The sequence below is a fragment of the Marinifilum caeruleilacunae genome (assembly GCF_013141825.1).
Lineage (GTDB): Bacteria > Bacteroidota > Bacteroidia > Bacteroidales > Marinifilaceae > Marinifilum > Marinifilum caeruleilacunae.
This window is the reverse complement of record NZ_RZNH01000001.1, coordinates 115343-311268: the sequence shown is the minus strand read 5'-3', so window position 1 is coordinate 311268 and position 195926 is coordinate 115343. Positions and strand designations below refer to the sequence as shown.

General features: G+C 37.2%; 172 protein-coding genes and 1 riboswitch. Of the genes, 84 read left to right on the top strand and 88 right to left on the bottom strand.

Annotated elements, in window-relative coordinates:
• Positions 1-166: 166 nt before the first annotated feature.
• The 7 genes from ELS83_RS01415 to ELS83_RS01385 form a co-directional block, all read right to left on the bottom strand.
• Positions 167-997 (bottom strand): nitroreductase family protein, encoded by an 831-nt coding sequence (locus tag ELS83_RS01415; RefSeq protein ID WP_171593709.1) that lies wholly within the window; start codon positions 995-997, stop codon positions 167-169.
• Positions 998-1152: 155 nt separating this feature from the next.
• Complete coding sequence (locus ELS83_RS01410; RefSeq protein WP_171593708.1) at positions 1153-1731, bottom strand: porin family protein; 579 nt, start codon at positions 1729-1731, stop codon at positions 1153-1155.
• A gap of 197 nt (positions 1732-1928) precedes the next feature.
• Positions 1929-2192, bottom strand: coding sequence for a hypothetical protein (locus ELS83_RS01405; protein WP_171593707.1), 264 nt, complete (start codon positions 2190-2192; stop codon positions 1929-1931).
• A complete protein-coding gene (locus tag ELS83_RS01400; protein ID WP_171593706.1) occupies positions 2185-2577 on the bottom strand; it encodes a hypothetical protein in 393 nt (130 codons plus the stop codon). The genes ELS83_RS01405 and ELS83_RS01400 overlap by 8 nt, the downstream gene beginning before the upstream one ends.
• A 66-nt stretch (positions 2578-2643) precedes the next feature.
• Positions 2644-3378 carry a hypothetical protein gene (locus ELS83_RS01395; RefSeq protein ID WP_216616297.1) on the bottom strand — a complete coding sequence of 245 codons (735 nt, stop codon included), beginning with the start codon at positions 3376-3378 and terminating at the stop codon, positions 2644-2646.
• A gap of 15 nt (positions 3379-3393) precedes the next feature.
• On the bottom strand, positions 3394-5001 hold the full coding sequence (locus ELS83_RS01390) for a DUF4369 domain-containing protein (protein WP_171593705.1): 1608 nt from the start codon (positions 4999-5001) through the stop codon (positions 3394-3396).
• Positions 5002-5052: 51 nt separating this feature from the next.
• Entirely contained in the window at positions 5053-5754 is a 702-nt protein-coding gene (locus tag ELS83_RS01385; protein ID WP_171593704.1) for a DUF2225 domain-containing protein, read from the bottom strand.
• 720 nt (positions 5755-6474) lie between these two features.
• Here ELS83_RS01385 and ELS83_RS01380 point away from each other — a divergent pair.
• Entirely contained in the window at positions 6475-7128 is a 654-nt protein-coding gene (locus tag ELS83_RS01380) for a DUF5675 family protein (RefSeq protein ID WP_171593703.1), read from the top strand.
• A gap of 684 nt (positions 7129-7812) precedes the next feature.
• Entirely contained in the window at positions 7813-9114 is a 1302-nt protein-coding gene (gene ltrA, locus ELS83_RS01375) for a group II intron reverse transcriptase/maturase (RefSeq protein ID WP_171593702.1), read from the top strand.
• 107 nt (positions 9115-9221) lie between these two features.
• On the opposite strand, the gene ELS83_RS01370 is transcribed toward ltrA, so the two are convergent.
• The 3 genes from ELS83_RS01370 to ELS83_RS01360 are packed head-to-tail and all read right to left on the bottom strand — an operon-like array spanning position 9222 to position 14463.
• Positions 9222-12848, bottom strand: a complete 3627-nt coding sequence (locus ELS83_RS01370; protein WP_171593701.1) for an ABC transporter permease/M1 family aminopeptidase — start codon at positions 12846-12848, stop codon at positions 9222-9224.
• 39 nt (positions 12849-12887) lie between these two features.
• A complete protein-coding gene (locus ELS83_RS01365; RefSeq protein WP_171593700.1) occupies positions 12888-13751 on the bottom strand; it encodes an ABC transporter ATP-binding protein in 864 nt (287 codons plus the stop codon).
• 25 nt (positions 13752-13776) lie between these two features.
• On the bottom strand, positions 13777-14463 hold the full coding sequence (locus ELS83_RS01360) for a hypothetical protein (RefSeq protein WP_171593699.1): 687 nt from the start codon (positions 14461-14463) through the stop codon (positions 13777-13779).
• Positions 14464-14653: 190 nt separating this feature from the next.
• Between ELS83_RS01360 and ELS83_RS01355 the strand changes: the two genes are divergently transcribed.
• Both ELS83_RS01355 and ELS83_RS01350 read left to right on the top strand, forming a co-directional pair.
• Positions 14654-16111, top strand: a complete 1458-nt coding sequence (locus ELS83_RS01355) for a sensor histidine kinase (protein ID WP_171593698.1) — start codon at positions 14654-14656, stop codon at positions 16109-16111.
• Positions 16112-16113: 2 nt separating this feature from the next.
• Positions 16114-16800, top strand: a complete 687-nt coding sequence (locus ELS83_RS01350; protein WP_171593697.1) for a response regulator transcription factor — start codon at positions 16114-16116, stop codon at positions 16798-16800.
• Positions 16801-17023: 223 nt separating this feature from the next.
• Here the strand turns inward: ELS83_RS01350 and ELS83_RS01345 are convergent, their stop codons facing one another.
• From ELS83_RS01345 to ELS83_RS01325, 5 genes are all read right to left on the bottom strand, one after another.
• On the bottom strand, positions 17024-17869 hold the full coding sequence (locus ELS83_RS01345) for an SDR family oxidoreductase (protein ID WP_171593696.1): 846 nt from the start codon (positions 17867-17869) through the stop codon (positions 17024-17026).
• Between the two features lie 375 nt (positions 17870-18244).
• Entirely contained in the window at positions 18245-19108 is an 864-nt protein-coding gene (locus tag ELS83_RS01340; protein ID WP_171593695.1) for a helix-turn-helix domain-containing protein, read from the bottom strand.
• Between the two features lie 76 nt (positions 19109-19184).
• Positions 19185-19448, bottom strand: a complete 264-nt coding sequence (locus ELS83_RS01335) for a cysteine-rich small domain-containing protein (protein WP_171593694.1) — start codon at positions 19446-19448, stop codon at positions 19185-19187.
• Positions 19449-19596: 148 nt separating this feature from the next.
• A complete protein-coding gene (locus ELS83_RS01330) occupies positions 19597-19974 on the bottom strand; it encodes a pyridoxamine 5'-phosphate oxidase family protein (RefSeq protein WP_171593693.1) in 378 nt (125 codons plus the stop codon).
• Positions 19975-19984: 10 nt separating this feature from the next.
• Positions 19985-20845, bottom strand: coding sequence for a nuclear transport factor 2 family protein (locus ELS83_RS01325; RefSeq protein ID WP_216616295.1), 861 nt, complete (start codon positions 20843-20845; stop codon positions 19985-19987).
• Positions 20846-21121: 276 nt separating this feature from the next.
• Here ELS83_RS01325 and pepF point away from each other — a divergent pair, with 276 nt between their 5' ends.
• Positions 21122-23029, top strand: coding sequence for an oligoendopeptidase F (gene pepF / locus ELS83_RS01320; protein WP_216616293.1), 1908 nt, complete (start codon positions 21122-21124; stop codon positions 23027-23029).
• A gap of 47 nt (positions 23030-23076) precedes the next feature.
• Here the strand turns inward: pepF and ELS83_RS01315 are convergent, their stop codons facing one another.
• The 7 genes from ELS83_RS01315 to ELS83_RS01285 all read right to left on the bottom strand — a co-directional run bounded on the left by ELS83_RS01315 (position 23077) and on the right by ELS83_RS01285 (position 32020).
• The gene (locus ELS83_RS01315) at positions 23077-23466 is read right to left on the bottom strand and encodes a VOC family protein (protein ID WP_171593692.1); all 390 of its coding nucleotides are present in this window, start codon (positions 23464-23466) and stop codon (positions 23077-23079) included.
• A gap of 217 nt (positions 23467-23683) precedes the next feature.
• A complete protein-coding gene (locus ELS83_RS01310; protein ID WP_171593691.1) occupies positions 23684-25105 on the bottom strand; it encodes an efflux transporter outer membrane subunit in 1422 nt (473 codons plus the stop codon).
• Between the two features lie 11 nt (positions 25106-25116).
• Positions 25117-28269, bottom strand: coding sequence for an efflux RND transporter permease subunit (locus ELS83_RS01305; RefSeq protein ID WP_171593690.1), 3153 nt, complete (start codon positions 28267-28269; stop codon positions 25117-25119).
• Between the two features lie 37 nt (positions 28270-28306).
• Positions 28307-29461, bottom strand: coding sequence for an efflux RND transporter periplasmic adaptor subunit (locus tag ELS83_RS01300; protein WP_171593689.1), 1155 nt, complete (start codon positions 29459-29461; stop codon positions 28307-28309).
• A gap of 141 nt (positions 29462-29602) precedes the next feature.
• On the bottom strand, positions 29603-30112 hold the full coding sequence (locus ELS83_RS01295) for a GbsR/MarR family transcriptional regulator (RefSeq protein WP_171593688.1): 510 nt from the start codon (positions 30110-30112) through the stop codon (positions 29603-29605).
• A gap of 122 nt (positions 30113-30234) precedes the next feature.
• Positions 30235-30963 (bottom strand): LytR/AlgR family response regulator transcription factor, encoded by a 729-nt coding sequence (locus ELS83_RS01290; protein WP_171593687.1) that lies wholly within the window; start codon positions 30961-30963, stop codon positions 30235-30237.
• Positions 30953-32020 carry a sensor histidine kinase gene (locus ELS83_RS01285; protein ID WP_171593686.1) on the bottom strand — a complete coding sequence of 356 codons (1068 nt, stop codon included), beginning with the start codon at positions 32018-32020 and terminating at the stop codon, positions 30953-30955. The genes ELS83_RS01290 and ELS83_RS01285 overlap by 11 nt, the downstream gene beginning before the upstream one ends.
• 222 nt (positions 32021-32242) lie before the next feature.
• Between ELS83_RS01285 and ELS83_RS01280 the strand changes: the two genes are divergently transcribed.
• The 27 genes from ELS83_RS01280 to ELS83_RS01150 all read left to right on the top strand — a co-directional run bounded on the left by ELS83_RS01280 (position 32243) and on the right by ELS83_RS01150 (position 67728).
• Positions 32243-33358 carry an efflux RND transporter periplasmic adaptor subunit gene (locus tag ELS83_RS01280; protein ID WP_171593685.1) on the top strand — a complete coding sequence of 372 codons (1116 nt, stop codon included), beginning with the start codon at positions 32243-32245 and terminating at the stop codon, positions 33356-33358.
• A 29-nt stretch (positions 33359-33387) separates the two neighbouring features.
• Positions 33388-36516: an efflux RND transporter permease subunit gene (locus tag ELS83_RS01275; protein ID WP_171593684.1), complete on the top strand. Its 3129-nt coding sequence runs from the start codon at positions 33388-33390 to the stop codon at positions 36514-36516.
• A gap of 24 nt (positions 36517-36540) precedes the next feature.
• A complete protein-coding gene (locus ELS83_RS01270; protein WP_171593683.1) occupies positions 36541-37800 on the top strand; it encodes a TolC family protein in 1260 nt (419 codons plus the stop codon).
• Positions 37801-38735: 935 nt separating this feature from the next.
• Positions 38736-39899 (top strand): right-handed parallel beta-helix repeat-containing protein, encoded by a 1164-nt coding sequence (locus ELS83_RS01265; RefSeq protein ID WP_171593682.1) that lies wholly within the window; start codon positions 38736-38738, stop codon positions 39897-39899.
• Positions 39900-40494: 595 nt separating this feature from the next.
• Positions 40495-41637 carry a DegT/DnrJ/EryC1/StrS family aminotransferase gene (locus tag ELS83_RS01260; protein WP_171593681.1) on the top strand — a complete coding sequence of 381 codons (1143 nt, stop codon included), beginning with the start codon at positions 40495-40497 and terminating at the stop codon, positions 41635-41637.
• A gap of 33 nt (positions 41638-41670) precedes the next feature.
• The gene (locus ELS83_RS01255; RefSeq protein WP_171593680.1) at positions 41671-42249 is read left to right on the top strand and encodes an acyltransferase; all 579 of its coding nucleotides are present in this window, start codon (positions 41671-41673) and stop codon (positions 42247-42249) included.
• A gap of 29 nt (positions 42250-42278) precedes the next feature.
• On the top strand, positions 42279-43379 hold the full coding sequence (locus ELS83_RS01250; protein WP_171593679.1) for a Gfo/Idh/MocA family protein: 1101 nt from the start codon (positions 42279-42281) through the stop codon (positions 43377-43379).
• Between the two features lie 39 nt (positions 43380-43418).
• Positions 43419-44705, top strand: coding sequence for a Vi polysaccharide biosynthesis UDP-N-acetylglucosamine C-6 dehydrogenase TviB (gene tviB, locus ELS83_RS01245; RefSeq protein WP_249414386.1), 1287 nt, complete (start codon positions 43419-43421; stop codon positions 44703-44705).
• Between the two features lie 36 nt (positions 44706-44741).
• Positions 44742-45758, top strand: coding sequence for an NAD-dependent epimerase/dehydratase family protein (locus tag ELS83_RS01240; protein ID WP_171593678.1), 1017 nt, complete (start codon positions 44742-44744; stop codon positions 45756-45758).
• A 3-nt stretch (positions 45759-45761) separates the two neighbouring features.
• Positions 45762-47180, top strand: a complete 1419-nt coding sequence (locus ELS83_RS01235) for a lipopolysaccharide biosynthesis protein (protein WP_171593677.1) — start codon at positions 45762-45764, stop codon at positions 47178-47180.
• Between the two features lie 40 nt (positions 47181-47220).
• Positions 47221-48351: a glycosyltransferase gene (locus ELS83_RS01230; RefSeq protein WP_171593676.1), complete on the top strand. Its 1131-nt coding sequence runs from the start codon at positions 47221-47223 to the stop codon at positions 48349-48351.
• A gap of 12 nt (positions 48352-48363) precedes the next feature.
• The gene (locus ELS83_RS01225; protein ID WP_171593675.1) at positions 48364-49446 is read left to right on the top strand and encodes a glycosyltransferase; all 1083 of its coding nucleotides are present in this window, start codon (positions 48364-48366) and stop codon (positions 49444-49446) included.
• A 1-nt stretch (position 49447) separates the two neighbouring features.
• Positions 49448-50728 (top strand): hypothetical protein, encoded by a 1281-nt coding sequence (locus ELS83_RS01220; RefSeq protein WP_171593674.1) that lies wholly within the window; start codon positions 49448-49450, stop codon positions 50726-50728.
• Positions 50729-50754: 26 nt separating this feature from the next.
• The gene (locus ELS83_RS01215) at positions 50755-51669 is read left to right on the top strand and encodes a glycosyltransferase family 4 protein (RefSeq protein WP_171593673.1); all 915 of its coding nucleotides are present in this window, start codon (positions 50755-50757) and stop codon (positions 51667-51669) included.
• A 14-nt stretch (positions 51670-51683) separates the two neighbouring features.
• Positions 51684-52778 carry a DUF354 domain-containing protein gene (locus tag ELS83_RS01210; RefSeq protein ID WP_171593672.1) on the top strand — a complete coding sequence of 365 codons (1095 nt, stop codon included), beginning with the start codon at positions 51684-51686 and terminating at the stop codon, positions 52776-52778.
• Entirely contained in the window at positions 52775-53950 is a 1176-nt protein-coding gene (wecB, locus tag ELS83_RS01205) for a non-hydrolyzing UDP-N-acetylglucosamine 2-epimerase (protein ID WP_171593671.1), read from the top strand. The genes ELS83_RS01210 and wecB overlap by 4 nt, the downstream gene beginning before the upstream one ends.
• 33 nt (positions 53951-53983) lie before the next feature.
• Positions 53984-54997, top strand: a complete 1014-nt coding sequence (locus ELS83_RS01200; protein ID WP_171593670.1) for a lipid II:glycine glycyltransferase FemX — start codon at positions 53984-53986, stop codon at positions 54995-54997.
• A 63-nt stretch (positions 54998-55060) separates the two neighbouring features.
• On the top strand, positions 55061-56068 hold the full coding sequence (locus tag ELS83_RS01195; RefSeq protein WP_171593669.1) for a lipid II:glycine glycyltransferase FemX: 1008 nt from the start codon (positions 55061-55063) through the stop codon (positions 56066-56068).
• 15 nt (positions 56069-56083) lie between these two features.
• On the top strand, positions 56084-56833 hold the full coding sequence (locus tag ELS83_RS01190) for a polysaccharide deacetylase family protein (protein ID WP_171593668.1): 750 nt from the start codon (positions 56084-56086) through the stop codon (positions 56831-56833).
• A gap of 9 nt (positions 56834-56842) precedes the next feature.
• Positions 56843-57784 carry a polysaccharide deacetylase family protein gene (locus ELS83_RS01185; RefSeq protein ID WP_216616291.1) on the top strand — a complete coding sequence of 314 codons (942 nt, stop codon included), beginning with the start codon at positions 56843-56845 and terminating at the stop codon, positions 57782-57784.
• Positions 57756-58442 carry an HAD family hydrolase gene (locus tag ELS83_RS01180; RefSeq protein WP_171593666.1) on the top strand — a complete coding sequence of 229 codons (687 nt, stop codon included), beginning with the start codon at positions 57756-57758 and terminating at the stop codon, positions 58440-58442. Before ELS83_RS01185 ends, ELS83_RS01180 begins: the two co-directional genes overlap by 29 nt.
• Complete coding sequence (locus tag ELS83_RS01175) at positions 58439-59605, top strand: carboxylate--amine ligase (RefSeq protein ID WP_171593665.1); 1167 nt, start codon at positions 58439-58441, stop codon at positions 59603-59605. Before ELS83_RS01180 ends, ELS83_RS01175 begins: the two co-directional genes overlap by 4 nt.
• Positions 59606-59723: 118 nt before the next feature.
• Entirely contained in the window at positions 59724-60854 is a 1131-nt protein-coding gene (locus ELS83_RS01170; RefSeq protein ID WP_171593664.1) for a sugar transferase, read from the top strand.
• A gap of 110 nt (positions 60855-60964) precedes the next feature.
• Positions 60965-63379 (top strand): GumC family protein, encoded by a 2415-nt coding sequence (locus ELS83_RS01165; protein WP_171593663.1) that lies wholly within the window; start codon positions 60965-60967, stop codon positions 63377-63379.
• 90 nt (positions 63380-63469) lie between these two features.
• Positions 63470-65302: a hypothetical protein gene (locus ELS83_RS01160; RefSeq protein ID WP_171593662.1), complete on the top strand. Its 1833-nt coding sequence runs from the start codon at positions 63470-63472 to the stop codon at positions 65300-65302.
• Between the two features lie 205 nt (positions 65303-65507).
• A complete protein-coding gene (locus ELS83_RS01155) occupies positions 65508-67217 on the top strand; it encodes a histidinol-phosphatase HisJ family protein (RefSeq protein ID WP_171593661.1) in 1710 nt (569 codons plus the stop codon).
• A complete protein-coding gene (locus ELS83_RS01150) occupies positions 67177-67728 on the top strand; it encodes a hypothetical protein (RefSeq protein ID WP_171593660.1) in 552 nt (183 codons plus the stop codon). Before ELS83_RS01155 ends, ELS83_RS01150 begins: the two co-directional genes overlap by 41 nt.
• Here the strand turns inward: ELS83_RS01150 and ELS83_RS01145 are convergent, their stop codons facing one another.
• Together ELS83_RS01145 and ELS83_RS01140 are read right to left on the bottom strand one after the other, a co-directional pair.
• Positions 67729-68016, bottom strand: a complete 288-nt coding sequence (locus ELS83_RS01145; RefSeq protein ID WP_171593659.1) for a hypothetical protein — start codon at positions 68014-68016, stop codon at positions 67729-67731.
• Between the two features lie 119 nt (positions 68017-68135).
• A complete protein-coding gene (locus ELS83_RS01140) occupies positions 68136-68972 on the bottom strand; it encodes an SDR family oxidoreductase (protein WP_171593658.1) in 837 nt (278 codons plus the stop codon).
• Positions 68973-69257: 285 nt separating this feature from the next.
• On the opposite strand from ELS83_RS01140, the gene hemA reads away from it, so the two are divergent.
• The 4 genes from hemA (at position 69258) to hemE (ending at position 73636) form a co-directional block, all read left to right on the top strand.
• Entirely contained in the window at positions 69258-70511 is a 1254-nt protein-coding gene (hemA, locus tag ELS83_RS01135; RefSeq protein ID WP_171593657.1) for a glutamyl-tRNA reductase, read from the top strand.
• 89 nt (positions 70512-70600) lie between these two features.
• Entirely contained in the window at positions 70601-71527 is a 927-nt protein-coding gene (hemC, locus tag ELS83_RS01130) for a hydroxymethylbilane synthase (RefSeq protein WP_171593656.1), read from the top strand.
• Positions 71528-71585: 58 nt separating this feature from the next.
• Complete coding sequence (gene hemB, locus ELS83_RS01125; RefSeq protein WP_171593655.1) at positions 71586-72578, top strand: porphobilinogen synthase; 993 nt, start codon at positions 71586-71588, stop codon at positions 72576-72578.
• Positions 72579-72604: 26 nt separating this feature from the next.
• The gene (hemE, locus tag ELS83_RS01120; protein ID WP_171593654.1) at positions 72605-73636 is read left to right on the top strand and encodes a uroporphyrinogen decarboxylase; all 1032 of its coding nucleotides are present in this window, start codon (positions 72605-72607) and stop codon (positions 73634-73636) included.
• A 75-nt stretch (positions 73637-73711) separates the two neighbouring features.
• Here hemE and ELS83_RS01115 read toward each other — a convergent pair whose 3' ends face one another.
• The 6 genes from ELS83_RS01115 to ELS83_RS01090 form a co-directional block, all read right to left on the bottom strand.
• Positions 73712-74956 (bottom strand): GAF domain-containing sensor histidine kinase, encoded by a 1245-nt coding sequence (locus ELS83_RS01115; RefSeq protein ID WP_171593653.1) that lies wholly within the window; start codon positions 74954-74956, stop codon positions 73712-73714.
• A 126-nt stretch (positions 74957-75082) separates the two neighbouring features.
• A complete protein-coding gene (locus ELS83_RS01110) occupies positions 75083-75751 on the bottom strand; it encodes a hypothetical protein (RefSeq protein ID WP_171593652.1) in 669 nt (222 codons plus the stop codon).
• A gap of 202 nt (positions 75752-75953) precedes the next feature.
• The gene (locus ELS83_RS01105) at positions 75954-76469 is read right to left on the bottom strand and encodes a hypothetical protein (protein WP_171593651.1); all 516 of its coding nucleotides are present in this window, start codon (positions 76467-76469) and stop codon (positions 75954-75956) included.
• A 22-nt stretch (positions 76470-76491) separates the two neighbouring features.
• Positions 76492-77433 carry a pyridoxal-phosphate dependent enzyme gene (locus tag ELS83_RS01100; RefSeq protein ID WP_171593650.1) on the bottom strand — a complete coding sequence of 314 codons (942 nt, stop codon included), beginning with the start codon at positions 77431-77433 and terminating at the stop codon, positions 76492-76494.
• Between the two features lie 75 nt (positions 77434-77508).
• Positions 77509-78801: a glutamate-1-semialdehyde 2,1-aminomutase gene (gene hemL / locus ELS83_RS01095; protein WP_171593649.1), complete on the bottom strand. Its 1293-nt coding sequence runs from the start codon at positions 78799-78801 to the stop codon at positions 77509-77511.
• A gap of 11 nt (positions 78802-78812) precedes the next feature.
• Positions 78813-79520 (bottom strand): uroporphyrinogen-III synthase, encoded by a 708-nt coding sequence (locus ELS83_RS01090; protein WP_171593648.1) that lies wholly within the window; start codon positions 79518-79520, stop codon positions 78813-78815.
• Positions 79521-79835: 315 nt separating this feature from the next.
• Between ELS83_RS01090 and ELS83_RS01085 the strand changes: the two genes are divergently transcribed.
• The 5 genes from ELS83_RS01085 (at position 79836) to ELS83_RS01065 (ending at position 88046) form a co-directional block, all read left to right on the top strand.
• On the top strand, positions 79836-82031 hold the full coding sequence (locus tag ELS83_RS01085; protein ID WP_171593647.1) for a RelA/SpoT family protein: 2196 nt from the start codon (positions 79836-79838) through the stop codon (positions 82029-82031).
• Positions 82032-82253: 222 nt separating this feature from the next.
• Positions 82254-84035, top strand: a complete 1782-nt coding sequence (locus ELS83_RS01080) for a DNA polymerase III subunit gamma/tau (protein ID WP_171593646.1) — start codon at positions 82254-82256, stop codon at positions 84033-84035.
• A gap of 237 nt (positions 84036-84272) precedes the next feature.
• Complete coding sequence (locus tag ELS83_RS01075) at positions 84273-86498, top strand: NADP-dependent isocitrate dehydrogenase (RefSeq protein WP_171593645.1); 2226 nt, start codon at positions 84273-84275, stop codon at positions 86496-86498.
• A 212-nt stretch (positions 86499-86710) separates the two neighbouring features.
• A complete protein-coding gene (locus ELS83_RS01070; protein WP_171593644.1) occupies positions 86711-87451 on the top strand; it encodes a hemerythrin domain-containing protein in 741 nt (246 codons plus the stop codon).
• A complete protein-coding gene (locus tag ELS83_RS01065) occupies positions 87441-88046 on the top strand; it encodes a response regulator transcription factor (protein WP_171593643.1) in 606 nt (201 codons plus the stop codon). The genes ELS83_RS01070 and ELS83_RS01065 overlap by 11 nt, the downstream gene beginning before the upstream one ends.
• A gap of 61 nt (positions 88047-88107) precedes the next feature.
• Here ELS83_RS01065 and ELS83_RS01060 read toward each other — a convergent pair whose 3' ends face one another.
• Complete coding sequence (locus tag ELS83_RS01060) at positions 88108-90459, bottom strand: TonB-dependent receptor (RefSeq protein ID WP_171593642.1); 2352 nt, start codon at positions 90457-90459, stop codon at positions 88108-88110.
• Positions 90460-90640: 181 nt separating this feature from the next.
• Positions 90641-90979 (bottom strand): hypothetical protein, encoded by a 339-nt coding sequence (locus tag ELS83_RS01055; protein WP_171593641.1) that lies wholly within the window; start codon positions 90977-90979, stop codon positions 90641-90643.
• Positions 90980-91255: 276 nt separating this feature from the next.
• On the opposite strand from ELS83_RS01055, the gene ELS83_RS01050 reads away from it, so the two are divergent.
• The 10 genes from ELS83_RS01050 to ELS83_RS01005 all read left to right on the top strand — a co-directional run bounded on the left by ELS83_RS01050 (position 91256) and on the right by ELS83_RS01005 (position 101907).
• Positions 91256-91396, top strand: a complete 141-nt coding sequence (locus tag ELS83_RS01050) for a hypothetical protein (protein WP_171593640.1) — start codon at positions 91256-91258, stop codon at positions 91394-91396.
• A 356-nt stretch (positions 91397-91752) separates the two neighbouring features.
• Complete coding sequence (locus tag ELS83_RS01045; RefSeq protein WP_171593639.1) at positions 91753-94506, top strand: TonB-dependent receptor; 2754 nt, start codon at positions 91753-91755, stop codon at positions 94504-94506.
• Positions 94507-94517: 11 nt separating this feature from the next.
• Positions 94518-95756: a DUF4876 domain-containing protein gene (locus ELS83_RS01040; protein ID WP_171593638.1), complete on the top strand. Its 1239-nt coding sequence runs from the start codon at positions 94518-94520 to the stop codon at positions 95754-95756.
• Between the two features lie 81 nt (positions 95757-95837).
• Positions 95838-97355, top strand: coding sequence for a DUF6850 family outer membrane beta-barrel protein (locus tag ELS83_RS01035; protein WP_171593637.1), 1518 nt, complete (start codon positions 95838-95840; stop codon positions 97353-97355).
• A gap of 10 nt (positions 97356-97365) precedes the next feature.
• Complete coding sequence (locus ELS83_RS01030) at positions 97366-98253, top strand: ABC transporter ATP-binding protein (RefSeq protein ID WP_171593636.1); 888 nt, start codon at positions 97366-97368, stop codon at positions 98251-98253.
• A gap of 4 nt (positions 98254-98257) precedes the next feature.
• Positions 98258-98929 carry a hypothetical protein gene (locus ELS83_RS01025; RefSeq protein WP_171593635.1) on the top strand — a complete coding sequence of 224 codons (672 nt, stop codon included), beginning with the start codon at positions 98258-98260 and terminating at the stop codon, positions 98927-98929.
• Positions 98930-98948: 19 nt separating this feature from the next.
• Positions 98949-100163, top strand: coding sequence for a DUF4857 domain-containing protein (locus ELS83_RS01020; protein ID WP_171593634.1), 1215 nt, complete (start codon positions 98949-98951; stop codon positions 100161-100163).
• 12 nt (positions 100164-100175) lie between these two features.
• Entirely contained in the window at positions 100176-100688 is a 513-nt protein-coding gene (locus ELS83_RS01015; RefSeq protein WP_171593633.1) for a hypothetical protein, read from the top strand.
• Positions 100672-101226, top strand: coding sequence for a PepSY-associated TM helix domain-containing protein (locus ELS83_RS01010; RefSeq protein ID WP_171593632.1), 555 nt, complete (start codon positions 100672-100674; stop codon positions 101224-101226). Before ELS83_RS01015 ends, ELS83_RS01010 begins: the two co-directional genes overlap by 17 nt.
• A 183-nt stretch (positions 101227-101409) precedes the next feature.
• Positions 101410-101907, top strand: a complete 498-nt coding sequence (locus tag ELS83_RS01005; protein ID WP_171593631.1) for a flavodoxin — start codon at positions 101410-101412, stop codon at positions 101905-101907.
• A 418-nt stretch (positions 101908-102325) separates the two neighbouring features.
• Here the strand turns inward: ELS83_RS01005 and ELS83_RS01000 are convergent, their stop codons facing one another.
• The 3 genes from ELS83_RS01000 to ELS83_RS00990 all read right to left on the bottom strand — a co-directional run bounded on the left by ELS83_RS01000 (position 102326) and on the right by ELS83_RS00990 (position 106830).
• Positions 102326-103264: a sirohydrochlorin cobaltochelatase gene (locus ELS83_RS01000; RefSeq protein ID WP_171593630.1), complete on the bottom strand. Its 939-nt coding sequence runs from the start codon at positions 103262-103264 to the stop codon at positions 102326-102328.
• Positions 103265-103326: 62 nt separating this feature from the next.
• Positions 103327-105585 carry a TonB-dependent receptor gene (locus ELS83_RS00995; protein WP_171593629.1) on the bottom strand — a complete coding sequence of 753 codons (2259 nt, stop codon included), beginning with the start codon at positions 105583-105585 and terminating at the stop codon, positions 103327-103329.
• A gap of 94 nt (positions 105586-105679) precedes the next feature.
• Positions 105680-105895: riboswitch (cobalamin riboswitch) on the bottom strand.
• 74 nt (positions 105896-105969) lie between these two features.
• Positions 105970-106830: an AraC family transcriptional regulator gene (locus ELS83_RS00990; RefSeq protein WP_171593628.1), complete on the bottom strand. Its 861-nt coding sequence runs from the start codon at positions 106828-106830 to the stop codon at positions 105970-105972.
• Between the two features lie 158 nt (positions 106831-106988).
• Between ELS83_RS00990 and ELS83_RS00985 the strand changes: the two genes are divergently transcribed.
• A complete protein-coding gene (locus tag ELS83_RS00985) occupies positions 106989-108968 on the top strand; it encodes a beta-L-arabinofuranosidase domain-containing protein (RefSeq protein WP_171593627.1) in 1980 nt (659 codons plus the stop codon).
• Between the two features lie 73 nt (positions 108969-109041).
• On the opposite strand, the gene ELS83_RS00980 is transcribed toward ELS83_RS00985, so the two are convergent.
• The 6 genes from ELS83_RS00980 to ELS83_RS00955 all read right to left on the bottom strand — a co-directional run bounded on the left by ELS83_RS00980 (position 109042) and on the right by ELS83_RS00955 (position 114141).
• On the bottom strand, positions 109042-109947 hold the full coding sequence (locus tag ELS83_RS00980) for a helix-turn-helix domain-containing protein (protein WP_171593626.1): 906 nt from the start codon (positions 109945-109947) through the stop codon (positions 109042-109044).
• 88 nt (positions 109948-110035) lie between these two features.
• The gene (locus ELS83_RS00975) at positions 110036-110848 is read right to left on the bottom strand and encodes an SDR family oxidoreductase (protein ID WP_171593625.1); all 813 of its coding nucleotides are present in this window, start codon (positions 110846-110848) and stop codon (positions 110036-110038) included.
• 128 nt (positions 110849-110976) lie between these two features.
• Complete coding sequence (locus tag ELS83_RS00970) at positions 110977-111900, bottom strand: helix-turn-helix domain-containing protein (RefSeq protein WP_171593624.1); 924 nt, start codon at positions 111898-111900, stop codon at positions 110977-110979.
• 12 nt (positions 111901-111912) lie between these two features.
• Positions 111913-112596 carry a nitroreductase family protein gene (locus ELS83_RS00965; protein WP_171593623.1) on the bottom strand — a complete coding sequence of 228 codons (684 nt, stop codon included), beginning with the start codon at positions 112594-112596 and terminating at the stop codon, positions 111913-111915.
• 36 nt (positions 112597-112632) lie between these two features.
• A complete protein-coding gene (locus tag ELS83_RS00960) occupies positions 112633-113004 on the bottom strand; it encodes a DUF2255 family protein (RefSeq protein WP_171593622.1) in 372 nt (123 codons plus the stop codon).
• Positions 113005-113100: 96 nt separating this feature from the next.
• On the bottom strand, positions 113101-114141 hold the full coding sequence (locus ELS83_RS00955) for an alpha/beta hydrolase (protein WP_171593621.1): 1041 nt from the start codon (positions 114139-114141) through the stop codon (positions 113101-113103).
• Positions 114142-114346: 205 nt separating this feature from the next.
• Here ELS83_RS00955 and ELS83_RS00950 point away from each other — a divergent pair, with 205 nt between their 5' ends.
• The 4 genes from ELS83_RS00950 (at position 114347) to ELS83_RS00935 (ending at position 118211) form a co-directional block, all read left to right on the top strand.
• Positions 114347-115177, top strand: coding sequence for a helix-turn-helix domain-containing protein (locus tag ELS83_RS00950; RefSeq protein WP_171593620.1), 831 nt, complete (start codon positions 114347-114349; stop codon positions 115175-115177).
• A 245-nt stretch (positions 115178-115422) separates the two neighbouring features.
• Positions 115423-116388: a haloalkane dehalogenase gene (locus ELS83_RS00945; RefSeq protein WP_216616289.1), complete on the top strand. Its 966-nt coding sequence runs from the start codon at positions 115423-115425 to the stop codon at positions 116386-116388.
• A gap of 69 nt (positions 116389-116457) precedes the next feature.
• Positions 116458-117576, top strand: coding sequence for an NADH-dependent flavin oxidoreductase (locus tag ELS83_RS00940; protein ID WP_171593619.1), 1119 nt, complete (start codon positions 116458-116460; stop codon positions 117574-117576).
• Positions 117577-117740: 164 nt separating this feature from the next.
• The gene (locus tag ELS83_RS00935; RefSeq protein WP_171593618.1) at positions 117741-118211 is read left to right on the top strand and encodes an RNA methyltransferase; all 471 of its coding nucleotides are present in this window, start codon (positions 117741-117743) and stop codon (positions 118209-118211) included.
• A gap of 18 nt (positions 118212-118229) precedes the next feature.
• On the opposite strand, the gene ELS83_RS00930 is transcribed toward ELS83_RS00935, so the two are convergent.
• Both ELS83_RS00930 and ELS83_RS00925 read right to left on the bottom strand, forming a co-directional pair.
• Positions 118230-119153, bottom strand: a complete 924-nt coding sequence (locus tag ELS83_RS00930) for a helix-turn-helix domain-containing protein (protein WP_171593617.1) — start codon at positions 119151-119153, stop codon at positions 118230-118232.
• 113 nt (positions 119154-119266) lie between these two features.
• On the bottom strand, positions 119267-120298 hold the full coding sequence (locus ELS83_RS00925; RefSeq protein ID WP_171593616.1) for an aldo/keto reductase: 1032 nt from the start codon (positions 120296-120298) through the stop codon (positions 119267-119269).
• A gap of 256 nt (positions 120299-120554) precedes the next feature.
• Between ELS83_RS00925 and ELS83_RS00920 the strand changes: the two genes are divergently transcribed.
• The 6 genes from ELS83_RS00920 (at position 120555) to ELS83_RS00895 (ending at position 125945) form a co-directional block, all read left to right on the top strand.
• Positions 120555-122189: a patatin-like phospholipase family protein gene (locus tag ELS83_RS00920; RefSeq protein WP_171593615.1), complete on the top strand. Its 1635-nt coding sequence runs from the start codon at positions 120555-120557 to the stop codon at positions 122187-122189.
• Between the two features lie 210 nt (positions 122190-122399).
• On the top strand, positions 122400-122687 hold the full coding sequence (locus ELS83_RS00915; protein WP_346728145.1) for an HU family DNA-binding protein: 288 nt from the start codon (positions 122400-122402) through the stop codon (positions 122685-122687).
• Between the two features lie 200 nt (positions 122688-122887).
• Positions 122888-123640, top strand: a complete 753-nt coding sequence (locus ELS83_RS00910; protein WP_171593613.1) for an SDR family oxidoreductase — start codon at positions 122888-122890, stop codon at positions 123638-123640.
• A gap of 74 nt (positions 123641-123714) precedes the next feature.
• A complete protein-coding gene (locus ELS83_RS00905; protein ID WP_216616287.1) occupies positions 123715-124575 on the top strand; it encodes a helix-turn-helix domain-containing protein in 861 nt (286 codons plus the stop codon).
• Between the two features lie 223 nt (positions 124576-124798).
• The gene (locus ELS83_RS00900) at positions 124799-125614 is read left to right on the top strand and encodes an SDR family oxidoreductase (protein WP_171593612.1); all 816 of its coding nucleotides are present in this window, start codon (positions 124799-124801) and stop codon (positions 125612-125614) included.
• 19 nt (positions 125615-125633) lie between these two features.
• Positions 125634-125945, top strand: a complete 312-nt coding sequence (locus tag ELS83_RS00895) for a putative quinol monooxygenase (protein WP_171593611.1) — start codon at positions 125634-125636, stop codon at positions 125943-125945.
• Between the two features lie 82 nt (positions 125946-126027).
• On the opposite strand, the gene ELS83_RS00890 is transcribed toward ELS83_RS00895, so the two are convergent.
• Both ELS83_RS00890 and ELS83_RS00885 read right to left on the bottom strand, forming a co-directional pair.
• Positions 126028-127944: a monovalent cation:proton antiporter-2 (CPA2) family protein gene (locus tag ELS83_RS00890; RefSeq protein WP_171593610.1), complete on the bottom strand. Its 1917-nt coding sequence runs from the start codon at positions 127942-127944 to the stop codon at positions 126028-126030.
• 2 nt (positions 127945-127946) lie between these two features.
• Complete coding sequence (locus tag ELS83_RS00885) at positions 127947-128537, bottom strand: NAD(P)H-dependent oxidoreductase (RefSeq protein ID WP_171593609.1); 591 nt, start codon at positions 128535-128537, stop codon at positions 127947-127949.
• Positions 128538-128807: 270 nt separating this feature from the next.
• Here ELS83_RS00885 and ELS83_RS00880 point away from each other — a divergent pair, with 270 nt between their 5' ends.
• From ELS83_RS00880 to ELS83_RS00870, 3 genes are read left to right on the top strand one after another with little or no spacing between them, the layout of a single operon-like run.
• Positions 128808-129926: an aminotransferase class I/II-fold pyridoxal phosphate-dependent enzyme gene (locus tag ELS83_RS00880; protein WP_171593608.1), complete on the top strand. Its 1119-nt coding sequence runs from the start codon at positions 128808-128810 to the stop codon at positions 129924-129926.
• Positions 129927-129941: 15 nt separating this feature from the next.
• Positions 129942-131300 carry an amidohydrolase family protein gene (locus ELS83_RS00875; protein ID WP_171593607.1) on the top strand — a complete coding sequence of 453 codons (1359 nt, stop codon included), beginning with the start codon at positions 129942-129944 and terminating at the stop codon, positions 131298-131300.
• A gap of 13 nt (positions 131301-131313) precedes the next feature.
• Entirely contained in the window at positions 131314-132810 is a 1497-nt protein-coding gene (locus ELS83_RS00870; protein ID WP_171593606.1) for a Na+/H+ antiporter NhaC family protein, read from the top strand.
• Positions 132811-132918: 108 nt separating this feature from the next.
• Here the strand turns inward: ELS83_RS00870 and ELS83_RS00865 are convergent, their stop codons facing one another.
• The 5 genes from ELS83_RS00865 to ELS83_RS00845 all read right to left on the bottom strand — a co-directional run bounded on the left by ELS83_RS00865 (position 132919) and on the right by ELS83_RS00845 (position 138371).
• Positions 132919-133842 (bottom strand): SRPBCC family protein, encoded by a 924-nt coding sequence (locus ELS83_RS00865; RefSeq protein ID WP_171593605.1) that lies wholly within the window; start codon positions 133840-133842, stop codon positions 132919-132921.
• Positions 133843-133978: 136 nt separating this feature from the next.
• On the bottom strand, positions 133979-135085 hold the full coding sequence (locus ELS83_RS00860; protein ID WP_171593604.1) for a DNA alkylation repair protein: 1107 nt from the start codon (positions 135083-135085) through the stop codon (positions 133979-133981).
• A gap of 9 nt (positions 135086-135094) precedes the next feature.
• The gene (locus tag ELS83_RS00855) at positions 135095-136048 is read right to left on the bottom strand and encodes a helix-turn-helix transcriptional regulator (RefSeq protein ID WP_171593603.1); all 954 of its coding nucleotides are present in this window, start codon (positions 136046-136048) and stop codon (positions 135095-135097) included.
• An 82-nt stretch (positions 136049-136130) separates the two neighbouring features.
• Complete coding sequence (locus ELS83_RS00850; RefSeq protein ID WP_171593602.1) at positions 136131-136589, bottom strand: GyrI-like domain-containing protein; 459 nt, start codon at positions 136587-136589, stop codon at positions 136131-136133.
• A gap of 171 nt (positions 136590-136760) precedes the next feature.
• Positions 136761-138371: a cation:proton antiporter domain-containing protein gene (locus ELS83_RS00845; protein ID WP_171593601.1), complete on the bottom strand. Its 1611-nt coding sequence runs from the start codon at positions 138369-138371 to the stop codon at positions 136761-136763.
• Between the two features lie 302 nt (positions 138372-138673).
• Between ELS83_RS00845 and ELS83_RS00840 the strand changes: the two genes are divergently transcribed.
• The 16 genes from ELS83_RS00840 to lgt all read left to right on the top strand — a co-directional run bounded on the left by ELS83_RS00840 (position 138674) and on the right by lgt (position 160148).
• Positions 138674-139180: a flavodoxin gene (locus ELS83_RS00840; protein ID WP_171593600.1), complete on the top strand. Its 507-nt coding sequence runs from the start codon at positions 138674-138676 to the stop codon at positions 139178-139180.
• 6 nt (positions 139181-139186) lie between these two features.
• Positions 139187-139573, top strand: coding sequence for a DUF2023 family protein (locus ELS83_RS00835; protein WP_216616285.1), 387 nt, complete (start codon positions 139187-139189; stop codon positions 139571-139573).
• Between the two features lie 752 nt (positions 139574-140325).
• Positions 140326-142599, top strand: a complete 2274-nt coding sequence (locus ELS83_RS00830; protein ID WP_171593599.1) for a TonB-dependent receptor — start codon at positions 140326-140328, stop codon at positions 142597-142599.
• A gap of 36 nt (positions 142600-142635) precedes the next feature.
• Positions 142636-143313: an HmuY family protein gene (locus tag ELS83_RS00825; protein ID WP_171593598.1), complete on the top strand. Its 678-nt coding sequence runs from the start codon at positions 142636-142638 to the stop codon at positions 143311-143313.
• 114 nt (positions 143314-143427) lie between these two features.
• Positions 143428-144972, top strand: coding sequence for a PepSY domain-containing protein (locus ELS83_RS00820; protein ID WP_171593597.1), 1545 nt, complete (start codon positions 143428-143430; stop codon positions 144970-144972).
• Positions 144973-144981: 9 nt separating this feature from the next.
• Positions 144982-149667: a cobaltochelatase subunit CobN gene (locus ELS83_RS00815; protein WP_171593596.1), complete on the top strand. Its 4686-nt coding sequence runs from the start codon at positions 144982-144984 to the stop codon at positions 149665-149667.
• Between the two features lie 17 nt (positions 149668-149684).
• Positions 149685-151445 carry a PAS domain-containing protein gene (locus tag ELS83_RS00810; protein ID WP_171593595.1) on the top strand — a complete coding sequence of 587 codons (1761 nt, stop codon included), beginning with the start codon at positions 149685-149687 and terminating at the stop codon, positions 151443-151445.
• Between the two features lie 9 nt (positions 151446-151454).
• Positions 151455-152153 carry a hypothetical protein gene (locus ELS83_RS00805; RefSeq protein ID WP_171593594.1) on the top strand — a complete coding sequence of 233 codons (699 nt, stop codon included), beginning with the start codon at positions 151455-151457 and terminating at the stop codon, positions 152151-152153.
• A gap of 6 nt (positions 152154-152159) precedes the next feature.
• On the top strand, positions 152160-152783 hold the full coding sequence (locus tag ELS83_RS00800; protein WP_171593593.1) for a MotA/TolQ/ExbB proton channel family protein: 624 nt from the start codon (positions 152160-152162) through the stop codon (positions 152781-152783).
• Positions 152758-153084, top strand: coding sequence for a DUF2149 domain-containing protein (locus tag ELS83_RS00795; protein ID WP_171593592.1), 327 nt, complete (start codon positions 152758-152760; stop codon positions 153082-153084). The genes ELS83_RS00800 and ELS83_RS00795 overlap by 26 nt, the downstream gene beginning before the upstream one ends.
• A gap of 298 nt (positions 153085-153382) precedes the next feature.
• Complete coding sequence (locus tag ELS83_RS00790) at positions 153383-153892, top strand: ferritin (RefSeq protein ID WP_171593591.1); 510 nt, start codon at positions 153383-153385, stop codon at positions 153890-153892.
• Between the two features lie 139 nt (positions 153893-154031).
• The gene (locus tag ELS83_RS00785; RefSeq protein WP_216616283.1) at positions 154032-154529 is read left to right on the top strand and encodes a ferritin; all 498 of its coding nucleotides are present in this window, start codon (positions 154032-154034) and stop codon (positions 154527-154529) included.
• A 125-nt stretch (positions 154530-154654) separates the two neighbouring features.
• Positions 154655-155164: a nuclear transport factor 2 family protein gene (locus ELS83_RS00780; protein ID WP_171593590.1), complete on the top strand. Its 510-nt coding sequence runs from the start codon at positions 154655-154657 to the stop codon at positions 155162-155164.
• 76 nt (positions 155165-155240) lie between these two features.
• Positions 155241-155633 carry a hypothetical protein gene (locus ELS83_RS00775; protein WP_171593589.1) on the top strand — a complete coding sequence of 131 codons (393 nt, stop codon included), beginning with the start codon at positions 155241-155243 and terminating at the stop codon, positions 155631-155633.
• A 134-nt stretch (positions 155634-155767) separates the two neighbouring features.
• Positions 155768-159061: a preprotein translocase subunit SecA gene (gene secA / locus ELS83_RS00770; protein WP_171593588.1), complete on the top strand. Its 3294-nt coding sequence runs from the start codon at positions 155768-155770 to the stop codon at positions 159059-159061.
• 286 nt (positions 159062-159347) lie between these two features.
• Positions 159348-160148 carry a prolipoprotein diacylglyceryl transferase gene (gene lgt / locus ELS83_RS00765; protein ID WP_171593587.1) on the top strand — a complete coding sequence of 267 codons (801 nt, stop codon included), beginning with the start codon at positions 159348-159350 and terminating at the stop codon, positions 160146-160148.
• Between the two features lie 237 nt (positions 160149-160385).
• On the opposite strand, the gene ELS83_RS00760 is transcribed toward lgt, so the two are convergent.
• The 8 genes from ELS83_RS00760 to proB form a co-directional block, all read right to left on the bottom strand.
• Entirely contained in the window at positions 160386-162185 is a 1800-nt protein-coding gene (locus ELS83_RS00760; protein WP_171593586.1) for a MutS-related protein, read from the bottom strand.
• 203 nt (positions 162186-162388) lie between these two features.
• Complete coding sequence (locus ELS83_RS00755; RefSeq protein WP_171593585.1) at positions 162389-163087, bottom strand: DUF4097 family beta strand repeat-containing protein; 699 nt, start codon at positions 163085-163087, stop codon at positions 162389-162391.
• 132 nt (positions 163088-163219) lie between these two features.
• Entirely contained in the window at positions 163220-164011 is a 792-nt protein-coding gene (locus ELS83_RS00750) for a DUF4097 family beta strand repeat-containing protein (RefSeq protein WP_171593584.1), read from the bottom strand.
• Between the two features lie 65 nt (positions 164012-164076).
• Positions 164077-164877, bottom strand: coding sequence for a HEAT repeat domain-containing protein (locus tag ELS83_RS00745; RefSeq protein ID WP_171593583.1), 801 nt, complete (start codon positions 164875-164877; stop codon positions 164077-164079).
• 11 nt (positions 164878-164888) lie between these two features.
• Positions 164889-165431, bottom strand: coding sequence for a sigma-70 family RNA polymerase sigma factor (locus ELS83_RS00740; RefSeq protein WP_171593582.1), 543 nt, complete (start codon positions 165429-165431; stop codon positions 164889-164891).
• A gap of 180 nt (positions 165432-165611) precedes the next feature.
• Positions 165612-166919: a cryptochrome/photolyase family protein gene (locus ELS83_RS00735; RefSeq protein ID WP_171593581.1), complete on the bottom strand. Its 1308-nt coding sequence runs from the start codon at positions 166917-166919 to the stop codon at positions 165612-165614.
• Between the two features lie 101 nt (positions 166920-167020).
• Complete coding sequence (locus ELS83_RS00730; RefSeq protein WP_171593580.1) at positions 167021-168268, bottom strand: glutamate-5-semialdehyde dehydrogenase; 1248 nt, start codon at positions 168266-168268, stop codon at positions 167021-167023.
• Between the two features lie 94 nt (positions 168269-168362).
• Positions 168363-169433 carry a glutamate 5-kinase gene (gene proB / locus ELS83_RS00725; protein WP_171593579.1) on the bottom strand — a complete coding sequence of 357 codons (1071 nt, stop codon included), beginning with the start codon at positions 169431-169433 and terminating at the stop codon, positions 168363-168365.
• 601 nt (positions 169434-170034) lie between these two features.
• Between proB and ELS83_RS00720 the strand changes: the two genes are divergently transcribed.
• The 3 genes from ELS83_RS00720 to ELS83_RS00710 all read left to right on the top strand — a co-directional run bounded on the left by ELS83_RS00720 (position 170035) and on the right by ELS83_RS00710 (position 173050).
• Positions 170035-172065: a M3 family metallopeptidase gene (locus tag ELS83_RS00720; protein ID WP_171593578.1), complete on the top strand. Its 2031-nt coding sequence runs from the start codon at positions 170035-170037 to the stop codon at positions 172063-172065.
• A 6-nt stretch (positions 172066-172071) separates the two neighbouring features.
• The gene (locus ELS83_RS00715; RefSeq protein ID WP_171593577.1) at positions 172072-172533 is read left to right on the top strand and encodes a thioredoxin family protein; all 462 of its coding nucleotides are present in this window, start codon (positions 172072-172074) and stop codon (positions 172531-172533) included.
• Positions 172534-172675: 142 nt separating this feature from the next.
• Positions 172676-173050: a winged helix-turn-helix transcriptional regulator gene (locus tag ELS83_RS00710; RefSeq protein WP_171593576.1), complete on the top strand. Its 375-nt coding sequence runs from the start codon at positions 172676-172678 to the stop codon at positions 173048-173050.
• Here the strand turns inward: ELS83_RS00710 and ELS83_RS00705 are convergent.
• The 30 genes from ELS83_RS00705 to ELS83_RS00560 all read right to left on the bottom strand — a co-directional run bounded on the left by ELS83_RS00705 (position 173026) and on the right by ELS83_RS00560 (position 195840).
• Positions 173026-173610, bottom strand: coding sequence for a lactoylglutathione lyase family protein (locus ELS83_RS00705; RefSeq protein ID WP_216616281.1), 585 nt, complete (start codon positions 173608-173610; stop codon positions 173026-173028). The two genes, ELS83_RS00710 and ELS83_RS00705, sit on opposite strands and share 25 nt — an antisense overlap.
• Positions 173611-173828: 218 nt before the next feature.
• Positions 173829-174524 carry an SDR family oxidoreductase gene (locus tag ELS83_RS00700; RefSeq protein ID WP_171593575.1) on the bottom strand — a complete coding sequence of 232 codons (696 nt, stop codon included), beginning with the start codon at positions 174522-174524 and terminating at the stop codon, positions 173829-173831.
• A 99-nt stretch (positions 174525-174623) separates the two neighbouring features.
• Positions 174624-175532, bottom strand: a complete 909-nt coding sequence (locus ELS83_RS00695) for an alpha/beta fold hydrolase (RefSeq protein WP_216616276.1) — start codon at positions 175530-175532, stop codon at positions 174624-174626.
• Positions 175533-175829: 297 nt separating this feature from the next.
• Positions 175830-176783: an alpha/beta hydrolase gene (locus ELS83_RS00690; protein WP_171593573.1), complete on the bottom strand. Its 954-nt coding sequence runs from the start codon at positions 176781-176783 to the stop codon at positions 175830-175832.
• A gap of 53 nt (positions 176784-176836) precedes the next feature.
• Positions 176837-177142, bottom strand: coding sequence for an antibiotic biosynthesis monooxygenase (locus ELS83_RS00685; protein WP_171593572.1), 306 nt, complete (start codon positions 177140-177142; stop codon positions 176837-176839).
• 16 nt (positions 177143-177158) lie between these two features.
• Positions 177159-177692, bottom strand: a complete 534-nt coding sequence (locus ELS83_RS00680) for a nuclear transport factor 2 family protein (protein WP_216616274.1) — start codon at positions 177690-177692, stop codon at positions 177159-177161.
• Between the two features lie 12 nt (positions 177693-177704).
• On the bottom strand, positions 177705-178067 hold the full coding sequence (locus ELS83_RS00675) for a nuclear transport factor 2 family protein (RefSeq protein ID WP_171593571.1): 363 nt from the start codon (positions 178065-178067) through the stop codon (positions 177705-177707).
• 2 nt (positions 178068-178069) lie between these two features.
• Positions 178070-178579, bottom strand: a complete 510-nt coding sequence (locus tag ELS83_RS00670; RefSeq protein ID WP_171593570.1) for a nuclear transport factor 2 family protein — start codon at positions 178577-178579, stop codon at positions 178070-178072.
• A 123-nt stretch (positions 178580-178702) separates the two neighbouring features.
• A complete protein-coding gene (locus tag ELS83_RS00665; RefSeq protein WP_171593569.1) occupies positions 178703-179128 on the bottom strand; it encodes a hypothetical protein in 426 nt (141 codons plus the stop codon).
• 11 nt (positions 179129-179139) lie between these two features.
• Positions 179140-179973: an SDR family NAD(P)-dependent oxidoreductase gene (locus tag ELS83_RS00660; protein ID WP_171593568.1), complete on the bottom strand. Its 834-nt coding sequence runs from the start codon at positions 179971-179973 to the stop codon at positions 179140-179142.
• 150 nt (positions 179974-180123) lie between these two features.
• Entirely contained in the window at positions 180124-181038 is a 915-nt protein-coding gene (locus tag ELS83_RS00655; protein ID WP_171593567.1) for an AraC family transcriptional regulator, read from the bottom strand.
• Between the two features lie 73 nt (positions 181039-181111).
• On the bottom strand, positions 181112-181591 hold the full coding sequence (locus ELS83_RS00650) for a GbsR/MarR family transcriptional regulator (RefSeq protein WP_171593566.1): 480 nt from the start codon (positions 181589-181591) through the stop codon (positions 181112-181114).
• Positions 181592-181654: 63 nt separating this feature from the next.
• On the bottom strand, positions 181655-182089 hold the full coding sequence (locus tag ELS83_RS00645) for a MarR family transcriptional regulator (RefSeq protein ID WP_171593565.1): 435 nt from the start codon (positions 182087-182089) through the stop codon (positions 181655-181657).
• A 37-nt stretch (positions 182090-182126) separates the two neighbouring features.
• A complete protein-coding gene (locus ELS83_RS00640; protein WP_171593564.1) occupies positions 182127-182954 on the bottom strand; it encodes an SIR2 family NAD-dependent protein deacylase in 828 nt (275 codons plus the stop codon).
• Position 182955: 1 nt separating this feature from the next.
• Positions 182956-183837: a protein-ADP-ribose hydrolase gene (locus ELS83_RS00635; RefSeq protein WP_171593563.1), complete on the bottom strand. Its 882-nt coding sequence runs from the start codon at positions 183835-183837 to the stop codon at positions 182956-182958.
• Positions 183838-184002: 165 nt separating this feature from the next.
• Positions 184003-184596, bottom strand: coding sequence for a short chain dehydrogenase (locus ELS83_RS00630; protein ID WP_171593562.1), 594 nt, complete (start codon positions 184594-184596; stop codon positions 184003-184005).
• Between the two features lie 4 nt (positions 184597-184600).
• Complete coding sequence (gene dmpI, locus ELS83_RS00625; protein WP_171593561.1) at positions 184601-184801, bottom strand: 4-oxalocrotonate tautomerase DmpI; 201 nt, start codon at positions 184799-184801, stop codon at positions 184601-184603.
• 227 nt (positions 184802-185028) lie between these two features.
• Positions 185029-185943 carry a helix-turn-helix domain-containing protein gene (locus ELS83_RS00620; protein ID WP_171593560.1) on the bottom strand — a complete coding sequence of 305 codons (915 nt, stop codon included), beginning with the start codon at positions 185941-185943 and terminating at the stop codon, positions 185029-185031.
• Between the two features lie 205 nt (positions 185944-186148).
• Positions 186149-186937, bottom strand: coding sequence for an SDR family NAD(P)-dependent oxidoreductase (locus tag ELS83_RS00615; RefSeq protein WP_171593559.1), 789 nt, complete (start codon positions 186935-186937; stop codon positions 186149-186151).
• Between the two features lie 19 nt (positions 186938-186956).
• On the bottom strand, positions 186957-187340 hold the full coding sequence (locus tag ELS83_RS00610) for a hypothetical protein (protein ID WP_171593558.1): 384 nt from the start codon (positions 187338-187340) through the stop codon (positions 186957-186959).
• Positions 187333-187764, bottom strand: coding sequence for a nuclear transport factor 2 family protein (locus ELS83_RS00605; protein WP_171593557.1), 432 nt, complete (start codon positions 187762-187764; stop codon positions 187333-187335). Before ELS83_RS00605 ends, ELS83_RS00610 begins: the two co-directional genes overlap by 8 nt.
• A 4-nt stretch (positions 187765-187768) precedes the next feature.
• Positions 187769-188758: a quinone oxidoreductase family protein gene (locus tag ELS83_RS00600; protein WP_171593556.1), complete on the bottom strand. Its 990-nt coding sequence runs from the start codon at positions 188756-188758 to the stop codon at positions 187769-187771.
• A gap of 26 nt (positions 188759-188784) precedes the next feature.
• Positions 188785-189615, bottom strand: a complete 831-nt coding sequence (locus ELS83_RS00595; RefSeq protein WP_171593555.1) for an SDR family NAD(P)-dependent oxidoreductase — start codon at positions 189613-189615, stop codon at positions 188785-188787.
• 86 nt (positions 189616-189701) lie between these two features.
• Positions 189702-190565, bottom strand: coding sequence for a helix-turn-helix domain-containing protein (locus ELS83_RS00590; RefSeq protein WP_171593554.1), 864 nt, complete (start codon positions 190563-190565; stop codon positions 189702-189704).
• Between the two features lie 81 nt (positions 190566-190646).
• Positions 190647-191600 (bottom strand): aldo/keto reductase, encoded by a 954-nt coding sequence (locus tag ELS83_RS00585; protein WP_171593553.1) that lies wholly within the window; start codon positions 191598-191600, stop codon positions 190647-190649.
• 2 nt (positions 191601-191602) lie between these two features.
• Positions 191603-192634, bottom strand: coding sequence for an L-dopachrome tautomerase-related protein (locus ELS83_RS00580; RefSeq protein ID WP_171593552.1), 1032 nt, complete (start codon positions 192632-192634; stop codon positions 191603-191605).
• Between the two features lie 52 nt (positions 192635-192686).
• Complete coding sequence (locus tag ELS83_RS00575; RefSeq protein ID WP_171593551.1) at positions 192687-193319, bottom strand: nitroreductase family protein; 633 nt, start codon at positions 193317-193319, stop codon at positions 192687-192689.
• A 15-nt stretch (positions 193320-193334) separates the two neighbouring features.
• A complete protein-coding gene (locus ELS83_RS00570) occupies positions 193335-193970 on the bottom strand; it encodes a flavodoxin family protein (RefSeq protein ID WP_171593550.1) in 636 nt (211 codons plus the stop codon).
• A 16-nt stretch (positions 193971-193986) separates the two neighbouring features.
• Entirely contained in the window at positions 193987-194676 is a 690-nt protein-coding gene (locus ELS83_RS00565; RefSeq protein ID WP_171593549.1) for a flavin reductase family protein, read from the bottom strand.
• 3 nt (positions 194677-194679) lie between these two features.
• Positions 194680-195840 (bottom strand): FMN-binding protein, encoded by a 1161-nt coding sequence (locus ELS83_RS00560; protein ID WP_171593548.1) that lies wholly within the window; start codon positions 195838-195840, stop codon positions 194680-194682.
• Positions 195841-195926 lie beyond the last annotated feature (86 nt).

Below are 195926 nucleotides of genomic sequence, written 5' to 3'. Positions count from 1 at the left end.
TCTCGTGCAACAGATAGGCAAGATCTTCCTTCGTTCTGTATTTTTAGAACTGCTTGTTCTCTATCCTCAATACTAAATTTGTTTCTCTTTTTTTTAGTCATAAAAACACCCCAAATGTTGTGTCCAACTTTTGGGGTGCAGTTCATTTATGAACAGGGCTTTTTGCTTATTTTTTCAGGCTAATTTTATTCAAATGTAATCCTTCCGATTGAATTCCCCTGGCATATTTTACGGCCGACTTTCCAAAAAGTAGCGTGTAACCAATGCAGTGATCCTTTGGAATACCAATTAAATCTCTGACCGAAGGATCAATTTCTTCGATTACCCAGGTTACCATACCATTCCACAGTGTGCCTAGTCCATTCGCATTGGCAGCAAATTCGAAATAAGTAAGGGTAATCATCGAGTCAACCTTAGGCGAAGCATCTTTTTCTGGTGCAGTTGCAATCAACAGGTGAGGTGAATTTCGGAAAATGATATCCATGCCTGTCTTTTCCCATACTTTTTGAAAGGAAGCCAATGAGAAGTATTTTCTTGGAAGCCTTTTTTCTTCCACTGCTTTTTTAATGGCAGCATAAATGGCATCACGAAACAAGTTCATGTCTTCCATATTATCGATTAGCGAAAATAATACTGCATTGTCGTTATGCCCTGTTGGAGCATGCGATGCTGTTTCCATTACCTTCTGAATAAGCTCTGGATCGATATTTTCGGCCTTGAACTTGCGAATTGATCTCCTGGTTTTAATATGGTTGCTCATCGCTGTAGCCGATGGTACTTCGGCTTTGCATGAGATGGAATCTTCCGGTTTTTTGCCAAGAATTGAGATGGCGGCAGTCGGGCAAATTGCCAGACAATGCTGACACTTCAGGCAGTTTTTTTCCTTTTCCAGAGCAATGCTGGCTTTGGGTGTAAGTTTAATGATCCCAACAGGGCAATCTTCTTTACACAATCCACATTCGATACACTTGTCTTCTTCAACTTTAAAGTCGATCATTTGTTTTGTTTTTCGATTTGCTATTGAAATTTGCGACAAAAATAGAATACTTCTTGCATATTAAGAACAGGAATCGACTTAATTTTGGTTGGACTTAAGCTCATAAAAAAAACCTGCCACTTAGGACAGGTTTTAACTTGTAATTTTGGTAGATATTAAAATGCAAGAGATACGCCCAATTGGAATACTGAGTTTTGAACCTTGGCATCATCTTCATCAATAATATTAGATAAACCTAAGTTATAACGTAAACCTAAAGCTACTTTATCAGTAATGTCGTACTCTAAACCCAATGCAAAACTTAAATCAACACCTTTCATCTGATCATCTGCATCTTCGCTTAAAGAGGAACCACCAGAACTAATTTCAGCCTCAGAGCTTAAGTGGAAACCAATTTGTGGACCTACAAGAGCATGGAATTTATCGGCTAAACCGGCACGAAGCAGCAATGGAATATTCATGTAATTTGATTTCCAGGTTGCATCGCCACCATCTCCGTCAATTTTAAATCCCTGGCGAGAGTATACCAATTCTGGTTGGAATGCAAGCTTTTCATCAATTGCAAATCTTGCAAAAGCACCAATAAAGATATCTGTTTTCATATCCGTATCTTCTACATCGTCTCCCTTAAAATTCGCAAAGTTTAAACCACCCTTGATACCAAATTGAGAATCCTGGGCAAATACACTTGTACCAATAAATAGTACAACAACTAGTAGTAAAAATTTTTTCATGTGATTTGATATTTTAAATTAGCTTAGTAAACATACAAAATTAACTTGTTATCAAATCTGTTGTACAATATCAAATCATTTTATGTTGATGAAGCCATTATATATTCATGTCAAATGTAGTTTTGTTTAGGTAAAATTAATCACTGAATATTGAATGCTGTTTATTGCTGATAGAATTCTATTTTGAGACTTTATCTCTATTCAAGTATTTTTTCTTTGGCAGATTTTTCTTTCTTGCAAGCAAACTCATATCTAAAAGCAAAAAAAGCCATTGTAGCGTAGGCAGCAATTCCGAAAAATTTATTTTCTACAGGCTCATTACTCATGATGTAATAGAAATTAATCAGGAAGCATACACCGGCAAACATGTAAAGTATTTTTAGGCTCCAGTGTTCCGATTGGTAGAATTGCTTGAATGTTGGTCTTGAATTTTGCTTTTTTTTCGGGCCAGGCTCAATCATTTTTTTTCATTTTGATCGTTAAAACTCCATAGCTGCCTCTTGCACCATATATTGCAGAAGCAGATTCTCCACCTTTAAAACTATATAGAGCTATTTTCGATATTTTGATTTCTTTCAGATGGTTTTCGAACACCGGATGATCATCGATAAGAACTATCGGGAGTGTTAAGAATTCACTTTTTGAACCAGTGGATTGATGATGCAAATAGGAGAAGTTTAAAGCAAGATCATAAGCTGTTTTTACTTCCTTTATTGTAAACTTTTTAGCTGCAATTTCGGTCGGTTTTATCAGTAAAGATTTGTCTTCTATTTTAAAATCTCTTTTTTGAGCAAAACTTGTCATGCAAAACAGTGCAAGTATTGCCATCATGCTTAATTTTCTCATATCGTATTTTTTATTGTTGTTTCACTTTGGATACGCCATATCAATGCCGACAAGCTATTTTGATTGTTATTTTCGATATCGACCCTTTCTTGCATTTTCTGTTCTTCGATTAGTTGAATGGTTTTGAGGCTGTTCTTCTGTCGTATCAGGATCATCGCTAAGATAAATGGCTTCTTCTCCTGTAGCTGTAATTTCCAATACTTTGCCATATTTCGCCGGTAAGGCCAATTCAGCGGCATCTTTCCATTCACCATGACCATACACAGCAATTTCTTCATTCTCTTCCAGTATTCCTTCTTTACAGCGAAAGGTTTTGTTAAAACCAAAAAATCCTGTAGGGTCGATTCCTTTGCTGCTTAAAAAATGTTCCACATTTTCGGTAGGATCGGTCCAAAAGCCAGATGAATATTTGGCATCCTGAACAATGTAAGATTTCAGGAAAGAATCGTTGATGTAGGCATATTTAATCCCATCTTTAATCAAATATCTAACTTGTTTTTCTTCCTTCACCAAAGTAACCCACCGGCTGTTATTTCCCGAAGTTTTTTTCTCTTCAATTTTTACATGATAATGGGAGCACTTTCGATGGGTAAGAGGTGCTTTTAAAGGTGGGTCCACAAATTCTACTTTTCCAACAATTTTGGCAGTTTCCCCGCTTCTAAAGCGCGAAAGTCTTTTCAATTCCGATTTCTTAAGCTTCCGTTTGATAATTGCCTTCTTGCTAAAGAAAATAAACAAGGCAATTACCACAATAGCAAGAATGGCTATTGCAGTAAAAATGAGGATTTCAATGGGTTCCATATTTTAATTTTTGAGTTATCGTACTATGCTACACTTCACAATTCCTTTCTCTTCTGATGCCAGGTAAAGATTGTCATTGCCATCAACAATCATTGGAATAAAGGTGCAACCTTTTACCAGCTCCTCAATTCCTTCTATTTGTTTGGCTCCTTGTTTGCTGTATATTTTTATTCGGGTAGGATCTTTCTCAACAGTTACTATGGCACCGTTTGAAAGGCTAGCAACACTTACCGGATTGCAACAACCATGAAAATCCACTACCTCTTTGCCACGTTTGCCAAATGCCATCAGGCTGTTTCCATTGTAATCGAAACCCTGCACTCTAAAAGCACCAAGGTTGGCAACAATAATTTCTTTTTTCTGATTTACCGAAAAGTCCAAAATATTACAGCATGCTCTCATATCGTCTATTTCTTTGACCAATTCGCCATTTGTGCGCTTGTGAATTTGAATCTTCTTTAATTTGCAATCGGATACTATTAAATGATCATCGACCACCCGGCTGCCCGAGGCGATATGAACTCCTGCCAGTTTGAATTGGTTTACTTGCTGCCCATCTTTTGAATAAATCTGGCAGTTAACACCTACCGGTAGTTCTTTTGATACCATTCGTCCGCGAACTTTTTTCTTTAGTATTTTCATTTCGCTCGATAGTACATAAATTTGGTCCATTGCATCCACCGAAATGGCAGTTGGTTTACCCAAAATAGCAGGTTTAAAGCGTTTTATTATCTTGCCTTCCTCATCCATAATCAAAATGTTGCCATCTTTCTTGAGTGCACAAAGTTGATTGTTGCTAAAACTGGCCAGGTAAATTACATCTAATACTCGTTTGCCTTTGTATTTGCTATCTACCTGGTAGTTTACTGGATTTACGCCATCCATAATTTTATCCAGGCCAATTTCCAGGCTGCGCATTTTTTCTACTTTTCGTAAAACACTGGCAATGTATGGTTGTTTTTTTAAGTCGGGGTGCAGGTCTTTTACGTATTCGTACATTTGTTCATACGATTTAGATGATGTTTCCTGCTGGAACAAATAAGCTGAAAAGCGCGCTTTGGGATTTTGTTGCATAAACTGCTTTTCGTATTGGCTGATGCCAGCAATGCGATCCTTTCTTACTTTGGTATATTTATCTTGTAAAGCTTTTTTATCCTCATCGCTGGCTTTGGCATTGTATTTTGGGAGGGCTTGTTTTATTCTGTCATATTTCAACATGACTTGCTTTTTCCCAATTTTAAATCTTTCATAATCATCATGAACAACAGAGCCACTAATTTTTGCATTCTCAAAATCGTTAAGTGATCCTTCAAAAGTCATTTTTACATTTTCGAGCATGATGCCTTTCTTTAGTATGACCTCCTTACCAGCTCTTTTTACTTTTAGTCTTAAGGTGCCATTCAATAAGTTCGGAAAGTTGCCTGTAAAACAAAAGTTTCCATTTTCAATTTTGGAGGTATCACGTTGGAATCCTTTTTTATCGATAAATGTTAGCAGTATGATTTCTCCTTTATCAATTCCTTTAATCTTGCCATGGAGTACAAATTGATTTTGATGTTGACCAGGTTTACTGGCCATAAAGAGTGCCATTGAGGCAATTAGCATTAGTAAAGCGCGTTTCATTTTTCGGTTTGCTTTGGTTTGTGATTTGGTGATGAGTTTCTAATAAAGGGTTTAAATTTCATTGTTATCATCTTCTTTTATTGCGAGAATTCTTTGTTTTGTAGCAATTTCTTTAATCCAATCTGCTTGTTCTTTATTGTTAATTGCTTTGTCATAATAGACAATTGCTTTCTCAAACTTTCCTGTGCGTCTATACATTTCAGCAATAAGGTATTCTATAGTTGCGATCTGATTAGGAGCGAACTCTTCCATAGATAGAGCTTTTATAAAAAAAACTGCAGCACTATCCTGCATTTGAATTCGTTGATTTGTTTTTGTTGAATCTGAACGCAATAAGTAAGAGGCATTAAGGTACAATTGCCCAATGTTGGCTTTACTTCTGCCTAAACATTTGTACAAGTCAGCAGCTAGTTCACATTCAGTTATATCCGTCATCTCGATTGTATCATATTTTACAAGTGCATGTTTTATTAGATTAATGGTATCTGAGTGATTTGAAAAATTCAGAAAATCAGAAGTGTAACCAGAGAACCTGCAACATGGACAGGATTTAACCATTAGCTTGTAATAGTCACCAACTGCTCCTTGTTTTTGAAAATCGTATGTGCTTCCAAAGCTTGACATACTTCCCATTTCTGTGATTTCAAATATTTTGTCGCACAATGGACATTTTAAAGAATCCTGGTAGTAAGTGTCGGCAAAAGCGCCACTAGTTGTAATCATTAAAAAAAGAATTAGAAGCAGCTTTTTCATTTGGGTGAATTTTTTTGGTGTGTTTTTGTTCTCACTAAAAATAAACAACATCCATGCCTAAAACAAGAGATCATAAAAAATATTTAAAAGTTAAATGGATTAATTTGGTTTTTTTAAGTATTTTTAACAAAATAATATAATAAATACTTTGTTCTTTCTAACAATAATTTTAATTTCACCTCGACTAAAAAAATGTTGAGCTAAGGAAATGATAGATGTTCTGTAATTCAACTTTTAAACTACTACGTATTGATTCATAATGTAACGAATGATCTAGTGTTAATGCCATTTGTTTGTTGTTAAGAGAAACAGTGTGGATACTTATATCTCTTAATGTAAAGTATTGGCATTGATTATTTTGTTGATCAGATCCTGCGCAGATTTTCGTCATTTACAGATATATAGCTCATATCTTGTATGGTTAGCGTTTGAAAGTCTGCGCAGGTCTTATATTGAAACCTAAATCTCTTCCCATTTTTACGCAAGGAATAATGAAGTTTATTTATTTACATAGTATTGATAAAACATAGATGAGCATAATGTTATAAGTTGATTTGTGTGTAAATAAGGTAAAAAATGTTTATTTGGATTTTATATCAATCATAAAAAACAGGGGAAGGCAAATTTACAGACCTTCCGAATCATTAAAAGTGAAGTAATTGATCTTGACATTTGGTAATCTACTTAATAACTTGAGTTCTTATCCTTTAACTTGAACAGATGAATCTACAATTAATTCGATACAGTATGTCGCCAAGTACAACACTGGGTATGTTGTATATCGATGGGCATTTTGCTTGTTACACGCTTGAGGATGCAGTAAGAGAAGAAAAAATACCTGGTGAAACTTGTATCCCAGAGGGAATATATGGCATTACCCTTAGAACGGAAGGTGGACAAAATCATCGATACAGTCAGAAATTTCCAAAAATTCACCGTGGTATGCTTCATTTGTTGGATGTGCCAGGCTTTGAATTTGTACACATACATGTTGGAAACACAAAAAAAGATACCGATGGTTGCATTTTGTTGGGCGATGGAAGCAATAACAACCAAGTGGCCGAAGGATTTGTGAGTAGCAGTGCCAAGGCCTATGAACGCATTTATTCGGTTGTTGCTTATGCCATTGAAAATGGCGAAGGAGTTTGGATCGAAATTATTGAAGGTATACCAGCTAAGGAAAATCAGGTTTTACCTACCAATGCTGTTGTGAGTGCCACTAAGTTAAATCTTAGAAAATCACCGAAAGGTGAAGTAGAAGGTGTTTTGAACAAGGAAACTCCTACCAAAGTACTAGGTTCGCATAATGGTTGGAGCAAAATACAGATTGAAGGTTGGGTGGCTGAAGAGTTTTTGGAAGAATCGGGGGAGTAAGTAAAATATAAAGTTAGGATACAAATAATAAATAGCTACATGAAAATAGCGCCTATTGTGAGGGAAAAAAGATAAAATTCAGCTCAATTTATGGAATAAATAAAGCCAGATATCCAACAAATACCTGGCTTTCTTAATGTGTGTGCCCTGCATGAGCAAGAGCACACTTATCTGTAAGCTCTTGAAAAAGATTAAATATGCAAATATTCGGTCAAAATAGCTAACAATAAGTATGTTAATTTTTCCAGAGGGTGAAAGTCCCTTACTGGCAAGTTGGTGAAGTCAGTTAGCAAGCTGCAAGCTCGTTATGGGTGACCGTTAGAGTGAAGGAAGCAGGACTGCAAATATCTGTACCGACGAACAGAAAGAGCATATGAGGCTATAAACAGAGGGTAAGCAAGCACATCTTTACAAAGCCCGTAACCAACAATCTGTTTTTAGTAGATGCTTCGGGCATAGATAGAAGGAAAATGTTCTTACCAGGGGAGATCTTGTCAACTACGAGTTGGTTATGGCAAGAGGTCAGCAGATACCATAGTAGTTACGGGAAACGAGCCACAAATAGAGATTGTGGAGGTCTCACAAGGTAGCGAAGGGTTGAACGTTAAGTTGTTTCAAATGTAGTAAGGAAGCTGTTTACGGACTCTAGCCTTGCAATAGGAGAGACAGGGAAAGAAAAGAAAAATGATTGAGCAAATACTAACAGGAAAGAACCTACTACGAGCGATGTATCAAGTCCAAAAGAACCACGGTTCAGCAGGAGTTGACCACATGCCCGTAACTAAACTTTCAGAGCTCATGTCGATCAATCGGGATGAGTTGCTAGAAAGGGTTCGCTCAGATGAGTATTTGCCACAAGCCATTTTGGGAGTGGAAATTCCCAAAGGAAACGGAAAGATGCGTTTATTAGGCATCCCAACCGTAACCGACCGTTTGCTCCAACAAGCGGCGCTGCAAATTATCACGGCAAAATTCGAGTTTGATTTTTCGGACAGTAGTTATGGCTTTCGTCCCAATCGGAGTTTACATCAGGCAGCTTTAAAAGCTCAGGAATATATCAACCAAGGCTTTCAGCATATTGTAGATATTGACCTGCAAAGCTTCTTCGATGAAGTAGATCATTGTTATTTACTGCAATTGCTTTATCGAAAGATAAAATGCAAAACTACAATGCGCCTGATACGCAAATGGCTTCGAGCTCCCATTTTAATTGAGGGTAAATTGGTCAAACGCAGAAAAGGCGTTCCACAGGGCAGCCCATTAAGTCCTCTTTTGTCGAACATCATGTTGCATGAGTTGGATAGAGAACTTGAACGGCAGAAGCTACGCTTTGTACGTTATGCCGACGATTTCAGCATTTACTTGAAAACAAAATCGAAAGCTCGAAGAGTAGGGAATTCGATTTACAAGTTTTTAAGGGACAAACTAAAATTGAAGATAAACAGAGAAAAAAGTGGTATTCGCCGACCAGTTCATTTTACGCTATTAGGCTTTGGTTTTGTACCAACTTATAAGAAAGGTGAACGAGGCAAATACCAATTTGTAGTATCCAAGAAGAGTTGGAAGGCATTAAAGCAAAAGCTGAAAGCCATTACCAGAAAAACGATACCCATGAGTTTTGAGGAGCGTATTCAAAAACTAAATGAAGTTCAACGAGGTTGGGTAAATGCTTTCCGTATGGCAAGTATTTTAAACAAACTCGAAGATCTTGATGGATGGATTCGCAACAGGCTCAGATATTGCATCTGGCATCACTGGAAGAAACCAGAACGAAAACGGAAAAACCTGATTCGTTTAGGCGTAGAACTAGGGCAAGCCTTTGCATGGTCTCGCACTCGTACGGGAGGCTGGGCAACCAGCCAAAGCCCAATTCTTAGAACTACAATTACTATTGATCGTTTGAAGCAACGTGGATATGAATCAATGCTCGATATTTACAAACAAATCACGCCTGTAAGACGTGATTTACTACTCCCCATAACTTAACGAACCGCCGTATACGAGACCCGTACGTACGGTGGTGTGAGAGGCACAGTGGCGGTCAGTTGACCGTCACCTGTCTACTCGATCCTGTTTTATTAATTAAAACTAGCTCATCCCTTCTTTTTCTTGCTAATTTCAATCGGGCTGCGTGTCCATTCTTTTGTCACGATCATGTAGTTCGGGTCAAGAACAAAGGTATTGGGTTTGCGTGCTACCGTAAATTGAATTTTGTTCTTACCAGATTTCAACTGTAGCTTCTCATTGTACAACTCTTTTTTCTTTGAATTGAAAGCCGCAAGTTCAATGTAATCATTGCAAGGAGCTTCGGTTTCTTTGCCTTTTCCGTCGATATAATGCTTTTTAATATCGATTACGGCATCTACTGTATAGGTAAAATCCTTATTACGTGTATAACTTACCGAATCAACACTGGTCGAATACATGGTATTTTTTTCCAATACATCCTCGACAAAATATTGCAGACTGTCAGGAGTTTCCAGTTTAATCCTGTCAATCAGGTCGGTGGTTGTTGGGTAGGGTGCTCCTTTGAAAGCATGTTCTTTTAAAAATCCACTTAACACATTCATGAATTTTTCTTTGCCAAGATAGTTGCCCAAGGCATTCATTGCCAATGCTCCTTTTTGGTAGTAGGTACTTTGTTGATATGGAGCTACCCTGGCCAATGGTCGCTCAGCACGCGATTCATCCTTGCGGGAACTGAGATATTTGAACATCTCATTCTTAAAGAATTTGTTCATTCTCTCCTTATCGAAATAAGTTTCCATGCATTGCAGGGCACTGTATTGCGTAATGGCTTCCATCAACATTTGCGATCCTTCCACATCGGCAGCAATTAATTGGTGTGCCCACCACTGATGAGCCATTTCGTGAGCAGTAACAAAAAATGGATAATCTATAATTTTCTCATCGCTCTGGATATTTTCCTGATCCAGTTCACGCAAATCGGCAATAAAACCAATCCCTTCCGAGAAAGGAATCATGTTCGGGAACGACTGTGCATAGCTCGAATATCTTGGAAATTCAACAATACGCAATTGGTCGAATTGGTAAGGCGAATAATTCCTGCTGTAGGTATCCAAAGAAACTTTTACACCTTTCATCATATTTTCGAGGTTGTACTCATGACCCTTGTGATAGTAAATGCTCAATTCCACTTTTTTGCCATTCTCATCCACCCACTCATCTCTCATTACTTCATATTTCCCCGAAAGGATAGCATAATAATGAACCATAGGGTGTTCCGACTTATAATGGAAATAATTTCGATTGCCCTCTTTCCACGATTTTATCAGCTTACCCGGAGTTAAGGCCCTTTGATCGGCCGACGTACTCACCACAGCTTCATAATTGATAAAATGAGCATCATCGGTAATAAAGTTTCGCTGTATTCCTTTCGGATCGTCAATACTTCTAACAATATCGCGTTCCGGTAATTTGTGTTTCTCGCGTAAGCGTTTGTCAGTAAGTTCTCCATTTGATTTGTAACCAATCGAAGGAAATAATGAATTGTAAAGGAATGAACCATTTTTACGGCAGATGTTATTGGCTCCGCCCATATGGAAACCATCATTGTACCCTTCAAACTCAAATTTCAGATTGAGTTTTTCGTTCGCCTGCAAGGCCTCATCCAGTTTGTAGATATAGATGTGAAAATCATCATCGCTGGCAATCAATCTTGCACTCCTGTCAAGTTCCAACTTTTGAATGTACTTGTTGGAATTAATGAAGATGGTATCCATTGACGAAGCGCTCAAATTTTGAAGACTATAGCTTCCCTGGGCCAAAAAGTCTCCCTTTTCCGGATACAAATCAGCTTTAAGCTTTACATCGGTGATTTTTGGTTGAGCAATGTTCTCATACTTTTTAAAATCATTTTCGTATCGAACCGACTCCAGTTCACGCTCAAGCGAAGTTTTAAACTCACTTTTGATATTGGTATTGTAAAAAATATAGCTTGCCAAAAGCAAAGCTATTGATGCCATTACAATCATTCCTTTGGCAGGATTTCCCTTCACTCTTTGCTTGAACAGCTCAAGTCTTGTTCGCCAATGGCTTTCGGTCTGACTAACAAATAGCTGATTGCCGATAATCAGTAATACTCCTGCAATGGCTAACCAATAGAACTTAAATATCCAATACGGTATGAGATCAAATCCATAGCCATTCATATCAGAATAACTTACTCCGGGAGCAGCACCATAAATTAAGAGGGAATGCTTTAAAATCAGGCTGGCAAAATATTTATCGATCACCCAATACAGGACGATGAAAACATAGGCCATATAACGGCTGTTTACGACAATGTGAATAAGGAATGCAAGCACAATTAAGAGCAATGAACTTACGAAGTTAATGCCAAACTCTGACATGAAATAAAGGCCGAGTTCAAACTTGTAATATCCAGCCAAACTTTGAGCAATTACTCCACATACAATCAAAATTAGTTTGATAAATGCAATCCCCAGACTTAAGGCCACTATCTTACTAATTAGGCTCAACCAACGAGGTAGAGGATAGGTGTGGAAAATTTCGTGGAGCTTATGATCACGATCGCGCCACATCATTTCACCCGAAAAAAGCAATACAATGATAAAAATAAAGAATTGGATACTACCACCAAAAATGCCTAGAACCTGGTAAGTAACAGGGTAGGTGTTGGTGTCGTACATTTTACCAATGCCTTTTGAAGCTACAAACAGAAAAACAACCATGATGAGTGAAATCAACCAAAAATAGCTGTTTCTGAATAATTTGGAGCTTTCGAAACGCAGCAGTTGCAGGAAAGTTTTCCAGGTATTTTTACTCAATCTAACAGTTGGGCGCTCAATTCCTTCTTCTTCAATAAATGAATCAGTACAGCTATTTTCACTCTCAGACCTTTTAATCAATTGAATCTTACGCAGGTTAAAACTAAAACGGAAACGGAAATAGGTAAAGCAGAGCAACAGACTACCAAAACCCAGCCAAAGTAACCTGTTGTAAAGGAAAACATCTTTTAATTGCGCACCACTCTCGTTCATGTCTGATGCAGAAACATTGGTGGTAACCTTAAAAGATGCTGCTATGCCAAATGGATCCAATAGGGATGCTAAAGTCTGACTTTCCAGGTCTCTAAAAAGGCTCATCGAAACGCCATACAGAATGTATAAGGCAAGAATGGAAATCCAGTTAATAACAAGGCTTCGTAACAAGATACTAAGTGAAAAGAATATAGTGCTTACTAAAAATACATTTGGCAATATTCTTGACAGATAGGGATACAGGTAAGCCGACCACTCGTTAGGACCGAAATAGTCGTGGTTTAAATAAGGCATTTGTGTACCGACAAACAAACCCAAAGCAACTCCAGTAAAAGCTAAAATACTTAGTGAATAGGCAGCACAAAATCTGCCAAACAGGTAATTAAATTTTTTAAGTGGTGTGCTAAACATCAACTCTAAAGTGTTGTGCTGATAATCTTTCATCACCACATTGGCACAAATAGCTGCAACAACAAAAATTCCCAGGTAGGAAAAGCTTCGCAGAATGATATCGAGAACGAAAGGTGAATTGATATATACACTATCACCGGCCATTCGGATGTTTATGCTCTTTAGAGCACCTCCTGCCGCATTCATTATGGCAAAGGCGATGAGGAACAATATGCACCAGTATATGTATATGGCCGGTCGGTGCAAGGCTCGTTTAATTTCGAATCGGAATATTTCGTAGAACATGCTTTGATTTTTAAATTAGAACTAAGCTATCGGTCGTTATTATTTAATGGCAGAAAAGTAAACGTCTTCCAAATCGGGATTTACCTTTTCGAAGCCGTTGTGCGGATTCTCTTCCTGTAGCACATGAATTAAAGGTTTTCCTTCGTTTAGATGAGAAGTTATGAGCTGATAACTTGCTTTGTATTCTTCCATTTCTTGCTTTGAAATGCGTTTTTCCCAGATTTTCCCATTTAGCTCAGTTATCAGATCTGATGGACGTCCATTCACCAAAACTTCTCCATTGTTGATGATGGCCATATCATTGCATAAATCTTTTACATCATCCACAATGTGGGTGGAAAGAATCACCACCTTATCCTCGCTAATTTCGCTCAGCAAATTGTTGAATCGGTTGCGCTCGGCAGGATCCAACCCAGCTGTAGGTTCGTCTACAATAATCAATTCGGGTTTACCCAAAAGAGCCAAGGCAATTCCAAAGCGTTGTTTCATTCCTCCACTAAAGGTGTGAACACTCTTCTTACGATCTTTGAATAGATTTACCTGGTTTAAAAGAAACTGGACCATTTCCTTACGTTCCGATGCAGCGTGAATCCCTTTCAAAACCGCAAAATGGTTTAGTAATTCCTGAGCGCTTATACGCGGATATACGCCAAATTCTTGTGGAAGGTAGCCCAATATATTTTTGACAGCATCCTTTTCTTTGAGTACATCAATGCCGTTAAAGCTGATGATTCCTTCATCGGGATCCTGAAGTGTAGCAATGGTTCTCATTAAGGATGATTTGCCGGCACCATTGGGGCCAAGTAATCCAAACATGCCACTTCCTATGCTTAGGTTTAAATTGTTTAATGCTTTTACCCCGTTTGGGTAAGTCTTTGATATATTCTTGATGGTTAATTGCATTTTTTACAATTTTAATTGTTCATTACTAATTCTTAATTACTTTGCCTCTCATGGCTTTCATTTCGCTCAACTTTTCTTCCTGAAGATCCTGGAATTGCTCTGCGGTAATTTCCTCAGACTGAACTGCTTTCAACTCTTTTTCATCAAAATCCTCTGAGATTGAAACTGCTTTATAGCTTAGCATGTCATTCTCGATGGCAAGAATAGCACCCTCTAAAAACATTGGAGCCAGTGGGCTAATGTAAGATGGCAGTTCTTTTGTCACCCAAAAGCTGTATGCTCCATCTTCGCTTTTGTATTCCTCACATTTGTAATTCAGTATGCTCTTAGTTTTTCCGGTTGGCTTGGCATCTGTTATCTTTTCAATCTTTGTTTCTGAATGAAAAAGTTCATTGTCCAATTCAATGTATTTTCGGAACACATTCTTTTCGAAATTGAACCAGGTTTTACTATCGCCACCGCCCATTTGAATCATGATGCCTTTGGGCTTTTGGGAAGGTGCACTTTTGAAACATCCGAATTTCTCGTTGAAAATAAACTGAAAGTTTTGTGTTGTGGTTTCAGGAATCATTGCCTTTAATGCCTGTTGTTCAGGCGAAAGATTCTTGTGAATGTTAATGGTGTTTTCATAAAGAATTGTTCCTTGCTTTTGTGCAAATGTGTAGGCTACCGAAAGCAGAATGGCTAGTGCTGTAACAATTATTCTTTTCATACTTTTAAATTTTTATTTGTGTTAATAAAGGGATTGTTAAAATCACATCAGCAAATGTATTGGCAGAGAAAAAGAAAATTGGTTAATGCACTGTTATCTAGTGTTAACGTGTGTTAACGGTGTGAGATACACTTGCAATTTGAAGCAGATAAGTTGTACTTTAGCAGTGACAAAAGAAAATCATAATCAAATGAAGAAACGGATTCGAATTATATTTCTACTCATCATTGCGTCCCTTATCGGCTTAATTATTATTCAGGGATTTTGGATTACAAAATTCTACAGAATCAATAAAGAACAGGTAGCCAAAGAGATTAAATTGAGCCTTGAAAACGGCGTAAAAAAGGAAATGACTTTGCGCTATGCACAGCATACAAGTGTATTGTTTCCCAATATCGATACAAAATCGGTTGTATTTGTTGCCGATTCGCTTTCCAATCCTGAGTTGGATTCCATAGTTCAGCTTGTGAGAAAAGGGAAAAAACTCAATCCAGCCAACATTACGTATCATGTAAGCTCGGTCCAAGGCTCAATTCCAGAACTCGATTCTGTTCCTGAGACAGTTGAGCTTAGATTAAGAGAAATGCTTGGTTCACTTCTTTCCGATCAGCAAGTTTCTATTCAATTACATCTTATCGATTCTATGCTTCGCGCTGATATGGATCGCAGTGGGTTTGATATGGAGTATCAGCTCAAAATACATGATAGAATGCTTTCATCATCGCAGATAGATGATAATGCTTTATTAAATGGAGAGGAAGATAGCAAGGCCTTTTTAACTCACAAGGTTCCTGCTACCATTCTTGGAGATAAGGAAATTCATTTACGAATAGATGGTAGCGTATTACAACTTTTCAGTTCGCCGATTGTAAAAGGAAGTTTCCTGGCCACCCTTGCTCTTCTGATATTGGTTGTAAGCAGTTATTTCTACATGCTAAAAACCATTTTCGATCAGAAAAAGCTCTCGAGCACCAAAAGCGATTTTATTAATAACATGACCCATGAATTGAAAACGCCTATTGCAACAGTTTCGGCCATTGTAGAATCCATGCAGAATTTTGGTGTTTTGGACGACAGGCAGAAGACAGAGAAGTATTTGGATGTATCGAAAAAGGAATTGGGTAGATTGTCAGGTTTGGTAGAGAAGGTGCTAAACATGGCACGAGAGGAGAGAGAGCCATTAAAAATGAATCCCGAACAGTTGAATATACGTGAGGTTTTTGATAATATTATTAATAGTCAGACCATCAAACAGGTGGAAAAACAGCTTTCTTTCGATCTTAAGATTGATGAGGATGCCGAGAAAGTTACTGCAGATTGTTTTCATCTGGTAAATGTAATGCATAACCTGATTGAGAATAGTATTAAATATTCTAATGATCCGCTTATGATCCGTATCGCCAGCGAGCGAAATGGAGAGTACATTAAAATCAGCTTAAGCGATAATGGTATTGGAATTCCCAAAAGGCACCAGTCAAAAGTGTTCGATCAGTTTTATCGTGTGCCTACAGGCGATGTACACGATGTAAAAGGTTTTGGTTTGGGATTGTACTATGTAAGGAATATCGTTGAAAAACATGGTGGAAAAATTGGCTTGCACAGTGAAATTGGTGCAGGAAGTACATTTATCATTAATTTACCCCTTTAGTCATGAATGAATCAATGAAAATTCTATTTGTAGAAGACGAGGAAGCCTTGGGAATGGTGGTTAGCGATAGCCTGAGAAGCCGAGGTTTCGAGGTAGATTATCATACCGATGGAGAAAGTGCTTTGCAAGCAGCCTTAAAGAACCGCTACGATGTGTTGGTATTGGATGTAATGCTGCCCAAAATGGATGGATTTAGCCTGGCCAGGGAGTTTCGCAAAAACAACAGCTCAACACCTATTATATTTCTTACAGCACGTTCGCAAACCGAAGATGTAGTGGAAGGATTCGAACTTGGCGGAAATGATTACCTAAAGAAACCATTCAGCATGGAAGAGCTGATTGTAAGGGTGAAATCATTGACGGGTCGAGCTTTAAACAAGGAAACCAGTGAATTAGAAGAGTGCTTTGTAGGAAAGTACAAATTCAATATTCAGAAGCAAACACTAGAGCTGGATGGCAAAACTAAAAGCCTTACACACAGGGAATCGCAGGTACTGTTCATGCTGTTCGAGAAAAGAAACCAGGTACTCGAACGCAAACAGGTTTTAGACCAGCTTTGGGGAGATGATTCCTTCTTTAACGGGCGAAGTATGGATGTGTTTATTACCCGCCTGAGAAAATACCTGAGGGACGATCCAAACATTCAGATTGTAAATATCCGGGGAATCGGTTACAAATTAATGTTGTAAATGAAAGTGAAACTTTCCCGAAGTTGTGGATCGACATAACAACGGGTGCTGATGTATTGTAGTAGTGTTTGCATATTGTGTTTTCTAAACTTTAAAAGTACACATCATCATGCAAAAATACTTAGGCTTGATTGAATAATTACTGGAATATTTTCATAGATACGCAAATCGGGAATCTCTTTTCAGAAATTCCCGATGATTGCACTTGTTGATCTGTTTTTATTTATTGCAAAGCAATTTTTACTGATTTGGTAATTGGAGTAGTGGGTCTTCCTAAAATGCCTGAAAGCTGCTTAGAATTGTTGAACAAAGCACCATTTGAAGCGCTAATGTCGCAATTGGCCAATGCCTTTGCAAATCCTCCAGGAAGCCCAATGTTTTCCAGGATATTCGCAAACTCATCCTCTGGTAAATTGTTGTAAGGAATGTTTTTCCCAGTCTGGCGAGAAACTTCTTCGGCCAACATGCCCAGGGTATAATATTCGTCACCAGCCAATTCGTAGGTTTGTCCTTTGTGTTTCTCATCAGCAAGAACAATTGCGGCAGCTTCTGCATAATCAGCGCGAGCTGCTGACGAAATTTTTCCTTCTCCGGCACTTCCAAGAAATGCTCCACCGCCAACAGCTCCCGGTACAGAGGCAGTATAGTTTTCGTGGTACCATCCGTTTCTTAAAAGTGTGTACTCAATACCCGATTCGCTAAGTATTTTTTCAGTTTCAACATGTTCTGGTGCTAACACGATATCGGTCGTATCAGCGTGAAGAATACTGGTATAAACAATCCAGTTTACACCCGCTTCTTTTGCTGCGTCGATTACATGTTTGTGTTGCTGGGTGCGTTGTCCTATTTCACTTCCCGAAATCAATAAAAGTCTGTCAATACCTTTTAAAGCAGCACCTAAAAATTCAGGCTTGCTGTAATCAAATTCGCGTGCTTCAACTCCCAGGGCGGCGGCTTTCTCTGTATTTCGTGCCAATGCCACGATGTTTTCTGCTGAAACTCTTTTTTTTAATTCTTCAACAACAATACTACCCAATTGTCCTGTTGCTCCTGTAACTGCAATTTTCATATCTTTTGTTTTTAATAACCTGAGTTCGATAAAAAATATTGTCACAGTTTGTTCTGGTTTTGAGTAGAAATTTTTTCAAATACTCGAAGTAATATTGGGATATTTCGAGAGAAATTGAGGAAATTTATGCCAAAAGCAGGTAAATTCTTTAAAAATCATCTTCATCCAGTCTTTACATTAAAAACTCTTCAAAATACCCCGGTATTCTTTCTGATTTTTTAATGCAAATCCCGAATAAATATAATTTTCTGTTACCGATATTTTTAATCGAACTCAGGTTAATAGTTTGTATTCTTACATCTTACAATACAAAAGTATGGGAGAGCGCATTTGTTGAAAAGGTAAAAATGTACCCTTACATGGTAAAATCAGAATTTATTGTTTTAGTGTTGTTTTCTGATATTCGGTGGGAAGCATATTTACTCTTGATTTAAAGTACTTGGTAAAGTTGGTCGGATCTTCGAAACCAATTTCGTATGCAATTTCTTTTATGGAAAGGGTAGTATAGCCCAATAATCGTTTCACTTCTAATATCAACCTATCTTCCATAAATTGCTTGGCATTGGTGTTTACATACAGCTTAATGGCGGCATTGAGTTGTTTAGGAGTTACTTTTAGTGTTTCGCAAATATCACTTACTCGTAATTTATAGGATATTTTTTCTTCAACAATTTTCTTGAATTGGATATAGGTGTCAAAAGAATCATTGCATATGATATCTACTCTTTCGCGCTTGTTTCTCTCAATTTGAATCAGGAAATTTTTCAAAAGATTGCGTTGGAATTCTGCAGTGTCAAACTGTAATTCTTTGCTTTGCTCTGCAATCATTTCTTCGAGGAGGGTATAGACTTCTTTATTGGCAAAATTGCTGATGGGTTTTAAGGAATGGGTAAAAATGGTATAGTCATAAAGATATTGATAATCGCCTCCTCCTTTGATAATAAAATCGGGGGTAAACACCACAGCATATCCTTCTGCTTGTACATTGGCAGAGAAACGTTGCACCTGGCCCATTGCAATGGGAATTACTGTATTTTCAGAATAAGCAATTTTCTCGAAATCAACTTCGTGAACTCCTCTTCCTTTTGTAAAGATGAGGATCTGATAAAAATTTAAGCGGTGGGCTTTATGATTCGATTCATGTGAGTGTTTCAGAATTCTTTCCAATGGAATGATTTCCAATCCTAATTTGGTGCTTTTGTTGTTGAAGTTATACTTCGGTATGCTGTTTTCACTCATCAGGTATTCCTGTTTTGTTTCGAATCTTAAAAATAATAAAAGAGTCAGTGAATGTGGCTCTTTTGCGATATGATTTTTAATCTTCTCTTTTTCCTTTTTCCATGACCAATCCCATTTTGCTCATTACATGCTCGTAAGATCCTTTGGTGTGCGGCAATGTGCAATCGGCACAATTTTTAATTCCATTCTCGGTGTAAGAGTAATTTCCACCACATTTGTCGCCCAACATATACAAAGGGCAAAAACAAAATAAGCAGTTAAACTCACTCTCGTTTTTTACCTTATGGCATGGGAAATATTCACATTTTGTATTTTGGACGAATTTGTAATTTTCTGACATGATTGCTTCTTTTCTTTTCCATTAAAACTGTTTACAATATTAAGTTTTTTGATTGTGATTATTTCAAATTGAAACAAGTTTAATAGCATAAGAAAAAGCTCAAGAAAGAACACTCTTCCATGAGCTCAGGTTTTATGGAAACAATAATTTAAGAAATTCGGGATATTGTGGCCCTTATTTGATCCAGGTAGAAAACTTCGAAATCCGGATTTGTAGCTTCGTGATAAATCCCCTTAACCAGTGGACTGTGTTTCAACACCTGTTCTTTTACCTCCATATTGTCTTCAAATACAACATCTGCACAAAGTCTCATCCACGATAGGTCATTGTGCGAAGCACACAGTTCTATTGACTTGTTTTGTTGCAATTCTCTATACACTTCTTTCTGATTGGAGGTGCAAAACCATAACTTGCCATCCTGTTCAAACATGAACTGAAAAGGACGTACTTTTGGTTTGTGATCAAGGCCTACTGTTGCCAAATACTGTAAGTTCGATTTTAGCAAATAATCAACGTATTCCTTCATGTTTTTGGACTTAGAAATTGAACTTTCCATTGCTGTTTTGTGCCTCAGAATCAGGTAAAATTTTCTCGATGGTATCCCAGTGTTCCACAATTTTTCCATTTTCGATTCTAAACAAATCGTAGAATGCCACTTTCTCTTTCATGAAAATCCCTTCCGATACGGCTAAAACAAAATTGCCTTCACCTAAGATGATATGATTCTTTTCGTAGACCATTGGCATTCCTGCATCGGTCAAAGTTTTTAATGCTTCCGATAATCCAGCCAAACCATCTTTCACTGCCGGATTGTGCTGATCGTACTGTTCGGCAGATATGTAATCGGTAATTTTATTTGGATTTGCACCCAGAAAAACATCCTGAATTAAGTTCTTCACAAGAAGTTTGTTATCGTCCGTTGCATCAAGATTTTTCACTTCTGTAGGACCATCAATTTGTGTTCTTCCCGAAGCAGTTTCGTTTACTTTTTCCTGCAAATTGTCCCAGTGTTCAACAATTAAACCATTTTCGAAACGGAAGATGTCGAAACCAATTTTTGGGCCGAAAAAGTTGTAGTCGGTATGTGCAAATACGAAGTTTCCATCTCCAAATACTCGAACAGTGTTAACTTTTGGAGCCAGGGAAGGATCTGCAGCTGCCGCTTCAGCCAATTGTGCCAATGCCGCACCAAAACCTGCCAATCCATCGCCTACCGCCTGATTGTGCTGAATGTATTTGTTCGGATTGATGTAGGCCACAGGTTCTGTTGCCCCGGTTTCAATCGATTTTAAAAGCTCAACCACTTTTTGTTTGTTACTCAAGTCTGCGCTTGCATTGCTCTTGTCACACGAAAATAAAAGTGTGCATAATGTCATTACTAATACTAAATTCTTCATCGCTTTTTTTGTATTAAAATTTGTTGCTACAAAGATGAGGCAGCGGAGAGCCTTGCGAAAGGTAAGTTTAGGTCTATGAATGGTAAAATTCAATTTTTCGATCGAAACCGGATCAATTGCTCATGAATTATATCCTGAAAAAAGCCATGAATATCGGAGTATAGATTCAATGATCTAAAAAATATAAGATTCCATTCTGATGATTTGTGGAATGAGACATTATCGCCATATATTTGCTTGTAATAGGGAAAAATTAACTATTAATACTTATACAAAATGAACACAAATTTAAGGAGTGTGAGAAGAATCTTTAGCTTGGTTCTTCTTATTGCATGTACCATGTGGCAAGCTACTGCCCAGGTAAATTATGAAACTCGCGAAGAGATTCCGGCAAAATACAAGTGGAATTTCTCTGATATCTATGAAAATTGGGAAGCCTGGGAAGCTGATTTCAAGGCCATTTCGGAAGACATGAAACAGATTCAATCCTTTAAAGGAAAATTGGGTGAAAGTTCTGAAAATTTGGCAAAAATGCTAAAGATCCAGGAAGACCTAATGAAAAAAGCTTACAAAGTTTACCAGTTTGTTTCTTTTCAAAGTACAGTAGATCAAAGAAATATGGAGTTAATGGCTAAGCTTCAGCAGGTTCAGTTGTTGTTTGCACAGTTTGGTGTAGCTACAGCATGGATTTCTCCTGAAATGATCCAAATTCCTGAAGCAACCATGAAAGAGTGGGTGACTACAAATCCTGGTTTGAAAGATCATAAATTCGACTTAATGGACATGTACCGCTTGCAAAAGCATGTTTTGAGTGAAGAAATGGAGCAATTGTTATCATACTATTCGCAAGTAACAGGTACGGCAGGTAGCGTATTTACTGCACTTTCGACTGCTGATATTGAGTTCCAGGAAGTAGAATTATCTGATGGCAAAAAAGTGAAAGTTACCCCTGGTGTTTACTCACAAATTGTGACCAACAACCTTAACCAGGAAGATCGTAAAAAGGCTTACGAAGCGTTGTACGATGTATATTATAAGAACAAGAATACTTATGCTGCCATTTACAATGGTATTGTTCAGGCAAACTGGGCAGGTGCTCGTGCTAAAAATTACGAATCGTGCTTAGATGCAAAACTGGAAGGAAATAACATTCCAAAAGATGTTTACCTGAACCTGATTAAAACGGTTAAAGAAAACACAGCTCCAATGCGCAAGTATGTAGAGCTTAGAAAGAAAGTTTTAGGTCTTGAAAAATACTATGGTTTTGATGGTTCTATCAGCTTGACTGATTTTAATAAAAACTACCCATACGAAGAGGCAGTTGATGTAGTGGTTGAGTCGGTTCTTCCTTTAGGAAAAGAGTACCAGGCTAAGCTGAAAAATGCAACTGAAAGTGGTTGGTTAGATGTTTATGAGAACCCAGGAAAGCGTTCGGGTGCTTTTTCAGCAGGTGTTTATGGTGTTCACCCATACATGCTGTTAAACTACGATGAAACTTTGGATTACGTGTTTACATTGGCTCATGAGTTGGGACATACCATGCACACAACTCTTTCAAACGAAACGCAGCCATTTGCAACCCACGGTTATACCATTTTCGTAGCCGAGGTAGCTTCAACTTTTAACGAGCGTTTGTTGTTGGATCATATGATGGCGAATACCAAGGATCCGAATGAAAGAATTGCATTGTTAACACAGGCAATTGAAGGGATTATTGGTACTTTCTATGCACAAACCATGTTTGCCGATTACGAGTACCAGGTACACGCAATGGTAGAGCAGGGAAAACCTGTAAATGCTGATGTGTTGACAAATGTTTGGGGAGGTATTGCCAACGAGTATTATGGCGATGTAACTGAAAAAACAAAGTATTCAAACTATCCATGGACAAGAATTCCTCACTTCTACAACTCACCATTCTATGTATACCAGTACGCAACCTGTTTTGCTTCATCGGCTAAGCTGTACAAGGATGTAATGGAAGGCGATAAGAAGGATAGAAAAGCTGCTTTGGAAAGATACATTACATTATTGCAATCAGGTGGTAATGATTTCCCAATGGAACAGTTGAAAAAAGCAGGTGTTGATTTGTCGAAACCAGAAACCATTATGGCAGTGATTAACCAGCTGGATGAGTTGGTAGATCAATTGGCTGCTGAACTTGAAAAAGTAAAGAAAAGCTAAATTTTGGCCTCTTAATATAAAAAAGCAGCTCAGAGGAGCTGCTTTTTTTATGCGGTTATTTCCACATGATTGCCTTCGCAATCTTCTATTACACTTTCGTAGTATCCATCGCCTGTGGTTCGTGGCTCTCCAATAATTTGATATCCATCTTTACGAATGTGATCGGTAAGTTGATCAACCAATTCTTTAGATCCCAGGGAAATGGCAAAATGTGTTAATCCCAACGTTTTGGGATAATTTTGTAAGGATTCGGCAATTTCTGGATTGTGCATCAATTCAATTCTGCAGGAAGCCTGTTTAAAGGAGAGGAAATAGGAGCTGAATTGTTTTTTAGGATTCACATACTTGTTGTTGCAATCCATATCGAAATACTTCATGTAAAATTCTTTCGTTTTTTCCAGATCCTTTGTCCAGATAGCAATGTGGTCTATTCTCATTTTCTTTAATTGTGTGTTTTTGGAAGGCTAAAGATATGCTGAATCATTGAGTAAAACCATATGTTTACAAAGTAAAACAGCATCGCCTCACAAGGAAACGATGCTGCCTAAGATATGCTAATGAAAGGTAAAATAAGAAAAGTGTGACCAGATCATTCAGTTGAAGAACCACCAACAACTATTATACCCACTATCGATCTGGTCACTTCATCCCACTTTATTTTTGTTGCCATCCGCCACCTAAAGCAAGGTAGAGTTCTACGATGGCATTTAATTGTTTAAATTTCGAATCGATTGTATTGATTTCTGAATTTAAGGCATTGCCTCGTGCGGTTAACACTTCCAGGTAGGTTGTGTTTTGATAGGCACTATTTAGCAATTGCTCAGAATAAACTACAGCCTGTTGTAAGGCTTCCAATTCTTTCAGCCTGATTTCATATTGTTTCTGCTCAGCCTCATATGAATACAGAGCATCAGAAACCTCTTTGCTAGCTGTAAGAAGCGATTTTTTGAAATTGTATTTTGCTTCCTGTTGAGCCGCTTTTGCTGCCTCATACTGCGATCTTACCCTGCGTGAGTTTAAAACAGGTTGAGCCAAATTGCCAATTAAATTGCTGAAAATTGATCCTGAATCGAACCAGTCGTCAAAATTTGTACTTTCTAATCCTGCAGTAGCACTTAAGCTAATGCTTGGATAGAAATTACTTTTGGCAACATTGGTCAATTCAAAAGCATTCATTAATCCATACTCGGCTGCCATTACATCTGGGCGGTTGCGTAACAATTGACTAGGATATCCTGTTTTTAACGCTATTTCGATTGTTTGTTCTGCCAGCGTACTTCTCTCAATATTTCCTGCAGATTTACCCAATAGCAGAGAAATGGTATTTTCAAGCAGTACAACATTTTGTTCCAAATCTGACAGTAAGATTTGTGTGCTGTACAATTGTGCCTCGGTTTGCTTAACCGCTGCTTCGGTTACCCGACCAGCTTCTTTCAGGCTTTTCATGGTTTCGAGACTTTCCTTACGTGTGGTCACCGTTTTTTCTGCGACTTCTACCTGGGCATCAAGAGCTAGCAATTGATAGTATGCCGATGTTAGATTGGCAACCAAAGCACTTTCTACGGCTCTTCTCGATGCTTCCGACTGCAGGTAACCTGCCTGGAAAGCTCTCTTATTACTCCTGATTTTTCCCCAAATATCAGCTTCCCACGAAATGCTTCCATTCAATTGGTAATTCTCATAATTTGGACCATTTCCGCCAGCCGACATGCCGGATAGGGAGTTATTGGACAATTCGTAGTTGCCACCATTGGCACTTAAGTTAATGGTAGGCAAATAACCCATTCGGCCTTGCTTGAAGTATGCCTCGGCAGCATTTACTCTCTCAACAGCCATTAATAAATCCAGGTTCGATTGTAAAGCCTCCTGAATCAGGTTGTTCAGTTTTGCATCTGTAAAGAGTTGCTCCCATGGCATTTGGGCCAAAGTTGTCGAATCAGTAGTTGAAATATTTCGATACTGATCTTCTATTTCAATTTCGGGCGTTTGGTATTTTTTGGCAACAAAGCAGGATTGTAAGCCTGTCGCTGCAATTAAGACCAATACTACGCCTATTATTCTATTTCTTGTTTTCATCTTACAATTCATTATTCTGCATTTTCCAATTCAATCGCCTCTGGTTTTGGTGCTCCACTTATTTTTTCCTGAATAATCTGGAAAATCACAAAGAATGCCGGGATTACAAATACACCAAACACAGTACCGATTAACATACCACCTACGGCACCAGTTCCAATTGAACGGTTTCCAACCGCGCCTGCACCACTCGATAACATCAATGGGAGTAGTCCAAGAATAAAGGCAAAAGAGGTCATTAGAATTGGACGCAAACGTGCTTTTGCACCTTCGGCAGCAGCTTGCAATAATTCCATTCCTGCTCTTCTTCTTTGCAAGGCAAACTCAACAATCAGAATGGCATTCTTTGCCAAAAGTCCGATAAGCATGATCAATGCAACCTGGAAATAGATGTTATTATCCAAACCAAAGAGCTTCACAAAGAAGATTCCTCCAAATATCCCGATAGGTAAGGATAAAATGATAGAGAATGGAAGAATATAACTTTCGTACTGCGCTGCAAGTAGGAAGTAGACAAATATCAAACTCAAAATAAAGATTACAATGGCTTGATTTCCGGCCTTTTCCTCTTCACGGGTCATCCCAGAGAATTCGTATCCATAATTCGAAGGAAGCGTTTGCTCTGCCACTTCGCGGATAGCGGTAATGGCATCACCTGTACTGTATCCAGGATTCACATTTCCATTAATGGTAGCCGAATTGAACAGGTTGAATCGATTCACCACATCAGGACCATTTACCTTTTTAAGGTTCACAAACTGACTTACTGAAACCAACTCGCCGCGAGCATTTTGTACGTAGATGTTGTTCAAGGCATCAACGGTTTCCCTGTCTTCAGGCGAAGCTTGAATCATTACACGGTATTGCTTTCCAAAACGGTTAAAGTCGGCAGCATACCAGCTTCCCAGGTATCCTTGAAGGGTTGAGAATAAACCGCTAACAGAAATACCAGCTTCTTTTACTTTTTCAACATTTACATCCATTTTATACTGCGGAAACCCGGTGTTGAATGAGGTAATCGCATATTGAATTTCAGGACGTTGATTTAAGGCTCCAAGGAATTGGTTACTTTTTTCCATCAAATCGCTAAATTCACCATTCGATTTATCTTGTAGGCGCATTTCAAATCCATCCGAATTCCCGAATCCCATCACAGTAGGAGGAGTGAAGAACAGAATTTGCGCTTCGGTAATTCCAGCGGTCATACCGAAAAGTTGTCCTACGATGGCCTGAACCTGTTCATGATCTTCTTTTCTTTCGGCCCAAGGTTTTAATTTGGCTACAGCAAATGCTTTCGAACCACCATTGGTATTACTCATCAAACTAAAACCATTCACAAACATGGTTTCTTCAACCACATCAATCTGGTTAATGATGGCTTCCACTTTTTTAGAAACCTGGGCAGTACGATCCAAGGTAGTTCCAGGAGGCAATGTAATGTCCACAAAAATCATCCCCTGATCCTCGTTAGGAATAAATCCTGTTGGTGTGGTTTTGAAAAACCATCCTGCCAAAGCAATAAATACAACAAGGATTCCACCTGCCAGCCATTTTCTGCGAATCAAAGTTTTTACTGAATTGGTGTAACGCTCTGTCATGGCATCGAAACCTACATTAAAAGCACCATAAAAACGGTTCAGGAAACCTTGTTTTTGATGTTCATCTTTGTTGTGAGGTTTTAACAATATGGCACAAAGCGCAGGACTTAATGTTAAAGCATTAATTGCCGATATGATAATTGCCACTGCCAATGTTAAGGCAAACTGCTGGTAGAATGCACCTGTAGAACCTTTTAAAAAGGATACCGGTACGAATACTGCCGACATGACCAGTGTAATCGAGATAATTGCCCCGGTAATTTCATTCATGGCAGAAATGGTTGCCTTCTTGGCACTTTTGGCGCCGCCATCTAATTTGGCATGTACCGCTTCCACCACCACAATGGCATCATCTACCACAATACCAATGGCCAGTACGAGGGCAAACAAGGTTAACATGTTGATTGAGAAACCAAACAGGTTGAGGAAGAAAAATGTACCTACAATTGCAACTGGTACGGCTATGGCTGGAATCAGGGTAGACCTGAAATCCTGCAAGAAAATAAACACCACCAGGAATACCAGTAAAAATGCTTCGATAAGTGTTGTAATAACGTGATCGATAGAGGCATCCAAAAACTCTCTGGTATTGTACGGAATCACATACTTTACACCAGGAGGGAAGTTTTTAGAATTTTCTTTCAGCGATTTTTCAATTTCTGTAATAATTTCTTTTGCATTCGATCCGGAGGTTTGATTTACACCAATACCTACCGATGGAAACGAGTTGGTCACATTTTCGGTGACATAACTGAAGGCTCCCAATTCAACCCTGGCAACATCTTTTAAACGAAGAAAATCACTATTCCCTTCGCTGCGAAGAATGATATTTTCGTACTCTTCCTGTGTAGAAAGCTTCCCTTTGTAACGGATTACGTATTCGAATGCTTGTTTCGAAGTTTCTCCAAACTTACCAGGAGCAGCTTCCAGGTTTTGATCGTTTAAAGCGTTCACAACATCTTGCGGAGTTAATCCGTAAGAGGCCATTTTTTCAGGCTTAAGCCAGATTCTCATCGAGTAATCGCGTGAGCCAAAAACATTGGCACCACCTACACCTTTAATCCTTTTGATAATTGGCAATAGGTTAATACGCGCATAGTTTTCAATAAAAGTTTCATCGAAATCTTCATTCTCGGAATATAGCGAGAAGAACATTAAGAAGGCACTTTGTACCTTTTGGGTTGTTACACCCGATTGAATTACCTGCTGTGGCAATCTGCTGGTTACCGTGGCAACCCTGTTTTGTACGTTTACCGCTGCAATATCGGCATTGGTTCCCAGTTCGAAATATACATTAATAGTAGCGGTTCCATCGTTACTCGACGATGATGCCATATAGGTCATGTTTTCAACACCGTTTACTGCTTCTTCGATGGGTGTAACCACACTTTTCAAAATGGTTTCCGCATTGGCTCCAGGATAGGTAGCCCTAATCTCTACTGTAGGAGGAGCAATTTCAGGAAACTGCTCAACAGGCAATGATGTTAAGCCCAGAACCCCTAAAATTAGGATGAGTATAGATATTACGGTCGATAATACCGGCCGTTCAATAAATCTCTGTAACATGTTTGTTTACTTGAAAATTCTAATAAATCTTTTTTACTTATTCTTTTGAGAATGCTGCATTTGATGCTTCATTGTTTCCCATTTGAGGAATAATTTCCATTCCCTCGCGAAGCTTAATTAATCCGTCAACAACAAACTTCTGACCAGATTCGATTCCTTTGGACACGATAAAATGTGTATCGGTTGTATTTGAAATACGTACTTCTTTCGATTGTACTTTATTCTCGTCGTTTACCAGGTAAACGAATTTTTTACCCTGCAATTCGAAGGTTGCTTTTTGTGGCAAAAGAACAACATCGTCAATGGTTGATGGCATTTTAACCTTTCCACTGATTCCACTTCTTAACAAGTGATCAGGATTTGGGAAAATTGCTCTGTAACTAACACTTCCCGTTCTTGGATTTACCATACCATTAATGGTTTCAATTCTTCCTTTTTGTGTATAGATTGAACCATCAGCCAATACCAATTCTACTTCTGGCAATTGCTTGATTTTATCTTCGATGCTGCTTCCATTCAACTGTCGGTTAAATTGTAGCAACTGCTTTTCGTTCAAAGTAAAATAAGCATACACATTCTTAATGTTAGATACTGTTGTTAATGGCTGAGTTTCGGTTCTCCCAACAAGACTTCCTACTTTATAAGGCAGGCTTCCAATCATCCCATCAACCGGACTTTTAATAATGGTATAGTCCAGGTTTTCTTTCGCATTCTGATATTGAGCTTTGGCTGCGATTAGCTGTGCCTTAGCCGCATTCAAATTACTCTCTGCCGTTGTTAACTGAATGGCGCTAATGATATTTTGCTCAACCAATGGCTTGATTTTATCTACCTCGACCTGGGCTGATACAACTTGAGCTTCGGCAACATTAATGTTGGCTTTGGCTGCTTTGGCTTGCTGATTTAAAGTCTCTGCACTTAATTTAAACAGCAGCTGACCTTTGCGAACCTGCTCACCTTCATCAACAAAAATTTGGTCTACAAAACCATCTACTTTCGGTCTGATTTCGATATTCTGAACACCTTCGATATTGGCTGCATATTCGGTGAAAGTTGTAACATTCGCTTTTTCAATTTTTTGCACAGGAAATGGCATTGGGCCATGTCCCATTTGTGGTTGATTTCCACTCTGACAAGATGCTAATCCCAGCAGGAGGATAGCTGCACTAATGAACAAATTGATTCGATTCATTTTTTAATTTGCTTAAGTTCTTATGGTTCGGACAAAAACGAACCAGTAGGATGTTGATATATTAATTTGAAATTATTTACTGTTAATCAGATCGTTAAAATGATTTCTGTTTTAGATATTGATGTGTATAATTGAGGTAAGTTATTTCTGTTTCATACACTTGTTAATGATCTGCTCCTTTAGAGTTTCCATTCCTTCTACCGAACTATTCAGGTAATCGAGGTATGGATGATCTTCATGAAATTCAAACTTCTTATTTGGATCTGTTATCAATTCATTTGCTCTTTGCTTGAGTTGAATCACTTCTTCAATAAGGTTTCTTTCTGTTTTTACTTTTTTTAAATCTCTGTCGATAAAGGCAAGAAATCCAACCGGAGATAATCTGAAATATTTTTTCCTGTCACCAGGTTTTGTGTAATACTCCACAATCTCCATATTACCAAGTTTTTGAAGATTGGTAGAAATGGTACTTTTACTTGCACCCAGGAAATTCACCAACTCTTCGAAGGTATTTCCATTGTTCTCTGTAAACAGCAGAGTAGAGAAAATTCTGGCTGCTATTGGAGGAAAATTCTCATTTTTCTCCATAAACATTCCATACCTTTCTACAATCTCTTTCTTTTTCTCTTCTATGTCGTTCAGATTCTTCATTTGTTTCAAACTTTCGATGCAAATATACGATTAGTTCGGATCGAGCCGAACTAAAAAATATTAAAATTCATAAAAGAATATTTAACAACGCTTTTAAAAGTACTAAAACAGCGGGTTTTGGCTTATTTTTTTAGGTGAGCATTGATTAGCTCCATAAAGTTTTGCCTGTAGATTTGACCAATTGGAATTTTTTGATCGCTGATTTCAATTTGATTTCCTTCTATTGCATTAATTTCACTTAGCGCAATAATAAAAGATTTGTGCACACGAGGGAAACGGCTTTTAGGGAGTAAATCTTCCATTCTTTTAATGGTGAGTTTACTTACAATGCTTCTCTCTTTAAGGTGTATTTTAATGTAATCACCCAAACCTTCTACATACACAATCTCATTAAAATTTAATTTGATCGTTTTTTTATCGGCCTTTATAAATATAAACTCTTCCGGCTTGCTGGTATCCACCTGCGCGTTAAGAATTGTATTTTCGCTTTTCGCCTTTAGTTTTTCTTCAATTTTTGATACCGATTTCAAGAATCTAGGAAATGGAATTGGTTTGTGTAAATAATCAATTACATCCAATTCGAAAGCCTCAACTGCATATTCTCTGTAGGCTGTGGTGATTACAACTGCAGGAGGATGCCTTAAATTTTCAAGAAAACTCAATCCGGTTACTTTCGGCATATTTATATCCAGAAACATGGCATCGATATTTTGATCGTTTAATACCTGCATGGCTTCCAGTGCATTTTTACACGACCTTACAAGTTCCAGGTGGGGAATATCAGAAATAAACTTTTCCAACACCTTTCTTGCGTGAACTTCATCATCTACGATTATGCATTTAATGTTCATATTCCTTGTTTAAAGTGATACAGACCAAAGTTTGATATTGAGTCTCATTTTCCGTTATAATAAAGCTGTGACTTTTCGGGTATAATAAATGTAACCTCTTTTTCACATTTTCGATTCCCAATCCTCCAGGTTTTTCATTTTTAGGTTGATCAGGATCTATAGGATTTGATATTTTCAATTCTATTTTATCCACGCTAAAACGCAAATCGATATTGATTTCAGATTTCTCTGATTCGCTCTGGACTCCATGTTTGAATGCATTCTCGATTAGAGGAATAAATAGCAGTGGCGGCACTTTATAGTTTTGATCTTCGCCTGTTATTTTTAAGTTGATATTGGCCGTATCTTCTACACGAAGCGATTCCAATTCGATATAATTGTTAATAAACTGCACCTCTTTTTCGAGTTTCACCTTCTCATCTTTACACTCATAAAGCATGTAGCTGATTAACTGGCTCAGTTTAAGGATCATTTCAGGAGTTTTTACAGAATCGTACAAACTCATCGAATAAATATTGTTTAAGGTATTGAAAAGGAAGTGTGGATTCACCTGCTCTTTCAGTAAATTCAATTCTGCTTCGAGCTGTTCCTGTGCTTTGGCTGTAAACTTTAAGTTTTCATCTTTTAAGGCAATCCATTCTTTCACAAAGTGGAAGAGAGTGGTTGACAAAAGGAAGATGTTTAGTTTGAAAAAGTTCAGCAAAATCAACCTTTCCGGATGCTCGTAAAGCATTTTCTTCATATGAACATCGGGAAACATGTAGAAGGTGATGCTCAGGAAAGTAACCATCACAATTACCGATAGAATAATCAGTAAAATATATTTCAAATACCTTCCTGTATTCCAGAATTTGGGTATCAGGAATCGAAGATTGAAATATACAGTGATTACAATGGCAAGCAATTGTATACTTTCAAATATGATTTCATTGTTCACACGCTCTGGTTCCATATCCACAAAACGCCCCAGTTCCAGGAGTATAAAAACGGTCCAGAAGGACAAGTGTTGAACCAAACGAATGGAGAAAAATTGATATAATCTATCCTTGATATTCATTTAAACTTAAATTTTCATCTAATGAATGCATAATTATTCTCGTCTGCATAAAATATCGACCAACTCGATCGGAACGTCGGTAAACACATGCAAATTCGAATTTAACCAATAATATCTACAAAAATGAATCTATTGCCATTTAATGGCTGCTGTTGGTCGATTAGATTTAAAAACGAGATAATTAATGGATATGATTGTAGCAAAATTTAAAAGCAATCAATCATGTTGAAAAGAAAGAGTATTCTTCTGGGCCTTTTAGTGATCGTAGCCTGTATTGCCTTAAGCATTTTATTTGCTGGCATGAAAAAAGCTCCTAAAGAAAAGGAAGCTGTAGCAAAAGAAATTGTTCTTCCTGTTCAGGAAGTTAATAATACCGAATTAGATCTTCACCTTTCTGTTGTGGGTAAGCTCGAAGCTTATTCCAAAATGGAAGTGTATGCCGAGGTGAGTGGAATTTTGGAAAACTCCGGCAAGGCATTTCTGGAGGGAATTCAGTTCAGTACCGGCGAAACACTTTTATCGATTAACAAAAGTAAGTTTGAGTCGGAAGTGTTTTCGAATCGAAGCAGTTTTATGAATAAAATTGCAAACATTCTTCCCGATTTAAAATATGATTATCCGGATAGCTATTCTGTGTGGGAACAGTATTTGAAAGATTTTGAAGTGGAACAATTCATCAGTCCAATTCCTGAACCACTAAACGAAAAAGAGAAATACTACCTGGCAGGCAAAAGTGTTTACACCGATTACTACAATTTGAAAAGCCAGGAAGAACAGTTGAGAAAATATAGCATTCGTGCGCCTTTTAATGGAGAAGTTATCGAATCGAATATTAAGCCGGGAACTTTGGTAATGTCGGGTCAAAAACTGGGCGAATTTGTAAATACCAGCGTGTTCGATTTGGTGGTAGGAGTTGATTTGAACAACCTGCATGGAATCGAAGCAGGAAATGAGGTGAAGTTGTACTCGAATGCCACAGGGCAAAAATGGAATGGCAAAGTAAGACGAATCAGCAATAAAATAGATGACAAAACCCAAATGGTGAATGTTTACATTTCTGTTTCGGGGAAAGGCTTAAAAGAATCGATGTTTTTAAATGCTGATATTTCCTTGTCGCAACAGGTAATGGGAATCGAAATACCAAGAAAATTACTTGCCGATTCGGAACATGTTTTCGTTGTCAATAACAAAACGGTTCATCTTCAGGAGATTCACGTAATTCAGCGAAAAGAAAACACAGTTATTATTGAAGGCCTGGCAAACGGAAGCTTGCTGGCTCTAAAAACATCTGCAATACACGAGGGATTAACAGTTGTTCCTGTTCAAAATATGCAATAATAATCACTAACGATTAAGCGAAAATAAGTATGAAATCATTGGTACAATACTTTATCAAATATCCCTTTGCCGGCAACTTATTGGCAGGTGTATTTATCTTGCTGGGAATTTTTGGAATCTTGTCCTTAAATTCTTCCGTAATGCCTCAAATCGATCCGGGAATGTTGACAGTAACAGCATCTTACCCAGGAGCATCGCCAGAGGAAGTAGAAAAGGGTGTTACCCTAAAAATAGAGGATAACATTAAAGGTATTAGCGGAATTGAGAAAATCACCTCATCATCGAAAGAAAATTTTTGTACGGTAACTATCGACCTTGAAACCGGATACGATGCAAATATCGCTTTACAGGATGTAAAAAATGCGGTGGATGGTATCAGCTCTTTTCCGGTAGGTGTTGAAAATATTAGTACAGAAAAACGTGAGTTTACGGTTTTGGCGGTTTCTATGGCTTTAAATGGCGATTTAAGCTTGCGAGACCTAAAAAAATACGCCAGGGAAATAGAGAATGACCTTCGCGGAATGAATGGCATTTCAAAAGTTGCCTTAACGGGTTTTCCCGATGAAGAAATCGAAATCAGTGTAAACGAAGATGCACTGAAAGCATACAATATCAGTATTAACGAAATTTATTCGGCGGTTGGGAATGCAAATATTGAGCTTACGGGAGGAACCATTCGCGGGGAAGATGAAGAGTTGAGAATTCGTGTAAGAGAGAAAGAATACTATGCAGAAGGCTTTAATGATATTGTTTTAAGATCGCAGGCAGAAGGAGGTACGGTTTACTTAAGCGATGTAGCCAAAGTGATTGATCGTTGGGCAGAAGATCCGAATCGTACCTATGTAAATGGTCATTCGGCCATTAAGATTTCCATTACCCAAACGTCGCGTGAAGATATCCTGTACATCTCTGAAATTATAGACAAGTACATTCGCGATTTTAACGGAACGCATGATACTGTAAAGCTGGAATTGTTGTACGATAATTCAGTATCCATAAAAGTTATGCAGGATATTTTGGCTAATAATGGAATCATTGGATTCTTACTGGTAATCCTGTTTCTGTCCTTGTTTTTAAACCATCGCTTGTCGTTCTGGGTAGCATTGGGAATTCCAATATCCTTTATGGGAATGTTTATGATTGCAGGCATGTATGGCCTCACACTAAACAGATTGTCACTCTTTGGGATGATTATCGTGATCGGTATCCTGGTGGATGATGGAATTGTGATTTGTGAAAACATTTATCAACATTTTGAGAGAGGAAAATCGGCATTGCAGGCGGGTATTGATGGTACCATGGAAGTTTTGCCCGCAGTATTTTCGGCCGTATTAACCACGATTGTAGCTTTTACCTCTTTCTTTTTTATCGATAGTGTGATTGGAGAATTTTTTAGAGACCTGGCTTTTGTAGTGATATTTGCCCTGTTGTTTTCCCTGGTCGAAGCATTTTTTATACTCCCTGCTCATGCGGTGCATTCAAAAGCGCTAAAGAAGGATAAAAAGGAGTCGAGACTAGAGAAATTATCGAGTTCGGCCATTCTGAAGATTCGTAAATATACATTCGAGCCTCTTTTGGACTTTTGCCTAAACAACAAGCTGGTTACCATCGGATTAACCATTGGGCTTTTCTTTATTACAGTTGGTGGTTTAATGGGTGGAATTATCCGTTCAGGTGATAGCTCGGTTGATAATAGCAATTATGCGACAGTTCAGTTGGATATGCCGGCAGGAACACCAGAGTCTGAAACGCTTTTCTATATCAACAAAATTGAAGATGCAGCAATCGAATTGGGCGAAAAATGGAAAGCCAAGAGCAAAACAGGAGAACCAATTATTACTTATACTGCAATAGATATTTCGGCATCAAACGATGCAGACTTAACGGTTTATTTGTTGAGTACCGAACATAGAGATTTTTTATCGTCGGAGTTTAATGAAGCCTTAAAAAGTATGGTGGGAGAGATTCCGCAAGCCGAAAGACTAAACTACGTGCAGGAAAATCGATTTGGGAAAGCAGTAAAGGTTTCATTACAAAGCAGCAACCTGGATGATTTGTACGCTGCAAAGAATGAGTTTAAGGCAAGACTGAATAAGTTGGAAGGACTTACAAATGTGATGGATAATGACCAGCTTGGGATGCGAGAGGTGAAACTTACCTTAAAAGAGAGTGCATACAAATTGGGTTTAAATCTTAGTGAAATAACCTCACAGGTTCGCTCTGGTTTTTACGGAAAAGAGGTACAAAGACTGCAACGAGGAATTGATGAAGTTCGTGTTTGGGTTCGATACGAAAAAGCAGAACGCTCGTCTATCGGGAATCTGGAGAACATGAGAATCAGAACCAGCGATGGAGGAGAATACTACCTGAAGGATATTGCAAACATTGAGTTCGAACGAAACCTGGTTCAGGTGAATCATCTTGGCGGACAGAGAGAAATTACCATAGAAGCCGATGCCGCCAATGCAAAGGTGAATATGACCGAGATTAATAGTGAGATTGATGATGTAATTCTGCCGGAATTGATGAATAAGTACACAGGACTACGCATTCGTTATGGTGGTCATGCCGAAGAAATGGGAAAAGCTAAAGATTCCGGACTTATGATTGCGCCGGTAATCCTGATCCTCTTGTTTTCGATCGTGATTTTCACTTTTAGATCCTACACACAAACCATGTTGGTGTTCATTTTAATCCCATTCGGATTTATTGGTGTGGGATGGGGACACTGGATACACGGAGTGGCTTTAGATATGCCTTCTTACCTGGGTATGGTTGCACTTATGGGAGTGATGGTGAATGATTCCATTGTTCTGATCAGCACATTTAATGAGAAGTTAAAATCGGGAAGCGAATTTATGCTTGCATTAAAGGAGACTGCCTTGTCACGATTCAGACCAATTATTCTGACATCATTGACCACAATTGTGGGTATTGCTCCACTGATTGCATCCAACCAACCCGAAGCGAAGATGGTGATTCCAATGGCCATATCGATGGCTTATGGCTTAATTATCGCCACTTTCCTGAACTTGATTGTATTGCCTGTGCTTTTAATTGTGGTGAATTCAAGTAAACGATACTCTAAGTTGTTAACGCAAGAAGAATTGCCAACGCGTGAAAGTGTGGAACCAGCAAATAAAGCACTGGTAGTGTAGTGGAAGATTAAAAAAATGAGAAAAATGTATAAACAATTTATATTTACAGCATTAATCGTATTTAGTAGCATACCGTTCTTAAGTGCCCAGGAAGCATTAACATTGGAATCGGCCATACAAATAGCCTTAAACAATAATTACGATATAAAGGTGGCTAAGAACGATGCAGAGATCAGCAAGAATAATGCAACTAAGGGAAATGCAGGATTGCTGCCCAACTTAAGTGCCAGCGGAGGTGTAAATTACTCGGAACATGCCAGCGATGAACTAAGTTCTTCGGCCGGATTGAACTTATCCTATACCTTGTTTGATGGTTTTGGAGGGAAGTACAATTACCAAATATTAAACCTACAGAAAGAGCAAGGAGACTTGTTGGCAAGGTTCAATATCGAAAATACAATATCCAATGTTATTTCAGGTTTTTATGAGCTGAACAAGGCATACGACAACTTTCAAACATCCATCAAAAATCTTGAAATTTCTAAGGAAAGATTGTCTAGAAATCAGTCTAAATATGAGTTTGGAAATATCAGTAAGCTCGAAGTTTTGAATTCGAAGGTGGATTTTAACAGCGATAGCACTGCCTTTTTGCAAGCACAGCAGAATTATGATGCGGCTACACGAAAGGTAAATGTTTTACTGGGGCGAAAGGCCGAAACTACTTTTCAATTGATTCCTGATAATGCCGATTTTCAGGTGTTTAGCCTGATTGATCTGAAGAATGAAACGTTGGAAAAGAACGCTGAATACCTGATTGCTGCCAACCAACTTCAACAGTCGGAGACAAAAGTGAAGGAAACAAAATCGGGTCAATTGCCAACGCTTAGCTTGAATTCGTCTTACTCATACTACGAAAACAAGATTGCAGGAAGCAATTCCAATACACAATTAACTGGAGGATTGACTCTGAGCTTCAATATATTCGATGGTAAGCGAAAGAAAACCCAGATTGCCAATGCTAAAATTGATCAGTTAAACTCTGATTTGGAATATCAAAACACCATGCTGGTACTTGAAAAAGATTTGGTGGATGCATATGCCGATTACCAATACAATTTAAAGATTTTGGCACTTCAGGAAGATGCGCTGGAAGCAGCCCAGTTGAATTTCGATCAAACCAGGGAATATTACCAATTGGGACAGGTGACTTCGACAACGTTTAGAGAGGCACAACAGAATTTAATAGAGGCAATTAATAACAAATCTGCCGCAAGATACGATGCAAAACTATCTGAAGTTAGCATCAAAAAAATTAGTGGAACCTTATTGATTACTGGTTTATAAAATCATGTTTGGTTGACCGGAGTTATTGTAGTGGGTACTTCGGTTTGCACCCGTCTTTCTGAGAAGAGAGACGGGTTTTTTATCAAGATATGGCAATAACATTTATTACGCTTTGTGGAAAAATGGATATGACTAAAATCATATGCAAATATTCTCAATTTTTGAACTGAAGGTATATATTTGCGACCTGAAATACAGATGTTTATGAGGAGAGGAATTCATCCACGAAGTGTGGAGCTTTTCTACAGGTCTGAAAATCAGCTTATTTTTAAAGAGACTGATTAAGAACTCTTAAACTTTTGTAACATTCAGATTTAACGAACGTTAAAAACTGAAAAGGAAACGACACCTGTGGTGAAATATTTTTTGGCACAGAATTCTCTATATGATTTGTGAAGTTGAAAATGAGTGAAAAATAGAGATGATAAAAATTTTTGTGGAAAAAACATTGGATGATACAATTTGCAGAATTAATCCTGGCAAATTCCCTAAAGCATCCTTGTCGCATGATTTAAAAAACACTGAAAATTTTGTTTGCAGTACTCTCCAAATGGAGACTACTTCTTCGAACAGTAAGTTTAAGAGGACCCGAACCAATCTACTTATCGAAAGTAAATTCCTCAAAACCCAAATTCACATCAAAGGCTTTGATCAGGGAATGATCAAATACTTACTGGAGCCTGACGACAGCTATTTAAATAAAATGGTTCACAAGCCATATGAATAGAATTCGCAAATTCATTAAAACAATGAATCTGTTGAAATGATTGTAGGAACGATTTTCCCCACATAGAAAACAGAAAGTTGAGAGAATCGGAAATTAATCATGTTGGAATTGCTTTACAGCAATATTAGGGGCGGACTGTGCCTTAGAATTTAAAAAATATTAATAAAAACGTATATTTAAAGTTAGTAAGATGAAGACTATCAAAACAATGAGTACATTACTGTTATTATTATCATTACTTTTAGGATACACCAGTTGTGACGATGAGTTAATCGACGAAACAACTGAAGAGGAAGTTGTGGATCCGGGCGAAGGAGATAATGAGGGCGAAGGCGATGGTAATGGTGATGAAGGTAACGGCGATGATGAAGGGGAGAATGGTGATGATGGAGACCGACCAATTATTGAAGGTCAGACTTTTACCGAGCAGATGATCATCGATGGAGAAGAAAATAATGGCCTGATTATTCGCAATTGTACTTTCGAAAACACTGGCGATCATGGTATTATTATAAAGAATGTGAATGATGTTCTGATTCAGAACTGTACATTTAGAAATTTGAAATATACCGCTATTCGTTTCCTGGCCGATTGTGAATCAAACAATGTAATTATCGAGGACAATGATATTTACAATATCGAAGCCAATGGAATTCATGGTGCCGAAACACACTACAATACCATTATCAGAAATAACAGAATTCACGATGTGGCATTGGTACCTGAAAATGGTTCGCACGGAATGTATTTCTATGGAAAAGATTTCCTGATTGAAGGAAACACAGTGTATAACGTTGGTGTTGAAGAAGGTAAAGGATCGGGAATTAACGTGAGAACTTGTGGTACCATTGCAAGAAACAAAGTATACAATACTCACAAAGATGGAATTAGTTATAGTATCGATCACCCTGGTTACAATGGAACATTGCTAATCGAGAACAATGTGGTTTATTCCAACCCAAGAAACAATATCCGTATCATGGGTGGTGCCAACGAGTCGAAAATTGGTAAAGCGATTGTTAGATTTAATACCGTAATTAGCGATAATACAAATACACCAATTTCATTGGCTACCGGTGATTTGCCTGATACTGAGTTTGAAGTGTATGGTAACATCCTGATTAATGCAGGAGGATCGAACAAATACATTGGTTATTCAAGTTCGCACGAATTGGAATTCGAAAGCAAAAATTTAACTGCCACCGGAGATATCGGATTCGTTGACTACGAAGGAAGAGACTTAAGAATTACTGCAAGCTCTTCAGCAAATAACTATGCTGTAGGTTTGACGACTTATCCTAAAGATGATTTCGACAATGTAGATGTACGTGAAGAAAGCAATTTGGACGCTGGTGCATACATGGTGAAATAGTAAAAAATAATTGATATTGATATCTGAAAGGTCGCTCGTATGGGCGACCTTTTTGTTTGAATAAAGTGGTAAAAAAACGAATCCTTTATTAACATTTACACCTAAATTGGAGGCTAAAAAGCATAAAAAAACAGCTCATAATAAAATATTAGTTTAAATTTGGTTAAACTGCAGATTATGAGAAGTTTAAGTTTTCTTATGGAACTACATTGTATCTTAATCCAGTAAATATCTCCTTTAATAAAAGTCTTCTTATTTGGAATCAATTTATCTTGTTCAAATCTTGCTTTTTTTTGAATATGTTATGAACTTATATAGTCATTGTTTATAATTCCTTATAGGCTTTATTACATATTCATTGATTTTGCTAAGTAAAAACAAATTGTTTTATGATAAAAAACACCTAAAAATGCTTTGCTCAACTGGAGACATTTTTATTTTCAGTATCATCCTAAAAAAATCAATGCAATATATGCAAAACAAGATGAAAACGATAGATTAACTGCTGGCTGTAAAGAACCAAATCTTGTGGCTCAGGAGACGAAGTCGTGTCTAAAGTAGCGACTCGGGGTAGATAAGATGATAGTTTTTTTCAATGGATAAGATACAGATGGTTGATCTTTACACACAATATGTAAAGATTAAGGATGAGGTAGATCAGGCGGTTTTTTCTGTTTTGGAGTCATCGGCCTTTATTAATGGTCCGGAAGTTAAGCTATTCTCCGAAGAGCTATCGAAATACCTTGGTGGAAGTTACGTAATTCCGTGTGCAAATGGAACCGATGCCATACAAATTGCCTTAATGGCTCTCGAATTACAAAGGGGAGATGAGATTTTGGTTCCCAATTTTACCTATGCTGCTACAGCAGAAGTGATTGCACTCCTGGGATTAAGCCCGGTTTTTGTTGATGTTGAACCAGGTAGTTTTAATATCAACATCGAAGATCTTAAAAGAAAAATTACAAATAACACAAAAGCAATTATTCCGGTACACCTTTATGGACAATGTGCCGAAATGGAAAGCGTATTGCAAATTGCCAATGAGCATCAGCTGTTTGTTGTAGAAGATACGGCCCAATCCTTAGGAGCGAAGTACCGATTTTTAAACGGCACAAGCAGTTATGCAGGAACCCTTGGCGATTTTGGAATAACCTCTTTTTTTCCCTCAAAGAATCTCGGTTGTTACGGAGATGGTGGGGCATTAATTACAAACAAGGAAGAGCTGGCGATAAAAGCTCGTATGATTGCCAATCATGGTCAAAAAAAGAAGTATTACCATGATATTATTGGCTGCAATTCGAGACTCGATAGCATACAGGCTGCCATCTTAAGAGTAAAACTGAAATATCTCGATCAGTATACAAAAGCCAGGCAAAAAGCGGCTGAAATATACGATTATGCCCTGAAAGATATTCCCGCTCTGCGCATTCCTTCCAGAGTCACTTTTAGTGATCATGTTTTTAATCAGTACACCATTCAAATTCAAAACGGATCGGAAAATTCTCTAAACCGCGATCAAATTAAATCTAAACTGGCCGAATATGGTATTCCCAGTATGATTTATTACCCACTTCCCCTACATCTACAAAAAGCTTTTAGAAAACCAGATCAGGAAGAAAATGCATTTCCTGTATCGCAAGCTTTAACCCACTCTGTTCTTTCCCTGCCTATTCATCCAGAAATTACTTTGTCTCAACAAGAATTTATCATCGACAAATTGTGTTTAACTGTGAAATAATTCATTGAATTGTATTTAATGATGTAAGATCAAATGTCGAATCGTTTTTTTGCGCACGAAACAGCCGTTATCGACACTGGCTGTAGCATTGGTGATGATACCAAAATTTGGCACTTCTCCCACATTATGTCTGGATGCAGCATTGGATTCAAATGTAATATTGGGCAGAATGTGGTGATTTCGGATGGAGTAAAACTTGGAAACAATGTAAAAATCCAAAATAACGTTTCAGTATACACTGGCGTGATTTGTGAAGATGATGTCTTTTTGGGCCCATCGATGGTATTCACCAATATCTTGAATCCACGATCGGCGGTTGTAAGAAAATCTGAATACATCAAAACCCTTGTGAAAAAAGGGGCAAGTATAGGAGCAAATGCAACTATTTTATGCGGTAATGAAATTGGTAGCTATGCCATGATAGGTGCCGGTTCGGTAGTTACAAAACCAGTAAAAAATTATGCCTTAGTGGTTGGAAATCCCTCGCGTCAGATCGGATGGGTTAGTGAATATGGCCATCGTCTGAAATTTAATGGTGAAGGGAATGCGGAATGTCCTGAAAGTAAGCAACGATATGAGCTGAAGGATAATTGTGTAATTCGCATTTCGTAGTGTTAGAAGATATTAGGAAAGTTGGAAGAATGAAAGTGAAGAAAAAGATTCTATTTGCTGTTGTTGGTTTAGGGCACATTGGAAAACGGCACATGGAAATGATTAAAAACAACAATGATGCAAAACTGGTGGCTTGTTGCGATATATTAAGTCAGCAGGAGTTGGGCATCTCAGAATTACCAGCACCACATTATTTTGAATTTTCTGAAATGCTGGAACATCACCCCGAGGTTGATGTTGTTAATATTTGTGTGCCCAATGGTCTGCATGCACCCATGACCTTAATGGCTTTAGAGAAAGGCTTTCATGTGGTTTGTGAAAAACCTTTGGCCTTATCTCGTGCCGATGCAGAGAAAATGGTATTCAAATCTCTCGAAGTTTCAAGAGATGTATTTGTGGTAAAGCAAAATCGATATTCGCCTCCAGCCATTTGGTTAAAGGATATTTTACGCCAAAATTTACTGGGTAAGATTTTCATTGTGCAAATGAATTGCTATTGGAATCGCGATAACCGATACTACACACCTGGCAGTTGGAGAGGAACACACGACAAGGATGGGGGAACTCTCTTTACTCAATTCTCTCATTTTATTGATTTGATGTACTGGTTCTTTGGTGATATTTCAAATATACAGGGGAATTTTAAAGATTTTAATCATGCCAAACTTACCGATTTCGAAGATTCGGGAATTGTGACTTTCGATTTTGTGAATGGAGGAGTAGGTAGCTTAAATTACTCTACAGCAGTCTTTAATAAAAACCTAGAGAGCTCAATTACAATTATTGGAGAGAAAGGAACAGTAAAGGTATCAGGTCAATACATGAACGAGGTAGTATATTGCGACATCCAGAATTATGAGATGCCAGAATTGCTTCCTTCGAATCCACCATTTGATTATGGTCCCTATAAAGGATCAGCTCAAAACCACCACCATGTAATTGCTAATGTTGTTGATAAGCTGCAAAACAAGGCCACCATTGCAACTAACGTATTGGAAGGACTTAAAGTGGTGGATATTATAGAGAGGATTTACCAGGTTCGAAATGGTAAATTAATTAAAAAACGCCTCATAGAAAAAGAGTTTCATATCAATGCCAATGGGAATTCTAACTTGAGAAAGATTAATTAGAAATCGCAAGCTAATTTCTTAATGTGAAAATGATTTTAGATGAAAAAGCTGAAGAAAATGAGAATAGAAAATCCACAAATTGCGATTATAGGACTTGGTTACGTGGGACTTCCACTAGCGGTAGAATTTGGTAAAAAATACTCCACAATTGGTTTCGATATCGACCAGAAAAGAGTGAGCCAATTAAAATCTGGCCACGACCGCACCTTAGAGGTGGAAACCGACGAGCTCGCCCTGTCGGAAAAGCTGACTGTTACAGATCAGGAAAAGTTTATTGAAGATTGCAATATCTACATTGTAACTGTTCCAACACCTTTAAATAATAACAACCATCCCGATTTAACTCCACTGCGAAAAGCCTCCGAAACAGTAGGGAAATTGCTTTCGAAAGGGAATATTGTGATTTATGAATCTACGGTTTATCCTGGAGCTACAGAAGAAGATTGTGTGCCTATTCTGGAGGAATTCAGTTCCATGCGTTATAACGAGGATTTCTTTTGTGGATATTCTCCCGAAAGAATCAATCCGGGCGATAAGGTGCACACCTTAACCAATATTAAAAAAGTAACTTCCGGATCTACTCCTGAAATTGCCGAATACATCGATCAGTTGTATGCTACCATTATTAAGGCAGGCACTCACAAAGCATCATCCATAAAAGTGGCCGAAGCGGCAAAGGTAATCGAGAACTCGCAGCGCGATATTAACATTGCCTTTGTAAATGAATTGGCGGTCATATTTAATCGACTGGGAATTGATACAAACGAAGTTCTCGATGCTGCCTCAACCAAATGGAATTTTCTGCCATTTAAACCTGGCCTGGTAGGAGGTCATTGTATTGGTGTAGATCCGTATTACCTCACTCACAAAGCACAGGAGGTTGGCTACAACCCGCAAATTATACTGGCAGGACGTAGGTTAAACGACAATATGGGCTCGTACATCGCTTTTAATGTCATTAAAGAGATGATTAAGAAAGGCTTTAGGATTCCGGGCTCTCATGTGCTGGTAATGGGCATTACTTTTAAGGAGAATTGTCCCGATATCAGGAATTCAAAAGTGATTGATGTGATCCATGATTTAAAGGATTTTGGTTGCCATGTAGATGTATACGACCCCTGGGCCGATCCAATGGAAGTAATGGAAAAATACAACCTTCCGGTGATATCCCATTTAAATGGAGATAAATATGATGCAATAGTTGCTGCAGTTGCCCATCAGGAGTTGAAGGAAATTGATATAAAGAAATTAAAAAACGGCCACAAAACGGTGATTTTCGATGTAAAGAATATTTTGCCTAATGATGTGGTAGATAAGAGATTATAGTGGCCTTACTAATTGTGATAGTTTTAATGTTTAAGAATGAATAGAAAGCAAAAAATAACAAAGTCTGTTGTACTGGTAAGTGGTGGTGCCGGATTTATTGGTTCCAACCTTTGCGAAGTTCTTTTGAATCAGGATAATAAAGTCATTTGTCTTGATGATTTCAGTACTGGCTACAGGGAGAATATCAATGAATTTTTAAGACATTCAAATTTTACACTCATCGAAGGTGATATCAGGGATTATGAAACCTGTGCGAAGGCTGTAAAAAATGTTGATTTTGTGCTTCACCAGGCTGCTTTGGGCTCAGTTCCCCGTTCCATTAAAGACCCAATGACAACCACAGAGGTAAATGTAAGTGGCTTCGTAAATATGTTGCATGCATCGCAAGAGGCGAAAGTAAAACGATTTGTTTATGCCTCGAGTTCATCGGTATATGGCGATAGCAGCGACCTTCCAAAATTAGAGGCTAAAATAGGTAAACCTTTGTCGCCTTATGCTGTAAGCAAGTTAAGCAATGAAATTTATGCCAAAAACTTTTCGGAATTGTACGGAATCGAAACCATTGGACTTCGGTATTTTAATGTATATGGTCAAAGGCAAAACCCCAACGGACCCTATGCCGCTCTGATTCCCAATTTTATTCTAAAACTATACAAGCACGAACAACCCGTAATTAATGGAGATGGAAGCTATAGCAGGGATTTTACTTACGTAGATAATGTGATGCAGGCAAATCAGTTGGCGGCCTTAACGCCAAGAGATCAAATTGTAGGAGAGAAGCAATACCTGGCAGAAGTATTTAATATTGCTTGCGGTGGATCTACAACAGTGAATGAGATTTTACAAAGACTGTACAAAGAATGCATAAAGTACGATTCGGATATTGAATCGATTAAACCAATTTATGGGAAGGTGAGGAAAGGGGATGTTCCTCACTCTCAGGCCGATGTAATGAAGGCAGAAAAACTATTGGGCTTCGATCCGAAGTATGATATAGATATTGGAATAGAGAAGGCTTGTAAGTGGTATTGGGGAAGGTTAATGAATAAATAACCAATGAAAAACAGTCTATTAAAAGACTTTTTGTCGTATGGAGTGGTTGGAGTTATGGCCAAATTTGTGGGCTTTATTACCATTCCAATTTATGCTCGCTTTCTGTCCCAGGCCGATTTTGGAATTCTGGAAATCATTTCCATTCTGATGGCATTCTTGCCATTTTTTACCACCCTGCAATTGGAAAGTAGTTTTTTGCGCTTGTATTTTGAGAAAGATTCGCCGAAAGAGCAAGGAAAACTTTTTTCTTCCGGATTTTGGTTGCTTGTACCTTGCAGCATTCTACTAACACTTGTAATGCTTGTGTTTAATCAGCCGCTCTCAGCAGTCTTTTTTAAATCATCGAGCTATTACTTGATATTTATTATCGCCACGAGCGAGCTGTTGTTTAAAAATGTACTGGGCTATTGTACCATTATTTACAGGGTTGAATTTAACCGGAAGGCCTACACAAGTTTTTACATCTCATACGTTATTCTTAATGCAATAGCCGGCATTTTCTTTATTGTAGTGCTCGATAAAGGATTACAAGGGCTTTTATTGAGCAGGCTAATTGTAACTATTATATTTTCGCTTATTGCCTTGTATAACGCAAGAGCATATATCAGGTGGTTTTACTCCTGGAAAATTGCCAAAGAAATGCTGCAATATGGAATTCCATTAATTCCTTCGGTAATTGCCAAGTGGGCACAGAAATACTTGCCGGGTATTGTTATTTTCTTCATTTTCTCGATTCAGCAAATGGGAATATTTGCTATGGCCACAAAGGTGGTGCTGCCTCTGTTTTTATTAACCCAGAGTTTAAAGCTGGCCTGGCATCCTTATTCATTCGAGAATTACCAGAAATCCGATAGCAAAACCATTTTTAATGATTTCTACAATGTTTATTCCCTTATAGGATCTCTCATTGTTATTGTGCTCTTGTTTTTTGGCAAAGAGGTTTTGGTTCTTTTTGCATCGGAGAAATTCATAGAAAGTCAGGAGTTGGTGGGCGTAATCGCCATGACCTACATTTTAGGAGGAATGTCCGATTTGCTTTCGGCAGGGATTCTCATTAAAAAGAAAAATATAATACTGAGTTATTCAGCAATCATTTCCACCTCGCTAAGCTGCCTGTTTATGTATTTTTTATCCTTGGAATTCGGGCTCATTGGCATCGTTATTGGAGGCTTAATCGGTGAAATTGTGAAGTATTTCATCATTGCTTATTTCGTGAACGAGCACTTTAAAGATTACTTTAAATACTGGCGAACATCCATAGGTCTCATCTTGTTACTTGTAATGGTTATTGCCAGTAATTTTGTGGGCAACTTGTCTCTGTTCGGTTTTCGACTGATTTTATGCTGCCTGTCTTTAGCATTTATCTCATTTGTCTATTTCTATAAAAACAATATCATATCCAGACTTAAATTGTTTTGGTAGATTTCTTTTTCATACTCCAAACTACTCCAACTATCAATAAATGAAAAAAGCCACAATCGCTACAGTTTACAGTGCTTCCAATGCCGATACAGTAGGAAATGCCAACAGGATAAAACGTTACCAGATATTGGCCGAACATTATAACCTTATCATTTTTACAAATCATCCTAAGTTTATTAAAAGTAAGGTAAATGCCAGGGTTGTAGGTGTAAAAAAATGGAAGGTGCCATTCTTTTCGGTTTACTTGTTCTGGCTCAAAATTGGGATTGCCTTACTATTTACCAAATACGATTTGCTCTTCCTGGTTATTTCCGATGCACCCATCTCGTTCTTTAATTTCAAAAGTCCGTTTTTGTGCCATATTCAATCGGCTCATGCCATATTAGGATTAAACGAGAAAAGAAGCAAAAGCTTTATCTCCAAAAAGATATCCTTACTGTATTTAAACGGGGTAAAACAGGCCGATCATAGCCTGGCCATTTCCAAACAATTGGTCGATTATTTTATATCGCGAAAAGTGGATGAAAATAAAATATCCTACTTGCCGCACGGTGTTGATTTTGAAAAATTTAAGCTGAATGGTGAGCATGAAAAAGAGGATGGTAAATTTCGATTGATATACACAGGTTGGGTATGCGAAATTCGCGGTTTAAACCTGATGTTGGAAGGTTTGAAAGAAATTGTATCAGAAAAGAAAGACATTCAGCTTGTAATTATTGGAGCCGAGGAGACTTATCAAAGAAAAATTGAAAATTGGAGTCGAAAAAATAAGTTGCAAGGGAGCATAAAAGTGATAGGGCGAGTAGACCATGATGAAATTCCTAAATACATACATGAATCGAATGTTTGCCTGAGTTTTCTCGAAGATATTCCTTCTTACCATTTATCGCCGCCACAAAAGTTGTTTGAATATTTTGCCATGGGAAAACCCGTTGTAGCCAACGATTTGCCAACACATTCGCAATACATTAAAAATGGGTTTAATGGCTATATCATTAAAGATTTGGATGTGAATCTGTTTAAGGATGCCATTTTTAAGCTCTACAACCAGAAGGAGAGTCTTGGAAAAATGGGCGCAAAAATACGTGAGGATGCTTCGCAGTACGATGTGCAAAAAGTAGAGCTAGAACTCTTATCGAAGGTAGAGGAACTTTTGTATCGCCAAAACTAAAAAATTGCCACTTTGGATCCATCAAAAGAGAAAAAACAGATTCTAATTGTAAATCCGGGACAGTTTGGGTATCAATCGGGTTACTTCTATTATTGTAAATACTTAAAAGAGGAGTACCATATTACTTTCATTTGTTACGATCAAGGCTTCCCAAAAGTGGAGTTAGAGGGTGTTGAAATTCATTATTTGCCCATTATCCAAGGCAAATGGAAGCGCTTTATGAGCTGGAGAAGAGAAATTCTAAAGCTTTGGCAAACAGGAAAATACGAAAAGGTCTTCATGGTCTATTTCAAATTGTGTTTTCTGCTAGGTTTATCAATTAAAAAAGGGAGTAAAATTCTGGATATCAGGTCAGGATCATTGAAAAAATCACCAGTTGCAAACTTTCTGCAAAATCAGCAAATTTTGTTTGAATCCTTTTTTTTCGATCGCATTACGATATTATCCGAAAAATTAAGAGAAAAGATAGGATTCAGGAAAGAAAAGTGTAACCTGCTGCCACTTGGAGCAGATATCATCCCTTCTAATGGGAATGATTTTAGTACATTGAAACTATTGTATGTCGGAACACTTAATAAGAGGAACATTCATGAGACCATCGAAGGCTTTGCGAAGTTTTACCATGAATTTCACTCGAAAGTTAAAGTGACCTACGATATTTTCGGATATGGCAGCAGCGAAGATGAGAAATGTGTTATAGAGACCATAGAGAAGAACCAACTCCAGAATATCGTTTGCTTTCATGGTCGGGTCAATCATGATCAGTTGAAACCTTATTTTAAAAAATGCAATGTTGGCGTTTCTTATGTGCCTTTAGAGAAGTACTACGATTATCAGCCACCAACCAAAACCTTTGAATACGTACTTTCAGGAATGATTTGCATTGCAACATCAACTTACGAGAACAGGAGGTTAATCAATTCAAAAAATGGATTTCTGTGCGAGGATAATTCAACATCTTTTTATGATGCATTAAAAATGGCATACCATTCGAAACACAGCTTTGACACAGAAGAAATTGTGAAATCGCTCGAATCTTACGAGTGGTCGAATATCGTGAAAAGCAATTTAAAACCAGTTTTGGAACTTTCATAAAATGTTCAAGACCTATTTACACTATGCCTATTGGTCGCTGATTTTTTTTACTGGACTGATGCAACTAATGGGCTTCTCTTCTGCAATCTACAAAATTGGAGTCCCTTTTCTTTTGTTTGTTTTGCTTGGCCTACAAATTATTGAGTCGTGGGGCAAGTTCAAGACTCCTTTTATTGGATGGATTGCAGTATTTTCAGGAGTATCTGTACTGAGCACTTTTATCAATGGCTTGGATACATTTTCATTAATTTATTTTTTAATCTATACCCTTATATCATACTTCTATTTCCTGGTATTAATTAACGAGGATAGCGTATTACTGATTAAAAAAGTAGTAGGTTTTATTAAAATATTGGTTCTGTTACAAGTTCCTGCAGCGATACTTAAGTTTATCAGCAAAGGACAAAGCGAGGATGGCATTATAGGAACCTTAACCATACAGGGTGGAAGTGTTTCTACAATTTTTCCACTGTTTGTAATCCTTATTCTATTCTCGATTTTTTTGTTTCAAGCCAAATTGAAATACCTGTATGCAATTGGGGCATTTATTCTTTTTGCCATTATTGGCGATAAACGGGCCATACTGCTGTTTATTCCTTTGTTTTTTATCATTGGTTCCTATGTGTATGTTAGGCTGAGCAAGTTGGAATTGTTTACCAAATTATATCATAAATTATTCATTGTTGGGCTGTTCGGTATCGTGGCATTTGTCTTTGTTGCAAAAACCAATCGTACTCTAAATCCCGAACACAGCCGATGGGGAAGTGTCGACCTCTATTATATTGGCAATTACATACAGGAATACACACAGGGAAACTCTGAAGATAAAGCACAATTGCGCAGAAAAGATGGTTTGCTTTATTTCATCAATCACATGAAGAATGAGAAAACGCAAACCGCCATCTTGGGCGATGGAGCAGGAAAGCTGATTCAATCGCAGTACAATACCCGTTCGGGTTTAATGTTGGATGAATATGGAGTGAGATATGGTGGTCGTATGGGCTTTGTTTGGTTGCTTACACAGGTAGGCTTTTTGGGTGTTACAATTTACCTTCTGTTTTATTGCAAATTATTCGCCTATGTTTGGAAATACTACATACATCATCCCATTTATCTTGCTTTTTTATTACTTACTCTCTTGTTTTTTGTAGATACTTTTATTTATTCATATGTCTTTCTTCGGTTTGAATTTGTAAAAGGCCTCTACTTTGTCATTCTTGCCCTGATATTCCTCGATCAAAAATACAAATCCAATTACTTTACGGATTTAGTACTGAAATAAATTTGTTTGATCAGAAATGAAGTGAAATGCTCCGAGTTCTAATTGTTTGTAGTGGGAATAAAAAATCCATATCGCCCTTTGTAAAAGAGCAGGTCGACGAATTGATTCGTGCAGGCCTAAGGGTTGATGTTTTTCCGATTAAAGGAAAGGGCTTAGTGGGATATCTGAAAAACCTTTTTCGCTTTTGGAAAAAAATTGGAAACACTACTTATGATTTGGTGAATGCTCATTACGGATTAAGCGGTTTGTTGGCTGGTTTGCAATGGAAACTACCGGTAGTTGTTACCTATCATGGAACGGATCTTTACTCGACGAAAGTGCGTTTTTATTCGAAACTTGCACAAGTCTTGAGCAAAAAAAGCATTGTGGTTTCGCCCTATATGCTGCCACTATTGCGAAAAAATAATGCAGCAGTTATTCCATGCGGAGTCGATTTTACTACTTTTTTTCCAATGGATAAAAGCACTGCCAAAAAGAAGCTGAATCTATCATTAGAGAAGAAATACATCCTTTTTTCGTCGGCATTCGATATCGATGTTAAAAATTATCCACTGGCCCAAAAAGCAGTTGATCAGTTGAATGATGATTCTTACGAACTAATTGAGTTAAAGGGATATAATAGGGATGAGGTTGCTTTGTTGATGAATGCCGCTGAGCTGGCTTTGTTAACCTCATTTTCAGAAGGATCGCCTCAGTTTATAAAAGAAGCGATGGCTTGTAATTGTCCGATTGTATCAACCAATGTTGGCGATGTAAAAGATGTAATTGCCAATACAAAGGGATGCTACCTGACCTCCTTTGAGCTTGATGATGTTAGCAAGCATATCGCGAAAGCAATTGATTTTAATGGCAAAACAGATGGCCGAAATCGAATCTCACATTTACAGTCGGATGTAATTGCCACAAAAATTATAGAAGTTTACGAAACTGTAGTTCGCTAAACCATAGCAAATCCATGAGAATTTTAATTGATATTGCGCATCCAGGGCATGTACATTTATTGAAAAACTTATACTTCGATCTCAAATCGATTCATAAAATTTGGGTAACAGTAAAAGACATTCCCATTGCCATAAAATTATTGGAGCAGTATAAAATTCCTTATCAGGTATTGGGCTCTAAAAAGGATCATATCGTGGCCAAAGCATTTAGTCAGATTCATTACAATTGGCTGATATATAGGTTTATTAAAGAAAATAAAATTGATATAGGTATTGGCTCATCACTGGCACTGGCCCATGTATCAGCAATTAGTTCGATGAATTCGATCATTCTGGACGACGACGACGATGCAGTTCAACCTCTTTTTGTAAAATTTGGTCATCCTTTTGCAAGTCATCTTGTTTCACCAGCCAGTTTAAAAGAGAATCGCAAAAAAAAGAATACCATTTTCTACAACGGATTTCACGAGTTGGCCTATTTGTCGCCTAAACGTTTTACGCCGGATACAAATGTTTTAAGTCACTTAGGCATTGATTTAAACGAAGCCTTTTTTGTACTTCGATTTAATCGATTTAAGGCACATCATGATATTGGACACCAGGGAATTAATTTGGAACAGAAACTTAGAATTATCAATTTATTGAAGGACTATGGTCGTATTTACATCACAAGCGAAGGAGAAATTGAACCTGAACTGCAGTCTTATCAATTGAAAATTGAAGCAGATAAAATTCATTCTGTTTTGGCTCTTGCCCAAATGTTTATTGGCGATAGTCAAACCATGACCTCAGAAGCTGCGGTATTGGGAACTCCGGCTGTAAAATGCAATAGTTTCGCTGGCAAATTATCTGTTCCCAACGAGTTGGAAGATCGATATGGTCTGTGTTATTCATACTTGCCGGAAAGCTTCGATAAGTTCTTAGAGAAAATGAAAGAATTGCTCGAAATGAAGAACAGGCAGGAAGAATGGGAGAAACGCAGGTATAAAATGCTCAAAGAAAAAATCGATTTGAGTGATTTTCTCACATGGTTGATTTCAAATTATCCTAATAGTGTTACATCTACTACAATTAATTCAGATTTATTGGCTCAATTCAAACTCATATGAAAATAATCAGTATTGTTGGAGCTAGACCTCAAATTATTAAAGCGGCGGCTTTAAGCAGGATAATCAGGCAGAAGTATTCCGATCTGATTACGGAGATTATTGTGCATACCGGGCAGCATTACGATGAGAATATGTCGAAGGTGTTTTTCCAGGAACTCGAAATCGCTTTGCCTGCTTATAATCTAAACATTGGTTCCGATAGTCATGGAAGACAATCGGCAGGTATGATTTCCGGACTGGAGGAGATTCTCATGAAGGAAACACCCGATTATGTTGTGCTCTTTGGCGATACCAATTCAACCTTAGCAGGTGCAATTGCTGCAAGTAAATTGCAAATTCCGATCGCACATATCGAAGCGGGTTTACGATCCTACAATAAGCAAATGCCTGAAGAAATAAATCGAATCATGTGCGATCATGTTTCCACATTCTTGTTCACACCCAATAATAAGGCCATAAAAAACCTGGAACTTGAGGGATTCGACACAAACCAACATTCAAGCTATTGTATCGATAAACCTGGCATTTTTAATGTTGGCGACATCATGTACGATAATTTTCTGTACTATTCTCAAGCATTAACAAAGGGGAGTTCTAATGGAAAATTGCCAAATGAATACATCCTGGCAACCATTCATCGGGATCACAACACAGATCGACCTGAAAATCTTCAAAGTATATTTAAGGCACTTTTGGATATCAGCAATCAATTTTCGATAGATGTAAAAATTCCCTTGCACCCAAGAACATTAAAATGCATGTCTCAACATTTAAGTGGAGGCTTGCTTAAAAAAGTCAATAACTCTATTTATATAGAGATATTACCACCAGTTTCATATAAGGAAATGATCGATTTGGAAAGAAATGCAAAAATGATAATGACAGATTCTGGTGGTGTGCAAAAAGAAGCTTATTTCTATAATAAGCCATGCATTATTTTGCGTGAGGAAACAGAATGGGTGGAAATTCTGGAAACGGGAATGGCTTTATTATGTGGTGCCAACTATAAAAAAATAATGGATGCTTTTCGTGCCTACGATGAGGTAAAACCTCTGAATTTTCCGAAAATATTTGGCAATGGAAATGCTGCAAATTTAATTTGTCAGCTGTTAATTCAGCATTACAATGATACAAAGCCATCAAAGCATATAAGAACCGTGAATTCTTCATGAGTTGTAAGTAATAATTGATTATAGAAACAGGCGATGAAGATACTGGAAGGGCTGAATGAAATTGATGAGCAATTATGGGAAGAATTTATTTTTGAGCATCCCAATGGAAATGTTTTTCATACTCCACAAATGTTCCATGTATATGAAGATACCAAACGATATCAGCCCATTATTTTGGCCTTGGAAAAAGAGGGTAAAATTAAGGGAATTTTAATTGCTGTTATCGAAAAAGTACTGAATGGAATGTTGGGTGGATACTCTGCAAGATCGATTATACGCGGTGGTCCATTGGTAGAGAAAAATGATAAAGTTCTTTGCAACTTATTGCTTGATAGTTATAATGAAATCGCAAAAAAACATGCCATTCTCTCCCAGGTGAGAAACTTCCACGATACCTTAAATTACGAATTCATATTCAAGGAAAATGGCTTTTATTTCCTCGATCACCTCAATATTTTCATCAATCTGGATGTATCGAAAGAAAAACTTTGGGGTTCCTTACAATCGAAGAGTAGAAATAAAATCAGAAAGGCCAGAAAACTGGATGTAGAGGTTGAAGTTGATACAAGCCCTGAAGGTTTACAAGAGGCTTACAATATTTTAAAAGAAGTATATCACAAGGCACGCTTACCCTTACCGGATATCTCTTTTTTTCAGAATCTGATTTCACACTTTTCGAAAGATCCAGGCATAAAAATATTTGTTGCCAAATTTAATAATGAAATTATAGCCTGTCGAATTGCTTTGCTTTATAAATCAACAGTATATGACTTTTTTGCAGGAGCAAAATCAAAGCATAACCACAAGTGCCCAAACGATATTTTACCTTGGGAAATTTTTATGTGGGCAAAAGATAATGGATATACATTGTTCGATTTTGGAGGAGCAGGCTCGCCCAATGTACCATATGGAGTACGCGACTATAAAATGAAATTTGGAGGAGAGCTGGTTCGTTTTGGACGATATGAAAAAATTCACAAACCCGTAATTTTTTCAATTGCCAAAAGGGCTTTTCTACTATGGCAAAAGCTACGGTTCACTTTCTAAACTGTAAGAACTACGACTTAATACTTTACTTATGAAAGCATTTATTTTTAAGATGATTTAAAAATGGAACTGATCCACCATCCAGAAAAAATTGAGCGCGAAAAGTGGGAAGAATTTATTCATTATCATCCCAATGGAAATGTTTTTCAAACGCCTCAAATGTACGATGTGTATAAAGAAACACCCAAGTACAAGCCCATTTTTTTGGCTGTGAAAAACGAGAGCGAAATTTTGGGAACACTACTGGCTGTTATCTTAACAGTTCACGATGGAATTCTTGGGAAATTTTCATCCAGGGCCATTATTATGGGTGGTCCAATTGTGAAAGACGATGATGAACAAGTAACCGAAATGCTTTTGGTTCACTATAGTAATCGGGTGAAAAACCAGGCCATTTATACGCAAATTCGAAATTTATGGGATACATCAAATCGAAAGGCAAGTTTTCATGCAAGTCGGTTTAAGTATGTAGAGCACCTTAATATTCTTGTCGATTTGGAAAAGAAGGAAGAGGATTTATGGCAGGAAGTTGAAAAGAGAAAGAGAAACCGAATTCGAAAAGCTCAGAAAGAGGGGATTCAAATTTCGGTAGACAACTCGGATGAGGCAATAGAAAATGTGTATGGAGTACTGAATGATGTATTTAGACGGGTAAAATTGCCATTGCCCGATCTCATCTACTTTAAAAATCTTCGAAAGAAATTAGTTGGAAATCCATCTTTACTCATTTTTGTGGCGAAACACAATGGTAAAATCATAGGATGCAGTATCTCCTTAAAATACAAAAAGGTAATCTATGATTATTATGCAGGCTCCTATTGTAGTGAGTATGCAAAATGCCCGAACGATTTAATTCCCTGGGAAATTTTTCTGTGGGGAAAAACCAATAATTGTAAGGTTTTTGATTTTGGAGGAGCAGGAAAACCCAATGTTTCTTATGGTGTGAGAGATTATAAAAAGAAGTATGGAGGTAAAATTGTGAACCTGGGGAGGTACGAACAAATCCACCAGCCGTTTATGTATGCCTTTGCCAAAAAAGCTTTTGTAATCTGGCAAAAACTGCAAAATTAAGAAATTCAAGTTTGTATGAATAGAGATTTTACCTTGCAATCTTACGAGTCTATCTGTAAAACCATTGTGGATTTAAAGCTGAATACTGTTTGTTTTAACACATATTTTAGAAGTAAGCCAGCCCAACCTTTCGTGATTTTAAGACACGATGTGGATAAATTTCCCCAAATGGCCCTGCAAATGGCCCTCCTGGAAAAACGCTATGGTTTGCATTCTACCTATTATTTTAGAAATACCAAATCGATTTTTAAGCCTGATATCATCAAACAAATTTACGACTTAGGTCATGAAATAGGATACCATTATGAAACCATGGCTCAAAGTAATGGAGATGTAAATAAAGCCCTGGAAATTTTTCAGGAGAGTTTGTATGAAATGCGTAAAATTTGCCCGGTTAATACAATTTGTATGCATGGTAGTTCATTTTCGAAGTGGGACAATCGCGACTTGTGGGTGGAAAATAATTTTGAGGATTTTGGGATCATTGGCGAACCCTATTTATCGATCGACTATAATAAGCTTGCCTATATTTCCGACTCGGGAGGAAGCTGGAGAGATAAAGGACAACGAGTAAGAGATAAGCTGCCACAAATGCTACAGGTAGATTCTACCCAGGATTTAATTTATAAAATGAGGAATGAAGAAATTAAAGGTTTAATCATTCTCACTCATCCCGATAGGTGGCATTCAAATCTAATATTTTGGGGAATGGAGCGATTGATGTGCAGGGTGAGAAATACAATCAAAAGAATTGTATTGCAATAATGTATGAGTGTGAAGAAAATTTGTTTACTAACGAACGATGTTGAAACCACATCGATTTGGTTCAATTGCCTGAGAGATGAAACCGGTTTAAAAGTGTTACAGGAAGGAATGCCTTTATTGCTTGATATTTATAGCAAATACAATATCAAATCAACTTTTTACTTTACCGGATATATTGCCAAACTGTATCCACAAATTGTGAAAATAATTCTCAAACGTGGTCACGAAGTTGCCAGTCATGGATTATCGCACAAAAAGGAGCATGGCTTTGATCAAATGTCGTATAAACAGCAAGTACATCATCTTAGGGAATCTAAAATGATTCTGGAAGACATATCCGGAAAGGAAGTGATTGGTTTTAGAGCGCCGGCACTTAGGGTAAATGAAGATACCGGAAAGGCTTTGATTGAGTCAGGATATTTAATCGATAGTTCAATTGCTTCTCAACGTTTCGATTGGTTCATGTCCTTTGGTGGACGTAAGAAATTAAAATGGTTATCATCGCCCAGGTTGCCTTACCGAACATCGTCGGAAAGCCTTTTTAAAAAAGGCAATTCGCCCATTATCGAAGTGCCTTTAAGTGCAACTCTATTACCATACCTGGGCACAACAATGAGAATTTTTCCTTTGCTTACCCGTTTGCAGCATCGTTTATTAAACCTCGAAAATTCCATCAATCACAAACCAATTGTTTTTGATATTCATCCCAACGAGCTGATTGATGAATCGAATGAAACCAGGAGTATCTCAAGACGGTCGGATCAATTGTTCGCATACCTTTTTCAGGACCTGATACGGGCGCAGTTAAAAGTGAAAAACCTGGGGCATAAAGCGCTTGATTTATACGATAGGGAAATTAAATATTTTATGCAGAAGAATTATCAATTCATTACTGTAAGAGAATATGTAGAAAATACATTTAATGGATCGCAAGGAAATCGTAGTGTTTGATTTTGACAGAACACTAACAACATATGATACTACGCTTGATTTTTTTCAGTTCTGTGGTCGCAGGAAAGCCTTATTTGTGTTCAGATATTACTGGTATTTGTTTTTATGGTGTTTGCAGAAACTCGATCTGATTTCAAACTTACAACTCAAAAATTTGGGGATTAAATTGTTTATAAAATCACATAAGGCAGAGGATGTAAAGCAGCTGGCAAAAGAGTTTTCATCAAAGATAAAGCTGAACCAAATCTACCATTACAATTTTAAGACTGAATGTGCCAATGCGAGAGTTATTGTTGTATCGGCAGCATTCGAAATTTACCTGGAACATCTGTTTCCAAACATCGAAATTATTGGTACTAGCTTGAGAAAAGAAGAGGAGGAATTTGTACAAATCGAAGAACATGTTTATGGTGAAAGAAAAGGTTTGAAATTGCAGCAAATGGGAATTCAGGAAATTGACAGATTGTATACCGATAGTAGAAATGACTCATCCTTACTCGCCATGTCAGCCCAATGTAACCTGGTAGTAAATAATGAAATCAATACAATTGTTTCGAACTTATCTTTCGAAGATGTGAGTCATGAAATATTTAAAGCTCAAAAGAAAGATTTTCGATCGATTCTTTTTTGCAGGTACCAAAACTTAGAACTAAAATGAAGCGAATTTTTGTGATGGATGGCAGGTCGCGGGCGGCTTTATCGATTATCAGATCTTTGGGCCGAAAAGGATATCATGTGATCGTGGGAGAATCTTATCCGTGTGCGTCCTTCTACTCAAAATATGTAAGTAAAAAGTTAATTTATCCCGATCCGCGTAAGCAGCCAGAATTGTTTGAAGAATTTATCCTGAATTGGGCAAAAAATCATGCAAATGCTTTCCTGATACCCGTTCGGGATGATTGCACGGAAATTTGCGGGAAAATAAAGGATGAATTGGAGCAGTTTGTGACTTTGCTGGTTCCGAATCGAGAGCAATTCGAACTGGCAAGGGATAAATACAAAACCATCGAAATTGCAAGGCAACTGAATATTCCACATCCCAAAACATATCTTCCAAAAATCGATGAGGATATTGACGAATTGAAGGAAAAAATCAATCTGCCTTTCCTCATAAAACCTAAGGTAAGTTCGGGTTCACGTGGAATCGTCTATATCAAAAACTGGAACGAATTTGAATCGCATTACAAGAAAATTACTTCTCATTTTGGAGTTCCAATGCTACAAGAGTTCATTCCGCAAGGAGGAGGATTTGGGGTTTCTTTGCTCTTAAAAAATGGAGAAGTATACGGCAAGTTTACACACAAAAGGATTCGGGAATATCCAATAAGCGGAGGTCCAAGTACTTTGCGCGAAGGCGTTGCTCATCCCGAAATGGAAGAATATGCCATAAGGCTCATGCAACATTTAAAGTGGGATGGTGTGGCCATGATCGAATTCAGAATTGACAGCAGAGATGGTGTTCCAAAACTTATGGAAATCAATCCTCGATTTTGGGGATCGCTCCAAACGGCGGTCTATTCGGGAGTTGATTTTCCACACTTGCTTTACCTGCTCGGGCAGGGAGAAAATTGCCTGAAACAATTGGAATACCCATTGGGAAGACGTGTAAGGTGGTTGCTGATGGGAGACATACTTTGGTTTTTATCTGCCCCAAAAACCAGATCGAATATTATGGATTTTTTGCGTTTTCGATCGAAGAATACATCCTATGAAATCTGCAAATGGGATGACCTGGGACCTGTATATGGCACCTTTTTAGATGCTTTTAATGCAACTTTTAGCAGGGAACGCAGGAAACATGCATTGGATCGAGGCTGGTAATCCCATTAAGTCAGCCATTAGATTTGAAACTTATCATACTCTACATGAAATAAGCTTGCTCAATCGCAAGCATAAGGTTAACTACAACATTTCTATTTGATGTCGAAAATTCATTGTCATGAAAGATGAAAAAGAATTAGTGAGGGACTTTGAAAAAATTGATCACTTTGAGAATTCAAAGAATGGAATATCAAATTTTTTGATTTATCGGAATGACTTTCGTGATCACTCTCAGATATTAGGGGAAAAAGGATTTGAATTTGTAAGCACTTATTACAATCGTAGCAATACAAAACATATCCTGGTAAGCACCAGGGAGGTTAAAGATATTGACCGCTTAAGAGGTGCAAATTACCAGTTATTGGTAAGTGTTGAACCCGTAAATAATTTGATTAGCATTAACGAGTTTTTTGAAGCGGTTCATCACAAACTTCAACAGAATGCGCTGTTTATATTTCGTTTTAAACCACAGGAACATATCGAGAGAAAAATCTTAACAAGTCATTCATTTCCTCTTAATAAAATTAAATACCTGCATCATTTTATTTACCGACGGGTATTTCCAAAGCTTAGCCTTACGCGCAGCTTGTATTTTTTCCTTACCAAAGGAATGAACCGTTCCATTCGCCAGTTGGAAATGATTGGCAGACTGTATGCAGGAGGTTACGAACTGGTGAACGAATATTTTGCCAATGGATACCTGTATTTGGTTGCCAAAAAGAAAAGCTCGCCACGCTATCACAAATTTGCTTCCTATGGATTGCTTTTTAAAATGAGGAGAATTGGAAAAGGAGGGAAAGAGATTTTAGTATATAAAATAAGAACAATGGTACCTTTTTCGGAATACCTGCAAGAAGAATTTCTGAAGAAGAACAGATTGGCTAAGGGAGGCAAAATTTGCAACGATATTAGAATTACACCAATTGGTAAAATACTAAGGAAGTTTTGGATTGATGAACTGCCAAATTTTGTAAACCTGATTAAAGGAGAAATGAAACTGGTTGGTGTTAGACCAATAAGCAAGCAGTATTTGTTGCTCTACGATGAGGAGTTGCAAGACTTGCGCAAACGGGTTACACCTGGTATTGTACCTCCATTTTATGCCGATTTACCAGAGACACTGGAGGAAATTCAAGCCTCCGAAAAACGTTACATCAAAAGCTATTTAAAATCTCCTTTAAAAACGGATGTAAGGTATTTGTTTTTGTCGATAAAAAACATTGTTACAAAAAGATTAACAAGTCACTAGGTTCAAAGAATTTTAAAACTCTCTCAAGCTAAGATGACCTCCAATGCCCATTGAAGTGATTTTATACTGTATTTACTGATTCATATGTTATAACCGCTAACATTCATATTATGTCCAGTCAGAACAATTACATAGAGAATATGTTGAACAATGAAAAGAAGCGTGTCAAAGCCTTCCAATTTAAACTCTTGTCGAACTGGTATTGGTTTGCCTTGTTTGGAATTCTTGGCTTGATATTGGCCTTTGTTTACAGCTACTATTCCCCAAGTACCTACCAGGCAAAAAGTACCATATTGGTTCAGAATGAATCCAACGCCTTAAGAGGGAAAGATTTTTTTGATGATGAGGGTGGTATGTCTGGAATCAATATCCAGGATCACATTGGAGTGTTAAAATCTGCAAGTCTATCAAAGCAGGTGATCAGGAACCTGGGATGGGAATCATCCTGGTATCTGAAAAAACCACTATACAATGAAGATTTGTATGGAAGAGAACCATTTGTCATTGTGGAGACCGGAATTATTGCAAACCCTAAAAATATACCTGTTTATGTACGAATGATTTCGGACGAGGAGTATTTGCTTCGGGTTGAAGACCTTGCTGTGGGCGGAGGGAATACTGTAAATATCGAGAACAAAGGAAGATTTGGAGAAGTATTTGAGAATGAATATTTCAGCTTTATTATTGAAAAAAATGAAGATTTGCTGGTTCCAATGAATGTTGAATACTCTTTTGTTTTGCACGATTTAGAGAGCCTTAGCCTTGCTTATGTGGGTAGTTTAGAGGTAAACCTGGCAGAACAAAAAGGAAACCTGATAAACCTGAAAATTAGAGGTACGCAAGCCAATAGGTTGGTTGATTATTTAAATGAATTAAGCAATAGATATATAGATTACTGCCTGGCAGAAAAGAACAAAATTTCAGAAAATACGGTCAGGTTTATCGATATGCAATTGGATGGTGTTATCGATTCCTTGCGGGAAACAGGACACCTGTTCAGCGATTTTCAATCTAAAAATCAAAGTGTGAACCTGGAGCAGGAGAGTAATCTTGTATTATCGGATTTAAAGAGGCTGGAAGAAGAATATACACTGGCTGAAAGGAAGCTTAACTACTGTAGAAATTTGAATCGATACCTAAGCAACAACAAAGAATTTAATAAGGTAGAGAATAGCCTTCAAAGAAATTTTGGAGAAGAACGAGTTTCCAAATCCATCTTATCTCCTTCGGTTGTTGATATTACTGATCCTGTACTGAATCAGTTGGTGCTAAAATTGGGCGATTTGTACAGCAAAAAAGAAGTTTACTCCTTAAGTGCCACAGCAAACGAACCCAATATGAAGGTTCTCGATAAAGAAATAAAACACACCAAAGAGAGTTTGGAAGAGAACCTTAAAAACCTACTGGTGCATGCAGAAAATGAAATGATTGAGATTTCGAGACAGATCAGCAGGGTAAGGGGAAAATTGGCTAAAATGCCTAAAATTGAGCAAAAATTTTCCAATATCAAACGAAGGTACGATTTGAATAACGACCTCTACACCTTCCTTTTAAAAAAGAGGGCAGAGGCCGAAATTACCATTGCATCCAATGCACCCAATTCGCAAATTCTTGATCAGGCAAGTTTAACTTCAACTGTGAAGGTTGGACCGAAACTATTAATTAATTTGGCCTTGGGCTTCTGTTTAGCAGCTTTCATTCCTTTTGTTTTTATTAAAACTGCCGACTATTTCAACAATACCATTGATAATGTTTCTGAGATTGAACAGGAAACAGTTTTGAATGTTTTGGGTGTAATCAGTCATAACAAATACAAAAAGGAGGTATTGGTATCAAAACGTCCACAGGCTGCAGTTACCGAATCGTTTAGAAATCTTAGAACCGATCTGGAATATATTTTATCAGACCAAAGTCAGAAAGTAATATCGGTACAATCTATCATATCCGGCGAAGGAAAATCATTCGTGAGTGCAAATTTGGCAGCGATTTTGGCCATGAGCCACCGTAAGGTGCTGCTAATTGAAACAGATATGAGAAAACCCAAACTGTACAAATTGTTTGGATTAAATGGTCAGATAGGAATGAGCAGTTTCCTGGAGGATAAGGAAAGTTTTAAGGAGATTGTACATCCAACACAAATCGAAAACCTGAGCTTTATTCCAGCCGGACCAGTTGCCTCCAATCCTGCCGAGCTTCTTTCCAATGGTAGGTTTAGTCGATTTATGGAATTGGTGAAAAGTAAGTTTAGTTACATTGTAATGGATAATGCCCCCGTTTCGGTCGTAACAGATGGTGTGCTGGTTGGAAAATATGCCGACGTAAACCTGTTTGTGCTCAGACACAAGTACAGTCGTAACGATCAGGTAAACTATATCAATAAACTCGTAGATAAAGGTTCGTTTAGGAACGTTTCGCTCTTGCTGAACGATTTTAAATACGAAGGATTCAACTTTGGTAAATTCGGATATAAAAATGGATACTATAAAGATGATGTAATCTTTCATCAGAATTCATTGAAATCGTAAATGCCCATATTGAAAACCCATGAATTGTTGTAAGTCATTAAAAACACTAATCCCTATTCAAAATGCAATATGTGAATTAAATAAAGAGCTATGAAAAGCATTAAACTTGTCATCTGGGATCTTGATGAAACTTTTTGGAAAGGAACCCTTTCCGAAGAAGGTGTGAGTTGTGTCCAGGAGAATGTAGATTTGGTCAAGTGGCTGACAGGTAGAGGGATTATTAATAGTATTGTTTCCAAAAATAATTTTTCACAGGCCAGGGATAAACTTCAGGAAATTGGGGTTTGGGACTACTTTATTTTTCCCGAGATTGAATGGGAAGGAAAAGGGAAGTTGGTGCAACGAGTGATCGAAAAATGTCAGCTAAGGGCTGAAAATACACTCTTTCTCGACGATAATCATATGAATCTTGAAGAGGCAAAATTTTACAACAAAGGCATCTTTGCCGAAGATCCATCTTTTATCTCCAATATTAAAAATCACCCAGCTTTTGCAGGCAAAGATGATTCTACACACAGCAGGCTGGGACATTATAAAATTTTAGAGAAGAAATTTGTTGATCAATCGGAACACACCAGTAATGAGGAGTTCTTGTTAACCTCCGACATTAAAATTCAATACATGGAGCTTGACAATCAACACAAAGACCGATTGCTGGAGCTTTTAAATCGAACCAACCAGTTGAATTATACCAAACAACGACTCAATGAAACAGAACTTGAGACTCTCATAGGAGATATAAATCTTGAGAAAAAACTGATTCGGGTAGTCGATAAATATGGAGATTATGGCATTACCGGTTTTTACGCTTTCGATCGAAATTTGAATCGATTGGAACATTTCGTTTTCTCTTGCCGCATTATCAATTTGGGGGTTGAACAATACCTGTACGAAAAACTAAATTTCCCGAAACTGGAAGTAGTTCCCGATGTCGCAGTTCAATTGGATGAATCAAAACCCAATTGGATTTCTGTAATGGATGAGGATGATTTCTCAGAAAAAGAAAAGGATTCCACTCCTGGTAAGGAAGAAATGACCATTCTGTTTAAAGGAGAATGTGACCTGTTTCAGATGCTATTTTATTTGAGAGATTATAAATGTAAGCTGTTAAAAGAGTCCAATTATAATGGCAAAAACAACATTGTAATCAATAAGGAGCATACCCAAATGTTGTTGGATAGCCTTGAATTGTCATTGGATCAAAAGCAATATTTAGAAAAGAACCTGCCTTTTATTGATGAGGACGCCTATCGAACAAAGATTTTCTCCACTCATTTCGACGTGTTCATTTACAGTTTGAATATGGATTACATTCAGGAGATGTACGAACATCAGTCGAATGGATTAAAAGTAACTTTTGGAACCAATAATATCAACCTGACAGACAAACAGGAATGGTGCAATATTATCAAAGTGTACCGCAAAAAAAGATGGAAGGGGATCAATGCAAAATTTTTAAAATTCTTTGCCAAAGAATTCATACATAGGGGGAAAATATCTGTTGATGATTTCACTGCCAATCTAAAAAAAATAAGGTCGGCAATTCCGGCTCATATTCCAATTGTATTTTTAAACGGACCAGAGGTTAAGTTTACGGCCGATTGGGAAGATTATTCATCAGAGAGAATTGCTGAAATGAATAATGCATTGGACGGCTTTATTACCAATGCCTCAAACTGTTACCTGGTAGACCTTAGAAAAATAGTCTTATCATCCAAAGATTTAACTTATAGCTATAAGCGCTACAAAAGGCATTGTTACAAGAATATAGCGCTCGAATTAATCAGAATTTTGAAGGAATTGAATCATCAATCGATTCAAAAAAACAGAATTGCTTTAACTCCAGTAATGGATGTTTTTAAACCCATTTATCGTTATTTAAGAAGATACTATTATGGAATCTTACGTTCGGTAAAAAGTTAAAACTGATATAAATATCAATACAAACAAAAAAGTGCAGACTCTCGAAATGGAGTCTGCACTTTCTGTATTTGTTAGTATTAAATCATGGACAAACCGATAATTTTTACTGCCTTTACAGGATTTGGATGATTTCCAGGCTTGGGAGCGATGATATTCTAGACAAATGGTTAATTTTACTCATTCAATAAGCACAAAGCAATTTTTGATGTCAGGAAATAAAATACAGCCGCCCGAATATTTTATTTGGGAAACACACGGAATTCATGCAGGAACGGGAAACGACCATGTGAAGCATGGTGTTGACGAATTGGAAAAGATTACGGAGCAGGCAATTGCCAAAGGTCATCCGAATATTAGCTTTATCATTCACACACCGCGCTTAACGCGATTTCGCTATGCTGCAGAAAAACGTTTGGATGTAAAATTCATACGAGGCGACAATGCTTATTTCAATTATCCCAAGAAGATTGAAAAACTGAAAGAGAAGTATGGGAACGAAATTTCAATAAAATATGGTATCGAATTGGAATGGTTGGGAGCCGATTTGGGCTTGCAATGGAATCGCTCAAAAATTTTCCAGGCTCAGAATGCCGATTTTGTAATTGGATCCTTACACTTTTCCAAAGAAGGAATTCCTTACGATGGTTCCCAGGAAGAGGCAGATCAGCTTATTAAACTTCGTGGTGGAGTAGAGAATTATTGGTTGGGCTATATCGAGGAATTGATTGAAATGGTTGATTGCTCATGGGAAATGATACAGATTGTAGGGCATTTGGATTTGCCAAAACTATTTGCACCTATTCCTCAAGCTTTGTTGGAATTGGATACGAGCGATCATATTTTGGCTCGAAGAATGCGTTTTTTGCTCGAAATGATCAGCGAGTACAATCTTGCCCTTGATGTTAACCTGGCAGGAATCAATAAAGGTTGTGGGATTTACCCTCACCAATCAATCTTGCAAAGAGCCAAACAGCTTGATATTCCAATTTCGCTTGGAACGGATACACATAGCATTCAAAACCTGGGAAATCATTTCGAAAGGGGAATTAAATTTGCCTACGAGGTAGGTTACAAACATTACCTCAGTTTTTCGAAAACCATACCCGAAAAAAGACCTTTGCGAAATTCGGGATTTAAGGAGGAAAAATACAAGGTGATGAATCTTGGAATTGAGATGTTAAACCTTAGGTTTGAAGATCGAAAACAGAGAAGAATTCCGAAGTTTTCTTTTGGTGGAGAATTTCGAACTTTTCTCGAACATCATAAGAATGCCACTTCCTTGGGTGATTTTGAGGCCATTCGCATACGAAAAGGCAATAAATCGGTCACAATTAGCAATTCTGTACCCGAAAATTCTTCGAGTAAAACAAGCGGACTGCTTTCCCATCATAGGGATGATCCTGGTGTTTTATCGATGATTTTTAATGCACTTGCATCGGAAGAAATTAATGTGGAAACCGCATATTTAAACACCAATAACGATGGAACAGCAACTGCTTTTTTAACCCTAAGCGGAGATGAAAATGCCATAAAAGAAGCTGTTGAATTTGTGAGGGGAACTGGAGGAGATAGCTTTATTGAAATACGTGTTGGCGATAATTTCGATATTCCGGAATTGCAAAAGGGAAAGAATTATCTGCTCGAAGTGGATGGTGTTAATTTGCCTATTGCCATTAGCAAACAGATGATTTTATCGATTCATAATAACTCTTCTGGCGTTTTATTGATTCTGCTTTCGGCTTTGGCTTCTCAAAATATCAATATTAAAGATTTAAAATTAGGGCAAAGAGGGAATAAAGGTTATGCCATACTTGGAATAGAAGAGAGTTCGAATTCAGTTTCGGAAGTGCTGAAAAAATTAGGGCCACAATTTTTTGAAACAACACATTTACAATTGGGAAGTGAAGGAGTTTAATGAAAATACAGTAAGATCGACAACAGAATCCAGGTCTGAAATTATCCAGGGAATTCTGGAATTTTATAGAATTCAACCTGGTGTTAGTACAACACAAATAGAGAAACTTGATGAGTATCTTCTCTTGATGAATTCATTGTTTGTAGATGCTTATGAGGATTTGTTGGGTTTGTCATATGGATTTGATAGCTTGGAAGATATGGTAGATGTGTTAAACTCTTACATTAACTCAATTGTGGAAGAGTCATATAAAGTTTTTCCCAAGCAAGATTTGGAAATAGTACCCTTAAATTTGCCTGAACATCTGAATCTGAATGAGATTCAAATTCTGGAATACCTGACGAACATGAATCAAATTAAAGGCTATCGATTTGGCCTGGACGATTGCCTGACTGAACTGGAAGAAAATCTTTATGAAGATGAATTTCCACACCTCCTGCTTCATGTGCTTGCAAAAACAATAGAGGCGATCAATATGGAAATGATGCTAAAAATGGAAGAATTACTCTAATTATTTGATATACTTGTTGATATTTCGCTTGTTCAGCAATTTAATGGTAAGGGGCTCTTTGTCTTCTAGTTCCTTAATCATTTCAAATGATTGAGATTCCAGGAATTCTGTTACTTCATCCATGCTTCGCCATTCCGAGAGAACAATTAGCTCATTCTTTTTGCGAGGTGTCTGGTAAATTTTACAAGACAATTCACCGCCAATTTTTCGATATTCCAAAAAACGGTCGAAAGATTCTCGCCAGGAATTCATATCCTTTGTGGGTTGTTTAAGTAGCAGATATACCATTATTCAATGAATATTTGTTCTAAATTTAATTAAAATAAGAACGGACTTTATAATAAATTGATTATAGTCGTAAATAATAGGATAATCTTATCTTTTTTTAGTTTAAAAGAAAAATTTACTTAAACAATTAAACAGTCTACAGGATTTTGATACAGAAAAGAATAGCCCGATTTAATGAGTTTATCGCAATTAACAATTTTAAATTCATCTTTGTTAGATAGGAATTCGGGAATTTCAAAATGATGAGCTTCTGCTGCGGCTTTATAAAAATCTTTTCTGCGCGGATGTTCAGGACAACATGCATTAAAAGTTTCACCCCAAATATTGTTGGTAATCACGTGATTGATGATTCCAATACAATCATCCCTATGGATTAAATTGACGGGAACATCGCCATTTTTCAGGTTCTTTTTACCTGCAAAAAACCTACCTGGTTTTCGATCATAGCCAATAAGTCCGCCAAAACGAATAATGGTGGTTCGAAAACTCGGTTCTTCCAAGAGTAATTCTTCTGCTATGCGCAGGGCTTTGCCACTATTTTTCGCAGGAGTTTCCTCATTCAATTCACTTACTTCTCCATTTACTTCGGCATAAACAGAGGTGGAGCTGATAAAAATGATTTTATCAATTTTAGATTTTCGGATGGCCGAAACTAATGATTCAATTTGCTGGGTGTGCCAATCAAGAATATCATCTCTACGTTTTGGTGGAAAGTTTATAATTAACACATCGGTATCGAAAAAATCAGAATTGTAATCAGAATTTAAAGAGGGATCCAAATTAATATGAAACGATTTGATTCCTTTTTCTTGCAGAGCTTGCAACTTGTCAGGCGATGGGGTGGAACCTTTCACTTCCAATCCTTGCGCAATAAAAAATTCGGACAGTGGCAATCCTAACCACCCGCAACCTAAAATGCCTATTCTATATCTTGTTTCAAGAGTCGTTTTATTCATACTTTATCGTCTAAAAATATCGTTCTTTTTATTTAAATTTATTCTGAATGATTAAATATATTAGGAATAGTAAGATTATGAAAGAAAGTTCGATTATTTTGGTATTAAAGATATTAAAATCCTTTTAGGGTTTTTGAATTTTCCATAATAATTAAAGTGGTCAATATTTATTCATGCACTTACTGAAATTAGGAGGATTTTTGAATAATTACCGTTATATTTGAATCGGTTTGTTACATCCAGATTTAAGGATATGTAACAAATGAGTAAACAAATTCCGTTTTTATGTCATTACAAATTCGAGAAAATCTACAAAAATTATTTGTTCTAGGAATTAGCTATAGAAAAACGGCTCTGGATGTGAGGGGGATGTTTTCTTTATCGTCAGAAGATCAGGAAAATATATTGAAGGAGGCAAAGGAGCATCAGATCGAAGGGATGGTAATTCTATCAACCTGTAATCGAACCGAGATTTATGCGCATTCTTCAGAAGTAGAAGTCATTACAGACCTGTTTTTGAAATACTGCAAAGGAAATAGAAATGATTTAAACTATAACGGATACACACTTCATGGAAATGAGTGTATTCGACACTTATATAAGGTTACTGCTGGATTGGATTCCCAAATTATTGGTGACTTTCAGATTGTTGGTCAGGTGAAAAATGCCTATCAACAATCGGAGCAAATTGGAATGGTGAATTCTTTTATGAATCGTCTGTTCTCATTTGTTTTCCAGGCAAGCAAAAAAATCAAGAACGATACAGAAATTAGCAAAGGTGCGGCTTCCGTATCTCATGCAGCAGTTCAATACATTAAGGATAAGGTATCAACTTTAGAAAATTGTAGCTTTCTTTTGTATGGTACTGGCGATATTGGAAAAGATACTTGTGGAAACCTTTTAAAGCACATGAGTAATCGTTCACTTACCTTGGTGAATAGAACCATTGAGAAAGCCGAGGCACTGGCAAATAAGTACAATATTCAATATCAGCCAATCGAAAAATTAAACGAAGAGGTTGATAAAGCAGAAGTTATTATTGTTGCTACAGGAGCATCAAAACCAACTTTAACACTCGATCATTTTAAAGGTGTAGAATCGTGTAAACTGGTGCTCGATCTTTCGGTGCCTCGCAATGTTGATACAGCCATTGATGAAATGGAAAATGTTTTGGTGATTACAGTTGATGAACTTTCCAAGCACATTTCTGCGGCAATAGATCAGCGTAAAGCTTGTATTCCTGATGCCGAAAAAATTATTCAGGCTTCGATTGGTGAGTTTTACGGATGGTTAGAAGTGAAATACCTTTCTCCCGTTATTGTTGCACTAAAAGAAAATCTTCAGAATGTGCAGCGCAAGGAGCTGGATTATCACAAAAACAAACTTTCTGATGATGAACTGAAAAAGGTAGAGCACATCACCAACAACATTGTGAATAAGATTGCCAGAGCATGTATCAATCATTTGAAGGATCATCACAAAAAGCAATCGAGCCCAATGGAAACGCTAAATATGATTTTTAAAGATATGGATTCGTAAAGCTTTGTAAGCTTTCGATAAAAAGCTATATAAACCTGTTTTATATGGCTTTTTTATTTCCCATAATAACCGACGAAATACAATCCTAAATGTCAGCTAAAAAGAAAATAAGAGTTGCAACACGACCAAGTTTATTGGCCTATACGCAAACCATGCAAACTGTAGAGCTTCTGCAGAATGCCAATCCGGATGTTGAATTTGAAGTCATCAAATTTAGTACGCAGGGCGATCGTGTTTTGAATCGCTCATTAACAGAATTTGGAACGACAGGTTTGTTTGTTAAGGAATTGGAACATGCACTTTTGGAGGGCGAAGCCGACATTGCAATTCACAGTTTAAAAGATGTTCCAAGTTTTCATCCAGCGGGTTTAAAACTGGTTGCTTTTCCCGAACGCGAAGATGTACGTGATGTTTTTCTGAGTAGAGATGGAAGCACAATTGAGCAAATGCCCGAGGGCTTTATTTTGGGAACGGGAAGTCCGCGAAGAAGAGTACAGTTGGCCGATTTAAGACCAGATACAAACTTTAAAGAAATTAGAGGCAATATTGATACCAGAATGCAAAAGCTAATGGATGGTGAATATGATGCCATCATTCTTGCAGCTGCCGGAATGAACAGACTTGGAAAAGAATTCCAGGAAAATTTGTTGCTGGATGTCGATCAGTGCATTCCTGCCATTGGACAGGGAGCCATTGCCATTGAGTGTAGAGATAATGACACAGAATCTATAGCCATTGTCGAAAAAGTAAATCATGAAGCAACAATGCAGGCTATTTTAGCCGAAAGAGCATTTATGGCCGAGATTGAAGGAGGATGTAAATTCCCATTGGCAGCTCATGCAGTTGTTAGCGATGATAGCATGACGATGATTGCCATTGTTGGTGATTTAAAGACCAATCAGTTCATTGTGGAACAGGTGGAAGTTGCCGTTTCAGAATCAATTGAAAAGTCGAAAGAATTGGCTCAGCAAATGAAAGAAACTTGCAAGGCAAAAGGAATAAATTTTTATCTTTAAAAGTCTTTCGAAAAATTGAATAAATATCAATAAATAAAAATTACAAAATACATACACTATGAGTTTACGTCCACTTTTTCCTGATACACGAATGAGAAGATTGCGTTACAGCAAAGTTGTTCGTGATATGGTAGCAGAAACATCACTTTCTGTTGATGATTTAATCATGCCACTTTTTGTTTGTCCGGGCGAAAAGGTTAAAAACCCGATTAAAAGTATGCCGGGTAACGATCAGTTATCAATCGATATGCTTGTCGAAAAATGTGGAGAGTTACTGGAATCAGGTGTTAGATCTGTATTGTTGTTTGGTATACCTGAATCAAAAGATGCGGATGGAAGCGTAGCAACTCACGATCATGGAATTGTACAGCAGGCAACCAGAGCCATTAAGGCAAAATATCCTGAAATGTATATCATTGCAGATATCTGTAACTGTGAGTACACTACACACGGACACTGTGGAACCATTGTAGATGGTGATGTTGATAACGATCAGACTCTTGTTACACTTGCGGCTCAGGCTGTTTCATTGGCCGAAGCTGGTGTTGATATGGTTGCACCAAGCGATATGATGGATGGTCGTGTTGCATACATGAGAAAAGCCTTGGATGAGAACTGTTTCGAGAAAATTCCAATTATGGCTTACTCTGCAAAATACGCTTCCGGATTTTACGGTCCTTTTAGAGATGCAGCAGAAAGTGCGCCACAATTTGGCGATCGTTCTACCTACCAAATGGATCCAAGAAACAGCGATGAAGCAATGCGCGAAGTAGAAATGGATATCGCCGAAGGAGCTGATATTGTAATGGTGAAACCTGCCTTGAGTTATCTGGATGTAATTTATCGTACAAAACATGAATTTAATGTTCCTGTAGCTGCCTACAATGTAAGTGGAGAGTTTTCGATGGTGAAAGCTGCCGAAGCGAATGATTGGATTGATGGCAAGCGTGTGATGATGGAAATCATGATGTCTATCAAAAGAGCAGGTGCTGATATTATCATTACCTACCATGCAAAAGATGTAGCTGATATCCTAAACGGAAAAGCTTAATACTAACCTTTAACGATTAATAATCGATGAGCCAATCAATATTTTTAGATACGATAAACGGAGTAAAGAGAGAAAGACCACCAATGTGGTTTATGCGTCAGGCGGGAAGAGTGTTGCCATCATACATGAAATTGAGAGAAACATATGGTTTCAAAGAGATGATGGAAACTCCGAATTTGGCTGCTGATGTAACTTTGTTGCCTATCCACGATTTGGGAGTTGATGCTGCAATTTTATTCTCAGACATTCTGGTAATTCCTGAAGCATTGGGAATGGAGTTAAGTTTTGAAGGAAAAGGGCCAAGTTTTGCTACTGCCTTGAAAGATGTGGCAGATCCTTTGAGCTTTTTAACTGAAAAACCTGAGAAACTGGATCATATCTATGCAGCAATTGATAGAATTCTTGAAATCAAACCCAAAGAAATTCCTTTGATTGGCTTTTGTGGCGGGCCGTTAACTACACTTTGTTACATGTATCAGGGTTTTAGCAGAAATCAGAATTTTCCTGATTTCGTTCCTGCCATTTACCGTGATAAGGAGCTGATGAAGAAAGTGGTGGCAAAAATCACCGAGATGAGTATTCATTATGCTTTGAAACAAGTGAAGCATGGTGTACAAGCTTTCCAGTTGTTCGAAACTCATGCCGGCTTAATTCCTGTTGAATTGTACAAAGAGGTTTTCCTACCATCGGTAAAGGCCATATTGGGAGCGGTTCGCGAGGCTGGTGTAAAAACAATTTACTTGCCTAAAGGCCTGGGAACTGGAATTAACATGGTGAATTACGATTTGTGCGACTGTGTAAGTGTTGATTGGCAAATGCCTTTACACGAGGTGAGAAACATTGTAGGAGAGGAGATGATTCTTCAAGGAAATTTCGATCCAAGAATTTTGGAATCGACACCTGAGGCTATCGACCGTGAATTTGAGTATTACCTGGATTACGGAAGAAAGGATCACAAATGGATCTTCAATTTGGGACATGGCTTGTTGCCAACAATCCCGGTTGAAAATGTAGAATACCTGGTGAAAAAGGTAAAAGAATCCGATTGGGGAAGATAAAATGTAAGGTATAGATCAGTTTTGATCTGATAAGATAAAAAAGGAGAAAGTGTTGGCTTTCTCCTTTTTTATGAATTATTGATTGGGCAATGTGAAATAGAAATTGGAACCGATACCTACTTCAGATTTGAGCCAGATTTTGCCTCCTAATAATTCAACAAATGCTTTTGAAATGGACAAGCCTAAACCAATGCCTCCATACAATTCGCTTGTAGTTTCGTTGGTTTGAGTAAATCGATTAAAAATTTCGTCCTGCATCTCCTCAGGTATTCCAATGCCACTATCTTTTACAAAGAATTCATAAGCGTTATTATTTAAGGCAACTCCAAATTCAATCGCGCCATTTTCTGTAAATTTGAATGCATTGTTTAGCAGGTTTGTAATGATTTGCTTCACCTTTGTTTTGTCTGTATTAATCTTATGCCCTCGTAGTTCTTCTGGAATTTTTTTAATCAATTCTACAGCATTGTCATCATTCTTAAGTCTGTATACATCTTCGATGTCCTGCAGTAAAGAATCCAAACAAATGCTATCAATATTAACCTTTTGCTGGTCTGTTTCTATGGCAGAAACAGTGAGGATATCAGATACAATCGAAAGCAGTTGATCAGAGTTTTTAATGATAATGGATGCAAAATATTCTCTTTTTTCCTGGCTTAAATTGGGCAGAGAAAGGAGTTCGGAAAATCCTACAACGGCATTTAATGGAGTTCTGATTTCGTGCGATATATTTTGTAAGAAAGCTGATTTTAAGCGGTTGCTTTCTTCGGCTTTTTCCTTGGTTTTTTGTAGTGCGATATTTTGCTCTTTTAGTTGATCCTGCTGTTTCTTAATGGTCTTAACCATTTCCGAAGATTGTATCTCAAAAGAACTAATCAAGGCCAAATCCAGTTCAATTACATCTTTAAACTGTAGCAGAATTTTTTCATGCAATGCTGAGAATTTATTTTCCTTGTTATCCAATATGCATATCGTACCAAAGGGAGATTTATCAGGATATAAAATGGGATAGCCCAGATAGGCAATCATGCCAAGCTTTATGTCTGGATTCCGATCCCATTCTTTATCAGTAAGGGCATTGGATACCAGTAATTTTTCTTTCGATTTAATTACAGCTTCACAATATAAACCATGCCAATCTTCTTTATCGCCAACATGATATGGATTGTTATTGGATTGACTGCTTATAAAGACTTCCATTTGCTCATTTGCTGCTTTCATGATTAATGCAGCGGGTATGTTTAAAATTTCAGCCAGTAAATCGGCAATACCTTGCCATTTGTCCAACATCCATTTTGGCATTTGTTCTGGTGCTTTCATCTTACTCTCGTTTCTGGTACAATAAAATTAAGCAATAAAACTGTGAGATGAAGTAGGGAAATTGAATTTTTTTAATGATAGGTGCAATTAACTTATAAATATGCAATGATTAGTAAATAATAACAGTTAAAATGGCAAAATATAGGTTTCTTTAAGATTTATCTTATTGGCAAAAGCTCTACTTTTTGAATAACCATAGAATGGAGCAATTCGATATTTAAAATATTGATCATCTTCCTGATCGACAATCCAAATTAAATTGCTGCGGTATTTTTCTAAAATGTCAGTTTGGTAAGCACCTAACTGAACCGCATACCTGAATGGATAAATTTCTGTTTGTAAATTTTTTCGGTTACGATAGATGCTATCCTTTACAATGTGGGTTTTGGGTAGTTGCATTTTTTTCAATACCCGACTAAATTCTTCCGATTGTTTTTTATTTGGAAACTGAGCTAGCGGATGAGAGGATTCATTTTCGAAATAAACTGTATAGTAATGATTTGTGGGCACTTTCTTCTTTGGGGATATTGTAGGAAATTCTGATTTGTTTTGAAGTTTAGCAGCTGTAAGGTGTTTTACTTGCGTGTTTTTTTTATCAGCTTGTTTTACTGGATTAAAGTAAATAAAAGCGCAGAATGAAATTAAAATTACACTCACAGTGATTCTATAAAATACGATAATTTGCCTCTTTTTGCGTAAGGATTTTGAGAGCCTCGAAAATTCCTTTACAATTGCACTTTCCCGCAATTTACTCTTCTCTTCTTCGCTAATTGTATTTTGTTTGTCCCTGCTCATTGCAATCCCTATTGAACTTCTCCTAAAAAATATTGATAAGCAATTTATATTCTTTTATCCTCTTAATAAAAGATCGGGAAGTATTTTTTATGAATGCCAATTAATAGCTAGCGAATGAACAGATATTTTGGTTTAGTTATCAGTATGAAAGGGAATAGTTAAATATTTTTAAACTAAAAAATGCTTTTTCTAGATCAAAATTTTAAGGTTTAGAAGCAATTTTTTTTAATATTTTTCTTCCTCTGCTGCAAAAGCCTGCAGTTCCATTTTCCATCTGTTCTTCAATAATCAGGGCAAGTTCATGTTGAATGTCAGGCTCTATTAATGAGAAATGATATAGTATTTGCATGGCGTGCACCTTAACTGCCACAGGCGTTGTAGTGCTTATCAGAAAGTCGAAACAAGAGTTGATAAACTCACCTGAAATGTCGGAAGGAAGAGTTTCTGCGCTAATCAATTTTAGATATTGTCTTTGCTTGCTTTCATCATTCAGATTAGGGATGATTGCAATCATTTTGGGGATGTACGGACGAACCAGATCCGGATCAATATCATATACCTTATCCATTAACCAGGTGGCGCGCCAGGAGTGTTTTTCATTGCTGATACACCATTCCCATAGTTGCTGAACATGTTTTGGGTCTTCGGCAATGCGTTGCGCAACCAGTTGTGCTTCCTGCTTCATTGGAAAGGGATCCAATAATTTTTTAAGGTCCATCGAATTTTAAATCAAACTTAGATTAAAAAGGCAATTTACTTAGCTGTACATTTCCACCAGAAAGAATCACACCAATTTTCTGATTTTGGTACTTCTCCTTCTCTTTGATGAGCGCTGCAAGAGCGACTGCACTCGATGGCTCCACAACAAGCTTCATTCGCTCGTAAATCAGACGCATTGCACTTATGATTTCCTCTTCTTCAACTCTTAGGATATCTTCAACATAATCTCTGATAATGGGAAATGTTTTATCGCCAAGAGAGGTTAGCAGACCATCGGCAATGGTATTGGGATTGGTTTGAGGTACAATTTCACCCTTCTGAAAGGATTGCCATGCATCGTCGGCACCCATGGGTTCACCAGCAATTACTTTTGTGTTTGGAGAAAAATGTTTCGCTGCCAAAGCTGTACCCGATAGTAAACCTCCACCACCAACAGGAGCAAAAATGCAATCTAAATCTGCATAATCTTCTATCAGTTCCATAGCAGCTGTTCCTTGCCCTTGAATCACATAATAATCGTTGTAAGGGTGAAGAAAAACGGCCCCGGTTTTATTGACTACTTCGTTTAGGGTAGTTTCCCTGGCTTGCAAGTTGGGTTCACACTCTATCACTTCACCGCCATAGCCTTTAACGGCAGCCTTTTTAATTTCTGGTGCATTGGAAGGCATTACCACATAGGCTTTAATGCCCTGAAGTTTTGCTGCCAGAGCCAGGGCTTGTGCAAAATTACCTGAAGAATGTGTGGCCACACCAAACTCTTTTTCTGTATTCGAAAGTTGTAGAATTGCGTTGGTGGCACCTCGCATTTTAAAAGCACCCATTTTCTGAAAATTTTCACACTTAAAGTAGATTTCAGTGCCAACAATTTCATTGATTAAGCTGGATGTAAAAACAGGTGTTCTGTGGATGTAATCGCTTATTCTTTCATGTGTATCCAGTAAATGTTGCTTTGTAATGATCATTGTGCCGGGGAGTTTGGTTAGTTTATACTAAAGCTGTTTCTAGAGAGTCTCGCAAATACGAGACTCTCAAATTGTTTATTTCATAGCTTCTAAAGATTCTTTAGCTGCTTGAATTGTTTTGTCTAACATTTCGTAAGTCAGAGAATTTGATAGGAAATAACTTTCGAATGATGATGGAGGAAGATAAATACCTCTTTTCAACATTTCGTGGAAGAATTGAGGAAATTTTTCATTATTTGCTGTTGCTGCCGTATCAAAATCAAGCACATCAACATCGGTAAAGAAAACACTAATCATCGAACCACAACGGTTAATTTTATAGTCGAATCCCGATTCTGCCAATACTTTATCAAGTCCTTTGTGAAGGTATTCCGTCTTTTCCTCCAGTTCGGTAAAATATTGTGGGTTTTCATTCAAATCTTTTAGTAAAGTGTATCCTGCAATCATTGCAATAGGATTACCTGAAAGAGTACCTGCCTGGTAAACCGGACCAAGTGGTGAAACTACTTTCATGATTTCATCCGGACCAGCGTATGCTCCTACAGGCATACCACCGCCAATTACTTTACCAAAAGTAACCAGGTCGGCTTTAATGCCAAGATACTCCTGTGCGCCACCTCTTGCCAAACGGAATCCATTCATTACCTCGTCGAAAATTAACAGAATGCCTTCCTGGTCGCAAAGTGTTCTAAGCTCCTCCATAAAACCTTTTTTAGGAAGAACGCACCCCATGTTTCCTGCAATTGGTTCAATAATAATGGCCGCAATTTCATCTTTATTTTCAGCAACCAACTGTTTTACATTGTCGATATCGTTGTATCTCGCCGTAAGCGTATCGTTTGCAGTTCCTGGAGTTACACCAGGAGAATTTGGTACTCCAAAGGTACTTGCTCCACTACCTGCTTTAATCAGGAAAGAATCGGCATGACCATGATAACAGCCTTCAAACTTGATGAATTTGTTGCGCCCGGTATAACCTCTGGCAACACGAATGGCACTCATACAAGCCTCTGTACCTGAATTCACCATTCTCACCTTATCGATGTTAGGAACCATTTCAACAATCAATTTGGCAATATCAATTTCCAGTTCAGTTGGAGCACCAAATGAGGTTGAATCTTCCACTTTTTCTTTTATGGCCTCAATTACTTTTGGATAAGCATGACCAAGAATCATTGGTCCCCAGGAAGAAATGTAATCGATATACTCATTTCCGTCGGCATCGGTTAAAATGCTTCCTTTTGCTTTCTCTATAAATACAGGTGTTCCACCTACCGATTTAAAAGCTCTAACAGGCGAATTTACCCCACCTGGTATGTATTTATTGGCTTCATCGAATAGTTCCGAACTTCTTTTGTATTGATACATAGTGTATGGTTTTAAATATTTAAATATTCGTTACAAATTTCAAGCATAGAATAAATATTGGTCTTTTCAGACATAGCCACATTTTCGCTATAATCCAGAAGCTTAACGGCCGTTGTGTTACCAATGGCAATGCATGGAATTTCTTCTTTTAACTGATATTTTGAGAAGAAACTAAGCACTGCACTTGGACTGCAAAAACAGACAGCATCAAAATCAAGATGATCCAGATCGGGTTGAATGAGATTGGTTTTGTAGCATTCCACTTCGCGATAATGGATGTCATTTTCCAGGAAAAAATTGCTAATGGTTTTTCGGCGCATATTTCCCGAAAAGTAAAAGTAAGATGTGTTTGCTGATTCATTTGCCAATCGATCTACTAACGAGAGGGCATTATGGCTATCAGGAACAATTACTTCGAAATTGTAGTTTCGTAATGTTTCTGCCGTTTTTTCTCCTACAGCGAAGCATTTCCTATCGGTAAAATCCGACAGGTTGGCGAGAGAATCAACGAGACTTTGTACAGCATTTTTGCTGGTGAAAATCCAGGATGCATTTCGATCTTGTTCAATTGCTCTAATTTCTTCATCATGCAAATGCTTTATCTCTATCTCTATAAAAGGATAATCTTCTATAGATAATCCCAGTTTTTTACCGAAATCGTAGTGCTTATCGGAAAGCTGTCGGGTGAAGAGTATTTTCTGCAATTTGCCAGAGTTCATTTGCTGTTTATTCTTATGCTGAGCTAACAAATTTAAGAAATCCGTGCAGTTTTTTATACTCAATTTGCAAGAATTTAGCAATGAATTGATAATGAGATGAGCACACTAGTTTAATTATTTTTTCGTAAATTCTATATTGCTTTAAATACGTTAAAAAGTATTAATCTTCTTGTCTGTTTTTAATAGCTTTTATACTTTTATTGAGCTTTAAAAAGCTGAAGGAATAATAAATTCTTAATAAACAGAAGCAGGACTTAAATCGAATTTTTAGTTGCATGCCGTTATGTGTAAATCTCTTGATGAAGTGAGAAAGTTATGACAGAATTAAATAGGGAAGAAGAAGAAAGAAGGCAAATATTACAAAGGTATAAACACCTACTTAAGACCTGTAAAAATATTGTGACCAGGGCAGATATCAAACTGGTACGAAAAGCATTTGACTTAAGCCTCCAAGACCACGAAGGAGAAAGAAGAAGTAATGGCGACCCTGCCATTTACCGATCCTTATCGGTGGCTCAAATCGTAGTGGAAGAACTTGGTTTGGGACGTACATCGGTAATTTGTGCTCTTCTTTATGATATCGTTCAAAAAGAACATGTTAATATCGATGAAATTACAGAACTATTTGGTCCTAAAGTATCGCAAATCATTTCAGGACTGGTAAAAGTAACCAGTGTATACAATCAAAACCTTACCCAGCATACCGAGAATTTTAGAAAGCTCTTGCTCAGTTTCGCCGATGATGTACGAGTTGTGTTAATCATCCTGGCCGATCGACTGTTCCACTTGAGAAATATGGAGCACAAGTCGAAGAAAGAACAAACAGCATTGGCCAAAGAAATAGAATTCTTGTATATCCCATTGGCACACCGTTTAGGAATGTACAATGTAAAATCGGATATGGAAGATTTGGCCCTGCGTTACCTTCAACCCGATATTTACTTTGAAATTGTTCAGAAACTGAAAGATTCGGAAGAAGAACGTGAGAAGTTCATTCATGATTTTGTAGATCCAATTAAAAATGAGTTGGACCAACTCGGTTTAAAATACAAGATTAAGGCAAGAACAAAAACCATTGCTTCTATTTTGAATAAAATGAAAAAGAAGCAGGTTGAGTTCGAAGAGGTTTATGACATCTTTGCGATCCGAATTATCCTGAAAGCTTCGGCTAAGAAGGAGAAGTCGGAATGCTGGAAAGTGTATTCTGCTGTGAGTGATTTATACAGGCCAAATCCGGAGCGCTTGCGCGATTGGATTACCATTCCAAAATCCAATGGATATGAATCTTTGCACACAACTGTCTTAGGTCAGGATAACAGGTGGGTAGAGGTGCAGATTCGTTCCAAGCGAATGAACAGAATTGCAGAGCAGGGTTTTGCTGCTCACTGGAAATACAAGGGAGGAAAAGGTGAAGGAGGTCTTGATAATTGGCTGCAGGATATTCGAGAAGTGCTTGAAAGCCAAGAGAGTGATTCTATTGACTTAATTGATAAGTTTAAGGCGGATTTATACAATAAGGAAATTTATGTATTTACACCTAAAGGCGATTTAAAACAGTTGCCATTGGGAGCTACCTTACTTGATTTTGCCTATTCGATACATTCCGATTTGGGAGGGAAATGTATTGGCGGTACGGTGAACCAAAGAAATGTTTCCATTCGACAGGAGTTGAAAAATGGTGACCAGGTTGCCATAACCACTTCCAATACTCAGAAACCAAAATCGGACTGGTTAAACTTTGTGGTAACGACAAAGGCTAAGAACAAAATTCGCCAGTCGATGAAAGAGGAGATGCTTAAGGAAGCCGATTTGGGTAAAGAGACCTTAAAGCGTCGAATGAAGAACTGGAAGATTGAATTTTGCGATGAAAATATCCGTAAGTTAATGAGCGAATACAAATACAAACTTGCTGTGGATTTGTATTATGGTATTGCCACCGAATTGCACGATTTATCGGAAATAAAAGAGATTTTAACCAGAGAAGAAGTAGTTGAGGAAAAGGCTCCGGAAGACATGCCGGATTATACATCCAGAACCAAACAGACTGCTGGTGAGGATGTGTTGATTGTGGATCAGAACATTGCCAATGTGGATTATACACTTTCGAAATGTTGTAACCCGATTTTTGGAGATGATATTTTCGGTTTTATTACCATTGGAAAAGGGATCCGTATTCACCGTGTGGGCTGTTCGAATGCAAAAGAGATGATGAGCAGGTATCCATATCGTGTGGTAAAGGCCAACTGGACAGAAAAAGGAGCTGCTTCCTACCAGGCAGTGCTTCATATTACCGGCGATGACGAATTGGGCATGGTGACCAATATCTCTGAGGTAATCAGTAAAGATTTAAGAGTACAGATGAGATCCATATCGGTAGAAACCAATGCAGGAAGTTTTGAAGGAAACCTAACTGTAGTAGTTTCAAATATTGAACACTTAAATACTTTGATGGTAAAACTACGACGCATAAAAGGTGTTCATCGTGTATCTCGTTACGATACAGTAGCATAAAATCAAACAGTAATATACAATACAAACAGAAAGACTTTCAATTGATTCGGAAGTCTTTTTTTGATGTCTTGATTGGCTAAAATATTGGCCTGTCGGACATAAGAAAATACCTGCAAAATTGCTTGTAAATTCTTCGCACTTTCGTGATGTTATATTGGTATTGATTCTGTATATTTGAAATTCGAAAAAAGAAAATCGACCTGCTAAGGTTTTATTATATATATGGAGAATTTTATTGTTTCAGCTCGTAAATATCGTCCCTCAACTTTTTCAACAGTTGTAGGTCAGGAGTCTATTACCGTAACCTTAAAGAATGCTATTAAAAACAATCATTTGGCGCACGCCTATTTGTTTTGTGGTCCGCGTGGTGTTGGTAAAACTTCCTGTGCACGAATCTTTGCAAAAACAATAAACTGTTCCAATATTAGTTCCGATTTTGAAGCATGCAACGAATGTGAATCCTGTAAGGCGTTTAACGAAAACCGTTCCTACAATATTCACGAACTGGATGCTGCTTCGAACAACTCTGTTGATGATATCCGTACACTAATTGACCAGGTAAGAATACCACCTCAAATTGGAAGTTACAGCATTTATATCATCGACGAGGTTCACATGTTATCGGCATCGGCTTTTAATGCTTTCCTGAAAACATTGGAAGAACCACCAGCACACGCAATATTTGTGTTGGCAACTACGGAGAAACATAAAATTTTACCTACAATTTTATCTCGTTGCCAGATTTTCGATTTCAGCAGAATTAAAGTTGAAGATGCAGTGAAGCATCTTAAAAACATTGCTGAGAAAGAATCGGTAAACATCGACGAAGAAGCTTTAAACGTAATTGGAATGAAAGCCGATGGTGCCATGCGCGATGCCTTATCGATTTTCGACCAGATTGTAAGCTTTTCGGGAAAAGAAATCTCTTTCGAAAATGTAATTCAGAATTTGAATGTATTGGATTACGATTACTATTTTAGAATTGTTGATGCAGCATTAGAAGGAAAAGTTACCGATGTATTGATAATGCTGAACGAGATATTCGAAAAAGGATTCGATGGTCATCACTTTATTGGAGGTTTGAGTGCCCACATACGTGATGTTTTGGTTGGAAAAGACCAGGCCACGATTCAATTGCTTGAAGTGAGCGATAGTGTCAAACAAAAATATGTCGATCAGGCCAAGAAATGTCCTGTCGATTTTCTCTACGAATCGCTCGGCATATTAAACCAATGCGATGTTGCTTATAAATCCAGTCAGAATCCACGCTTATTAATAGAGCTTAGTTTAATTCAATTGTCCCAGATAATTGAATCAAAAAAAAAAGGAACTAACCTAAAAAAAAACAGCAAGAAGCTATTAAAGATATTAGTTGAGGGCAGAAGCCTTGCTCCAACACAAAATACGCAGGCTAAAAATGGTCAGCCTGCTGCCACTGTATCAGCCACTATAAAAGAGAATGCAAATAATCAAGCTGAGAAATCAGCAAAGAAGAAGGTGGTAAATGCAGGAGTGAGTAGAAATTCATACTCACCTACCGTATCAATCAAGCAAGCATTACAAACAGGAATTCAGCGACCAAAAGTTGATTCGAAGCCAGCAGATAAAATGGATACTTCCTCGGGTGTTGCTACGAGCGAAAAGGTATTTGAATTTACCAATGTCGGGGTTTTAGGACAACTGAAAGAGTTTGCAAGAATAAAGAAAAAGGACGAGAGAATAAGAATCTCACTTTCTACCGTCGAAATCGTAATTAAGGAATCGAAGGTTCTGATTAAAACTTTTAATAATCTACAGTTGGAGGATATCAACAATCTGAAATTGGAACTTGAGAATTATTTGCGTCGAATTTTCACAAATCCAAAGGTGGAATTATTTACAAGATTGGAGCAAACGCAAAGCACAAAAAAGGTGTACAACGAGACTGATATTTTAAGAATATTATCCGAAAAAAATCCGTCTTTAGCATTGCTCAAGAAAAAATTGGCCCTCGATTTCGAGTAGAAATGCAAAATAGGTTATAAAGCATATGGAATATAGACTAAATAAGGCTCATGAATTTGTTCATGAGCCTTATTTACAGATGATTATAATTAAAGAAAAAAATCGTTAAAAAATAAGCTCTTTTAAATTGGGGAATTAAAAAAATATATATGTTTATCCCAAGTTTGAATTGTGCTTAATTCTAACGGAAGAATTAAACAGACTATTTTTAATTAAACACACAAAACAACAACCAACATGGCACAGACAGCAAAGATAATCTATACCAAGATTGATGAAGCTCCAGCCTTGGCAACCTATTCATTGTTGCCTATTATCAAAGCCTTTACTAAGACTTCAGGCATTGAAATTGAAACTAAAGACATCTCTTTAGCAGGTAGAATTATTGCTAATTTTCCTGAGAACTTAACTGATGATCAGAGAATTCCTGATTATTTGACTGAGCTGGGAAAACTATCATTAACTCCAGAGGCTAACATTATTAAGTTGCCTAACATTAGTGCTTCAATTCCTCAGTTGCAAGCTGCAATTGCTGAATTACAGGAAAAAGGATATGATATTCCTAACTATCCGGAAGAAGCTAATACTCCTGAAGAGAAAGAACTTCAAGCACGATTCGCAAAAGTATTGGGTAGTGCAGTAAATCCTGTATTACGTGAAGGAAACTCAGATCGTCGTTCTGCTGCTTCTGTAAAGAAGTTTGCTCAGAAAAACCCACACAGAATGGGTGCGTGGTCGGCAGATTCAAAAGCTCACGTGGCTCACATGTCTGAGAAAGACTTCTATGGTTCTGAAAAATCAGTAACTATTGAGAAAGATACCAATGTTCGTATCGAGTTTGTTGACAATGCAGGTAATGTAACTGTATTGAAAGAAAAAGTTGAATTGTTAGCTGGTGAAGTAGTTGACACTGCTGCAATGAATGTAAAAGCTTTACGCGCATTCTTCAAGAAAGAAATCGAAGCTGCTAAAGAAGAAGGCTTACTATGGTCTCTTCACCTAAAAGCAACTATGATGAAGATCTCTGATCCTGAAATGTTTAAGCATGCAGTAGAAGTATTCTACGAAGAAGCAATTGCTAAGCACGCTGATACAATCAAGGAATTGGGAGTAAACTTCAACAACGGTTTAGGTGATCTCTACGCAAAGATTGAGAAGTTACCAGCAGATAAAAAAGAGGCAATCGAAGCTGATATCATGGAAGTTTACAAAACTCGTCCAGATATGGCTATGGTTGATTCAGATAAAGGAATTACCAACCTACACGTACCAAACAACGTAATTATCGATGCATCGATGCCAGTTGTTGTTCGTGATGGTGGTAAAATGTGGAATCCAGCAGGACAGCTTCAGGATTGTGTGGCATTGATTCCAGACAGATCTTACGCTAGAATGTTCCAGGTTTGTTTCGATGATTGTAAGAAAAACGGTGCTTACGATGTATCTACTATGGGATCTGTATCAAACGTTGGTTTGATGGCTAAAAAAGCTGAAGAATACGGATCGCACGATAAAACTTTCTACGCACAAGGCGAAGGTACAATTCGCGTTGTAGATTTCGACGGAACTGTTGTAATGGAACAAGCAGTTGAAACTGGCGATATCTTCAGAATGTGCCAGGTGAAAGATGCTCCTATCCAGGATTGGGTAAAATTGGCAGTAAACAGAGCAAAAGCTACTGGTGCTCCTGCAATTTTCTGGTTGGATGAAAATCGTGCTCACGATGCTCAGTTAATCACTAAGGTGAACGAGTACTTGAAAGATCACGATACTGCTGGATTGGATATCCGTATCCTTGCTCCGGTTGATGCAATTACTGTTTCATTGGAAAGAATCCGTAAAGGTGAAGATACAATTTCGGTAACTGGTAACGTATTGCGTGACTACTTAACTGACTTGTTCCCAATTCTTGAGCTAGGTACTTCTTCTAAGATGTTATCTATCGTTCCATTGATGAATGGTGGTGGATTATTCGAAACTGGTGCAGGTGGATCGGCTCCTAAGCACGTTCAGCAGTTCGAAAAAGAAGGTCACTTGCGTTGGGATTCATTAGGTGAATTCCTTGCATTAGGTGTTTCTTTCGAGCACATTGCAAACAACTTTAACAACGAGCAAGCTCAGCTATTCGCTGATACTTTGGATGCTGGTGTAACCAAGTTCTTAGATGAAAGAAAGTCTCCATCACGTAAAGTGAACGAATTGGATACTCGTGGTTCTCACTTCTACCTAGGTATGTATTGGGCTGAAGCTTTGGCTGCTCAGGATAAAGATGCTGACTTGAAAGAGAAATTTGCTAAGGTTGCTGCTGACATGCAAGCGAAGGAAGAAACAATCGTTACTGAATTGAACGACGCTCAAGGTTCTGCAATGAACGTTGGAGGTTACTTCATGCCAAACGATGAAAAGGCTTCTGAAGCAATGCGTCCATCAGCTACATTAAATGCAATTGTAGACGCAATCTAATCTATTATTAGGTGATTATATATAAAAGGCCTTCCGTTTGGAAGGCCTTTTTGTTTATAAAAATCATAACATATTGGGATTTCATTCTGCATATTGATAAGTTAATTTTGTAGGAGCTGCCAGGAATCATCTATTTTTAATTGATCAGAAGATATCTTGTTGAATAACTGATTTCCTGCAACTCAAATATCAAATTAACAAAACAAATGTGAATGATAGCTTTTACAAGACATAGTAAAATGGCAGAGATCATTTTAAAAGATTATCAACTGCTTCCTGTGATTAACAGGTTTGGAATAAAGTTAGGCTTTGGCAATAAAACTGTGAATGAAATCTGCGAAGAAAAAAAAGTGAATGTGCCCTTTTTTCTTGAAATATTGAATTCTTATCACAATTCGGATTATTTTCCGGATAAACATTTTAGTGATTTTAATGCCGAGGTTATGGTTGAATACCTGACCAATACCCATACATACTATTTGAAGTCTAAAGTGCCACATATTGAGCTTTTTATTAAAAAAATGGAAGAGGAAGCTCAAGAGGAGAATTGCAGAAATATCAGTTTACTCAAAACATTTTTTGAAGAATATAAAGTTGATGTAGAGCATCATTTTAAAGAGGAGGAAAGAAGTGTTTTTCCGTATGTTCTTGATTTAGAGAGAGCATTGAGTACAAACAATTGCAGCCAGGAACTCATAAATAAAATTAAGAATGACCCGATTGAGGTATACGAACGCAATCACGAGAGTCTAGAAGTGAAACTGGCCGATTTGAAAAATCTAATTATCAGGTTTTTACCACCATTGCATTGTGAAGATGATTGTGAACACCTTTTAACAGAATTGTTTGAACTTGAGTGTGATATTGAAGATCATACTAGGATGGAAGAAAAGGTGCTTATACCAAAGGTTAAAATGTTGGAAAAAAAGGTTTTGGAGTATTATGGAAATTGAAAACAGAAAAGTTCATACTATAATTGCTTCGGAACAATATTTGGTAAGACTTGGAGTTAAAACCCTCCTAAATGTAATTGGATTGGAATCTGAAGTGCATGAGGCGGATAGCTACGACGAGTTGGAATGTATTTTGAAAGATGTACCACAGACAAATTTTCTCATTCTTTGCGAAGATATCATGCAAAAGCAAAAAATGGAATGTTTTGAAGGAGTTAAAAAATCGACATGTATGTGCCGAACCATTTTGATCGGGAAACAACAAAGTGAGAGATGTATGTTCGATTATTTTATTTCTCAAACCAGCAGCAGAAAAAGTGTTGTTGAGAAACTTCAACAATTTTTCTACGATCCTATGACCGATGATTCTCAGGACGAAGATTCGAGAGGCTTAAGTGATCGGGAAATTGATGTTCTTAAAGCAGTTGCTTTAGGATGTTCCAATAAAGAAATTGCAGATCAGTTATTTATTTCGATTAATACGGTAATTACGCATCGTAAAAATATTACCAGTAAGCTTGGGATTAAAACAATTTCAGGCTTAACGGTTTATGCTTTAATGAATAATATTATCAAACCAGAAGAAGCAATGTAAAGCTTGTGTTGTAGTAAAAAAAACCTCCTGATAAGGAGGTTTTTTTTTGTTCTACTTCATTTTATAGTAGGTTACCTATTTTAACCCCGAAGCTAATAACTCTTGGGCTTCCAGGTCCATAAATATAACCAGGGTCTCTATCGATATTTCTATCGAAGTCGTCCTGGTAAGAATTAAAAATATTTTTAATACCACCCCAGAATTTTACGCTTGCACCATTTAGTTGTGTGGTATATTCAATTTTAGTACCTACATCGAAGAAGGAAGAACTTTCTCTTAATTCTCCTGCTATAGGATCACTAATGGTATTTCCATAGTACGGAACATACATTTTTCCTGTATAGTTACCAGTTGCATTTAGACACCAGTTGCCTGCAAAATCCCAATCTACAGTAATAAATCCATAGTTATTGGGTGTTCTTAGAAAACTTTTGGTATCGAATTCCTGTGGTTTTTGATATTCGCTTCGTTGTGATGTAAAACCTGCAACGATAGAAAGATCTCTTGAAGGGAAAATGCTTAATTCAGTATTGATACCATATACTTTAGCGCCATCTTCGGCATTTGTACGTAGACGAGTTACCACATTGTTTTCATCCGGATCAGATGATTCTTTAACAAATGCATCGTTTAATTTTGTGTAAAAACCTTCCACTAGGAATCCAATTTTGGTATTTCCAATTGTGGTGTTGTAGTCCAATGAAGTCATGTAACTATGACTGGTTTCTTTCTTAAGGTCTTCACTATTTTTGTGGATTACCCTTCTTGCCTGTGATGCTTCAATATGCAAGTCTTCATCGAAAATTTGAGGTGCCCTGTAGCCTTGCGAATAGCTTACTCTAAATTGCAATTCGGGCAAGATATCGTAAAGAACATTTACTCTTGGACTAAAAACATTTCCCGATTTGTCGGAATGAGCTTGCTTGTCTGCAGCTTTGTCTTTAATGCTGTAGTGATCGAAACGACCTCCCAATGATAACTTAAGCTTCTCAAATTTGTAAGTATACTGGGCAAATAAACCTACCGTATTACTGGTTTGATCTGATATGGTAACATTATCGGTATAGATATCCTGGTCCTTATCGTAGTAACCCAATTTTTTATCATCAAGAGATGAGTGGGTATTTTCAAGACCGAAAATCAATGAAGAGTTCATGAATTTTGCATCATATTGAGCTCCTACATTATAGGTAAAATCATCGGTTTGACCATAATCAGCTAATGAACGCTCAACACCATAGTAGGATGCTCTGTCGACCTTCTGACCAGAGGCATAAAGAGATAGCTTATCTTCTTCTCTAAAGAACTGGTCGTAGGAAACTGCTGTTGTTGTTATTTTATGCTCCAATTGCTCCGCAATATCAGCCATGTGAGGCAAATAGCTTAGTTTGTTTCCTCCTCTTCGTTTTTCGTCGATGTGAAAGAAATCAACAGCTAGTTTTCCTCTGAATCCAAAGCGGTGAAAGAAGCGTGTTCCAACTGTTGTGTTGTCGATCTCGGTTAGTTCGCTAAAACCATCATTGTTGGCGTCGAATGCTTCTTTGTTGCGATAAAATCCATATACCGATAAGCCTGTTTTATAATCATCAGAAACTACCGATGCATTAAAATTTGCATTGTAATCCAATGCAGGATCATCAGCTCCGTCTACACCAACTCCAATAAGACTCGTACTTGCTCCCAGTTCGTAAGAATCAACCAAAGGATCTTTCAGTATCATATTAATGGTACCGGCAATGGCGTTGCTACCGTAAAGGGCAGAACCACCACCACGTACAACCTCTACTTTTTCAATCATGTTTGTTGGGATCAATTCCAATCCGTAAACACCAGCCAATCCGCTAAAAATAGGGCGGCTATTGATCAGGATTTGTGAATATGGCCCTTCCATACCATTCATACGTACCTGGTTGAAACCACAATTCTGACAATTGGTTTCCATTCGTAAGCCAGGACTAAAATTCAAACTTTCGCTAAGTACGGTCGACTGACTTACCGAAAACAGGGCAGGAGACAAGGAGCTTACAATTACTGGAGACTCGGTTCTTTTGCTTGCACCTTTATCGCCTGTAACCACAACCTCGTCGATACCTAATGCATCTTCTTCGATTTCAAATTTTACTTCGATGGTTTTATCAGCTTCGGTTGTAATTATTTTCTCGCTGGTTTTGTATCCCAAACCCGAAACTACAACTGTTAGTTTTCCAACTGGCAAATTTACCAATCGGTAGTGACCTGTTCCATCGGTCGATGTACCAATTGTGGTTCCTTTAATGGTTACATTCACAAAAGGAATGTGTTCGTCGTTGCAAACTACATGTCCCACGATTACTGCATCGCTATGTTTTTTCTGACCTAAAACGAATTGTGCCGAAAACAATATAACGGCAATTGCTAAAATAAAATTTTTCATAAAAAAGTGTGTGCTATCATCATAGCCCACCCATTCACTTTGATGAATGGTGAGATGATGAGATATTTTTTGTTATAAATTTTTACATACAGATTGTGCTCTGCCAATGGTTTTGACAAAACAGAATTGTTCACAATAAAATTGTGAGAATCCCGAAAAGGGAAAAAATGAAGTATGTGGCTTATTGTGGCGGAGCCCTGCCAAAATCTCTAATGCAGAGAACATTGTAATGGGATACATTTAATGTATCATTTGTTTCTCTGGCTTCATTCTTGAGAAGAAATGCTACAAACAGAGCGCCAATAAAAAACAAAACACTAATATTCTGAAGAATCTGAAGATCATTCTCGCTATGATCATGCTCGGCAGGAGGATTAGTGCTGTTATGAAATGGATGGGCGTGAACAACCATCTGTCCATCAGGCATTGAATGCCAATGTGTAAACAGAGCATTATTTACAATTAGCATACCGATAAGGCAGATGCCAATTAATGTAATGTGTTTTATGTGTTGTTGCACCAAATTCATTTCGATGTCAAATGTAATTTAAAAAGCTGGCAGTTCATAGCTTTTTATATCAACTTGCATATAGATTCTATCAATATGCGTTTAAGCAAGATGTATGACATAATTAGCCGGAGGTAATAAAGTAAAGTTAATAGCTATTTGTGGAGTATGATATCATAATAAATAATGATTCACCTGTAGTTATTTCATCAAATATGGTGATTGATAGTCAAAGTTTCTGGTATTACTTTTATCAAACAGAACCTTAACAATTTAATAGACAGAAATATGAAAATTTTATCAATCACAGATAATTCCGACAAGATTACAGTTCAATCGGTGAATGGATTGTTGTTTATCGAAGAAGATTGGATGAAAAAAGCCAGAAGCACCAAACAATCAAATTCGAATAAGCAGAAGAAAAAGTGATAGTTGTATAATTTTTAAATTAAGGCTGAAAAGCTATTAATTTAAATTTTGTTAGTTTGCGAACCTTACCAGATGTTAGCTGGTAAGGTTTTTTTGTATTCCGGCTAGTGAAGCTCTACACAAATATATTGCTGTTTTCAACAGTCTACCTGATCAAATTTACAAGCCTTTTTAAAAGTTCTCATAAGATGTTATGATTTCAGCTTGATGATATCACCAATTATGAGGATTGTGTTAAGTAAAGCTATCGCATACTTTTGTGGAAAATCCCCTATGAATTTTTTGGCTTTCTTATATCTCTGAAATCAAGCGCCATACAAGTTGTGGCGTGAACAATGTAAAATTAATATTAAACAATGAAATTCAAGATACTTTCATACTGTTTAGTTTTTGCTGTTTTATTGACTAACAAATCGATATACGCACAAGAGACGATCACTTTTAGTGGTAAAGTTATTGTTGCTGAATCTGAAATACCAGTTGAATTGGCAACTGTTGTTTTAAAGGAAGTGCATAAGTGGTCGGTTACCAATAATAATGGTGAGTTTACAATAGAAAATGTACAAGCTGGAGATTATATATTATATGTTTCCTGTTTGGGATACAAAACAATTGAACAGAAAATTACTCTTCGCTCAGGAATAAAAAACTTCCAAATAAGTATGGAAGTGGAAACACAAGGACTCAACGAAGTAACTGTAATTGCGGAAGAATCTCGAGTGAATGGAACATCATCGACCATTAAAAAAGATGCACTAAGACACTTACAGCCTTCTAGTTTTGCAGATATATTGGAATTATTGCCTGGCGGTGTTACAGTTAAAAATAAAATGACTAGCATGCAGTTGATATCATTGCGTGAACCTCTCGAAGCAAATGATTATGACTATGACTATAACACCTCCTTTGGAACTGCCTTTGTAATCGATGGACATACTTTATCAAATGATGCAGAATTACAGAATATTACCGATGGAAATGGAAGCTATATTGCAAATAGAAATACAACAGGAAAAGGGATAGATATGCGCTTGATTTCGACTGATAATATTGAATCGGTAGAAATTGTAAGAGGTATTCCATCAGTAAAATATGGAGACTTGACAAGTGGATTGGTTAATATCAAGCGTTCATACAAAGCAAAACCTTTTTATGCAAGAATAAAGTCAGATCCTGGCTCAAAATTATTTTCTGTAGGTAAAGGGATTGATTTAAATGATGATAGTCGTTTAAATATGGATTTGGACTTTTTGGATTATAAAGCGGATGCAAGGAATCCTAAGGTTAATTACAGTAGAATAACAGGATCGATACGTTTCGAATACAAAAAAGAAGCTAAGAACTCTATAACATTTCATTCAAACTTCGATTATACTGGATCTTTTGATGAGAGTAAGACAGACCCTGAAATTGATGTACAAGAGTCGGTTTATGATAGCAAATACAATAAGATTGTATTTGGATCATCACTAAACATCTCAAATAACACTTCCTCATGGTTCAAAAATCTCGATGTATTGGTAAATGCCAGTTACACCCAAAATGAAAAAAATTTAACAGAACCTGTTGCTGGAAATAGAACTCCGGTATATACAAATAGAGAAGAAGGTGAATTTTACGGCACTTATTTACCAGGTTCCTACATGGGACATTTAAAACTCGATGGTAAACCTGTTTATATATCATCTGATATTTCCAGTTATTTAGTTGCAAAGACTTTTAATTTAAATCACAATATTCTTTTAGGTGCAAATTGGAATTACAGTAAAAATTTTGGGGATGGAGAGGTATATGATGAAACCAGACCACTGTATGCTGGAGTAGGTCGACCGAGAGCATCAAAGGATATTCCTTCCATGCAAAAAATAGCAGTTTATTTCGAAGATAAAATAGTTCTGCCAATATCACTACACACCATTATATTTAAAGGTGGAGTAAGAGCAAATAGGGCACTTAATGTCAATTCAGCATACAAAATATCCGATAAATTTTATTTCGATCCACGCATTAATTTAAATTGGAAGTTACCGGAAATTAATATTTGGAATCAAGATGTAAACCTAGAGTTTATTGGGGGGTATGGTATGCACTCTAAATTTCCTGGATTGTCTCATTTGTATCCCGATGTACAATATTTTGATAAAGTACAATTGACTTATTATTCACAGAATGAAAATTTGAGACAGGTGCATTATAAAACAAAAATTGTTGATCCTGTTAATTATGAATTAGACCCAATAAGAAATGAGAAGTTTGAATTAGGCTTAAATATTAGGCTTGGTAAAATTCGTGCATATTTAAATGCATATCGCGAAGAATTAAAAAATGGATATAAGAATTTAAGTCGTGTTGCTGTAATGGATTATAAATTATATGACATTAGTTCAGGACCTCAGCCAAAAGATATAAATGAACCGCCAACGGTTGATATGTTTGAGTTTGAAGACAAGAAAGATTTCATGTTTTATAACCAAAATATCAATGGTGCCAAAGAAACAAAGCAAGGTTTCGAATATCAAATTGATTTTGGACAAATTAAAGCATTAAAATCTAGAATTTCGCTTAATGGTGCCTGGATGAAAGCTAAATACGATTTAAGTCAACCTACCTATAAAAGACCTCAGAAATATATTGATGTCGGTCTATATCCATATGTAGGTCTTTACAATTGGGACCTAGGTAAAGAATATGAACAATTTAATACCAATTTTAGGGCAGATACACATATAAAGGAATTTGGATTGATTTTTTCAACTTCAATACAATGTATGTGGTATTATAAGAATAAACGCAATCCTCATAATGGTATGCCTGATTCTTATATGGATAAATCAGGCAACTTTTTTAAGTATGATGAATCTGATACTACAGATCCTGTTCTAAGGTTTTTATACGATGAACCTAGCTCTAATGAGTTTGATACCAAAAGAACTCCAATTGGTATTGATATTAACTTAACTGTTTCCAAAGAAATAGGTGAGTATATGAAATTGTCTTTTTATGTGAATAGCATACTCGATTATCACCCTAGCTATACAACTGAAGACGGATTACATGTGAGAAGAATTTCAAATCCATATTTTGGTATGGAACTTAATATTAATCTATAATATAACTAAAAATGAAAAAGCTGATATTTGGCTTAAGCCTTTTAATGGTGGTATCGCTATTCTCTTGTAGCGATGATGATAATGAAATACCTGTATCATATTTAACAATTCAGTTAAATACTCCCGATGATATTGAAACCTCATCTTTCTATTTTGGAGATTTGACCGTTACTAATGTGAATTCGGGAGAAGAAATTGTAATGGAATTAAATGGTTTCGAATATCCTGCAATTGATCTGGAAGAGGGAATCTACAATTTTCTAATTGCTGGTGAAATTGATTATTATGCAGTTAATGCAGATGGCAACAAGACTTTAATGCACGGTGCAATAAGAGGTCTTAAAGAAAATGTAAGTATTGAAGGTGGAGAATTTGGCCTTGATATAGATTTATTTGTTTACAGTTCAAAATCTGATTTCGTAATATCTGAAATTTTCTTTGCTGATACCAAAACTCCTGAAGGAGATCCATATTTAGAAGGAGATCAGTATTTCGAATTGTATAATAACACTTCAAAAGTACTTTATGCTGATGGTCTGTGTATTGGAGAGACAGAATTTCAGACAGTTGATAAACTAGTAGATTTATCTCCTGATAACAGAAATGAATTTACACCTGTTAGAGCTGTATATAGAATACCTGGAAATGGCACAGACTATCCTGTACAACCAGGAGAATCTATTTTAATTTCTGATATAGCTATTAACCACATTTCTGATAACGCAAATTCATTTGATTTATCAGGATCAGACTTTGAGTGGTTCGATGGTGCTGATATTGATGTAGATGTTCCTGAAGTTCCTAATATGATTAAAATGGTCTCCGCTTCAACATCAGTTTGGCATCTACATAACAGAGGTTATAACTCTTATATTCTGTTTAGAATGAATGACGTAACACCTGAAGCTTTTACAAGCGATTATGCATACCATTATGACTATAAATTCGTGTTCGGAGATTTGGTTTTCGATATGGACAATGATGCATGGGAAGTTCCAAATGATGCAATTATTGATGCAGTAGGATGTAGTACTCCATCAGAGTATCAATGGAAAGCAATGTCGCCAACTTTGGATTTAACCTGGACTCATAGTGGTGATGGTGATGATACACGCTATGGTAAATCGGTAAAACGTAAAGTTAGCTATGTAGAAGCCGATGGTAGAGTTGTTTTAATGGATACCAATAATTCAGCTGTAGATTTTATCCCAACTGCGATGCCTTCTCCAGGTGTAATTGAAACTGAATAATAAAATTAATTATTAAGATCCGTGGAAATAAATTCTTCGGATCTTATTTAAATTTTGTAGAGTCTAATTGTTGTTAATATAATGCGTTCATTCATAGTAAAATATATTCTTGGTGTTGTTGTTATTATCAATTCAGCAGCCTTTGCATTTACTCAAAATAGAAATGCTAATGCCGTTGATTTTGAAAAAGAACTAATTAATAACCAGTCAGAAATTTGGAGAAATCCAGCAATGTTGAGTCATAAATACGATAAGTCTTTTTCTGATATTTCTCTCTCATTGCAAGAAAATAAATCGAATGGATTATACATTATCGAATTAGGAGACAAAAATTCTGCGATAAATTTTGATGCTTATTCGTTTAAAAAAAGAAAACAAAGCTCTGTTTTTGGGCGAGCAAAATATATAAAAAGCCATACAGAAAATATTAAATGGAATACAGTAAGTGATTATTACAGGTTATACCCGTTTATAGTTGCAGATACGATAGGAGGAAAATCTTATAAAGAGCATTATTATTTCGAAGGAATCTATAATTACGAAAGTGAAAATTATACGATTGGCATTCAAGGCAAATATAAAGCAACAGAGGAGTACCGAAAATTAGATCCCAGACCAAAGTCTACTGTTTCTGATGTAACTATTAATATTGGGGTGCTAAAAAAAATAAGCAAAAAGTATAAAATTGGTGCCAATTTTAGTTTTGCCGATTATCAGCAAGATCAGGACATAGATGTTTATAAAACAGGAGCAGGAATTAAAATATATTATTTAAGAGGGATGGGAGTAAGTGATAAAGAATTTTCTACTCCTGTTAAATCTAATGACCCCAAGTATAATACATATGAACTTAAATCTTATGAGATTGGCACTCAGTTAATTCCTGTTGACGATAAAGGTTTTTTCAGCTCTGTATCTTATCAAAAATCTGAATTGGAACTGGCTGATATTTTATACAAAATAAATCATATGAACTCCAAAACTTTGAATCTAAGTCTTGGAAGATTGTTCAAACCTAACGGAAGGTTCTTAAAACTAAAGTCATATTTTAAATATTTAAGTCAAAAAGGATTCGATCATTCTTACAAAGACTTTAAGCTTATAAATGTGACTCAAAAATATACGGCTGATAAATTTAAGTTAGGTATAGATGGTATTTTGTTTTACAAGAAAGAACACCGAAGTACTTTTTATCATTTAAATGTAAATTATTCATACTCAAACGAGGAGCGATGGATTTTAACAGGGCAAAAACCATTGCAAGAACTAAACCACTTAAATTTAAATTTAGGACTTGGGAAAAGGTTTGTTCTAAAAAAATCAAGTTTAAATCTGAAATTATTTTCATTGGCAAACTACTGTTTAAATAGCGACCTAATAACTACAAATGTAGCATCTGAGGGAGCAAACGAAGGACTCATTACTCCAAATTACAAATTCTTAAGTGCAGATAAATTGATTCTGGGAACGGATATTCGATATGATATAGGTACAAAAAAATCATACGGACTTTATACCAGATTAGAATATAATCAAATGATCATTAGCGGATCGAAATCGCAATATGGATTTAATTTGGCAATTGGATTAACACTATAAAATAACAATTATGCAACAAGCTATTGTTGAATGTAAAAATTTGACTCACTATTACGGCAAACGCTGTATTTATGAGAATTTGAATTTTGAAATTCCACAAGGTAGAATTCTGGGTTTATTGGGTAAAAATGGAACCGGAAAAACTACAACGATTAACATTTTAAATGGCTATTTAAAACCTCGTAGCGGTGAATGTTTAATGTTTGGCGAAAGCTCGGCCAATCTTTCACCAGAAACAAAAAGAAAGGTAGGATTATTGATCGAAGGCCATGTTCAGTATTCATTTATGAATATTTCGGAAATCGAAAAATTCTATTCGGCATTCTATCCGAATTGGAGAAAAGAAGCATACTACGAGTTGATGAAACTTTTAAAGATTGATCCGAAACAAAAAATTTCGAGAATGTCTTGTGGACAAAGATCGCAGGTAGCATTGGGTTTGATACTTGCTCAGGATCCTGAGCTGTTAATTCTGGACGATTTTTCGATGGGGCTTGATCCGGGTTACCGAATGCTTTTTGTTGACTATTTAAGCGAATATGCCAAAGCCGAAAATAAAACGGTATTTGTCACTTCCCATATCATACAGGATATGGAGCGTTTAATCGACGATTGTTTGATTATGGATTATGGTAGAATTGTAATGCAGAAGCCTGTAAATGAATTGTTGGAATCGTTTAAACGATACAAGTTTACTTGCTCTAATCCTGGTTATATAGATGAAATTAGCGACATCTATAACCCGGTAACCATAAAAGGAAACACCGAAGTTTACTCCTTATTAGGCAAAACTGAATTGCAGAATTTATTCGCAAAATACAATGTGTCTGCCAGTGAAATACTGGAAGAAAATTTGAGTTTGGAAGAGGCATTTATTGGATTAACAGGTAAATATTAGAGAAATGACAAATGCATTATTATTTAAAGAATGGAAAAAGACCAAATGGTTTGCAATTGGCGCTTTTGCAGTTGGACTTGCTCTTTTGGCCTATATTTTTTTAAAGTTAGGAAGATCGTTCAGACTGGTAGGATTAGAACATTTATGGGACGTAATTGTAAACAGAGATCAGTTTCTGTTTCGCGATTTAAAGTACTTTCCATTGGCAACAGGTTTCTGTTTGGCATTGGCACAATTTGTGCCTGAAATGATTCAGAAAAGAATAAAACTGAGCTTACACTTACCGCTTCCTAATAAGAAAATTGTATTCTCAATGCTGGGATTTGGACTTTTGGCTTTAACAATCATTTTTGTTTTACATGTTGCCATCGTTTTGGCATTTGCCGGAATCTATTTTCCAAAAGAGATCATTTCAAGCATCATTTATACAATATTGCCTTGGTATGTTGCTGGAATCACGGCTTATACCTTTATGTCCTGGATTTGCCTTGAACCTACCTGGAAACGTAGGATTTTTAACGCATTAATCATGTTTGGTACACTGCAATTGTGTTTTCTAACTGATTTTCCAGGAGCTTATGGCCTAATCATTCTGGCTGTTCTATTGATTCCATTTTATGTATTGCCATTCGGCTATTTTTCTGTTCAACGATTAAAAGTTGGAATACAGGATTAATTTATTCGATTTATTTGACATGAAAAATATTAAATATTTAATCATCATTTTAGGAAGTTTGCTCCTGGCCTGGTTGTTGCCAAAATCTTACCACCTGGTTACCGATATAGCATCTCCTAACATTTTTACTTACTATAGTTCTATCGATAAAGCCTTTTGCGCCATTGAGTTTGATGAAAAAGAGGGGCACTTGATTCGAAAAAACATTAAAACCAATCGAGTATATTCTGAATTGGAATTCGATAGCATTTTGCCCATGTTTTATTCAACCCAGCTATTTGCCGATGGACGAATGCCAAAAAGTATTGATGGAATAGATATCAATCCAAGAATTGTAAATTCCAAAAAATTCTTTTTTAGAGTAAAACCAGCCGATAAAAACAAACCTCACATTCCTTTGTACACTCTTTTTGAATCGATGTCGGGACGAGTAAGAATTGAAATGCCGGGCGATGTATTTCGTTTAAGGGATAAAATAGAGTTCATCAATCCGGAAACCAATGAAATTAACACAGAAAAAAGCGAGAAGTTTAACCACCACTTTGTAAAAAGAGGTTTTCAGTTTCCTGCAAAAATGGCTGCAGGTAATCCATCAACGCGAAAAGCATATGATGAAGGTTATTTTATCATCGATAACATGAATCAGATTTTTCATCTAAAAATGGTAAACAGTATGCCTTTCCTTAAAAAAGTGCCCTTGCCATCCGAAATTGTGCCGGAGTATATACTTACCATGGAACCTGATGATAGAAGCTTCTATGCTTTTGTGTTTGATGCCAATAAGAAACTACATTTAATTACTACTGATTCCTATAAGTTACAGGAAATTCCAACTCCCAATTATGATGTTGACAGAGATCAAATGATGATAATGGCCAATCCTTTGTATTGGAATGTAAATGTAGTTTCCAGCAGAGGTAAAGAGGTGATGGCGCTTCATGCAGATACAAAAGAAATTGCAGATAGAACTCTCATCGAAGGCCAGGCTGTGGGAACAAACTACAGTAAATATTTCCTGCCATTTGCAGTAGGATTTACAAGCGGAAATACAAAATATATTAAGCCAATTATACATTTTGGATCTTACCTGGTTCTGGTCACCAACTTTTTATTGGCATTGATTTTTGTATTTATTATTCGATATCGCAAACAAGAATTCCAATTCATTCCCGTAGTATGGATTGCATGTACAGGAATTTATGGATTTATAACAAGTTTAATATTTAACCGATAAAAATTAAAAGAGATGAAAAAATTGTTATTTCTATCGCTGGCAATGATCATGTTCGTTGGAAGCGCTATGGCAAATGGTAATCACTTATCAGAAAAGTCGACTAAAACTACCAGCATTGCCGAAATCCTGGAAAATGCAGAAAAGCTTGTTGGTGCGGAAGTAGAGTTTTCGGGAACCGTAAGCCATGTTTGTGCACATTCGGGACGCAGAGCATTCTTATTAGATGAAACAGGTAAATTCTCTATACGTGTTGAAGCAAAAGGTGAAATCAAAGGTTTTAATCGTGAGCTTTCGGGTATGGATATTCGTGTAAAAGGAACCGTACAAGAAAAAAGACTATCCGAAGAGTTTATTAATGAATATGAGCAAAAAGTTAAAGCGAAACAAGATGCCGAAGAGGGTGGAAAACATTGTTCGGCTGAAATGACCAACATTACCAAAATGCGTGATTGGATGAAAGAAAACAATAAAAATTTCTATTCGATCTATTTTGTAAATGGAACCTCTTATGAAATTGTGGAATAAGAAACTTTTTAACAAAAACATCAGGTCACTGCACCGGGACCTGGGATATTTATTTATTGGATTAACTTTAATTTATGCGCTTTCGGGAATATTGCTGATTCTTAAAAAAGATGAGCAGAATCCGTCCTATCGTGAAATCGTATTGGAGAAAAACACCAAAGCAAACCTAACACCTGATGAGTTAAAAACCTATTGGGAAAATGGCTTTGGCGATGCTCCAAAATTAAATCGCATTATACCTGCCGGTGAAGTATATAACCTATACGTTAAAGGTGGTTTGGGAGAGTATCATCCACATAATGGTAAGCTAAAAGTCACCACTTATAAGAAAATTCCTGTTTATAAATTTGTGAACGATATTCACTATAATTCAGGGCAAAGATTTTCTTCAATAGGCATTGTTTATGCCATTGTTTTAATCTTTTTTGCCATTTCTGGTGCCATAATGGTTAAAGGGAAAAAAGGATTTAAGAAAAGGGGAGTGTGGTTGATGATTATTGGTTTCATCATACCTGTTCTTTTGTTTTTTTGTTCTTAGTTTTAAACTAAGATTAGTTGTAATTTTGATTTTGGGCCTTCCTGTATAGGAAGGCCTTTTTGATTTTCATAACATTAAAATCATCATTTATAATGATTGATAAGTCGGGAACTGTTACTTAATTTTGAATTATTCTAAACAAAGAATAAGTCAGTTCAAGTATAACAAATAAACATATTAACAGTGAGTAAAACAGCGATTATTTACGGTTCCACTACAGGAAATACAGAAAATGCAGCAAATCAGCTTGCAGGATTATTAGAGGCAGATATTATTGATGTTTCGACCAAACCAGAAGAAGCTCTTACAAAATACGAAAACCTGATTTTCGGAACTTCTACATGGGGCGCGGGTGATTTGCAAGACGACTGGGAAGACTTTATCTCTAATGTTGAATCGGCAGATTTAAGTGGGAAAGTTGTTGCAATTTTTGGATTGGGTGATTCTTCCAGCAATCCTGACACTTTTGTAGGAGGCATGGGAAGCATTTACGAAGTAGTGAAAGATAAAGGCTGTAAAATTGTTGGTTCTGTTGAGACCGAAAGCTATGACTTTGATGAGTCAACAGCCGTGCTTGATGGAAAATTTATTGGATTGGCTCTTGATGAAGAAAATCAGGGAGATTTATCAGATGAGAGAATAACCAGATGGGTTGAACAGATTAGCAAAGACTTACACTAAGATTCAATTGATTGAAAGGTGAAAGCAATTTGCTTTCTGCAAAATCCATTATAAAAGTCAATAAGAATGTTGGAACACCAAAAAATGGTTTTAAATGCAGTAGCAGATGACCTACCCTTATTTAGAAAAGAGGTCGAAAAATCGTTACAATGGCTAAGTATTGAAGAGCAAAATGAATTGCACAATTGGATTAAATTAAATTTTAATACAAAGCACAATAAGTTAGTACTAGACGTTTATCAATCAAAATCAGTTTAGATGTTTTATTTTGACTAGTAGTCAATTGAATGACTAAACCAAACAGCAGCAAAGGCCTTCCTAAGGGGAGGTCTTTTTTATGAAAAACCATAAGCTAAAAAAGGCAGAAATCAAATTTCTGCCTTTCTCATTTTTAAACAAGTTATGATGTCAGTGATAGTTATTCTGCACCTTCAAGATGATCCATCCAAATGTCGTTGATTTCATCATAATCACCCAAACCTTTCATTACAGTGTTTACTGTATATGATTTTGCTTCCAATCTCTCTTTCCACGATTGTTCAGCCGGATCCGTTTCACCTGTATTGCCATTCATATCGTTGTTGGCATGATCACCTGCAATCGACATTAAAGGAGTAATGGTAACTTTATTGGCCTTTGGACTTAGCTTATCAAGTTCCGCTAAAATACCACCAATCGAAGTAGTTCCCGCATCGAAGCCAATTCCTTCAACCGTACCAACAAAGAAATTCGCATTTAATTTTTGTAGCTCGCTTTGCAATTTCAGGTATTGAGCATCTGCCGCATGAGGAGTTCCGTGACCCATAAATAATACTGGTCCTTCGGTAATTTCGTTGGCAAATTTTGCAGCTAAAATTTCAGCCACTTTTTTAATGTCAGCATCGCTGTCAAGCAATGGGCGACCCACTTTTACTTCTACACCCTCATATTTCATTTTGAAATCTTGAATGGCTTCTTCCAATTCGTCAAATTCTTCACCTGGAATTACGTGTAAGGATTGAACTTCGAATTTCGAAAATCCTTCTTTCACCATAATTTCCAAAGCTTCCTCTGGTGTGTCATTATCGATTACAGTTCCGTTTAAAGATCCTTCACCATTTCCCTGGCGCAATTTGTTGATAATAATGTCAGAAGTAAAACCCCATTTAATGGTTTCGCCAGAAAATCTTTCTTTGGCAGCAAGGTCAATTTTCTCGAATGTTTTCTGTGGATCTGGAAATGAAGAACCGAAAGTTACCAATAGGATACCATCTTTGTCGCCTAATGTGTTTTTGTCGTCATTGTCGTCATCACTACATCCAGTGAAAACCATAGCTAATGCGCATAAAGCGATTGCTGATCTTTTAATTAGATTCATTTTGTGTTTTTTTTGTGAGTTAATTTTGATTTTATGATATGAATTCAAATCTGAATTCGAGTTTAGTTTGCAAAGTCTACATTCAGGCCAATAAACAGTGTTCTTCCCGGATTTAAAGTGCTATAATGAGAGCCATAAGGCCTGTCATCCACATCGTCGAAGAGGTTGTCAATTCCAGCAGTTAGCCTGATTTTATAGTGTTTCCATTTCTTAAAGCTATAGCTCGATGAGAGTTTCCATAACTGATATGGATCTGCATAGCTTCGCTCCAAATCTTCTTCCAGGTAGAAGCGGTCCGATTTGTAAACGCCCGATAGGTTAATGTTTAACTTTTGACTGTTCCATCGTTCTGTCCACGAAAGCTTCCATGTTGCACTGTGTTCCGATACGCCATTCAACCTGATATCTTGCGTGATATTCCTGGCGCTCACATAACTGTAATTGCCACTAAGAAACAATTTGGTGTAAATTGGAAAGCTCATGTGCCAATCAGCACCTAAAGTTCTGGCTTTATCTATATTGTAGCGCTTTTTTGTCTCTTCAATGCCTCGGCGAGCATGATCATAACTTGTTGGAATAATTTTATAATCGATTTTGTCGTAAATACGATTCAGGTAAAGGCTTAATCCTGTTCTGAATTTGTTGGCTTTAAACTCGCTCGAAAGTGCAAAATAATGCGATTTTTGAGCTTTTAAATCTTCATTACCCAAATACAATCGATACATGCCCATGCGGTTACTTTCATAGTAATAGTACAATTCTTTTAGGGTAGGACTTTTATATCCATTGGAGTAGGTAAATCTGTGGGTAAACTGGTCTTCCTTGTACATCATTGTTAACTTGGGAGTCAATGAAAAACCTGATTTATCGTGATAAAGACTTCTGATCCCGGCTACAATATCTAATTTATTTGCCAGTTTAAACTCATCCTGTGCATATAGCGAATACGTGTAAGCACTTGCTTCAGGATTATTTAATCGGTATTTGGCTTCAAGATATTCTCCTTTAATTTCACTTCCCAGGCTCAATTTGTGCTTATCGTTCAGGTTAAAAACACCTTTAAGCTGCGAAATAACATGAACAACATCAGAGTTTTTAAATCGATCGCCAGGGTAATAGGTCTTTTTAATCACATCCTTACTTGTGATATAGGTTTCGTTGTATTTATAAGGATATTCGGTATAATACAAGTAATTGTCAACATCGAAATTGAAGCTTAGGTAATTCTTATTTTTCAATTGATATCTTCCGCCGAGCGATACCGATCTGTCGTTGTAGTAATAGTTATGCATTTGAGCCTTAAAAGGGAAATACAATGTCTTTTCGTACCACGATAAATTAAGATCAATGCTTAGTTTCTGATTGACTTCATACCCTAAAAATTGACGAATGGTGTAGGCTTTGGATTTGTTGGTAGGTTTGTAATGAGTTCTTACCAAATACGGCAAATCATGATTCGATTCCCACTTGTTATTGTATTTCATCGAGTTTAACTGATATCCGGCCTTTTGCTTGTAGTTGAAAGTGGTTTTCCCCGATAGTTTATCCTTGCTAAAGGTAAAAGAGTTAAGTTGCTTAAAGTCACCATAAGCTCCAAGTCGGGAACTACTAGTCGCCGAAAATTTACCTTTAACCTTTTTGGTAATGATATTAATTACACCTGCAATTGCGTCGGATCCATATAGGGTAGAGGAAGCTCCTTTTACCACTTCAATTTGCTCAATATCATCGGAGTTAATTCTGCTTAAATCGGCATAACCACCAACACCTCCCGTTAATCTTTTTCCATTTAAAAGAATTAAAACATAGTCTTTTCCAAGACCATTAATTTTAATGTTGGAACCCATCGAACTGCTTGTATAATCAATAGAAGAGGAAATACCTGATAATATTTCTTCAATATTTCTTCCCGATTGTTCCGCAATGTCTTTTTTGCTGATTATTTCGGTCTGAACAGGTACTTTGTCAATTCTATGTTGTGTGCCGGTTCCGGTGATTACTATTGGCTCAATGCTAAAAGACTTTGGATCTAAACCGATATCAAATTTTTGAGAAGTAATTAATTCAATATCCTTAGAGAAAGCCTGATATCCAAGCACCGAAACACAAAGTTTGTATTTGCCTTTTTGTAAGTTTTCGAGGGAATAGTAACCACCATTCTGACTCACAGAGCTTGACTGTATACCATCCAAATAAATGTAGGCATATTCGATTCCTTCTTTGGAATTATTATCATAAACTTTGCCCTTGAGACTAAGTTTTTGTGAAAATGCGGCAATACAAAGCACCTGCATTAACAATACGCAAAATATTTTATGCATAGTAAAATAATACTAATGCATTCCTGGAATAAATGAGGGATTTAATTCTGAAAATCTACAAAACCATCATTAACTTCTTTTCCCGGAAGCAATAATTAAACAATTACATCTGGCAGGTTTCCTGACTTTCCCAGTTCTCAACTCCTTCCCATTCTAAATAGAACAGTGGATTTAGACTGTTGAGAACAAATAAACACCTCGTAGTGTTTATGGGATTTACAGTAGCGGGTACTGTTCCGGATTTACACCGGATTCCCTTTTAACTCCATTTGCTGAATGCAAAGTGAGCACCAATTGCGCTGCAAATGTATTATTTTTTATTGATAAGAATGAAAAGAAGACAATTTATAATCAATGTTAATAAACATATTGATGATTTTGTGTTTAATTCTTCGATTCTTTATAGGCATCCGAATGATATTTTTCCCGAAAAGATTTGGGACTCATTCCTTTAATTTGTTTAAATCGTTGGTTAAAATTCGATAAGCTGTTGTAACCACTCTCGAAAGCAATTTGGGACACATTATTATCAGTTTCAATTAAGAGTTTGCTGGCATAGCCAATACGAATTTCGTTTACGAATTCAGAAAAAGTTTTTTCTGTGCACTTCTTAAAATAATGACAAAAAGCAGAGGTGGTCATGTTTAGAATTCCAGCAGCAACTTCTACTTTAAGCTCACCATTAATGTTCTGATAGATGTAATTAAAAACCTTATCGATTCGATGTTTGGTCTTGGTAAAGTTTTCTGTGTTAAAATGCTTCGATGATAAGGACGTTTTGTGAACTTTACTTCCCAACTCATGCAAAATAATTAGCAATTCACTAATTCTATCGAAGTTCGACAGATTAGATAGTTTTCGTATTCTGGAAATCATATCAGACTTCGCATTTTCGAAAAATAAACCGCGATTGGAATCATCCAGTAAGGTTTTAATTTCATTCAATTCAGGTAGGTTTAGAAAGTTGTCGCCAAAAATACTCCGATTGAACTGAATACTTACAATATCCAGTTTTGTACTGTGAATCCAACAATGAGGGAGATTTTCTCCAATCAATACCAAATCATTTTTTGTAAAGGTGGAGATGTGATCTCCAACAAATCGTTTCCCAAATCCTTTGGTGATTAGCGTAAGCTCATATTCAGGATGAAAATGCAATGGGCGTTGACCTTCTTCTCGATCTAAGACCACAACTTTTATAGATGACAGGGCTTCTTTGTGAATTTTTTCAAAGGAAACTTTCATGGCACACGAAACGATTATTTACAGAAATTATTGAATTCAATTGAATGCGGTATCGGTAAAAATATGAGTTTATTCAATACAGTGCAAGTTTTGGCAAATAAGCAGGTAGATTTCATTGCAAATTGAGGCTTACTTTGTAATCATTAAATACATAGTTTATGAAAGCAAAAGCATATTTATTAGGTGTAGCCTTAATCATTTTTACAACGGCTTGTCAGCAATCGAAGGTAAAAGTGGACACAATTCATGGTGATATGAAAGAATTAAAGACATTGACTTTGGGCGAAATTAAACCCAATGGATGGATCTACAAGCAAATGAAAACTGACCTGGAGGAAGGTTATGTGGGACATTTGGATGAATTGGTTCCCGACCTTATTTTGGAAGATGATATTTATGGAAAAGACAGATTAACGAATAAGATAAAAAGCAAAGATGTTGGAGCCATTGGTGTAGGAGAGTGGACTACCCAAATTCTGTGGTGGAACAGCGAAACTCAATCCAATTGGCGCGATGGTTGGTTAAGACACGCCTACTTGCTGGAAAATGAGGAGTATATCGCGAAAGCGAAGCAATTTGTTGATAGAATGATTTCTTACCAGGACGAGGATGGATATATGGGGATTTATGCAGAAGATTTAAGATACAATTTCGAAGGTGAAAATGGTGAGTTGTGGGCGCAATCGTCTCTCTTCAGAATTTTACTGGCTTATTATGAGTTAACGGGTGACAAGGAGGTATTCGATGCAGTGGAAAAGGCAATGCAATTTACAATGAGTCAGTATCCTATCTATCAATCAGACCCATTTAATGTGAGCAAACCATACGCCGGTGTTGGTCATGGTTTAACCATTGTTGATGTGCTGGATAAATTGCACCAGCTTACGCATAAGGAAGAATATCGCGATTACGCAATTTGGTTATACGATGATTATAACAAATACGAATTGTCTGAGGTTGATATTCACCTGAAGAATTTAGCGAATGAGAACTATAAATTTAAAGGGCATGGCGTTCATACCTACGAGCACCTGAGAGCCTTGGTAATTGCGTCTTATGGAAGCAAGGATAATAAATACATGAAGGCTTTAGATGCCTATTTAAATAAACTGAACAAGTATTTAACTCCTTCGGGTGCACCTATAGGCGATGAGTTTATTTTTGAACGATATGCCGATGCCAGTGAAACGGGATATGAATACTGCTCCCTTCAGGAATTATTAGATTCTTATTCTTTTTTACTACAGAAAAGTGGGGATTTAAAATGGGCTGATAGAATAGAGTGGCTTTTCTATAATGCAGCCCAGGGTGCTCGACATCCACATGAACATTCGATTGCCTATTTAAAAACGGACAATTCCTATACGATGACGGGCTCACTTCACCCTGGAAAGGAGGATGTTCATAAGGACAATACCCGTTACACTTATTCTCCAACTCACAGAAAAGCTGCCGTATGTTGTGTTCCAAATGCAGGAAGAATTGGTCCGTATTTTTTAAGTAATATGTGGCTGAAAAGCTCCAGTGGATTGGTGAAGAGCATTTATGGCCCATCTAAACTGAATGCGGAAATAAATGGTGAAAAGATTGAAATTATAGAAAGTACGAACTATCCGTATGAGCTTGAATCCACTTATCAATTTAAACTAGATAAGCCGGTACAATTTAAAATGACATTCAGAAAACCAGACTGGTGCACCGAAATGAGTGTAATGGTGAATGACAAAATATACCAAGGCAATCAGATAGAAAAGGAATGGCAGAATGGAGATGTAGTGAAACTTGCTTTTAAAACTCAGGTTAAAAGACATGTCGATTTGAAAGGAGAGAGCTATTTTACCCATGGACCACTTCTTTATGCTTTGCCCCTGGAAAGTACAGAAGAAGTTACAAAACAATTCGATTTGGATAGATTCAGAAATGTTTCCTACACCAATAATCAACAGAATAAAATTGCCTGGAAACTTGTTAATGACGGGAATGCCAGCTTTCAAATGCATGAAAATACAAAGGATTTTAAGAATCAAGGAAGAATTAATATAGAGTTGATCAATCCTGAAAATCAAGAGAAAATAGATGTTGAATTGGTGCCATTGGCTGGAACGATCTTAAGGAAAGTGACATTTCAGAATTTATAGGATGCGAACGATCTAAAATAGAACATGCCTGACATTAACTTGCCAGGCATGTTTTATTTTAAACCATTATTTTTTAGTTTAACCTCCGATATTCCAAAGGACTCATTTGAGTTTTTTTCTTGAAAAATTTGCTAAAATTCTGAGTTTGCTCATATCCTAACTGGTAAGCAATTTCGCTGACCGATTGTGAGCTGTTCAGAAGTAGGCTTTTGGCCTTTTCTATCAGGTGATAATGGATGTGTTCCATGGCGCTTTTACCCGTTTCCTGTTTGAGTAAATCTCCCAAATAGTTTGGGGATAAATGTAATTTTTTAGCACAATATTTGACCGATGGCAATCCATTCGTTTTCACTTCTTCTGATTCAAAGTAATCCGATAGGAGCTTTTCAAATTGCGATACAATTCCTTTGTTATGATGTGCCCTGGTTAAGAACTGTCGACCATAAAAGCGTTTGCAATAATTTAGCAACACCTCAATATTCGAAACAATTAAATCATTGCTAAATGAATCGAGATTCATGCTGTACTCCTGTTTAATGGTTTCTACTACAGCATAAAGGGTTTTCTTTTCCTTATCGGATAAGTGAAGAGCCTCGTTCATATCGTAAGAGAAAAAACCATAAGACTTGATCTTATCATTCAGGAAACTGGAACGGATCAAATCGGGATGGAAATACAAGCCCCAACCTTCCACAGAACTTTCTTCCTCGATATTACTTACAAAACTCAATTGTTCAGGAGCCATACAAATGAGTGAGGCTTCCGAAAAGTCATGATCTTTACGGCCATACAGGTAATCTGCACCTTTTAGCTTTTTTAAGGAAACCAGGTAAAAACCCAAAATATAGCGGGTAGCGTCTTTTCTCATCTGTATTTTCGAAAAATCGATCAAACTAATCAAAGGGTGATCTGGTTTATCCGGATACGAAAAAAGTTCGTGAAGCTCACTAATGGACTTGATTATAACTGTATGGGTCATGAAATTATTCTTTAGAAGTAAATTTAGCTTTTTAATCCGATTTAAGCGACCTGGTGGCGTTGCACAAATCGAATTGGTTTGATCGTATTTATAAATCCATAGTTTGTGCAATCATACTTTTAAACTCAACATCGTCCATCTGATTTCGTGCAGCCAGAATTTGTATTGCATCTGCCCCAACAGGGTAACGAAATTGCTCTGTACCATCGGTGCATGCACTGAAAATGGCATCGGCAACTTCCTGCGGATTTTGTTGCTGCTCGCCCCATTTGGCATAGCCAGCCATTGCTTTATCTAAAATGTTTTTGTAATCACTCTCATTTTTTGTTGGAGTAAAACTCATAGAAGTTCCTAAGTTGGTATTGAAAGCTCCTGGCTCAATCAGTTTTAGTTTGATATTAAAAGGATTCAATTCGTATTGCATTGCCTCTGTTAATCCTTCAATGGCAAATTTACTTGCCTGGTAAACAGCCATAAATGGAGTTGTAATTTTTCCTCCAACCGACGAAACGTTTATGATCGTACCCGATTTATTTGCTCTAAAATGTGGCAATATGGCTTTCATCGTGTTGAGCGCACCAAATAGGTTTACATCGAATTGGCGACGTATATCTTCTTCAGGAATTTCTTCTGTAACACCTGCCACTACATATCCCGCATTGTTTACCAATACGTCTATCTTACCAAAATGCTTTATTCCTTCGGCAATTGCCTTCTTAATACTTTGATTGTCGGCAACATCAAGCTGGCATAGTAAAACATGATCCAGAAGATGCAGTTCTGTTTCCTTTTCGGGATTTCGCATCGTTGCAATTACATTCCATCCTTCCTGTTGAAATTTTTTCGCACTAAGTTTTCCGAATCCCGAACTTGTTCCTGTAATGATTACCGTCTTTCTCATCTTATCATTTTTTTAATTCATTGATGGGACAAATTTAGAAGACAACAAATCCTTTAACGTATCCAAATTACAGGAATGGATAGCCGTTTTACTGGTGGGCACAAAAAAAGTCGGTTTAAAACCGACTTTTAATTCAATAAACTACTTTCGATATAGGCTTTCGGACTCATGCCTGTTTTCTTTTTAAAGAGGCGAGAGAAATACTGCGGATATTCAAAACCTAATTTGTAGGCCGTTTCCGATATACTGGCATTCGGATTTAGCAAGAGGTTTTTTGCTTCTTCAATCAGGTACAGATTAATTTGGTCAACCGCTGTTTTTCCTGTTTCTGCTTTAATGGTATCACTCATGTATCTGTGACTTACTCCCAATTGAGTTGAGAGCCATTCAACAGTAGGAATACCTTCCGATTCGAATTTATTTGAAGCAAAATAATCATTCAAAACCTCTTTAAATCGTGTATACAATGCCTTATTAATACTTTGCCTGTTTAAAAACTGGCGCTTGTAAAAACGGTCGGCATATTTCAACAGGGTTTCCAAATGAGAAATGATGATTTCCTTACTAAATTCATCCTGGTTGTTGTGGTACTCCAAATGGATATTTTCGAATACCGTCATCATAATTTTCTCTTCTTTAGGAGAGAGGTGTAACGCTTCGTTGGCATTGTAATTAAAGAAGTTGTACTTTTTAATCTTGTTAAAAAGATCATATCCATTTAAATAATCCTTCTGAAATGCAATGTGCCACGACTCTTTACTAATCACGATGCCTTTCATAATCATACTTTGATCAGGAGCCATAAACAGCATTGAGCCTTTATCGCAATCATATTTTGTGCGACCATACAAAATTTCTCCTTCAATAATGTTTTTGAGACTGATGGAATAGAATTGGTTGCATATTTTTACAGGTTCAGGAGTATTTTCGCAAACCTGCGTTTCTGCATCGGAATTGATGCTATGCAGAATACTGAACAAAGGATTTTCAGGTTCAGCTTCGCCAAAATACTCATGCATCTGTGCAATAGATTTAAAATTCAATTCTTTCATATCGATAATCTCTTATTTCGAATAACCAACCAGTTGTATAAGATAAGAATTTTTATTCTCATCGAACATGAGTTTCTGATCTACAAACTCTCTTTTAAAACCTCCAATAACCACTGCATTCATCTTGTTACTGCAAGCATATAAATATACATTTTGTGTGGAGTATGCGGTTTGATTTCCATAGTAAAAATCCATACCATGCGCTTCTTTCATGGCTTTACTCATAAAATCAGGAAAAGAATTATCATCAATGGCATAAATAAAAACCAGGGGTGCTTTCTTTACCGTGCTTTGTTCTGAAATTTGGTCGCGAATGTCTTCTGATATGATTTGTTTTAATTCATGTTGCACAGGCTGATATTGGTATACACCCGATTGCATGGCAACATAAATTGAAATATCTCCAAGCAGAGGAACTGTTCTACCACCATTTTTCCTGTTAATGCCTCCGGCAGCCCAAAGCAAATTGCTTAAATCTTGCTTGCTAATATTTTGTTCTGCAAAACTACGAGTCGATTTTCTTTTGTGAAATGCCTCCATTAAACTTGCTTTATGATTCATGTTAGGTTGATCAAGTTTAATGATATCACTAGCAATTGCCGTTGCTCCAGTATTAGCATCTTTACGATTGCCATGTGCACTTGTGCAAGCATTTAATATTCCCATTGTAAGCAGTATTGCAAATGTTTTTTTCATCTATTTGTGTTTTAGTAAATGATTTGTTTTCAGATTTTACATCTTTATTTTTGGAATGAGTTCCAGTGTAGAAGCTTCATGTTTTTTTCGATTGTAGGTCAATCTCATTAAAGGATAAAGAACATTTAGCTTTTTAAAGTAGGCTCGGTTCACTTTAGGATTGATTTCTTTCAAATCTTTAGGAACTACGCCATCAATCGGAATTATGGTATCATTTATTTTAATGGCACCCGTAGAATTTTGAAGAAAGGCATGATACCAGCTTCTCATGCCAAATTTGTACTGTCGAACAAAAAATCTTCCTTCTGTTTCTACAATTGTAATGTCAACAAATCGATGTTTTTCGCCTGCTCTTATTTGGTGAACCCATTTAGAATTAATGAGTTTTGCAATTTCCTGAATTGTCATGCTAGGTTATTTAAAAAATCAATGTTAAAAATTGGTGAATAATCCGGTATTTGGATTAAAAATAGAGGTCAATACCTGACCTCTATAGCTTTACATTTACTTACTGTACTTCGTAAAAAATTCTACCATTTTATCCACGGCTTTATCTACATCTTTATCAATATCGTACAAGCTAACATGCGAAGCGCCGGGAACTTTGTACAGTTCTTTGGGTTCGCTGGCAGCATTATAAAAATCTACCGTTAAAGGTCCGGTGTGAAGAAGTGAAGGTGTTTCGCCTTCTTCCGGAACGGTGTTTTCTCCAATAATGCCCAAATAAGGAGTATACAAATAAGGAGCATAGCTTGTAGCGCTGGTTAATGGTGCATTTTCCATTAAAAACATTGGAGCCAGGTGACTGTAATTTGGATAGGTCTCTCTGCCAGCTCTTGCAGTCATGTAATAGTCATAGCCTTCGTTCGAAGGGTCGGTATTTGCCATATTCAGGGCATCGTAGTATTCAACTTCGCCCGTTTCGTAAGCTTTTTGACGGGCAGCATTGGCCATCTCGAATATCGGCATTAGCTGTTCTTTGGTCATCATACCGAAATAACTGGTCTTGTTATCCATCATTCCGCTTACAGTGGCAATTGCTGCCATTCTTTTGTCGGTTACAGCAACAAGTGGCATATATCCCCCGCTGGCACAACCTCCTAATCCGTAAATTTTAGTTTTGTCAACAAAATCCAATGTTCCCAAATAACTTATAGCATCGCGAATGCTCTCCATTTTAATAAAAGAGTTCTCGTTGTCCCTGATTTCTCCTTCGCTATCGCCATAGCCTAAATGATCGAATGATAAGAACACATAGCCTTTATTTGCAAATTTTTCTCCATACACAGCGCCCATTTGTTCTTTAATCTGGTTAAATGGACCAGAGAATACCACTGTTGGGTATTTTTGATTCGAATCGAAATTCTCGGGCGTAAAAAGTAAACCTGCAAGCTTCAAAGCCTGACTTTTAAACATCACCTCATTTCTTCCTGCCTTAAAATTTTCCATTGTATTTTCTTTTAAGTAATTATTCTTTTGTGCCGAACTGTTTGTGAATGCTGCCAGCAGCAACAAAGCAAGCACTGTTTTTACCATTTGTTTCATGTCGTTTTTATTCTATTGATTAACTGATACAAAGTTGGGGCAAGAAGCCTATCTGCTCCTTACACTTTTTGGTACTTGGCTTATACATTTTGGTAAAATCAAGGATCAAATCAGAAATTTGTTGTTATTGGAAATAAATAATTACATTTGGCGCGTATTCATGTGTGGTCATTAATTAGATAAAATCAGTTATAATTTTTTAATGATGAACTTTACAGATTTTAAAGCATTTAACAAATACATTAATGTTGCCAGTCCAAAGCACAATATGATTGATGTTGGTTTGTACACACCTGATTTTAGAAGTGAATCTCCGGCTGTAAACACCAACTATTATCGTGTATCTGTTAAGTTCGATGTTAAGGCGCATGATGGAAGAAGTAGCATGTGTTTTTCGAGTCCCAACCAACCTTTCGAATGGGGCGATTATAAAATTGACAATGGCTACTATGTCCAAATAACCGATAATTTGATCTCTAATAACCAACATTTGAGATATACATTCTTAACTTATCGTTTGAATGGATTGCTATTTTTAAACGATGAAGAAGAACAAATCATTACTGATTTATTTAAGTTATCGTATAAGGAATACAGTAAACCTGATTTTTCGGTTGATTTATTGGCAGGTTATTCCAATTTGATGCTGACCCATATTGCCCAATTCTATAAAAGGCAAATGCAAGGAAAAGAGCAGCAATACAGCCCTTTGGTAGATCGATTTTTTGATCAGCTGGAAAGCTATTATACAAAAATATCCAGGGATGAAATTACTCAGCCTTCTGTGCAATATTTCGCAGATAATCTGAATGTTACCCCAAATTACTTAAGCGATATTATTAAGCATTATACCGGGAAGCCTGCGCTGGAACACATTCATGCTCATATCATTAACACTTCCAAAAACTTACTGCAAAATAAGACCACTACCATTTCTCAAGTGGCGGATCAATTGGGCTTTGAATATGCAAGTTATTTTACCCGATTTTTCCGCAAAATGACAGGAACTGCCCCTTCCAAATTCCGCAACCTGTAATTTGTATAAGTAAACCCCGAATTTGTGAAATTACCACCTCAATTTTTCTGAGGTAATTTGTCGTGTCATTAAAACCGAAACAGATCCAATACAGGTGAACAAGCTGTGAATGCATTTTAATTGCTTTTCAATTGCAATGTATTCAGTGTGTTGGATTTTGTGTCAGTTGCGATGCTTGAACATAGAGAGAGGTAAAACCGATCAATTTAATGGGAATTACACATACAAGTTAACAGACTAGAATTATGAACAAAAAACAATTAACATTACTGGCTATGATAGCAATGTTTATCATGAGCACAGGAATTCAAACGCTTAAAGCACAAACTTCAGAAGAGACATTTGATCCTCACCAGAAAAAATCGGCCAATATTCTTGGACATAAAATGGCTTACATTGATATAGGTGAAGGACGTCCTGTAGTTTTCATACATGGGAACCCGGCCTCGTCGTATCTGTGGCGAAACATTATTCCTTATGTAATGAATGATTATCGGGTAATTGCGCCAGATTTGATTGGGATGGGAGATAGTGGCAAGCCAGATATCGATTACAGTTTTCAGGATCAGTTCGACCATTTGGCAACACTATTGGATTCGCTGAAATTGAAAAATGCCATTTTGGTGATCCACGACTGGGGATCAGGTTTGGGATGGACTTACGCCCGAACAAGACCCGAAACTGTTTCGGCAGTTGCTTTTATGGATGCCATGGTTCCACCCGTGCATCCGGTTCCTTCTTACGAAGCGTTTGGCTCCTTCGGAGAGTTTGCCCAAAAGCTGCGTACTCCAGGTATTGGTGAAAAAATGGCTCTGGAAGAAAACATCTTTATCGAAGAAATTTTGAGTCGTGAAATGGTGGTCACACCATTATCAGAAGAGACAAAAGCAGAGTATCGTCGTCCATTCCCAACTCCTGAAAGCCGAAAACCTCTTTTGGCCTGGCCACGACAAATTCCAATTGGCGGCGAACCCGAGGATGTAACTAAAATTATCGCGGCAAGCATGCAATTTGTTACCGATAGCGAGATTCCTAAGCTTTGTCTTTGGGCTACACCAGGTATGCTTATGCCCATTCCGGTGGTAGAATACTTGCGAAAGAACATGAAAAATACCGACTTTGTTTATATCGGGGAAGGAATTCACTTTGTGCAGGAAGATCAACCAGATAACATTGGAAAAGCAATCGCAAACTGGTTGGAACAATTGTAAAAATAGGTAATACAAAACGTGTGATGGTAAGTTTAGAAGTTGTATATAATCATTTTAGAATTAGAAAATATGTTTCAAGAATTTAAACTAAATAAGGAAGTTACACTAAGAAATAGATTTGTAGTAGCACCTATGACTACATGGGGATCGAATGATGACCTAACTGTGTCGGACATTGAAGCCGATTACTACGCTGCACGTGCAAAGGGGGTTGGCATGTTTATTACTGGTTGTACTTTTTTCCAAGCAAATGGACAAGGTTTTGACAACCAGTTTTATGCAGGAACCGACGAATTTATTCCTTCTTTAAAGAAAATGGCTGATGCAATAAAAGCTGGAGGTGCAAAAGCGGTCTTGCAAATTTTTCACGGAGGACGAATGGCAGATCCAAGCAAAGGAGAGCTGGTAAGTGCATCGGCAATTAAGCCTAATCATAACTTTTTTGGCGACACAATTGAGGAAATGCCAACGCCAAGAGAGTTAACAACAAAAGAGGTTTGGGAATTTATTGATGGTTTTTACCATGCAACAGTGCGAGCAATTAAGGCTGGTTTTGAAGGGATTGAAATTCATGGAGCGAATACTTACCTGATTCAGCAATTCTTTTCGCCTCATGCCAATCGAAGAACAGACGAGTTTGGCGGAGATGTTTACAAACGCATGAAATTGGTTTTAGAATTAATAAAGGTGGCTAATAAAGCACGCGATGAGTATGCCGATGACCGATTTATTATTGGATACCGTTTCTCTCCTGAAGAATTGGAAAATCCCGGGATTAGCATGGATGATACTTTGAAACTCGTAGATCGTTTGTCTGATGAAAGAATTGATTACCTGCACATTTCATCGCATCACTATGCAAACTCCTCAATTCGCGATAAATCGGATGATCGTAAAATTGGAAAAAGACTTTTGCAGACCATTGCAGGCAGAAAACCTCTAATTGGAGTAGGAGGTATCAATACAAAAGAGGATGCCGAAGATGCTTTAAACAATATTGGTTACGATTTGCTGGCCATAGGAAAGGCAATTGTTACGGATCCAAACTGGGTAGAAAAAGTACAAAATAATGAAGAACCCGAGTTGGGAATTGATTTGGATTATTACCAGGATATCATTATTCCTGAACGTTTTGCCAAAACCGTAGGACAGTTTGAAGGTTGGTTTAAAGTGAAACAATCGAATTAATTGAACTGATATTTTAAAGTAGAACCGAACTATGATTTAGTGGGAAATATAACCGGAGGTTCTATAACTTACCTGTCTGGCATTTGTGCTGGACAGGTTTGTTTGTTTATCAATAGCTATTCGCCGATAAACTCCTATATTTACAGCCTTAATTGGAAAAACAGATGATAGATACATTGGAACAGGGATTTTTCGGCATTGGAATTCAGAATGGAAAAACACCTGAAAACTTAGGGGTTTTGTGGCGTTCAGCTCAAAATATGGGAGCGAGCTTTATTTTTACCGTAGGAAAACGCTATGCGAAACAGGCTTGCGATACACATAAAGCTACGGGTGCAATGCCTTATTTCCATTACGATAACTTCGATGATTTTTACGCTCACCTTCCAAAGGGAGCTGTATTGGTGGGTGTGGAGCTGGATGATAAGGCTGTAAATCTTGAAGAGTTCAAACACCCTCGTCGTTGTGTGTATCTGTTGGGAGCCGAAGACAATGGCTTAACCAAAACTGCCATCGAGAAATCTCACCACCTGGTAAAATTCGACACCCGATTAAGTGTAAATGTTTCTGTAGCCGGTAGCATTATCATGTACGATAGAAATCTGAAAGCAAAATTTGGACAAACTTTGTATTGATTTTACAAGCTGTAATCCTTAATTGGCAGATACAGATTCGATATATTCCTTTGGACTTAAGCCTGTTTTCTTTTTGAATAAACGGGAAAAATACTGTGGATATTTAAAGCCCAATTTATAGGCAGTTTCAGAAATTGGAACATTCTCCTTTAGCAAGAGATTTTTAGCTTCTTCAATCAAGAATAAATTGATTTGATCGATGGCAGTTTTGCCGGTTTCTGCTTTTATGGTATCACTCATGTAACGATAACTTACTCCAAGTTCGTTGGCAATCCATTCAACACTTGGAATGCCTTCTTCCTCAAACCTGTTCGATTCAAAATAGGCGTTCAAGATTTCCTTGAATTTCGTAAAGAGCTCTTTGTTAATTGTTTGTCTGTTAATAAATTGTCGTTTGTAAAAACGATCGGAGTATTTTAAAAGTGTTTCCAGTTGTGAGATAATAATATCCTTACTAAACTCATCCTGGTTGTTATGATATTCGTTATAGATATTTTTGAAAATTGATTTGATGGTTTCTTCCTCTTTTGGAGAAAGATGCAATGCTTCATTCACATAGTAATTGAAGAAATTGTAGTTTTTGATCTTTTTTCGAATATCCAAACCTCTGATAAAATCATCGTGAAAAGCGATGTGCCATACTTCTGAGGTAATTGCAATGTCCTTGGTGATAAGGGTTTGGTTTGGAGCCCAAAACAGCATACTTCCAGTACTGCAATCATATTTTGTACGTCCGTAAATAATTTCACCTGATACAATCTTTTTTAAACTGATCACATAAAACTGGCTGTTATAACTGATACTTTTCTTAGAAGGAGAAATTTTTTTGATTTCATCTGCTCCCAATTTAAGATGTCCTACCATGAAAAGCGGATTTTCAGGTTCAGGTAAATTCTGATCCTGGTTAAACTCAGTAATATTTTTATAGTTTTTATGAATCATCGATATAAAATTAAAGAAAATCGAGTGAAGAAATACCTTTGGCTCTAACAGTTTTTCATGTTAGTAGGCCAAAGGTGTTTATTATGAATAGATAAACGCTTACAATAAAATACTTAGGAGAATGCACTCATTAAGTCATCGCCACGTTGCATCGAAGGAAGGTATTGCGGATACTCTGGAAGCAATGCACTTACTTCATCCAGTTGCTTCATTTCTTGCTCACTTAGTTCAATATTTACTGCGCCCAGGTTATTGATTAATTGTTCTTCTTTTCGAGCTCCGATAATTACACTTGTAACACCTTGTTTGTGCAGCAACCAGGCCAAAGAAATTTGGGCAACAGAGGCATTTTTACGCTCTGCAATTTCTTTTAGTTGATCCACAACATCATATCCTTTTTCCTTATTCACTGGTGGAAATTCAAAATTTGCTCTTCTGCCTGTAGCTTCGCTTTCGCGAGTAAACTTGCCACTTAAGAAACCACCTGCCAATGGACTCCAAATTAGTGTTCCCAAACCCAAATCCATGGAAGCAGGTATGATCTCTCTTTCCAGTTCTCGCCCTACCAATGAGTAGTATGCCTGAACCGAACAGAATTTTTCCGTACCCAATTGTTTTGCAAGTCCATCGGCTTTGGCAATTTGCCAGGCGCTAAAATTGGAAAGACCAATGTACCTTACTTTCCCTTGTCGAACCAAATCATCTAAAGCACGCATGGTTTCTTCAAGGGGTGTTGTGGGATCGAAACTGTGAACCTGGTAAAGATCAATGTAATCGGTGTCTAATCGTTTCAGACTGGCTTCCACTTCACGCATAATGGCAATTCGACTTGTTCCCAGGTCGTTTGGTCCTTTTGTAAATGTATTGTACAACTTGCTTGCAATTAAAACATCTTTTCGTTTAGAGCCTAAAGCTTTTCCCAGCATAATTTCCGATTGTCCTGCACTGTAAATGTTTGCAGTATCAAAAAGGTTAATTCCAGCGTCTATCGAAAGGTTCACCATCTTTGTTGCCAATTCCTGTCCCGTAGCACCAATAATACCCGAAAATCCTTCAGGAGTCTCATTTTTCTGATCGAAAGTCATGGTTCCAAGTGTTAACTCAGAAACATACAATCCAGTATTTCCTAAACTTTTGTATTTCATCATTTTAATTTTTAGTTATCGATTAAATCAATCACAATACAAAGAACGGACATTACAAGTGCTTATGCGTTAACCATTTTTGTTGAAGATGTATACATTTTTGCAGGAGTAGTTAAAAAGTGAACTTACTAGCAATATTTGATTAAAAAGATGCTTAGCGAGCCAATAGGAAAGCAGGAAATAATAGAAATTCTTATTAAATCGTATTATTTTTTATATTTAGCACATATAACAAAACACGACTTAAATAATTGCTATGCAAACCCCAATTACCCCATTCGAATCCATCGGTTTATGCTTTAGTGGAGGAGGGTATCGCGCCACTTTCTTCTCTTTGGGCGTAATCTCCTATTTAAACCGAATTCCATTCAAAAATGAAACTCTTTTGAATCATGTAGAGGCTCTTAGTTCGGTTAGTGGCGGATCATTACTGGCAGTAGCTTTTGCCAGGGCGGTTCAGAGTGAGAATTACGATTTTGAAACATTCTATCACAGGTTCTACGAAAGCTTTACACCTGGCAAGGATAAGTTGGTTGAGAATGCAGTTGGTAAGCTCGAATCAGCCGAAGTTTGGGCAAAGCATCCTCATAAAAGGCCTTCGCTTATTAATGCCTTTGCTTTAAGCTATGCCGATATGCCCATTTTTCAGGGAGAGTTCGGAATGTTTAAAAAGAGCAGATCATCACACTTGAAACATGTCTGTTTTAATGCTACCGAATTTTCTTACGGAAAAGCATTTCGCTTTCAGAATGTCGGTGTTTTTGGAAATGGCAGTTTGCGATGTGCCGAAATGAATCAAATCAGTGCGAAAATACCATTGGCTGATATTGTTGCGTCATCCTCTTGTTTTCCCATAGGTTTTGAGCCATTGGTTTTTCCCGACGATTACATCCGCGATAGAAAAGATCCACAATACAAAGCCATTAAACGTTTGCCGGATTTCTGCCATGGACTTGGTGTAATGGATGGAGGAATTGTAGACAACCAGGGCATAGGTAGTATGGTGAATATCAGCAATTCAAAAATGCGTGATAAACCGCTCGATTTAATTATTGTGAACGATGTAGGCAGCAGCGATATGCAGCCATGGCAAGCCGAAAGCACTACAGATACAAGCCAAATGTCGATTAAAGAAAAAATCAGAAGCTTTTTGAAATACATTAAACTTCACTGGTTGTACCTCTTTGTTTTGTTTGCTGGTTTCGTACTGATGTTGATCAACTCATTGGAATTGATTAAAGACAAAGCATGGCCGTCGCTATATATAACTGGTGGAATTTTAACAGGAATCGGACTAAGTGTAAGCATGATTGGAGCCATTGCAGGGCATGTGAAAACTGATATTGTTCGAAAAATCAAAACCATATTCAGAAAGAATGTACCTGCATCATTACTCGATGAAGTCAAATCTTTTCAGCGATTGGATATTGATCTGGTAAAGCGCATGATTATTGAACGTGCCACTTCGGGAGCAAAAATGATTAATAATGTGTTTCTGAAACAGATCAGATACCTGAATTATGAATTGTTGTACTCTTCGGAGAGTTTGAAGAATCGCAGAATTAGTTCGGTAATTGGAGAACTGAATGGCGAAAGAAAAACCAATGCAGAAATTACTGCTCCGAAAAAGCAGTTGAAAACCGTTGCCATGATCGCTTCTGAAGCGCCTACTACATTGTGGTGGAGCGAGGAAGATATTAAGCTGGACAGAATGAATTCATTAATAGCCTGTGGTCAGTTTACCACCTGCTATAATTTGATGAAGTATATTCTGGATTTAAAAAAGAATGGAATAGATGCTGAAGGTATGGATGAAATGTACAAGGCACTAAAAAAAGATTGGATAGCTTTCAACAAAGATCCAATGTTTATGGTGGATACAAGGGAATAAGTTTACACTTATCACCTTTAAGGGGAATACTTCTTTGTAGAGAATATCAAATCATTGATATTCAGGATTAATTTGAAACATGCATTGTAGGCAGATTATTAAAACCATACTGAAAACTCTTATTTTGTTGAATGGATAAATGATTTTTTAGTTAATAAAGTTCAATAAAATCAATAGATGTAAGGATTTTTTTAGTATTTTCAGACCTCAATTAATAAAAATTATATGAACAAGCAAGAATTAGTTTCAGCAATTGCTGAAAAGGCAGAGTTGTCAAAAGCAGATAGCGAAAAAGCATTAAATGCAATGATGGATTCTATTAAAGAATCATTAGTGAAAGGTGAGAGCGCTCAATTAATTGGATTTGGTACTTTCTCATTAACTGAAAGAGCTGCCAGAACAGGTAGAAATCCACAAACTGGTAAAGAAATTCAAATCGCTGCTAAGAAAGTGGTTAAATTTAAGCCAGGAAAAGCGATTGACGAAGCGGTAAACTAAAATTTATTTACTGATATTAAAAACAGCTTCCATTAAGGGAGCTGTTTTTTTATGCGCTTATTTTTGTACCTAAAATTGATGTAAAATAGTACAGCTCTGTAATTTGTTTCACTCTTTCCGTTTTTTGTTTTAGTTGATAACCAGCTCTCTACTGTACATTTGCCTTAGAATCTTTTAGTACTAACAAAAAACAAATCATTATGAATTTGCAAGATAACATTAGAGGAAAAGTGGTTGTAATTACCGGGGCAAGCAGTGGATTGGGCGAAGCAACAGCAAGATATTTGGCTGCAAAAGGTGCCAAAGTGGTTCTTGGTGCCAGACGAGAAGAAAATCTGATTCGCATTGTAAGTGAAATTAAGGAAAATGGTGGAAGTGCTGATTATCTTAAAGTTGACGTTACAAGACAGAAAGAGATAAAGGCATTGACTGATAAAGCTGTTGATACCTTTGGAAAGCTTGATGTAATGATAAACAATGCAGGCCTAATGTCTATTGCTCCAATGAGTGAAATCAAAGTGGATGAGTGGGATCGCATGATTGATATCAACATCAAAGGAGTGCTTTATGGAGTTGCAGCTGCTTTACCTCTGTTCCAACAACAGGAAAGTGGTCATTTTATCAATATCTCATCGGTAGCTGGCGTAAAAGTATTTAGTCCTGGAGGTACTGTTTATAGTGGAACAAAGTTTGCTGTTCGCGCCATTTCAGAAGGCTTAAGACACGAAGCTGGAGCTCACATCAGGACAACGACCATCGAACCTGGTGCCATTGAATCGGAATTAAAACATGGAACATCGCACAAAGAAAGTTCCGCTGCCGTAAACAACCTGTACGAACAAATGGAAATTTCTGCCGATTCTATCGCACGTGCTATTGCCTATGCAGTTGAGCAACCAGCCGATGTGGATGTGAATGAAATTGTGATTCGACCAACTATTCAAGAGTTTTAGAAAAATAACATCAAACCCGGTAATTTTGGCTGCCGGGTTCGTTCTTGTATTTAGTTTTTCCTTAGCTTTAAAATATGAGCAGACATTTCGATACAATTAAAGATTACAACCAATATTGCAATTTGGGAACACCCAAAAAAGATTTAATTGATGTGGTGAGGTACGAAGATCATAAAAATCTGCGCCTTTCTTCTCCCGAAATTACATCTGATTTTTACCTGATGGCTTTCAAGCGAAACGTGACCGATTTGCATTGGTTTGGAAATACAGAGTTCGATACCAAATCAGGATTCATGTATCTTATTCAGGCAAACCAGGCTTTTCATTGGAATGTTGATTCGCCTTGGAGTGGATATCATATCTTGATTTCACCTTTGTTGTTGCAAGAAAATCAGATTGGATTCAGCTTCTTTAATTATGAAATAAGGGAAGCTCTGTTCTTAACAGAGAATGAGCAATTGCGCATTGAAACTTTATTTGAACAAGTATACAATGAATATCAGAAGGATGATTATTCGATGGATTTGTTAATGGCATACTGCAATCTGTTTTTAACCTACGTACAAAAGTGTTACGAACGACAATTTAAAACACGTGAACCTTTGTATAATAAGATTGTGGTAGCGTTTAAAAAGGAACTGAACAACTATTATTTAGAACATCCGAAACAGCTGCCTTCGGTAAATTATTTTGCAGATAACCTACATTTGTCATCCAATTATTTTAGTGATCTGATAAAGTACAATACCGGGAAAACCGCTCTTGAACTGATACACGAAAAAATCATATCCGAAGCGAAAAATCAATTGAAAAATATGGATAAATCCATTTCAGAGGTGGCTCATGCTCTTGGTTTTGATTACCCAACTTATTTTACCAGATTATTCAGAAAACATGTAGGTTGTACTCCTTCGCAATATCGGGAAAAACTCTAATATTTATCAGAAATGAAACTATCGCACCAAAGTGAAATTCAAGATTGAAATTCATTTTTAGAATAAACCTCTGAATCCTATAAGAAATTAAGCTTTGCATTGCCTAACAGGATTGTCGATCAATCATTGACATATTGGAATCCTTATGTCCAAAAAAATGAAAGTTAATTAATAATTCCTTATTGGATACTAATCTAGAATACAAATTTAAAATTAACATGTTATGAGTAAAGTGATTTTAATTACAGGAGCAGGTTCGGGTATTGGTAAATTAACAGCCCTTGGACTTGCCAAAAATGGTCATAAGGTAATTGCTACTGTTCACGATTGGCCACAAGTAACATTATTAAAGCATGAGGCCAGTGAGAAAGGTCTTGATTTGATCATAGAAAAGTTGGAATATACCAACAAGGCTGACCACGAAACCGTGATTCGTAAGTACGGAGAACAAACAGATATTCTGATTTTAAACGCAGCTACAGGAGAAACGGGTCCGGCTGCAGAAATACCAGTTGAACGATTTCGAAAGGTCTTTGAAATAAATGTGTTTAGAACACTTGAACTTGCTCAGAAGTTTGCGGCCTTGTTTGTAAAGCGTGGCCATGGGAAAATAATGGTTACGTCTTCAACTGCAGGGTTACAAACCTATCCTTTTTTGGCACCTTATACGGCATCGAAACATGCCATAGAGGCCATATTTCAGCAAATGCAACAAGAACTTGAACCTCTAGGTGTTCAGGTGGCAACAATTAATCCGGGACCATTTAATACTGGTTTTAACGATCGAATGTTTGAAACTGTTGATCAATGGTTTGAAACCGAAAAGAATTTTACACCAGAAAAACCACTTCGTGATATGCAAGCAATGTTTGCTGACCCAAATTTCCAGTTCGATCCGCAAATAATGGCAGATGCCATGGTGGATATCATTCCAAAGGAATCGCACAAATTTAGAAATGTATGTCCTGAAAACTTTGCAGATTTTGTGAAGGAATACCAGGCAAACTTGTGGGAACTAATTGTAACATCAGAAAAATAGAATCTGTTAAAAAGAAATTATGAAGGAAGTTTTTATCGTCGGAGAGATGCGATGCCTTAAGGATAAAATAGGCGAAGTTCAGGAGATATTAGATCAATTAAGAGCAAAAACAAGGCAAGAAGACGGTTGTATTTATTACCAGTTTTTTGAAGCTGAGGACAGACCAGGTGTTTTTGCAACAATTGAGCATTGGAATAGTGAGGAATCTGAGGCTGAACATTGGAAAACAATCCACTTAAAAGAGGCTGCAGCAGCGCTTTCACCCTTATTGGTAGGTAAAATGCAAATTTCAAGGTACAACAGATCGCAAGATGAAGTAGGTTGTCATTAGTTGTAAAATGATCACAAAAATGGAATTGAAAAGGCTGTCAAACTTGCTTTATTGCAGTTGAACAGCCTTTATTTTTAATGATTTATTCTTCCCGGTGTTCCTTGTCAATAATCGGTTTTAGTAATGTTCCAAAATCGGCCTTTATCGATGTGGCATCCCAGCCCATGTCTTTGTCTTTTACCATCCGGTTCAAATCATCCTGCATCAATCGTTCCATGTCTTGAATGCGCTGTTTCGAACCACGAATTAAGGCACTTTGTTCATGGCGAAGTTCGGCCAGTTCCCGAACCATTTGTTCATCACGACGACGGAACAACTTTAATGATCGTTGTACCTGGTAACTCCTGAAACCCATTTTACCCAAAGCATCGGCACCCATGCGCAATGCACTATCAAGATATTCCCGGTAAAATCCTTCAACACCCATTTCCATCATCTCGTAAGAGTCGTTCCATCCAATGGTTCGGGTTAAGACTGGTAGGTTTGGAAAGTGTTTTTTTGCTGTTTCTACAATTTCATGGCATTTCTCCGAATCATCCACCGCAACAATTAACAATTGAGCTTCGTGCGCACCGGCAGCTTCGAGCAAATCGTGACGCGAGGCATCGCCATAAAATACCTTTAGGCCCATTTTACGTAGCAAGTCTACATTGTTTGGATCGATATCCAAATAGGTTGCCTGCACATTATTGGCCTGCATAAATCGACCAATGGTACTTCCAAACCTACCAAAACCAGCTATTATCAACGGTTGTTGTTCGTCAATATCATCTTGCTTACGAGAATCTTTTTCTTTGGTACCAAAACGCGGTTGAATTAGTTTTTCATTAATGATCATTAAAAGCGGAGTTAATGCCATAGAAATGGCCACTGCTGCTATGAGTGGATTGGCTACATCAGCCGTTATCACGCCGTTTTGCAATGCAAAAGAGAACAGTACAAAGGCAAATTCGCCACCTTGAGCCAGGCTAAAAGTAAAGAGAAAGTTGCTATCCATACCCATACCAAAAACACGACCTACAATGGCCAATACAACAAATTTTATAAGTATTAAACCTGCTACCAATAAGGCAATTAATCCGGGATTTGCAGCAATCAAACTAAAATCGATAGAAGCACCAACGGCAATGAAGAACAAACCAAGCAATAAGCCTTTAAAGGGTTCGATATCGGTTTCCAATTCGTGACGGTATTCACTTTGAGCCAAAACTACACCGGCAAGAAAAGTTCCAAGGGCAGGACTTAATCCTACCTGGGTCATTAATAATGCAATGCCAATAATAAGAAGCAAAGCCGCGGCAGTAAACAATTCTCGCAACCTGGTTTGTGCAATGAGACGAAAGGCCGGACCAATTAAATATTTACCACAAAATATAATGGCTGCAACTACGCCTAATACAATGGCTGTTTTTATGGCTATGGGAAAATGATCGATCCACAATGCATGATCGTGATGCCCTGATGCAGCACCATCTGTGATGGCAAGCAAGGGGAAAATCGCTAGAATTGGAATCACCGCAATGTCTTGGAAAAGCAAGACAGAGAAGGCATTCTGGCCTCCTTCTGATTTCATTTGTCCTTTTTCGTTAAGGGTTTGCAAAACGATGGCAGTTGACGAGAGTGCCAGGGTTAATCCAATGGCAAGAGCCGTTTGCCATGCTAAAGGCGTTGCTAAAAGTGCAATAGCCATAATTATACCTGCGGTAATTGTTACCTGCATACCTCCCAATCCTAAAATGGGTGCACGCAGTTTCCAAAGCAAGGATGGTTGTAATTCAAGACCAACCAGGAAGAGCATCATTACCACACCAAATTCGGCAAAATGCATTACATCCTGACCTTCTTCTCCAATTAATCCTATAACGTAAGGACCAATTACGATCCCTGCAATAAGGTATCCAAGTACAGAGCCAAGTCCAAGTTTTTTAGCCAATGGTACAGAAACAACCGCTGCACTCATGTATACAAAAGCCTGATAAAAAAATCCACCTTCATGCATAACTATACCTCCTTAATATAATGGTTCAAATATTCATATTCTTTTACCTTTTCAGGATCCAGTTTGTCTTGTGCAATATGCGTTAACAACTTGTGGTATTCGGCTTTGTATTGCAGTAGTCTTTCTCCTTCCAAAATAAGTCCGCCATGCGTAACAAATGGTGGAATAACATTCATTTTGCAAAAGGTTCCCGTTTGGGTTAAAGGGGCCAGGAGTTCTCGTACAGTATAGTTTTGTATTTCGCCTTTTTGGAAGACTTCTTTGGGTGCACCAGTAGTAACAGCAAGGAAGAATAATTTTCCAAGCAAAGCATTTCCAGTGCTGCCATAGGCCCATCCATGTTCCAATACCAAATCCTGCCATTCCTTAAAAATGGCCGGTGTACTGTACCAGTACATTGGGTGCATAAATACAATGCAATCATGTTTTGTTAGTAATTCCTGTTCTCGATCAATGTCGATATCCATGTCTGGATACTCTTCATACAAATCATGAAATGTGACGTTTTCAATCAAATTAATCCCATCTGTTAAGGCCTTATTTACTGTAGATTTCTGAAAGGCCGGATGAGCAAATAGTATCAAAATTTTCATAGAGTATATTTCTCTTTTTATTTGGTGTTGAACTGTAAAATTGTAAGAATGTCTTTTAAAGTTAAGTGTTTATTGAAAACAAACAAAGTGTGGCTTGTAAATATAATGAACTGTGTTTGTGATAAAAATGACGATAAGCCTGTTTGATTTTGACTTAGAATAGTACTTGCCAAATGCGTTTTTTAAGCAATTTATCCGATTTAGGTAACATGTATTACCAATTAAGTTTTTATATTTACCAAGCAATTTTATTTACAAATATTAAAACAGATGAACACAAAGAACTCTCCGTTCAAATATATACTCGATGGACCAACAGGTTCTTCAACGAGAATCCACAATAAGGATATGCTATACTTTGCTGGTGTAGGTTATTTTCAGTTGCAAAATCACCCTGAAATTATTCAGGCTTCGATAGATGCTTTGCAAAAATATGGAGTTACGGCAGCTACTTCCAGAGCTGGAATTGGTACTACCGATTTGTTATTGGAGCTGGATCAGAAAATTGCTGAGTATTTCGACACTGAAGATGCAGTTTATCTGCCATCAGGTTACTTGAGCAATATGGCTGGGATTCAGGCTTTGAAAGCGATGAAGAAATTTGATGTGATTTTTATGGACGAGGTAGTGCATTATTGCAACGAAGAAGCTGCGCTTACCACGGGTCTGCCTATTTATCGATTTAAATCAAGAGATGCTGAAGATTTGGAAAACCAAATCAAAACTCATTTAAAGGGAAATGAGAGACCCTTAATTGTTAGTGATGGAATGTTTCCGGTTTGGGCATGGATGGCACCCATTCCAGAATACCTGAAGATTGCCGAAAAATATGACGGCATTATCTGGCTTGATGATGCACATCCAGTTGGAATTATTGGGGAGCATGGACGAGGAACTTACGATTATCACAAGCTTAAATCGGAGCGATTGTATATGGGTGCAACCTTATCGAAGGCATTCGGTGCTTATGGTGGTTTTGTGCCAGGATCGGAAGAGTTTATCTACCATGTAAAACATGGACACATTGTTGATGGTGCAACATCACCAGTAAGTGCAGCGGCGGGTGCTGCTTTAAAAGGACTTCAATTGGTTAGCGATCATCCGGAATGGCGCGATACGATCAGGGCCAATGCAATGCGTTTGAAAAATGGTTTGCGCCAATTGGGTATTGAAGTAGAAAACAATGATTTTCCTGTTACTTCATTCAAAATTGGAAATGCAGAACAGATGCAAGCCATTCATGCCGAAGTGCTGAAGAGAAATATTTACATACAGTACACCAAATATATTGGAGCAGGTCCCGAAGGGGTTTTGCGAACCGTAATGTTCTCAACACACAGCAACGAACAAATCGATCTTCTTTTGGACAACTTAAAAGAGATCATCTAATTTCAACCTATTGATATGATTCGAATTGCAATTAATAAGGGACGACTAATCGATCCAGCCAATAAAATAGACTCAAAATTGAATTTGCTGATAGAGGATGGTAAAATTTCAGCAATATCCGATCAGGAATTACAAGCCGAAATTACCATTGATGCCAGTGGATTAATTATAGCGCCAGGCTTTATTGATATTCATATGCATGAAGCCAATATCGATGAAAAAACCGGGGAGTTTGAAGTAGGTACTTTCGAAAGCATGCTTAAAATGGGAGTTACCACGGCAATAGCGGGAAACTGTGGGTTTGGAGCAGAAAACCCAGTAGGATATTTAGATAAAGTAGATCAGGATTTAATTCCGATTAATTTGGGAATGCTACTTCCTCATAATTCATTGCGGTTGGCCATTCAGCATACCGACAAATATGCTTTGGCTAGCAAGGAACAGGTAGCTGAAATGGCTAAAATCGCAGATGAATGGATGTCGAAAGGACTTGCTGGCGTTTCCTTTGGGTTGCGTTATGTGCCTGGCGCCGATACCAATGAATATTTTGCTGTTGCCGAAATGGCGAAGAAGCACAATCGTGTGATATCGGCCCATATCCGCGACGATGCCGAAGGGGTGATTGACGCTCTTGATGAGTTTATTTCCTTCGGTTTAGATGGAAAAAGTAAAATGCAGGTATCGCACATTGGTAGCATGGCGGCTTTTGGACAGATGGACGATTTTCTCTCTGCAGTAGATCAATATAAAGCCCAGGGAGTAGATATTGCCTGCGATTGCTATCCGTATTATGCATTTTGTGTAGCCATTGGCCGAACAACCTATGATGATGGATTTCTAGAGCGATACAACACAGGTTATGATGCCATTGAAGTATTGGAGGGCGAATACAAAAATCAACGTTGTACTCCTGAATTATTCGAACATTTGAGGCAGAAACATCCCGATGTATTAACTACCGCACATGTAATGAAGAGTCAGGAAGTTGACCAGGCTTTATTACATCCAAATGTTATGATTGCAAGTGATGGCGTATTGAATAACATGCAAGGTCACCCAAGAGTATCAGGAACATTTCCAAGAGCTTTAAATTTATTGGTGAACCAACGTAAAAGCATGTCGGTATACGAAGTCATTCGAAAAATGACTCAAATGCCCGCAGAACGCTTAGGAATTGATAAGGGAAATCTGGCCATTGGAAAAGATGCCGACCTTGTTTTGTTTGGTTTGGAAGATATTCATGATACAGCAAGCTTTATCGAACCTACAGATGAACCTAAGGGCATTAAACATGTGATTGTAAATGGACAAATTGCTACTACCGATAATAAGATCGTAAACGCCAAACTGGGCAAATCACTAAGAATTCATTAAATCCTTATCATTTATGATTGTGAAGTATAAACAATATATCATAGCCTTAATTTCACTTGTTATCATATTTATTTTTCGTGAAGCGATATCAGAATTGCTTGTAGGAATCCAACCCATTATTCCACCTATTTTGGCAATTGTTTTGGCATTGGCTTTTAAGAATGTTTTTATTGCCTTGTTTACAGGTTGTTTTGTGGGATATTTTATCCTCTCTGATTACAATGTAATTGTGGGATCCGATCAGGCCTTTATGTCTTTTATTAAGGTTTTTGAAGACAACGATAATACCATTGTAATTTTGCTGGTGCTGCTACTGGGTGGTTTAATTCACTTGATTCAGAAATCGGGAGGGATCAACGGTTTTGTTGAATCATTAATTCAGAAGCGTTCGCTGATAAAATCGAAAAGAGGAGCCAATGTGTTTACATGGATGATTGGTGTGGTGGTATTTACTTCTGGCACTTTATCGAATTTAATTACTGGAACAATTGCGCGACCATTGAGCGACGCCATGAAGGTATCGCATGAAAAACTGGCTTACATTGTGCATTCTACTTCAACACCAGTGTGTGTATTAATTCCCTTGAGCGGATGGGGAGCCTACATGCTTGGACTCATAGAAGCCCAGGGAATTTCTAATGGTACCGAGGTGTTGGTAAAGTCTATTGCTTATAATTTTTATGCAATACTGGCAGCATTGGGGGCTTTGTTTTTTGCCTATACCAATAAAGATTTTGGTTTAATGAAGAAGGCTGAAATTCGCGCCAGTACCAAAAACCAACTGGATGATCCAAGGCATGCTAATGGCAAGGAAGAAAGTCAAAGTCAGAATCCAGAACTTGAAAATCACAGCTCCTGGTTAAATGTTTTTGCTCCGCTTATTGCCATGATTGTAATCATTATATTGGCCTTGTACATCACCGGAGGTGAAGGAGGAATTATTAAAGGAGATGGAATGAAATCGATTCTTTGGGGCGTTATATTGTCCACTTTCCTGGCAATGATCATGTACAAACTGCAGAAAATTTTTAAAGTCCGCCAGATGATAAAATTGATTTTTGCCGGTTGTGGAGAAATGGTATCGGTAGCTGCCATATTAATGTTTGCATTCTCGATGGGTGATGTTGTGAATCAACTCGAGGCTGGTGCTTTTTTAATTAGTAAGCTAGAGCATGTTTTAATTCCTGAATTGCTTCCGGCAATTGTGTTTATCATCAGTTGTATTATTTCATTTGCTACCGGAACTTCTATGGGAGCAATGGCAGTAATTATGCCACTGGCCATACCCATGGGTTTGCAATTGGAAATTAGCATTCCATTGCTATCGGCATGCGTGTTTGGAGGATGTATTTTTGGTGATCACTTGTCTCCAATTTCTGATACAACTGTTTTGTCGTGCGCAACCACGGGATGCGATGTGATGGATCATGTGCGAACTCAAATGCCATATGGTTTACTCTTTGGTGGCATATCGGTGGTATTGTTTTTAATCGCAGGCTTTTGGCTGTAATTATATCCAAAAAGTAGTAATGGCTTGATAATTCTTGATCATTTATTAGCAATTAAACAAAAAAAGAGGCACAAATTATTGTGCCTCTTTTTTTATGGATTTAGTATTCTATTTTATCGCCATGCAGATATCAGAAATTAAATCTTTTGGCTCTGTTTCCATCGGACTGTTACGGTAGAACTCCATAGGTGGAAATTTCTTGTTTTTCTTGAATTCTTTTGCTCTTTCCATGGCCATAATCGCGCTCCAGGCATTACCCGATAGTTGATATGGTCCAGTATGGCGAACCGTATGTACTTTGGTGGCAGGAAGATTGCCTTTAAACATTCCTGCAGGTATATTCGTAGGATCCTCTTTGATGCCTACACCCGAAGTGTATACAATTTTATTCTTGTTAAAATCGAACTTGTGATAAACAGAAAACCAATCGCAGGTAACGATGTTTTCATTGGCTTTGGCAAAATCCGATATTTTCTTAAAATCAGCTTCCATTACCTCGCCAATATTATCGATGGTGCATTCGCTTTTGACACCAACAAAATTGCAACCCTCAAATTGTGATTCACCAAGGAATTCAAGCTTGGCTTCAACATGCCCTTTTTCGATGTAATCTTTCAACATCAGCAAGCCGCGATCATAATCCATACCGATCAGGCGTTCCATCATTGTTTTCATCCAAAACATGAAAAATGGGAGAGAACCATCCATAGTCCAGGTTAGTTTTGTGCTGTTGTCGTCAATTTTTTCTACAATAAAATCAGTCTTGGCTTCCGATTTCCATGGTTTCAGGAACTTTAAATCGTACTGAATCAATCCTTCCTGCTCGTTTTCGATACTAATAATTCCCGATCCAATTCTTTTTCCGTCCCACTCGTGGCTTTTTCCATCATCAGAAACAGATTCTTTGGCTTCAGGTTCAAGAATAAACCAGGGCGACCATGGTTTCCATTGATTAAAATCTGTGATAACACTTTTTACTTTATCAACGCCAGCGGCGATTGTTATCGATTTTTCAACATGTGTTTTAGGCATAAGTGTAGTTATTAAGGGTTTCAATAATTTTTATAAAGAAGTGATTTCTATGGGAATAAAAGAAATCTAAAAGTTGAACTTAAAGGTAAGAATAAATGCAGCTTTCTTCAAGTGAAAACAAGCGCATCTTTTTCTATTATTTTGTTAATTCAAACTCTTCTACATCCAATTCTATTCCATTAATAATCAAAGACAATTTGTGAAGTCCTTGATAATATTTTCTTGTTGTGATTAGCCTGAAAGAGTGTTTTCGATTGATTTCTGTTTCCGACTTTTGCTCATATATCCTCTCACTGATCTTAAAAACTTTTTTCGATAGTGTTCCGTTCATTTTTTGATAGTAGATCCCATATTCCAAACGAATTTTTTCGTTTTTATCGGATCTATTATGGAGAGTAAAAGTAAAATCCAGATGGTCACCGATTTTAACTTTCCTGGTTTTAATTAGAAAATTTGCAATTCCAATTTGATCAATGGCTCCAAAACCAAACAGCTGCATTACCTCAATGTTTCCCTGCTTAAGCAAGCTTCGGCATGCGTGTTTAATCACCCAGTCAATGTCCTTCGAAACGCCTTGCCAATTCGTAGCTGTTCGAATCACCATATCAGGATTGTCTTTCGAGATATCGTTTAAATTGTTGGCAACACTTCGTCTTACATATTCCGATGAATCTGATTTTAACTTTTCCAATATTGGAAAAATTGATGCAGGATTCTTCTTAAGTGAAGGAAGTGCCATTGCCCATGGAAGACGAGGGCGACAACCTTCTGATGCAAGGCGTCTCACATCATGCTGTGGATGATCTGCCCATTTTAGCATTTGATTCATCATCTGCTTCTCGTATTTGATGATAAAGGGGCGAACAGCAAATTCACAGCTGGTAAATTGTGTAACTTGTTCGATAGCATGTATCGAACTTTCATACTCTTCCAGTCCGTATTGTTCTATAAAATCCGGAATAAACATGAATTCCAAAGCTTTATCGGTAATTCCATTTTTTTGACAGTAGGAAATCAGCGATAGTAATTGTATCGTACTCTCCTTAAAATCATTCGATAAGTGATTTTTTAGGCAGATGCTTATGTGTCGCATTCTTTGTTTGAGTTCACGTGAACTCCAATCTGCATCATAGATCTCATCCATAAAATCTGCAGCCTTAAAATGTGGAACTGTTTCGTCCAGGGCTTTGCATAGTAAAGCGAAAAACTCTTTATTATATAAATCTTTAAATAGGGTCGACATTTCTTTGATTTATTTATCCAGGTATTTTGAATTCAGTTTTTGAACCATTTCTACAAGCTGATTTCGCAAGATGACAGGCGAGATGACTTCCACACTGTCTAGCATGCACAGAATCCATCTTGCAAAACCATTAAGGTCAGGATTTAGGAATTTCATGTTTACGAAATTACCATCTTCCGTTTCGCCAAGATATCCATACCAATACTTCGACTCATGAATATACAAGGCCATTTTTTTCTCTATTCTTAATTCAACTTCGAAAGATTGATATTGTTCCCTTTCGCGAGCCAGGTATTCATCGAATGCTTTGTCGAGTTTTCTATTGTAAGTTTCGTTGCTTACTTCCAAATTTCGAATTCTATCGAGCCTAAAATCGCGATAGTCTTCTCTTAATCGACAATAGGCTATTAAATGCCAGTTTAATGCATAAAAAAGGAGGCCAATGGGTTCAACTTCGCGCAAGGAATGTTCCTGAGTGTAATGCGCGAAATACTCTAATTGTAGCACTTTAGATTTTACCAAAGCTTGTTGAATATCCTGAAGGTAAATGGAATCTCTTTGTGGAATTTCATAAGGACCGTTGAATACTTTAACCGAACTTTCCAGTTTCTCCAGTACCTCTTTGTCCTCGCTTTTCATTACCGATTTGATTTTGTACAAAGCATTCTGAAACGCATGATCGATCGTTTTATCCGAAGTATGTGGAATGATCTTCCCGGCAATCAAAATGGCAGATGCTTCTTCGCTTGTAAACATGATAGGAGGCAGAGAATAGCTATCATCAATATAGTATCCCAATCCGGCCTCAGCGCCAATAGGAATGCCACCTTCTTCCAAAGCGCGTATGTCGCGATACACAGTTCTTAAGCTGATGCTAAAACGATCGGCTATTTCCTGGGCTGTTACAACCTTTTTGCTTTGCAAGTGTGTTAAAATTGCTTGTAATCTGTCAATTCTGTTCAAAACTGGTATGGCTTGGTTTTACATTTATAAAAGTAAGAAGGAGTGTGAAAAAAATGATCTTTTTTACACTCCAAAATGAATTTTAATTGACTTGCAACTGAATTTCAGTAATGTTATTTGCCGGAGTATCAAAATCGCAATTGATATACAATTCACGACACGATTGTCCGGGAGTAAGATTTTCGGCTTTCATTTCATCTGTTAAGATTTGGTAGGAGTCCATTAAACTATCCCAGGAGCCCAGGTGTGTTTTCTTTACATGATTGTACTCATCGAGTTGTTCCAATTTAAATTTATCGCTTGTAAATGAGTTCCCAAAAGTGGCTACAGGCAAACAAATTTTCAAGTTGAATTCAGCTTCCATATCACACGATTCCCAGGTGTACACCCAGCATTGCGGACCAGTTGGATGCAAGCCTGCTTTTACTGCTTCTTTTACAATTTCTTGTGGGAAATTTTCAATTTTTGTGATTAAATCCTTAAAAGTTGTTCTTACATCTTTCGAGATTACTGTCATTGATGGTGCAGTTGCTTTTTTCATAATTTCCATTTTTACATTAACAATACATCAAAGCTAAATGGCAGTAGTGACAACCTTATGTCAGTAGGATTTTAATCAATGAATTTTTATCGAAAAAAAGATTAGTGTTTCATGTATAAGCTGAGTTCGTTTGAATGCTAAATTATCGATGTTTCTTAGCTTTGGTAAGCTTTACCATACTGGTTTTCTCACTTCGCAACCAATATCAATTTGGTGACATACATGGTTGGCAAAACCGTAACCAGCCTCTGAGTAGATGTCGTAAACGGCATCAACATTCATTTTTTCCAGCTGTCGGCGTTCATCTTCGAATCGTGCAATGGCTGCTACGCTTCCTTTATAGGTTGTTTTTTGAAGTCGCTCAACCGAATATAGATTTGATTTATGATCGTTCATACAAAGCATTACAAGGCGAACCTTATGGTGGTTCGATTTCTGGAAAATATTCTCCCAGAATTCACTATCCGCAGCATCATCCTGCTGAATATTCTTGCCTTCTTTCTTCAAACGTTGCACCACATCGTAGTTATAGTCGAGTCCCAACACTTTTCGCCCATAGGTTTGATTCAACTGATCGTAAACTGCCAAACCAAGTTTTCCCATACCAAAAACCAGGATTTCTGCTTCGCCAATATCAAATGCCTTATCGTAAACCAAACGTTTTTTGGTTTCGTATTTTCGCAGGTAATCTTTTGCCAGGTAGTAAATTTTATGCGCCTTAGAGTTAAGTGGCGACGATATAATAAAGGTAATGGCAACTGCAATGGCAATGGAAACCAACCAATCGGATGGAATAAGTCCTTTGCCTACAGCTATGGAAGCAACAATTAACCCAAACTCGCTAAAGTTGGCCAAAGCCAACGAAGTAAATACCGAAGTTCTTGCACGAACTTTAAATCGGGTTAGAACCCAAAAGTATAAGATCACCTTAAAATTGACAGCCACTGCAAGAATCAAAGCCAGAATGAGCATCTGAACACTTGGCAATCCAATTAATCCGATGGACAAGAAGAATCCGATCAGGAAAATATCTTTAAAACTCATTAAAGAGTCAGCCAATTCTTTGGCTTTCTTATGATTGGAAATTAATACACCAATTACCAAGGCTCCCAAATCTGCCTTTAAGCCAACAAATTTAAACAATTCGGCTCCAACCACAAATGCCAGGAAAAAGCCATATAAAATCAGGATTTCGCCATGGCCAATTTTGTCTAATATCAGTAATAAAACCGGACGAATTACTACAAATAAAACAGGCAGGCCAATGGCCCAGTAACTTGGCAATTTCCCAGCCACAATCACAATATACAATACGGCAAAAATGTCCTGTATAATCAGGATACCAATAGATAAAACACCATAGGCCGATTTTAATTCACTTTTTTCTTCCAGGATTTTAACGGCATAAATGGTACTCGAAAAACTGAGTGCAAAGCCGATGATTAGCGCTTGTTGCCATGTAAAATCGGTGAAAATTTGTAGAGAAGTATAACTCAGTCCAAAGAGAATTACTGCCATAAGCAGGGTCACCATTAACATGTGAATGGAAGCACCACCCCAAATTTCCCGATGCAGGAGATCTTTAATTCGCAACTTTAAACCAATGGTAAAAAGGAGTAGGGTAATCCCCAAATCAGAGATGCTTTGAATTAAATCATCTGATTCTGCACCAAAATATTTTAATGTAAAACCTGCCAACAGATAACCTACCAAAGGAGGCAATCCAATTAATTTGACAAGAAGTCCTAAACCAAATGCAATAGCTAACCATACCGGATCCATAGTGATGTTTTTAAGAGATTCAATTCCGCGCTCCTCTTGCGGAAATTTAAAAATAGATAAATAATGAACAATGAGCAATAGCTCTTGCTAATGATATTTAGGTATTTTTTAGCACATAATAACTAGTAGGTAACTCTTGTTTGTATTAAATTTTGAGTGCTCTGTACCTTGTATTGCCTATATGTTCAGTGTTTTACAAACTGAGCAAAAGACGCTTAACTTAAAATCCCAATAAATAGCGATTGATTGACATGTGTTTCCCTTATACTTTTGTCGGTGTAATTAATCTAAATAAACACAAAATGCAAAACATCGGAATTTTTTACGGTTCATCAACCGGAAATACAGAAACAGTAGCTAAACAAATACAAGAAGAGCTTGGCGCAGATATCGCAAGCACTTTTGATGTTGCTGATGCCAAAGCAACAGATATTGAAAAATTCAATAATATCATTTTTGGTACATCAACATGGGGAATTGGTGATTTACAGGATGATTTTGAAGGCTTTTTATCAGAAATTTCAAATGCAAATATGGATGGTAAAAAGGTTGCACTCTTTGGTTTGGGCGATCAGTATTCCTATTCCGATTCCTTTGTTGATGGCATTGGTGAAATTTTTGAACTATTAGAAAAGAAAAATTGTGAAGTAATTGGGGAAACTGCTACTGACGGTTACGAATACGATGCTTCAAGAGCCGAAAAAGATGGTCGGTTGGTTGGATTGGCTTTGGATATTGAAAACCAGGACGATCAGACTGAAGATCGTGTGGCTGACTGGGTAGCAGAACTTAAAAAACAATTTAACTAAGATCGTATGAAACTAACTTGCACTGATTATAAAACTGCCGATATGCAGATATTGATTCATCATGTTTATGAATACAACAAAGGCTTACGTAGCTTGGTTTTGCATACCATGAATAGCAGTGAGAGGGAAAAAACAGAAAAGTTATTGCAACGAAAGGGGATCAGTTATTTTCTTCAAACTGTGAGTGAGAGTAAGATCAATGTCTTCTTTGGAAAAGAAGAATGTATTCAGATTGTTAAATCTTTTGGTGACAAATCATTATCAAATTTTACCGATGAACAGGATTTTATTCTGGGTATCATGCTAGGTTACGCAAGAAGTCAGCAGTATGATCGATACATTAAAAGAAAAGGAATCAATACCGAACTGATCAGTGCAAAATTAGTTGGCTAACAGAACATAAATAAAGATTTTTCTTTTGCTATTAATTCGATACTCACCTTAGATGGTTTTTCCATTCTTTGGTGAGTGTTTTTTTAGATAGAAAAGGGAAAAATCATAACATATGGTGATTGTATGTTAATTGCAAACATGTTTACTTTGTTAGTGTTCAAATTATGCAAATCATTATTACGTTTGATAAAATAATTGGATAGAAAAGATCAAAAATATGCAAAATGTTGAAGTTTTAATCAGGCCATGATTAGTATTATTTTTAGTGTTATTTAGTAGTATTCACCATTTTGTTTTGTAGTCTAGATGTAGTACGCAATAAGCTTAGTTTTCACTACGTCTTAATAAATATTCCCCAAGGATTAGTTACCCTTGGGGATTTTTTTATTTAGTAATGAATTATTTTGATGGAAAGAATTGAACAATTAGTCTTATCATGATTATTTTATTATTCTTCACCAACTACAGGCAATTGGCTTATGGTACATTCTTGGCTCTTATTTCTTAGTAAATTTATTATTGTAATATTACTTCCAGATAAAACTATTGGTAATGAATGCATTGAGAGGGTAGTTAATTGAAATGGCTGTTGTTTATGTAATATTTATTGCAGCTCTTACCTACTTGTTGTTAATCATTTATAAGGATTAAAAGTGTTTTTCATAGCCATAATATACCCAATTCTCAGGATTGACCTCAGCATGGATTTATTCTAGTTTTGAAATCAGAATAAAGGATAAAAAACACCACTTATGCAAGGCAAACTTAAAGCGCTTTTCCTCTTTGTAGCAATACTTGGAGTACATACTACAATAAAAGCACAAAACTCTCAAATTCAATTCTTACAAAAGAATAATAAGCCACTCACATATGCTAACGTTAGTTGGCAAGTTATGAATCAACCCAAATGGATAGGATATGCAGCTTCGGACGAGAATGGTTTCATTAATATACCTGTTAATCCTGATAAAAATATTATTGTAAATGCCACTTGTGTTGGATACAAATCAGTAATTGATACCATTGTTCCTGCCAATACTAAAATAATTATTGTTGAGGAAGATGTTCTGAATTTAGAACAGGTTACCATTACAGGAACCAGAACACCACATACACTAAAAAATGCTCCGGTATTGACCCAGATGATTACTGAGCAGGATATTGAGGCAGTAGATACAGAAACGCTTACAGATGTGTTGGAAGTGGAAATGCCAGGGATGGAAATGGCACGTCATGGTGGAACTCCTGTAATGAATGTAATGGGCTTGGAATCGCAATATTCTTTAGTTTTGATAGATGGTGCCAGAATGGCAAAAGGCCTTCACAAATCGGTTGATTATACACGTATTAATACAGCTAATATTGAGCGTATTGAAATAGTTCGCGGTGCCAGTTCAGCATTATATGGTTCCAGTGCTATGGGAGGCGTTATTAATGTAGTAACTAAAAAACCTTCAAAAAAACTAAATGTTGCTGTGGACCTAAGATTCCAGCAAAGAAATCAGAAAAATCATTCTCAGCGGGATCTGGACAATGCCGATGATGATTATGCCAGGGACTTTTTTAAGAATATCGATAAACCAAATTTAAATGGGAACTTATCATTAGGTTACAAGCGAGAAAACTTCTTTTCCAATACTTTCTTCAATTACAAAAGTTCTGATGCTTATAAGCTCACAAATACTGAGGGTGTAAAAAGATATTACCAAGATATTGATAAGGTAGTAATAGAAGAAGTTAGTGGTGGAACAGAAATTTATGGCTATTCTGATTTTACCATTAATCAAGAGTTCGGCTATAAGTTAGATCGCTGGGATTTTAATTTAGGAGGAAGCTATTTTAGACATAACGAATTTGATTTTACCAATGATGCTGTGCATGAATTATACAAGAGTCATTCTTTAAAGGCAAAAGCAAAGCGTACAATTCATGATAACAGTTTTATTTCTTTTACTCACAATTACGATGACTACTTAAGGTTCGATTACGGTGAAATTTCCGATACCAAGACGAAAACTCACGATAATGCTTACCATACAAGTAAATTGACCTATACAAACAAACTTGGGAAACACAATTTGCTTGCAGAAGTTGAGCATGTATATCAAGCATTGGAAACCGATAAGTTTATTACTGATGTGATGAGCTCAAAAAGTACCAATAACAGTGTTTTGGTTCTACAAGATCAGTTTAAATTGAATGACGCTACTAGCCTGGTTCTGGGTTTAAGAACTGGATATCATACTACATTCGATTTTCATACCTCACCATCTGCAACCATAAAGCAGAGTCTTGGACCCTTCAATGTGCGCTTGTCCTATGCAAGAGGATTCCGTTCACCAGATTTAAAGGAGCTTTACATGAATTGGAGTCATTTGGGAATGTTTCAGATTATCGGGAATACTGATTTGAAACCAGAAACCAATGATTATTATGCATTTTCGCTTGATTTTATTAATGGTGCGAGAAATTTGAATGCTACCTTAATTACTTCCTTTAATAAAGTTCACGACAAGATTGATGGTATTTGGACCAATAATGAAACCGAATACAGATATGTGAACTTTGATGATGCCGAGATATTCACAGTTGAAGGATTGTTGAAATGGAAATTTCATCAAAACTTCAAGTTAAAGGCTGGATATATCTATCAGAAAAGTGTGAAATCAACAGATGCTCAGGATCTTTCATCGATGAGCCCAATGGCCCTGACCGGACAATTGGAGTATAAAATTACAAAAGGCAAATACAGGCTAATTGCCAATTTATCGGGAAAGGTAACCGGAAAGAAAGATGTGATTTCGCAGGATACCGATGAAGAATCATCATACAATGGAGAATACTACAAAGTAAAATATCCCACTTATTCGGTATGGAACCTAACACTTAGTCAATACTACGGAAAAAATATAAAGTTAAAGTTGGGAGCAAAGAACTTGTTTGATTACAAAGCTCCTATAGCAACTTTTAATTCTCATATCAGTCCGGGGCGCAAGTTCTTTGTTGCTATCGGATATAAATTCTAATAACAAAATTATTACTAACAATTAATATCTAAAAGGATGAAAAAAAATAAGTTAATTATGATGTTTGTTGCTCTTGCAACTATGGTTGGATTCTCTTCTTGCGATGATGATGATGATCCGGTAAATGCAATTGAAAAAGAAGTTACTATTGATGCTTCTTCGTACACTGAATGGGTTTATTTCTCTTTTGAAAAAGGTGATGTGGTTGGAACTTCTAATGTTGATGAAGAAAGAGCAGGCCTTGATTGGGATATTGCATTTCATAGATATGATGTGCGCTTGAATTGTGGTGAATCAGGAGATGGAAATGGTGGTGCTTTTTTATCAGAAGGCAATATTGCAAAAACTGGTTGGGATGCGATATTAGAAGCTCCAGAAACAGGATATTCCGTTGATACAAAGCAAAGTGTAATCAAAAATATTATTTCTGGAGGTGATTTTGAGTATGCCGAAGTGGGTGCTACAAATGTGATTACAGGTGGAATGGTAAACATACAAGCAGGTATGGAAGGTGGATCTTGGTTAAAAATGTCTTATTCTCCTGGAGCAAATGGCCCATCATATGAAGCAACAAATCAAATATTTGTGGTGAAAACAGCTGATGGAAAGTATGCTAAAATCTGGCTAAAAAGATATGTAAATGAAGCTAATGAAACAGGTAAAATAACCATGAAGTATGCTTATCAGGAAGACGGTTCAAAGAAACTAAACTAAAATTCCTTTTTTAAACGAAAGGAATCTCCCGACAAATAAACATGCACAGGGATGGGCAAAATTTGCTCATCCCATTTTTCCTTATTTGACATTACACCTATAAACCACCGCCTCGTGAAAAATAGAATTTACAAAATAAGCCGCTGGATACACAAATACTTCGGTTTATTCTTCCTCCTGTTTATGGGATGGATGAGTCTTTCAGGAGTTATTTTAAATCATCCTGATTTAATCCAAAACATCTCGGTACACAGATTTCTTGTTCCTAAGCAATACCAACCTGAAAACTGGAACCGATCGAGCCTTAAAGGAATTGAATACATGGGTGATTCCTTGTTAATTTACGGAAGACAAGGAGTGTTTTTATCTCACGACAAAGGGAAAACCTGCACCCCCTTTATGAAAGGAGAGTTTCCAACATCAGCTTTAGGCAAAAGAACTAATCACCTGTTTTTTTCCAATAAAGAACAATTGCTGCTAAGTGCAACTAACCAGGGGTGTTTTCAATTCAATTTTAATCAAGGTATATGGCATAAACTTCCTTTGCCTGAAGGTGATCATTCCATTTTAAAAATATTAGATACCGATGATCATTATTTATTGGTATCAAAATCTGATGTATATCAAACATCAGGAAATAAGAGCAAGCTAACATTCGAAAAGTTAAGTCTAAAAAAGAAGATATACTCAAGCAACATTTCGTTAATACAAGTTTTTTTCCAATTGCACGATGGTTCTATCTGGGGATTACCCGGGCGTTTAGTTTGGGACTTAGCAGGATTGGTCTTGTTCTTCCTGTGTATATCGGCATTTTATATTTGGTATTATCCTAAAAAATGGAAGCGTCGTTACAAGAAAAAAGGCAAAAGGGCTAGTCATTCTGAAAAATCAGCTCGAAATTTCTTTTTTAAATATCACAAAAAACTGGGCTGGTATTTTGCCATACTTCTAATCATTATCACATTCACAGGAATGTTTTTAACTCCCGTATTTATGATGACTCTTGTTAATGGAAGTATAAGTTCAAAATATTATCCTGCCATTCAAGATAAAAATCCCTGGAATCATAAAATTAGAAATGCCCTATATGATAGTCAGAAAAATCAACTGGTTTTAGATTGTTCGGATGGTGTATGGGCCGGATCATGCAGTAGCGAAGAAGAGTTTCAAAAAATAAGTTTACCAGTAAGAATTTTTGGCATGGGTACAACTGTATTTAGGGAAGAAAAACCCGGTTCCTGGTTGGTGGGATCCTTTGGTGGTTTGCACCGAGTTGATAAGGAAGCAGATCAAAGTGAAAAAATACTACAAACAAAAAAAGATAACAATTCCGGAAGGCCAGCTTCAACCTTTGTAACAGGTTATCAAAAGTTACCTGATGGAAAACAATATATACTAGGACATTACAAAGGCATTTGTAATGATAAGGGAGAAAAATTAAATGATGTTCTTCCAATGCCCAAACACATTATAAAGAAAAGTAAACTGCCATTGTGGAATTACATGTTTGAATTGCACAATGCAAGAATTTTTAGAGGAGGTATTGGAGCCTTTTATATGCTTATTATCCCCCTTGGAGGATTATTATGCCTTTTAATGTTAATGGCAGGAGTTCTCGATTATTGGTTAACTAAACCTAAAGCACGCAATAGAAATTAATAATATGTCATGAGATTGATAACTAAAAAATTTAAGATTACGATTGGTTTAATAGCACTAGTGACGCTATTTATTTTTTACCAGGCAAAACTTGCACCTACAAAAATCGGTTTAATAAATTATCCCGAGTTTTTATTCACAAAAATTGCCAAGTCGAATGAAAGTAGATTTGTTTCTGTGAATAACATTCCTGTTGATCAATTAAATAAATTAGAGCGATACGACATGTTAATTGTGTTTGGTATGGGTATTCGCTTGTCTGAGGAAGGTGAAAAAGAAATCGTAAAAGCCGGAGAAGAAGGAACAAAGATATACTTGCAGGCATCTACTAATCCAAGACTGAAACTTACAAATTTAGAAGGTGAACAGCTTGATAATATAAGTGAATATCTAAGTAATGCAGGAAGTAAAAACTATCGAAACATGTTAAACTATATCCGTAAGGTGATTGATGAAAAATCATTTATGACGGATGAATTCGAGGAACCGCAAGAGATTGCTTCGGATGTTTTGTTTCATGTGGATGAAGAAGTGGCCTATGAAAAAGTAAGCGAATTTGAAGACTATTGCCTGGAGAAGGGATTTCATAAGCCAGGGGCCAAAAAAGTAGTCTTGTTTACCAGTATTCCCGGTCCGTTTAATACCAATCGTGACCATATGAACAGTATGATTAAAGAGTTGGAAGGGAGAGGATTAAATGTATATCCAATTGCCGCATTCAGGGGCAGGTTGTCGTACATGCAAGAAATTAAACCCGACTTGGTGATTTATATGCCTCATGGAAGAATTTCAATGGGAGGCTCGCCAAAAAGAATGGAGGCCTGGCTAAAAGAACTGAATGTTCCAGTGCTATGCCCGGTAAGTGTTTTCAATCGATATGATGATTGGTTGAAAGACAAACAAGGAATGTTTGGAGGCCTTTTGAGTCAATCGGTTACAATGCCAGAATTCGATGGAGGAATTGTACCATATGCCGTTTTTGCCCAATTCGAAGATGAAAATGGTTATTTGCTATTTAAACAAATTCCAGGTAGACTCCAAAAATTTGGAGATATCGCAGAGAAATATATTGCCCTTGCTGACAAAACTAATCAGGATAAAAAACTGGCCATTGTATACTTCAAAGGTCCGGGTAAAAACTCATTGGTTGCGGCCAATTTAGAGGTTTTACCTTCGCTTCACAACATGCTTCTGCGTCTGAGAAAAGAGGGTTATGATTTGGGTAATTTACCCGAAAAATATGATGATTTTGAGAACGTTGTCATGAAAAAAGGTCCTGTCTTAGGTCCTTATGCCGAAGGGGCATTCGATAAGTATCTAAAAAATGGGGACCCTGAGTTAATTTTGGCTGAAGAATATGAAGATTGGTGCCATGAAATGTTGCCTGCTGAATTGTACGAAGAGGTGGAAAGAAGATATGGAAAAGCTCCAGGTTCTTACATGTCGGTTTACAAAAATGAGAAGGATTACCTTGCTGTTGCAAGGGTGAAATTTGGGAATGTGGTATTGCTTCCACAACCATTACCAGGATTGGGGAAAAATGAATTTCAATTGATTCATGGTGCAAAGGTAGCGCCTCCTCATGCTTATATCGCACCTTATTTTTGGATTCAAAAAGGCTTTAAAGCCGATGCAATTTTCCATTTTGGAACTCACGGTAGTTTGGAGTTTACGCCTGGAAAGCAAATTGCTTTGTCTGACTATGATTGGACCGATCCATTAATTGGAACAGCACCGCATTTCTACGTGTATACAATAAGCAATGTGGGAGAAGGGATGATTGCTAAAAGAAGAAGTTATGGTGTGTTGCAAACCTATCTGACCCCACCATTTATCGAAGCAAAGGCAAATAAAGAAAAGGATGATATTCGCAAGAAAATGCTAAGATATGAGCAGGCGAAAGGATCACTTAAAGCAGAATATGCTTTAAACATTAAGAAACTGCTAATCGAAACAGGATTGAACAAAGATTTGGATCTTGATTCTGTATCAACAAGTGCCTATACGCCAGAACAAATGATGGATATTGCCAACTACCTGGAAGAAATCGAACATGAAAAAATTACAGGTGGTTTATATACCATGAATGAACCTTATTCTAAAGCCAAGTTAGATGAAACCATTCGTTTGATGTATGAGGATGTATTGGCTTATAATATGGCTGAAATAGACATCATCAAAGGGAAAATATCACGTTCCGAATTGGATCGAAAAGCCTTTTTTAATGAAGAATATCTACTTCCAGCAAAGAAACACTTGTCGACCATTCTAAAGCTAAAGAATGATGATAATTATGCATCGAGAATGATTAGTAAAGCAGACATGGATAGAGCTGCAAGCTGGAAAAATAAGGATGGAAACAAACACACGAAGAAAAGAAGACACCCTCATGCGGTACACGCGAAAGAAAGTGAGGATGTAAGTGAAAAGGAGAAGAAAGAGGTTCGTAAATTGATGATAAAGATTTTGCCTGATACGGAAAAAACCTCATTCCTGAACAAGCAGAAATCGGAGAAAGAGTATGAAAAAACCATGGGGATGTTTGATCCTTCTAAGGCTTCCAGAATAAAGAGAATGGCCAAAATGATACCGGCTATGGAAAAAGCCTTGAACATGGCTAACGATTCTACAATGAAAGCGGTTCTTCACTTGATGAAAAAAGAGGAGTTGAGAGAACTGGCTTTACAATATCTTGACGACAAAAATTTGCTCCAGGAAGTAGAAGAGGAAAAGAAGAGGCAGGATGCTCAGTTGTTGGCCAGAGCTTTGTCGAAACCTATGATGATGGTTTCTGACCTTACTGCTGAGAAAATCAGCAATATGCCTTTGAAAAATCTTGAAATGAATCAACGTGTTTTAAGTTTCTATCAGAAGAAATCGAAACAACTAATTCAACTCTTAAAAAAGAATAAAGATGAAAGTGCAATTAAATTAAGCACATTTATCAATGGAGAGTTAAATGAAATTAACAAAGCAAATTCTGAGAACTTGGATCGTCTTACTGAAAGGGAGAAGAATTTTGCTGCTGCTGTTTCCGAGTTGGAAAACAGCATAAAATCGGTTCTTGAAAAGCGCGAAAGCTTAAAAATGAGTCCTGAATATGAATTAAGAGCAATCGTAAATTCCCTAAATGGAGGTTATACACCACCTAGTCCAGGAGGCGATCCGGTCACCAATCCTGCAACTGTGGCCACAGGTAGAAATTTATATGCGGTAAGTGCTGAACATACACCATCGAAGGAAGCCTGGGAAGTAGGAAAAAAACTTGGCAATAGCTTAATAGATAATTACAAAAAGAACAATGAAGGAAACTATCCTCAAAAGATTGGTTTCACTTTATGGTCGGCAAGTTATATTGAAACAGAAGGAACGACCATAGCTCAGATTTTATACATGTTAGGTGTTGAACCTGTTTGGGATCCGTTTGGGAGAGTAAAAAACATCCGATTAATACCTGCCGAAGAACTTGGTCGCCCAAGAATTGATGCAGTTGTTCAAACCTCAGGCCAGTTAAGAGACTTGGCGGCTTCCAGATTGTTCTTAATCAATAAGGCCATTTCAATGGTAGCAGAAGCCAAAGAGGAAAGAAATTCAAATTTTGTAGCTGAAGGAATGCTGGCAGCTGAGAAGCTATTAATAGAGAAGGGATTTTCGCCTAAAGAAGCCAGGAAACTTTCCAAGCAAAGAATTTTTGGGGGTGTGAATGGCAACTATGGAACCGGTATTATGGGAATGGTTGAAAGTAGCGACCGTTGGGACAGTACAAAGGTTGTTGCTCAAACCTATATCAATAATATGGGCGCTAGTTATGGCGATGAAGAAAGCTGGGGCGATTTTGGTAAAGGTGTATTCGAAGCGGCACTCCTGAATACAGATGCAGTTGTGCAACCTCGCCAAAGCAATACCTGGGGAGCTTTAAGTCTCGACCATGTATATGAGTTTATGGGCGGTTTAAACCTCGCGGTGAAAGAAGTTACAGGGAAAGATCCCGATTCATACTTTAACGATTTTAGAAACTCGTCTAATCCGCGGGTACAGGGCTTAAAAGAAGCCATTTGGGTAGAAAGCCGAACAACATTACTAAATCCAAGGTACATAAAGGAATATATGCAGGGAGGAGCCTCTTCGGCAGAGTCATTTGCAGAAACATTCCGTAACACTTTTGGTTGGAATGTGATGAAACCAACAGTAATAGAAAACCGCCTTTGGGATGAGTTATATGATACCTATGTGCAAGACAAGAAAAATTTGAATGTACATGAATTCTTCAAGAGAGAAAACCCATATGCCTTGCAAGAAATGACTGCAATTATGCTTGAAACAGTTCGCAAAGGAATGTGGAAAGCCAGCCAGGAACAAATTGATGCTATGGCTAAGCTGCATACCGAATTGGTAAAAGAATACGAAGCAGGTTGTAGTGGTTTTGTATGCGACAATCAAAAGTTAAGAGGATTTATTAGCCAGCAGGTAAGTCTGGAATTGTCTGAAGCATACAATCAACAAATCAATACGGTTAGAGAAGCACCTAAATCGGAGTCGAAAGATAATGTTGTCCTGAAAAAAGAGGAGAAAATCAATCCGTTACACGAAAAAGAGAATTCATTTACACTTAATACCTGGGTGATTTTTGGAGCAATTGGCTTAATTATGGCATTGATTGTTTTATTTATTGTAAGAAGACGAAGATTGAACTAATTAAACATTGGTAGATTATGAAGAGGAAAATTAATTATAAGATTCTTGATGGCAGGGGAAAAACTGAAGAGTTTAAAGAGTGCATTGTTTCAGCACTTGATGAAATTAAGGAGGGAGAGGGAATTTGTGTTATCAAGGAGTTTGAACCCTTTCCTCTTTACAAAATGATGGAAAATAAAGGGTTTGACAAGCAAATCGATAAAATTGGAGAAGAAGAATATCATGTTTGGTTTTTTCCTAAGGAATTGAAAGAGATTGAAATGAAGCAGCACCTTAGTTTGGATGATGAAAAACTTCAAAAAATTATGGAGATTAAACTCCAGGTTTTTAGAAATGAATTGACTCCTAAGCAAGCCAGGGAAATTGTGAACAATAGTTTCGAAAGCATTAGCCCGGAAGAGTTTGCATATGGCGAACAGCACATGCTTAACCATGGTGTCGATGATGATTTAATGACCGAAAAAATGGACGATATCATTGAGATTTTTAATGATGTTTTGGTGCGTAACGATCTAAATTTAGCTGAAGGTCATCCAATACTTACCTATCAGAAAGAAGCGGATGCACTTGAAGAGATTCTCCAGAAAATGGAGAATCAGCTGAAACAGAAATTTGTTAAAAACCCATGGTTGGAACTATACGAAAAATTAAGTCAGATTAATATCCATTTTAGTCGAAAGCAAAATCAACTTTTTTCTGCTTTAGAACAAAGGGGATTCGACAGGCCATCAAAAGTGATGTGGACCTTCGATAATAATGTACGGGATGCCATTAAATCGGCATTTACTTTATTGCAGGAAAATAAAGACATGGCATTTATAAAGGCCCAGGAAAATGTGATTCGACTGGTTCGGGATATCCTCTTAAAAGAGAAGGAAATATTATATCCTACATCCCTTGAGCTAATTTCTGAGGAAGATTTTGTGGCCATGAGAAAGAGCGATGACGAAATTGGTTATTGCCTGATTGAGCAACCGCCACAGTATACAATTGCTGAAGAAAAACACGAAATCGCGGAAGATCTCTCGTCGAATAATGATTTAATATCTGATTTATCAGCCGTTTTAAATAAGCATGGACTGCTCACAAAAGATGCTTCGAACGAGGTGCTGGATGTGAGCATGGGGAAATTAAAACTTGAGCAGATAAATTTAATTTTTAAGCATCTTCAAGTCGATTTGTCATATGTTGACGAAAACGATATTGTCAAGTTTTACAGTGATACAAAGCACCGGGTTTTTCCTCGTAGTGCAGGCGTAATTGGCAGGGAAGTGCAAAATTGCCATCCACGTGAAAGTGTTGAAACAGTAGAGGAAATCATAGCCGCATTTAGAAGTGGGGAGCAGGATCAGGCTGAATTCTGGCTCGAGATAGGTGGTAAGTTCATCTATATTATTTACAATGCAGTGCGCGATGATGAAGGAAAGTTTAGAGGTGTTTTGGAAATGATGCAGGATGTTACCCGGATCAGAAGTTTAAAAGGATCTCAAAAACTGTTAAACTGGGAACATAATGCCATTGGGAATAATGAAATGCCTAAGGAGCAGTTATCTTCCGATATAACAGCTAAAATGACAATTGGAACTTTACTACAAAAGTATCCATATCTAAAAGAGTTCCTGATTGACTTCAACCCTATGTTTAAAAAATTAAACAATCCAATTGTGTTTAAAACCATGAAAAACATTGCAAGCATAGATATGGTAGCAGCAAGAGCAGGAATTGGTGTTGATGACTTAATTGACAAGTTAAACAAGCAAGTTGCAGATCATAAATAACCTATAGAAATGATAATATTAATAGTACTTCTGTTTGTCCTCTCAATGATAAGTTTCGTACTTCAAATTGGTATGATTAAGAATTTCTTAATTCAGCTTGGTTTTTATGTAATTTTGGCCCTGGGTCTTTATTTTTCCTATCCTTACGCCATTGAGCAAAGTTACACCACTTTTAAAACAGCTACAGAGAATCAGGAAATTGTTTCCAACCTCCTGGTTATTCAAATTGTTGAATGCATTATCGGACTTCTCTTTTGCATCTTCCTGATCAGGGATTTTTACAAAGAAAGGACACTAACTATATTTCGTTTTTTCAAATTATTTCCGGGAATCATTCTTGTGCCGTCCATGTTTTACTTACAGAGTTTTGTGTTTTTAAATGTGCCGGGACTCGATTTTCAGATTTTAGCAATAATTATTGCTGTTCTTGTGCCTTCGCTCGTGCTCGGAACAGTAAAATTGATGAACTGCTTAATTCCTGAATATGATTTGCGTCTCGAGTTAAAATTTATCATACACATTTTACAGCTTATTCTTAGTGTAGTAATTTCAATCAAGCTGTTTGCACTTCCTGTAAATTCTTCATTGGGAGAGCTAAGCTACCTGCCATTTTTGGTTTTTGCATTACTGGTGCTTGTAATGGCAGGAATTGGGATGTATTGGCACAATCGACAAATGAAAAAAATACTAAAATCAATAACTAAATAACAAATAATGGATCAAATTACGAATCTTTTATACTGGATTTCAACTGGCCTGCTGATTCCGGTAATTGTACTTCTTTTAATATTCTTTCTAAGAGCCTTGCTATTGGTGGGATTATTTTACGGTATGTACATTCAAAAATTAAAGTTCAACAAGTCGTTTAAAGAGAACATTAATCAATTAAATGAAGAAAATGTTGACAAGCTTTTAGAAAGTTTGAATGGAAACAACAAATTGCTCTTGAGTACATATCTTGGTAAATTAATCAATTCAATGCCTAAGGATATTTATTACGATAAAATCTTAAACGACTTCGAAATGGCTTGCCAGAAAGATTTATCAAGCAGTCAGACCCTCACAAAATTAGGACCCATTTTAGGTTTAATGGGAACATTGATACCAATGGGGCCTGCATTGGTAGGGTTGGCCTCTGGAGATATTGAATCTATGGCCTTGAATATGCAGGTAGCCTTTGCTACTACAGTAATAGGGTTATTAACCGGAGCTGTAGGTTTTGTTGTAATGCAGGTAAAACGTCGTTGGTATGCATCTGATATTAGTGATATGGAATTTGTAGTTGAATTGTTAAAATTATCTAAGAAGAAACATGAAGAGATCGCGCAATTTTCTTGATCAGGAAGATTTTGATCCTATGGCTACAGTTTCAAATCTGTTTGATGTGGCAATGGTATTTGCACTTGCTCTAATGGTGGCTTTAGTGGCCAGGTACAAAATGACTGAAATGCTTTCCAAAGAGGATTTTACCATGGTTAAAAATCCTGGATCAGAACAAATGGAAATTATCAGTAAGAAAGGTGAAAAAATTGAAACCTATAAAGCTTCTGATGACCAGAAAAGCACTGGAAACAAAGGGAAAAGAGTAGGGACAGCCTACCAACTGGAAAATGGTGAAATTATTTATATTCCAGATTAATTCCCTGCTAATTTATTGATAATATAATAATACTATATTCCTATAGCCTGCAAGCTTAATCAGTATTTGTTGATGATGGATAGTTATGGGAGGGAAATTCTATAAAAATTGAATAAACTTTTCCTGAATTTCAAAATGTTAAAACAAATTGGATTTTCTATTGTTAAGTGTAATAAAGAGAAGTTAGAAAATAGAATAAGTTAAATTAGAATCAATCTACATTAGCTTTTCAGTCTGTTTCACGTAATTCTTACTATTTTTGGGATAAATTTTGAAAACACAATAAAGAATATACATTATGGCTATCAATAAAAATGTTGAGAAGATTTTGAACGAGCAGATTAATGCTGAATTTTGGTCGGCTTACTTCTACCTTTCAATGTCGAACTATTTTAATGCGAACGGAATGCCAGGTTTCGCAAACTGGATGAAAGTTCAGTTCGAAGAGGAAACTTTCCACGCAATGAAGATGATGGATTTTGTAAATGAAAGAGGTGGACGTGTGATTCTTCAGCCAATTGCAGAAGTTCCAGCAGAATGGGATGGCGTTTTAAACATTTACGAAGAAACATTGGCTCACGAAGAGAAAGTAACAGGCTTAATTAACGAATGTGTGAATGTTGCTATGGCCGAGAAAGATCATGCAACAGCAAACTTCTTAAAATGGTTTGTTGACGAGCAAGTAGAAGAAGAAGCTACAGTTGGTGAAATTATCGATCAATTGAAGATGTTCAACTGCCAGGGACAAGGCTTGTATATGTTGGATAAAGAATTCAAAACAAGAACTTTTGTTGCTCCTGCAGAATAAGGAACATACCAAAAAATATAGAAAAAGCCTCATGATTACATGGGGCTTTTTTCATGTATCAAATTTATTACTACTCTTGCTGATAATTTTCGTAACTTCTTAGGTATGTTTTTTTAAGTCATACTAAAAATTTTACAAAATGATTATCAATAAGAGGGTTCAAGAGGTGTTAAACAAGCAAATCAATATGGAGTTTTGGTCTGCCTACCTTTACCTGTCGATGTCGAACTATCTGACAGATTTAGGTTATCCTGGATTTGCACATTGGATGCAGATTCAGTCGAAAGAAGAGGCAGGACATGCCATGAGAATGCTTGACTATGTGAATGAAAGAGGAGGAAGAGTATTGCTGGAGCAGATCCCATCGGTACCTCATGACTGGAAAGGAGTTCTGGATGTTTTCGAAGAAACCTACAAGCACGAATTAAAGGTAACCGACCTGATTAATGAATGTGTGAACGTCGCGAATGCTGAAAAGGATCATGCCACAAAGATCTTTTTGAATTGGTTCGTAACAGAGCAGGTTGAAGAGGAAGCTTCGGTAAGCGAAATTCTGGATCAATTGAAAATGTTTGATGCCAAAGGAGAAGGCATGTACATTATGGACAATAATATGAGATCCAGAGCTTTGGAGTAGGGTGAGCATGATTGAAATGATTGCAAAGGATGTTTGTTGATATGGGCTAACATCCTTTTTTATTGCTTTGTTATCAATTGGATTCTTGTCCTAAAAGATCCTATATTTAGAGGAAAATTATAGATATGAGAAGCATTATCCTTTTATTGATTCTATTTTCATCAGTGATAACATCAGCGCAAAGCAATATGGAAGAAATACAAAATGAAATTGATAGAACAGTTTGGAGACAGTTTAAGGCTGCCTTTGAAAATTTAGATGCAGAATTGTTGAATCACACTTATGGCAATGAAGTTTTGCGTGTAACACCTGCCGGTATAGATACCAAAAGCTCTTTTAAAGCCAGAAATATTGAAAGATTTCAAATGCTAAAAGGAAAATCAGCCAAAGTAGAACTTGATTTTTGGTTTGAGAGCCGACATAGCAATTCTAATACATCATACGAAGTGGGATATTTCAGAATTTCGACACAAATGGAGGGCAAAACTTCAGTGAATTACGGACAGTTTCATATTGTATTGAAAAAGATATCAGGACACTGGAAGATTACCCAAGATTGGGATACAACTCATATAAATGGACTAGAAATTGGTTCAAAAGAGTTCGAAAGAAATGGAGAAAACAGGCTTTATTGAGAATGCCAGCTCTTTCGTTCAAATTATTTTCATAAAAAAGGCTCGAAACCAATAAAAATTTCTACTTTTGGTGTCGATGGATATGAACAGATACCTCATAGTAGTTTTTTGTGTGCTCACCGGATGTGCGGCAGCTGTGCCTATGGCCAATGCCCAGGATTTTTCTGTGGACAACGAATTATTTGCCGAATGGTATGCCGATCATGTTCAACATTTCGACGAAGCATTTTCTTCGCCAATTTTGGTTCATGTAGAACAGGAACAATTGGCTGGTTCATGTTTTTCCAATACAGAGGAATTATCTGTATTAAAAAACCTGCCTAAAATCCCTGCATTAAGCCAAATCTCAAATCTTCTGAATGAACCCGAACCAAGGGATTTTATAGGATTTCTTCCTTATTCAGAACCTATTTTCAATCAAACAGTAAAGTGCGATAACCCAATTCGTGCACCGGGTGCTGTTTGTTAATATTCCTGATTTTACAAAATCATATCAAAAAATTTTTTGGCGCTCTACGTGCCTGAAAATTAATCAATCAAATATATTTGTTGGTATTCTATCATTGTATAGATTCAACTTGCTATAGAAATCAAATTAAAACTATGGGTTTTCTAGATAAAACATTAGGGAAACTGTTCGGAAACAAATCGGACAGAGACTTGAAAGAATTGACTCCTTATTTGGCTAAAATTACTGCCGAATACGATAGAGTAAAACAACTAAGCCACGATGGTATTCGTGAGGAATCGGCAAAATTAAAGCAACGCATTAAAGATTACGTTCAGGCTGAAACCGACCAGGTAAGTGCTTTAAAAGATAAGATCGAAAATGGTGGACTTTCGGTGAACGAAAAGGAAGAAACCTACGATCAGATTGATAAGATCGAGGAGCAGATTGATGAGAAAATAGAAGAGGTTTTGGAAGAAATTCTTCCTACTGCCTTCGCTGTTGTTAAAGATACTGCCCGAAGATTAACAGAGAATGAAGAAATTGAGGTAATTGCAAATGAGTTTGACCGTAATTTGGCTCCACATTTCGACAATGTTCAGATTGATGGTGACAAGGCGGTGTATTTCAACTCATGGACTGCAGGAGGTAACGAAATTGTGTGGAACATGATTCATTACGATGTGCAGTTGATTGGTGGTACCGTGCTTCACCAGGGTAAAATTGCCGAGATGGCAACTGGTGAGGGTAAAACATTGGTAGCAACCTTGCCTGTATTCCTGAATGCATTAACAGGTCGTGGTGTTCACGTTGTAACGGTGAATGATTACCTTGCAAAACGTGACTCGGAATGGATGGGACCTTTATACCAATTCCATGGTTTATCGGTTGATTGTATCGATAAGCACTCGCCAAACTCAGACGATCGTAGAAAAGCATATGCATCGGATATTACATTTGGTACCAATAACGAATTTGGTTTCGATTACTTGCGTGATAATATGGCTACCAATCCTAAGGATTTGGTTCAACGTCGTCACAACTATTCAATTGTCGACGAGGTTGACTCGGTTTTGGTTGATGATGCTCGTACGCCATTGATCATTTCAGGTCCGATTCCACGTGGTGATAATCAGCAGTTTGATGCCTTAAAGCCACAAGTTCAGAAAATTGTAAAGGCACAAAACGACTTGGTAATGAAAATCTTTACCGAATCGAAGAAATTGTTGAACAGCGAAGACAAAAAGGAGCAGGAAGAAGGAGCGAAGTTGTTGCTGAGAACCTTTAAAGGTTTACCAAAAATGAAGCCATTAATCAAGTTCTTAAGTGAGCAAGGAAACAAGGCTACATTATTGAAGACTGAAAACTTCTATATGCAGGAGAATAACAAAAACATGCACATCATTACTGATGAGTTGTATTTTGTTATTGATGAGAAGCATAACTCTATTGAATTGACTGATAAAGGGATTGATTTGTTAAGTGCTGATACCGATGATACGGGATTCTTCGTATTGCCTGATATTGGTTCTGAAATCAACGATATTGAAAAATCATCTGCTTCTGATGAAGAAAAGCTGAGACAAAAAGATGAGTTGATTCAGTCATACTCTGTAAAAACAGAACGTGTACATACCGTTAACCAGTTGTTAAAAGCATATACCTTATTCGAGAAAGACGTTGAGTACGTTTTGATGGATGGCAAGGTTAAGATTGTTGACGAGCAAACTGGTCGTATTATGGAAGGCCGTCGTTACTCTGATGGTTTGCACCAGGCAATTGAAGCAAAAGAAAATGTGAAGATTGAGGCTGCGACACAAACTTTCGCAACCATTACGCTTCAGAACTATTTTAGAATGTATCACAAGCTTTCGGGTATGACCGGTACTGCGGAAACCGAAGCAGGTGAATTATGGGATATCTATAAATTGGAGGTGGTTGTAATTCCTACAAACCGTCCAATTGCACGTGATGACCGCGATGATTTGGTATACAAAACCAAACGTGAAAAATATGCAGCAGTAATCGAAGAGATTGTTGATTTGGTGAAAGCTGGCCGCCCGGTATTGGTGGGTACAACTTCGGTTGAAATTTCTGAGTTATTGGGTAGAATGCTTAAAATTAGAGGCATTAAACACAATGTGCTGAATGCGAAATTGCACCAAAAAGAGGCTGATATTGTTGCCGAAGCAGGTAAAGCAGGAACGGTTACCATTGCTACCAATATGGCAGGTCGTGGTACCGATATCAAATTAACCGATGAAGTAAAAGCTGCCGGTGGTTTGGCAATTATTGGTACAGAGCGTCACGATTCTCGTCGTGTTGACCGCCAGTTACGTGGTCGTGCCGGTCGTCAGGGAGATGTTGGTTCTTCTCAGTTCTTTGTATCTCTTGAAGATGATTTGATGCGTTTATTTAGTTCAGATCGTATTGTGAAGTTGATGGACCGCATGGGTCTTGAAGAAGGAGAGGTAATTCAGCACAGCATGATTACCAAATCGATTGAACGTGCCCAGAAGAAAGTGGAAGAGAACAACTTTGGTATTCGTAAGCGTTTGCTGGAGTACGATGATGTAATGAACTCTCAGCGTGAGGTAATTTACAAGCGTCGTCGTCATGCATTATTCGGAGAGCGTATCCAGGTTGATATTGCCAATATGATGTACGATGTATCTGAAGTAATTGCCAACGAAAATCATGGTGGCGATTTCGAAGAGTTCAAAATGGATTTGATTCGTACCTTCTCCATTGAATCTCCGGTTAGCGAGGAAGAATTCATGAAAGAATCGCCTGAAGCAATTGCCGAGAAGATTAATGAGGTTGTGATGGATACTTACAACCGAAAAACAGATGCCATTGCAAAACAAGCATATCCTGTAATCAAGAATGTGTACGAATCGAAAGGCGAGATGTACGAAAACATTGTAGTTCCATTCTCTGATGGTTCTAAGATGTTCAACGTGGTTACGCACCTGAAGAAAGCCTACGATACCGAAGCTGAAGATGTAATGAGATCATTCGAAAAAGTATCTATTTTGGCTACTATTGATGAGTCGTGGAAAGAGCACTTACGCGAGATGGATGATTTGAAGCAGTCGGTTCAGAATGCCTCATATGAGCAAAAAGATCCACTTTTGATTTACAAATTCGAGTCGTTCAACCTGTTTAAAGCAATGGTTGAAGAAGTGAATAAAAAAGTGGTTGCCAGCTTGATGAAAGGCCATATTCCTTTGCAGGATCCTGAAGAAGTACGCGAAGCAGAAGAGCGCAAACGCGATATGAGCAACCTGAAAACGTCGAAGGAAGAGTTAGGTTCGGATGGTAGAAAACAAGCTCCTAAAAAGGCTGAGCCGGTTAGAAACGTTCAGAAAGTTGGACGTAACGAACCTTGTCCTTGTGGTAGCGGTAAGAAATTTAAGCAATGTCACGGTAAAGGTGTTCCTGCTTAATATACATTGTTAGCAAGAATTCAAATACTTCACCCTTTTGTCTGTAGACATTTTCCCTAAAAGGGAAAAACCTTAATTATAGAGCTCTCTCCTTTTAGGGGAGATGTCCGATAGGACAGAGGGGTGCAATGGTAAAATAAGATTTTAATTTACGTTAAATTAAGTTGAGAATTAACAAATATTGCTAAATTTGACGTGATGTATAAAGTACAAAGTACAAAGTATCAAGTAAGTTAATTCTTCTTGATACTTTTTCTCTTGAATCTCGATACTAAAATTATTAAATATGTTACTATCAATCCTGTGGGATGTAAAACCTGAAATTTTTACGATTGGTTCCTTTTCCGTGCGTTGGTACGGCTTGCTTTTTGCCCTTGGCTTTTTATTAGGCTACTATATCGTTGAGAAAATGTTTAAGAAGGATGGAATCAAGATTGAATGGCTTGATAAATTGTTCTTGTACACAATGATCGCCACGGTGGTTGGAGCACGTTTGGGCCATGTATTCTTTTATGGTTGGGAATTCTATTCGCAAAATCCGGCTGAAATATTTAAAGTATGGCGCGGCGGATTGGCATCGCATGGTGCTGCCATTGGAATTATTGCTGCTTTATGGTTCTATTCCAAAAAAGTAAGCAAGAAATCTATCCTTTGGATTTTAGATTATGTCGTAATCCCAGTTGCTTTGGCAGGATGTTTCATTCGTTTGGGTAACCTAATGAATTCTGAGATTATTGGAGTAAAAACAACTGTTTCCTGGGGATTTGAGTTTGTAAGAGCTTCAATCGAAGATCGAAATGCACCTCGTCACCCGGCACAATTGTACGAAGCCATTTGTTACCTGATTTCTTTTGGCATTTTAATGTTTATGTACTGGAAAACAGATGCAAAACAGCGTTCGGGAATGATTTTCGGAGCATTTTTGGTATTGATTTTCACCGCTCGTTTCTTTATCGAATTTATTAAAGAAAACCAGGAAGCATTCGAAGAGGGAATGGCTCTAAACATGGGACAATGGTTAAGTATTCCATTTGTTTTGATTGGGTCTTATTTCGTACTTAGGAATTTGAATAAGAAAATAGCATAAATCGCACTTTCGTGATAAAACAAAAAATCCGAGCCAGACTGGTTCGGATTTTTTGTGTTAATAATTAATACCAGACACTGATTTTATATGATATTTATGATATTCGCAGATTTTGGGTCTGACAATTATATTGTTTCTGGAATATGGCATGGCCGGCATATTATATGAAGGACTTCAGAGATGCTTATGGTCATGTATAAATTGAAATTCCAAATATTTATAATTCATCATTTATAATTAACCATTAATTAGTTCCATCTCAATTCCCATTTTCTTCATTAAAATTGGCGCATTAAAGGTTTTGCAAACGCCATTCTGAACTTTGTAATCGAAATACAATTGTTCACCATCAATTTTAATATCGAAGAACCTGTTTTCAACATGTCCCGGCAATTCATCTTCGAGAACTGATAATTCCAAATCGTGGGTAGCCACCAATCCAACCGCATTGTATTTTACCAATTGCTTGATTAAGGCACCAGAACCTGTGTGCTTGTCCTTCGAATTTGTTCCCCTCAGAATTTCATCGAGTAAGAGCAGTGCATTTTCCTTTTTGGTAACTTTATCCAGCACTTGCTGAATTCTTTTCAGTTCGGCATAGAATGATGATTCATTCTCCTCAATTGAATCCTTAATTCGCATGGAAGTATTCACCTCTACATTTGAAACCAGCATTTGCTTTGCACAAACCGGAGCTCCACTTAAAGCAAGCACCACATTTACGCCAATGGTTCGCAGGAAAGTACTTTTTCCGGCCATATTCGATCCAGTTACAATATGAACTACTCCCGGACCTCTCATTTCATAATCGTTGCAAACGCGTTTGCTTTCGTCTATCATCGGATGACCAGCCTCTGTTATTTCCAGTTTAAAATGCTCTTCCACAACAGTTGGGAATGTCCAATCGGGATGATTAAAGCTCAGATTGGCCAAACTGCTCAATGCTTCTATTTCCCCGATACTTTCAAACCAGTTTTCAATTTCCTGTCCATACTTCGATTTCCATTTATCGATACGGAAAAGCAGGTGCAGTTCGTAAAAGAATAGAGAGTTAACAAATAATTGAACCACCAGATTATAACGTTGGTCCAAAAGTTCAATCAATTTGGATAGCTTTCTAATTTTCTGATAAGATTTGAAATCATTACTTGCAAGTTTTTGCTTGATTTCTTTCAGCTTATCGGATTGCCAGTCCTGCGATTCAAACTCTTCAATAATTTTGGCATATATCTTAAGCATATCTGCACGCTTGGAAGCACTATGGTAAACCATTGCTCCCTTTTTGTTATTGAAATACTGAATTAGGATATTAATAAACAGTAGAACTAAAAGTGGAATATAAGAAACAAAGATTGCATAAAATGATGCAGCTACTGCCAAAATAGTTAGAATGCGAATTGTGGATAATAGCAATTTATTTCCATGAAAAGGAGATGGTTTTTTCCCCCATTCACTTACAAAATCCGGATCATCAGTTTTTAGCTTTCTTTGCAAACCATACTGTATGATATTTTGGCGCCAATCGATTTTATCTCTCAACTCACCAATTGCCTTTTGTCTTTTTTCAATGGTAGGATTATCAGCAGGAGCGGATAAATAAGAGGCCAAACGGTCGTTTCCACTTTTGCTTACACATCGATTAATCAGCTGGTAAATGGAGTGCTCACCAAACATATCCAAATCGGAGCTGTAAGGATGATTGTGCACTTCGTATTCGTCGCCATTGTTATACAGAGAACTATGCCTTGTTTCCAGGCATTTCAATTCATTTTCATTGATTTCAATGAGCTTTAAAAGTCTCTTGATATTTCTTTCGTTCCTGCTGTATTTGCGTACAAAAAAGGCTAGCGATCCAATTAAAATGGCAGCAACCAATATTGCAGCAGGCATTGAATGGGGAAGAATGATATAAAACAAAACAAAAGCTCCAATGGCGCTAAATAATCTAAATGCTGAATATTTACGATTTGCTTTTTTTAGCAGCTCAACTTCTGTTTTGAAATTTTGTATGCGTTGCGAATAAAAATTAAGATCCATAGGTTTACGATTACTTCGATCTGAGGTGAATTGTTTTTGAAAAGCTAAAATTACTAAAAGTCCGCATACATTGAGCGATTATTATGAATTTAAAGTAATAGATATCAAGCAAAGAAAACCTTCGAGACGAAAGGTCTCAAAGGTTTCAGTTGTGTGAAAAAAGGTACTAACATGCTTTCTGTGCGAAGTGCGAAGCATTGCGATTAATTGTTCTTTCGCAGAAAGATGTCACCACTTATCGTTTTCAGGAAAATTTCTTCACCGCCACCGTTTAATGATGTGGTGAATTTACCATTGTAGTAATGCTTTAATTTTCCTTCGTGTTTCGTATTAAATTCAAAGTCACTATACATTTCACCTGTAATGGTGTTCAAAACCAAATCTGCTTGTTGCTTTGTTGGTAAACTTAGGTCTATAAATCCACTAATGGTTTCAATCTCCATTTCGTTCTGTAAGCCAACAATGGTAATATCACCACTAATGGTATTGATTGATAAACGGGCATTGCGAGGAAGTTTTACTTCGAAGAAAAGATCCATATCAATGGAATTGGTGGTAATGGTTTCCATTTTGCCATCCTTGTCCTCATCTCTTTGAATGATTGTTGTTTTGTGTAAATCTTTCATGTTTTCAATCTCCGACTCAATTTCAATGCCTTTCGAATAGGAATTGACATGAAATCGAAAAGCATCATTGTCTTCGTTATTGTTGATATTAACAGAAGCTTTCACATACACTTCGTTTTTATCCCATGTTGATATTTTGATGTCATCGGCAAATTTAAATTCCAATGAAACTTTCTTTTCTCCTGACATTTTTACAGATTTTTCAACAATCTTTTGTCCGTGAGCAAACATGCTTCCCATCATCAGGAAAACCAGGATATAAATTGATTTTTTCATATTTCAGATACTTTTAAACTGTTAACAAAAGGGCACAAAAAAGGCTGCCAGGGAAATTTTTATTTTCTTAAGCATGATTCTGAACTTTACAAAAGTCAGAATGAAAGAAGCATCCGAAGCAGCCTGTTGGCTCTATTTTTTTCTTAGGTAGATGTTGTTATTAATGGTTTTCACCTTAAAGTTTACGCCTCCACCATTTATTTGCGCTTTAATATTATTTCCGCCACCAACATAGGAAAGGCCTTTCTTTTCTTTCTCATTAAGCTTGATGTCAAAATCAGTGTAGAATTCACCATTAATGCTACTCAAGGCAATATTTGCTGGAGTATTAGAAGGCATTTTAATGTCGACCGTACCATTAATTGCCGAAATTGAGATTGGACTTTCCTGGTTAATTTTGCTAAAATTAATGTCCACATCACCATTGATTAAGTCAAGGATCACTGGTCCTGTTACCTCATTCAACTTAACGCTAGGCATCAAGGTGTTGATTTCAATTTCAGAACTAAAATTGCTGATTTCAATGGTTTTTGAAGAAGCAAAAGGACTCTTGCAGTTGATTTTAAGATTTACCCCTTTAGGGATTTTAAAGAAGTAATGTTTGTGCTGTGTCACTTTCCCTAATCCTGTTAAAGTAAGAACGGCTCCTTCTTTTGATGAGTTAATGCCGATATTGGTATTGTCATCTAATCCGCCACTGTAAATTGCCTTTAAACCCTTGGCTCTTTCCGGAACTTTTTTCTCATAATTTGTTTCTACAATCAGTTTTGAACCATTGTACTCTTCAATTTGAATCTCACCAAGAAGATTTTCAATACAAATTTGATCGCCTTGTCTGACTTCCAGCTCGTAATTTTGAGCTTTCAAATTTAGAACTCCTGAAATCAGGATGCAGATAAGTAAGAGTTTATTCAGTGTATTCATATTATACGATGTTTTAAAATTTGATATTAATTGTGCTGCCGGCATATTGTGTTTCAAAATCTATTCTAAACAAAAACTTTTATTCCTTGTTTGGCCATTTCTTTAACGACCGGAAGACTGTTGTCTTCTTTCATAATTTCCTCCAATAGTATCTTAGCCCTGTTTTCCTGAATATCGATTAGAATATTAATCAGGGTAATTTGAATGGAAGGTTCCTTTTGATTCTTTAGGGCCTCGAGATAAGCATTTCTCACCAATGGATGATGTGAAAACTTGGTAAGTGCATTTGCTGCTGCCATTCTAACATTTACGTTGGCGTCGCTTTGCAAGGTCTGTACCAATACAGAAAGAACTTTATCATCGGCTCCAGCTTGGTTTTCCAAAATATTAACAGCCTTTAAGCGTTGGCTACTTGTTGGCTGTTTAAGAGTTGCCATGGTTAAATTTTGCTTCATGTTTTGCAAATCGTTTTGCAATTGTGCAATTTCCATGCTGCGGTCATTTGGAGTGTATAGATTTTTACCAAATAAAAATCCAATTCCGAAAATAATCAGAATTGCAGCTGCATATTTAAGAAACTCCCCGAACCTGTAATTACTTTGCTTGGTATCTGTAATCGGTAGCGATTCCTTGCGTAGATTTTCTTTTTCCTCTTCCAACATTTGATTGAAATTCATACGCAAATTCGCACTTGGCTGTTCATCTTCAATATCATTTACCGCAAGTAGAAATTGTTTTGCAAGCTGGTATTCATTTCTACAGCTTTCGCAATTGGTTAGATGCTTTTCCACCTCATGGCTTTCTTCCTGGTTTAAATCCTTCTCCAGGTATTCCACGAGTAGATCTTGTATATTTTTGCAATTCATTTTCATATCGTTTAAGCCAGTTTAAAATAAAGTTCTCTAAGCTTATTTAAGGCCCTATGGGCTTTCACTTTCACAGCAGTTTCGCTTAAGCCGGTTATTTCAGCTATTTCACGGTATTTTAACCCTTGAAATCTGCTCAGCTCAATAATCTCTTTTTGATCGGTCTGTAGTCCGTCCATAGCCTCATACAAGATTTTCTTTCTGGATTCTTTTTCCATTTCCTCAATGGCCGAATCGGCTTCATATTCGATCTTTTCAGGTTCACTAAAGTCTGAAATCAGTATTTTATTGTCCCGATAATAATTGGCATGCACATTTCTTGCAATCTGATACATCCACGATCGGAATTTGTGTTGTTCGTTATAAGTGTTTCGGTAGCTTAATATTCTTCGAAATACCGACTGCACAAGATCTTCACTAATGGATTGGTTTTTGGTCAATCGCAGAAAGAAATTATAAAGTCTGAGATGGTATTTTTCGAACAAGGGTGATAATGCATTCAATTCACCAGATCTTACCAAAATCATTAATTGTTCGTCATCTTTTCTTTTCACAATAAAAGGAATTGCTAGCGTGTTTCGTTCTTGGTTCTGTATTGGTTACCCGCGAATATGGGAATGGTTACAAGGCAAGTTAAAATTTTCTTGTAAAAAATCCGAGGCGCAGTGGTGTAATCTTCATAAGGTGCTGATATTTTATGAGATAGCTTAATGAGTATTATGTGGTAATAAATGTTAGAATCTATCGAGAGCCTTTTTGTAAACTTCCAAAACTCTGATTCTGGCAAACTTGTGATCGATCATTGGTTTTGGATAGGCATCAGTTTCGAATTCTGGCACCCATTTTTTGATGTAGGTAAAATCGGGATCGAATTTCTTCTGCTGCTCAATTGGATTAAATACCCTGAAATAGGGTGCTGCATCGCAACCACATCCGGCAACCCACTGCCAATTGCCATTATTGGCTGCCTGGTCGTAATCGAGTAAATGATTGGCAAACCATGCTTCGCCCCAGCGCCAATCAATTAAGAGGTCTTTTACCAAAAAACTGGCGACAATCATTCTTACCCGATTATGCATATTTCCGGTGGCTTTTAATTCTCTCATGCCTGCATCCACAATCGGAAAGCCGGTTTGGCCATTGGTCCAAAGCTCAAACTCTTCTTCATTATTCACCCATTGAATATTGTTATAAGCCGATTTAAAACACTCCCTTTCGACTCTTGGGAAGTTGGCCAGAATCTGCATAAAAAATTCCCTCCAAATGAGTTCATTCAGGAATTGATCATCTCCAAGCAAAGCTTTTTGAACTGCCTCTCGAATGCTGATGGTACCAAAACGAAGGTAAACACCCAAATTTGAAGTTGCATTCTGAGCCGGGAAATTTCTTCGGGCATCGTAATTGCTCAGCATCTCTTCAGAGAGATTTATCGTAGGAAGAAGAATGGAAGATTCACGAAAGCCAATATCTTTCAGACTTGGAATTTTATTAAATGAAATTTGAGCAGTATTTGAAGAATTTAGTTCATAGGAATAGGGAAGGTGCTCACTTGATTGAAAAGCAGAACGCCACTTTTTCATGTACGGTGTATAAACCGTGTATGGTTTTCCATCTTTTTTAAGAATTTCCTCTTTTTCGAATATCACCTGGTCTTTAAAAAGTTGAAACTCTACAGCTTGCGAACTGCAGATTTCAGCACATTTCTGATCCCTGGAAATAGCGAATGGTTCGTAATCTTCATTTGCATAAACCTTCGCTATTGGGTGCTCATTTATAATTTGCGATAAACACTCTAAAGCAGGGCCATGTTTTACCAGGAGGGTGGAACCAATATCAGCAAGTTTCTGATTGATTTTAGAAAGCTCATTGTGAATAAAGTTGAGCCGGGCATCGCTTTTGTTTTCGAGCTGTTCCAATATTTCTGTATCGAAATTAAAATAGAAAAGGACTTGATTACCCGATTGAAGTGCATGGTTTATTGCGGCATTATCGTGTAATCTTAGATCTCTTCTTAACCAAATCAGAATGTATTTACCTTCCATTGTTTGTTCGTGTTTTTTCTTACTACAAAATAAAGCATAAAATGTTCAATAAAAAGGTAAAAAAGCCCGGATTATTCAATGCTTATCCGGGCTCGGAATATTTACGGCCTAATTTGTCCATCGCCCTTAATGATCCATTTATAGGAACACAATTCTTCGAGTGCCATGGGGCCGCGGGCGTGTAGTTTTTGTGTGCTGATCCCAATTTCTGCACCCAAACCGAATTGGGCACCATCGGTAAATGCAGTTGAAGTATTGGAATAGATAGCTGCGGCATCAACCATTGAGTAAAAGGCATTTATGGTGTTTATGTTTTCGCTAATAATGGCCTCGCTGTGCTTCGAACTGTACTTGTGTATGTGTTCTAGTGCCTCCTCAAAATTGTCTACACACTTAATCGACATTTTATGACTTAGAAACTCAGTTCCAAATGAAGATTCCTCTGCAAGGCGCAATAAATGTTCAGGATATGAATCACGCATTCGTTCGTACGTCTCATGATCTGCATAAATTTCAACATTTTTGTTTTGCAGCTCGTCAATCAGCTCATTTAAGTCATTTAATCTTTCTTTATGGATAATGAGACAGTCGATTGCATTACAAACGCTTACACGCCTTGTTTTGGCATTAAAAACAATGTTTTTACCTTTTTCCAGATCTCCATCTTTATCGAAATAGGTATGAACAATGCCAGCCCCGGTTTCAATCACAGGTATTTTTGAATTTTCGCGAACCGAGTCAATTAAGTTTTGCGAACCTCGAGGAATCAAAACATCCACAAAGCCTACAGCATTCATTAATTCCACTGCCGACTCTCTTTCCGGCGACAAGAGCTGAATGATTTCTGGATCAATTTTTTCTTCCCTCAATGTGCTTTTAATGATTTTTACAATGGCTTGATTTGAGTACATAGCATCGCTGCCTCCTTTTAAAACACAAGCGTTTCCCGATTTCAGGCACAAAGCAAAAACATCCAGCGTTACGTTTGGTCTGGCTTCATAAATGACACCAACTGTGCCCAGGGCAACGCTCGTTTTTTTGATCAGCAAGCCATTATCCAATCTTTTCTCGGCAAGTATTCTTCCCAATGGGGATGGTAATTGCTCAACATTTTCAATATCTGAAGCAATATTGCCGATTCTTTCCTGGTTCAGCAACAGTCTGTCATATTTGGGATCATTGGTAGACATTCTTTCCAAATCTTTTTGGTTTGCCGCTAATATTTCTTTGTAATCCGCTCTAATCTTATTGGCTAAGGCCTTAAGCGCTGAATTGATTTGTTCTGATGAAAGCAATGGCATTCTGCGCGATGCTTCCCTGATTTTATGCAATTGATCTATGCTGTTCATTTTGAATCAAGTAAAAGTTTTATTTAAATTGTTAATTGCCAGTAAATGAATGAGGTATGGATTTATTTTTGCGTTTTCATTCACCTTTAAACACTTAATAAAGAAAGAGGTAGTCGTAATGAACCAATGGCCTTGCACCCGTTTTTCCCATATGGAATTCCGCCTTGGCTTTGCTGTACGATGTTTTGCCCAATCCCAATACATCACCTTTTGTATTGATAATTTTCACAATATCACCTTTTTCAAAGCTTCCTTTTAACTCCATTACACCAATGGGCAACAAACTGGTTGCACTATTCGAGTTTAGCGCCTCTTCGGCTCCTTGATTGATGATGATTTGAGCCTTTTCAAAGCCATCGGAACCCGCTAACCATTGCTTAACGGTAGAGGCTTTTTTGCTGGCAATAAATTCGGTATGATCAACATTACCAGCATTTCGAATGAGTTCCAAAACCACATTATCATGCAAACCATTGGCAATGTGAACCGGAATTCCTGATTTGGCGATTCTTCCTGCAATACTGCATTTTGTTAGCATTCCTCCTCGTCCAAAATTCGATTTCTTTGTTGTGATATACTGTTTCAAGCGGTTGATATCACCATGAACGGTTTTCAGCAGTTTGGAATTGGCATCTTCAGGATGACCAGTATAAATGCCATTGATATTGCTTAGCAAATACAGGGCCTTGCAATCCATCATCGATGCAATCAATCCTGACAACTCATCATTATCGGTAAACATGAGCGCAGTAACTGAAACAGCATCATTTTCATTAATAATTGGCAGAACATTGTTAGAAAGCAATGAATTCAGGCAATTTTTCATGTTCAAGTAATGTTCACGGGTTCTAAAATCTTCTTTGGTCACCAATACCTGGGCACATTGCAAGTCATGCTTTCGCAGATATGTGGAGTAGATGTTCAGCAGCTTAACCTGGCCAATCGACGACCACACTTGCCTGGCAGAGATGGTGTCGGTTTTCTTGTCCAATTCAATTTTGCTTCGTCCTACGGCTACAGCGCCCGAAGAAACAAGCATACACTGGTAGCCTAGTTTGTGTAATTCCGATATCTGGAAAACAATATTTTTAATTCTCTCTTTGTTGATTTGTCCATTGCTCCTTGTTAGGACATTAGATCCTATTTTGATACAAATGCGTTTCATGATTTGCTACATCTATGGGGTACAAAAACTGTTTCCAAACTTCAGTTTTAGACTGAAAATGGAAAGATAATTTCAGAAATTGAGACAAAATCATTGCTCAATTATGGTTCTTTAATTGTTTTTAATCAGAATATTGACAAAATCAAATTAAAGTAATACTTAAAGTAAACTGATGTGTATGTATTATACCCACATGGGATTGCGGGAAAGCATGAAAGAGTTGCGTGTATCAAAGCTTGATACCATCAAATCGCTTGTTTTGTGAAGTAAATTAAAGTCTTTCATAACATGAATCGTTTGGTTATTAAGTTTCCCCCTTAACTAAACCAAGTCAAATATAAACAATCTTTTTGTGATTAAGCATTTGGTAATAAGTTTGTTGGATGCTGCGTGCATTTCGAAAAGCTTTGCGGAAATTGGGAATGCACAAGCTGAGATGGAAAAATTTACTCTCTATTTGTCGGTATTTCAGTTAGATGAGTATTTTGATATCTGATTTTTTAAAAACTTATTCAGAAAATTTCCAAATAAGATTTTTAGAAGCCCGATTTTGTATGTTCAATTCTTATCTTTGTTTGTGAAATTAAAATCAAGAGATATTATGAGTAAAAATCCTTTGCTAGAAGAATTTTCAACACCATACGAATCTGTTCCCTTCAATAAAATTGAAATGGAGCATTACATGCCGGCATTTAAGCAGGGTATAGAAGATGCCAGAAATGAAATCGATGAAATTGCGAACTCCAGCAATAACCCTGACTTTAAGAATACAATTGAAGCCCTTGAATATACCGGGCAGCAATTGGATCGTATCGGATCGGTATTTTTCAACCTGAATCATGCGCACACAAATGATGAAATGCAGGCCTTAGCACGTGAAATTTCACCAATGCTGACCGAATTTTCCAATGATATCATCATGAATGAGAAACTCTTTAAAAGAGTGAAGCATGTTTATGAGATGAAAGAGGAATTCAAGCTAAATGTGGAGCAAACAAAACTGCTGACAGACCGATACAAATCTTTTGTAAGATCGGGTGCTGACCTGGATGAAGAGAAGAAGGCAAAAATCAGGGAAATCTCAAAAGAGCTTTCGAAATTGACCCTTCAGTTTGGTGAAAATGTATTAGCGGCAACCAATAAGTTCGAACTACACCTTACCGATAAAAATGATGTGGCAGGCTTGCCGGATGGTATTTTAGAGGCTGCATCGGCAATAGCCAGAGAAAAAGAGAAAGAAGGTTGGATGTTTAACCTACAATTTCCTAGCTATGTTCCGTTTATGCAATACGCTGAAAAGCGCGAATTGCGCGAGAAAATGTTTAAAGCCTACACTTCGCGATGTTTTAATGATGATTTCGACAATCAAAAGATCATACACCGCATTGTGGAACTGCGATTGGCAAAGGTGAATCTGCTGGGTTACGAAACCTATTCGGATTACGTATTGGAAGAGAGAATGGCAAAATCGGCCGATAAGGTAATTCAATTCTTAAATGAACTTTTGGATGCTTCGATGCCTAAGGCAAAAGAAGAGTTTAAAGAGTTGCAGGAATATGCCAAATCGCTTGGCGCAGATTTCGAACTGCAAAGATGGGACTGGGCCTACTATGCCGAGAAGTTAAAGACTGAAAAGTTTGATATTAACGATGAAATTACCCGCCCATACTTCGAATTGGAAAGAGTGAAGAAAGGAATTTTCGATTTGGCCGGTAAGCTATATGGATTGCAGTTTCAGTTGAATACGGATATCGAAAAATATCACGATGAAGTGGATGTTTACGAGGTGTTTGATGCCAATCAGAATTTTATATCACTGTTTTATGCTGATTTTCACCCAAGAAGCACAAAACAAGGTGGTGCCTGGATGACTTCTTTTGTAGATCAGTATCAGAAAGACAATAAAGATTACAGACCACACATTTCGATTGTGTGTAACTTTACCCGACCGACAGAAACTAAGCCGTCTCTGCTTACTTTTAACGAAGTAACTACATTCTTACATGAATTTGGTCATGCATTGCACGGAATGCTCTCAAAATGTACCTACAGTGCATTATCGGGAACAAATGTATACAGAGACTTTGTGGAGTTGCCATCGCAGTTTATGGAAAACTTTGCTTACAGAAAAGAGTGGTTGGATGAAGTTGCTGCCCATTACGAAACAGGGGAAAAAATACCACAAGAATTAATTCAGAAAATTATCGACAGTTCTAATTTCCTAAGTGGATATGGCTTTGTTCGCCAAATAAGTTTTGGTTTAAATGACATGGCTTGGCATAGTGTAAATGAGCCAATTACAAATCCGGTAGGTGAGTTCGAAGACCAGGCAATGGCATCGACCGAACTTTTCTCGAAAGTGAATGGAAGCTGTATGAGTACCTCTTTCTCGCATATTTTTGCAGGAGGTTATGCTGCTGGTTATTATGGATACAAGTGGGCAGAAGTTTTGGATGCCGATGCTTTCGAGGCTTTTAAAGAGAATGGCATTTACGATAAAGCAACTGCTGATTCGTTCAGAGAAAATGTATTGGAAAAAGGAGGTAGTGATCATCCAATGACTTTATACCTACAATTCCGTGGCAAAGAACCTTCTATCGATCCACTTTTGGAAAGAAGTGGTTTAAAGTAAAGGAAAATGAAACTGAAAAATATTCTCGGCGGAATGGCATTTGCCAGTTTGTTGATATTGCTTGTTCTTGCTGTGAGCCAAAAGGATAAAATGAATCAGTTTGTTTCATCTAGTCTGAAAAACCAGGTTTCGGCAGAGGCCAAACTGGCAGGGCAAGAATTGATAGATTCACTGTACAACTATGCTGCAAACGGGGAGAGCTACCAGCTTACATTTTTGGAATTTGGAGCAGAAGGATGTATTTCGTGCCGAAAAATGAAAAAGGTGATGGAAGAGGTGAAAAACCATTATCCTGCTAAAGTGAATGTGGTTTTTATGAATGCTTTGAAGGAGGAGAGTCAGCAGCTCATGAAAATGTATGGCATTGCCAGTATTCCAACTCAAATTCTGCTCGATAAAAAAGGGAAGGAGTTCTACCGACATTCCGGTTATATTTCCTTTGATGATCTGTCGAAAGAGTTTCACTAAAATATTGAATCGCTGTCTGTATTGGACAGCGATTTTTTTTTGTACTGGCAGCATTTACCTGTTGTGTAAGATAGAAATGATTCTTGCAGCCAGGAAATACTGTTCAGTTTAATCATTATCTTTGTTTCAAAATAAATCTACTATGACCAAAGATTGCTGCAATTCAAAAATCATAAATTACGAGGGCAAAGAGTTTGTTTGTTCGCTTGCATTTACCCTTCAGCTAATTGGCGATAAGTACAAATCGCTAATCTTGTTTCATTTGAAGGATGGTGAGATGCGTTCCGGCGAATTACAAAAAAGTATTCATGGCATTTCCAATAGGATGTTTACCTTCTCGATTAGGGCTTTGGAGCGCGATGGTTTGGTAAGCAGGGAGGTTTATCCGGAAGTTCCTCCAAAGGTAGTTTACGGATTAACCGAAGCGGGAAAAAGCATTATCCCCATTATCCTGGAACTGGACCAATGGGGACAAAAATTTGCCAAAGAGAATCACTTGTACGCTCCTGGTGAATAGTGTAGCTCGTAGGAGTGGGAATAGATTTCGAAAACCACTCCAAATGGATCTTCTACATAACACATACGGTAAGGTTTATCGCCAGGATAATATTCACGAATAGGCATGCGTTGTTTGCCGCCATGCGCTACAATTTTTTGAACCAAAGCTTCTACATCAGGATCCTGAACCGAGAAATGGAACAAGCCTGGCTGAAAGGGATTGAACTCCGGCTTTTTAACTTCCATATCTTTAAACTCAAATAGCTCGATACCAATACGATCGCCAGTAGACAGGTGCGCAATGCGAAAACTCTTCCATCCAGTTCCGAACACATCAATACACATTTTTCCAATGGCCGATTCATTCTCTTCCAAAACCTCGGTAGGAGGCATTATCACGTAAAAACCCATTACTTCGGTGTAGAATTTTACCGCTTTATCCAAATTGGGAACGGTAATCCCAATGTGGGAAAAGCTTTTTGGATATACTTTCTGATCTTTCATCTCTTTTGTTTTTGTTTGTGCATCGAGCGAAAAACAAAGGCCGATGCTTACTAATAAAATTACAATTGTTCTCATCATTCAAGTTTGAAATAGAGTGCAATTTTAGATCGAAAGTGCAGGAAAATCAATATCGCACAGGGCTGAAATATGATTACATGCATGTTCTTTTCGTTGAATTTAGCGGAGTGTAGCCATTGTTAATGATTTGTTAAGTTTTATGGATGTTGTTTCACGTAAATTCACACAGATAAATATTGATGCTTGATTCTTCGAATCCTTATGTCGGGATTTTATCACCATTCAATTTCTTCCATATCTCTGAAAAATTTGCCTGTTGGACCTTTGTCTTCGAGTTCGGCCGCCCATACAATGGTTTCGGCTCCTTTTTTTGGGGTTCGTGGCGCTCCTGCACCGCCCATATCGGTTCTAACCCAACCTGGACAAACCGAATTCACTAGAATATTCTTTCTTTTCAATTCACCAGCCAATTTAATGGTAAGTACATTCATTGCGGCTTTCGAAACGCTGTAGCCAGGTGTTCCGACCGACATTTTTGATAAAGCGCCTAAACCGCTAGATACGTTTACAATGCGTCCATATTTCTGTTTTTTCATGCCTGGAATGAATGCTTGTGCCAAACGCCAGGCGCCAAATAAATTGGTCTCCAGGGTTTGATGCACTTCTTCCAGGTCTGCATTAAAGGCCGAGTGCCAGGTGTCGTAATTAATGCCAGCATTGTTGATTAGTATGTCTAAATGGCCAAATGTGTTTTCCACATATTCAGCAATTCGCTGTACACTCTTTTCATCGGAAACATCCAATTGGTGAAAGTGGACTTCGCCAAAACTTTTCAGTTTCTCGACCGCTTTTTTTCCATCTTCCTCCGAACGGGCAGTAAGAATTACCCGGTATCCTTTTTGTAAAAGTTCTTGTATGCATGCATAGCCAATGCCTCTGTTCGATCCGCTTACCAGTGCTGTTTTCATCATATTTATGTGTTATTGATTTTATGCTACTGATCAGTAAACAAAGAGACGAACCTTTTGTTTTAAAAAGCCCGCCTCTCATTTTCTAACCCTAACTACTAATTATAATTTTTCCCGAAACCATTGACTTGCCTTTGCAACTGTCATACTCACTTCTTTTTCCTGATCGTAGAAGTTGAATTGCTGCAATGGTGAATCAAGATCAGTTTCCAACCAATCCAATTTTTTATCCTTCGAAGCAATTTTAGAAAAGAAATTTTTGGTGTATTGCGGCAATACGCATCCATCGGAGTGGATCATCAAAGTAGGAGCTTTCAGTTTAGATGCATAAGGCATCGGGTTCAATGTCAACCAATCTTCCCAGCTCATTACAGCAAACTTATCATTGCTCCATTCTTTTACAGCACCTCTTTCAGGATTTAAATAGTAATCGTATGGTCCATACATGGCCGCATCAGGATTGGTAGTTGAAATGGTCTCGATGTACTCTACCATGCCTTCTTTTGCAAATAATTCTTTTGCTTTTTGCGCTGCCGCGATTTTTGTACTTACCCCTTCTTCGCCACCATAAAATAGTTTTACTGCTTCTTTATCCTGTAACCAGGATGCAGCGGTTACAATCGCTTTAATCCGCGTATCTTCGGCTGCAGCCATTAAAGTGTACATGGAGCCTGCACATACAGCAAAGCTTCCAATTTTTTCCTTGTTCACTTCGGGCAGACTTTGCAGGTAGCTCACCGCACTTTTGATATCCTCAATTTTCATTGCAGGATTTTCCCAAAAACGCGGTTCTCCTTCGCTTTCGCCAAAGTTTCTGAAATCGAAAGCCAGAGTGATAAAGCCTTCGTTGGCAATTCGTTCAGCATACAATCCTGCCATTTGTTCCTTCACAGTTGTCCAGCTTCCTGCTACAATAATGGCAGGATAGGATTCACTTTTTTGGTAATTGGCCGGATAATATAAGTTGCCGATTACATTTAATCCTTCACTTTTAAAATTTACTGTTTTCACGTTTGCTTGTTTTTGCTTTAGAATAGATTGGTATAAAAAATGCAAATTTTAACTGCTCAAGCCACAGAGGCTCTTACTTTCTCCATTGATGAGAAAGTAAGCAAAGAATCTAGGGCAAGTAAGGTCAAACTACTGATACTTGAAAACTTTAAGTGCGGCGGGGTGATCTTCTCAATACTTCGAAGCTTCCCCTTCTTTCTAAAAATTTTCTGCGCATAAGCAGCTTGACCTTCCAATGCCCCAAATCTCGCTGGAAATATTTCTTTTGGTAAGCTATCAGTTATGCTTGTAAGTAATTTACTTTAACTCTTTTTTCATAAAGGCTGCTACGCTGTTTACCGACTTTTCTACAGGTTCTGCCTGGTCGTAAAAATCGAATTGAGTAACACCCGGTAAGTTCACCGATACTACTTTGTTACCAGCAATTGCCTTAAAGGCTTTACTTCCCTGAGGTAAGGCAATTGATTCTGACTCAACAAATAATACTTTACCCGGAATTTTATCGGCATACTGAATGGCATCAAAAGTCAACCAGGGTCTCCACGAAGCCAGGTTAAATTTATTATCGAATTCTGGTATTAAACCTCTGTCTTCTTCGGTGTAATAAGGTGCCTGGTACATTAATGAATTCTTGTCGGTAGTACTTGCGGCTGTAATAATTTGCAATTTACCGGTAGATTCAAATTCTTTTTGTGCTTTATCGCCAGCAGCAATTAGGCTTTTTACCGATTCTTCGCCACCATAAACAGGGGTTGCAATTTCTTCGTTGTGCAACCATGGTGCTACAATGGCAACTGAATTAAATGCATTTTCAGTATAAGCCTTAATCATATATCCCGAGCTTGCACAAACACCTAAACCACCTAATTCATCTGTTGCTACATCCGAACGACTTTTTAAATATTCGGCTGCGGCAACAATATCTTCAGTCTTGCGAATAGGATCTTCCAGGTAACGATTATCTCCTTCAGATTCTCCCCAACCTCTAAAATCGAATACCATGGTAATGAAACCTTTCCCGGCTAGTTTTTTTGCGTAAAGCATTGGCATTTGCTCCTTTACGGTTGTCCATGCACCGGTAACGATAATTGCCGGATATTGACTGGCTTGATCGTAATTTGCAGGGTAAAAAATATCACCTGTTAATTGTACTCCCTGGCTTTTAAAATTTACTTTTTCCATTGCGATGTTCTTTTGTGCTACTACCGATACACTGATCAGCAGTGATAATGCGACTAATAATTTTTTCATGTTGCTTGATTTTTATCCTGTAAACCGAAATTTCTTGTCCATAAATTGACATCCTAACAACTTGTTTCCATGTCTATTTTGGTCATTACATTAAAGCTGATTTCAGCAAAAACGTCTGCTGTTTTTTCCTTGTAAGCAGTAAAGTAAGCTGTGTTCATATGGGCTTCCCACAATTCTTTTGTTTCCCAAACTTCATAGAAGAAAAAATGGGCAGGATTTTCTTTATCCTGATGCAAATCGAACACTACACACCCTTGTTCAGCACGAGTTACGTCCAGTAAGCTCAACAAGGCTTCTTTTGCAAAGTCAACTTTGTCCTTTTTTGAAATAATGTCAACAATAACTACAAAGCTTTTCACTTTTGTTGATTTTTAATTATTTTATCTGATCCAGTAATCCGAATCCTTTTGCTGCCACAATTGGATTAAAGATTTCTACATATTCAGTAATTTTTCCCTCTTCGTTGAATTTAAATGTTGCATAGTAATCGTTCTTGTACCAGCCAGCATCGTTTTTTAATTTGATTTTGCCCTTAAACTTCACAAAGGTCATGGCTGCTTCATTCATGCTATAAATCTCTTCAACAGGAAATTCCATTTTCTCAAAATTTGGAAATACGGGTTCCCAATAAGCTCTTACGCCTTCTTTTCCTTTGGTGCCTTCCGGAAATAAACCTGATGCGTAAGGATTAATGTGAACGCCATCTTCGGCAAATAGGTTTACTACGGCATCTGTATTCATCTCTTCCAGTGCTTTAAGAAAAGCAAGGGTATTGGCTTTGTTTCTTTCTGCGATTTCCGATTTCATTTCTATTTCTTTAGTAATTTGCTCCAGTTGTGTTACTTTTTCATTCTTGCAGGCCGATAAAACCACAGCTGCACAAAGCAGAGCCATTAATATTCGCTTCATTGTATTTCGTTTTTAATTAAATAATTCTGACCAATCGATATAGATGTAGTATTCGCGTATCAAATCGTCCTTCATTTTAAAAACATCGCAAAATGGGATAGTGAGTTGCGAATCATCCAGTCGGGTATAAGTAACCATTCCGCGGTGAACCAATGATTCTCCCGATTCAAAAATATCAGTTACATCATGCTTTGTTGATTTCACGGCAGGGAAGAATCCTTCGAAAACTTTTCCAATATTCTCTTTGCCACGAACAGCTTCTCCGTTTCCGGCGATTAAGACGCAATCTTCGCTAATAAACTCCAATACCTTTTCAAGATTTTTGCTGTCTAAAGCTTCCGATAATGCATCTGTCTTTTGATACTTTCTTGTCATTTTTATTGATTTGATTCTTTTACTTTATCCATTGCAGCCTGTGGCAATTGTGTATTTCCATCCTGGTACTTGAAGTTGAATTTCATTTTAGAAACTCTCCATTTTCCATCTTTTTGTTGAAGTTCGAGATTGTAAGATCCAACAACAGTCCATATGTTACCAGCCTGATGTTCTAAATAATGCGTAGCCGTGCCATAACAGAAAACCTCTGCTGTGTTAGCACTTACATGGCTAATAAAATTTCCCAACTGATGATGTGTGCTGGTAAATCCCGGAAGGATGGTTTTCCAGCTATCGGTGATTTGCTTAGGACTCAAAACAACAGCCGGATTTCCGTTCATACTTGAGTAATCCAATTCCACCTGGTCGGCAAAAATTTCCTCAACCATTTTCCATTCCCTGTTATCGCTGGCAACAAACAGTTGCGATACAGTTTCATTAATATCTTTCATATTTTGCGCATTTACTGTTATCGAAATCATACTCAATAGTATTATAGCTAATGTTCTCATATCTTTTTGTTATTGATTGTATTACAAAGATCCTGACTTTATAAGTTACCTGATTTATCATTTCACATCAAGAAGTATAAATTTCAAAGATTTTTAAATTTGGTCCTGATTTTCTGCATTTACTTAGTTTGCATATTGCAGTGACATTCGTGTAATTTTGTTATTCTCATCCCACCAATAGTAGTAGTGAACCACCCAACTTAACCAGTTTACTTCGGTTTTTGCATATCCATCACTTTGTTCCAGTATTCTTCTATGTTGAAATGTTTCTCCGTTTGGGATTACTTCATTCAAGGCCCATGTTCTAACATTATCTCTTCCGCTTATTTCGCGATTTACATCCAGTATGGAAATGCTATCGGCGAAAGCATCCATATAAGTGTCGATATCTTCGCTGTTTGCCCCGGTCTGATAGGCCAGAATAGCTACCGGAATATCTGTTTCTTCTGTGTTGCTATTTGGATTATCGGTATTTTCGATTTCCTCGTCTGTACTACTGCAGGCCATAAAAAGAATGGCCAGTAGTATCCATAAATAATTTGTTCTCATCGTAGATTGTTTTAATCGAATTTTACATTTTTGGAAACATCTTCCCATTCTTTCATATCTTCTAAAAGTTGAATGGAATGAGCGCGAACTGTTTCAACTGCATCCTCGCCCAATTGTAGGCGCAAGGGCATATTCTCACTTTGTAATGCCTGATCGATTGCAAAAGGCAATTTATTAGGATCGCTTCCTACGCCTTGCTCAGCAGCATTTTTCACAAACTCTCTTACTCCGCCTACACTGTCGTGATATTCCTCCATTACTGGTGTATGTTTAAATGCACTACCAGCAAAACCTGTATGAAAGGCACCTGGCTCAACAATTAAAACTCTCACGCCAAAGGCTGCCATTTCTCCTGCCAGGGCTTCAGATATTCCTTCCAATGCAAACTTAGAAGCCGAATAGGGGCCAAAACCAGGCATAGAAAATTGTCCAACGCTACTGCTAATGTTCACAATGGTGCCACTTTTCTGTTTGCGAAATTGAGGCAGAAAGCTTTGAATTACCTGGACAGCACCAAAGAAATTGGTTTCAAACTGGGCACGTAAATCTTCTAAGGATGTTTCTTCAATGGCTCCTACCATTCCATATCCTGCATTGTTAAATAAAACATCAACTCGACCAAACTTTTTAATCGTTAAATTCAGTGCACTTTCGATTTGTTCCTTCTGGTTTACATCCATTTGAATGGCCTCAACCTGATTGGGTGCAAGCTCTTTTATGCTTTTTAAGATTTCGATGCGGCGTGCGCTAATAATTACCTGATGTCCTTGTTGGATGCCATATTCTGCTAATGCTTTTCCAAAACCAGATGATGCTCCGGTGATGAACCAAACTTTTTTCTCCATTTTTTATTCTTTAATTAATACGATACTGACTCTTTAATTGTATATACAAGTATTAAGAAATATTTGTATATCGAATTGGTATAGCAAAACTAAGGAGTTAGGAGTGTAGAGGCTTTTTAATTATAAAGCAAGAAGTATAAATTTCAAAGATTATTGGTTTTTGCGGTAGGATAGAGGGGTTACACCCGTATTTTTTTTGAAAAATGCGCTAAAGTTATTAGGCGATTCGAAATGCAAAGAGTAGGCAATTTCTTTAACGCTGGCTGTGGTTTGAAGCAGTTCGGCTTTGGCCAGTTTAAGAATATGATGATGAATGTGGTTTAGTGCTGTTTTGCCTGTAATCGACTTTACCACTGCATTTAAATGGTTGGGATGTACACTCAATACTTGTGCATAATAAGTAGGAGAATGCAGGTTGGCAAAGGTTTCGGTTTTGGCATCGGGATAGAAGCTAATTTTAACCAATTTCTGAAAACGAGATAAAAGTTTTAAATCGGCCGATCGAAATTGTTCACTGGCTGTTTTTGCATCAACTTGTTTAGTGAACAATCTTTTAACCTGGTTCAGCAATAAAATCAGGTAAGAATGGATAAAAGCAAACTTATCATCATTTTCACTTTGATATTCTTCCTGGATTCTTTTAAAAATGCGCAGAATTTCAGGCAATTCGTTCTGGTTGATCTCAAATGGAATGGATTCGTCAATTTTTAGGAATGGAAAATCTTCCAAAAGTCTGTCGAAGTGATGTGATGATGCCAGAAAATCCTGTGAAATCATGATGTAATATCCCGACCAATCGGGAACAATATCCCAGGAAAGGATTTGAAAAGGAGAGTTGAAAAAGATGGTCACCCCTTCAGGAAAATCGGTATGATGCCCCGTTATTGCTTTTCCGCCACCATTAGCTTTTATGGCAATGGAGTAGAATTCATGACGAAAAGGAGGCATTTGCGACACCACCTTTCCCATATTTTCTTCAAAACTGCGAATATCGAAATGCGGGTGTTTTGGATTGGAAATTCCTATGGCCTTGCAATATTCGCTAATGGTTTTGAAGTGGTGCATATCATTTGATTTTCCTCAAATATACAAAATGCCTAAATATACATGGATGCTACCACAACAATTCCAGATCTTTTTAATATTCGTGCTGACTTAAAAACTCAATCAGATCTGTCAAATACTCTGAATACTGAACCTCATTGCCCTTGAGGTGATTTTGTTTTGAAGAATCAGAAAACTGATTGATTTCAGATTTATAATCGATGATTTTTTTTAAGATGCTTAATTCTGCTTGAAATAATTTTAGCATCTCATCCTGTCTGTTTTTGCAAGCACTTTTAGACAATTGAAAATGCCTTTTTCGATCGCATGATTTGGTGAAATACTCCACAAAACCAGCATCTTCTAAGTGCTTTAAATTGGTTGATACAGTACTTTTACTCGCATGCAGGGAGTGACGCAGTTCATCAAAAGTTAGAGCATTTTTATTGTCTATCAGCAATAAGGATACTATTCTGGCTGCAACAGGCGCTAGCTTTTCATGTTTTTCCAGGAATGCTCCGTACTCTTCAACAATCAATTGCTTTTTGCTTTCGAGATTTTTTTGATGATTCATTCTTTTTTATTCAATAAATAAGTATTTGGTACAAAGTATAGAGTCTATCAATATTGACATGTATTACTCACCATTCATGAAATTTGTAGCCTTATTGATATCTGCAGTAAGCTTTGTTGCAAAATTCTCACCAAGAACCAGGCTATACTTTTTGTGCAAGTTGTTTAATGCTGAGTCAATTAAAACTCTTGTTTTATGCCCTTTATCGGTGGCGTAAATGTTTATTTCACGTCCGTTTTGAATCCTTTCCACCAAGCCTCGTTGCACCAACTTATCAAAAAATCGAGTGAGTGTTGAAGATTTTAGATTCATTTTTTTACTCAATTCATTTTGACTTGATCCGGGTTGATCAACCACCAATAACATTAGATATGCATAGGAGGGAGCCAAACCAATAAATCTGAATTCTTCATCTGCCATTTCACTTATGATTCGGACAAAGGAATTGGCTGTAAAGTACAGGCAACATTCCCGCGATATTTTGGATAGTTTACTCACTTGATTAAAATTTACAAGAAGCTATTGGGCCTACATTTTATTCCTGATTACTTAAGAAATAATCCAAAGCTGATTCTATATCCATTTTTAAACCGATACCTCCTTCAGGAACATCCGAATAATCAGCATTGATTCGAATAAAATCAGCATCTTGCAATTGATTGTACATGTTCTCAAAAGGGTAGCGAATAACCCCTGGTGTATTATAACCTACACCAATCTCAAGAAAAAGTAGTTTTTTATGACTGTTCTTTTTTAACCAATTATTGAGATTCTTTGCACCTTGTTCATATGGATCATCAATGAAAAAACCTCCACTTCTAACATTCATATACACTTCACCTCCGCAGTTAGGGCATCGTGGAATTAAATCTTCATTTGTTAAATATTGAGTTTTAGGATCAACATTTTTTGCCATTTCCTGAATTTGCTCCCGAGCATCCCATACTTCATCTGTGCAAGGTAATTTGCATTGAAAGTAAAATGTATCCCCTTGAGGTGTATAAATTTTATCTTCGGGAAAATCATTTTTATGAAAGAGTCTGTCAATGTTTGTAGTTAATACAAAATACTCTTTGTCTTTGACCAATTGTAGTAAGTTTTGATAGGATTTATCCTTACCTAGTTGAAGCATGTTGTTCAAACTTGTCGACAAATAACCCCATCTCAATCTGTCGTCCTGATAAGGATAACCCATAAGTTGGTATCCAAAAGTAAATCCATATTGAAGCATAGCAGGATAGTTCTTGGCAAAACTTTCCTGATCCATTAAATCAATACCAGCCGGAACTGACATGCCCGCTCCGGCCCCAATTAATATTGCATCTGCCGAAGATATGGCTTGAATTGCTTTCTCGATATTCATTCTATTCCCTCCAATCTTTTAATAAGTTCATGTATGTATCTGTTGCACTCTGTCCAAAGGTGTTAAATACAATGTGTTCTATGCTGTTAGGATTATTTTGTAACCAATCGGTAACCGTTGATAGTGCAATTTTTGCTGCATCTTCAAGCGGATATCCGAAAACTCCGGTGGAAATGCTGCAGAAGGCAATGGATTTAATGTGTCCGTATTCTTTGGCCAAATTCAGGCAAGATTCATAAGAGTTTGCCAATTTCTTTGCATCAAGGAGATTAGGTCGAGCACCGCGAATAATAGGACCTACGGTATGTAAAACATATTGGGCTGGTAAATTGTATCCTCTGGTGATTTTGGCCTTACCAGTTTGTTCCAATTCTCCCTGTAAGTTCATTACTGTTGCACAATCTTCTCTCAGCATCACTCCGGCAGCGTTATGAATTACATTGTCAATGCAGTTGTGAAATGGAACAAAACAACCTTCCATCTGCTTATTGGCAGCATTTACAATGGCATCTATTTTCAATGTTGAAATATCACCATCCCAAACACTAATAGATTTACTGGCAGGATTATCGCTTGTAATTCGAGGAATATCCTGATGATTGGTGATGTTTTTGTGCTTTAATTCATCTTGAAGCATTGAATCTACTAATCCAACCAGGGAGTCTGGTAAATTTCCCGATGGTCTTACTGTTAACAATGCCCTGATCAAATCTCTTTGAGAATAATTCCCATTTATTAAATCGAGTTGGCTTAACAATGACATCCCACTGGGCTCTTCAATTAATGTAGTTAACAATTCATCAAGTGAATTATTATTGAGATTTGGAGTGAATTTTTGATGTAAATCAATCTGCTCTTTGTAAGCATTTAAATTGATGTTCATGATTACATTCTTTTGTGAATGATTATTCGAAAATTTAAAGGTTGGAAGTGAAATAATTTAACTTGGAATTGAATCAAACTTTTGTTTTGTATTAAAGAGAGTGGGGCGTAGTCAAAATTCCCCACTTTCCAAAATCAAACAGTCTGTTTTAAAGATCTATATCACTTACGAAACATGATAAACCTCACCCGATTTCCCAGATTCAATGGCTTCCTTGTATAATTTTGCAAACTCAATTGCAGGTACTCCTGAAGTTGAATCCATACCCATTAATTCCATGGTTTCTTTTGCAAAAGAAGGACTCACGGCATTAATATTCATCTCTTTCATTTCAAGAGCCGCACCACGTACAAATGCTTCTAATCCAGCATTAATCATTCCTAAGGACAAACCTCCTTCAACCGGGTACTGTGCCAAAATACCAGTCGAAACTGCAAAGCTGGCACCTGCATTGGCATATTTTCTTCCAATCATTACCAGGTTTACTTGTCCCATTAATTTGCTGTTTAAACCATCGTGGAAATCCTGAATGCTGTGCTCATCAATGCTTGCCCATTTGCCATATCCACTGGTAGAAATTAGTGCATCAAAACCTCCAATTTCTTTGAACATACTTTCTACGGCTTCTGCATCTGCCATATCTAATTGATAGTCTCCGCTTGTTCGGTTTACGCTGATTACCTCATAGTCTGTACCAAACAACTCTTTTACTTTTTTTCCAATAACTCCTGTTGAGCCAACTAATACAAGCTTTTTCATCTCTTTATTTTTTTAATTCTGATTTGATTTCACTCACAGTTTTTCCTCCAACTCCCAAATTATCATCGCTGTATTCTTCTATAATTACCGTGATGAATGGATCGGGCGAATGAGTCACTTCCTTTGTTGTTTCCGTAAATTTTTGGATCAATTCTTTTTTTTGCTCGGTGCTTAGGTGCGCACCTTTAAAGTTAATTATTGGCATTTCTTCCTATTTTAAATTCAATTTTTTTGAAGTATTATAGTTTTAACCATCAGTTGTACATACAAGTTAAAAACTAAAAAATTACAATTCCTCGTCAAATTATGACCCCTTGTTTGATACTGGTACAATACACTTGGAATTGTTTGATGATCTTTACAATGCAAAGCTAATGGCTAAAAAGCGAATGAAATTTCCCATTTCAAACGAAGAATTGCCAATTTCAAAGATCAACTGTTTTTACGATAGGAAAGAGGAGTAAGTCCTGCATGTTTTTTAAAGAAAGCACTGAATTTGGCAGGAGAGCTAAAGTGAAGCTTGTATGCAAGTTCTTTTGCGCTAATATTGGTTTGAGCCAATTCGGCCTTTGCCAGTCTCTGAATGTGATTGTGAATGTAGCTTAGTGCAGTTTGGCCTGTGATCGATTTTACCACGGCATTCAAGTGGTTAGGGTGTACGTTTAAATGCTGTGCATAATCCGAAGGAGAGTGCGGATTTGCCAACACTTCAGCTTTTGTTTCGCAGCAAAAGCAAGTTTTTACCAATTCTTCGAATCGTTTTAATAATTGTAAGTCAGCTCGATGAATTTGTTCCTGAATGCTTTTGCCATCCGATTGTTTTCGGTAAAGCCTTTTGATATGATTCAACAAGTCCAATACATGTACTTCGATAAAATTGAACTTGTCTTCATCATCGCTAAGATATTCCTTCTTAATTTTATCGTAAATATTCAAAATATCAGGCAGATTTTCCTGCTCAATTTCAAAAGGCAAAGATTGATCCATTTTCAGAAAAGGGAAGTCATCTAAAATTCTATCGAAATAATGAGAAGAGCTGAGAAAATCTTGCGAAAAAATGAGATAGTATCCCGACCAATCCTGATCAATCTCCCAGGATTGAATTTGAAAAGGGGTATTAAAATAAATGGTAAGGCCTTCGGGGAATTTCGTATGATGACCCGAACGAACTTTTCCTTCGCCATAGGTCCGCACAGCAATAAAGTAGAACTCATGGCGGAAGGCTAGCATTTTGGTTCGAATATGCTCACTATTTTCTTCAAAACGACGAATATCGAAATGTGGGTGCCTGGGAGCTTTAATTCCTATGGCATCGCAGTATTCTGTTATGGTTTTGAAAAGTTGCATATGCAAAAGTAATATATTTTGATGTTTTGCATCTATACAAATCACCGAAAGGAGAGATTAGAGCAGTTCGAAAAGATTACATGCAAGGCACGAATAACAATACAGTAAGATGGCAGGAATGGGAATGGGGATACAATAAAAATTAGCAACAACTAAAAAGTTGCTGCTAATCCCAAAATCAAAGTTTAACAGCAATCAAGTCATTCTAAACCCCTGTCATTTTTAACGAAAGTTCCATCAGTTGCCTCCTGGCTTGTTCATCGTAAGCAGTAGCATCTGCTTTGTCCTGTGTTCTTTTAAAAAAGTATTTGCCGCTGGCATTGGCAAGCTTTTCGTTTACGGCAAGTTTTACCACCGATTTTACGCCATCGGGAATGGTATCGATTGGCGACTGCACAATCTTTGTTGGCATTAAACTGGCCGGATGCAAAGCGTTCATGCTAATTCCATCTTTGGCATATTCATCAGCCAGTTCGATTGTCAGCATAATTTGCGCCAGTTTCGACTGGCAATAGCCCTGGTAACCGCTCCAGTTCTTTTCCTGGTTGATATCATCAAAATTAAGAGCCGCTTGTCCCGCAGAAGCCACCTGTACAATTCGCGAAGGAGCCGATTTTTTTAAAAGTGGCCTTAGTAGCTTTGTTAGTATGTAGGTTCCCAAATAGTTCACCTGCCATAGCATTTCATTCCCATCTTCACTGCTTCGGCGTGATGCTTCAATGCCCAAACCAGCATTGTTGATTAAAACATCCAGCTCTTGTTCTTGCTCCAATACTTCCTTTGCCAACTGCTTTATTTGTGATAATTCGGCAAAATCGGCATTGTAGTATTTCAACCTGGTGTTACCGGTTTCTTTTTCAATTTGCTTCAGAAGTGCTTCTCCTCGTTTAGGATTGCGTCCATGCAATAGTAAACGATGACCATCTTTTGCCAAATCGAGAGCCACTGCTTTTCCCAAACCATCGGTAGCGCCTGTAATTAATATTGTTTTCATTTGTTTTTCTCTTCTGATCCTAAATAATAGCGTATGTCATGATGATTAGCTTTTCATTTTCCTTTTTCACCAACCACTCTTCAAGCGATTCAGACCTGCTCACAACATTGTTGGCAATGTGTTGCTCAAGAGCGATATCAAAATTGATTTGAAAAAGTTCGCCAGATACCTGTTTTGAAACGATATTGCTTGCGATATGATGTGCAGTAAAGTCCGATTTCACTTGCATTCCACTGTAAATACTCAAAAATCCCTTGTGACCAAAAAGCTTGCTACCATAAATGTTGAATTCAAAATTTTTATCCAGTCTTTCCAGAAAAACTTCGGGAGCTTTCAGCTGATCTAAATCTGCAAACCAACTGTGCACAAAATTTTCGAGCTGTTCGTGATTTATTTTATTCATCTGTTTTTAGTTGATCTAATAAATTGAATGATTTCAAGGCCACAATCGGATTAAAAACCTCGGTGTAATGTCTGATTTTTCCTTCCTTGTCAAACTTGAAAATCATAAAGTATTCGTTATTGTAATCGGGGCCATCCTTTAAAATTACTTTACCTTGGGCTTTTACATATACAATAGCTGGATCTTCCATGGCATAAATTTCCTCTATGCTCATGTTAACTGCCTTAAAACTTTCGAATACCGGGGTCCAATAGGCACGAATACCTTCTTTACCAATTGCGCCTTCAGGCAATATATCCGAGGAGTAAGGGTTTTCGTGTATGCAATCCTCACTAAATAATCTCACCAAAGCATCTGTATTCATTTCTTCAATGGCTTGATAAAAAGCCAATACACTTTCTTTATGCTTATTTGCAGTTTTCATAGAATTAATCCACTGTTAAAATTAGTTTACCTCGTACCAAACCTTTTTCCAATTTTTCATGAGCAGCTTTGGCTTCATTCAATGGCATGCTTTCATATACAGGTTTAATTTTGCCCTCGTCTAGCCATTGGTAAAGTTCTTTCAATCCGCTATCTACCAATGGGTAATTGTTAAAGTATGTGGCATATAATTCAGAAAAAGAAATGCTTGGAGCTTTGCTGAAATTATTCATTAACTCTTGCAACAAATTAAATTCTCCCATACCTCCCAGAAAACCAAAAACAACGATATGTCCAAGTGGAGCTATCAATTCCAGGTCGTTTTTAATACTATCGCCAGCCACTGGATTGAATACATAGTTGATGCCGTTTTCGCCAACCGCTTTTTTTACCTGCTCCATCCAATTTTCATTGCTTGTATTAAAGGCAAAATCAGCGCCCATTTGTAAAGCATTTTCAACTTTTTCATCTCTGCGTTCCAAGGCCACAATTTTCAGATCCAATAATTTTGCAATCTGAATTAAAGCGGTACCAACACCACCCGATGCAGCATAAATTAAAGCCGTTTTTCCTGCCTCAACTTTGGCAACATTTTTTAGCATATGGTAAGCTGTGAAGTAATTGACAGGCAATACCGCAGCTTCCTGTAAATTTGCATCTTCGTTTAAAACAACCAGTTTATTGGCATCTACCAAAGCATATTCGGCATAAACCGAAGAACCAATTACACCTAGAAATGCAACTTTATCACCTTTTTGCAAATGCGTACCATTGGCATCCTCAATAATACCTGTTCCTTCAACTCCCGGAATAAAAGGCAGTTCAGGCATCATACCCGGAGGCATATTTCCTTCTCGTAAAATAGTATCGATAAAATTAACAGGTGCTGCATGAACTTTAATTAATACTTGTCCTTCTGTAGGAACAGGAGTTTGTACTTCTTTATATTGCAGTACTTCGGCACCGCCGTTTTTAGTAATTTGAATTGCTTTCATATCTATTTTATATTTTTTGCGATTGATTAATTCCAAGGTAATTCTTTCCCAAACTGTATCAACTTACCCGAGTATTCACCTGTAGAGTTGTCAATTAGGTTGATGATGTGTCCAGCAGCATCGTAAGGCGATTGAGCTTCGTGCATATTATCGAAAAATGGTCTGGAAGCATCGGTATCAACCAAACCCGGGCAAACAGAATAGATCTTTGTGTTTTTTTCAGGATGATTTACAGCTTCGTCTCTTGCTGCTACACGAGTTAAAGCTACTTGAGCAATTTTAGAAGGAATATTGATCCACTCTGGCCATCCTTTTTCTGAATCCTTTTCTGCTTTTACATCAATTACGTAATCTTGAATTACCTTGTTGATGTCTTTCAAGCTCATATTATCTGTATTAAATAGAGAATGAAGATTACCACCTAAATGTAAAAGTGAACCAAAGGCACTTGCTACTACCATAAATGTACCATTGGCTTTAAGGTTTGGTTGGAAATGTTTCAACATGTAGTAGGCTCCCATGTTATTGGTTTGAATAAAACCTTCTACCTGATCCTTATTCGCAAGCTCTTTAGACATACGTGCCGCAGCATTGGAGATCACTAAATCGATGCCACCATGTTTTTGAACAATGGCATTTTTTACTTCTTCAATGCTTTCCTCTTTGCTAACATCTAAACGAATGACTTCCAGTCGTGCATTTACTTTTTCGATTGATTTGATTGCTTCTTCACCTGCTTCCGGTCTGCGAACGCCCAGGTAAATGGTGTCATTCTCACCATATAATTCATTTAATTTTTGTAATAAACCAAAACCTAATCCTTGGTTGGCTCCTGTAATTAACGCAACTTTGTTCATATTATCTTTCTTATAATCTGATAATACAAAAGTAGGCTAGAATAGAGGGTGAGTGATAATACTAAAAAAGGGAGAAATGGTAATAATTAGCGATTCGATCGAAAAGCTCGTGGCGTAATTTGTGTGTGTTTCTTAAAGAATTTCCCAAAGTAGGTAGGTTCTGAGAAGTTCAGTCTGAAGCTGATTTCAGCGATATCAAAATCAGTATACAACAACATGTTTTTTGCTTCAAGCAGGATTCTTTCCGAAATGTGTTCTTTTGCCGTTTTACCGGTTTGGGCTTTAATCCTGTTGTTTAGATAATTTGCAGTGAGATTTAACTGTATGGCGTAAAACTCAACAGATTTCTCTTCAATAAAATGATTATTAACCAGTCTTTTGAAGTTATTAACCAATTGAATTTCACCAGGTATTGCTTTTTCAATGGTTTGGTGTTTTTTCTGAAGTAGTGCAGCTTTTTCAAGTAAGGCAAGTAATAGGGCTTTCACAACCTCTTGATTTCGACTTTCCGACTTGATCATCTTGAACAAGTTTACAAACTCCTTTTTATCAGTGCTGTTTAGATGAAACAAGTTATTCTCACTGCTTCTGAAAAAGGAAAAGTCTGAAACAACATCATTCTTTAGTGGCAAAAGAAACTCTGGCTTGAAGAATATCAGAAAACCAGTCATCGATTCTCCTCTTACAAAACTAAACACATGCTGAGGACCTTGAAAAAATATAATGTCTTCCTGATTGGCATGCTTATCCTGGTTGATCTGCATTTCACCTTCCTGCTGATTTTCAAGAAAGATGATTGAAAAAAAATCTCTACGATGTGCAGGAACCATTTTGCGGGTGCTTGGATAGGTTTCCTGGTGTGTGATGATATCAAAATGATCAGTAATAGGAGAGTGATCAAATCCAGTAAGTTGATATAGCTCTTGAATGTTCGAAATTTTTTGAATCATATATCACAGGGTAATAAGCTTAGATACTTACAAATATACCCATGTCATGCGAATTTATGACATGGGTATTCAATTCATTTTTTATTCATCCCAAACATTGGCTGCTGTGTAAGGACCACCAGCTACCTCCCAGAATTTCCCATCTACATATCTGCGGTCAATATTCAAGGCTGCCATTTCTTGCAACTCTTTTTCGCTTAGCGTGATATCGCGTGAAGCAAGATTTTGTTGCAGGCGAGCCGGATTTACCGATTTAGGAATTACTGAAATGCCTCTTTGTGCAATCCAGGCCAGAATTACCTGTGCCACAGTAATTTCTTTGGTTTTTGCAATGGCTTCAATACGTGAATCCTGCAGCAGAATGGGTTCATCTTTGCTTTTTAAGCCTTCCGGACGATCCGATGATCCCAAAGGTGAATAGGCAGTAACATGAATGTCATTCTTTCGGCAATAGTCTACCAACTGATTTTGCTGGAAATAGGGATGTAACTCAACCTGGTTCATTTCCGGTTTAATTGTTGCCACTTTCATCAGGGCTTTTAATTTCTTTACAGAAAAATTACTAACTCCAATATTTCTGCTCAATCCCAGTTCAACAGCTTTTTCCATACCAAGCCAGGTGTCGGCAATAGGTTGCTCTTCCAGTGAAAGGTAATCTTCGGCCTTCTGAGCTCCTGCAACATCCTTTTTAAAAGCAACGGGCCAGTGAATTAAGTACAAATCAAGATATTCCAATTGCAGGTCGGAAAGGGTCTGTTTCAAAGCAGGAACCACATTGTCTTTGCCATGATTGTTATTCCAAAGTTTAGATGTGATCCAAAGCTCCTCTCGCTGCACTACACCTTCTTTTATTAATTCGCTTATTGCCTGACCAATCTCTTTCTCATTGCCATAAATGGCAGCACAATCGATATGGCGATATCCCATCTTAACAGCTTCTTTTACTGCTGTATATACTTCTCCGGGAGCAGATTTCCAGGTGCCAAGTCCTAATATTGGCATTTGGTCTGCATTCTTATATTCTAAGCACTTCATTTTTATTTTTTTAGTTGAATTACCTGGTATTGCTTTCGCTGATTTTCAGGCAGATGAATTTGCGATGTCGTGAAATAAACATTGCCAGTCTGATCCATAGCAAATGAATCGGCCCAACGAATGATCTCATCTTTTACCTGTTTTTTAATTTCACCATTGCTTTGCAGAACATTAATAGAATTGTCCTCCAAACCCCCTAGCCATAGGTTTCCATCTTTATCGAACATCATTCCATCGGTAGCAGGTACTTTTTTTACCATTTCAACCTGGGCTGCAATTTGCTCATCCGATAAGTTCAAATCGCGCAATACTTTGGTAGAAATCCTGTACAAACTATGGCCTGTTAAAGCAATGTAGTACAAGAATTGCTTATCGGGAGAAAGGGCAATGCCATCGGAATGGACAGAGTTTTCCCATTTAACTCCATCGCAAACCAGGTGATCTACTTCACTTTCTGTAGAGAAGTGGAGGTCCAATACTCGCTTCGATTCACCCAATTGTAAATCCAAAACAATAAGAGCACCATTTCCTGAATCGGTCATGTAAGCAAATTGATTTTCGGTATCAATCCTAACATCATTAAAATAAGAATTGGGCTGGTAAACACCTTCAGGAAAGCTGTACATCTTTTCCATCTCATTGTTCTCCAGATTAAATACATACAATTTGGGACCTCCTTCCAAAACGCCCTGAAAAAGAGGATTTCGGGTATCCAAAACCCAAAGTTTGTTTTGCTCATCAACCACTACCGATTGAACCGCCTTAAAGGATTCGTTTTTTTCAGGATTATTCCATTCCGGGCTTGGAAAAGCAACAGTTTTGCCATCAATAATTTCTGCCACACTTACAGGAACATCATCCGACCATTTTGGAAAATTTACGAACAGACGGCCATTTTGGCTCACGGCAACTCCTGTCCATTGTTTATCCGATGAAGCAATTACTTCAATTTGTTTGTCTTGGTTCTGCTTTGCAGGTTTACAGGCCAGCATACTCAATAAAAAAGATGCTGTTATTAGGTATTTCCAACTCATAGTAATTGTTTTAAATAAATCATTGTGCGTTCATTCAAATTCAAACGAACTTTTACCATTTCTGCCAATGCAGGTTTTCAGGTTTCCATTTGTCTTTTGGCTTTTCTACTCCTGTAGGATAACCAATTGGAATAACATTTAACGGAACAATATGTTCTGGCAATTGCAGAATTTCCACTACCGATGCCATTCTGTCTTTTGCAGGGTAAGCGGCAGTCCATACAGCACCTAATCCCATCGATTCGGCAGCCAACAAAATGTTTTGAGTGGCAGCAGAACAGTCTTGAATCCAAAATTCCTGCTCCCAATCTTGTAATGCTTTGCTAAGATCACCACAAACGATAATGGCAGCGCTGGCTTTTTTGGTCATTTTAGCATAGGGAAGGGCATCGCCCAACTGATCCAGGGTGCTTCTATCGTCAATGGCAATAAAAGCCCAGGGTTGCTTGTTTACAGCAGTTGGAGCAGCCATTCCGGCTTTTACCAGGTTTTCCAGTTGTTCCTTGCTTACCTTCTCATCGGTATAATTTCTCACACTCTTTCTTTGGTGTATGATTTCCAATGTATGATTTTCTGAATTCATTTTTTGCTCAGTTTTTGAACTGAATTTTAAGATCAATAATAGCACACAGACTGCCAAAAGAATATTCACAATCTGTGCGGTTCCAATGTTTTTAATACTCATATACGATTTCTCTGATTATCTGATAAAGTGAGTGAATGCTTTCTTTTCAGGAGCTGGTGCTTCTACTGTTCCTTTGCCATTCTCTATAAGTTCCATTAGGTAAGCCATGTTTTTACCCAAAACTCTCATAATCTGAACCCCTTCTTCATCCTTGTGTACTTCACCTGGCATGGTTCCGTGTATCACATTCCAATAGTTTGAAGTAGGAATCATCATTTCAGAATAGTTCAGGTAGTTGTTCATTTCGTTGAATGCAGGCAATCCACCCGATCGGCGCACAGCAGCAATAGATGCACCAACTTTATGACGGAATAGGTTGCCGTTTACACCACTTACATAGAAAGCACGGTCCAGAAACGACTTCATACCGGCACCTAAAGCGGCATAGTGAACCGGCGATCCCAGCAGAATTCCGTCAGCTTCCTTCATCTTCTGAATCCAGTCATTTACATCATCATTTTTAATGATACATTTCTCATCCTGGTTTTTTGCACACATGTTACAAGCAGTACAAGCTTTCACATTTTTAATGCCTACCTGCAAAATTTCCGTTTCAATTCCTTTTGCTTCCAGCTGCTCACATACCAGACGAAGCGCATGATAGGTGTTGCCTTCCTTTTTAGGACTTCCGTTAATCGCTATAAGTTTCATATTCCTTACTGTTTTATTATTGATTTTTGAACTTGTTTCCTTCTTTCCAGGCATCGCCAACTCTTTCCCCAAGTTTGTAATAACCACGTTTTGGCATTTCAAATAATAGTGGCTTTACTTTGTTAAAGTCAATTTTCTCATTTTCGTCCAGTACGCTTTCACTAACGTATGTATTTACAACTTTCACAATGAAATTATCGTGATGTTCCGTATCATATACATCAATTACCTCACATTCCATTGTAATGGGTGATGACTTTATCATTGGAGCATTTTCTAAACTCCCTTCAAAATATTCAAATACATTTGATTTGTCAACATCTTTTCCAGATTTCATTCCAACAAAATCTGCCGGAATCATCATTGATTCTGAAACCATGTTTACAGAAAGAGTTCCATTCTTTTTAATACCCTGATTTGAATAATGTGACTTGCCGGAACTTAAAATCAGGCAATCGAAACCAATATTTCCGATGTGTGCTATGGCAATCCAGTTGACCTTACCATCTACTTTTGTGCCAACAACCGTTGTTGGTGTGGCATAGAGTGCAGCGTGATTTCCAATATTCTTTTTTGGGATATTGGTGTAGTCTGTTGGCTCCGAAGTATCGTTGCTTATGGTTGCTTCTTCTCGTTGGTTCATTTTTATCAATAAAACCACCAGAGAAAGTGCAAGAATAATATTTAGTGTTTTTTGAATGTTCATGATTTACATTTTGTTGGTCCAGTTTAAAATCTGACCGGTTGGACATACGAATCGACACCATGGACGAGGTGTGATGATTGAAATAACAAGACTGATTACGGCAATACAAATTACAGCCAGGGAAGCATGTTGAAAAATGAAGGCGGAAAATGGTTCATAATCAACAATATCGGAAGCCATTCCTAGCCAAAGGCTGAAGAAAACCGCCAGTGTAATAAAGCTTTGGCTATGTTTCAGAATCTTCATGAATTTCTGACTTGGATGGAACTTTTTCTTACTCAGTTTGCCTGCCAGTTCCTGGGCCGAACCAAAAGGGCAGACCCAATTGCAATAGAAAGATTTCTTTTTGAAAAACAGTGGCATGACAATAGCGAGAACCAGCATCAGAAATACAGCACTGCTTGTTAACAGATTCATACCATTGGCTGTCCATCCCAACAAAACATTAATGGAGATAAACTTACCGCACCAAAATCCTAAAATGGCAGTATTTAATACCAGTTGTAAGGTTCTCAAATGTTTATTTGATTTGGCTCGGAAAGAAACAAACACAGCTAGCAGAATCACAAGAATGGCCACTATACTCTTGGTATCGATTATCGAAAGCCAATTGGTTTTGTTACCGCCATTGCTAATGGCTTGCAAACTGTTTAGTATCGATCTGTTTATGGAACTGGAAGTCATAGTTGCACCAGACAATATATCTGGTTTTATGGATGACATTTCCTGGTAATCTTTGCCCATCCACTGATCGATTATTCCTTCGCTTTTTATGGAAGCAATAAAATCGGGTGTTTCATTATTTTCCAAAAGAAGAATGTTCTTAATCTTGTTGGAAGAATCGATCTGCAAAAGCAGGGGAGTAGGACCACCAAATCCATACACACCTTTGCTGAACGCAAGTGTATTGATCACCTTATCCCCGCCAAAATTTTCTCCTGTGATCCAGACTCCCTTTTTTTCTTCTTTTAAAATACCTTCACTAATTCCCAGTTTGCCCAATTGACTTGTAGTTGGGGCAATAATTTCAATTTCATCCTTTTCAGATGAAAATAAGTCTTCGGCTTTATGACCAAACAACTTTCCGTTGTAGGAAACTGCTGCCATAAAAAATAAAAGTAAGAGCACCGTGTTGGCGATGCTCTCCATAAATTTGTTCTGCATATGTGTTTTTTGATTGGATCTATCGTATTCTTAATGGATCTGGGGCAAAATTAACTTTTCAGCTCTTTGCTTTGATTGGTAACAGA

Bases quoted from the DNA above. Each gene is read 5' to 3' on its own strand.
- ELS83_RS00950 (WP_171593620.1), top strand. From the start codon at position 114,347: ATGAACTTTACAGATTTTAAAGCATTTAACAAATACATTAATGTTGCC.
- ELS83_RS01240 (WP_171593678.1), top strand. From the start codon at position 44,742: ATGAATAGAAAGCAAAAAATAACAAAGTCTGTTGTACTGGTAAGTGGT.
- ELS83_RS01335 (WP_171593694.1), bottom strand. From the start codon at position 19,448: ATGTCAGAAAATTACAAATTCGTCCAAAATACAAAATGTGAATATTTC.
- ELS83_RS01230 (WP_171593676.1), top strand. From the start codon at position 47,221: ATGAAAAAAGCCACAATCGCTACAGTTTACAGTGCTTCCAATGCCGAT.
- ELS83_RS01325 (WP_216616295.1), bottom strand. From the start codon at position 20,845: ATGAAGAATTTAGTATTAGTAATGACATTATGCACACTTTTATTTTCG.
- ELS83_RS01050 (WP_171593640.1), top strand. From the start codon at position 91,256: ATGAAAATTTTATCAATCACAGATAATTCCGACAAGATTACAGTTCAA.
- ELS83_RS00690 (WP_171593573.1), bottom strand. From the start codon at position 176,783: ATGAAAAAATTATTAGTCGCATTATCACTGCTGATCAGTGTATCGGTA.
- ELS83_RS01340 (WP_171593695.1), bottom strand. From the start codon at position 19,108: ATGAGTGAAAACAGCATACCGAAGTATAACTTCAACAACAAAAGCACC.
- ELS83_RS01115 (WP_171593653.1), bottom strand. From the start codon at position 74,956: ATGAAAGCACCAGAACAAATGCCAAAATGGATGTTGGACAAATGGCAA.
- ELS83_RS00585 (WP_171593553.1), bottom strand. From the start codon at position 191,600: ATGAAGTGCTTAGAATATAAGAATGCAGACCAAATGCCAATATTAGGA.
- ELS83_RS01395 (WP_216616297.1), bottom strand. From the start codon at position 3,378: ATGGAACCCATTGAAATCCTCATTTTTACTGCAATAGCCATTCTTGCT.
- ELS83_RS01010 (WP_171593632.1), top strand. From the start codon at position 100,672: ATGAAATTGTGGAATAAGAAACTTTTTAACAAAAACATCAGGTCACTG.
- ELS83_RS01140 (WP_171593658.1), bottom strand. From the start codon at position 68,972: ATGAATAAAACGACTCTTGAAACAAGATATAGAATAGGCATTTTAGGT.
- ELS83_RS01235 (WP_171593677.1), top strand. From the start codon at position 45,762: ATGAAAAACAGTCTATTAAAAGACTTTTTGTCGTATGGAGTGGTTGGA.
- ELS83_RS00980 (WP_171593626.1), bottom strand. From the start codon at position 109,947: ATGACCCATACAGTTATAATCAAGTCCATTAGTGAGCTTCACGAACTT.
- ELS83_RS00925 (WP_171593616.1), bottom strand. From the start codon at position 120,298: ATGAAATACAAAAGTTTAGGAAATACTGGATTGTATGTTTCTGAGTTA.
- ELS83_RS00945 (WP_216616289.1), top strand. From the start codon at position 115,423: ATGAACAAAAAACAATTAACATTACTGGCTATGATAGCAATGTTTATC.
- ELS83_RS01075 (WP_171593645.1), top strand. From the start codon at position 84,273: ATGGCACAGACAGCAAAGATAATCTATACCAAGATTGATGAAGCTCCA.
- ELS83_RS01100 (WP_171593650.1), bottom strand. From the start codon at position 77,433: ATGATCATTACAAAGCAACATTTACTGGATACACATGAAAGAATAAGC.
- hemL (WP_171593649.1), bottom strand. From the start codon at position 78,801: ATGTATCAATACAAAAGAAGTTCGGAACTATTCGATGAAGCCAATAAA.
- ELS83_RS01215 (WP_171593673.1), top strand. From the start codon at position 50,755: ATGCTCCGAGTTCTAATTGTTTGTAGTGGGAATAAAAAATCCATATCG.
- ELS83_RS01090 (WP_171593648.1), bottom strand. From the start codon at position 79,520: ATGAACTCTGGCAAATTGCAGAAAATACTCTTCACCCGACAGCTTTCC.
- ELS83_RS00790 (WP_171593591.1), top strand. From the start codon at position 153,383: ATGGCTATCAATAAAAATGTTGAGAAGATTTTGAACGAGCAGATTAAT.
- ELS83_RS01160 (WP_171593662.1), top strand. From the start codon at position 63,470: ATGAAAAGCATTAAACTTGTCATCTGGGATCTTGATGAAACTTTTTGG.
- ELS83_RS01250 (WP_171593679.1), top strand. From the start codon at position 42,279: ATGAAAGTGAAGAAAAAGATTCTATTTGCTGTTGTTGGTTTAGGGCAC.
- hemE (WP_171593654.1), top strand. From the start codon at position 72,605: ATGAGCCAATCAATATTTTTAGATACGATAAACGGAGTAAAGAGAGAA.
- ELS83_RS00615 (WP_171593559.1), bottom strand. From the start codon at position 186,937: ATGAAAACAATATTAATTACAGGCGCTACCGATGGTTTGGGAAAAGCA.
- ELS83_RS00860 (WP_171593604.1), bottom strand. From the start codon at position 135,085: ATGTCGACCCTATTTAAAGATTTATATAATAAAGAGTTTTTCGCTTTA.
- ELS83_RS01065 (WP_171593643.1), top strand. From the start codon at position 87,441: ATGGAAATTGAAAACAGAAAAGTTCATACTATAATTGCTTCGGAACAA.
- ELS83_RS00660 (WP_171593568.1), bottom strand. From the start codon at position 179,973: ATGGAGAAAAAAGTTTGGTTCATCACCGGAGCATCATCTGGTTTTGGA.
- secA (WP_171593588.1), top strand. From the start codon at position 155,768: ATGGGTTTTCTAGATAAAACATTAGGGAAACTGTTCGGAAACAAATCG.
- ELS83_RS01310 (WP_171593691.1), bottom strand. From the start codon at position 25,105: ATGAAAACAAGAAATAGAATAATAGGCGTAGTATTGGTCTTAATTGCA.
- ELS83_RS00650 (WP_171593566.1), bottom strand. From the start codon at position 181,591: ATGAATCATCAAAAAAATCTCGAAAGCAAAAAGCAATTGATTGTTGAA.
- ELS83_RS00810 (WP_171593595.1), top strand. From the start codon at position 149,685: ATGAAGAGGAAAATTAATTATAAGATTCTTGATGGCAGGGGAAAAACT.
- ELS83_RS00785 (WP_216616283.1), top strand. From the start codon at position 154,032: ATGATTATCAATAAGAGGGTTCAAGAGGTGTTAAACAAGCAAATCAAT.
- ELS83_RS01085 (WP_171593647.1), top strand. From the start codon at position 79,836: ATGACAGAATTAAATAGGGAAGAAGAAGAAAGAAGGCAAATATTACAA.
- ELS83_RS01030 (WP_171593636.1), top strand. From the start codon at position 97,366: ATGCAACAAGCTATTGTTGAATGTAAAAATTTGACTCACTATTACGGC.
- ELS83_RS01155 (WP_171593661.1), top strand. From the start codon at position 65,508: ATGTCAGGAAATAAAATACAGCCGCCCGAATATTTTATTTGGGAAACA.
- ELS83_RS01060 (WP_171593642.1), bottom strand. From the start codon at position 90,459: ATGAAAAATTTTATTTTAGCAATTGCCGTTATATTGTTTTCGGCACAA.
- ELS83_RS00600 (WP_171593556.1), bottom strand. From the start codon at position 188,758: ATGAAAGCAATTCAAATTACTAAAAACGGCGGTGCCGAAGTACTGCAA.
- ELS83_RS01175 (WP_171593665.1), top strand. From the start codon at position 58,439: ATGAAGCGAATTTTTGTGATGGATGGCAGGTCGCGGGCGGCTTTATCG.
- ELS83_RS01405 (WP_171593707.1), bottom strand. From the start codon at position 2,192: ATGATTGAGCCTGGCCCGAAAAAAAAGCAAAATTCAAGACCAACATTC.
- ELS83_RS01370 (WP_171593701.1), bottom strand. From the start codon at position 12,848: ATGTTCTACGAAATATTCCGATTCGAAATTAAACGAGCCTTGCACCGA.
- ELS83_RS00965 (WP_171593623.1), bottom strand. From the start codon at position 112,596: ATGAAAAAAACATTTGCAATACTGCTTACAATGGGAATATTAAATGCT.
- ELS83_RS00630 (WP_171593562.1), bottom strand. From the start codon at position 184,596: ATGAAAAAGCTTGTATTAGTTGGCTCAACAGGAGTTATTGGAAAAAAA.
- ELS83_RS00605 (WP_171593557.1), bottom strand. From the start codon at position 187,764: ATGAAAACTGCAAATAAGCATAAAGAAAGTGTATTGGCTTTTTATCAA.
- ELS83_RS00760 (WP_171593586.1), bottom strand. From the start codon at position 162,185: ATGGATCTTAATTTTTATTCGCAACGCATACAAAATTTCAAAACAGAA.
- ELS83_RS00975 (WP_171593625.1), bottom strand. From the start codon at position 110,848: ATGAGAAAGACGGTAATCATTACAGGAACAAGTTCGGGATTCGGAAAA.
- ELS83_RS00670 (WP_171593570.1), bottom strand. From the start codon at position 178,579: ATGAGAACATTAGCTATAATACTATTGAGTATGATTTCGATAACAGTA.
- ELS83_RS00775 (WP_171593589.1), top strand. From the start codon at position 155,241: ATGGATATGAACAGATACCTCATAGTAGTTTTTTGTGTGCTCACCGGA.
- ELS83_RS00830 (WP_171593599.1), top strand. From the start codon at position 140,326: ATGCAAGGCAAACTTAAAGCGCTTTTCCTCTTTGTAGCAATACTTGGA.
- ELS83_RS00910 (WP_171593613.1), top strand. From the start codon at position 122,888: ATGAATTTGCAAGATAACATTAGAGGAAAAGTGGTTGTAATTACCGGG.
- ELS83_RS01190 (WP_171593668.1), top strand. From the start codon at position 56,084: ATGAATAGAGATTTTACCTTGCAATCTTACGAGTCTATCTGTAAAACC.
- wecB (WP_171593671.1), top strand. From the start codon at position 52,775: ATGAAAATAATCAGTATTGTTGGAGCTAGACCTCAAATTATTAAAGCG.
- ELS83_RS00805 (WP_171593594.1), top strand. From the start codon at position 151,455: ATGATAATATTAATAGTACTTCTGTTTGTCCTCTCAATGATAAGTTTC.
- ELS83_RS01105 (WP_171593651.1), bottom strand. From the start codon at position 76,469: ATGGACCTTAAAAAATTATTGGATCCCTTTCCAATGAAGCAGGAAGCA.
- ELS83_RS01285 (WP_171593686.1), bottom strand. From the start codon at position 32,020: ATGAATATCAAGGATAGATTATATCAATTTTTCTCCATTCGTTTGGTT.
- ELS83_RS01390 (WP_171593705.1), bottom strand. From the start codon at position 5,001: ATGAAACGCGCTTTACTAATGCTAATTGCCTCAATGGCACTCTTTATG.
- ELS83_RS00880 (WP_171593608.1), top strand. From the start codon at position 128,808: ATGAACACAAAGAACTCTCCGTTCAAATATATACTCGATGGACCAACA.
- ELS83_RS01385 (WP_171593704.1), bottom strand. From the start codon at position 5,754: ATGAAAAAGCTGCTTCTAATTCTTTTTTTAATGATTACAACTAGTGGC.
- ELS83_RS01415 (WP_171593709.1), bottom strand. From the start codon at position 997: ATGATCGACTTTAAAGTTGAAGAAGACAAGTGTATCGAATGTGGATTG.
- ELS83_RS00575 (WP_171593551.1), bottom strand. From the start codon at position 193,319: ATGAGTATTAAAAACATTGGAACCGCACAGATTGTGAATATTCTTTTG.
- dmpI (WP_171593561.1), bottom strand. From the start codon at position 184,801: ATGCCAATAATTAACTTTAAAGGTGCGCACCTAAGCACCGAGCAAAAA.
- ELS83_RS01260 (WP_171593681.1), top strand. From the start codon at position 40,495: ATGGATAAGATACAGATGGTTGATCTTTACACACAATATGTAAAGATT.
- ELS83_RS01145 (WP_171593659.1), bottom strand. From the start codon at position 68,016: ATGGTATATCTGCTACTTAAACAACCCACAAAGGATATGAATTCCTGG.
- ELS83_RS00720 (WP_171593578.1), top strand. From the start codon at position 170,035: ATGAGTAAAAATCCTTTGCTAGAAGAATTTTCAACACCATACGAATCT.
- pepF (WP_216616293.1), top strand. From the start codon at position 21,122: ATGAACACAAATTTAAGGAGTGTGAGAAGAATCTTTAGCTTGGTTCTT.
- ELS83_RS00735 (WP_171593581.1), bottom strand. From the start codon at position 166,919: ATGGAAGGTAAATACATTCTGATTTGGTTAAGAAGAGATCTAAGATTA.
- ELS83_RS01360 (WP_171593699.1), bottom strand. From the start codon at position 14,463: ATGAAAAGAATAATTGTTACAGCACTAGCCATTCTGCTTTCGGTAGCC.
- ELS83_RS00875 (WP_171593607.1), top strand. From the start codon at position 129,942: ATGATTCGAATTGCAATTAATAAGGGACGACTAATCGATCCAGCCAAT.
- ELS83_RS01220 (WP_171593674.1), top strand. From the start codon at position 49,448: ATGTTCAAGACCTATTTACACTATGCCTATTGGTCGCTGATTTTTTTT.
- ELS83_RS01200 (WP_171593670.1), top strand. From the start codon at position 53,984: ATGAAGATACTGGAAGGGCTGAATGAAATTGATGAGCAATTATGGGAA.
- ELS83_RS01345 (WP_171593696.1), bottom strand. From the start codon at position 17,869: ATGAAAATTGCAGTTACAGGAGCAACAGGACAATTGGGTAGTATTGTT.
- ELS83_RS00990 (WP_171593628.1), bottom strand. From the start codon at position 106,830: ATGAAAGTTTCCTTTGAAAAAATTCACAAAGAAGCCCTGTCATCTATA.
- ELS83_RS00610 (WP_171593558.1), bottom strand. From the start codon at position 187,340: ATGAATAAAATAAATCACGAACAGCTCGAAAATTTTGTGCACAGTTGG.
- ELS83_RS00580 (WP_171593552.1), bottom strand. From the start codon at position 192,634: ATGAGTTGGAAATACCTAATAACAGCATCTTTTTTATTGAGTATGCTG.
- ELS83_RS00680 (WP_216616274.1), bottom strand. From the start codon at position 177,692: ATGAAGCGAATATTAATGGCTCTGCTTTGTGCAGCTGTGGTTTTATCG.
- ELS83_RS00700 (WP_171593575.1), bottom strand. From the start codon at position 174,524: ATGATGAAAACAGCACTGGTAAGCGGATCGAACAGAGGCATTGGCTAT.
- ELS83_RS00985 (WP_171593627.1), top strand. From the start codon at position 106,989: ATGAAAGCAAAAGCATATTTATTAGGTGTAGCCTTAATCATTTTTACA.
- ELS83_RS00825 (WP_171593598.1), top strand. From the start codon at position 142,636: ATGAAAAAAAATAAGTTAATTATGATGTTTGTTGCTCTTGCAACTATG.
- ELS83_RS00655 (WP_171593567.1), bottom strand. From the start codon at position 181,038: ATGCACCACTTCAAAACCATTAGCGAATATTGCAAGGCCATAGGAATT.
- ELS83_RS00935 (WP_171593618.1), top strand. From the start codon at position 117,741: ATGATAGATACATTGGAACAGGGATTTTTCGGCATTGGAATTCAGAAT.
- ELS83_RS00730 (WP_171593580.1), bottom strand. From the start codon at position 168,268: ATGAACAGCATAGATCAATTGCATAAAATCAGGGAAGCATCGCGCAGA.
- hemC (WP_171593656.1), top strand. From the start codon at position 70,601: ATGTCAGCTAAAAAGAAAATAAGAGTTGCAACACGACCAAGTTTATTG.
- ELS83_RS01195 (WP_171593669.1), top strand. From the start codon at position 55,061: ATGGAACTGATCCACCATCCAGAAAAAATTGAGCGCGAAAAGTGGGAA.
- ELS83_RS01365 (WP_171593700.1), bottom strand. From the start codon at position 13,751: ATGCAATTAACCATCAAGAATATATCAAAGACTTACCCAAACGGGGTA.
- ltrA (WP_171593702.1), top strand. From the start codon at position 7,813: ATGATTGAGCAAATACTAACAGGAAAGAACCTACTACGAGCGATGTAT.
- ELS83_RS00745 (WP_171593583.1), bottom strand. From the start codon at position 164,877: ATGAATTGCAAAAATATACAAGATCTACTCGTGGAATACCTGGAGAAG.
- ELS83_RS01110 (WP_171593652.1), bottom strand. From the start codon at position 75,751: ATGAGCAGGGACAAACAAAATACAATTAGCGAAGAAGAGAAGAGTAAA.
- ELS83_RS00675 (WP_171593571.1), bottom strand. From the start codon at position 178,067: ATGACAAGAAAGTATCAAAAGACAGATGCATTATCGGAAGCTTTAGAC.
- ELS83_RS00920 (WP_171593615.1), top strand. From the start codon at position 120,555: ATGCAAACCCCAATTACCCCATTCGAATCCATCGGTTTATGCTTTAGT.
- ELS83_RS01380 (WP_171593703.1), top strand. From the start codon at position 6,475: ATGAATCTACAATTAATTCGATACAGTATGTCGCCAAGTACAACACTG.
- ELS83_RS00590 (WP_171593554.1), bottom strand. From the start codon at position 190,565: ATGATTCAAAAAATTTCGAACATTCAAGAGCTATATCAACTTACTGGA.
- ELS83_RS01355 (WP_171593698.1), top strand. From the start codon at position 14,654: ATGAAGAAACGGATTCGAATTATATTTCTACTCATCATTGCGTCCCTT.
- ELS83_RS00850 (WP_171593602.1), bottom strand. From the start codon at position 136,589: ATGAAAAAAGCAACTGCACCATCAATGACAGTAATCTCGAAAGATGTA.
- ELS83_RS00865 (WP_171593605.1), bottom strand. From the start codon at position 133,842: ATGCCTAAAACACATGTTGAAAAATCGATAACAATCGCCGCTGGCGTT.
- hemB (WP_171593655.1), top strand. From the start codon at position 71,586: ATGAGTTTACGTCCACTTTTTCCTGATACACGAATGAGAAGATTGCGT.
- ELS83_RS00595 (WP_171593555.1), bottom strand. From the start codon at position 189,615: ATGAACAAAGTTGCGTTAATTACAGGAGCCAACCAAGGATTAGGTTTT.
- ELS83_RS00635 (WP_171593563.1), bottom strand. From the start codon at position 183,837: ATGAACATCAATTTAAATGCTTACAAAGAGCAGATTGATTTACATCAA.
- ELS83_RS00845 (WP_171593601.1), bottom strand. From the start codon at position 138,371: ATGGATCCGGTATGGTTAGCTATTGCATTTGGTTTAGGACTTCTTGTC.
- ELS83_RS00900 (WP_171593612.1), top strand. From the start codon at position 124,799: ATGAGTAAAGTGATTTTAATTACAGGAGCAGGTTCGGGTATTGGTAAA.
- ELS83_RS01070 (WP_171593644.1), top strand. From the start codon at position 86,711: ATGATAGCTTTTACAAGACATAGTAAAATGGCAGAGATCATTTTAAAA.
- ELS83_RS00755 (WP_171593585.1), bottom strand. From the start codon at position 163,087: ATGAAAAAATCAATTTATATCCTGGTTTTCCTGATGATGGGAAGCATG.
- ELS83_RS00715 (WP_171593577.1), top strand. From the start codon at position 172,072: ATGAAACTGAAAAATATTCTCGGCGGAATGGCATTTGCCAGTTTGTTG.
- ELS83_RS00940 (WP_171593619.1), top strand. From the start codon at position 116,458: ATGTTTCAAGAATTTAAACTAAATAAGGAAGTTACACTAAGAAATAGA.
- ELS83_RS00835 (WP_216616285.1), top strand. From the start codon at position 139,187: ATGAAACTAACTTGCACTGATTATAAAACTGCCGATATGCAGATATTG.
- ELS83_RS01280 (WP_171593685.1), top strand. From the start codon at position 32,243: ATGTTGAAAAGAAAGAGTATTCTTCTGGGCCTTTTAGTGATCGTAGCC.
- ELS83_RS00800 (WP_171593593.1), top strand. From the start codon at position 152,160: ATGGATCAAATTACGAATCTTTTATACTGGATTTCAACTGGCCTGCTG.
- ELS83_RS00570 (WP_171593550.1), bottom strand. From the start codon at position 193,970: ATGAAACTTATAGCGATTAACGGAAGTCCTAAAAAGGAAGGCAACACC.
- ELS83_RS01290 (WP_171593687.1), bottom strand. From the start codon at position 30,963: ATGAACATTAAATGCATAATCGTAGATGATGAAGTTCACGCAAGAAAG.
- ELS83_RS00750 (WP_171593584.1), bottom strand. From the start codon at position 164,011: ATGAATACACTGAATAAACTCTTACTTATCTGCATCCTGATTTCAGGA.
- ELS83_RS01275 (WP_171593684.1), top strand. From the start codon at position 33,388: ATGAAATCATTGGTACAATACTTTATCAAATATCCCTTTGCCGGCAAC.
- ELS83_RS01330 (WP_171593693.1), bottom strand. From the start codon at position 19,974: ATGAAGGAATACGTTGATTATTTGCTAAAATCGAACTTACAGTATTTG.
- ELS83_RS00960 (WP_171593622.1), bottom strand. From the start codon at position 113,004: ATGACAATTCAGGAAATTGCAAAACTCATTAATTCTAAATGGGTTCAC.
- ELS83_RS01270 (WP_171593683.1), top strand. From the start codon at position 36,541: ATGTATAAACAATTTATATTTACAGCATTAATCGTATTTAGTAGCATA.
- ELS83_RS01295 (WP_171593688.1), bottom strand. From the start codon at position 30,112: ATGAAGAATCTGAACGACATAGAAGAGAAAAAGAAAGAGATTGTAGAA.
- ELS83_RS01080 (WP_171593646.1), top strand. From the start codon at position 82,254: ATGGAGAATTTTATTGTTTCAGCTCGTAAATATCGTCCCTCAACTTTT.
- ELS83_RS00870 (WP_171593606.1), top strand. From the start codon at position 131,314: ATGATTGTGAAGTATAAACAATATATCATAGCCTTAATTTCACTTGTT.
- ELS83_RS00815 (WP_171593596.1), top strand. From the start codon at position 144,982: ATGAGATTGATAACTAAAAAATTTAAGATTACGATTGGTTTAATAGCA.
- ELS83_RS01035 (WP_171593637.1), top strand. From the start codon at position 95,838: ATGCGTTCATTCATAGTAAAATATATTCTTGGTGTTGTTGTTATTATC.
- proB (WP_171593579.1), bottom strand. From the start codon at position 169,433: ATGAAACGCATTTGTATCAAAATAGGATCTAATGTCCTAACAAGGAGC.
- ELS83_RS01300 (WP_171593689.1), bottom strand. From the start codon at position 29,461: ATGAATCGAATCAATTTGTTCATTAGTGCAGCTATCCTCCTGCTGGGA.
- ELS83_RS01025 (WP_171593635.1), top strand. From the start codon at position 98,258: ATGACAAATGCATTATTATTTAAAGAATGGAAAAAGACCAAATGGTTT.
- ELS83_RS00995 (WP_171593629.1), bottom strand. From the start codon at position 105,585: ATGCATAAAATATTTTGCGTATTGTTAATGCAGGTGCTTTGTATTGCC.
- ELS83_RS01000 (WP_171593630.1), bottom strand. From the start codon at position 103,264: ATGAATCTAATTAAAAGATCAGCAATCGCTTTATGCGCATTAGCTATG.
- lgt (WP_171593587.1), top strand. From the start codon at position 159,348: ATGTTACTATCAATCCTGTGGGATGTAAAACCTGAAATTTTTACGATT.
- ELS83_RS01045 (WP_171593639.1), top strand. From the start codon at position 91,753: ATGAAATTCAAGATACTTTCATACTGTTTAGTTTTTGCTGTTTTATTG.
- ELS83_RS00640 (WP_171593564.1), bottom strand. From the start codon at position 182,954: ATGAATATCGAGAAAGCAATTCAAGCCATATCTTCGGCAGATGCAATA.
- ELS83_RS00905 (WP_216616287.1), top strand. From the start codon at position 123,715: ATGAGCAGACATTTCGATACAATTAAAGATTACAACCAATATTGCAAT.
- ELS83_RS01400 (WP_171593706.1), bottom strand. From the start codon at position 2,577: ATGAGAAAATTAAGCATGATGGCAATACTTGCACTGTTTTGCATGACA.
- ELS83_RS01180 (WP_171593666.1), top strand. From the start codon at position 57,756: ATGGATCGCAAGGAAATCGTAGTGTTTGATTTTGACAGAACACTAACA.
- ELS83_RS01410 (WP_171593708.1), bottom strand. From the start codon at position 1,731: ATGAAAAAATTTTTACTACTAGTTGTTGTACTATTTATTGGTACAAGT.
- ELS83_RS01305 (WP_171593690.1), bottom strand. From the start codon at position 28,269: ATGTTACAGAGATTTATTGAACGGCCGGTATTATCGACCGTAATATCT.
- ELS83_RS01170 (WP_171593664.1), top strand. From the start codon at position 59,724: ATGAAAGATGAAAAAGAATTAGTGAGGGACTTTGAAAAAATTGATCAC.
- ELS83_RS01210 (WP_171593672.1), top strand. From the start codon at position 51,684: ATGAGAATTTTAATTGATATTGCGCATCCAGGGCATGTACATTTATTG.
- ELS83_RS01040 (WP_171593638.1), top strand. From the start codon at position 94,518: ATGAAAAAGCTGATATTTGGCTTAAGCCTTTTAATGGTGGTATCGCTA.
- ELS83_RS00565 (WP_171593549.1), bottom strand. From the start codon at position 194,676: ATGAACATTCAAAAAACACTAAATATTATTCTTGCACTTTCTCTGGTG.
- ELS83_RS00665 (WP_171593569.1), bottom strand. From the start codon at position 179,128: ATGAGAACAAATTATTTATGGATACTACTGGCCATTCTTTTTATGGCC.
- ELS83_RS00795 (WP_171593592.1), top strand. From the start codon at position 152,758: ATGAAGAGATCGCGCAATTTTCTTGATCAGGAAGATTTTGATCCTATG.
- ELS83_RS00840 (WP_171593600.1), top strand. From the start codon at position 138,674: ATGCAAAACATCGGAATTTTTTACGGTTCATCAACCGGAAATACAGAA.
- hemA (WP_171593657.1), top strand. From the start codon at position 69,258: ATGTCATTACAAATTCGAGAAAATCTACAAAAATTATTTGTTCTAGGA.
- ELS83_RS00620 (WP_171593560.1), bottom strand. From the start codon at position 185,943: ATGCAACTTTTCAAAACCATAACAGAATACTGCGATGCCATAGGAATT.
- ELS83_RS01015 (WP_171593633.1), top strand. From the start codon at position 100,176: ATGAAAAAATTGTTATTTCTATCGCTGGCAATGATCATGTTCGTTGGA.
- ELS83_RS00890 (WP_171593610.1), bottom strand. From the start codon at position 127,944: ATGCATGAAGGTGGATTTTTTTATCAGGCTTTTGTATACATGAGTGCA.
- ELS83_RS00895 (WP_171593611.1), top strand. From the start codon at position 125,634: ATGAAGGAAGTTTTTATCGTCGGAGAGATGCGATGCCTTAAGGATAAA.
- ELS83_RS00970 (WP_171593624.1), bottom strand. From the start codon at position 111,900: ATGAAAGAATTGAATTTTAAATCTATTGCACAGATGCATGAGTATTTT.
- ELS83_RS01350 (WP_171593697.1), top strand. From the start codon at position 16,114: ATGAATGAATCAATGAAAATTCTATTTGTAGAAGACGAGGAAGCCTTG.
- ELS83_RS01255 (WP_171593680.1), top strand. From the start codon at position 41,671: ATGTCGAATCGTTTTTTTGCGCACGAAACAGCCGTTATCGACACTGGC.
- ELS83_RS00955 (WP_171593621.1), bottom strand. From the start codon at position 114,141: ATGAAACAAATGGTAAAAACAGTGCTTGCTTTGTTGCTGCTGGCAGCA.
- ELS83_RS01020 (WP_171593634.1), top strand. From the start codon at position 98,949: ATGAAAAATATTAAATATTTAATCATCATTTTAGGAAGTTTGCTCCTG.
- ELS83_RS01265 (WP_171593682.1), top strand. From the start codon at position 38,736: ATGAGTACATTACTGTTATTATTATCATTACTTTTAGGATACACCAGT.
- ELS83_RS00560 (WP_171593548.1), bottom strand. From the start codon at position 195,840: ATGCAGAACAAATTTATGGAGAGCATCGCCAACACGGTGCTCTTACTT.
- ELS83_RS01165 (WP_171593663.1), top strand. From the start codon at position 60,965: ATGTCCAGTCAGAACAATTACATAGAGAATATGTTGAACAATGAAAAG.
- ELS83_RS00710 (WP_171593576.1), top strand. From the start codon at position 172,676: ATGACCAAAGATTGCTGCAATTCAAAAATCATAAATTACGAGGGCAAA.
- ELS83_RS00780 (WP_171593590.1), top strand. From the start codon at position 154,655: ATGAGAAGCATTATCCTTTTATTGATTCTATTTTCATCAGTGATAACA.
- tviB (WP_249414386.1), top strand. From the start codon at position 43,419: ATGAAAAAGCTGAAGAAAATGAGAATAGAAAATCCACAAATTGCGATT.
- ELS83_RS00885 (WP_171593609.1), bottom strand. From the start codon at position 128,537: ATGAAAATTTTGATACTATTTGCTCATCCGGCCTTTCAGAAATCTACA.
- ELS83_RS00930 (WP_171593617.1), bottom strand. From the start codon at position 119,153: ATGATTCATAAAAACTATAAAAATATTACTGAGTTTAACCAGGATCAG.
- ELS83_RS00705 (WP_216616281.1), bottom strand. From the start codon at position 173,610: ATGAGAACAATTGTAATTTTATTAGTAAGCATCGGCCTTTGTTTTTCG.
- ELS83_RS01315 (WP_171593692.1), bottom strand. From the start codon at position 23,466: ATGAGAATAGACCACATTGCTATCTGGACAAAGGATCTGGAAAAAACG.